Here is a 230,686-nt window from a genome sequence, read left to right as displayed (position 1 = left end):
ATTGTGTTATTGCTAAATCAGGAGCAGAAAGCCATAAAAAGGTTGCACAAGTCATCAAACCAGCTCCCCCTAAAAGCATAAGTGAAGCAAGACGATGAAACTTTGCTCGCCAAGCAACTAAAAGCGCACATAATCCGCCAACCAGCCAAAGAGCGAGAAAAGGAATATCAAGTGGAAAAAGCGGTAATGTCCCCACTGGAATGAAACCATCGCACCAAAGTAAAAGACCAACAAAAGCAAAACAGACCCAAAAAATCCAATGCAATTGGATCTGCAAACGGCGTGTTGACAAAGCAGATTCCACCGCACGGGCCCATTTCCAAGAAATAATTACGAGAATGCGTTCAAAAATACGCGGTCCTTTTAAGTGACGGAAAAAAGGAGCCCCATCATCACAGGATAAAAAATAACGATGCCCGACAGCATAGAGCAATCCGCCCCCTAATAATGCAACAAAACTCATCACTAATGGAGTGTTAAACCCATGCCAAACAGCCAAACTATAAGGAATTGTCATTGTTCCTAAAACAGACACGACCGCATTATCTAAAATAGGTCCTATTGTTAAATTAGGAAAAATACCAACCGCTAAACAAATAAACACCAAAAGCTCCATTGGTAAACGCATGAAATGCGGTGGTTCATGGGGAGTCTTGGGTAAATTGTCAGGCTTTTGTCCTAAAAAAACGCCATGAATAAAGCGTATAGAATAGGTCACACTAAACAGACTAGCTAGCGTTGCCACATAAGGCGCAATCCAATCGAGCCATGATTCCATATGCGTTTCAACAGCTTCAGCAAAAAACATCTCTTTCGATAAAAAACCATTCAACAAAGGAACCCCAGCCATCGCTGCACTCGCAACTAAAGCAAGAGTTGCTGTGATAGGCATAGAACGATAAAGCCCTGACAGTTTACGCATATCACGTGTTCCCGTCTCGTGATCAATAATGCCAGCAGCCATAAATAAAGAAGCTTTAAAAGTAGCATGATTAGCCATATGAAAGATTGCCGCAACACATGCAAGTGAACTACCAAGACTTAAAAGTGTTGTAATTAATCCAAGATGACTAATAGTCGAATACGCAAGCAGTCCTTTCAAGTCTTGCTGAAACATGGAAAAATAAGCACCTAGAAGAAGAGTTGAGAGTCCTGAAAAGCCAACCAGCCAAAACCAAGATTCTGTTCCAGAGAGCACAGGCCATAAACGAACAAGCAAAAACAATCCCGCTTTTACCATTGTTGCCGAATGCAAATAAGCCGATACAGGGGTTGGAGCAGCCATCGCGTTGGGTAGCCAAAAATGAAAGGGAAATTGCGCGCTTTTTGTCAACCCTCCCAATAAAATGCAAATAAGGATAGGACTATAAAGAGAACTTGACCGGATCATATCTCCAGACTGCAGAACCTTATCCAAATCAAAACTGCCAACAGTATACCCAATCAATAAAACTCCAATAAAAAGGGCAAAGCCGCCAAAACCTGTGATCGTTAGAGCCATACGCGCACCCTCACGCGCACTTGCATTATGGTACCAATAGCCGATTAGCAAAAAAGAAAAAATACTGGTGAGTTCCCAGAAAACAACCAAAAAGACGAGATTACCTGATAAAACTATTCCTATCATTGATCCCATAAAGGCCAAAAAAAAGGAAAAAAAACGCGGTACAGAATCCGCTGGATCTATGTAATAACGTGAATAAATGACAACAAGCAGCCCAATCCCTGTAATAAGCAAGCAAAAAAGCCACGACAAACCATCTATGCGGAGAATCAAATCGCTTCCCCATTCTGGAAGCCAAGAAATATCTAAACGCACTATGTGGTTTCCGCGAACTTCCGGATAAAGCATTATTGTAAAAATAAGACAGAAAAGTGCGACAACCCCAGCAAACCACGCTTCATTATTTTTTGCTGTCGAACGAAAAAAGCCAATGACAGCACTTCCACCAAAGGGAAGCAAAACAAGCAATACCAACATTGCTTCCCGTGTTGTCATTCTTTAAACTCCATTTTGCCTTAATATTTTGTCATCGACAAAATAAAAACTTATATTCTCACCCCCCATTCCACACTTAATGATAATAAGATTTAATAAAACTTAAAAGCATTTAAAATTTTTAAAAAAACAATGCTGGCATGAAAATACTGCGCACAACAAAAGTCTTCTCTTTATTGTAAGAACAATAACGCCCACGACAAGAAGCAATTAAAATTTTATTTAATTTCTATCCTTTAAAAAAGCGTGATAAACACTGCCTACGCCCCCCATGAAAAGGCTGAAAACTATTATCATTTTTATTATAAGAGCGATAACGCGCACGGCAAGATTCAATATGTTGTTTAAGCATCCATGGCTCTTTTTTTTCTAATTTTTCCGAAGAAGACGTTAAAAACACTTTTTTAGCATCTGGTACAACTTTTAATGATGCGCCTTTTGTGCTTAAGTGCGGCGATGTAACAAATGCCACTTCAGGATACCACCAATTATCACTGTATTTACGATAACCACGCCGATAATGACGATAACCTTTGAAACCATTAAGTTCTCTACGCCCCGTAAAAATCAGAGGCACCGAACTATCTAGGACAGAAGTCTGAGTAACCAGTTTGGCTTTAGCGTCACTTCTATTTTGCCCCCAATTAACAAGAGTGGTTGTTATAATGAAAAAACTACTAGCAAATACAAAAGCTAAAGCATAATATAATTTTTTTTTCATACTCATAACAAAAAACTCAACATAATAAACAACAGTAATTACAGAAAGCCTTTCTCTTGCTAGACAGAAACAGATTCTTTTCTTAAGATTCTTTTTTCTTGAGACATTCTGTTACTCTTTGTACTAAACGTTGATCTTGGCAATAAGATCCTTCAAAAAAGAATGAATAAATGATGATAAAAACCCCCTACTATCTTATAGACAAATCGAAACTCATCAAAAACATGCAAACAATTTCTCGTTTACGGGAAATGTCCGGAGCTAAAATTTTACTTGCTTTAAAATGTTTTGCCACATGGAGTGTTTTTGATTTAATGTCTGAGTTCATGGATGGAACCACATCATCATCCCTTTATGAACTACGTTTAGGAAGAGAAAAATTTGGCAAAGAAACCCATGCTTATTCAGTGGCTTGGGCAGATGATGAAATTGATGAAGCCTGTGGTTATGCAGATAAAATCATCTTTAATTCCATCCAACAGCTTCAACGCTTTTCTGATGCAACAAAAACCATTCAAAGAGGTTTAAGGTTAAATCCAGGAATCAGCACATCAAATTTTGATCTTGCCAACCCCTCTCGCCCTTTTAGCCGCTTAGGAGAAACAAACCAAAGCGCTATCAAAGAAGTTCTGCCTCTTATCAACGGATTGATGATCCATAACAATTGTGAAAATGCTGACTTTAATCTTTTTAACCAAATGCTTGGATATATGGAAGAAAAATTTGCAGAACTTTTTTCTGCTGTTGACTGGATAAGCCTTGGCGGCGGAATCCATTTTACGGCTGAAAATTATCCTCTAGAAGCTTTCGCAAAACGCTTAAAACAATTTTCTAAAACTCATGGTGTTACTCTTTTTCTAGAACCAGGAGAAGCTGCTATTACCAAAAGCACCACATTAGAAGTCAGTGTTCTTGACACATTGTATAATGAAAAGAATCTAGCCATCGTTGATAGCTCAATTGAAGCACATATGCTTGATCTTCTCATTTATCGTGAAAATGCCAAATTAGAACCTAATCTAGGACCACACGAAATTATGATTTGTGGAAAATCTTGTCTTGCCGGCGATATTTTTGGAACATTTCAATTTCAAAAACCTCTTAAAATAGGCGATAGGCTGTCTTTTCAGGATGCAGCAGGTTATACAATGGTCAAGAAAAACTGGTTTAATGGCGTTACAATGCCTGCTATTGTTCTCAAAGAGTGCGATGATACATTAACACTTCAACGCCAATTCAGCTATAACGACTATCAGGAAAGCCTTTCATAAAGATAAACCATAAAAAACGTCATACAACAGTATTAAAAAGGGAGATGAACCTACAATGAAAAAAAATGTTCTCATTATTGGTGCTGGAGGTGTTGCACAAGTTGTTGCACACAAATGTGCTCAAAACAACGATATTCTTGGTGAAATTCATATTGCTTCACGAACACTCAAAAAATGTGAAGCCATCATTGCTTCTATTAAAGAAAAAAACACAATGAAAGAGCAAGGTGTTCTCAAAAGCCATTCGCTCAATGCCATGAATGTAGAAGAAACTATAAAGCTCATCCAAAAGACCAAATGTGAAATTGTCATTAATGTTGGTTCTGCTTTTCTTAATATGTCTGTTCTTTCAGCTTGTATTGAAACCAAATGCGCTTATATCGATACAGCGATTCATGAAGACCCATTGAAAATTTGTGAAACACCTCCTTGGTATGGCAATTATGAATGGCCTCGGCGTCCAGAATGTGAAAAAGCTGGTATAACCGCTATTTTAGGAGCAGGTTTTGACCCAGGTGTAGTAAATGCTTATGCAGCATTAGCGCGCGATGATTATTTTGATAAAATCACAGATATTGATATTATTGATATTAATGCTGGAAATCATGGACGTTGGTTTGCTACAAATTTTGATCCAGAAATTAACTTCCGTGAATTTACAGGACAAGTATGGTCATGGCAAAATAAAAAATGGACTTCCAATAAAATGTTTGAAGTCAGCCATGAATGGGATCTTCCCGTTGTGGGAAAACAAAAAGCCTATATGACAGGACATGATGAAATTCATTCACTTTCCAAAAATCTTGATGTAGAGAATGTCCGTTTCTGGATGGGATTTGGTGATCGTTATATCACTGTTTTTACGGTTCTGAAAAATCTTGGTCTCTTATCTGAACAGCCCATTAGGACAGCAGAAGGACAAGAAGTCGTGCCCTTGAAAGTCGTAAAGGCCGTCTTACCCGACCCTTCCTCTCTTGCCCCAGACTACACAGGAAAAACCTGTATTGGAGATCTTATTAAAGGCGAAAAAGATGGAAACCCGAGAGAAATTTTTATCTATAATATAGCCGATCACAAACAAGCTTTTCATGAAACTGGGGCACAAGGCATTTCCTATACGGCTGGCGTACCAGCAGCCGCAACAGCTCTTCTTATTGCCACAGGTGAATGGGATGTTAAAACTATGGTCAATGTGGAAGAATTACCACCCCACCCTTTCCTTAAATATCTTGATCATATGGGGCTTCCCACTTTTATAAGAGAACAACAAGAGGATAAAAAATTACAATTTTAATACCTATAGAAAGCATATGCTTGATTTTTTAAGTTATCACAAAACTGCCCAATGAAAACAAACTTAATATTCTCGTGTAATTATGGTTTTCAAAAAAATTTTAGCTATTCGTTATATTTTGGCAACATTGCGATTTCTTAACAACCCTAAAGAAGAGACATAGCATCTTTTTAAGACATAGCGATCAATGATCAAGAAAAACAGAGAAGAAAAAACTAATTTAATCACACTGTATAACTTGTCATTATCATCAAAAGATAGTGTCATAAACAAAAGATATAAAAATACCGCTCTTTTAAAGAAGAGCGGTATTTTGTAGAATATTTAATCCCTCCCCTCTTCATCTTAAATGACAAAGATCCTTAACCCACACCAATCATTAAACAATTCAATTTCTTTGGGTGAATTCCTCTTGGCTTCTCTCTTCATATGATTCACCATCATATACAACATGTTGATTTATAACGCTGAATACTGTAAAATTCTCTTAATCACAAACTCTCAAATAATAAAGAGTTTTAGCAATATTGAGAACTGAAAAAGTGTATTATAATACCAGCGTGTACTTTTACTAAACATAAAGATTATAGTGCACAATAGGTCTTATAACAGTTTGAATGAATTTCATATATTTCAAGAGGAACTTTACAGCTATACCATTCATGAACACCATCGCGAAGTAGATTTAAGCATTTTGAGAGATGTTTTCTTAACACAAAGCACGCAGATAGGTTCAGAATCTTATCTTAAATATTTTATAACAGTATAAAAACTACCCCATATATAAAACTTTACATAGACTAAACACCACCGCTCTAAACGATATTGCACAACAGAATAATCAATCAAAAATGCACAACAGATATCTAAAACAGTAATTATCGAAAAGCATACAACAAATGGGACATTTCAATACAATTGGTTATATTCTTTTTTTAAGTTTTAAAATGTTGTTGCATGCTTCACAAATATTTTCTGCCCTCCGTACCTTTTAAAATTTACTTTTTAAAAGCTTTTTAAATATGAAGTGGTTTAGCAAATGTTGCCAAAGCTGCCTCACGCACGGCTTCTGATAAGGTAGGATGTGCATGGCAACAACGTCCCAGATCTTCTGATGAACCACCAAATTCCATTAAAACTGCAATTTCATGGATCATTTCACCAGCACCAAATCCAAGAATATGCCCCCCTAATACCCGATCTGTTTTTTTATCAGAAAGGATTTTAACGAACCCATCACTCTTTTGCATTGCACGTGCACGACCATTGGCCATAAAAGGAAATTTGCCAACATTATATTCAATACCAGCAGTTTTTAGCTCTTCTTCTGTCCTTCCTACACTCGCAATTTCCGGCTGTGTATAAACAACACTAGGAATAACATCAAAATTAACATGCCCTTTTTGACCTGCCAAAATTTCTGCCACAGCAACGCCTTCTTCCTCTGCTTTATGTGCTAGCATTGGCCCTTTTACAACATCACCAATCGCATAAATTCCTGGAACATTCGTCTGCCAATGAGCATCAATTGAAATAAATCCGCGTTCATCTAACTGAACACCAACCTCTTGTAAGCCAAGCCCCTCTGTATAAGGAGAACGTCCAGTAGCAATAAGCACAACATCAGCCTCTAAAGTTTCAGATTCACCACCTTTGACAGATTCAAAGCTCACCTGAGCAGTTGAGCCAGATTGTGTAACAGCTGTTACCTTTGCACCAGTTTTATATTCAATCCCCTGTTTTTCCATTAATTTCTGAAATTGCCGTGAAACTTCACCATCCATTGAGCCCAAAACTTTATTAAGATACTCAATAATGGTCACCTTAGCACCTAAACGGCTCCAAACTGATCCAAGTTCTGAACCAATGACACCAGCACCTACTACAATCATATGCGTTGGTACTTTTTCAAGTGAAAGAGCTCCCGTAGAAGAAACAATAGTCTTTTCATCAATTTCAACATTCACTCCTGGAATGCCTGAACTCTCTGAACCGGTAGCAATAATAATATTTTTTGTCTCAATTGTTTGTTTATTACCATCTCTGGCAACAACTTCTACATGACCCGCACTCAAAATTTTGGCTGTCCCCAAAAAAGTATCAACTTTATTTTTTTTCATCAAAAAAGAAACACCACTCGTATTGGCTGTCACCACAGCTTTCTTATGAACCATCATTTGTTCAAGATTAAGCTTAGATTTACCAATAGAAATACCAAGCGTTTCAAAACCATGCTGGGTTTCAGAAAACACTTCTGAAGCATGCAACAACGCTTTAGAAGGAATACAACCAACGTTGAGACATGTTCCTCCTAATGTTGTACGCTTTTCAATAATTGCTACTTTAAGTCCCAGCTGCGCCGCTTTTATTGCTGCTACATAACCACCTGGACCCGCTCCGATCACAGCCACATCATAAGACATCCGTTTCTCCTTTCATCCTGAAAACTGTATTTTACAAATCAAGAACAAGGCGTTCCGGATCTTCTAAGCTTTCCTTAACACGCACAAGGAAAGTCACAGCTTCTTGCCCATCCACAATACGGTGATCATAAGAAAGCGCTAAATACATCATGGGGCGGATCACAACTTGACCCTCAACAACCATTGCTCGCTCTTTAATCGCATGCATTCCCAAAATACCAGATTGTGGTGCATTCAAAATCGGTGTTGACATCAACGATCCATACACACCACCATTGGTAATGGTAAAAGTTCCGCCCTGCATATCAGAAACGGCTAATTTTCCATCACGCGCAAGACGCCCCAAACGACCAATCTCTTTTTCAATCTCTGCCAATGACATTTGATCTGCATCTCGCACCACTGGAACAACAAGCCCTTTATCCGTTCCAACAGCAATTCCAACATTGACATAGTTTTTGTAAACAATATCTGTCCCATCAATCTCTGCATTAACAGCAGGAAGTTCTTTTAATGCATGACAAACAGCCTTGGTAAAAAAACCCATAAAACCAAGTTTAACACCATGTTTCTTTTCAAAAATATCCTTATAACGCTTGCGCAAATCCATCACCGCTGACATATCAACCTCATTAAATGTGGTTAACATTGCTGCTACATTTTGTGCATCTTTAAGACGGCGAGCAATTGTTTGACGCAATTTCGTCATACGAACCCGCTCTTCACGTGTTTCTTGGACAGGAGTTGCCGAAGAACTCGTCGCAGAAGAAGAGGGTGTAGGAGCATTTGTACTTTGTTTTAATCCACCAAGAACATCTTCTTTAAGAATTTGTCCACGTTTTCCAGAACCTGAAATATCGCTTTTTGCAACATTATTTTCAGCCATCAATTTTGCTGCTGAAGGAGAAGGAGGCATTGCACTGCTCAAAGCAGGCTTCTCCGATTCAGATGAAGCCGCTGGAACAAGTGTAGCAGAAGGTGAAAGTGATTGGGAGATACCAGCTTCTCCAGCTTTCACCACTCCTAAAAGAGCATTTACTTCAACCGTATCGCCTTCTTTTGCAATGATTTCAGATAATTTCCCAGCAACAGGAGAAGGAACTTCAACGGTTACCTTATCAGTTTCTAATTCAACCAAAGGCTCATCCATAGCGACAGCTTCGCCAAGTTTTTTAAACCATTTGCCAACCGTTGCTTCGGTAACCGATTCGCCCAAAGTAGGAACACGAATTTCAGTAGTCATAATATTTTTCCATACATCAGAGTAGTAATAAATTAAGAACCTAACGCGTCTTTAAGAAACGCAGCCAGTTGTTCAAGGTGTTTCACCATTAACCCAGAGGCCGGTGACGCACTCGCAGGACGTCCTGCATAACGAGCACGTGAATATTGCGCATTAATATGCGTCAAAACCCATTCCAAATAAGGCTCAATAAATGACCAAGCCCCCATGTTTTTTGGTTCCTCTTGGCACCAAAAAACTTCCGCCTGCAAAAAGCGCGATAATACATTCACCAAAACTTTTGCAGGAAAAGGATAAAGCTGTTCAACACGAAGGAGGTAAACATCATCAATACCCCTTTTTTCACGTTCTTCATAAAGGTCGTAATAAACCTTACCAGTACAAAGAACGACACGGCGAATCTTATTATCTTTTTGCAACTTAATGACAGAATCTTTGAGACATTCTGCATCATCAAGCAACACACGACAGAAACTTGTTTCTGGCCCCATTTCATTTAGAAAAGAAACAGCTCGCTTATGACGTAAAAGTGATTTCGGTGTCATCAAAATCAATGGCTTCCGGAAATCACGCTTAATTTGTCGACGCAAAATATGAAAATAATTTGCAGGGGTTGTACAATTAGCAACCTGCATATTATCTTCCGCACAAAGTTGAAGAAACCGTTCTAAACGTGCAGAAGAATGCTCCGGCCCTTGCCCTTCAAAACCATGAGGCAATAAACACACAAGACCAGACATACGAAGCCACTTACGCTCTGCGGATGAAATAAATTGATCAAAAATGACCTGTGCACCATTAGAAAAATCACCAAATTGTGCTTCCCAAAGTGTTAATCCTCGTGGTTCAGCAAGAGAATATCCATATTCAAAACCAAGAACAGCTTCTTCAGAAAGCATAGAATTAACAACGTCATAAAGCGCTTGCCCCTTTTGTAAATGGTTCAAAGGAATATAACGCGCCTCATTTTCTTGGTCATAAAGAACTGAATGACGTTGTGAAAAAGTTCCCCGTTCAACATCTTCACCGGAAAGACGAACCGGTGCTCCTTCCAAACAAAGTGAACCAAAAGCTAAAGCTTCAGCAGTTGCCCAGTCAACACCCTCACCGGTTTCAAAAATTTTAGCACGATTATTTAAAAAACGTTGAATGGTTTTGTGAACGTGAAAATCTGCCGGAATTTCAACAATTTTCTGACCAATTTCCTTTAAAGTTTTTAATTCAACACCAGTTGTTCTAGAATGCTGCTCATCAGAACTACTAAAAGCTTTGAGTCCCGTCCAGCTTCCATCAAGCCAATCAGCCTTATTAGGTTTATAAGAAGCACTTGCTTCAAGTTCACCTTCAAGCTTATCGCGCCATAATTTTTTTTGTTGCTCAATCTCTTCTGAAGTAACCATTCCTTCTGCTACCAATTGGTCACTATAAAGTTGAAGTGTTGTTTTATGATTACGTATTGCTTTATACATAAGCGGCTGCGTAAAGGAAGGTTCATCACCTTCATTATGCCCATAACGGCGATAACAAAACATATCAATAACCACTGGTTTATGGAAAATTTGGCGAAACTCTGTTGCTATTTTGGCAACAAAAATAACTGCCTCAGGATCATCACCATTCACATGAAAAATTGGTGCGTCAATCATTTTTGCGACATCTGATGGATAAGGCGAAGAACGTGAAAAACGTGGAGATGTTGTAAAACCAATCTGGTTATTGATAATAACATGAAGTGAGCCTGCAACACGATAACCTTTAAGACCTGAAAGACCAAAAGTTTCTTGGATAACGCCTTGTCCTGCAAAAGCAGCATCACCATGAATAAGCAATGGCATCACTTTTGAACGCTCACTTAATGGGAGTAAATCAGTATGCGCAGGTCCCATAAGTTGATCTTGTTTAGCACGTGCTTTTCCCATAACAACCGGATCAACAATCTCAAGATGAGATGGATTGGCCAACAGCGATAAATGAACTTTTTTACCATCAAAGTCCAGATCAGCGGTAGTTCCCAAATGATATTTGACATCACCGGATCCCTCCACATCATCAGGCTTGTAAGATCCCCCTTTGAATTCATGAAAAATAGCCCTATGCGGTTTGGCAAGAACTTGTGAAAGAACATTTAAACGACCACGATGGGCCATCCCTAAAATAACTTCCCTAACCCCCAAAGCACTACCACATTTGATAATCTGTTCAAGAGCGGGAATCAGCGCCTCACCACCATCGAGTCCAAAACGCTTTGTACCTTTATATTTAGTGTCTAAAAACTGTTCGAATCCCTCTGCCTGAATAAGCTTATTCAGAATAGCTTTCTTGTCTTGTTGTGTGAAAGAATTTTTTTTATCTCGCCCTTCAATGCGTTCTTGAAGCCATACTTTCTGAACCGGATCAGAAACATGCATATATTCCACACCGATTGTTGAACAATAGGTACGATTGAGAATCTCAAGCATTTGGGGAATAGTTGCATATTCCAACCCTAAAACATTATCAATAAAAATGGGACGCTCGTAATCAGCTGGAGTAAAACCATAAGCTTCTGGAGAAAGTTCCTTATAATCTTCTTGTTTTTCGGCTAATTGAAGAGGGTCAAGTTGCGCATGAAGATGTCCCCGTTCTCGAAACGCACGGATCATCATAATTGCATGAACGGAATCACGTGTTGCACGAATAATATCTTGTTCACTGGAAGTTTTTCCCTTTTGTGCAGCACCTGTTATTGCTTTTTCCTTTAATTTATTGCCAAAATATTTTTCAAGAGAAGACCAATCACCATCAAGAGCAGAAATCAATTCACCCTCTGCTTTTAATGGCCAATGATCACGCTGCCATGTTGCTCCTTCAGCATTTTTAAGAACATCTTCTTTATTATCATGAAGTCCTTCAAAAAAAGCACGCCACTGTGAATCAACACTGGTAGGATCTTTTTCATATTGAGCATAAAGTTGATCTATATAATCCGCATTCCCACCATAAAGAAATGATGTCTGTGCAAAAAGGCTATTTATTTCGTCCTGCCTTGCCATATACTTCTCCGGAACATTTATTCCGTCTCCTTATATCTCTTTTTGACCTTTAAATGCTTACAAACAAGCAGTGATTCGAACATTCAAAAAAGTTTTACCTTTTTATACTCAAGCTTTTTCACCTGAATCTAAGAACCTTTTCTTATTCAGGTGAAACTTTCTTTTAGCCTTTCAAAACTGACATCAAAGTCTTACCTATCTGTGATGGCGAAGAAGACACACAAATCCCTGCTGATTCCATTGCCGCAATTTTATCTTCTGCTCCACCTTTACCACCAGAAATAACAGCACCAGCATGTCCCATTGTACGTCCTGGAGGAGCCGTACGGCCAGCAATAAAGCCAACAACTGGCTTTTTACGACCTTTTCTTGCTTCATCTTGCAAAAACTGTGCTGCTTCTTCTTCAGCAGAACCACCAATCTCACCAATCATAACAATAGACTGAGTTTCATCATCCGCTAAAAACATTTCCAACACATCAATAAATTCAGTACCCTTAACAGGATCACCACCAATCCCTATAGCAGTTGTTTGTCCGAGACCTTCCTGACTCGTCTGAAAAACGGCTTCATAAGTTAAAGTTCCCGACCTCGAGACAACCCCAACAGAACCTTTTCTAAAAATAGAACCAGGCATAATACCAATTTTACATTCATTTGGTGTAAGAATACCGGGACAATTAGGACCAATAAGACGAGACTTTGAGTTTTCTAATCGCGCCTTCACTTTAACCATATCCATAACGGGAATACCTTCCGTAATACAGATAATTAAACGAATTTCAGCTTCTATAGCCTCTATAATAGCTGCCGCAGCCCCTGCAGGAGGAACATAAATAACGGAAGCATCCGCGCCTGTTTTTTCTTTTGCTTCTGCAACATTAGCAAAGATAGGAAGAGTTTCGCCTTTTGAACCTTCCCATGTTTCTCCACCCTTTTTAGGATTAACGCCACCAACCATTTGCGTACCATGATAAGCAAGTGCCTGTTCTGTATGAAATGTTCCTGTTTTTCCTGTAAGCCCTTGAACTAGAACTTTTGTCTCTTTATTCACAAGAATTGACATAGCTTAAGCTCCCTTCACGGCTGCAACAATTTTTTGGGCAGCATCATCTAAATCATCAGCAGGAATAACATTCAAACCACTCTCATTGATAATTGCTTTACCTTGCTCAACATTAGTACCTTCAAGACGAACAACCAAGGGAACCTTTAAACCAACCTCACGAACAGCAGCAACCACACCTTCAGCAATGACATCACAACGCATAATACCACCAAAAATGTTAACTAAAATGCCCTTAACATTTGGATCGGCCGTAATAATTTTAAAAGCAGCTGTCACCTTTTCTTTTGATGCTCCACCACCAACATCCAAAAAATTCGCTGGCTCTGCTCCATAAAGCTTAATGATATCCATTGTCGCCATAGCAAGCCCAGCACCATTAACCATGCAACCAATCGTACCCTCAAGAGCAACATAAGCAAGATCATGCTTTGATGCTTCTATTTCCTTTGGATCTTCTTCTGAAAGATCGCGCAATTCTAAAATATCTGGATGACGAAACAGAGCATTATTATCAAAAGAAACTTTCGCATCAAGAACACGCAAGTGACCATCTTTCATCACAATAAGCGGATTGATTTCTAAAAGGCTCATATCTTTTTCACAAAATGCCTTATAGAGAATCGAAAAAAGCTTTTCACCATCTTCTCGCGCACTACTTTGTAGTTTCAACGCATCACAAAGTCTTGCACAATCAGCTGAAGTAACACCCTCTACAGCATCAATGGGAAGCGTGAATATTTTTTCTGGTGTCTCTTCAGCAACCGTTTCAATATCCATTCCACCTTCTGTTGAAACAACAAAAGCAATTCGACCAACGCTACGATCAACCAAAAGTGAAAGATAAAGCTCCCGTTCAATATCGGCACCATCTTCAATATAAAGGCGGTTGACCTGCTTACCCTCTGGACCAGTTTGTTTGGTTACCAAAGTTTTTCCAAACATTTCTTGAACATTTGCAACAACTTCTTCAACAGATTGTGCAAGCCGAACACCACCCTTTGCATCAGGACCAAGTTCTTTAAACTTACCCTTACCACGACCACCAGCGTGTATCTGACTTTTAACCACATAGAGAGGTCCAGGCAATTTTTCCGCCCATTTTTCAGCTTGCTCTACAGAATAAACAGCGACACCATTTGCAATTGGTGCTCCATATTCATGAAGCAGACGTTTGGCCTGATACTCATGGATATTCATGCATTTGTCCTTTTCTTTTATGGATCTTATTAATCCTAAAGTTTTAACATTCTAAATACTTATTTTAATGAATTAAATCTTGTTCAATTTACTTGAGACTAGGTACAAGAGCAATACAAGCTTCACAAAGCTTTTTAACCGCATTTACTGAATGATCAAAAGCACCTCTTTCTTCTTTGTCAAGATCAATTTCAATGACTCGTTCAACACCACCTGCACCAAGTACAACAGGTACCCCAACATAGGTATCATTAACCCCATATTCTCCTGAAAGATAAGCTGCAACAGGCACAACACGCTTAGTATCCTTTAGATAGGCCTCAGCCATAGAAACAGCAGAAGCTGCTGGTGCATAATAAGCAGAACCTGTTTTTAATAAACCAACAATCTCTGCACCGCCATCACGGGTACGCTGGATAATTTGATCAATTCTTTCCTGTGTTGTCCAGCCCATCTTTATAAGATCAGGCAAAGAAATACCACCAACTGTTGAATAACGCACGAGAGGAACCATTGTATCACCGTGCCCCCCTAAAACAAACGCTGTCACATCTCTAATAGAGACCTTAAATTCCTCAGATAAAAAATGACGAAAACGCGCTGAATCAAGAACACCAGCCATACCAACTACTTTATGTGTAGGGAGACCTGAAAATTTCTGCAATGCCCACACCATCGCATCAAGGGGATTGGTAATACAAATAACAAACGCTGAAGAAGCGTATTTTTTAATTCCAGCTCCAACTTGTTCCATAACCTTTAAATTAATGCCCAAAAGTTCATCACGGCTCATACCAGGTTTTCGCGCAACACCTGCTGTTACAATAACAACATCAGCATCTTCAATTGCTTCATAAGCATTAGCACCTTTTAGACTGATATCAAAACCATCAACGGGAGAAGATTCGGCGATATCTAGAGCCTTACCTTGTGGCACACCTTCTGTAATATCAAATAAGACCACATCAGCAAGCTCTTTAAGCCCAATAATATGTGCTAAAGTACCACCAATCATACCTGAACCAATGAGAGCTATTTTTTTCCGTGCCATTTTATTTTTTCCTAACTTTTAGATCATTCAGCGCACACCCAATCAACGTCCGTATACTGAATATTTTTGACTTCAACCATATTCAAACAATATCATAAAAAGGAGTAAAGAAATGAAATTTACAAATTTATCTCCTTACAGAAACAACAACCCTCCGCTGAAACAACTATTAGAAAATTATCACGATGTATCGATAAAGTGAATTTAAAAAAAATACAACAGAATTATTATATTTCTTTAATTTCAAAAAGTTATTGTTTTGACAGTTTACGTAAAGGTAAAAGTATAATCAATGCTTCTTCTTCAAAAGAAAATGTTCTTCCCAAAGTTTTAAATAATCGTAGCTTTGCATTTCGAAAAGACGTGATTGTGTTCTTTGAAATTCAAATGTTTCCGTAATCTGCGCATGCCCTTTATACAAATCCCCTATCCCTGCGGCTGCCGACATAAGCAACCGTATATGCCGCTCATAAAGAATATCAATAAGCAAAATAAACCGTTTTGTTTCATTGCGACATGTATCATCCATGACCGGTACATTATCAATAAAAATCGTATGATAATGCTCTCCTAATAACAAATATTCAGCTGCGGCCAAAGGCTTTGCACATAAATCCCCATAATCAAAACGAGCACATCCTGCACCAAAGCGCGGAATAGGAATAAAGCGCCCTTTTATAGAAAGCTCATCAGACATCTCCTTATGTCCTTGCAATACAAGTGCCCATGCTTGATCCATATATTTATTTGCTTGGACCCCCAACGGCGATACATACATCTGTTGTAGATTTGATTTTTCAAGGCGATAATCTGTTTTTGCATCAAGATTAACAACATGAACATATGCTTTCAAAACTTGAATAAAAGGCAAAAAGAGCTCACGATTCAAACCGTTACAATAAAGGTTATCCGGCGCCACATTTGAAGTCGCAATAAAGAAAATTCCTTTATCAAACAGAGCAGAAATAAGCCGCCCCAATACCATAGCATCAGCAATATCCGTTACACTAAACTCATCAAAACAAAGTACTTTTGCTTCTCGTGCAAGATCTTTAGCAACAGCTAAAATAGGATTATCTTGTTTAAATTTTGTACACCCAGATGCTTGACGATAAGAATTAATACGCTCATGCACATCAGCCATAAAATCATTAAAATGGGCACGCTTTTTATGACCTTTAGGCAAACAAGAAAAGAACAAATCCATCAGCATGGTTTTGCCCCGTCCTACTTCACCATAAATATACAGTCCCTGAAAAAAAACTGTTTCATCTCCTTGTTTTACAACGCAAGAAATATTTTGTTTTTTCCTTTTAAATATTCTGTTAAAGAAAGAACAAAATATCCAAGGCAAAGGATGAGAGATATTTTGTTCCGCAATTTTTTTTAATAAATGATCAAAATATTCTGTTATAGCTAATTGAGCGGGATCAAAACAAACCTCTCCTTTAGCGACAAGCTCCTTATAACGTGTTGAAACGAGAATCATCCAAAAAACCTTTTTCAAACCGATCTCAATGAAAAATACAAATACTTTTCAAGAATCTGTCCGTCTAGTTTAGTTTGTCATAAACGATCAAAAATGATTTAACGACTTAAAATAACGGGATGATCATCAAGTGTACGTCCCTCAAAACGATCAACATTTGAAGAATAAAGAACGAGGATAACACGTCCAGAGTTATTATAAAAATATAATCTTTTTCCTTTAACAGCCCACGATCTCACTTGGGAAGCAATTCCTGGACAGTGTAAAGGACCAGCACGGTACCCTTGTCCAAACTTTGTTTGTGGAGTTGCAATCCGGCAAACTTTTCCTCCCATAGAAAGATTCCATACCCCAGCAATACTTGCAGGAAATAAATCAGTGGCATTGCTTGGCAATTCGAGACTAGCCATTCGTCCATCGCTCTGAGAATCTCCTTTTTCATACATCGGAGCGTTTGCATCTTCAGATATAGACGAAGAAGTAGACGACAGATCAGACGCTTCTAATATTGTCATTTGTTGAGATGGATAAAAAACTTCTAATGCGTTACCATCGTCATTACCATCAAACCGTGTTGTTGAACACCCCCCTAAAAATATTACAGTTGATAGTGCAACGAAAAACGAAACTTTTGAAAACGCCATGTCTGTACTCTCTCCCACGACAATAAATAAGTTCACAAAAAAATTAAGCGAATATTTGTTATAGTTACAAAGATAAATTAACAAATTAAAAAAAACAGGTTAAAATCACTTATTTTAAAAGAAATAATTTATGTACCCAATTTTATATTTATTAAACACTAGAAATTTATAATATTTTCAGTCATATATCTTTTTATAAGTAATCATTAGAAATAGAGAAGTTTCATGAAAACGCCATTTAGCAAAATGGACGGTCTTGGAAATCAAATTATTGTTGTTGATATGCGTGAAAGCACATACGCTCTTACACCACAAGCAATCCTTGCTTTGTCAGCAGATCCTGAAATGCATTTTGATCAAATCATGGCTATCCACGCACCAACCCAAAAAAATGTCGACTTCCGCATAGAAATATGGAATGCCGACGGATCAATGGCTAAAGCTTGTGGCAATGGTACCCGCTGTGTCATCGCATGGCTTAAAGATCACAATTTTGGTGAAAAATTTCATTTAGAAACTCCCGCTGGAATTATTGAAGGAAAATACCAAACCGATAATCTCATTTCTGTTGATATGGGATGCCCAAATTTCAATGCAAAAGAGATGCCTGTTTCACGTGAAATAGTTGATACCAATCACGTAGAAATTATGGCTGGTCCCCTAAAAGATGCTTGTCTCATATCCATTGGCAATCTCCATGCTATCTTTTTTGTTGAAAATGATATTCAACATATTCCATTAGAAAAATATGGGCAAAAACTTGAACATGATCCCCTGTTTCCCGAACGATGCAATATTTCCATTGCTTGCATGACGTCAAAGAAAAGTCTAAATTTACGTACATGGGAGCGAGGGGCAGGATTAACACAAGCATGTGGGAGTGCTGCTTGTGCAAGTGCAGTGGCTGCTTATCGTCGTGGACTTACAGAGCGCCATGTTGATGTAAATTTACCAAAGGGAACACTTAATATTTTTTACCGAGAAGACGATCATATTATCATGACAGGACCAATTAAATATCACTTTAGTGGTTTTTTAAGCCCTTTAACAGGGTGCTACAAAAAGGATCACTCCTGATGGCAATAGAAATTGTAACTTTTGGTTGTCGACTTAATAGCTACGAATCGGAAATCATTCGCAAAGAAAGTACTTCTTCAGGGCTAGATCAGCTTAAAGATGGTGCTATTATCTTTAATACCTGTGCTGTCACTGCCGAAGCCGTACGACAAGCAAAACAAGCTATCCGCAAAGCAAGACGTGAAAATCCTCATGCGCGTATCATTGTAACAGGGTGTGCAGCCCAAACAGAAGCACAAAATTTTGCCTCAATGACAGAAGTAGATCTTGTTTTAGGAAACGAAGATAAACTTCACGCTCATTCTTATCGTCAACTTCCTGATTTTGGTATTAATCATTCTGAAAAGGTGCATATCAATGACATTATGGAAGTACAAAAAATTGCTCCACATATGGTCAGTGCAATGCAAGAGCGCACCCGCGCTTTTGTACAGGTACAAAACGGATGCGATCACCGCTGTACATTTTGCATTATTCCTTATGGACGAGGACCATCTCGTTCAGTTCCCATGGGTGCTGTCATAGAACAAATTAAAAAGCTGATAGGTGGGGGTATCCAAGAAGTGGTCCTTACAGGTGTTGACCTTACAAGTTATGGCCACGATCTTCCTGGAAAAGCTACTCTAGGAAAATTAACTTCAGCTATTTTGCATCATGTCCCTGATTTAGCCCGATTACGCCTCTCATCTATTGACTCTATTGAAGCAGACGAAGAACTCATAAATCTTTTAGCTTATGAAACAAGAATCATGCCCCATTTGCATTTATCTTTGCAAGCAGGTGATAATATGATTTTAAAACGGATGAAACGGCGTCATCTGCGCGAACATGCCATTCAATTTTGCCAAGAATTGCGTGCCAAACGTTCTACAATGGTTTATGGTGCCGACTTAATTGCTGGTTTTCCTACAGAAACAGAAGAGATGTTTCAAAATAGTCTTGCCTTAATCAAAGATTGTAATTTAACCCATCTCCATGTCTTCCCCTTTAGTCCAAGAGAAGGAACACCTGCCGCACGTATGCCACAAATCAACCGTAAAATAGTTAAGCTGCGTGCTGAAAAATTGCGTAAAGCAGGTTATATGGCTTACCAAAAGCATCTTGCTCATTTACAAAACAGTCTACAAACAATTCTCGTTGAAAAAGATGAAATCGGACGAACAGAAGATTATACTCTTGTACAAGTTAAAGGTGCAAAAGCAGGAACAATTGTTCAAGCCCTTATCGTTGATCATGATGGCGATAAATTGATTGCTGTCCCTCCAAAATTAAACGCTGCTTGAGCAGGAGAATTCTTATGACTAAATCTTTTATAAAAAAAATATTCTCTTTTAACAAATCTCAAGAGCAAGAAATTGAACAACAGATTTCTATTCCTGATAAAAGCGATATAATAGAAGAAAATAATGAAAAGACAAAAAATAATCAAATTTCTATAGACACAGAAAAAAAAGAACAAACAAAAAATCCAGAGTCAATACTTACAAAATATGATGAAAAATCTCCATTTCTAGAATCCCATTCTGATAAAATTCCCTTTTCTGGTAAAATTATTGTCACAGACAACATCCGTGAAAAAAAGAATGAAGAAATTTTATCTGAACCTTCTGTTGAACAAAAAAAGACAGCGTGGTTTGGGCGCCTTAAAAAAGGCCTATCCCTTTCTTCACAACGCCTAAGCGGATCAATTGGCGATCTCTTTGTTAAAAGAAAACTTGATGAAGATACATTGCAAGAGCTCGAAGATATTCTTATCCAAGCTGACATAGGTGTAGAGACGGCAACACGCATCACAAATATTTTAGCTTCCAGTCGTTACGAAAAAAACCTCTCTCCAGATGATATTCATACTATTGTAGCTGATGAAGTCAAAAAAGTTCTGGAACCTGTTGCAATACCATTAGAACTTGATCTCAGCCATAAACCTCATGTTATTTTGCTGGTAGGTGTAAATGGCACTGGAAAAACGACAACTATTGGAAAACTTTCAGCCAAATTAACAGAAGGGGGATTAAAAGTTATGCTGGCAGCTGGTGATACTTTCCGAGCCGCCGCTATTGAGCAACTACACATTTGGGGTGAACGTACCAATTCTCCTGTTATTTCGACAAAATTGGGTGCAGATGCCGCCAGCTTAGCATTTGATGCTTATGAAAAAGCAAAAAAAACAAACAGTGATGTATTAATTATTGATACAGCAGGGCGTTTACAAAATAAATCTGAATTAATGGATGAGTTGGCAAAAATTATTCGTGTTTTAAAAAAACACACCCCCCAAGCACCCCACACAATCCTTCAAACTCTTGATGCAACAACCGGACAAAATGCACTCAACCAAGTGGACATTTTCCGTGATATTGCTGGTGTTAATGGTTTAGTTATGACAAAGCTAGATGGGACTGCACGAGGAGGAATTCTTGTCGCTATCGCAGCAAAATATAAATTACCCGTTTATTTTATCGGTATAGGAGAAGATATTGAAGATCTTCAACCCTTTTCTGCTTCTGACTTTGCCGAAACTATTGCAGGAAAACACGCATGAAACAGCCTTTATCTAATCTTAATTTACACAATAATTCTGAAAAAAAGATGAATAATAATAATAATAATTCTCTCTCACCAACACTTAAGTTTTTTTTGGAAATGGGTCCATTGGTTGCCTTCTTTTTTGCCAATTATAAGGGAGAATGGCTGATAAAAAACATTGGATTTTTTCAAAATTTTAGTAAGCCTATTTTCCCTGCGACAGCTATTTTTATGGTGGCTATTATTATTTCCCTAAGCTTATCATGGATCCTTGCAAGACAAATTCCTATTATGCCTCTTATTTCAGGAATATTTGTTTTAGTTTTTGGCTTTCTAACTCTCTGGCTTCATAATGAAACTTTCATAAAAATGAAACCAACAATCATTAATAGCTTATTTGCTTTTATACTTTTTGGTGGGATGTTTTTTAAAAAACCACTTTTACGTTATGCTCTTGATTCTACCTTAAAACTTGATGATTTAGGTTGGCAAAAACTTACCTATCGTTGGGCGTTTTTTTTCATTTTTCTTGCCATTTTGAATGAAATAATTTGGCGTAATTTTAGCGATAATTTCTGGACAAGTTTCAAAGTATTTGGCGTCATGCCTATAACAGTCCTTTTCATGCTTACCCAAATGCCTATAATTATAAAACATTCAAAAGGACTTTTTACAGAAGAGGACAAATCTGATTCTTAAAAAAATCATCACTACCGATTATTTTATAGATTCATCGCCAAACACTGTTCACGAGAAAAAATATGTTGATTGAACAGTTTATTTGTCGAGAAGACAATTTCGGTGTACTCCTTCATGATGAAAAAAGTGGTATGACAGCTGCAATAGATGCTCCTGAAGGCAAAGCGATTCACAATGCCTTAAAGCGCCGCAATTGGACACTTAACACTATTTTTGTAACTCATCATCATCACGACCATGTAGAAGCCCTATCAGAATTAAAACAAGTTTACAACGCTACGGTTATCGGACCAGAAGCAGAAAAAGAAAAGATCAATCATCTTGATAAAACACTTCAACCTGATGAAAGTTTTTCTTTTGGCTCACACCTTCTTTTAGCTCTTTCAACACCTGGTCATACTCTAGGCGCATTATCTTACTATTTTCCTGAAAAGAATTTACTCTTTGCTGGAGATACACTTTTTTCATTGGGCTGTGGACGTCTTTTCGAAGGAACACCAACACAAATGCTGAATTCTTTAAAAAAACTTCGTAAACTTCCTGATGAAACACTTCTTTATTGTGGACATGAATATACAAAAAATAACGCTCTTTTCGCACTAACAATTGACCCACATAATAAAAAACTCCACCAAAGAATAGAGGAAGTTTTTTTGCTACGTGCAAAAAACGCTATGACTTTACCAGTAACCTTAGGGCAAGAAAAAGCCACCAACCCCTTTCTCCGCTGGGATGATAGTGTGTTGCGAAGAAACCTTGTAATGGAAGAAGAAACAGATGAAGAAGTCTTTGCTGAAATTCGAAGAAGAAAGGATAATTTTTAACTATGCGTAAGTTCGTATTACGTTTGTTCCTGCTTTTTCTTTTCGTGATACATATTCAACAAACAATGGCAGAGGAAAAGGAAACAGATAATTCTTCTCTTATATCATCTCTCATTGCAAATTATCCCTTAACGGAAGATTTTCTTTTAAAGCTGGAAAAAATTGAAATAGAATGTAAAAACTTACTTCCAGAAACAAAAAATAATCTTATAACTTATGATTCTAGTATCCAATCTAGTATTGAAAATTACACTACCTATATTTCTAGTAAACCAAAAATTGTAAATATTTTAAAAGAAAATAATATAACACCGAAAGAGTTTGCTTCAGGAACCTTAGCTCTTAAAGAAATATCAACGCTTCTCATATTTGTACCTGAAAAGGAATATTCTACTGAGAAAAATACTATATTTCTAAACAATCTTGAATTTGTTAAAAAACATTTTTTTAAAGCGACAATTCTTTTAGATAACTGTGAAAAACTCATTTTGAGCAACTAATCAGCTATGACACATTATAATTGGGTTTATTTCGATTATATTTAACAAATGTTTTTATAAAAATAAAGAATAACAGACGAAAAAATATTTATTGAAATTCAAAAAAGAAAGGATAATTTTTAGTCATGTTTAAACTTCTATTGTGCTTTTTCTTCATTTTTCCTTTTGCATCATACGCTCAAGAAAAAAAACAAGAAATAGATGATCTTTCTTTTATACCGACTTTCATTGCAAATTATCCCTTAACGGAAGATCTTCTTTTAAAGCTGGAAAAAATCAAAATAGAATGTAAAAATTTATCTTCAGAACCAGAACAAACAAATAAAAAAAGTGATTTCAATAATTATAATGATAATATTGAAAAATACGCTGCCTATATTTCTAATAATCCAAAACTTGTGAATATTTTAAAAGAAAATAATATAACACCGAAAGAGTTTGTTATTGCTCACCTAGCACTTCAAGCGACATTGTATGTACTTACTAATGAAGGAAATTCTACTTATGAAAAAAACTTTTTACCTCCAAGCAATATAGAATTTGCTAAAGAGCATATGTATAGAATAATAAAAATTTTAAAAGATAACTGTTAAAAAATTTTTAGAACAATTGATTAACTTTGTAAACGCCGACAAATTTCATCTAATTGTTCTAATGAAGAGTAATGTATTTTTAAATCTCCACCTTTTTTACCATGTCGAATAATAACTTTCATTCCTATCACATCTGCAAGTAATTTTTCTAAAGATTTTGTTTCAGCATCTTTCTCCAAATTGGTACGTTTTTTAGTTTTAGGATTAGCTTGCTCATATGCAAGTATTTCTGTTTGACGTACAGAAAGCCCTTCACTAATAATTTTCTCAGCCAAATTTTGTGGGTCATCAACGGTTATAAGACAACGTGCATGACCTGCAGAAAGTTGTCCATCAGTTAAGAATTGTTGTACTTTTTCTGGAAGTTTTAACAAACGAAGCGTATTTGCAACATGACTACGGCTCTTTCCTATAACTTGCGCTAAATCTACTTGCGTATAATCATGTTCATTTAGAAGCATCTCATATCCCTTTGCTTCTTCGATAGGATTAAGATCTGCACGTTGAACATTTTCAATAATTGCCAATTCCAAAGCCGTTTTATCGTCCACATCACGAATAATAACGGGTAATTGACTTAAATTTGCACGTTGTGCTGCACGCCAGCGCCGTTCACCCGCAATCAATTCAAACCGATGAGGATGATCTCTTAAAGGCCTCACAATAACTGGTTGAACCACACCGTGTTGACGAATTGATTGTGTCAAATTATCAAGCTCTGTTTCAGTAAAATGACGCCGAGGATTATGAGGATTACATGAAATAGATTCAATAGAAATAAATCGCTCAGAAATACTACCGGATTCATTTAATTTATCAAAGCTTGATGAACGTGCAATATTGTTGTTTAAATTGATATCTCCAATCAATGCCGCTAATCCACGTCCTAGTCTTTTTTTTGATAGATCATCGTTCATAATTTTGCTCTTTGAATTTTCTTACAAAATTTTTTACATTTTTAAGCAGCAGCACGTGCTTGTTTTTCACGTTGAATCATTTCTGATGCTAGACGCAAATAAGCTTGGCTTCCAGCACATTTAAGATCATAAAGCAATACAGGTTTGCCAAAAGAAGGCGCTTCTGATACTCTTACATTTCGTGGAATAACAGTACGATAAACTTTATCTCCCATAAAAGAACGTACATCTTCAACAACTTGATTTGAAAGGTTATTACGTCCATCATACATTGTTAAAACAATACCTTGGATTTCTAAAGATGGATTAAGTACGGATCGCACTTGTTTTACTGTTTCAAGTAATTGACTTAAACCTTCAAGTGCTAAAAACTCACACTGCATAGGCACTAAAACAGAATCCGCAGCCCCCATAGCATTAAGTGTTAAAAGATTAAGGGAGGGAGGACAATCAATTAAAATATAATTGAATTTTTCTTCCATTTCCGGATCATCATAGAGAGCTTTACGTAAGCGTTGTATGCGATCTTTTGATGAAGAAATTTCCATTTCCACACCTAAGAGATCAAGTGTAGAGGGAACTATATAAAGATTGGGTACGGCTGTTTTTAAAGCCGCCTGTGTAATTGAAACGCCCGAAACCAAAACATCATAAGAAGATAAAGGACGACTATTACGATCAATCCCTAAACCTGTACTAGCATTACCTTGTGGATCAACATCCATAATAAGGACATTTTCACCAATAGCCGCTAAAGCTGTAGCAAGATTAATTGCTGTGGTTGTTTTTCCGACTCCACCCTTTTGGTTTGCAATAGCGATAATTCGTGTTTCGCTCATTTTGCTCTACCCTCTATATGATCGAATATGAGAAATTTCCAAAATAACAGAATTTTCATCAACTTTACTTTTATGTTTTAACAGATCAAAGTGCCAATTGGCAGAGGCATTTTTTATTTCTGTAGTGTAATCCCGACCTTTTTGCAAAAGAGCTATTGTTTTTTCTGTTAATAAAGGAAAAATGAGTTGTAAAAGAGTATCAAGCGGCGCTAATCCCCGTGCCGTTATAATATCAGATATGGGAATTTTTTGATATATATCTTCAATTCTAGCGTGATAAACCGTTGCTGGAAGATTAAGTTGAGCAATAACTGTTCGTAAAAAAGCAACTTTTTTCCCATTACTTTCAACAAGATTAATATGTGCTGTTTTTTTTTCTTTCAAAAAGATAGCAATCACAATTGCAGGAAAACCTCCTCCTGATCCTAAATCACACCAATGTAAAGAATGAGCATACAAAGGAAAAATTTGTGCTGAATCTAGAATATGTCGTGTCCATAGATCTGGTATAGTTGTAGCAGATATCAAATTAATATGTGTATTCCACTGAAGTATTAAAGACTCAAACTGAATTAAATTTTCCATCGTTTCACGTGAAACAGAAGGAACAATATTTAATAATTGTTGATATTTTTTTTCTGTAGAAAAATTCATTAAGCTGTTTTAGCCTTTTCACGTCGTTGACGTTGAATATGTGTAATAATAAGCGATAACGCGGCGGGTGTCATGCCATCAATTTTTTGTGCATCAGCAATTGAACGCGGCGACACTTCTTGAATTTTTGATTTAATTTCATTTGAAAGACCTGAAATTGCCTGAACATCAAGAGAAGAAGGAATTTCTAAACGCTCATCTCTCTGAAGAGAGGCAATATCTTGTGCTTGTTTATCTAAATAAACCGCATATTGTGCTTCAATTTCTAAAGATTCTGCTGTTTTAGAATCAATTGTTTGTAATTGTGGCCAAAAATTTGAAAGACGCTCTAAGGTCATATGAGGATAAGCAAGAAAATCATAAGCCGAACGCCGAATTCCATCATGATTAACATGTAATCCATGAGCAGAAGCTTCATTGGGTGTTAAAAAAAGATTTTGACATATTGATCGTGCTTGATCAAGCCGTTGTTGTTTTTTCTGATAACATTCCCAACGTATTTTACTCACAATACCCCATTTTTGTGCCAAAGGTGTTAAACGCGTATCAGCATTATCAGATCGTAAAGATAAACGAAATTCAGCACGTGATGTAAACATCCTATAAGGTTCACAAACACCACGTGAAACTAAATCATCAATCATAACACCAATATAAGCAGTAGAACGACTTATAAGTATTTCATCTAATTTACCTACTTTACGTGCAGCATTTAATCCAGCTAAAAGTCCTTGTGCTGCTGCTTCCTCATATCCTGTTGTACCATTAATTTGGCCTGCTAAGAACAAACCCGGTAAAGAACGTAATTCTAAGTTTCTCGTTAATTGTTGTGGATTAACAAAATCATATTCAATAGCATAACCAGGTTGCAAAACTATAGCATTTTCCAATCCTTCAATGGTTTTCAATAGAGAAATTTGTACATCTTCAGGAAGAGAAGTAGAAAGACCATTTGGATAAACAGTATCATCATTTAATCCTTCTGGTTCCAGAAAGATCTGATGTCCATCACGTTCTCCAAATTTCACAATTTTATCTTCAACAGAAGGACAATAACGTGGTCCTAACCCTTCAATATTTCCAGAATATAAAGCAGAGCGATAAATATTCTCGCGAATAATTTGATGTGTTTTCTCATTTGTACGTGTTATTGCACATTCAATTTGTGGTTGTTCAATTTTCTCTGTTAAAAGAGAAAAGGGTATGGGATTTTCATCTGCTTGTTGTTTTTGGAGAGTTTCCCAAGCAATTGTTTTTTTACTCAAACGAGCAGGGGTTCCTGTTTTTAATCGTCCAAGTTTTATATGATATTTTTTCAAATGTTCAGCAAGTTTTACACTTGACTGATCTCCCATACGACCAGCAGCCCATATTTTATTACCAATATGAATAAAGCCATTTAAAAATGTACCTGTTGTTAAAACAACAGCACCAGAAAAAATTGTTCCTTGTTTTTTTAAAATAACACCTGATACACAATTATCTTTAACAACCAGATCAATAACTTCATCCTCAATAAGAGTAAGATTTTCTTGTTCTTTTAATAATTTTTGAATTGCTTTTTTATAAAGTTGTCTATCTGCCTGTGTCCGTGGTCCTCTTACTGCCGGTCCTTTACGTCTATTAAGTAGTCTAAACTGAATTCCAGCAGCATCTGCTGCTCTTCCCATAAGACCATCTAACGCATCTATTTCACGAACTAGATGCCCTTTTCCAAGTCCACCAATAGCAGGATTACACGACATTGTTCCCATTGCTGATATTTTATGTGTAACAAGCACTGTTTTGGCTCCTAAACGTGCTGAAGCTGAAGACGCTTCACAGCCAGCATGACCACCACCAACAATAACAACATCATATGATTGCATTCAATTCATTCCGTAGAAAATATTATAAGGTTTCACGTGAAACAGGATATAAATTACATAATCTTTATAATCTGTCTATGAAATAATCAATGTTTCACGTGAATCATTATTTACCAACACAAAATTCTGAAAAAATAATATCAAGCAAATCTTCAACATCAATATCTCCTGTAATTTTCCCAAGAAAATCACTTGCACAACGGAGATGTTCTGCACGTAAACTGAGATCAAGAGAATGATAATTAAGAGAAAATTCAATCTCTTTAACAGCCTGCTTTAATAATTGAAGTTGCCTTTTACGTGCTGGAACAATATTTCCAATTTCAGAAGCACGATAATGACAAAATGATTCAAGTTCTTTTATAAAATAATCAAAATTTAAACCAGTTAATGCGGAAAATTGTATAGACCAACGCTGATCATTTTTTTCATAAAGATCAAGCTTATTGCCAACACACCATATTTCAGCCGATGTTTCTGGTAAATCAACTTGCTTAGGATTTCCTATATCATAAACCAAAATAACCAAATCAGCTTCCATAACATGCTGTTTAGCAACTTCTATTCCCATCTGTTCTATTTTATTTTCTGTTTTTCTAAAACCAGCAGTATCGGTTAAAAAAATAGGTAAACCACCAAGAATAATTCTCATTTCTAAAGCATCACGGGTTGTTCCTGCTTCTTCCGTTACAATAGCAACAGATCTTCCTGAAAGACGATTCATAATGCTTGATTTTCCAGAATTTGGAGCACCAGCAATAACAATTTTTAATCCATCACGTAAAATACTCGCACGTTCTCCTTCAGTAATATATTCCCGAATAGAAGTACAAAGATCCTCAACATCTTTCCAAACTTTATCAGATATTGCGTTGGGAATATCTGCTTCATCAACAAAATCAAGTTCTGCCTCAATAAAAGCACGCGCCTTCATAAGCTTATGACGCCAATCACGATAAAGCGTCGTTAAATGTCCACTTGTACCCATAACAGCTAAACGCCGTTGGCTTTCCGTTTCTGCTTCTATTAAATCAGCAAGACCTTCTGCTTGAACAAGATCTAATTTTCCTTCCATAAAAGCACGACGTGAAAATTCACCTGCCTCTGCAATACGGCATCCAGAAAATGTCGACAATTCATCGAGAAAACGATTAACGACTGCTTTTCCTCCATGTAAATGGAATTCTGCACAATCTTCCCCCGTAAAACTATGAGGAGCAGGAAAAAAAACAGTTAAACCAGAATCTAAAAAACTACCATCACGAGCAGTAAGATTTCCATAATACATAAAACGTGCTTTAGGTAAACGACCACAAAGCGTTTTAACTATATCCACAACATGAGGACCAGAAAGCCGAATGACTGCAACCCCTGAAGGTAACAATCCACTCGAAACAGCAAAGATTGTATCCACAGGTTTTATCCTAATAAAAACTTTAATGACTCTACGTATTCATTGAATCAAAAAATTCACTATTATTTTTTGTTTGCTTTAATTTATCAATCAAAAATTCAATTGCATCTGTTACATTCATAGATGCTAAAATACGACGAAGAACAAAAATTTTGTGTAAATCTTGTCGTTCTACCAGAAGTTCTTCTTTACGCGTTCCTGACTTTAAAATATCCATGGCAGGGAAAATACGTTTATCAGCAACTTTTCGATCAAGAACAATTTCCGAATTACCTGTTCCTTTAAATTCTTCAAAAATAACCTCATCCATACGACTTCCTGTATCAATCAAAGCCGTTGCAATAATGGTTAAAGATCCGCCTTCTTCAATATTACGTGCTGCACCAAAAAAACGTTTTGGACGCTGGAGGGCATTTGCATCCACACCACCTGTTAAAACTTTACCCGAAGAAGGAACAACTGTATTATATGCACGCCCAAGACGTGTAATAGAATCGAGAAGAATAACAACATCACGCCCATATTCAACGAGACGTTTGGCTTTTTCAATAACCATTTCTGCCACTTGTACGTGACGTATTGCTGGTTCATCAAAAGTAGAAGAAACCACTTCTCCTTTTACTGAACGCTGCATATCAGTAACTTCTTCTGGTCGTTCATCTATTAAAAGAACAATGAGATAGCATTCAGGATGATTAGTGGTAATAGAATGAGCAATATTTTGAAGTAAAACTGTTTTTCCCGTTCGAGGAGGAGCTACAATTAACCCTCTTTGTCCTTTTCCCAATGGAGATATCAAATCAATCACGCGTGATGACATATCTTTCTCTGTAGGATCTTGTATTTCCATTTGGAAACGTTCATTTGAATAAAGAGGAGTAAGATTATCAAAGTGGATTTTATAACGAATCTTTTCAGGTTTTTCGAAATTAATTGTATTAATTTTAAGGAGAGCAAAATAACGTTCTCCCTCTTTTGGACTGCGTATGGGTCCTTCAATTGTATCGCCTGTTTTTAAAGAAAACGACTGTATTTGTGCAGGTGAAAGATAAATATCATCAGGACCAGGAAGATAATTAGCATCAGCAGATCTCAAAAATCCAAATCCGTCTTGTAAAACTTCAACAACACCTTCTCCTATAATTTCAACGTCTTGTAGAGCAAGTTTTTTCAAGATAGCAAACATTAATTCTTGTTTGCGCATAAGGGAGGCATTTTCAACTTCTAATGTTTCAGCAAAAGAAACAAGCTCAACGGGATTTTTGCTTTTAAGTTCTTGTAGTTTCATTTTTTGCATGAAATATGCTCTTTGTAATTAAGGAGAAGATTTTCTAAATAATTTATGGAAATTTATGAGTGAAATATTATTAAGAAAAAATATCCTACACTCAATTTTTTTAATCTGCAAGTACCATTTATATGAAATTTGTTCCTGTAATATTAAGTAATTATATGAAAAACTTGAAAAAATAAAATCCAAATAGTATTTAATTATTTTAATAACAAAAATGTGATTTAGAATTATAGCATTAATGAAATGCTATTCAAAAGTATTTTTTACAGAAATTTATATTAATAAATTTATATTAAAGAAAAGATTATTCTTATTTATAACTGTGTTTAGTGTGGATTATTATTTATCCTCAATTTTATCCACAAAAGGAACTGAAAAAAGAATAAAAATATCACTATCTTAAAGATATTATCCCCTCTTTTTTTATAAGAGGGATTAAATTATCACAAGCATTTAATTTGTGCATAAAAAAGGAGAATTTTTCATAAATTTTAGTTTTATAAAAAACGGTGAGGATATATACACATGTCTTAACAAGGAGTTAAAATTTTTGTGACAAAAGAAAAAAAATTCTTTCATTTACACATGCTTTCTGATGCAACAGGAGAAACATTAATTTCTGTTGGAAGAGCTGTAGCATCGCAATATGCAATGATTCAGGCAACAGAGCATATCTATCCTATGATTCGTAATAGAATACAGTTACAGAAAGCTCTTAATGAAATACAACAAGAGCCAGGTATTGTTCTTTACACAATGATTGATGAAGAATTTAAACTTCTCCTTCAAAAAAGGTGTAAAAAAATGAAAGTTCCCTGTATTGATATATTGCATCCTGTTTTAAATGCTTTTCAGTCTTACCTTGGAATGCCAACACATTTACGTGCGAGCGCACAACATGATCTTAATGCAGATTATTTTCGCCGTATTGAGGCACTGGATTTTACAATAGAGCATGACGATGGACAGTCTTCCAGTAGCTTATCCGAAGCAGATGTGATCCTTGTGGGAATTTCAAGAACCTCTAAAACGCCAACAAGTATCTATTTAGCAAATCGCGGAATAAAAACGGCTAATATTCCTCTTATTCCTAATATTGATTTGCCAGAATCCCTTTTAGAGGCAAAAAATTCTTTAATTATTGGTTTAATTGCTTCAGCTGAAAGAATCTCACATATCCGCCAAAATCGAGATTTGGGAGAAAGTTTTGCTCTTGATAATTATACAAATCGTATCAACATAGCTGAAGAATTAATCTATGCAAAACGCATTTGCGAACGTTTTGGTTGGCCTATTATTGATGTCACAAGACGTTCTATTGAAGAAACTGCTGCTGCAATATTTGAACTGTTATCACGATTTCGTGAAGGAAATGAGAGAAAATTCTCATGAACGCAGATACTTTAATATTAGCATCTCTTAGTTTTTACCGTGCAAAATTATTAAAAAAAGCAGGCTTAAATTTTTCCATTGAAGGAGCTTCTTTTGATGAAAGAGAAGTAGAAAAAAAAGCAAAAGAAAAAAAACCTAAAGAACTCAGCTGTTTTCTTGCGAGTGCAAAAGCAAAAAATGTTTCAGATCGTTTTCCTGATGCTTTCGTTATTGGTTGTGATCAAGTTCTTGATTTGGAAGGTCAAGTTTTTCACAAAGCAAAAAATATTAAAGAAGCACATCAACGTTTATGTGAGTTATCAGGAAAAGCCCATTCTCTTCATAGTGCAGTAGCTTTATTTAAAAATGGTCAAAAAATTTGGGTTGAAGCTTTTAGTGCACATATGTCCGTCCGTTTACTCTCATCAGAATTTATTGAACGTTATTTAGCACGCGTAGGAAAAGATGTTTTAAACAGCGTGGGAGTATATCAAATTGAAGGAGAAGGAATTCATCTCTTTGAAAAAATTGAAGGAGATTTTTTTACCATTGTTGGTTTACCTTTGCTGCCTCTACTCATAAAACTGCGCCACTTAGGAATTATTGATGGTTGACTTAACAATAAAAAAAACAAATTATCCGCGTGCTTTTGTTGCTGGTTCTCCAATTCATCATTCAAAATCGCCAAAAATTCACAATTTTTGGCTTAAACAATATGGTTTACAAGGAGAATATATTGCACAAGAAGTAACATCTGAAGAATTCAGTCATTTTATTGCGTCTTTACAAAAAATAGGCTTTTGTGGAGGAAATGTTACTTTGCCTTATAAACAGGAAGCTTTTCGTTTAGCAGATTATAAAGATGAGAGAGCAACAATGATTGGTGCTGTTAATACACTTTGGTATGAAGGAGATAAGCTTTGTGCCACGAATAGTGATGCCTATGGTTTTAGCGCTAATCTTGATGATTTTGCATCTGATTGGGGAGGGGAAACAGCTCTTGTTTTTGGAGCAGGTGGTGCCGCACGCGCTATCATATATGCCTTAAAAAAACGCGGATTTGAACAGATTTATTTAATTAACCGTACAAAACAACGTGCTGATAATTTAGCTCAGCATTTTGGAAAAATCATTAAAGTTTACGATTGGCATAAAATCCATGAAATACTTCATCAAGTTGATTTGATTGTTAATACAACATCTATTGGTATAAAAATTCCAGAAGAAAAAAGTGATTCTTTTTTTTGTGATTTTCATAAAGCAAAAAAAACGGCGTTAGTAACAGATATTATTTATACACCATTGATAACTCCTTTTTTACAACAGGCAAAGGCTTGTGATCTCAAGACGGTTGATGGGCTTGGGATGCTTCTACATCAGGCTGTTATAGGGTTTGAACAGTGGTTTGGAATAAGACCACAGGTGACAAAAGCGTTACGGACAGCCATTTTAGATGATATGAGTGAAAAAAGAGAATGAAGATCGTAGGATTAACGGGATCAATTGCTATGGGAAAATCAACAGTTGCTGATTTTTTCAAGCAAGCGGGTATTTCTGTTTTTAGTGCTGATGAAGCAGTAAAACAGCTTTATAAAAGTGAGCCAGCTTTGTCATTCATAGAGCGTATTTTTCCTGGTGTTGTTGAAAACGGTGAAGTTAATCGTTTGAAACTTTCTGAAATTTTGATTGATGATAAAGAGAAATTAGAAAAATTAGAAAAAATAATTCATCCTTTGGTACAAGAAAAAGAAGGGAAATTTATTGATATAGCGCGTGAACAAGGGAAAAAATTAGTTATTCTTGATATTCCACTTTTGTTTGAAAAAAATGGTGAAAGTCGTGTGGATAGCGTTATTGTTGTTTCTGCTCCACCAGAAATACAAAAAGAACGTGTCATGATTCGCCAAGGTATGAATGAGAAAAAATTTGCCTTTATCAATGCTCAACAAATGCCAGATGAAAAAAAACGAGAACGTGCTGATTTTATTATTGATACAGGGAAAGATTTAGAAAATACCCGTCAACAGGTTTTTGATGTGATAAAAAAATTGCTAAAGAATTAAAATCATGCGTGAAATTATTTTTGATACAGAAACAACAGGTTTAGATAAAGAGAAAGATCGCATAATCGAAATTGGTTGTGTAGAAATGGTTGATCGTTATCTCACAGGACGCCAATTTCATGTTTATTTAAACCCTGAAGGCGTTATTATTCCTGATGAAGTTGTAGCAATTCACGGATTAACCAATGAACGCTTGAAAAACGAGAAAAGTTTTAGTGATATTGTTGATGAATTTTTGGAATTTATCAAAGACGCGACAATGATTGCGCATAATGCGAGTTTTGATATTGGTTTTATTAATGCAGAATTAAAACGCGTCAACAAACCGCTTATCAGTGTTGATAATATTCTTGATACATTGGCTATGGCGCGGCGTAAATTTCCTATGGGTCCTAATTCTCTTGATATTTTATGCAAACGTTTTGGAATTGATAACAGCCATCGTGTTCTTCATGGTGCTTTGCTTGATGCAGAGATTCTAGCTGATGTTTATATTGAGCTCATCGGTGGAAAACAAGGTGTATTGGGTTTTGATAACAGAAGGGGTATTGATGAACATATCCAGAACGATAAAGATACATCTTATGCCGTTAAAATTCGCCCACAGGCTTTACCTTCAAGATTGAGTACGCAAGAAAAAAAGTTACACGCTGATTTTATCTACAAAATGGGTGAAAAAGCTCTGTGGAAAAACTTCAAAATTCATGAATAACATCATCTTTTATCTAAAAGAGTCACGATTGAAATTAAAGGATATCGAGGTCAAAAAAAACGGTCGTTGTGGGGAGGGGAACACCACAACGACCCTGTCGCTACATCGTACCTCAGCTATCATAGGAGGAGCAAAATGAAAGCTATTAATCCTGTAACAGCAAAGAAAAGCTCTAGGTACTTAATATAAAGTGCAACGACTTCACGTCTTATGAAGAGAAAAAATGGCTTTTTAGAGGCAAAGTGAAAAAATATATAAGGGTAATTTGTTTTTTTAGCTGAAATGGAGAAAAAATTGTTATGAAAGCAACAGATCATCTTTTTTTGGTTGACGGATCAGGCTATATTTTTCGTGCTTATTATGCTTTGCCGCCTTTAAAACGTAAAAAGGATGGACTTCCTGTAGGAGCAGTAGCTGGTTTTTGCAATATGTTATGGAAATTACTTTGTGATGCTCGTAATACAGCTACAGGTGTCGTTCCAACACATTTTGCTGTTATTTTTGATTATTCATCTGATACTTTTCGGAAACAAATTTATCCTGAATATAAAGCGAATCGCGTTGAACCTCCTGAAGATCTAATTCCTCAATTTGCGCTAATACGCCAAGCAACGAAGGCTTTTAATTTGCCTTGTATTGAAAAGGAAGGCTTTGAAGCGGATGATTTAATTGCTACCTATGCAAAGTTGGCAACAAAGGTTGGGGCAAAAACAACCATTATTTCTTCTGATAAGGATCTTATGCAACTCGTAAATACGCATGTATCTTTGTATGATGGAATGAAAGATAAGCATATAGGTATCTCAGAAGTTATAGAAAAATGGGGTGTTGTGCCTGAAAAAATGATTGATTTACAAGCATTAATTGGAGATTCAACGGATAATGTACCGGGTATTCCAGGCATTGGTCCAAAAACTGCAGCTCAGTTGTTAAATGAATTTGGTTCTCTTGATCTTTTATTGCAAAACGTAACAGAAATTAAACAAACAAAACGACGTGAAAACATTCAAGCTTATAGAGAACAAGTTAAAATATCTCGTGAACTTGTCAGGCTTAAAACAGATGTTCCTATAGATAATGATTTAGATGATTTTATTTTGGAGCCACAAGATGGTCCACGTTTAATTGCTTTTTTGAAAGCGATGGAGTTTTCAACATTAACGCGTCGCGTGGTAGAGGCAACGACATGCGATGCAGCTGTTATTGACGCACTTGATATAGATGTTGAATGGGAAAAACTAAGCCCCAGGAATGATTCTTATATCAAGAATACTGAGCGCGCATCTCTTCATAATTTTTCTGAAAATTCTCCACAAGTTTTTGCACAAAAACGTAAAGATCAAGCGCTGACTCAAAAAATTACAAGAGATGCTTATACAACAATTCTTGATGAGGAAATTTTAAAAGACTGGTTATCACAAGCACAAGAGCAGGGTTTTTTCGCTTTTGATACTAAAACAACATCTCTTGATCCGATGCAAGCAAAGCTTGTTGGTTTTTCACTCGCATTACAGCCGGAAAAAGCAGCTTATATACCTCTTGAACATTTTGATGAAGGAGAAGAGGATCTTTTGAGGGGCGGGCGCATTGTCTCACAGATTGAGGACCAAAAAGCTTTAGCACTTTTAAAACCGATATTAGAAGATTCAGCGGTGTTAAAAATTGGTCATAATATAAAATATGATTGGTTGGTGATGAAGCAATACGACATTATGATAAGCTCTTTTGACGACATCATGCTTTTATCATATGCTTTTGATGCTGGAATGTTAACCCATAATATGGATGATTTGTCTGAACGTTGGCTTGAGCATAAACCAATTGTCTATAAAGATTTAACGCATAACGGGAAAAAAATTACTTCTTTTGCACAAGTAGATTTAAAACAAGCAACCCTTTATGCGGCGGAAGATGCTGATATAAAGCTACGTCTTTGGCAAGTATTGAAACCGCAACTTGTTGCTCGTGGAATGACAAAAATTTATGAGCGTCTTGATCGGCCTCTTGTAGAAGTTCTTGCAAGAATGGAAGAACGGGGGATTCTTATTGATAGGCAGATTTTATTGCGTCTTTCAGGAGAGTTAGCACAAGCTGCTTTGATTCTAGAAGAGGAAATTTACAAACAAGCTGATGAAAAGTTTAATCTTGCTTCGCCAAAGCAATTAGGGGATATCCTTTTTGGCAAAATGGGATTGCCTGGAGGCGCTAAAACTAAGGGTGGACAATGGTCAACTTCTGCACGGACCTTAGAAGAGTTGGCTGCTGAAGGTCATATTTTACCGCGTAAAATTATTGAGTGGCGTCAACTTTCAAAGCTAAAATCTACCTATACAGATGCCTTGCCTTCTTATATTTTTTCAAAAACAGGGCGAGTTCATACAAATTATTCTTTGGCAATAACATCAACAGGTCGGTTATCATCATCAGAGCCAAATTTGCAAAATATTCCAGTGCGAACTGCTGAAGGACGTAAAATTCGAACAGCTTTTATTGCTCCCAAAGGACATGTGTTACTTTCTGCTGATTATAGTCAGATTGAGTTGCGTATTCTTGCACATATTGCGGATATAAAAGCATTAAAAGAAGCTTTTGCTAAAGGGCATGATATTCACGCTATAACGGCATCACAAATGTTTGGTGTTGCGATAGAAGGAATGCATTCAGATATACGACGGCGTGCAAAAGCGATTAATTTTGGTATTATTTATGGTATTTCAGCTTTTGGACTAGCCAATCAATTGGGAATTTCACGCCAAGAAGCGGGTCGTTATATTCAACTGTATTTTGAAAGATTTCCAGGAATTAAAGATTATATGGAGAAGACCAAAATCTTTGCACGTGAAAATGGTTATGTAGAAACAATTTTTGGACGTCGTATCCATTATCCAGAGATAAAAGCAAAGAATGTAAAAATTCGTTCTCTTAATGAGCGGGCAGCTATCAATGCTCCAATTCAAGGTTCTGCAGCAGATATTATTCGCCGCGCTATGATACATATGGGAGATGCTTTAAAAGAAGAAAAACTATCAGCAAAAATGTTGCTGCAAGTTCATGATGAACTGATTTTTGAAGTACCAGAAGAAGAAAGTAAAAAAACTATGACTGTTGTTAAAAATGTTATGGAAAATGCTACAATACCGGTTCTATCTTTATCTGTACCGCTTGAAGTAAAAGTTATGACGGCTCAAAATTGGGATGAGGCACATTAATTTTTTTATTTATTTTTAAGAATATTGATTGCGTTGGAAAGATTAAGATAGGCTTTGATAGGCAAATGATCTGAAGCAATGCGTGCAAGTGGTGAATAATGATTTTCAATACTTGTTACCAATTGGTGGGGAAAAGAAAAAACTCTATCAAGGGCTAACAAAGGAAAACGAGAGGGAAAGCTTGGTACAACTTCAAAAGTGCTATCAAAATAGGGAGAAAAATGATTTAAAGATGAGCCTTTTCCCATTCGCCATTCATTGAAATCTCCAATGAGGAGTGTAGGCATAAGGGAGCGTTTTTGGAAAATTTCAAGGAGCATTTTTGTTTGTTGTTTACGAGAGTAACGTAATAAGCCAAAATGAGCCGCAATAATACGAATAGGGCCTGCTGCCATTTCCAACTCTACAATTACAGCCCCACGTGGTTCAATACTAGGAAGAGTGACTTGTAAAGTATCACGTACATATCCCTTTCGCAAAAAAAGAGCATTCCCATGCCAACCATGGCCATGAGGTGACATAGTATTAAGAGGTACAGGAATCAAACCGGTTTCAGCTTTTAATAGCTGAAGATTAATCAAACCGATGCGTTCCCCAAAACGTTTATCTGCTTCTTGAAGAGCAAGGATGTCAACTTGTAATTCAGTAATAACACGGACAATTCTTGTAGGATTAAAAACTTTATCAACACCTACACATTTATGCACATTATAGGAAGCAACGGTCAGATCATAATTACTATTTTGATTGACGATGTTTGATTGATGATGAGAGCGGCTGTGAGTTGTATTTAAAAGGGAGCTATGGAGTTTTTGTTGGATAAAACCGGTAAACCAAGGGAATTTTTGCTTATAAGGGATTTTTGTCATTTTGCGAAAAGAATAGTTTCTAAGAAGCAGAGGGTAAAGATTTACACTAAAAACAAAAGAACCTTGTTTCTAAAAGAAACAAGGTTCTTTAATTAAGTAATGATTTTTGCAATCAATCACGGTTTGAGCCAAGAAACTGTAGCAAGAAGACAAACATATTGATGAAATCAAGATAAAGATTCAGCGCGCCCATAATAACTTTACGTCCTCTGGTATCGCTTTCATCTCCTTCATAATACATCAACTTAATGCTCTGGGTATCGTAGGCTGTTAAACCAGCAAAGATAAAAACACCAATCACAGAGATAGCAAACTGCAAAGCGCTTGATCCAAGAAAAATGTTCACAATCATGGAAAGCAACAAGCCGATCAATCCAATGAATAAGAATGAACCGATTGCTGTGAGATCACGCTTTGTTGTGTATCCATAAAGTGAAAGAGCTCCAAAAGTTGCGGCGGAAATGACAAAAGTTTGCACAACACTTTCTGTCGTATAGCGCAAAACGATTGAAGACAGTGAAAGACCAACCAGAGCAGCATAACCAAAAAAGAGACTACGAGCAGCATTTGTGCTCAATGTATTAATTTTAAAACTGAGAAATAAGACTGCTATGAGTGGTGCAAACATAACAATATAAGAGAATGGCGATGTATAAAATGTTACTCCAAATGGTGTTAGATAAACACTGCTATTGATTTGAGCTGCTGCTTGGCTCATATCTGTTGTCGTTGCTAATGATACAATTGCATAAGCGGCAGCAGCTGTAATAAGCAAACCAATGGCCATTGCATTGTAGACACCCAACATATAGTCGCGTAATCCCTGATCAATTGATGCATCGGCATGAGAAGCAGGTGCCGAACGTAAATCTTTAAAATTAGCCATAATATAAAATCCTTTAGCATATGTTCTGTCAGGTATAGGGCTTTAAAGGTGTCTCTGTCATTACACAGATAAGCTTGGTATAAGCCTTAATTAGGCAAATACAAAAACCCTTAAGAATCACTGACAGAATTCCAGCATATATGCTCTTATTATGGAGATTTATTTAAAAATTACAAGAGATTTATATGAAGAAGGAACCTTACAAATTGGTAAGGAAATAGTTCATTTTAATAAAAAATATTTCCATTTTTTGCCATATTTTTGCAAGATAAAAAGACTACACTTAAAAACTTTTCTATTGTTCACAGAAACTATGTAATACAATCCCTTATAAAATATTCACTATTTTTGCGTTTATGAGAAGAGCGGCAAGTATCATCACACTATTTTCAACCTCCAATATTGCATCTGTTTTGCACGGTTATAAGAGCTATTGAATTGGATTTTTATATAAATATTGATGTATAATGATAAATTGTCTTTTTGAATGCTAAATGATACTCCGAATATCGCAAGATTCTCTGGTTGAAAATCTGTTCATATTAAATAAATCAAGATTATTGATTTGCTTGTGTCTTACAAGAGACATGGTTTTAATGGATTCAACATGAACAGATTCCAAATAAAAGAGATTTAGGATAGTAAGGGCTTTTATTCAATATGAAAAACGGTAATTTATATTTATAATCAATATGTTGTTTTAACAAGACACCATTGAAAATAGTTGAAAAAATGTTTTTTATTAAACAATATATAAAATAAAAAAGGAGAGTTTTTAAACGAAGCACTTAAGAAAGGCTCTGTAAAAGCGATATCTGTAAAAACTAAAAAACATACGAAAAGCAATTGTTCTAATCAAATAAACAGAACTTCAAATGCTGTGAAATGTCTCCTCAAAAATTGTGATGTAGGACACATGGATAAAAAATATTGATTCTATTTGGGTTCATTTCTTTTGCACTAACTAAGTGTAGAAATGTAAAGTTGGAAAGAAAGTAAGATCTTATAGTCCCATGAAGAGAAACACGTGAAATGACGAGCAACAAGAATTGATTAAGAGAAATCAATGTGTAATCAGACTTGTGATGGTCAATAATCTCTGTTTTCTAAGGCACTGAACATATCAATGAGAAGATGCACTATTGGAATGACGCCTTGCTTTCATCCAAGTACGCAATTCTTCAATAAGGATGGCAATAACACCGAGAGTGATAAAACTATCTGCAAGGTTGAAAATAGCAAAATAAAAAATATCATCAATATGAAAAAGTATATAATCAGTGACATGATGAAAGCGAATACGATCAATGAGATTGCCGATGGCTCCCCCAATAATAAGAATAAGACCAAAGCGCATTAAAGACTTATTATATTCAGTATTTTTCCATAACCATAGAAGAAAGATAATCACAATGATCGTGATGGCGATGATTCCCCACTGAGAAAAGGAAGAAAAAAACGAAAATGCAATGCCAGAATTGCGCACATGATAAAGGGAAAGAAAAGGAATAAGCGAAATTTCTGTTCCTAAAGGCATATTGTGCATAACCCAGTATTTGACAGCTTGATCAAGTACTACTGTAAAAGCCAAGCCCAAGAGAAGAAAAGGGAGTGATTTACGAATCATGTTTTTCCTCACATGGTTCCAGTATTAAATAGGGGCGACGGATTTCATAAAGCATAACAGCTGTTGCTACAGCTAGATTAAGCGAGTCTGCTCGTCCGCTTTGTGGAATACGCGTAAGTTTATCACACCGATTCGTAAGAAGATCTGATAATCCCTGTTTTTCATTTCCCATTAAAAGGATAATAGGGCCATTTTTGAAGTCAAGTGTGCGATAATCCAGAGAACCTTTGAGGTGTGTTCCAACAATCATACCTTTAAAGTGAGAAGACCAGTTTAAAAAGCCGTTTTCATCAAAACGATAAAGTGGTACAGAGAAAATAGATCCCATGGTTGCACGGACTGTTTCAGGCGAGAAAGGGTCTGTTGTCTCGCCAATTAAAATAACACCTTTAGCACCTACAGCATCAGCTGTTCGAATAATGGTACCAAGGTTTCCAGGATCACGTACACGATCAAGCGCGATGTAAACATCTTTAATCTGCCCTTTTATCATTTCAAAAGAGTGCCATTTTTGCTTGAAAATACCAATAACTGTTTGTGGATTATCGCGTCGGGTAAGTGATTCCATAACCTTTTGTGAGGCTTTAATAACAAAACCACCGTTGGCTACAGCACGTGCAGCAGTATTTTCGATAGTAGCATTACCGATTTCACTTTTAGAAAAAATAAGCGTCTGTATTGTCCAGCCAAGATTGAGAGCATCAATGACCAATTTCAATCCTTCTGCCATGAAAAGACCTTCTCTATTACGGTTTTTCTTTTGGCTAAGTGCTTTAAGATTTTTTATGATGGGGTTGCTAAGAGAGGTAACTTCTTTCACTCTACCAGTTTTGGGTCTACACATATTCAAGCAATCCAACGGCTAAAAAGAGAAGTAGAAAGAGCACGTCCTGCAACTTCTTCACGCAAAATGAGTTCTCCTGATTCGACCGTACCACCAAGATTTACAAATGCATCACGCATTAAAGCATGAAGTGCAAAGAAGGAAGCACGAATAGAATAAGCTGTAAGGACAACAGAGAGCGGTTTATCAGAGAGAAGTTTACGACAATTTGTGATCATAGCGGGTAAATGATCAAACAGTTGCCAAATTTCACCATGGGGTCCACGCCCATAGGCAGGGGGATCAAGAAGAATCATATCATAGCTTTTCTTACGACGCAGTTCACGCTCGACAAATTTCATAGCATCATCGCAAATCCAGCGAATAGAATGATCTGGTAATCCTGCTCTTTCTTGATTAGCTTTTGCCCACGCAATGGCTTTTTTAGAAGCATCAACATGGGTAACATTCGCACCCGCTCGTGTTCCAATCAAAGAGGCAATACCTGTATAGCCAAAAAGATTCAACAATTTTATAGGGCGTTCGGCTTTAACAATTTGTTCTTCCATAGAGCGCCAATGGGCATCTTGTTCAGGAAAAACCCCCACATGACGAAAGGAAGTAAAACGGCCTAGAAAAGACAATCCATTCCAAGCAAGAGCCCATGTTTCATCAAGTGGCTTTTTAGGAAAATGCCAACGCCCAACCCCTTCTTCATCAAGGTTTCCTGTGAAAATAGCATCAACATCAGCCCATTGTTTTTGTGGTAAAGCGGGTTTCCATAGTGCTTGACCTTCTGGTCGAATAATGCGGTAAGCTCCATAACGTTCTAATTTTTGTCCATGACCAGAATCAATGAGAGCATAGTTTTCGCTTATACCCGTTTCTAAAATAAGGGGCAGCTTTTCCTGCGGATATCTATTGAATTGAAAGCATTGTGCGGGCATGTTTTGTATCACGGTATATGAGGTATAAAAATATATTATAAAGCTCTTAAATGTTTCGTAAAAGTGCAAAAAAGCTAAAGTCAATTAAAACATGTATAAAAAAAGAAAAAGAGCACTTTTAACTCTGTACTGAATATAAAATACAGAGAGAAAAGATTTCATTTAAATACCATTACACCAGATTTGTGATAGATGTTTTCAATTTTTCAATCTCGGCTTTACTTTTTTTGAGAGCTTTTTTGTATTTGTGATAGGAAAACCAACTGATCAGATTTCCTAATAAAATACCAAAAACAAAGAAAATAAAGAGCCATATAAAGAGGGGAGCATGATAAGTAAAACTTTCAGGATTTGCTCGAAAAGGATCAAGGGTTAACGGAACCATTTGACGATTAGCCACGATAAAAACAATCAAAACCGCTGCGAGAATCACACCGATACTTGTTAGAAGAATACGTTTAATTATCATAAGTTTCTCACTGATTAAGACGGTCGCGTAAATCCTTGCCAGTTTTAAAAAAAGGAATCCACTTTTCTTCAACAGAAACGGCTTCACCTGTTCGTGGATTACGTCCATTACGGGCTGAACGGCTTTTTACAGAAAAAGCTCCAAATCCACGAAGTTCAACGCGATTGCCATTTGCAAGTGCTGTTGCAATTTCCTCAAAAATAGCGTTTACAATATTCTCCACATCCCGTTGAAAAAGATGCGGGTTATGACGAGCGATAATTTGCACAAGCTCTGATTTTACCACAATAGCCTCACTTTCACACAAAAAAATTTTGTAATTGTGCACTCCATGCATATTACAATATATAAACGGATAAAAGCAAAATAAAATCAAGAAAAAACAAATTGCAAGAAACAAAATTTGAAAATACCTTCTATAAAGGGTATACAGATTAAAAATGCGGAGGATTTAAGAGATCAGGAGAGTATGTCCGTACACAATCATTATAAAGCCTTTTCAACGCGATCATCTTTTGGAGATGTTTTAAAAAAAGCATCCCATCATTCGCGTCGCATTAGCATATTAAAATTTTTTTTACCTCTCTTAGCGTTGATTTCAGCGCTGGTTTTTTGCTGGTTTACGTTTTTCTTGGTTCCCGTTACTTCTGATTCTATGCCTTTGAATAATAGAGAAAGTGGCGTGATGAATTTGACGATGCTCAATCCAAAATTAGAAGGGTATACGCGTGCTCATGAACCTTATTGGCTTAAAGCAGAAAAGGCATTTCAAGACCATACACACGCTGGAATGATTGGGTTGCAAAACATTACAGCTAGAGCATTTATGGGCCAACAAAGACAGGTTTTTCTTTCAGCACAAGGGGGGGTTTACGATAACATTAATGGTTTTTTACAGTTGGATAAGCCATTCACGATTACGACGAATGATGGGATGATGGTACAATTTATGTCAGCTAGTATTAACTTATCCGAGGGACAGTTAAAAACAGATCAACGTGTTAATATTCAGCAAGCCGGTTTGAATCTTGCCGCAAACGCCTTACAAATTCGAGAAAAAGGAAAAAACATATATTTTCATGGTGGTGTGCATTTAGTGCTTCAAAAGCAATAACGCAATATCAATACAAATCTTTAAAGGATATTTATAAAGAGAAGTATGTGTATATACAAACAGAAGAATTGAAATAATGAAATCGTACAAAAGATGGATAGGTATGATATTGGCTTTTAGCATGGGAATGTTAGGAGAAGGAGCAGTTTTAGGATATGCTGAAGTGGCTCATTTTGGAATAAGTCTATCAAGCGACAAAGAACCAGTAGAACTTCATGCAGATTCTTTGGAAATACGTGATAAAGAAGGGATAGCGCTTTTTAAGGGTGATGTTTCAGTGGTGCAAGGTGAACGTCTTTTAAGAACGGCAGAATTAGTTGTTTACTACGATAAAGCATATAAAGAAATTGATAAAAACAAGGAAGATACAAAGGCATCATCTGTTTCTTTATTTGGTTCGTCGAGTATACAAAAAATGGAAGCTTTAGGAAAAGTTTATATAAAAATTGCTACGCAAGTTGCTACGGGTGATAAAGGCGTTTTTGATGGAAAGTCAAAAATGATGAGTTTGACAGGGAATCATGTTGTGTTAACTGATGGTGACAATGTGGCAACGGGGTGCAAACTAACGGCAAATATGGAAAGCGGAAAGGCTTTTTTAGAAGGTTGTGAGACGCCTAAGAAAAAAGGTCGTGTTTCTATTATTTTAAAACAAAATCAAAAGAATGGCCATTAAGATTTCATGTTTGGAATCAAAAGAAAAAAACAGACCGATAGGTATAATCTTGAAAGTGAAGCTTCAAAAAATCCCTTAAAAGGGACCTTGATTGCCAGTAATTTGATTAAAGTTTATCGAGGAAGACGAACTGTTAATGGTGTTTCTTTTGGTATTCGTACGGGAGAAGCCGTTGGCATTTTAGGGCCCAATGGGGCAGGTAAAACAACTTGTTTTTATATGGTGACAGGGCTTATAAAATCTGATGGAGGATCCATTAAAATTGATGGATTTGATATTACGCATCTTCCGATGTATCGACGTGCGCGTTTAGGTATTGGATATCTTCCACAGGAAGCGTCTATTTTTCGTGGTCTTTCAGTAGAAAATAACATTAAAGCTGTTTTAGAGGTCGTTGAAAAAGATCGCCTTAAACAACGTGAAGAGTTAGATAGCCTTTTACATGAATTTAAAATTGATCATTTACGTAAAATGTCTGCACTTTCGTTATCTGGAGGTGAACGTCGGCGACTTGAAATTGCGCGCGCTTTAGCTTCTCGTCCCCATTTTATGTTACTTGATGAACCATTTGCAGGAATTGATCCTATCGCTATTTTCGATATTCAACAACTTATTCGTCATTTAACGAGGCGTGGCATTGGTGTTTTAATAACGGATCATAATGTGCGTGAGACATTAGGGCTTGTCGATCGCGCTTATATTATTCATACAGGACGGGTGTTAGTTCACGGTTGTCCTAACGATATTATCAACAACGTTGATGTACGCAGAATTTATTTGGGAAATCAGTTTTCTCTTTGATTTTACAGCTTTCACGAGTTTCCGTTTAAGTTTAACCAAACATTATTACTGAAAATCTCCTTATTTATGCCAAAACTTCTTTTATGACTATAACCTTAATGTTGTTATTGAGTGGTGAAAAAGGCTTCATCATTAGAGGTTAGTTTGTTGTTTTATAAGTTTAGCTTACTCATAATTGTATTATAAAAAAGATATCACTAGATTAACGTGATAATGAGTGATAAACGAAGCGCTCAATAAATGCGTGTGTTATTGAAAGGTAAGAGATATTTATCATATTTTTCTCTGTCGAATCAAATAATATATCGATGATGCTGTTTTAGGTATTTTGATGGGAGCACCGGTTTATATATTGCGGTTATTCAATAGGAGTTGTCGTATTTTATTGGTTTATATGGCCTATTTGAAAATAGGAGCTTGGCTACAGATATCAGGCTAAATCTATAAATCTTTTAAAATAATCATTAAATTTCTAAAAATCTTTATATTCTTGTTATAAGTCGATGTTCAAGCTATACAGTAATTTTCAAAGTAAAGGTCCATTTTGCTCAGTATGCTTTTCATCTTAATTTAAGGGCTCATTTTTAAAGAAAGAAAAACTCTGATGGCGGATTATACATCAACTCTTATGACAAGTTTAATAAATTTATGAATAATGGCCTTTTCTAGAGTCGTAAGGAAATTAACTTTATGAACAACTTCATTTGTTTGGTTTCTCATGCCGTTAATGATGATCTGAATACTATTTATTATTGTTTTAGAAGTGATATGAGATGTATTGAGCCATCACCCATTATAAATTGAAAAGTAAAAACACATGCGATGTTGCGAAAAGTGAAAGAACATTAAGTATCTATAGCGTTTATAGGTTTATTGATGAGCATTTTAGCGTGTAAGAGGAAAATTAAAGTATGAATTTGAGTGAGTTAATAGCACCGGAAGCGATCATTCCGGCTCTTAATGCTAATTCGAAAAAACAGGTTCTGCAAATTTTAGCCGAAAAAGCTTCCAAGCTAACAGGTCTTAGTGAGCATGTGATTTTTGATGTTGTTTTACAACGCGAGAAGCTTGGTTCAACGGGTTTGGGTGGAGGTATTGCGATTCCTCATGGAAAATTACCTGATATTAATCGGATCATTGGTATATTTGCACGTCTTGAAAGTCCTGTTGATTTTGAAGCTCTTGACGACGAACCTATAGATCTCGTTTTTCTCCTTTTAGCACCTGAAAATGCTGGTGCAGATCACTTAAAAGCTTTATCACAGATCGCACGTGTTTTGCGTCACACTGATGTTGTACAAAAGTTGCGCAGTACGCATAATGCCAATGCGCTTTATGCTTTATTGATTCAGACTTCAGAATCAAATGCAGCTTAAAAGTTATTATGAGCGTATAAATTGCGAAGTATGCACTACAGAGCGTAGGAAATAATATAATTTGCATCTTAAGACTAATAACAAAAGGTTATGTCATGAGATTTAAGAAAATCACTTCTAAGTGAACCTTCTTTTTAAAGAGCAAGCAACAAAAACGAAGGGCTTGTCCTTTCTTGTTCTCGTATATTAAAGCATCTAATTATTATGTTCGTGGATTCTTTTATCCTGTTATACTGTAAAAACACTATCATTTGAGATATGGTGAGATAAATTCTGTAAGTCTTCTTAATATATTAAGTGCTTTTAGAGTACGTGGTAAATATTTTTAAGCAGGACTTGTCTGTAGAGACTTTAGTTAAGTGAATCACATGAGTGGGAAGAAAAGATGAGACCGCTCGACAAGAATCCAAACTTTTTCAGTCCAGATTGGATTAAGAATCTTCGTCCTTTGAAAGCGGGAAGAAATAAACAGAAAAGTTTATTTGTGCATTGAATTTTTTTGTAAGTTGAGTTTGAGTGTTTAGGGATAATATTTTAATGCTCAAGAAAAAATAAGAGATATATTGTATCTTCAGTATAGCAAGATATTGATTTTAAATATAATTCACTATTTCGCATGTTGGATGAGAGATCCGAATATTGTAAAATTCTCTCATTCCAAACTTGTTTATGTTGAATCAATCAAAACCATTTCCTTGCACGTTGTAAACGGAATTAGCGTGTGGATAAAAACTGTACAAGAAAGGGGTAAAAATGCTTCCTATGAATCGTCTCAAGTATCGAGAATTGTAGCAAAACATTGGGAGCTGGAAAATAGTGTTATGGTGCCAGCTTTCTTCTTCACAAGTGGAGAGATCAACTATTTTATAGATATGATTTAGATGTCTGCTGTTGTATAGAGCTCATGCTAAAGAACAATTTTGTACGGTAAGAATGAAAATTATACCTTTAGGTTGGGTGAAAGAGTTTTTATGCATAGGAAGATTTATTTAAGTGTCTTTAATTGATTAAAATATTGTTTAAAAAACGGTAATGTTAGAACTGCTATAGAAAAAAGTTTTATATTTCTTTTTATAAATTACTTAGAAATAAGATAAGGAGACTTTCCCAAAGAATTCTTAAGAAGTTTTTTATAACAGAAAGAAAAATATCGTCTAATACATTAAAATAATACGATTAAGCTATTATAAGCTACTAAAATCATTTTAGAAATTAATAATTGGAGATGAAATATATAGGGAAATAAGATCAAAAGAAACAAAGTTGTATGTGATTATTGAGATAGAATCTAAATTCTTTATGTTTTATTATTAATATCTTGATAATATTTTATTATTTTTACAAGGTATTTTGAAGATTGAGAAAAAGTGTTATCGGGACGATATTGAATACGAAATATGAATGCACTATAATGAGTAAAAGATGGAGTATTTTGCGAACATAAATGTATTGAATGCATAAAGTCGAGAAGTGATATTCGTAAGGCGATTAAGCTTTTTTGCGGGGAGTCCGGGGTGTATTTTCAAAATTTTGCATCAGATTGCTTGTGATATAAAGAGTATGGTTTATTTCTTAACAGAGTGATGGTATATTTTCATCTCGTTTTGAAGTTTTATAGCTTAAAGAAATCATTTTTTATACAAAAACGAAATAAGTAGCGTAAAATGAAGATATTATTTTTTAATGTGGTTATTGAATAAGAAGTTTATGTTTTGGTAATGATTAAAAGGTCACAATGAAACGTAGAAATCTATTTTGATTAGTATGAAAATATTTCGCTTATTGAAGGAATTAGGACAATAACACATGAATATCGAGGAGTTTTTGTTGAATTTTTCTAATGAAGAAAATCTTGTTAGAGACTAAAGAAGTGAGCTAAATGAAGATGTTTGAAAAGACTGTTATTGCTGCATCTGTAATGGTTCTTGTTACAGCGGGAGTGGCATATGCACAAACGCCAAGCCGTTTAAATCAATTTGAAGCGTGGGGAGCCTATTCTTATAAATCGCCCAAAAATACGATTTGCTATGTGTTATCGGTACCTTTGAAGGCTCTTCCAACGACAGTTAATCATGGTGATAACTTTTTCTTGGTTACCAAGCGTTCTCATTCACCTATTTCGTTTGAACCGCAGTTTATGGCTGGTTATACCCTTCAAGAAGGGTCGAGAGTGACAGTGACCATTGGAGGTAAGGACTTTGATTTTTTCACGAAAGATTCCTCAGCTTGGCTGGCGTCATCAGAGCTAGAAAAGCAGCTTGTTTCTGCTATGCGTGCTGGAAGCAATATGACAGTGCAAGCGATATCAAAACGAGGAACGCATACCACTTATACTTATTCCTTAAAAGGGGTCACTGCTGCATTAAACGCAGCTCAAAAGTGCCATTAAGGTTTCGATAACTCTAAAATAGTGATGTAAATTGGAAAGCAATGGCCATTTCCTATGACCTTAGACCAGTTGGTTCATGTTTTGCACGAAAAACAGATAATGTGGTCGTGAAGGAGAGTTCTAAGCTCTCTTTAATTGGTTTGTCGCAAGATGAAATGATGCAAGCTTTAAAGACAGTTAGTGTACCAGAGCATCAAACGCGTATGCGTGTGCGTCAGCTTTGGCATTGGCTTTATGTGCGTGGTGTTTCAAATTTTGATGATATGCTGAATATTTCTAAAGCAATGCAAGAAACACTTAAGTGTCATTTCTCCATTGCGCGCCCAGAAATTGTTGGAGAACAAATATCAAAAGATGGTACGCGTAAATGGCTCTTACGTTTTCCTGCACGTGGAGCTGGAAGGCCTGTTGAAATTGAAACGGTTTATATCCCTGAAGAAGGACGTGGTACTTTATGTCTTTCATCGCAAGTAGGGTGTACTTTAACCTGCTCTTTTTGCCATACGGGAACGCAGATGCTTGTTCGTAATCTGACCGCAGAAGAAATTTTGGCACAATTATTGGTTGCACGTGATTGTTTGGGTGATTTTCCTGATAAGAATACCCCTGATGGAGCAATTGTTCCCATTGAAGGACGAAAAATTACCAATATTGTTATGATGGGAATGGGAGAACCTCTTTATAATTTTGAAGCTGTTAAAAAAGCTTTATTGATTGCCTCTGATGGCGATGGACTTTCTTTATCAAAACGTCGAATTACGCTTTCAACTAGTGGGGTTGTTCCTGGAATTATCCGAACTGGAGAAGAAATTGGTGTTATGTTAGCAATTTCACTCCACGCAGTACATGATACACTAAGGGATATGCTTGTTCCCATTAATAAAAAATATCCGCTTGCTTTACTAATGGAGGCTTGCCGTAATTATCCTGGTCTTTCCAATGCAAAACGAATCACATTTGAATATGTTATGCTGAAAGATATCAATGATAGTTTAGATGATGCTAAGCAATTGATTCAGTTATTGAAAGGGATTCCTGCTAAGATTAATTTAATCCCTTTTAATCCGTGGCCAGGGAGTAATTATCAGTGCTCTGATTGGGAGCAAATCGAGCGTTTTGCTGATGTCGTTAATCAAGCGGGCTATGCTTCTCCTATTCGGATACCGCGTGGACGCGATATTTTAGCTGCATGTGGACAGCTTAAATCGGCTTCAGAGCGCTTACGTAAATCTGAACGTTTACGACTTGAAAATGCTATTGGTCATTAGTTAACGTAATTTTCAGCTATATCGAGGCCTATGCTTTTTTGTTTGTAATTTAATATCCAAACCTCATGCGATGGCATATGTGAGACAGATACTAAGATGGATAAGTGCTAGACGAACAGTTTCAGCGTTTATATGCTAAATGGGGTAAGATATTGTCTATAGTCTCGTTTGTATAATCTCTGAAATTAAGAAGGAAGCCTAATTTAGAGGGAATATGAGGTCTTAAGGATTATAACTAATTTCTACCTTATTATCATACTCTTTAATTCGGTTTTATGTCTTTTAAAAGCATCTACGGTAATATATTTTAAAAAGTGGAGATTGTGCAGTGCCTCATGTTTTTGTTTATTATTTTCTTAAATAAGATCACGCATCACAAGCAAAACAGAGGATCTAAAATATAAATACCATTGAGTTATCCATTGATATGTTTTTTAAGTATCTCTTAGTGCACTCTTCATATAACGATAATGCTTGTGAGGAGTATAACAAAAAGCTTCTGTGAAATGTATTGTACTCCTACACCTTTATGTTTAATAAAGGTGTAAATTGGTACCACCATTCTATTTTTTAGCTCCCAATGTTGTAACAGCTTTTAGCACTTGAGATGGTTCATAAGAGGTGTTTTTATTCTTTTCTTAGATAGTTTTTATCCATACGAAAACTCCAGCTTCTCTTGTGATGTACAAAGGAAAGGTATTGTTTTATTCAAAATAAACAGGTTTGAAATGAAAAAATCTTATAATATTTGTTTTTTTATTTAAATTAAAAGCGATACATTACACTTATAAATCAATGTTTTGTAACCACAAGGAGATGGAGGGCAAAGCTGGTAAAAGTACCAGCAATAAGCCAGTCGAGAAAGCGAATATAAAGAGGGTTCTTTTTGAGAGTTTTGGTAAGTTTATGCGCTGTAAAAACGATTGCAATTGTAATGGGGAAAGAAATAGGAATATAAGAGAGTCCTAAAAAGAGTAATTTTTGTGTTGCCATAGGATCATTCGCATTGATAAATTGTGGTAAGAATGTCGCGTTAAAGAGTATAACTTTAGGATTGAGAAGATTAATTCCAATACCAGCAAGATAGTTACGTTTAGCGCTTTGAGATTTAGAAGATGTCTGTTCAAAGGAAAAATTGGGGTTTCTCCGTAACGCTTGAAAGGAAAACCATAAAAGATAAAAGGCGCCAACAATTTTCAGAAGAACAAAAGTATGTGGTGCAGCAAAAATAAGCGCTGATAAGCCAAGTGCTACAGCCGTAACCTGAATGGCAAACCCTGTTGCACTACCCAAGGCGCACATAATTCCAGCTTTTTTGCTTTGTGTAATGGTTCGTCCTACAGAAAGCATCATATCTGGTCCTGGAATAAGTGCTAAAATCAACGATGCTAAAGCAAATTGTACAACAATAGACCACTCCGGTAGAAATGACACGTAAATCTCCTTTTGTTTTTAAGCAGTGTTCACTATTTATACTTTGAGGCACCTTTATTTACGCTTTTTGCGTCTTTTTAATGTTGCTTAAAAAGAATTTATTTTTATATTTCTTGCATCGTTTTGATTTTTGGGTAGAAATAAAAAAGTAGCTCATATAGAACGTTAAAATGAAAAAGTGGCAAAATATTAGAAAAGTTGTTTTGGCTTATTCAGGTGGATTGGATACGTCAATTATTCTTAAATGGTTGCAAAGTGCGCTAGGTGTTGAAGTTGTAACTTTTACAGCAGATTTGGGGCAGGGGGAAGAGCTAGAACTTGCTCGTCGTAAAGCTGAAATGCTAGGTGTTAAAGAGATCTACATTGAAGATTTGCGCGAAGAATTTGTGCGTGATTTTGTGTTTCCGATGTTTCGAGCCAATACCGTTTATGAGGGGACTTATCTTTTAGGAACATCAATTGCACGTCCACTTATTTCAAAACGCCTTATTGAAATTGCTGAGGAAACAGGGGCAGATGCCATTGCTCATGGAGCAACAGGAAAAGGCAATGATCAGGTACGCTTTGAGCTTTCCGCTTATGCGCTTAATCCTGATATAAAGATTATTGCTCCATGGCGTGATTGGGATTTTAAGAGTCGGACAGATCTCTTTGAATTTGCTCGTATTCATCAAATTCCTGTAGAAAAGGATAAGCAAGGTGAAGCGCCTTTTTCAGTGGATGCAAATTTATTGCATTCTTCATCAGAAGGAAAGATTTTAGAAGATCCAGCACTTCCTGCTCCTGAATATGTCCATATGCGTACTCTTTCGCCGGAAGATGCTCCAGATCAAGCAACCAGAATTACTCTTGGCTTTAAAAAAGGCGATGCTGTTTCAATCAATGGAAAAAATTTATCTCCTGCAACTTTACTTGCAGAATTAAATCGTTACGGGTGCGATAATGGTATTGGTCGGTTAGATTTGGTAGAAAATCGCTTTGTGGGTATGAAATCGCGGGGTATTTATGAAACACCAGGTGGAACCATTCTTTTGACGGCTCACAGAGCTATAGAATCTTTAACGTTAGATCGTGGCGCAGCTCATTTAAAAGATGAGTTGATGCCACGTTATGCAGAACTCATTTATTATGGATTTTGGTTTTCGCCGGAACGTAAGATGTTGCAGGCAGCTATTGATTTATCTCAAGAACATGTTGAAGGTGAAGTCACGTTAAAGCTTTATAAGGGGAATGTAATTATTGAAGGGCGCCAAAGTAAGAAATCACTTTATTCCAGTGAGTTAGTAACTTTCGAGGATGATCAAGGTGTTTATGATCAAAGAGATGCAACTGGTTTTATTAAATTAAATGCTCTACGTTTGCGTACATTAGCAATGCATCATCAAGGTGATAAAGAAAAGAAATAGAAAGTTACGGTGACAAGTGTAAAGTAGGTGCAGTGCTTTTGTATGAAATGCCTAGTTTAAGCATTTTTTCTGTTGGTTTTTACCGTTCTTTCGTTCAATACTAGAAGCTTATCTTTTGCGCTAATAAATATAATAAGCAAAACCCATGATAATAATAGCAATGAAGGCTTCGATAATCAAAACAAGTCAATTTTGCTTTATAATATTGAATGTTTTTGATTTTTATCAGAACAGAATATGTTTATAACGAGGGCGGTTTTTGTATTGTGGCTTAGAGTATAAAGAAATTTTCATCTTTTTGCTTGCTATTATTGACGAATAAATTCAAGAACCATACACCCTATTTTGAAAGAGTGTAATTTTTAGGATAAATAATAATGATGCGTGATCAGTGTGATACCCTCAACCTTACGCCTGAATTAAAAGATGCAGCTTCTCAATCGAGAACTTGGCCATTTGAAGAAGCACGTAAGATTATCAAACGGTATGAAAAAACGGGTTATCCAGACAGTCTGATATTTGAAACAGGTTATGGCCCTTCTGGTTTACCGCATATTGGAACTTTTGGGGAAGTTGCACGTACAACCATGGTGCGTCATGCATTTCATATTCTCACGGAGAATAAAGTAAAAACAAAATTACTTTGTTTTTCTGATGATATGGATGGTTTGCGCAAGGTTCCTGAGAATGTGCCTGATCGCGAGAGGATGGAACATTATCTTGGTCAACCGTTGAGCCGTGTACCCGACCCTTTTGGAGATGATTATCCTTCTTTTGGAGCGGCAAATAATGCGCGGTTACGGGCTTTCCTTGATCGTTTTGGTTTTGATTATGAATTTGCAAGTGCTACGGATTATTACAATTCCGGTCGTTTTGATGAAACACTTTTAAAAATCCTTGCTTGTTATGACAAGGTTATGGCAATTATTTTACCAACATTAGGTGAAGAACGGCAAGCGACCTATTCACTCTTTCTACCGATTTCTCCCTTTTCTGGAAAAGTATTACAGGTACCGATGATTGCGCGTAATGTTGAAAAAGGGACTGTCACTTATATTGAACCTGAAACAGGAGAAACCATAGAAACAGAGGTTACTGGGGGCAAAGTTAAGTGTCAGTGGAAGGTAGATTGGGCAATGCGTTGGACAGCACTTAGCATTGATTATGAAATGGCCGGAAAAGACCTTATCGATTCCACAAATCTTTCTTCTAAAATTTGTAAAGTATTAGGTGGAAAGCCCCCAGAAGGATTCAACTATGAGCTCTTTTTAGATGAGAAAGGGCAGAAAATTTCCAAATCCAAGGGAAATGGCTTAACCATTGATGAATGGCTTACTTATGCCCCAACAGAGAGTTTAGGGCTTTATATGTTTTCAAAACCTAAAACAGCAAAAAGGCTTTATTTTGATGTTATTCCTAAAGCTGTGGATGAATATTATGCTCATCTTTCTGCTTATGGTCGTCAAAGTTGGCAAGAACGGCTTAGTAATCCTGTATGGCATATTCATAATGGTTGTCCACCGCAGGTTGATTTGCCTGTATCCTTTGCGATGCTTTTAAATTTGGTAAGTGCTTCAAATGCGGAGAATGCAGAAGTTCTTTGGGGTTTTATTTCTCGTTACGCTAGAGGAGCAAATGCACAAACTTATCCAGAACTGGATCAATTGGTGAAGTTTGCCATTAAATATTTTGATGTTTTTGTTAAACCAAACAAGAAATTTCGTATACCAGATGATAGCGAACGAGCAACATTAGCACAAATTGATGAAAAATTAGCTCATTTACCTGAAACTGTTGATGGCAACATATTACAAAATATGCTTCTTGATGTTGCACGGTTAACGGAACGCTATCAAGATCATAGCAAAAAAAGCCCTGAAGGTGGGCCTGGTGTTTCCAATGTTTTTTTTCAAATGTTGTATGAAGTTCTTCTTGGACAAGAGCGAGGTCCACGATGGGGATCATTTATAGCGCTTTATGGGATTAATGAAATGCGTGCACTGATTGCTGAAACACTTGCACGACCTATGGAGGAATAATGGAACGAAGAGTGCAGGAAGTAAAGCGACGCCGTACATTTGCAATTATTGCTCACCCAGATGCGGGGAAAACAACATTAACAGAAAAGCTTTTATTGTTTGGTGGTGCTATTCAACTTGCAGGAGAAGTAAAAGCCAAAAAAGATCGTATTCAAACCCGTTCTGATTGGATGAATATTGAGCGTGATCGTGGTATTTCCGTTGTGACTTCGGTGATGACGTTTGAATATGAAAATCATATTTTTAATCTCCTAGATACCCCAGGCCATGAAGATTTTGCAGACGATACTTATCGCACGCTTACAGCTGTTGATAGTGCTATCATGGTATTGGATGGGGCCCGCGGGATTGAGCCTAGAACACTAAAACTGTTTGAAGTATGTCGGATGCGGGATATTCCTATTGTTACTTTTATCAATAAAATGGATCGTGAGGCACGTGATCCTATAGAGCTTTTAGATGAAATTGAAGAAAAGCTTGCTCTTGATACCGCCCCTATAACATGGCCCATTGGGACAGGTAAAGATTTTGTTGGTACCTATGACCTTCATCATAATCGGTTTCGTCAAAAAGATGATGAGATAACACAGCAAATAGTTTCAAATCCCAGAGAGATTGTCCATTTACTCCCTGAATATCAACGTTCAACTTTTATTGAAGGGGTAGAACTTGCTCAAAGTGTTTGCAAGAATTTTGATCTGCAAGCTTTCCGTGAAGGTCATATGACACCGGTTTATTTTGGTTCAGCTTTGCGAAATTTTGGTGTTCGTGATTTGATCAATGCGCTTATTGATTTTGGTCAAAGTCCTCGTGATCAAAGTGCAGATCAGCGCAATGTCATAGCAACTGAACCTAAAATGACGGGATTTGTTTTTAAAATTCAAGCGAATATGGATCCTAATCATCGTGATCGTATTGCATTTTTTCGGGTATGTTCGGGAACACTTGAACGTGGTATGAAAACAAAGTTGGTTCGAACAGGAAAACCGATGACACTTTCGGCTCCACAATTTTTCTTTGCGCGTTCGCGCCAAATTGCTGATCAAGCCTATGCTGGTGATATCGTAGGGATCCCTAATCATGGAACATTGCGTATCGGCGATACTTTGACTGAAGGAGAAGATATCCTCTTTAAGGGAATACCAAATTTTGCACCAGAGATTTTGCGTCGTGTTTGTTTGGGCGATCCAATGAAAGCAAAAAAGCTCAAAGAAGCTTTGCAACAAATGGCTGAAGAAGGGGTTGTACAATTGTTTATTCCTGATGATGGGTCGCCTTCTCTCATTGGTGTTATTGGTGCTTTGCAAATTGATGTCTTAAAAGAACGATTAAAAATAGAATATTCTTTGCCAGTGAATTTTGAGTCTGCGCGCTTTAATTTATGCCGTTGGATTTCAGCGCAGAGCAAAGATGAGTTGCAAAAGTTTCTTAGCAATCACCGCTCTGCTATTGCGTATGATTTAGAAGGTGATCCAGTTTTTTTAGCGGAGAACCATTTTTCATTAAATTATGAAGCAGAAAGAGCTCCTAAGATAAAATTTTCTACTTTTAAAGATTATCAAGTAAGCTTTTAATGTAAAGAAGAATTTTTTATGTAACAATTTGGTTGATAATGATTTTTCATATTGAGTTGGGGATCTGAATATTGTTATTTTTTCTGAAAACAAAAGGAGTATGTAAAGAACACTTTCAGATTGCACTGTATAAAGAATACGGTAAATTTATTTTAATATTCAATAAGTTATAATATATTTGTAATTGTAACGTCTTTTAAAATTTTGATATATTTTTTCACAATAGCTTAAGACAAGCTCATATATTTAAGTATTTTGAATGTCAGTTAAAAATCTCCTGTATAAATAGAGCTTTTCAGTTTTTTCTTGTATGAAAATTGTATACAGTCAAAATAAAGCAAATAATCAATAAGATGAAATTTGTTATTCCCAATATGAGATCATATGACTTATAAACCACGTGTCTTTTCTATATCTTCTGGAACGGATTTTTTGCCTCACTTTGTTGATGCACTGCTCTCTGGTACCCTTATTGATAATTTTGCTCCCAATGGAGATATTCAAACTGCTCTTGCTGATAGCCTTATTTATGTTCCGACACGTCGTGCTGCGCGCGCTTTGCGTTTAGCTTTTGTTGAAAGAAGTAATACACAATCAACCTTTTTGCCAACTATTCGTGCTCTAGGAGATGTCGATGAAGACAGTTTCCTTTTTGTTGAAAATCATACCAGCACTCTGAATCCACCCATTGGAAAAAGTGAACGCTTACTGCTTTTAGCGCGCCTTATTCGTCCATGGCGTGAAAATTTACCTGCGCATCTGCGTGCCATGTTTGGTACAGAAGATGTGCTTATTCCGGCTCATAGTGCTGATGCAATTTGGTTTGCTCAGGATTTAGCGCATTTGATGGATGAAATTGAAACAGAAGGAGCAGATTGGTCGAAACTTAAAGATATTGCACCTGATATGGTCGCTGAATGGTGGCAAATAACGCTTGACTTTCTGACTATTGTTACGCAAAATTGGCCCAAAATCTTGAAAGAAAGACAACGAAGCAATCCCGTTGAATGGCGTAATCAAGCACTCACAATGCATGCAGAGGCTTTACGACGTATGCTGCCTGATAAACCGATCATTGCAGCTGGTGTGTCGGGTTCTATGCCCGCAGTTTCTCATCTTTTAAAGGTTATAGCTTCTCTGCCCAAAGGGGCTGTTGTTCTTCCTGGTCTTGATCTCCATATGGATGAAGAACAATGGAATGCATTAAGCACAAGCAATAAAGAAAAAACAGCTTGCGATTTTTTTGATCCAGCAGAAAATGTTTTTAGCCATCCTCAATATCATTTAAAAAAACTTCTTTCTCTCATGGAGTGTCAACGTCATCATGTTTGCGAAATTGGCCAACAAAGTAGCACAAAGAAAAGACGAATGGCTCTTTTATCAGAGGCACTTCGACCAGCTTCTACGACAGATAAATGGATACAAATTGTCCGTAACGATTATGAGGCTCTTTGTGCAGACTGGTCATTTATTGAAGCTATCAATGAACGTGAAGAAGCTCTCGCTATTGCTGTTGCTTTACGCAAAGCTATTGAAAAACCCCAAAAAACCGCAGCTCTTATTACAAATGACCGTAATTTAGCACGCCGTGTTGCCGTGGAATTACAACGATTTGGAATTGAAGCAAATGATTCAGGGGGAATACCACTTGCCCAAACATTGCCTGTAACTCTCTTACGACTTATCTTAGAAAATGTATTGCAACCTGATGATCCCATTGCTTTTCTTTCTCTTCTTAAACATCCCCTTACAACACTCCAACAAAATCGTCATCGTTTACGGGAAATGGCAGAAAATTTTGAACTTTTTGTTCTTCGAGGGAATACAGGGCGCATCAATCTTTGCGAGTGTGATCAATTTCTTGAAAAATGGATTGAAACATACTTTCATAATAGTTCTGAAATCAACGCTCTTGATCAGCAGAAATGTGAAGAAGCACGTTTCCTTTGTCATCTTTTGAGGACAGCTGTTGAACCTTTAACATCTCTTATGAAACAAGAGAAAGAATGCACCATCAACGAAGCTGCGATAGCAACTGTTGAAGTTTTTGAAAATTTTGGTCGCAATGAGGATAATTCTCTTGCACATCTTTATCAACACGAAGCAGGACAAGCCCTATCAAAGTTTTTACGTGAATTGGTCAGTGATCAATCAGGATTAACATTTCATCTTTGTGAATGGCCTGCTATGTTTTCTGCTATAATAGCAACTCGTTCCGTTGCACCTTCGCCTGGAGGACATCCACGTGTATTCATCTGGGGTACTTTGGAATCGCGTTTGCAAACGGTTGATACAGTGGTCATCGGCGGTCTTAATGAAGGGTCATGGCCGATATCAACCCGAAATGATGCTTTTTTATCGCGACCGATGAAAATGATGTTAACTCTGGAACCACCAGAGCAGCGTATTGGTCTTTCTGCGCATGATTTTCAATGGGCAATGGGAATGGATAAAGTGGTGATGAGTCGCGCATTGCGCGTTAATCATACGCCTTCCATTCCATCACGCTGGCTACAACGCATGGAAACAGTTGTAGGAAAACAGGTTTGGGAACAAATCCGTGAACGAGGTGAAATACTACGCCATTGGGCAAAGATGCTTGATCATACAAACATAACTTCTGAGGTGGAACGTCCTTGCCCTTCTCCACCTCTTGATATACGCCCGCGCCATTTTTCAGTCACTGAAATAGAAACATTGCGATATGATCCCTATGCTATTTATGCCAAAAAAATCTTAAGGCTCAAACCACTTAAAGAACTTATTCATGATCCTAGCGCTTCAGAACGTGGAACACTTTATCACGCTATTCTGGCGGCTTTTTGTACACAAATGAAAAATCCAAATGATGCAAATGCACTCAATGTACTGCTTTCTATTGGACGTAAAGAATTTGATAAATTCAACTTTCCACCGGATATTGAAGTAATTTGGTGGAATAGTTTTGAAAATTTTGCTCCACGCTTTATTCAATGGGAACAAAGTTTAGGGCTGCGAGAGCGATATTCGGAAGTTGTATCACAAAAAATTTCTATAGGAACAACAGGGGTAACTCTTTCAGGACGTGCTGATCGTCTTGATGTTTTGCCAGATAAAACGGTTGAAATTCTAGATTTCAAAACCGGAACGCCTCCTTTATCAAAACAAGTTCGTGAATTATTATTTCCGCAATTGGCTTTAGAAACAGCTTTACTCATACAAGGGGGCTTCCCAGATTTTCAAGATTTTACACCTTCAAATTTATTTTACATTCCCCTTAACAAAAAAGGTGAAATTAAATCCCAATCAATTCTTTTAAAGAAAAAAGACGGAAAAACTTATCTAAGTGCTGTTGATCTTGCTGAAAATGCATGGGAAAATCTTATCGCACTCATAATTTATTATCAAAATCCACAACAAGGCTATCTCTCACATGCTGTCCCCATGTCAAAACGATATGAAGGTGACTACGACCATTTGGCTCGGTTGTGGGAATGGTCAAGTGGTTTTCATAAAGAAGAGTAATCATGACGTTTTTTTCTATTCCTGAAGCCGCTCTTGATGCACAAGCAACAGCAACACATCCCCAAAAAAACGTGTGGGTTTCTGCAAATGCTGGATCTGGAAAAACCCACGTTTTAAGTGAACGTGTTATCCGTTTGCTTTTAAACGGTACGCCTCCAGCACGTATTTTATGCCTTACTTATACAAGAGCTGCTGCTGCTGTTATGCAATCACGAATTTTTCGCACGCTTTCCAGTTGGAATGAGCTCGATGATGCACAGCTGCAAGAAACCTTAACACGGTTTGAAAAAAAAACTGTTAATGCGCAAAAACTAACTTATGCACGGCAACTCTTTGCGCGTGCCCTCGAAACGCCTGGTGGCTTAAAAATCCAAACGATTCATGCTTTTTGTGAATCTCTCTTGCATCAATTTATGTTAGAAGCCAATATTGCAGGGCATTTTGAACTTCCCGATGATATCAGTCGAAAAAAATTACGACAAGAATCTCGTCGTCAACTTTTAGCTCGTCGTGATGTACAACCTGCTTTGCAACAGTTACTTCAAGTTATTAGCGAACATACTTTTAACCAATTGCTCTATGAGGCAGTTGAAAAGCAACATAAATTGTCTGATTTTTTATCTTCTCTTTTATCTGAAAATGGAGAAGAAAAATTGCGCGCGCTTTTTAACTTAGCGCCCAATGAAACAAATCAATATCTTCTGGAACAAATTAAACAAACAGCGCGCCTTCCTCTTTATGCTCTTAAGCATTGTGAAACCAATGGTAATCAAAGCTTTAAGGATATGGTGGCAAAACTTTCCCAATTAGAAAAGGTGCATGATGAGATAAATATTCTCAATCTTATTTCTGATGTTTATTTTACAACAAAAGGTGAGCCGCGTAATTTTTCACATTTATCTCATAAAAAATCAGACGAAATTTGGCCTTTTATTCAACAAATGCTTGAAGACAAACAAAACAAGCTTTCTGTTCTTTTAGAAAAATATCAATGCGCAAAGGTTGCCACCCTCAATATGGCTGCTTTTCAGCTCTGTGCTATTTATCTCAAAATTTATAAGAATTTAAAAAAGTCCAATGGCTTCTTAGACTTTGATGACCTTATTGAGCGTACGCTTCATTTGTTACAGCGCAAGGGTGCAAGCCAATGGGTGCACTATAAACTTGATCAGGGACTTGATCATATTCTACTTGATGAAGCACAAGACACCAACCCTGAGCAATGGCAAATTATTCAACTGTTGGCACAGGAATTTTTTTCAGGGTATAGCCAACGAACAAACATACGGACTCTTTTTGCTGTTGGAGATGAAAAGCAATCTATTTATTCTTTTCAAGGCGCTGCTCCAGAAAATTTTGCTGCAAATGGACGAATTATTCAAAAAAAAGTGCAACAAACAAATCAACAATTTGAAAAAATACAACTGCATTATTCTTTTCGCTCTACAGCAGATGTTCTTAAAAGTGTTGATCTTGTTTTTGAAACACCAGAAAACTATAAAGGGCTTTCGGCAGAAAATACAAAAACGGTGCATGAAGCTATCCGTATTCACAGTCCCGGTGAAGTTGTTATATGGGATGCCATTTCCAAAGAAACGAGTGACTTTCCTCAAGATTGGCATACAACTGTTAATCATTTAGATACACCTGAAGTTCGTTTAGCAGAAAAAATTGCTGAAACGATTGCCGACTGGTTACAAAAAGGCGAAATGCTTCCAGCAAAAGGACGCTTAATACGGGCAAGTGATATTATGATCTTGGTCCGTAAACGTGATCAATTTGTCTCAGCTCTTTCCCGTGCTCTTAAACACCGTAATATTCCCGTAGCAGGGGCTGATCGTTTACAGCTTACCAAACATATTAGTATCCGTGATTTAATGGCGCTTGCGCGTTTTGTTTTGCAGCCACAAGATGATCTTTCTCTTGCTTGTGTTTTAAAAAGCCCACTTTTTGCTCTTAGTGAAGAGGAACTCTATCAGCTTGCCGCACACCGCACCGGCTCTCTTTGGCAAAGTCTGTGCGCGCATATATCATCGCAGGTATCTTTTAAAGATGCTTTTGAAAAGCTAAACCATTATCGCGCTTTAGTGGATAAAATACCAGTTTTTGAATTCTATAGCTATATTCTGAACAATGATAAGGGACGACAAAAAATTCTGTCTCGTTTAGGATCTGAAGCAAATGATGTGCTCGATGCTTTTATGGATTATACGCTCACTATTCAAAAAACAGGATTACCAGGATTACAAGCTTTTTTAGAAACATTAAGTGCAAGCGAACCAGAAATTAAACGTGAATTTGAACAAAGTAATGAAGAAATTCGTATCATGACTGTTCATGCTGCAAAAGGATTAGAGGCTGCTGTTGTGTTTTTAGTCGATCCTGGTAGTGCGATTTGGCATCCTCAGCATGCGCCTCACTTGCTTAAAGTTCCTTTAAACAATGCACAATGGAACGGAAAACAAGCCTTTATTTGGCATCCCAATGAAAAGTTTGATACAAAACTCTCTAAACAAGCAATTTCATATTTAAAAGAGCGTGCAGAAGAAGAATATAGGCGTCTTCTTTATGTAGGAATGACACGCGCTGAAGATCGCTTGTTTATTTGTGGGTATAAAGGTCCGAAAACGCCATCTCATACATGGTTACAACTCGTAAAAAAAGCCCTCGAACCGCATGCCCTTGCTATAAAAGATTCTTCGGAAGATATTGCAGCTTGGCGTTATTGCATTACACCTGCTTCTTCTGCTTCTATAAACTCAAAAGTTCCTTCCGCTGAATGCCAAACCTTACCACCTTTGCCTGCTTTTTTCTCTCATAAAGTACCAGCAGAACCAGTGTTACCAAAACCGTTAAAACCGTCAGTGGCGAGCCTTTCCATTGAAGCTGATACAGAGCTGTCCTCAAGTCCAAAACAGCTTACCACTTCACCTGTTTTAGGAGCCATGAACACAAACAGAGCTTTTTCCATTGAATATGGTAATCTCGTTCACCGATTGTTACAATATTTGCCCGATTGTCCCCCACAAAAACGTCGAGATTATGCTCGAAACTATCTCAATATCAAAGCCTTTCATTGGCATGAGAGCCAAAGAGAAGATGCTCTTTGCCATATTTGGAAAATATTAGATCATGTTTATCTCAAACCCCTTTTCTCTGAGCATTCACGTGCTGAGGTCTCCTTAATGGGTATTGTGAAAATTCGTGGAAAAGAACAAGCAATCTCTGGTCAAATTGACCGTCTCTACATCACGCAAAACAGCGTTATCTTTGCAGATTTTAAAACAGGAACCCCGCCAGAAAATGAAGCTGCTATTGCTTCCCATCATTGGTTGCAAATGGCTCTTTATCGAAAATTATTGCAAGCTATTCATCCCGATAAAGATATCCAGGCTCTGCTTATCTACAGTAAAGAAGCCAAAATTTTTAAACTTCCTCCAGAAAAACTTGAGGCATTTCTTAGTGAAGTTGCCTTATAAGTTAGTCTTTTCCTTGCAAAGCATTTTTACACTTTATTTACTTTCATAAAATCGCTCAAACAAACACAACGCGCAATCCCTGGTGTAAAAAAGTCCTTTAATAATTTATCTTTGCAATAACTTGATATGAATTGTTATTATACCAATCTATAAAAAGTGAATATAAAGGATAAATAAATGACGTGTATAAAAGTTGATAAGGACAATTTCGAAAGTGAAGTTCTAACCTCTTCCACCCCTGTTGTGGTTGATTTTTGGGCAGAATGGTGTGGCCCTTGCAAAGTGATTGCTCCAATTTTGGATGAAATTTCAATAGAAATGCAAAATCAAGTTAAAATTGCTAAGGTAAATATTGATGAAAATCCGGAACTGGCTACCCAATACGGAGTACGTTCTATCCCTACATTATTAATGTTTAAAAATGGAAATATTTCATCGAATATGGTTGGCGCTACCTCTAAAGGACGTCTTTCTGAATGGATAAAAGATGGGCTTAGTTAATTCCACATATAATCACTATAAAGGAGAGAAATTTTGTCTCTCCTTTTGACTTTTTTAAAATATTCTTTTTTGCATTATATTATAATGAAAAGACAATAAAAATCAAAATTTTAAATGAATTTAAGAATTCATGCTTTTATGCATGTTTCAATTGACTATTTTTATAAAAAATTGCTTTGTATGAAGAATATAGGCAATTCTTTCCTTATAGGCGCGTTAAAAATATTAGGTGAATGATAATTTCATAAAGGTATTTCTTCTTAGATAAGACTATTGAGATAGATAGTGTTTTCAACACATAAAAGGAGATTTTAAGCAAAAACTTTGCAAATTACTTTTCTGAAGCTCACAATTTTTAAGCAGAAAGAAACAAGCAATTCACTACAGGTTATATAATGCTCTTCTAAAGGGTTACCACTTCAATTTAAAATTCTCTTATACTATTCTCTAGAATCAAAATTGTAGGTATCAGATTCTCTAAAATAAATTGATGAATTCCTATAAATTAACGGCTGTCCTTTGCAATTTATGTCATTGTTATATGAAAGAGTCAGCATTTCGTTTCATCTTCCATGGTTGGTACCTCCATGAAGCCTTCTTTATGTTGTCCATCATCTCAGATTTCATAGGTAGTATTGAGGTATTATCAAATTAAAAAATGATGATGTTCATGTTTTTTTAAAATGTACGAATTGCGAAAGACTGTTGCAAACATTCAATGGAATGTTGCGCTGATCTAACTGTTACATGACGCCCATGTTCTTTATAGTGTAAGGTGAGTGCAAAAGTGGCAAGTTCTAAAAGAGCTGTATTTCTTTCTGGCCATTCAACAAGTAAAATATTTTTCTCACGAGCTTCATGAAGCCCTAATTCATCAATTTCTTCTGCCATAGAAAGGCGATAAAGATCAGCATGAATAATTTCAAACTTTGGAAGTTGATAGCTTTGCACAAGAGTAAAAGTAGGGCTTGGAACATCCATAGTGTTATCGTTCGCAAGTGTTTGAATGATTGTACGTGCAATGGTTGACTTTCCAGTTCCAAGATCTCCTTGCAGGGTTACAAGATCTCCTGGCTTTAAAGAAAGAGCTAAATTTTGTGCAAAAAGCTTTGTTGCCTCTTCATTTTCAAGAAAAAAACTAAAATTCATTAAAAGTTCCATGAAATGGATGAAAAATTTTTGTTATCATAAAGGTCAAAATTAAAAAATCGTATCTCCTTTGGAGAGTGGGAAAAAACATTTAACTGTTGTTCCTTTTCCAAAACCGGTAAGAATTTCAACATGTCCACCGTGTAGTTCAACGAAACTTTTTACAAGGGAAAGGCCAAGACCCGCTCCCGCACGCCCACCATGGTGTGAATGGGAAGAAAAACGTTTAAAAATACGATCAAGGACGTCTTCTGGGATGTCAGAGCCCTGATTGTGAACGCTAAAGACAATGTTATCATCTTGTTCATCGACGCAAAATTCAATAGTACTCGCCTCCGTTGCAAAATTAATAGCATTACTCAGTACATTCACAAAAATTTGATGCAAGCGCTTTTCATCAGCAGAAATAGAATTTAAGGAAGGAGAAATTTGTTGTAAAAGCGTAATATGCCGTCCATTAAGGCGATCTTCTACACGTGCTACTGCTTGTATCATAGCATCGGCAATGTTAACCGATTTTATGTCCAACTCCATAATGCCTGCATCAAGGGTAGCAAGATCAAGAATATCGTTAACAATATTTAAAAGAGTTCCTGATTCTGAATGAATGTGTTCAAGATATTCTTGTTGACGTTCATTGATAGAGCCGAAAATTTGATCACGTAAAATATCGGAAAATCCAATAATATTTGTGAGAGGTGTGCGCAATTCATAAGAAACATGTTGGACAAATTCATTACGCAAACGATCAGCACTTTCTAATGCTTCATTTTTTTCTTGAAGAGCACGCGCAACATGGACAGTGTCCGTAACATTCACAAAAGTAAGCATCGTTTGTCCATTAGGAAGAGGGACCAGAGTATAGTCAATAATCATATCATTTTTAAGATCTATACGACCTGAAAATGTTTCACGTTTTTCAGCAAAACCGGTAATGAACTTGGTAAATTGATCCCATTCTTGCCCCAAGGTTAAGGCTGAACAATGGCTTTGTAACTGTGTAATATGGGTTCCTTCTACCAGTAAATTATAAGGAAGAGACCACAATTTCGACAAGGCAGGATTCGATAAACGAAGGCGTCCATCAGTACCAAAAACAACCACGCCTTCGGAAAGTTTATCAAGTGTTTCACCTTGTATTTTAATAAGTGTATTATAACGGCGTTCAAGATCAATTTTTTCTGTAAGGTTTTCGTAAAGCCAAGTGACACCTCCTTGTGGATGAGGGTTCGAGACAACACGCACCGTACGTCCATCTGGAAGATTCCAAATTTGTTGATTCGATTCTGTTTGCCAATAGGCTTTTAAAAGTTCTTCTTTCCATGCGCGCCAATCAGGGTGTTCAGCAATGAGCCCCTTTTCACGTAAACGTTCAAGAAACAATGTATGGCTTGGTTCACTTTCTAAAAAAGAACTCTCCAACGGCCATAAAATTTTAAAAGCATGATTACAGAATTTTAATTTTTGGTTTGTATCAAAAATGGCTACAGCTGTTGAAATTTGGTCAAGTGTTTCACAATGGCTTTGAAGAACATATCTTAATTCATGAGCAAGATTTTCATATGCGCTGTCATCACGTGCAAAAGCTGCCATCCCTTCAGCTGTTGTAATACGTGTGAGATGAAAACGATGCCGTTCTCCACCAATAACCGTGTGAACATGTTCTTGAAAAATTGTTTCTGTTTCATCTGTTTTGCATTGTGTATTTTCATTGAAAAGATCCCCCACGTCATCACTGTCTTCACGAAAGTCTGTTATTTCTCTAAAGGCGCGATTGATAAAACAAACTTTTCCTTCACAATCTTTTATCCATACGGGCTCTTGAATAAGATCAAGAAGATTACGCTGCATTCTCAGTTCAGTAAGAAGACGGGCGATATCTTTCTGTAAACGAGCATTTTCACTCTGTTGTTTTGAGATATCTTGAAAACGAGCAATAGCGACTGTTCCTGCGATGACTCCTGTAACTTGTAGCAGTACATTGTTTGTGGTGGTGATAGAAAGATCAAAAGGGTGACATTTACAACGTAGTTGAGTCAATGTATAATCAAGTTCTCGCAGAGAATTTTCTTCAACCCAGAGCTCAAAACGCTGAAAATCTTTCTGATCAATTCCTATTTTTTGCAATGCAGAAAGGGCACCAACGACACGGGGTAAGGTTGTTGGATTCTCCCAAATAAGGAGGAATTGCTCGGTTTCTTCTAGAAGCCATTCATAATATTTAAGTTTTTCAGAAAAATTTGCCTGAATTATCTTCAAAGTCTTCTGTGCAGTTTTTTTTGCACGCATGATAACAGCTAGGCACGTGAGAAGTAAGGCACAAGAAATTCCTCCACACAGCGCTAAAAGCAGCCATGGACCATTCGGCAAAGTGAAGAAAAATGGTAAATAACCTTCCAATGACTGAGCAACAGCGCATGTTGGAGAAAAAAAGAAAAAAAGGCAAAATATATACGTATATATTCGGATCATTTTTTGAGCTTTTTCTTTGGGGTTATAGTCACCAAAGCTGCGCACGATATCTTTCCCTTTTTTAACCCAAGGAAACGTATTAGTAACGGTAATGGTTTGGTTTATAAGGTCCTTGTGGTGAGACTCCAATATAAGCGGCTTGTTCTTCTGATAAAACACTTAATTTTATTCCTAACCGATCAAGATGTAGACGTGCTACCTTTTCATCAAGATGTTTAGGCAAAACAGTGACTTCATTTGTATAGTGTTCTGCACGGGTAAAAAGTTCAATTTGCGCTAAAACTTGATTAGTAAACGAGGCTGACATGACAAAAGAAGGATGCCCAGTCGCATTCCCGAGGTTTAACAAACGTCCTTCAGAGAGCAAAATGATGCGTTTTCCATCGGGAAAGGTGATCATATCAACTTGTGGTTTAATATTTGTCCATGGCAAATTTCTAAGGGCAGCGACTTGGATTTCGTTATCAAAATGACCAATATTTCCAAGAATACACATATCCTTTACTTGTCGCATATGATCTAAACGAACAACATCTTTATTGCCTGTTGTCGTGATGATAATATCAGCACTGGAAGCAGCATCATCCAAATTAACAACTTCATAGCCATCCATAGCGGCTTGAAGAGCGCAGATAGGATCAATTTCTGTTACTTTAACACGAGCCCCAGCACCAGAAAGAGATGCTGCTGAACCTTTTCCTACATCACCATAACCACAGACAATGGCAGTTTTACCAGCGATCATCACATCTGTTCCACGTCGAATACCATCGACCAATGATTCTTTACATCCATATTTATTATCAAACTTTGATTTAGTGACGCTATCATTAACATTAATAGCAGGAAAATGTAGAAGTCCTTCTTTTTGTAACTGATAAAGACGGTTTACACCTGTTGTGGTTTCTTCGCTTACACCTTTAATTGCTGCGCGCTGTCGTGTAAAAAAACCTGGCGTTGCATCCATACGCTTTTGTATTTGTTTGAAAAAAATTTCTTCTTCTTCTGTTTTGGGATGCGATAAAATATCTTTATTTTGTTCTGCACGACTTCCCATTAAAATATAGTTTGTGGCGTCAGCTCCATCATCTAAAATAAGATTGGAAGGATTACCATCTGGCCATTGGAAGATTGCATCTATATAAGTCCAATATTCTTCCAATGTTTCACCCTTAACGGCAAATACAGGAATGCCAGTTGCGGCGATAGCTGCTGCTGCATGGTCTTGCGTAGAAAAAATATTGCTAGAGCTCCACCGTATATCGGCGCCAATCGCTTTTAATGTTTCAATTAAAACAGCTGTTTGAATTGTCATGTGCAATGAGCCAGAAATACGCGCTCCGCGCAAAGGTTGACTGGAAGAAAACTCCTTACGACAAGCCATCAAACCAGGCATTTCTGTTTCAGCAATATCAAGTTCTTTACGACCATAAGCGGCAAGTGCAATATCTTTGACAACAAAATCTTGAGCTGCCATTCTTCATTCCTTTAAAATAAGTTTTTCCAAGACGGTAGGAGAAATTAAAAAAAAATGCAAGACAAGAAGAGGACTTCTTTATGTGAAAAAGCTCTTTTAAAATCTCCATAAATTTGTGCAACAAATATGCATTTATGGATCTGAGTAGTGATGTTACTGACAGAATAGGAGATCTTCATGATAAGTCTTATTATATAAACAAAATTCTATCCTTTTCACGTAACTTTAAAGCTTTTAAAAGTCTCCAGAGGGAATACCTTTTAAATAATAAAAATGGTGCATTGCTTTACAGTTTTTATATCGATTTTTATGGGATAATATCGAAAGTAGTATACTCGTATTCTACTCACTTATGCGGTTGTTGAAAAAGGAAGAATTACTATAATCTCATGACTAAGCTTTTTAGCAAAATAATATAAATGCAAAGCCATAGATTATCATGTTTATGGATAGGCAGTTCAGAATCGGTTCTTTAGGATTCCAATGTTGCACCTGCTCTTGGATAAAGACAGTTTATAAGAAGTACTTTTCTCCTGTTTTCAACGATTTTTATCAAAAGACTATAGATATACGATTAAACATTTTTTGTGATACTGAATAGAGTATTTAAAATGTAAAAACATCACTCTATTGAATACTCTGATTTTAAAACCGCTAACGACGCGCTATGAATTATAAATCAAATAATTAACTTAGTTTTGGAAGAATTTATTCTAGACGAGTAGGTTTTGGGAAAATTGACCATGTGGACGAAATCGCCAGAGATAACTTGGCAAGAATGCTGCCATTGCTCTGGGGGTAATACCTACACCTTCTAAAGTATATCCATTCTCTATAGCTTCTTTAGAAACAATGTTATCCATTTGCAAAAAACGTATCTGATTGACTGTTACGAGTGTTGGTACAAAAGGCAATTTACCGATAGTTCCCAAAATTCCTCCAATCAATAGACCAGCAGAAAGAGGCATGGATAGGATTGTTTTTTTACGGTGAATAATTTTGAGTATATTTTCAAGAGTATTTTGAAAGGTGATAATCTGGGGACCACCAAGATCATAATTTTTTCCCCAAGCAACCTGTCCATCTAAAGCGCGCGCGATAAACTCAGCAACGTCACCAACATACACGGGTTGCAATTTGCTTTGCCCACCCCCAAAAAGAGGCATAATTGGTAAAAAACGTGACAAATCTGCTAAGGTGTTAAAAAAACAATCCTCTGGTCCAAAGATAACGGATGGACGGATAATAATTGCTTGAGGATGCTTGTTATGAACGATTTGTTCACCCATAAACTTAACACGTGCATAAAGACATGAAGCATTCTCGTTAGCCACAAGTGCTGACATATAGATGAGTGGAATAGCAGCTTGTGCTGTTAATTCAGCAACATTGTAAGCACCATCAATTTGTGTGTTTTTAAAATTCGATTGATTTGCTTGTTTTAAGCTACCAGGTAAAAACACTGCCGCATCAGCTCCAAGCAACGCGCGTGCAACAGAGGCACGATGCTTGATATCCGTTTTAAGCATTTGGGTTTGTCCTACTTCTCCTATTTGGAGCATGTAATAAGCTTTTTGTGGATAACGAACAGCGATACGAACGCGATATCCCCGCTTAGTCAAAGTTTCAACGACATGTCGTCCTACAAAACCAGATCCGCCAAAAACAGTAATAAGTTTAGGATGTTGATAAAGTGCACAATCAAGTTGCATGATTAAAAAGTCTATCTTTCAAAGCTTTAAAATAATCAATTTCTAGCATGGAGGTGTTTTATTGTCACGTAAAATATCTCCCGCAAGATAAAGGGAACCACTAATAAGGACAATTGCCTCTTTATATTCGGCTCTAATCTTATGCAAAGCATCTTGTAGATGTGCTTGTGGAGTAGCAAAGATTCCTGCTTTTTGCGCTGATTCAGCTAATTTTATTGGAGAGATACTGGCATTATTGTTAATTAGCGGTATCGTATATATTTTATCGACAAGGTTCGCTAAGGAACGAAAATAACCGACAGCATCTTTGGTATTGAGCATGCCAGCAATCATAATAATAGGACGATCTGTTTTTTTTCTCCATTGTGTAAGTTCTGCTGCAATAACTTTTCCAGCAGCAGGATTGTGACCACCGTCTAACCATAAATCAATATTAGGAGACAGTTGATCAACCAAATGTCCTTGGATAAGATGTTGCATCCGTGCGGGCCAATAGATATTTTTCAAAGCATCATTTATGGCTTGTTCTGAAAGTTGAAAGCCCGCTTGATAGACTGCTTCAAGAGATGCGCCAGCATTGGCAATTTGGTGGCCTCCAATAAGGTTAGGAAGGGGAAGATCCATGAGACCTTGATTGTTTTGAAAAACCATACGTCCATGTTCTTTATAACTTTGATAATCTTGATCAAATAGAGAATAAGGTGCTTTATTTTTATCGGCAAGGGGTATTAAAGTAGCAAGAGTTTCTTCATAATTTTGCTTCCCGATGACTACTGGAACGTTTGGTTTGATAATTCCCCCCTTTTGAAAAGCGATTTGAGCAATTGTGTTTCCAAGAAAGTTCTCATGATCATAATCGATGGGCATAATAAGCGATACAGCTGGTTTGTTAATGACATTGGTAGCATCAAAACGTCCTCCCAATCCAACTTCTAAAATGACAACATCAGCTGGATGTATACTAAACAGCATAAAGGCAGCGGCTGTAAAAATTTCAAAAATAGTAATCGGCTCTTGACGATTTACTTTTATAATTTCACGGATTGTCTCAGCCAATTGGTTTTCTGTAACAAGTTGACCACCTCCTTTTTGACCTATCCGGCAGCGTTCATTCCAGTTGACGAGATGAGGTGAGCTATAGACATGAACGCAGTATCCTGCACTTTCTAAAAGAGCACGGCAAATTGCTGAGGCAGATCCTTTGCCATTTGTTCCAGCGATGTGAATAATAGGGGCAAGTTTTAAATGTGGATTACCAAGACGCTCTAAAAGGTGAATAATACGCTCTAAAGAAAGATCAAATTTTTTCGGATAATTTTTTAGTAAATCATCTACCACCTTTTGTATTTGGCTTTGTTGCATAAATTTAAGCTGCTTTTGTTGTAGAAAGCGATGTTTGAGAGTCTGTAGGAGATGGATCGGAAGGGTTAAAAACAGCAGGGCGTTTCATCATCAAACGTAAAAGACGCGCAATCGTTGTTTTCATTTCTAAACGTGATACAACCATATCAATCATACCATGTTCGAGCAGATATTCACTACTTTGAAAACCTTCTGGTAGGGTTTCGCGTATAGTTTGTTGAATCACGCGTGGACCAGCAAAACCAATCATAGCGCCAGGTTCGGCAATGTGAATATCACCAAGCATGGCGTAAGAAGCAGTAACACCACCGGTGGTTGGATTAGTCAGCACAACAATATAGGGAAGTTTTGCTTCTTTCAACATTTCAATCGCTACAGTTGTACGAGGCATTTGCATCAACGAGAGCGTTCCTTCTTGCATGCGTGCGCCACCAGAAGCAGAAAAAAGAACCAGCGGACGCCTTTCGGCAATGGCAGTATCAAAAGCTTTGATAATAGCTTCTCCTGAAGCCATACCGAGTGATCCACCCATAAAGGCGAAATCTTGAACGGTTGCAATGATTGGTAAGCCTTCAATCGTACCACGTGCACTTAAAATATTATCATCAACACCAAGTTTAGAACGATAATCTTTTAACCGGTCAATATAGCGTTTTTCGTCACGAAATTTTAAAGGATCTGTTACAACTTTTGGATTTTCAAGAGCTGTATAAACGCCATCATCAAAGAAATGCATGAGACGATTTTTAGCGCTGATACGCATATGATGGCCAGAATTGGGAGCTACAAATTGATTAGCTTCCAGATCTTTATGGAAGATCATTTCACCATTGGTAGGATCTTTAATCCATAGATTTTCTGGAATTTCACGGCGCCCCAATATAGAGTTAATTTTAGGACGAACATAATTTGTAATCCAGTTCATCTTTATAACCTTCCTTTAAATATTACACATCTTTCGCATGATTTGAAAGAATATGAACCTAAGCAGTCACATTTGCTTTACCGATGGAACAAAGGAGTCTATTTAATACTTTTATCAGTGTACGTATAGCTTGTTTTTTAACTTTTTAATTTTCCAATATCATAACAATCATATCTATGAAGAGTATTCCCTATAACAAATTTCTCATAAGTTTAAGAACTTACATGTTTTTATTTTTTTACTTTGGTATTAAAATTCACTCCTTGCGATGGTTAACAAATCCCTTATTTTTTAATAAAAATGAATATCCAATTAATCACTCGTATCAACGGTTCTGAAGAAAAGAAACCTTATAATATAAGCCGTTAATAAGGCTAAAATAATCCATTTAAAATACTGTATAAGACGACATCATATTAGCGAAACGCTAACATCAGAGCAAGATTTTTTTCAAAAGGTTTTTTAAAGCGCGTGCTTTTCACAATTAAAATAGAATACGCTCAAAATACCATTATATTACTCATTTACGTGTTTATTTTACACAGATATCTTTCAATAATTTCCAAAACTCTCTTATGAAGAGTATACACTCTCCATGAATGGTATAAAAGACATTATGCTATCCGTTTTTACTGAAATAGAAAGTACAAAGCGGCACCATCATATTCTTTTTCAGTTTTCAATACGACGATAATGTTTGCATTAAGAGGATTCATACAAAGATATTTCACGCCTTTTTGAAAGTACTTTTATCCGCACACCACCTCCGTTTATAACATATTAACAAACGATTTCAATTGACCCAATATGAATAGGATTAAAATGAGAAACCCTCATAATATTTAGGTTTTTCACTTATGTTGTGAAACGATAAGTTATCATTATAAATCAATATATTGCTTTAATAAAAGATAAAGCATAAAATTTTATATTATGCTTTCTTTGGCTGGCAAGTTTTATTAACCTTAAAGTCAAGGAACACTATTTTTGTGTAATGCGTGCCATGGTCTTTTGGGAAAGCATTTTGTGTAAATATGTCATAAAGGCAGCTGCAAAAAGCGGTGTTGCTAAATTAAGAATTGGAATCGAAACAAAAAGCGCTATCAATAATCCTGCGCCAAAAACCGTTGTGTAATGAGTATGTAAAAAAGCACGGGCATCTTGTTCTGTTCGAAAACGGTAAGCCGCAAACAAGAAATATTCATGACCGAGCAAATAACCATTAATAAGATAAAAAGCAATTAAATTAATACCTGGTATGAAGAATAAAATAAAAGCAATTCCATTACCAAGAAGGCTTAAAATAACAAATTTAAAAGAAATGATAAGAGAACGCTGAAACGGCAAAGCTTGTCCAATAGGCTCGTTTGGGTACTCCTCTTTTTCAATGATTTCAGCAGCAGAGTCAATGAAAAAACCACCAATCATAGCTGAGATCGGTGCAATAAAAAAAGCCAACAAAAGAGCCAAACCAAGATTAAAAATGATAAGCATGCTAAAACCAATCCATCCCGCCCAACTAGGGAGTCCAGGAAGAATTTGAGCAATCCAGGGCCAAAAGTAAGACACAAAAAGTTGGTGCACACATAACCATAAAATGGTGAGAATGAAAAAAGTAACCCCCAATGCTTTCAGTATCATAATACGATATTGCGAGGTCAGAAGACGTTGTAAAGCACGATAAGCAGCAGTAAAAATCATAGATTAACAAACTAAGGAAAGAAGCAAAAAAAACAAGAAATATATTTAAAGTATGTACAGTGTAATTTTTTCTTTCTTTGAATTACAAGATTTTTTTTCAAGAACATTATAAAAAACAGTTAAGGTTTCTTTGTTAAAAATAAAGTTTGAATAAATATAAATTTTGATTTTTAAAAACAAAGAAGAATTTAAAAAGTAGCTGTTGTAGAAGAAATTTTTAGTATTTTTATACATAGTGTAGATTATTGCGTTTATATGATATATTTAAAAAATTAAGGAATAAGAACTATTTTGGAGAAAAGTTGTTTACTTCTATTTATTCAGTAGAGTTATCTAACTTCGTTTATCTAAGTGTTTAATTGTTTTGCACAATTCCTAAAATTCTGTACTTTTCTACTATTTGGCGGCATGCTTTTGTCTCTCGCTTTCAAAAAATGAGTTCAATGGAATAGGGGTAACGTAGTAGCTCCGTAGATATTCTAATTTTGGGCAACAGAATGATTAATATGATAGAAGTGGAAAAAATAAGCTTAGGCGATTGACCGTCCGATCCCATAGAAGAGCAGTTTTTTGAGAAGAAGCAAAGAAAGGGAGAAACCACGGATGCTTAAAAATGATGAGATTTTGAATTTTAAAAGCTATAAGTGCAATGAGGTAAGAATTCATTGAAACACTTTTCATACAAGTGGTGCACTGTATCAAATAATTTTTAGATAATAACACCACTAATTTATTGAAGAGAATTGATCATTTTCAACTTGAATAAGAATCCAAAATATAGAAATATTCTTTAATTTCAAAGACTCTATTCAACATCAAAAAATTATTTACGTACACATTATAGGCGAGACCAATGTATGGATACAAAGCTTTCAATAAAGGAATAAAAATGCTTCTCATGAAACATCACAATGTGAGGATATCATGGATAAAATTCTAGTTTTTGTGGTCTTGGTATTCTGGAGAGAGGACACACACATTTAATTTTAAAGACCGATCACTGAGAAAAATAATAAAGGCTTCAGTTTCATAAACTTATAGACAGTGGTGCAGTGAATTTTGTCTACACTCTTTATAAGCGTCAGTGTGAGATATGCTTCAAATTGCATTGAGATATTATAATATCATTGATTTATACATTATTTTTCATAGCGAATAAGAGCTCAAAATAAAGTTTTCATATTTTCTCATTAGCTGCTCTCATCATGAAACAATCAAAATCATTTATTTGCATATCATAAATATGACCGATATGTGGATAAAAACATTGAAGAAAGAAAATGCTTTTTATAAATTTTATCCATTACAAGAGCTTTGTCAAAATTGATGGTAGCCAAAGTGAATGATAGCTTGTTTTTTTTATAAGCTGGCGAGACAGTGGTGCAATAGATCCTACTTTTATGAAGGCTAGGGTGAGATAGGATTTTTTAAAAAAACATTTCCCAACGCTCATCACACCCATTTCGCAACAGCGTTTGTGAATGGTATATGGGTAAAGCTCTCGTGAATAATATAAAACTTATAGGGCATCACTAACTTTACGCTTAATAAAAAGAGCACGCTGGCACCATCATCCTCAGTGTTTGTCCGAGAAAAGCCCTTGGTTCTTGAGACGGTCCATTATAAGCGCTTTTAGTTCTTTCTGAAACGTTTTGTATTCATACAGTTATCCTTGTTTACAACGTGCAAGAAAATGATTTTTATTGATTCAACATGAGAGAGATTGGGAATGAGAGAATCTTATGATATTTGGGATTCTAATTTAATATGAACAATGCGATATTATCATTATAAACCAGAAATATTATATACTAATTGAGATGGATAGACACCTATTGTCAGTTCTATTTTATAAGGTGTTTTAATATCAACGCGTTTGAAGAGTTCTTATTTGCAAAGGGGTATATTTTCCTCATGAGGAGTAGGTATTTTGGGGGCAAAAAATGATACAATCACGTTTGCTAATTTTTGCGCTACGTGTTGTTTACTCATATGGGGCCATTGTTCAACTTTTTTTCTACTTACGAGATAAACTTGATTTGTATCAGCGCCCATGACACTTGTACCATCTAGTTGAAGAGAAATATCATTAGCAAGAATGAAATCAGCTCCTTTTTCAACACATTTTTTTTGTGCATTGGCAATGATATCACATGTTTCAGCAGCAAAACCAATGACCAATGAGGGGCGGTTTGGAGCGTGTCCAATCGTTGCTAAAATGTCAGGATTTTCAACCATATGAAGGGATGGTGGTATTTTATGAGCATTCTTTTTAATTTTGTGTAAAGACTGCGTTTGACTGCGCCAGTCACAAACAGCGGCAACAAAGATAGCACCATCAGCAGGCAATGCGGTTTGAACGGCTTGTAACATCTGTTGTGCTGTTTCAACATGAATGGTTTTTACTTCTTGTGGGTCTGCGAGATTAACAGGTCCACAAATAAGTGTTACTTTTGCACCCAAATGTGCAAGAGCGGTTGCGATGGCATGACCTTGTTTACCTGAAGACCGATTAGCAATATAACGCACTGGATCAATTGGTTCATGAGTAGGGCCAGAGGTAACGATGAAATGGCGGTCAGAGAGAGGTTTTTCATGCACATTCAAAAGATTCTCTATGGTAGCGACAATAGTTAAAGGTTCGCTCATGCGTCCATATCCCATCTCGTCACGTTCAGCCATATTTCCGATTTCTGGTCCGATGATATGAACGCCATCTGCGCGCAATTGTGCAACATTGCGAATAGTGGCTGGATGCGTCCACATGGACGGATTCATAGCGGGTGCAATCAAGAGTGGACAGCGTGCCGCTAAAAGAATGCAATTAGCCAGATCATCTCCTATGCCATTGGCTATTTTTGCAATACGGTTGGCTGTAGCAGGAGCTAAAATAATCAGGTCAGCATCACGTGCTAATCGGATATGTCCGATATCGTGTTCTTCTTCGTGTGAAAATAAATCAGTATATACAGTACCACCGCTTAAAGCTTCAGCGACTAAAGGCGTAATAAATTTTTGCGCTGCTTTTGTCATCACAACTTTTAAATGTGCTCCACGTTCTTGTAAACGGCGAATCAAATCAAGTGCTTTATAGGATGCAATACTTCCACCAATAATAAGAAGGAGAGATTTTGATTTCAATGATTGCATTTCAACAGCGCTAGCATGAAGGGGTTGTGTGGTGAGAAGAGAGGGATTGCTTAAAAGGCGCCGGACTTCTTCTTCCATAGAAATACCATTTTGCGCGGCGCGTATGCGCAAAGCTTCTTTGGTTTCAGGAGACAGGTTACGAATGGTAATACTGGCCATAAAATACCTCTAAGAAATAAAATGATTGCAATGATTTCATTGTTGATATTTTTAGCATATTAAGGAGATTAGAAAAGATGAAAAAAGTAAAAAGTAAGACAAGCGCAACAAAGTGCAATGATGAAAAGACTATAACGACCATAACGGTTTCTGTGACTTTGTTCTACAGCAAGTTGTTTGAGGGTAGCAGGAGAAAGATTAAAACCTGTTTTTCTCATTTGATTGAAATCTTCTTCTATTCGTTGGAAATTTTGAACCAATTGTGGTGTTTTGCGTGCCAGCGAAAGGAGAGCTTGTGCTCCTTCACTAAAGTCTTTTGCAACGCCTACGGGTCCTAAATTTTTACTAATCCATTCTTTGACAACGGGTTCAGAAGCTTTCCACATATTAAAAGTGGGGTCTAATGTGCGGGCAACGCCTTCCACGACAACCATCGTTTTTTGCAACAATAAAAGTTCAGGTCGCGTTTGCATGTCAAATAATTCAGTGACTTCAAACAATAAAGTGAGCAATTTAGCCATGGAAATGCTTTGTGCTGATTGTCCGTGAATTGGTTCGCCAATAGCGCGGTTGGCTTGCGCAAAGCTTTCAATATTATGGTGTGAAGGAACATAACCTGCTTCAAAATGGGCGCGTGCAACTCGATGGTAATCGCGGGTAATAAAGCCATAAAGGATTTCAGCAAGGAAATGCTTTTCTTTTTTGCCAAGCCTTCCTGTAATGCCTAGATCAACAGCAACAATACATCCTTTTTCATCTACAAATAAATTACCAGGATGCATATCGGCGTGAAAAAAACCATCACGCAGTGTATGACGAAGAAAAGATTGAATAAGCGTAATAGCAAGCGCCTTCAAATCAAATCCTGCTTCTTTGAGTTTGGAAGTTTCGGATATTCTTATACCATCAATCCATTCCATTGTAAGAACATTACGTCCTGTCCGTTCCCAGTCAATACGTGGAACCCGAAAGCCTGTATCATGTTGAATATTTTCAGCCATTTCAGATATAGCTGCTGCTTCTAGGCGTAAATCCATTTCAAGCCGTGTTGTTTGTGCTAAAGTATCCACCACACAAACAGGACGAAGCCTTCGAGAGGCAGGGATATAGCGCTCTTGCAAATGAGCAATGAGATAGAATCCTCTAAGATCTTTAGAAAAACGTGCTCTGATATTGGGACGAATAACTTTTACAGCACATTTTTTCTTATGGCCAGTTTCATCACTGTATTCAGCTGGATGAACTTGAGCAATAGAAGCGGCGGCAATGGGGGGATAAAAATTTACGAATAAATCATCAATAGAGCGACCAAGAGAACTTTCAATTTGAGCAATAGCGGCGGTGCAAGAAAATGTTTGGACGCGATCTTGTAGTTGTGACAAATCTTCCGCAATATCACGGCCGACAATATCAGGCCTTGTTGCAAGAAATTGACCAAGTTTTATGTAAGAGGGTCCAAGCTTATTAATGGCATATGAAATATTTTCAGATCGCTGTTTTTTTTTCGTTTTGCGTCGTGCTAATGCACTCGCTATACGATGACATAGCGCTGGAAATCCTTGAAGATCATCATGAGGAAGAGCACTTAAAACACCTTCACGTGTTAAAACCCATCCTGCACGCATCAATTGAAAGTAAGGGGAAATTTGCACCATTTTTAAATTTTCCAACCTGAATGCAGCGCTGCAATCGCACCGGTGAGATTGCGGTACGATACCCGCGAAAACCCCGCATGCTTGATCATATGGGAAAAATCATCTTGCTTAGGAAATTTGCGGATAGATTCAACCAAATAACGATAAGCATCGCCATCATTTGCGATAAATTGACCCAGCTTAGGGATAGCATGGAAAGACCAAAGATCATAAATTTTATCGAGCCAAGGCATCTCGACATTTGAAAATTCTAAACATAAGAAACGTCCACCGGGCTTTAAAACACGAAAAGCTTCTCTAAGAGCTTGATCAATATGAGGAACATTGCGAATTCCAAAAGCAATCGTGTAAGCGTCAAAGCTTCGATCTTCAAAAGGTAGATTTTCTGCATTGGCTTCAACAAAATCAATCAGAGGGGCAAGACCATTTTTTTGTGCGCGTTTTTTGCCAACGCTGAGCATTGAGCCATTAATATCAAGCACCGTAGCATGGGCTTTTTGGCGTGAAGCATTAAGAATACGAAAAGCAATATCACCTGTACCGCCAGCGACATCAAGAACTTTCCAATGAGAAAGTGCTGGTGGGGAAAGCCAAGCAATCATGGAATTTTTCCACACACGGTGTAGCCCTAAGGATAAGATATCATTCATCTTGTCATAATTTTCAGCAACAGAATGAAACACACCATCCACCATGAATTGTTTTTGTGTTTCATCTACTCTTGTAAAACCAAAAGAGTGCTCCATGCCACCCTTGGTTCCTACACGTTCTGTTTCAATTGCCATGTATATGATCTTCCTTATTTTTCTTTTATCGTAAATGAAATAGAGAGGGAATGTTCAACTACGAAAAAACAACGTATAAAACTACGACGTTTACACAGCCAAAAACAGAAGAGTACCTTTAGATATCAAGATTGGCAACGCTTAAGGCATTGTCTTGAATAAAAATACGTCTAGGTTCAACTTCATCACCCATGAGACGAGAAAAGAGTGAATCTGCATCGGTTGCATCATTAATTTTTACTTGTAAAAGAGAACGTGCATTGGGATCAAGCGTTGTTTCCCAAAGTTGTTCAGCATTCATTTCCCCAAGACCTTTATAACGTTGAAGAGTAACACCTTTTTTACCGTTTGTAAAAATGCTCTCTAAAAGGCTCATAGGACCAAAAATACGCTCTGTTTTATCTTTGCGACGTAAAAGAACAGGAGGATGATATATGTCGATAAAATTTTGGGAAATGCGATCAATTTGGCGTGCGTCAGTTGAATTTATAAGTCCCACATCAAGCGTAACAACATCTTTAACACCACGCAAAATACGCTCAAAACATAAACTTCCATCTGCTGTATATTGTCCACTCCAACCTTGTTCCATATCATCAGCAATCAGATTAAGGCGGTGTGCTGTAGTATCTGCTATTTTTTGCGCTTTTTCTTGTGTTGCAAAGACTTCAAGATTAAAAGCGCCAGCAATTGCTGCTTGTTCAACAATATTACGGTCATAACGGGTATGAAGACCATTTAAAAGTTGACGTAATATACGAGCATCTTTAGCGAGTTGATACAAATCAGCCCCTGCACGAACTTCTCCCGTTGAAAGCTCAAGCGTTGTTTCTTCTAATCCAGTATCGATCAAGAATTCTTCAAACGCTGCTTCATTTTTAATATATTGGGAAGATTTTCCACGCGACACTTTATAAAGAGGAGGCTGAGCAATATAAAGATGTCCACGTTCAATCAACTCGGGCATTTGTCTAAAAAAGAAAGTGAGCAGCAGAGTACGAATATGGGCTCCATCAACGTCCGCATCTGTCATGATAATAATCTTATGATAACGTAATTTATCCGGTGAAAATTCATCTTTACCGATAGACGTTCCAAGAGCTGTAATAAGTGTTCCAATCATATCAGATGAGAGCATGCGGTCGAAACGTGCTCGTTCAACATTGAGGATTTTTCCACGAAGGGGTAAAATTGCTTGATTTTGACGTGAGCGCCCACTTTTTGCTGAACCGCCAGCCGAATCCCCCTCGACAATAAAGATTTCTGATTTTGCGGGATCTCGTTCTTGGCAATCGGCAAGCTTTCCTGGTAGAGAAGTGATATCAAGCGCCCCTTTTCGTCTTGTGAGTTCACGTGCTTTGCGTGCTGCTTCACGTGCTGTTGCAGCTTCTACCACTTTACTAATGAGAAGTTTTGCTTCATGAGGATGTTCTTCCAGCCATATTGAAAGACCTTCATTGACCAAACTTTCAACAATAGGGCGCACTTCAGAAGAGACTAACTTATCCTTTGTTTGTGAAGAAAATTTTGGATCAGGAACTTTGACAGAAAGAATAGCTGTTAATCCTTCACGGCAGTCATCACCGGTTAAGTTCACTTTTTCTTTTTTAGCAATACCTGAAGATTCAGCATAGCCATTAATTTGGCGTGTAAGGGCACTTCTAAAACCTATCAAATGCGTTCCACCGTCACGCTGAGGGATATTATTGGTAAAACACAAGACCTTCTCATGATAGGAATCATTCCACCACAGGGCAACATCAACGCTCATACCATCCTTTTCACTTGCAATATAAATAGGAGTATCAAGCAGAGCTTTTTTTGATTGGTCAATATATTTCACAAACTCTATTAATCCACCTTCATAATGCAATTCAACGGATTTAATATCAGCATGACGCTCGTCAACAAGAAGAATATAAACCCCAGAATTTAGAAAGGCTAATTCCCGTAAGCGGCGCTCCAAAATTTCAAAATCAAACTCAACCATAGTAAAGGTTTCAGAGCTTGGTAAAAATCTAATTTCTGTTCCACTTTCTTGATCGCAATCGCCAACAACTTTTAATGGAGCATCAGCTACCCCATGGGTAAATGATATTTCATGAATTTTACCATTGCGTTTGATTTGCAATTTAAGCCAAACGGATAATGCATTCACAACAGAGACGCCAACACCGTGTAATCCGCCTGAAACTTTATAAGAATTTTGATCAAACTTTCCGCCGGCATGAAGCTGTGTCATAATAACTTCAGCTGCAGAAATACCTTCTGTTGGATGGATATCTGTCGGAATTCCACGTCCATTATCACGAACAGAACAAGAACCATCAGCATGGAGTGTGACGTTTACAAGAGTTGCATGACCGGCTAAAGCTTCATCGATAGCATTGTCTACAACTTCATAGACCATATGATGTAACCCCGATCCATCATCAGTATCACCGATATACATACCAGGACGTTTGCGTACAGCATCAAGACCTTTGAGAACTTTGATAGAAGCGGCATCATAGTTATTGCTTTGTGCTGGTGAGGTTATTTCATCACTCATAAGTTAGTCCATTCCTGTGTTCAATTTACAATATTTTATCCGCTTTTTTTAAAGCTCAATGTTCTGATCAGTTATTTATGGAATAACCACATTAAATATTTACCGTATATCAGATCTAGATTCAATATCTGTCGATATATAATGGAGAGAATGATAAAATGATAGTGTACTGTTATGCTGTAAAACACTAGGGCGGTGATATAAGGCGAATAAACACTTATGACTTATACAAAAAGCTGTTTCATAAACGATGCTATTTACTTTGTTTATTTTTGCATATACGTTCTGTTTCAGAATTAGTTATGCATTTTGTGTTACACTAATAAAGGTCTCACTTGTTTTATCCATAAATCAATTTTTCAATCCTAATTCTACCATATATTTAAAACAAAAGTTGCGAGCTCTCTAAGCAGTTCAAACTTTTGTATGTTAGATTGAGGCGAAAATATTATGTATATTGGTTTGTGTCATCTTTAAAATGTGAAAAAAGCTTCATTTGAGGAAAATATAAATGCGTAAATGTAAAAACATGTTTCCACGATCATCTTTATATTCAACTTTACAATTTAAAAAACGTCTTACGGTGATGTTTTTGAATAATGAGGGTAATGACGCATTATCTTACGCTTTTGTTTCTTGTATTCTGGTGAGGTTGCATCGCTCATTCAAAACAAAACGCCATTGTACTGTTTATTCACGCGCTTTTTTAAGGAGCATCTCTCAATGTTCCCAAACTCATTTTACAACGATATTTGAATAGTATAACGCAAAATACCCTGTGAATACTACAAGATTTATGTCCCCCATCTTTCCCATCGTGACAATAAAGTGCAAATCAGAATCATCATTTTATTTTTCAGCTCTTAAATGTTGGTGCAACCTTAATGTTGAGAAAACCCTCGGCATTTGAGGGGTGTTTTTACTCTTTTCTTCAATAGTATCTATATACTTCCCAGGTTGTGATACGCAAGGAAATGGTCTTAATATTTTAAGGTACGCGGGATATTTTGATAAAATAAAGTGTACCACTAAAGTATATACAGCTTATTTCTTATATTAAAAAATTAAATCGCTTTTCTCTAAAATTACTTTTTATATATTCATTTTGGAAAATTAACATCAGAAATCTAAGCATTTTCAATGGTTTCAAAAATAGCAAGAATTTTATTTATTAAACGCCAGATATTTTGGTGAAGTGCGTTAGATAATAGTTAAGAAGTGTTGCATCTTAGTTTTGAAAAATGGGGGAGAGATTTTGAAAATAAAAAAATCTATATATGTGAAACATCTTCAATTGCGTTTACAGTACTTTTTATTCAATAATCCATACAATATTTTTATTCGTATTTTATTTGTAGCAGGGGGGGTTCTATTTTCCTCTTACGCAGAAGCTGAAAGGCTGCCTTCTTTTTTTGATTCGCATGAACATTTGGTACAACCTGATACAACGGATATCTTTCGTTTGCGTTTTGTAACAAGTTTTGATTTTCCTCCTTTTAATTTTATTGATCAATCGGGGTATCTTGCAGGTTATAATATCGATTTATTGCGCGCTATTTGCTCAAAATTAAAATTAGAGAAGCTTTGTGAAATAGAAGTGATTCCTTGGAAAGAGCTTGTAGAACATGTTAAAAATGGTGGTGCAGAAGTCATTATTGCGGGTTTAAAAGAAACAAGTAAAACCCAGCAAGATCTTGTTTTTACAAAGTCATATTTGCGCTTTCCAGCGCGATTTGTTGCTTCTCGACGTTTAAATCTCGATGAGCCAATAAGTGATCAATTGATACATTTAACCAGTGGTGTTTTGTCTAAAAGTGTTCACGAAAAACTCTTTCAACATTATTTTCCTAAAGCCAAATGGCAAGGGTTTAAAAAGAGAGAAGAGCTCTATAAAGCATTACAAGAGCGTAAAATTGACCTTATTTTTGATGATGGATTTGCTTTATCATTATGGTTCAAAAAACAAAAATCTGTTGATTGCTGCCATTTTGTTGGGGGGGCATATATGGCGCCACAGTTATTGGGGCAAGGAATGCAGCTTGCTGTTGCAAAAAAGAATGAAAAATTGGTTGATATACTCAATTATGCGCTGAAATCTCTAGAAGAGGATGGTAAACTTACAGAACTTTATTTGCGTTATTTTCCAATAAGTTTTTATTGATGAGTAGTTTTTTAATTAAGGGCTGTTAATCTTTCTGCGCCTAGTCGATAGGAAATAGCTTCTGCGAGATGATAGCGTGAAAGAGTATCTGATCCGTCAAGATCAGCAATTGTGCGTGCAACTTTGAGAATGCGATGATAAGCGCGTGCAGAGAGGTGCATTTTTTCACTCACATCTCGTAAGAGTATGGTCGCACTTTTATCAGGAATGGCAATCTGTTCTATAATTTTGGCAGGGCAATCGCCATTGGTACGAATATGATCAAACCCCATTGTTGAAAAACGTTTAGCTTGAATGGTACGGCACCGTGCGACGCGTTTGGCAACGTCACAGCTTTTTTCTGATTGTTCTGGTTGCATAAGGTCCATAGCCGTCAAAGCAGGGACATCAATCCGTAAATCAATTCGGTCAAGCAGAGGACCAGAAATACGGGACTGATAATCGATTTGACAGCGTATCCCTTTAGGGCAAACATGGTCTTTTTCGCCTGCCATACCACAACGGCAAGGATTCATTGCGGCAATAAGTTGGAAGCGAGCAGGATAGCTAATATGGTGATTAGCGCGGGCGATAACTGACACCCCACTTTCTAAAGGTTGACGAAGAGAATCAAGAACCTGTGGAGAAAATTCAGGCAATTCATCAAGGAATAACACACCATTATGAGCAAGGGAGACCTCTCCTGGTCGTCCTTTAAGCCCTCCACCAATCATTGCGGCCATGGAAGCAGAATGATGTGGGGAACGAAAGGGGCAATGAAGTGAAATGGTATTATGAACCGTTTCTCCTGTAATAGAAGCAATCAGAGAGACATCTAAAAGCTCACGGCTATCAAGAGGTGGCAAAATGGAAGGTAAGCGTTGCGCTAGCATAGATTTTCCAGCACCAGGGGGACCTACAAACAAAAGGTTATGGCGTCCAGCAGCACAAACTTCTAAGGCACGTTTGGCTGTTTTTTGTCCTTTGATTTCGCAAAGATCTGGAAGTCCAGTTTCGATAGTATATTGGCGCGGTTGTGGACGTTTTTGAATTTGGGTTCCTTTGAAATGGTTGACTATAGTGAGCAGAGTTTCTGGGGCAAGAATATTTATTTCTGCATTTGCCCATGCTGCTTCAGGTCCACATTGGAAGGGACAAATCAGTCCTTTATCGAGTGATAAAGCTGTCATGGCAGCTGGTAAAACACCATTAACAGCGGTAAGTGAACCATCCAGTGATAATTCTCCTAAAATGATATAGTCTTGAGCTACTTCGGGAGGGAGGATTCCCATAGCAAGCATTAAGCCTACAGCGATTGGCAAATCATAATGCGATCCCTCTTTAGGCAAATCAGCTGGTGCAAGATTAATCGTAATTCGTTTAGTAGGCATAGAAAGTCCACAAGCGTGGAGGGCTGCTTGTACACGTTCACGGCTTTCTGCAACTGCCTTATCAGCTAATCCAACAATAGCCATTCCTATTTTACCAGACGAAATCATAACCTGTACATCGACAGGGACTGCTTCTAGACCGCGAAAAGCAACAGTTGTAATACGTGCGATCATTTATTTATTTTCCCCCTTTAGACTTGGTAGAGACAATCATATCTATTTATAAAAATCAAGAAGCATCTCTATAGCTTTTTTTATAGAGAGAACTATATACGTAGGCAGTTTTTTAGCATTCCCATGGAAAGTCATTTGTACAAATTTAACCATGATGATATGGGACGCAATAAAACATTTATAATAAGCTAAATAAATATGTTAAGAAAAAAAGAATGAGGCTGTTCGTGTTATACAACAGTGCAGAATTTTATGAAAATATAAGGGGAGGATGACGTTATGTATCGCAGAGTGTTATTTGATGTGATAAAACGTGTAAAATGTGCAAAGTAATTATATTTACCTTTCTTATTTTTATATTATTTAAAGCGTAGTAGATGCAAAGTGTATTATAAGGTATCTGATTTTATGGTATACCAGACAAGAATTTTATTAAAATCAGGGACTGTGCGCTGTGTATTTATAGGCTTGTGTTTTGCTTTTTCTTTTCCACAGCCACTTGCTGCATTTGATTTTTTCGGCATCCCTCTTTTTGGTCAAAAGAAAACAAATTCTTCTTCACATTATGCCAAAAGTACAGAGAAATTTTATAAAGTTGATGTTGTTGCACCGCCAGGTGCACCATTAGAAGGTATAGAAATAGTTAAATCTGTTTCTTCTCTTGTTGCTGATAAAGAGAAAGCATCCGCCAGTTCTTCTGGTTTGCTCGCCAAGGCGCGTTCAGATTATCGAGCAATTCTTTCTGCTCTTTATGCTGATGGACACTATGGTGGTGTTATTAGTATTAAAATTAATGGCTTAGAAGTCGCTGATTTAAGTCCGGTAACTCAACTTCCAGCACGGTCCAATATTGTTATTACAATTAATGCTGGTCCACAATATGTTTTTAGTATTGCAAATATTGATAAAGTAGCTCCGTTTGAAAAACGTAAAGCGCATAAAATGCCCACAATTGAAGAATTGGGCTATAAAGTTGGGGCTATTGCTAAATCTGAAACCATTTTGAAAACAGAAAAATGGGCGATAGAAGGATGGCGGCAACAAGGTTATGCTAAAGCTAAAATTATGAAGAGTGAGGTCGTGGCTGACCATGCTGCGTTGCGTGTTGAAGGACGGATTGTTGTTGCTCCTGGACAAAAGGCTTATTATGGTCCTTTAAGTGTGCGTAATATAAGTAAGAAACCACGTGTAGATTCAGCTTATATCGCGTGGATGACCGGATTGAAACCAGGGCAGATATACGATTCTGATGCGTTAGCTAAGGCAAATGAACGTCTTGCGCGCCTTGGTGCTTTTCGTGCTATCAATATACGTGAGGCTGATACTATTAATCTAGATGGTAGTTTACCGCTTGCACTTGTTGTACAAGAACGTAAACCACGTCGTTTTGGTGTAGGCGGTAGCTATTCAACTTTAGACGGTGCTGGTTTTGAGACTTATTGGATGCATAACAATCTTTTTGGTCATGCAGAGACTCTTAAAATTGAAACAAAAATAAGTGGTGTTGGTAGCAATAAAAAGCAATCATATAATTTTAAAAATTTTGATTATCTTTTTGGTGGCACATTTGTAAAGCCCGGTGTACTCACGCCAGATACAGATTTCAGGTCAGAATTAAAAATACAACAAGATGTTTTAGAAAATTATACGACAAAAGCCATCAAAGGAAAATTAGGTATTACGCATATTTTTAATGGTAATCTATCGGGACAGGCTGCTGTAGAAGTTTCAAATGGTTATTCACGTGATATCTATTTTGGGAGCCGTAATTTTACAACAATCGGTTTCCCTAGCGGTTTGATTTACGATAGTCGTAATAATAAGTTTAATGCAACAAAAGGTTTATATGGTGAAGTTTTTATTGAGCCTTTTTATGAGATGCGTTTTAGCAACTTTGTTGCAAAAGTAACAGCAGAAGGTCGTTCTTATTGGGCGTTGGATGAAGGGGATCGTTTTGTTGTTGCTGCGCGGGCAAAGCTTGGTACAATTCTTGGGAATGATACAGCACAAGTACCCGCAAATACGCTTTTTTTTGCTGGTGGTGGGGGCTCTGTTCGTGGTTATGCTTACCGTAATATTGGTATCAAAACAGAAAATGATGGGGTTGTTGGTGGACGGGCGCTTATTGAGGGGTCAGCAGAATTGCGTGTTTCTTTAAATGATAAAATAGGGTTTGTCAGTTTTCTTGATGGAGGTTTAGTAGGGGAAAAGGCGAATTTTGATTTTTCTCAAAAAATTAAATGGGGAGCCGGTATAGGAGGTCGTTATATGACGGGTCTTGGTCCTTTACGCGTTGATTTAGCCTTTCCTTTAAAGAGAGAGAAGGGTGACCCTCGCATTGGTTTTTATGTGGGTATAGGGCAAGCATTTTAATGAAAAAAGGTGTACGTTTATCAGCTTTCTTCTTTGTATTTTTGTTTTTTTGGGTGGGTGGTTTTGTTTTTGCGCAAAGAGGAGACATTCTTCCCTCTAGCGAAATAAAAACAGATGATCGCTCATGGTTTGTTTCTTTAATTGAACGAAAGCTTTCAGCGCCTAATCGTCAAGTTCGTTTACACAATATGCAAGGGACACTGTCTTCTCAAACATCTATTGATACTATTACTGTCAGTGATAAAAAAGGGGTTTGGCTTAAAATTACCAATGCTAAAATGGATTGGAATCGTCTAGCGTTGCTGAGAGGGCGGATGGATATTAACCAGCTTTCGGCAGAACAGGTTACATTTTTACGCAAACCGCAAGGCAATTCTTCTTTTGTTTCTTCCCTTGAGACGGGTAAGTTCTCTTTACCAAAATTGCCGCTTGCTCTTTCTATCAATACGCTTACAGCTCAACATGTGACATTTGAACAGAATCTTTTTGGTTTTTCTGCTGATATGTCCTTAAAAGGCAATTTCACCTTGGCTGGTGGTAATTTTGATGTCGATATAGCGGCGCATCGTTTAGATGCACCGGGTTCTTTTTCTGTTCTCACCAAGATATCTGATAGTAATCGTACAGCTCAAATTGATATTTCTGCTAACGAACCACAAAATGGTATTTTGGCGAATATTTTTAACATTGAACAACGTCCAGCATTAAGTCTCGTCGTGAAAGGTGATGGTACTTTTGATGATTTGGTTATCAAACTTTCTTTAGAGTCCGATCATCATTCTATTTTAGATGGTAATGTTATTCTTGCAAGTGTTCCAGAAGGACAGAGTTTTTCTACGAAATTAGAGGGAACACTGAGCCCTTTAATACCTGTTCAATATCGTAGTCTCTTCGAATCTGATATAACATTAAAAGCAAAGGCAAGAAGAACAAAAGAAGGTGTGACACACCTTGATCAGATGGTTATTCAGAACAAAGCAATGAATGTTATAGCCAATGCTGAAATAACCGCCGATGGATTTTTGCGACGGCTTTTTGTTGATGGCAAAGTGGCTCTTGATAACGAAAAGGAGTCTGTTCATTTACCTATATCAGAAGTGCCAAAACCTGCGAATACTCTTGCTTTGAACATTGACTATGGTCGCGAAGGTCAACAATCTTGGAATGGGCGGTTGGTTGTAAATCATTTAAGCAATAAAAATATTTATATTCGCGATGCAATTTTTGATATGGGAGGAGTAAGCGAAAATCTTGATAATGCAGCTTCTCGTCATGTTGGTGTTCAGGTTAAAGGGACGCTTCAAGGGGTTAAAAAGATTAAGGGAGCATTAGTAGAAAATTTAAGCCAAGCGGTTCATGTGCATTTAGATACGGATATTGTTTCGAACAAACCAATTTTGATTCATGATCTGAGTGTTACGGCTCAGGGTTTTTCTTCTTGGTTAAAAGGGACAATGGAGAATTTTGTTTTTAAAGGCGATCTCGGTTTAAAAGCTCAAACATTAACTCCTTTGGAAGTGTTCAGTAAACAATCACTTTCTGGTAGTGCAGATATTAAAGCCAAAGGAACGATCAGTTTATTGAGTGGCATTTTTGATCTCCAATTATCAGGAATGGCTGACGATATGAAAATAGGCATGCAGTCTTTTGATCGTTTATTCAAAGGAAATACTACTCTTTCAGGTGGCGCTGCTCGAAATAGAATGGGCTTCACTTTACGTCATTTTAATTTGAAAAATCAATATACAAATATAGAGGCTAATGGTTATTTTTCAGATGAAAGCGCTAAAATGGATCTATCTGCTCAAATATCTGATTTGTCCAAATTAGACTCAAGGATAAGCGGTGCACTTACAATTCAAAGTACGGCGAGAGGGCGCAATAGCCATATAAAACTAAATACACGTGCCCATATTTCTGAAGCATTAATTGTAGGGAAGAAACTTCAAAACACAACATTTAACATAGATGCATTTGTAGATAATACAGCACCAGTTACTTCTTTAACAGGGGTGGTAAAGGGTGAAGGAATTTTTGCTAAGAAACCTTTGCATTTATCGGCCTCTTTTGAAGATTCTCATAAAATTCGAAAACTTGAAAATATCGATATTAGAGGGGGAAGTGCAAAAATAACGGGTGATCTTTCTCAACAACTTGGCGGTTTTTTGAAAGGAGCGCTGCATATTGATGCCGATGATATTTCCGTACTTTCAGCGTTATTTTTGCAGGATGGTAGTGGAAAAGTAAAAGGAGATTTTATTTTTGATGAACAAAATGGCAGACAAAAAACCAATGTGAAGGCGCATGTTAACCATTTGAATTTTTCCAAGAATAAAATAAAAAAATTGGCAATAGATGCTGACATATTCGACCCTTTTGGCATGACTCAGTTTGAAGGAGTTATCAATGCAGAACATATTCAAACACCTTTGGTAATGGTCAATCGTTTAAATGCTCACGCCGATAGGAATAATGGACAAACGGTTTTTACTGTCCAAGCGATGTTGCATGATACTCTCAATGCAAGGCTTTCTGGTCGTTTAATGGTTGAGGAACTTCCTGAAAGTATAAAACGAGAAGTGCAAATTGAAGCTGTGGACTTAAAACAACACACTTTTCATGCAACATTGCCGAAGCCATCTATAATTTCTTTTGATAAAGATGGAATGACAATCAATGAATTAGGAATTGCAATAAATGGGGGCAACATCATCTTAGCAGGAAATATTCAAGATACCCTGAATTTACAACTTACAATGAATGCCCTTCCTGCTACTTTAGTCAATTTGTGGAAATCCGATCTTGGAGCAGCAGGGAGTGTAACAGGGCAGGTTATGATTCGTGGTCATTTAAAAAAACCTGATATAACTTACGATATAAAAGGTGAGGGACTGACAACCGTTGCTTTTCAAGATAAAAAAATTATGCCTTTTTCTTTTTCTGCTACGGGAAACACTGTAGATCAAAATCTTACTTTGAATGCAAATTTCAAAGGAGAAGGAGTACAAGCACAAGCTCAGGGGCGTGTATCTCTAGAGAAAAATGCGCTTGATCTTCATATTAATTTGCAAAATTTATCTGCACGTTTGGCGAATGGTTTTATTGCAGGACAAGCGCTTGATGGGACAGTAATAGGTAAAGTTGATATTGATGGAACAATGAAGGATCCATCTGCTCATTTTGAGCTTTCTAGTCAAAATTTAACCGCTATGACGCATAAAGGACCGATGTCAATCAATATAAATGCTCGTGGTTCTTATAAAAAATCGACATTTCATATTGAAAATATGATAGCTACTGGAGATAAAGGATTAGATCTTTCCATCCATGGGCCTTTATCTCTTAATGGTTCAGAGGCAAAATTAAACGTTAAAGGGATAATGCCTCTTGATTTTGTTAATCTCTTATTAGCTAAGCGTGGTGCACATATAACGGGTACAGCAAGAATTGATACAGCTCTTAATGGGTCATTATCAAAGCCACAATTGATAGGAAATATTTCTATAGGCGACGGTAGCTTTTTTGATTCACAAACAAATGTAGGATTGAATAATATAACGATTGAAGGCAAATTGAAAGGTGATCATATCCTTATAGAAAAAGCTTCAGCTTCTTCGTTTGAGGGGGGAGGAATTTCTGCTTCAGGTCGTATCTCTAATGGTCTAGAGACAGATTTGATATTTCATCTTGATAATGCCAATTATAATGATGGTTCTATGATTCTGGCAACATTATCAGGTGAGATGACAATGACAGGTCATTTTTTAAATAGTCTTGTTCTTGGTGGTGATATCATCGTTGAAAAAGCTGAAGTTTTTGTTCCTGATCATTTTAAAAGTGCCAAGTTTCTTGATGTTAGAAATAAGAATTTAACTAAATCGATTCAAACAACACTTGAACGTGCTGATGTTAAGAACACGAACAAAAGCAAAAGCCGTATAGTTACACAAGAATCTTCATCTGTCGTGCTATCAAATATGCGTATTACAGCACGCAATCAATTTTTTGTACGCGGAAAAGGCTTAGATGCTGAACTGGGAGGACGCATTAATCTAGCAGGTCCATTGAATGATGTGCATCCAGTTGGTGAATTTAGAATGATTCGTGGACGTTTTGATATCCTGTCGCAACGTCTTAATTTTGATCAAGGACAAGCGAGTTTTAGTGGTAATCTTAATCCTACGGTTTATTTTGTAACCAACAATAACAGTGGTGATATTCGCGTCACTGTAACTGTAAGTGGGACGGTTGATAATCTTGATATTAATTTTTCATCACAACCAAATTTGCCTCAGGATGAGATTTTGGCGCGTTTGATTTTTAATCGCTCTCTTAATGAATTATCACCATTTCAGATTGCTCAACTTGCAGCAGCAGCGGCTGATCTTGCAGGTAGTTCTAATACATCTTTGTTGAATACTTTACGAACTAAAATTGGACTTGATGATCTTGATGTTATCGTTAATGAGAAGGGGAATACAGGCTTACGTATTGGACGCTACATACACAATAATATTTATTTGGGCTTTGAAGCAGGGTCTGATGGAACGACGAAAGGGACAATTAATTTAGATATTTCGCGTCATCTCAAAGCTAAAGGTGCCATAGGAAATGAACAAAATTCTAGTATAGGTCTCTTTTATGAAAGAGATTATTAAAGATTGAATTTAAAAAAACAATTTCTTCGTTTTTTGTCTCTCATTTCTAAATCTGAGGAAGAAGAGATAGACTAGAAATCCTATAAAAGAAGAAGCTTTTTGTTGAGGCGTGAAGAGATATATCTGAAATATTCGATTTTTTGTTTATGCTATTCTCTAAAGGGAAAAAATCTTCACGAAAGATAGTATGTTATTTTGCTGCTATATATTTATTTTAGAGAAATACCTTACCTTGTTTTCAAGCCCATATCGTGCTGTTGCCTAAAGAATGGAGTGTGTGCAATATATTGATTTATAAAGATAATTTATTGTTATTCAACTTGAATTAGAACTTTGAATATTATATGATTCTCTCATTACTAATCTCTTTCGTATTGAATCAATCAAAACCATTCGGCTTGCATGCTACAAGCGGAGAATTCTGTGTGGATAAAACTATTAAGAAATGACTAAAAATGCCTCTTATGAATCATCTCGAGAACTAAGAGCTGTCGCAACATTAGGGACTGGCAGAATAGTGTGAATGGTGCCGGCTTGTTACTCCATAAGCGTAAAGATAGGGCAGCTTAATGGATTTATCATTATACAATTCACGGACGTTATCGCGAAATGGGCTTGGGGAAGACTTTGAGAGAGGTTTCTTTAAAACAAGCACGTGAATTTGCAACACAATGGCATTCTGTTTTTATGTGAAGGACATGATTCCATTAAAGAACGTGATAAACAAAAGCGTTAAGCGGAGAATTCATAAGACATCGATTTTATTGTCAAACGCATTTAAAGCAATATTTTTTAATAATAAAAATTACCTATTATTTTAGATTTTTGTTTATTGTGTCTTGAATGAGATCACTTTTCTTATAACGAATAGCTCCGCGAACAGAATACTCCAAAATATAACATTATTGTATTGCAAGTTTATGTACTTGTTTTAAAGCAACATTTCTCAGTGTGCGCTTGAGTCTATTTCATAAGATTGCTTGTGAAATGGTATAAAGTACCTCTTATGAATGGTATAAAATCCACACTACCGTTATTAATAAAGGTATAAGTATTTACTAAAGCTATAAGCCGGCATTATCATTCTATTTTTCAGCTTCTCATGTTGCTGACAATCTTTTCACTTGAAAGTGTAGAGGTATTTTTATTGCTTATCTTAAGAGTTTTTATGCATATACCAATATCTCTTATGACGTACAACAAGCGCTTTTGATTGATTCATCATAAATATAAAGAAAATTTGCAATAAGCAAATTACATCTTATCTTTTGTTTAAGATGTAAAATAACAAATTATGATTATAAATCAAAGTATTAAAATGTATATTAAAAGATATTTTTGTAAAAATATTTATCAGAGTTATATGTCGTATTTTTCTATTTTAGCGGTTAAAAGAAAGAGGAATGTCATTTTGCTTTTCATCTGTTTTTTTGCATATTGAAATTATAGCCTTATATAAGCACTAACGTTGTGCATTTATAAACTCTTCAAGCAGTTAAAGTATTGGAGGAATATCATTTTAGTTTCTAAATGTAGAAAAAACAGCAAAGCTTGCTTTAAAGCAAGCTACAACAGTAAAAAAGTTTTATAATAAAACCTCTCTTATTTTTTCAATGTTTTTCTTTTAAACGGAGTGTATCTATAATTTGCAACACAATTTATAATTGTTAGCTTATTCTGTTGTACCATAAAAGACCGACATTTGAGGTGTGGTGATATAAGGTATGTAAGCCTTTTTGACACAGTATTCTGAAAGCACGTGGTGAATATTTAGGGTAAGCCTTGTATAAGTGAATCACATAAGTTGTTATCAAGTGGAATGAGCTCAATAAAAATCTAGAGTGTTTACAGATCAGATTGGGTAGAGTCTTTGTCCTTTAAAAGTTGTGTGGAGAAAAAAATTATCAGTGCAGGGATAAACACGGATAAAGGTTGTATTGATCCAGATTCATTATCATCCGCGATAATTTTTTCAAACCTTGATGCTCTCTCTTTCAGGATTCACAACACTTATGAATGTTTCAACACTTATTTGAGGAAGGGAAGGGGTTTTTGAAATTTCATGGTTAAAGTCAATTGCATTCAACAAAATAGCGAGTAAAGTTTTCATTTAAATCCAAGAAGTTTATTTTCAATAAACCATAAATTCTTCGCAAACTTTGATTAAAGTAATGCTTTTTCTTGGTAACAAGTCTTTTTTATAAATGGAGCATTACCTTCTATCCATTTTTTATTTCAAATTTTATTTAAGGATCTAGAAATTAGGAGGTATGTTTTTTGAACTGGATATTATGAAGTTTTTTATAAAACCCATGTTCTTTTGCTAGCAATTCTTTTTGAGTACCTTGTTCAATTAGTTGTCCATTTTGTATGACCACAATTTTATGAGCACGAGCAATCGTTGAAAGGCGATGAGCAATAATGATCGTTGTGCGTCCTTTAGTAAGGTGATGAATAGCTTCATTAATTTGTGCTTCGGTGTGTGAATCGAGCGCACTCGTTGCTTCATCAAGAATCAGAATTTCACTATCGTGAATCATTGCTCTAGCGATAGCGAGTCGTTGTTTTTGCCCCCCTGAAAGATTACAGCCATTATCACCTATCTGTGTATCATAACCATTTGACAAACTCATAATAAAGTCATGAGCATTTGCTGCTTTTGCTGCTTCGATAATTTCGTCATCACTAGCTCCTTCTTTTCCAAGTCCGATATTATATTTAACAGTTCCTTGAAAGAGAAAAGTATCCTGTCCTACATAGGCCATCAGGTTTCTCAGAGAGCGAAATGTTGTGTAGCGAATGTCTTGATCATTAATCAATATGCGTCCTTTTGTGGGGTCATAGAGGCGCATAATAAGGTTGATAAGGGTTGATTTTCCCGAACCGGATGGTCCCACCAATGCTGTCATTTTTCCGGCTTCTATTTCTAGGTTGATGTCTTTCAATATCATTTTGTTATTAGTGTATGCAAAAGAAACATGTTCGAAACGAATAGTTCCTTGCGTTTTATTCAGATCTTTAGCTTCTTTATGTTCTACAACTGTAAGGGGACAATCGAGTATTTCAAACATCGTACGGATATTGACCAAGCCAGATTCAATTTTAACACGTACATTTGCTAGTCTTTTTGCGGGTTCATAAGCTAAAAGTAAAGCAACAATAAAGGACATAAATTCACCTTGAACACCTGCGCGTTGGGTTGCAAGATAACCGGAAAAACAAATAATACCTGCAATGGCAACACCCGTGAGTGTTTCCATAATTGGATTGGTAATAGCTTCGAGTGTTGCAATACTGTTTGTTTGTTTTTCAACATCACAAATGGCTTTGTCCATCCGTTTTTTCATGACTTCTTCTAGTGAAAAGGCCTTGATGATTCGAATACCAACAGCCGTTTCCTGTACGATTTTGATAATTTCACCAAGTGAAAGGAGCTCTTTTTCCATCAAGCTGCGAACGCGTTTTAAAGCCATTCGAACGCCTAAAAAAGCTAGTGGTCCTACGATTAAAGTAATGGAGATTAACACAAAGTTTTGAATGAACATGACAAGCAACAGACCACTAACGGAAAGCAAATCACGTACAAAAGTTGTGATAATAGTATCAATTATATTACGTACGGCTGTCGCATTATGAGTTACACGAACAAGAAGATCAGATGAAGTGTTATTATGATAAAAAGAGACTCCTTGTTCCATAAGTCGTGCAAAAATTTTACGCTGTTGTTCAGCAATGATACTATTGCCTGCTTTGTTTAGAAAGTAAGTTTGGAAAAAAGTTGCAACTCCTTTGAGAATAAAGATAAAAGCAATGAAGCTAGAAATCAAAACAATCATAGGAAAATTTTGTGCATCAATAATCTGATTAACAACATCCCGCATAATCCATGCACTGGTTGCTGTGGTACAAGAAATGATGATCATTGAGAAGATAGCCGCACTATACCAACGCATATGTTTACGAAAATTTTCTCGCAAAAGGCGGATAATAAGATGTTTGTCAAAAGAGGAAATTTGTTTTTTAGCCATGAAGAGCTTCTATATTCTCTCATTATTTTATGCAAGATTGAAACACTCTTAATTAAGAAGCCCCTTAATCTTTTTTACAAAAATAGCTTTTTCTTTCAAGGTTCATCACATCAATTTCACGATGGTGAGAGTGAAGAATGTAGTGCAAAGTTTCTGTGAAAGGTATAACGAAAATTCGTTGTTCATCATTATTTTTAGTTTTCAATAAAAGGTACCGGCAAGTTTCACTATTGTATTTACCAATTTCCATATTGTGATAGTCTTTGGCACTTGAAATAGTTCACAAAAAACATTTCTGCTTTTTTGATAATTTTTATGTATCATCTCCATTTGTGATGTGTAAGCAAACAATTTTGCCGCATTGCATGATACAGAGAGCTTGAAATAAGAAGACCTTACGATGTTTGAGTTTTCTCATTTAATATGCAAAATAATGAATTCTTCTTATAAATCGATCAAGCATTATTAAACTCTTAAAAGGATTTATACACATTTATAAAACCTTAAAAGCACCACAAAAACTCTATGTGGTGCTTCTAAATAATACTATACACATCATTTTGATGAATTGCATGCGAATATTATTCCAATGCAAAACTATTTAGGTGCTATCACCATCATCATTTGCCGGCCTTCAAGCTTTGGCTCCAATTCGATTTTGGCAATTTCACTTGTATCTTCTTTCACACGCTGAAGAAGCTTTAATCCAAGATCTTGGTGAGCCATCTCACGACCACGAAAACGCAAAGTAATCTTTACTTTATCACCATGATCAATAAAGCGATGAACAGCCTTGAGTTTGACTCCATAATCATGGACATCAACATTTGGGCGCATCTTAATCTCTTTGATTTCGATGACTTTTTGCTTCTTACGTGTTTCAGCAGCTTTTTTTTGGGTTTGATATTTTAATTTTCCCAAATCGATGATTTTACATACAGGTGGCTCCGCATTTGGTACAATTTCAACCAAATCAAGTCCCGCATCTGCAGCCATAGCAAGAGCTTCTTGTATCGAAACAACTCCCTGATGTTGTCCCTCATCATTGATAAGCTGAACATGAGGTACCCGAATATCCTGATTTGAACGTGGTCCGTCTTTTTGGGTAGGTGTCATTTTAAACGGTTTACGAATGGTTTATGCTCCTTAAATTTTGATTCAACTACAGTTAATTTAATATACAATTATGTACCTAAAAACAACTATAATTCGTGTTATTTTCATTATTTGATTTATTACTTTTTGGGATGATTTAGATTATAAAAGTTTTTCTCTTAATTTAAAGAAATTATTTTATGGAGGATAAAGAATCATGGATCAAAATATTCCTTGTCAGTTTTTTTCATTTGAGAACACCGCACTTGCAGTACGCTATCGCAAGGGGCGCCAATCTCCAGGTTTGGTTTGGCTTCCTGGCTATCAATCCGATATGTTAGGAAGTAAGGCAACGTTAGTTGATCAGTTTGCTCAGAAGAATGATTTGTCTTGTTTACGTTTTGATTATTCTGGACATGGAGAATCTGAAGGTGATTTTTTTCAAGGAACAATTTCGCGTTGGGTTAAGGAAAGTTTAGCGACTTTTGAAACCTATTGTGAGGGTCCACAAATTTTGATTGGTTCCTCTATGGGTGGGTGGATTGCGCTAAGGCTTGCTATGATGCTAGCACAGAAAAATAAGAAGCTTGCTGGCATGGTATTGATTGCTCCAGCACCTGATTTTACACAAACATTGGTGGAACCAAAATTAGGCCCAGAAGAATGGAAGATTTTGGAGGAGAAAGGCTATATAGAACGACCTGCAGTTGATGATACAGAGCCAATGCCCTTTACAAAAACATTGATTGAAGATGGGCGCGAAAATTGTGTTATGAAAGGATGCATTGATGTTGGGTGTCCAGTCCATATTCTACAAGGGATGGAAGATGAAGATATTCCCTATCAGCATACATTGACTTTACTTGATCATTTACCTCTCCATGATGTAACATTGACACTTGTTCGTGATGCAGATCATCGCTTTTCTCGTCCACAAGATTTAGATTGCCTTGAAACAGTATTGAGATCTTTTATTAATCAGATTAATGGAAAGTAAGGGGTACATTTATTGATGAAGATAAAAATATATGAGCATTTCTAAACAGCATTTTATTTTTTCTGAGCGCTCTGTACCTGTACGGGTGCGGGAAAATAAGTATGCGCGCCGTCTTACCTTACGTATTGATGCCAGAAGTCAGGAGATTTGTATAACAACACCACCAGCAATAAATCTCTATGCGGTTGAAAATTTTATTGAAAAGCATCGATCTTGGATTGAGGCACGTCTTGCTCATGTACAAATCTCTCATAAAAATGCTTATCTCAAAGAGGGGGCGACAATTCCCTTATTGGGTGTTTCTCATACCATAAAACATAGAGAGGGACGTGGAGTAACAGAAATCATTACAGCAGATGCGGAGCAAGGGCCTGAAATTATTGTTTATGGTCAATTAGAATATCTTCCAAGACGCATTGCTGACGTTTTAAAAAAACAAGCGGCGCTTATTATAACGCCTTTGGTGGCACATTATGCTCATCAGGTAGAGCGTAAAGTCAAATCCATTTGTTATAAAGATACGAGAAGTCGTTGGGGCTCTTGTTCAATAGATAAGCGTCTTTCTTTTTCTTGGCGCCTTATTATGGCGCCAAAAGAAGTTGTGGAATATGTTGTTGCCCATGAAGTTGCTCATCTTGTTGAAATGAATCATGGGCCAAGATTTTGGGCTCTTTGTGAAGAGCTATGTCCTGATAGTAAAACATATCGTGCTTGGTTGAAAGAAAATGCTCCTAGACTGCATGCAATTAATTTTGATTCATATAATTTAGAGGCGTAAAAAACTTTCAAATGAAGGCAATATTTAACGGAACTTTTTGTTGAGTGTTTTGTTGTGTGTGTGCTTGCTCATGTATAATGAGGAAGCCATTGAAGCTCTCAGCACGATTGTTCTCCCCTGCTTGGTTTGCTGAGTGTCTTCAATGTTTTTACTTTATCTTTTTTGTAATTCAGCGTAATAACCCTAAGTTCCGATGACTTATAAAAAATGGGAAGGTTTTTTATGTCTGTTCTTACAGATCCACTTCAGCTATTACAGGCACTTATTCGTTGTCCTTCTGTTACACCTCATGAAGCAGGGGCGTTATCAACTTTGGAACAATTTTTGAAAAAAATGGGATTTCATGTCGAGCGCCCTATTTTTACGGATAAAAATACAGACAATGTTGAAAATCTTTATGCAAAAATGGGAAGTGAAGGACCCCATCTTATGTTTGCGGGTCATACGGATGTCGTACCGCCAGGTGCATTGGAAGATTGGACTTATCCACCTTTTGAAGCTGTCATAGATCAAGGAAAATTATATGGGCGGGGTGCTGTTGATATGAAGGGTGGAATCGCTTGTTTTATTGCGGCTCTAGCGCGAGTTTTTGAGAAACGACCCATTAAAGGAAGGGTAAGCCTTTTAATTACTGGTGATGAAGAGGGGCCTGCTGTTAATGGTACGGTAAAACTTCTCAAATGGGCAGAAAAAAAAGGTGAAAAATGGACTGCGGCTCTTGTGGGGGAACCAACAAGCGTAAAGACTGTTGGTGATATTATCAAAATTGGTCGCCGCGGATCGATTTCTGGTATTATTACCGTGAAGGGTTGCCAAGGTCATGTTGCTTTTCCAGAGCGGGCTGCTAATCCCTTGCCTTTGGCAAGTAAGCTTATTCAAGCATTGACACAAACTGCTTTAGATAAAGGGACAGAGAATTTTCAACCTAGTAATCTAGAGCTAACAAGCATCGATACCGGTAATTTAACAGTCAATATTATCCCAGCGCAGACAACAGTTCGTTTTAATATACGCTACAATGATCTTTGGACAAAAGAAACACTGGTGGAGGAAATTGAAAAGCGTCTTGCTTTGGTGCAATCAAAAAACAATGGTAACCAATATCCCTCTTATCAGCTTGAATGGATTCCAAGTTTAGGGGATGTTTTTTTAACCAAAAATGATAAACTTATTCAAACTTTATCCAATGCTATTAAAAGTGTAACAGGGAATATACCAGAATGTTCCACTTCAGGTGGTAGTTCGGATGCGCGATTTATTAAGGATTATTGCCCAGTGGTTGAATTCGGCTTACCAGGGCAAACGATGCATATGGTAGATGAGTGTGTGTCCCTTGATGCAGTGGAAACGCTTACTACTATTTATGAGCGTTTTATTATTGATTTTTTTTCATAAAGAAAAGATTGCTGGTTCAAAAATACTTTTATCTTGTTGTGCCATAAGATATTACCATTTAAGGTATGGTGATACGAGTTCCGTAAAACTTAATATATTAAGTGGTTTTAGAGTAAGTGATGAATATTCTTAAGTTGGGATTCTTGTCTGTAGAATCTTTAGTTAATTGAATTACATAATTGGAAAGCCAAAAGAGGACTGCTTGAAGAAGCAGAACTATTTAGACCATATTAGATTGAAAATATTCGTTCTTTAAGGTGTAGAAAGGCAGTGCAATCATATATGGAAAACAATGAATATTATATCATCATTGTGTAGTGACAGGTTGAAGCCATGAAGACACACAAAAACATGTTGCTATTGTAAAAAGTTTGTACAACATAAATGCGCTCATTCACAGCTCATGTTTTAATATGGTTTCTGAGCTCTCACAAAAGGTACCTCTTATTTCAATTAGACTCTCTTAGAATAAAGACTATAGGAAAAGCGCTTTAAGTTTATTTTATTTCATATATTTTGCTCTGCTTTTTTTGTCCCCAAGAACTTCCGTTGCAATATCATTACGAGATAGAAGGTGAGCTTATTTAATCAGCTTTAATATTGGTTATGATAAAGGTACACAGAAATTCTTTTGTAGCATCACGTTGACTTCTTTAGCCAAGGATTGTCCTAGTATTATTCTCAATTTTTTAATAAAATAACCTTAAAGGACGCGTATAGATACTCATAAGCATGTACGCATACAAGTGAAATTATATGGGATTAATGTCATTTCGCTCGCTAACAAAGCAATCTCGATTCATATTTGGTATATTTGCCATTTGAGTGCATTATTTGTGTAATAAAGCTCATGATGTTGCTGTTATCTATAAATCAACACCAATCATACAGCCGCGTATCTCAAATAAATATTGGTTCAGTATTTTTTGCGACAACAGCTTTTATATGCCAGAATAGGATAAAAGTATTGTGTATATCTATTTTTTATAATCTCTGAAACAGACATACAACCACAACCTGATTGAGGGAAAATATAAAAGGTATAAAGGTGAAAATCAGCGTGCTTTTTTACTCTCCTTTTTTATTCGGCTTTACGGTTTTCAAAAGTAACTAGAGTAATATCTTTTTAAATAATCAGAGACTGATGCATGGCTTCATGCTTATTTCTCTGGTTCTTTAAATGGTGCCACGATTTCATAAAGAACAATACATTATCGTATTATGCATTCACATACTTGTTTTAAAGAAATTTTCTCAATGTTTATCACATTTATGCCACTACGGTGCTTATGAATAGTGTAGTATAAAATTTTCCGTGAAGCGTATAAAGTCTACAGTGCCTCCTCATCTTTATGTTTATGAAAAATAAAGTTAGAGCACCATACATTTTCTAGCTCAAAATATTGCAATAGCTTTTAGCATTTAAGAGTGTTCATCAGAGGCCTTTTTACTCCTTTTTATAGTTTTTATCCACATGCTTCTCCCTTTTTAAGGTGTAAGCAAATGGCGGTAACTAGCTTGCTATAAATAGTTTTGAAATGAGAGGATCTCACGATATTCTAATCTCACCTTTGCTGTGAAAAATGATAATTATGATTAAAATAAGTATGTTGTTATAAAAACTTTAGTTTGCGAGTTGGCTGATGATGTGATCAAGAACAATACGTCCTTTGGTTGTTGCTTTTAAGCGTTGGTTATCCACCATTTCTATCAATTCTTGGTGTTGTAAATCGATCAGTTTTTCCATTGGAATGCGTTTAGGGCTTAAGGTTTCATAGCGTATAAGTTCTAAGCCTTCGCAAAGGCGTAATCCCATAAGGAGCATTTCATTTGCCTGTTGTTCAGTGGTTAAATGTTCCGTTTCAATACAGCCATGTCCTGTTGTTTCTACCAAATTAAGCCACTGTTCGGGATGCTTTTCATTTATTGTGACATAACGTTCGCGGTTTTCAAGGTGTGATGACAATGTTTTTGAACAGAAAGAGGAATGATTCGGTGTGTGCTCAATGAAACGTCCATGTGCTCCTGGACCAAAGCCTGCATATTGGTGATAACGCCAATAAAGAAGATTGTGTGCTGATTCGGCACCGGGCATTGCATGGTTTGAGATTTCATAGGCAGGAAGTCCATTTAGTGCCGTTATTTCTTGAGTAAGATGATACAGATCTGCTGCTAGCTCTGATGGGGGAAGGATAAGTCTTCCTGCATCATGAAGCCGTTTAAAGGCAGTTCCTTCTTCGATTGTCAATTGATAAAGAGAAAGATGGTCCGCTGCTAAATCAATTGCTTGTACAAGTTCAGATTTCCATTGTTCAAGGGTTTGTTCGGGACGCGCATAAATGAGATCAAAGGATAAATGTGGAAAAATTTTCCGTGCTAAAGTAATGGCGCAAAGAGCTTGTTCCACATTATGGAGTCGGCCAAGTTTGCGCAATGCTTTATCATTGAGCGCTTGTATTCCTAGAGATAAGCGATTAACACCTGCCGCACGGTATCCACGAAAGCGCTCTGCTTCCACACTGGATGGATTGGCTTCTAATGTAATTTCAACTTTATCATCGACTACCCATTTTTTTGCAAGTGCTTGCAATAGGGCATCGACAGTCTGTGGCTCCATAAGAGAAGGGGTTCCTCCACCAATAAAAATACTTGTAATATGGCGTGGGCCTATTTTGTGGTATTGCGTTTCTATTTCGCGCTTAAAGGCGGTGACAAAACGTGGTTGATCAACACCATGGATGCGAACATGCGAATTAAAGTCACAATAAGGACATTTAGCTGCACAAAAAGGCCAATGAATGTAAATGCCGAAAGGTTCATTCATGAGAATGCTAAAAGGTTTTCTGCCAAAAGTTTGAAAGCACGTGCGCGATGCGAAAGAGGGGGAAGATCATTACGTTTCCAGTTGTGTTTTTGCTCTGTTGACATTTCTCCAAAGGTATTTTCATATCCATCGGGTAAAAAAATAGGATCAAAACCAAAGCCTTTGTCTCCCCGTGGAGGCCAAATGAACGTTCCTTCAACGCATCCGCGGAAATAATCTGCATGAGCATCAGGCCATGCAATGCAAATGATGGATATAAAACGGCATTTCCGTTGACTTTTTTCTCGTGCTCCGACTTTTTGGAGTTCATTTTCTATTTTTTTCATAGCTTTTGGAAAATTACGTGTACCATCGGCTTGAATTGCCCAATCAGCGGTATAAACGCCTGGCGCGCCCTCCAATGCATCTACCTCTAAGCCTGAATCATCAGAGAGTGCAGGAAGTCCTGTTTTTTTTGCTGCTGAAAAAGCTTTAATATAAGCATTTTCTTCAAATGTTTTTCCCGTTTCTTTTGGTTCTGGCAAGCCCAGTTCTTTTGCCGATTGTATTATTAAACCGAAAGGCGTAATTAAAGTAGTGATTTCATGCAATTTTCCGGTGTTATGTGTAGCAATGACAAGTTTTTTATCTGCTATGCTTCTCATATAGATTTCTCCAAAAATGAAAGGGGAATTATTTTTGTGCTAAAAACCGGTTTAAATGCTCATACACACACATTTTACATGATATGATCATTTTACACGTTTAATGATATTTTATTCCAATAAAATTTTTTATCTTGTATGAAAATAACCTTGCAAAGATATGAAAGACATGTCTTTATTTATGATAGCATTTTTATGGTAAATTTCCAATTTCCTGCTTGCTCTAAAAGGTGAAATTTTCTATTTACAGCGGTTTTTAATCAATCTAAATGTCTCTTGACAAGTCCCTACAGCAGACTACTTTACAGATCAACTCTTATCTTAAATACTTCTCACACACTCTAACAAAAAATATTTCCTGCGTAATTTATCAAGCATCACTCTGAAAGGTAGCATTTTACAGCTTAATAGGATAATATATTTTTATACTACTTTAGACTATTTGACCAAACCTTGGCAAAACTTATATAAGAGATGAGGATTTTAAAAGTAGTGAAACAATTGTGATGAAGCACAAAACTATTGATAATGAACTAAAATATCTTGATGAACGTTCGCGTGATATTTTTCGCCATATTGTTGAAGCTTATCTTAATGATGGTGAACCTGTAGGATCACGTAATCTTTCGCGCCTTTTACAACAGACATTATCGCCTGCGACGATTCGCAATGTGATGAGTGATCTTGAACATCTCGGTTTGATTTATGCACCACATGTTTCTGCGGGTCGAATGCCAACACAATCAGGTTTACGCTTTTTTGTTGATGCATTTATGGAAGCGGGTGATTTGCCAAATGAAGAGCGAGAAAATATTGAAATGCAAGTCAAAGAGGCTGGTCATGCACAATCGGTTGAACATTTTCTTGTTCAAGCAAGCCGAGTTCTTTCAGATCTTTCACGTGGGGCAGGGCTTGTTTTAGCAACAAAACAAGAAGGAACATTGAAACATATTGAATTTGTGCGCCTTGATAGGGAGCACGCTCTTGCCGTTTTGGTGACTCAACAAGGTGAAGTTGAAAATCGTATTGTTCATTTACCAGAAGGGGTTACTCATGCACAATTGACGGAAGCAACGAATTTTCTCAATGCCCATATCCAAGGGCGTACATTGAGTGAAGCTAAAGGGGAAATTGCCCGCTTATGCGCAGAAACACGGGCAGCACTTGATAATTTATCGCATCATCTTGTTGAAACGGGATTAGCTCTTTGGGGAGGAGAAGGTGCTGATCATAAAATACACCTCATTGTTCGCGGGCGTAGCAATTTACTTGAAGATGTGAAAGCAGAAGAAGATTTAGAACGATTACGCCATTTGTTTGATGATCTTGAAACGCGTGAGAGTATGGCACAGCTTCTCGATTTAACGGATGAAGGTTCTGGGGTTAGAATTTTTATTGGTTCAGAAAATAAGTTATTTTCACTTTCTGGTTCTTCTTTAGTTGTAGCACCTTATCGTGATTCACAACAAAGAGTCATTGGTGCTTTAGGTGTTATTGGTCCTACACGGCTTAATTATGCAAGGATCGTGCCCATGGTTGATTATACAGCTCAACTTGTGTCACAGTTATTGCGTTAAAACGATGCAAGTAAGTATTTGTACTATAAAAGCTTATTGTATTATATACATCGATACCCCTTGATTTTTGTCTGTAGAATTTCGATATCGAGAATAACGAATCTTATGAAGGAATAAAATTTTTATGTCTGATGAAAAAAACAAATTTACTGACGCTTCATTTGAAAATTGTGATTTAAAAAATCCAGCTGATCGTAATACACTTAAACAGGCAGCCGATGAATTTTTAAAAACACATAAAACAGAGGAACACGAAGTCGTTGAAACAGAAAGCAATGAGATTAGTGATCTTTTAGCGTCTTTGCAGGATGAAAATAAAGAATTGAAAGATCAACTTTTACGTCTTGTTGCAGATATGGAAAATCTTCGACGCCGTACTATGCGAGATGTGGCGGATGCAAAGGCTTATTCCATTGCTAATTTTGCACGGGATATGTTATCGGTTTCTGACAATCTCAATCGTGCTTTGGAAGCTATTCCAGAAGGTGCACGGGAGAGTGATGCTGGTTTGAAATCATTGGCAGAAGGCGTTGAAATGACTGAACGTGCCATGATGGCAGCATTAGAACGTCATGGGGTGCAAAAAATTCATCCAGAGGGGCAAAAATTTGATCCTCACTTTCATCAAGCAATGTTTGAAATTCCCAATGCTGATGTTCCAGATAATACTGTTCAACAAGTGGTTCAGGCAGGTTATATTATCGGGGAAAGGGTGCTGCGTCCAGCTATAGTGGGTGTAGCTAAAGGAGGAGCAAAAGGAGCTTCTGTTGAAGATGATTCGGCTTAAAACACATCAATAATAAATCTCTAACATAAAATGCAGTATTCCCTGCAATCACACATATATGAAGTCTTTTCTTAAAGGGTTTTTAAAGGGTGTTATAAACACCCTTTTATCTTTGAAGCGCCCAACTTCCTTTTACAATATAGGGAGCCTTATTTAAGGGAGAGGCCGATAACAATAAAACAAAATGATCAACCTCAAAAGGAGGAACAAAAAAATCATCTTGAAAAGATAGATAAGAAGAAAGATCTTTAAGATTAATATCAAATATTCGTGCAAGAGTGATATGCGGAATAAATAGTCTTTTATCAGTCTTTAACTCTAATTTATTCCGGATATATTGCGTCTTTTCATGTAAAAGAGTAAGCTTTTCACAAGGTTCAATGCGAACCACAAGAGAATGAGGAGCATTTTCTGAACCAAAAACTTCAAAACCTTTTATCTGTAGCGTAAAAGAAGGAAGTTCTATAGTGTTAAAGGTATGCATAATTTCATCTGCTAAGGAGCTTTCAACTTCGCCAAAAAAAGATAAGGTGACATGAAAATTTTGCGGGTTGATCCATTGCGCTTTTGGTAAGCCATTTTGCAATGATACGAGGGCTTTTGTTGTTTGTTGAGGAATCTGAAGAGCACTAAATAGACGACCCATGATATTATCTCCTTATAATGAAAGATGCTATCCCAAGCGCAATATAGATAATAAGGGCGGGGTACGTACCACAGAAAACAAGGCAATAGTATAGAAAAAGAATGTCTAAAAAATGCTTACTATAATTATGGTCGTACAAAGCTTATTCGTTTTAAGAAAATGGCTATGATATTGATAAGAATTGCGTTTTCAGGATCTGTATCACAATGATGTGCAATGGAAGATTACTTGTGTATTATAAAGGCTACAAAGTTAGCAGAAAATAAGAAAAGTTGATAGATTTTTGATGTGCGAAATTATTTTGACATTTATCTTTAGCCTAAAATAAAGCATACTTTAATACAAGGTGAAGAGTTCTCTTTTCTGTAAAAATTTAATTATATGATTAAGTCGGGGAATAGCCATAATACGCAAAACTATTCAAATTGGTCAAATAATGTTAGGAAAGGAAGAAAAAAATCGAGCATAACAAAATTACTATAAGCTTTTACATTTATGATAATTATGCCAATCTATAATGGATATGAATATTGGTATAAAGCGGGAAGAGAAATTAAAATTCAAAATAATGATGGAAAGTTCCTATTTTCTAAGAATTATCATCTTTGTTTATGATGAAAAAGCACTAGTTTTCCTCTCCAAAGTTGTTATTGATGAGCTTTTCAAGAGCATTAAGAGCATCTGTTGCTTCTGGTCCTGAAACACGAATGGTGAGGTTGCAACCGGATGAAGCCGCTAGCATCATAAGTCCCATAATTGATGATCCGCCAACAATTTTCCCGTCCTTTTCAACTTCAACAGTAACATTAAAATTGTCAACAGTTTGTACAAATTTTGCAGAAGCACGTGCATGCAATCCACGTTTATTACAGATATTGAAATGACGACTTATACATGGGAGGGTATCTTTGGAAAACATTGGTATTTTATTATCCGCTATAAAATCATACTTGGTACATTAATATATTTACGCCCTGCTTCTTGTGCTATTCTTAACGCGTCTGATAATGAAATATCAGGACATTTGCGAATAGAAATCAGTTTAATAAGCATGGGCAAATTAACACCCGCAATCATTTCAACGCGTCCTTTTTCAATAGCAGGAATAGCTATATTTGATGGTGTTCCACCGAACACATCTGTTAATATGATGACGCCATGATCCGTATTTGTATCGGTTACTGCGGCTATAATATCACCTCGGCGCTGATCTATATCGTCATCGGGATAAACGCATATTGTTGCGAACTTTTCTTGTACTCCAACAACATGTTCCACGGCATGTAAAAATTCGACAGCCAGCTCACCGTGCGTTACAAGCACGAGTCCAATCATTTACGCAAACTCCTGTTAACTAATAAGACCCAACCATAGTTGGTGGGAAAGACATTGTACAAGGCTTTATCTTGCTGCCAAGAAAAATTTGCAAAAAAAAGGCAAAAATTGTGATTTTTTTATCTTTAGAAAAAATTAGACAGATTTTAGCCATATTTTTCTAAACAAAAATGCTTCAATAGCTTGACAAATGGCTGTACAATCGGCTTCACGAAGAGAGGGAAGTTTTAAAAGAGGAATGTGCAAATTTTCAAATTGAAAAGTTTTATCTGTGGAAAAACGTTCATATTCCGGACCGAGAAAAATAATGCAATCGATAGTTGTGTGCTTTTTAAATTCTATCATATAAAGACCAACGCCACGAATCTCGATGCCGCCCTCTAAATTATCAGGAGTGTATCCGTGAAGCTTTCCATTTTCCGCACGCAACATTGTATAATCATCACTGATAAGCTTCGCTTCACGTTTTGACCACTCAGCGCGGTCAAGCAAAGAAAGGGTGATGGTTGATTTTCCTGATCCCGATGGACCTATAATTAACAGCCCCTTGCCGCCCAGTTGAAGGCAATTTGCGTGGAGTATTTCACATTTTGTTTTCATGTCTTTTACTTTGGATAAAAGATTTATTTAGCAAGCGGAAGTATAATAGTAAAACGTGCACCAGTTTTACACTTCCCAAGTGTAGGATCAATAATATTTTCGGCTGTAATTGTCCCATTATGAGCTTCGATGATTTGCCGACTAATAGAAAGGCCAAGTCCAGAGTTTTGTCCAAAAGCATCTTCATTTGGTCGATCTGTGTAAAAACGTTCAAAAATGCGTTCAATATTTTCTGAACGAATACCTGGGCCATTATCTTCAATGGTTAAAATAAGGGTTGAAGCATGACTTTTCATAGTAATGCAAATTTTGCCACGATTCCGAGGAATAAAAGAACGCGCATTTTCAAGAAGATTTGAAATCACTTGCCCTAAACGGAGTTCGTGTCCCAATACAAGATAGGCTTTTCCATGAGGACGTGGGACAATATTAAGGCTTATATCAATGGTTTGCGTATTACGATACACTTCCTGAACAGCATGAACAAGACTTTCCAAAAGCGGTGTCATATCAACAATCTCTGCGGTTTCTCGTGCAAGCTCTGCATCGAGTCGCGATGCATCAGAAATATCTGTAATCAACCGATCAAGGCGGCGCACATCATGTTGAATAATTTCCAGCAATTTCTCTTGTGCTTCTTCATTTTTAGCCAGAGGGAGCGTTTCAACAGCACTGCGTAGAGAGGTGAGAGGATTTTTTAATTCGTGGCTTACATCAGCAGCAAAGCGTTCAATGGCTTCAATACGCATATAAAGGGCATTAGTCATATCACGAATAGAAGTTGAAAGGTGACCAATTTCATCTTCACGCATTGAAAAATCAGGAATTTCTACACGCTGATTATTGCCATTACGCACTCGATTAGCCGAGGCAGATAATTTACTTAATGGATGGGCAATCGTATGGGCCAAAAAGAGAGAAAGAACCAAAAGTACGCTACCTACAACGGCAAAAACTTTAAAGATAACCAGTCTTTCGCCTTTTACAATGTTATCAATATCGGAACCAGTGGTTGAAAGAAGAAGAGCTCCAACCACTGCGCGATAGCGTTGAACAGGAACGGCAACAGAAACAATTAATTGCCCTTGTCTGTTGCGTCTTTTAGCCGTAGCAAGAGATCCGTTTAATGCGCGGTACACTTCTGGATAAGCAATACCACTGGTTTTTGTTTGTTCTCTGTCAAGAGCAATACCTTTGCCATAAAATGCGCTTGAATACCATGAAGTAAGGCGATCCCACATGTTTTGTTCTGTTTTAAGTGGGGGTAAATCATAACTAAAAACTTCTCCACTAGAATAAAGAACGCGCGAATCAAGAAGGAGAGTAGCATCACGATCATAGATACGTGCTCTTGTCGTTTTAGGTGTAATAAGACGCCGTAAAAGAGGGGCAACTTGCTCAGGGTTAATAGGAAAATCCCAAGAATCGGTTGATTGAGGAGCGGGTGTAACGCTTTCACCAGTCTGTAACTCTAAGAGTTTTTGAGGGTCAATGAGGATAGAATTTGTATCTACTGTTGCAGAAGCAGCAATAGCCCCAGCAATAATTTTTCCTTGGGTACATAAACTTTTGATTTTTGCTTCAATTAAACCATCGCGAAATTGGTTAAGGTATAAAATGCCTGTAACTAAAACAGCAAGAGCAGCAATGTTTAATATAACAATGCGACGTGTGAGGCTGGAAAAAAGCAATTGTCTAAAGAGACGTTGTGTTCGAAGATGCAAACGAGCGAACATAAGAAATGGCGTCGAGGATGTACCATTAACGGTTGTTTTTTGTAAAGTTTCCAGTTGAAAATTGTCTGTCATCGATTTGATTGCCATTCAAATTTTTGCGACAAAGTAGTTTTATACCTCGTGGAAACGATAACCTACACCATAAAGTGTTTCAATCATTGCAAAATCATCATCCACTTGTTTAAACTTTTTACGCAGACGTTTAATGTGACTATCAATGGTGCGATCATCTACGTAGACTTGATCACTATAAGCAGCATCCATTAAAGCATCACGACTTTTTACAACTCCTGGTCTTTGTGCTAAGGTTTGCAGAATCAAAAATTCCGTAACGGTTAAAATAACAGGTTTATCTTTCCATGTACAGGTGTGGCGTTCTTGATCCATCACAAGATCTCCGCGTTTGAGAGAAGAGGTGGAAGAAGTTCCTGTAGAAAGCGGTTGGTTACGTGCATTAGAACGGCGTAAAATAGCTTTCACGCGTTCAATAAGAAGACGTTGGGAGAAAGGTTTAGTAATAAAATCATCAGCTCCCATTTTGAGACCAAATAATTCATCAATTTCATCATCTTTAGAGGTAAGAAAAATAACTGGAAGATCAGATTTTTGACGCAAACGACGCAAAAGTTCCATCCCATCCATTCGGGGCATTTTAATATCAAAAATAGCTAAGTGTGGAGGGTGAAGTGTGAGACCCTTGAGTGCAGATGCTCCATCTGTATAGCTTTCAACCCGATATCCTTCTGTCTCAAGCGCAAAAGATAAAGATGTCAAAATATTGCGATCATCATCAACAAGTACAATCGTTTGCGTGATTGTTGGTGTATCTTTCATGGTTTCTTAGACCTTTCTATTGCTGTGGTAGCAAATTACCCACACTTATTTATATGGGAGTTCATATTTTTTTTGCAAAACAAATATGATACAAATTGTAGCAAAGTAAAAAAACTTTTGTCATTACTGTAAAATCTTGTTTTGCTTTCATAATTTATAATGTTTCTACGTCTATTAAGATCCCTTCATTTGAGAGAAAATTTTCATAAAGGCTTTTTTTATCAAGGTTTATTACAAAGTTTATTATTGTATTTGTCTCATAATTGAACAGATGTAGTTTTGATTGTTGAAGTTTAGAAAATCTGCCTATGTGTTTTAAGAGCAAAGAAAAGAATGTGGCAATATATGCACAAAAATTTGTTTCTGCTACACGAAAGGAGGTCGTAATGGGATTTTTTAATTTTATTAAAACTGTAGGGGAAAAATTAGGTATTGGGGACCATGAACCAAAAGAAAAGGATTTTAAGAGAGCATTTGATCATTTTCAACTCGGTACAGAAAAAGTCAATATTCAAGTTGAAGACGGTAAAGCTATTTTAAGCGGTGAAGTTCCAGATAGGGAAACACTTGAAAAAGCACTGCTGGTTGTTGGCAATTCACAAGGTATCTCGTCTGTAGATGTTGATCAATTAAAGGTTATAGATACAACGCCTAGAAAAACTTCTCGCTTTTATGAGGTCAAATCTGGTGATAATCTTTGGAAAATTGCTGAAGAGGTTTATGGAAAAGGGCAAGGTAATAAAAACACATTTATTTTTGAAGCCAATAAGCCAATGCTAAAATCTCCCTATAAAATTTATCCTGGACAAGTTTTACGTATTCCTGAAATTGACCATAGTTAATTCATCAAAGGGGATAATTTTTTACTGATGGCATTAAACAAAAAATAAAGAAGCGTAAAAAATCTCACGCTTCTTCATTTTATAAAGTGTGTATTTATAATAAAAGGAGCTTAGTGAACAGGAGAGGATTTAGAAGGTGATGGTACTTTCATAGCGTTTACAGAGAAATCAACATCAATGGTTCCTGCTTTCTCAAATGTTAATTTTGCGCTAATTTTATCACCTAACTTAAATGGTTGTGAAAGCCCCATGAACATAATATGATCACCGCCAGGCTTAAGCGTGATTTCGCCATTTCCCGGAATTTCAATGCCATTGTGCAATTTTTCCATTTTCATAATATCATTAACGACAGCCATAGAGTGTATCTCTGTTGTTTTTACTCCGTTTGTGGAAATAGAAACTAAACGGTCTGGGGTATTACTATGATTAATAATGTAGAGATAACCGCTACCAACTCTTATACCTCTAAGTGTTTCGCGTGTCCAAGGATTGAGAATTTCTATGTCGCCAAGTTTATATTGCTGAGCACCTGCTGGCAGGGTTATACCAGCAAAGAGAAGAGCACACACGATATTTATGATAACCTTTTTGTATGGATATTGTGTATGTATTATATTCTTAAAGATGAGATTTGTTATTTTCTTAATAATAGATGTCATCATTGATTTACCCTCCTTCATAAGATTCACACTTTGAATATTTTTTATTTTAGCAGAGCTTTTATTTAAAATAAAAGAAAGAAATGCTAAAATGAAATTGATTTGAATATAAAAATCATAGAATTCTTGAAATTTAAAAGAAGACAGTAAGATTTACAATGACAACACACCTCTTAACGCTTCCGTGTTCATCTCATAAATAGTATTTGCAAATGGTATAAAATCTATGATTCACTACTATTTTACTTAATGAAGATATAATACAGAACAATCATCAACCACTTTACCAATTTTTAATATTATGACAGCTCTTGGCATTTTTAAGCGTTTATACAGAGGTATTTTTATATATTTTCAAAGTTCAAAATTATACAGTTAAGAAAAAACGCTTTAGGTGAATTTAAAGCACAGATTTCAAATAGCCGCAAACAATGAGACCGTTAGAAGGAGAATTTTTGAAAGGAGATCGATAGATAATACCTTTACTGATATGAGCATTAGATATGATGACTATTTTAGTCCAAGGAAGATTTATAATATTTGTGATATAAATTATTCGCCTTTTAAAAAGCTTTTACGTGAGTATGATTTTATCAATGATGAGAAGATCAAGAGCGAGAGTGCAATCATTCTTTTATTTTTTAATTTTTATAGAAAGATATATTTTTTGAGAATTGCAAGAAAAATATATTATGCTCTCAAGTCTCTCATAAATATGGTATTTATGGGTCATTAGAGTGCCTATTTTAAAATAAATTTTTTATTTTGGAGATGTTTCTCTCATTATTCTCTTGTAGCAATAAAAGCCTGTTCTTATATACGAGGCAGCAAGGCTTGTTGCGACTTGCAGTTTATTATTATTTATGTTGCTTGAAGCAATATACGGGCTTTAGGTGTTATGAGGAGCTATCTTAAAAAGATGCTTTATGAAGGTTGAGGTAGCTTGCTGAATGGAGATTATAATATGGCAAAAGTAATTGGTATTGATTTGGGGACAACGAACTCTTGTGTGGCTGTTATGGATGGCAAAAACGCAAAAGTTATTGAAAACTCAGAAGGAGCGCGAACAACACCTTCCGTTGTTGCCTTTACTGATGGGGGGGAGCGGCTTGTTGGGCAACCTGCTAAACGGCAGGCGGTGACAAATCCTGAAGGGACAGTTTTTGCAGTTAAACGTTTGATAGGGCGCCGTTTTGATGACCCTATGGTTGAAAAAGATAAAGCGCTTGTTCCTTATAAAATTGTTAAAGGTGACAATGGTGATGCATGGGTTGAAGAGGCGGGAAAGAAATATTCTCCGTCACAAATTTCAGCTATGATTTTGCAAAAGATGAAGGAAACAGCAGAATCTTATCTTGGTGAAAAAGTTGAACAAGCCGTTATTACGGTTCCTGCTTATTTTAATGATGCGCAACGTCAAGCCACGAAAGACGCAGGTAAAATTGCTGGACTTGAAGTTTTACGGATTATTAATGAGCCAACTGCTGCTGCTTTAGCTTATGGTTTGGACAAAAAGGACGGAAAAACAATTGCTGTTTACGACCTTGGTGGTGGTACATTTGATATTTCAGTCCTTGAAATTGGAGATGGGGTTTTTGAGGTTAAGTCAACCAATGGAGATACGTTTTTAGGGGGTGAAGACTTTGACATGCGCTTGGTTGGTTATTTTGCCGATGAATTCAAAAAAGAGCAAGGAATTGATCTGAAGAATGATAAACTCGCTTTACAGCGCTTAAAAGAAGCGGCAGAAAAAGCAAAAATTGAGCTTTCTTCGTCACAGCAAACAGAAATCAATTTACCATTTATCACGGCAGATCAATCAGGTCCCAAGCACTTAACAATGAAATTGACTCGGGCAAAATTTGAATCTCTCGTTGACGATTTAGTGCAGCGTACCATTGAACCTTGTAAAGCTGCGTTGAAAGATGCTGGATTAAAGGCCGGTGAGATTGACGAAGTTGTTTTAGTGGGTGGAATGACACGTATGCCCAAGATTCAGCAAGTTGTGCAGAGCTTCTTTGGTAAGGATCCACACAAAGGCGTTAACCCTGATGAAGTGGTCGCAATGGGTGCTGCCATCCAAGGAGGTGTATTGCAAGGCGATGTCAAAGATGTGTTGTTGCTAGATGTAACACCTTTATCTTTGGGTATTGAAACCTTGGGTGGGGTTTTCACACGCCTTATTGAGCGCAATACCACTATCCCGACGAAAAAATCGCAAGTTTTTTCGACAGCTGATGATAACCAGAGTGCTGTAACGATTCGTGTTTTCCAAGGTGAACGGGAAATGGCAAGTGATAATAAGTTATTGGCTCAATTTGATCTTGTTGGTATTCCTCCAGCACCACGTGGTATACCTCAAATTGAAGTTACTTTTGATATCGATGCGAATGGTATTGTTAATGTTTCGGCCAAAGATAAGGGAACAGGTAAAGAGCATCAAATTCGTATTCAGGCATCAGGTGGTTTAAGTGATGCTGATATTGAAAAAATGGTAAAGGATGCAGAAGAGCACGCGGCTGAGGATAAAAAACGCCGTGAAGGTGTTGAAGCTAGAAATCAAGCGGAGGCTCTTATTCATTCAACTGAAAAGTCGCTCAATGAATATGGCGATAAAGTATCAGCTGAAGAAAAGGGACAGATTGAAACAGCAATATCTGATTTGAAATCTGCGCTTGAAGGCAGTGATACGGAAGAAGTAACAACAAAGATGCAAAAATTAGCAGAAGTCAGTATGAAACTTGGACAGGCTATGTACGAAGCCTCACAAGCAGCGAGCGCTGACACTGAAACAGAGGCAAAGAATGATGATGTTGTTGATGCTGATTTTGAAGAAGTTAATGATAAGAAGAAATAGTGTCAGCATATGTGTTGATTAATTGATAAACCCGGCCTTTGAAATATAAGGCTGGGCTTTATTATTTGAGATAAGTTGCAACTTTGTTGCTAAAAATATAAATTAAAAGCAATATTATCCATAAAGATGGATGACAGAAAAATTATCAGGAATACATGATGAAGGTTGACTATTATGAAATTCTTGGCGTGACTCGCGAATGTGATGATAAAAAGTTGAAATCTGCTTTTCGTAAGTTGGCAATGCAATATCATCCTGATCGCAACGCGGGGGATAAAGAGGCAGAGCGAAAATTCAAAGAAATTGGCGAAGCCTATGAAGTTCTTAAAGATCCCCAGAAGCGTGCTGCTTATGATCGATTTGGCCATGCGGCCTTTGAAAATAGCGGTGGTCAAGGGGGAGCAAATCCCTTTGGTGGTTTTGCTGCTGGTGGTGGATTTGCGGATATTTTCGAAGACTTTTTTGGTGAGATTATGGGAGGTACACACCGTAAGCGTGGTGATAGTCGCGAACGTGGCGCAGATTTGAGTTATAATATGGAAGTGACTTTAGAAGAGGCATTTTCAGGAAAAACTGCAGAAATTAATATTCCCAGTTCCGTTACGTGTGATGTTTGTGAAGGATCAGGAGCGAGAAAAGGCTCTAAGCCGCAAGTTTGTGGAACATGTCATGGATCTGGTCGTGTGCGTGCTGCACAGGGTTTCTTTTCTATTGAGCGGACATGTCCTACATGTCATGGACGTGGTGAAACTATTACGGATCCATGCCCCAAATGTCAGGGGACACGGCGTATAGAGAAAAAACGTTCATTAAGCGTAAATGTTCCAGCTGGTATTGAAGATGGAACGCGTATTCGCCTTTCTGGTGAGGGTGATGCTGGTATTCGTGGTGGGCCCAATGGTGATCTTTATATTTTCCTTTCCATTAAACCGCATGAGTTTTTTCAGCGAGAAGGAGCAGATCTTCACTGTCGCGTTCCTATTTCAATGGTAACAGCTGCTTTAGGAGGAGAGTTTGAAGTTTCCGACCTTGATGGTGTTAAAGCACGCGTTAAGATTCCAGAAGGGACACAAAATGGACGTCAATTCCGCCTTAGAGGCAAAGGTATGCCTATGTTGCGCCGTCAGCAAGCAAGGGGTGATCTTTACATCCATATCACGATTGAGACACCGCAGAAATTAACGCAAGAACAACGTGAATTGTTGCAAAAATTTGAGAAACTCTCAAATCATGAAAATTCACCGCAATCACATGGTTTTTTTTCACGTATGAAAGAATTTTTTGAAAATATTTCTGGTTAAAATATGTGAATGTTCTCAGAATAATTAGAGAGAACTGTGGGAAAGTTATTTTCATTAAGCTTTCTATTGTCTCATTATCTTTGAAAAGCATTTTTTCTTGAAAAGAAAAGAGAGAGATAGCTAATTTAGGATAAACTCCTGCTGCTGATAGTTTTTATATTTCATGAATTTTATGGATAAGTCTTATTTTTGAGTGTCTATAACATTTTAAAAAGGGCTTATCCATATAAGAACGCAATTGAGTGATTGATAATAAATATTGCCAGTGTCATGATAACTGCCTTTATGCATTCAGTATTTTTTGTGTTTATTTTTTCACTCAAAATTTCTTTTTAAAGGCTCTATAATAAAACTATAAAATAGGTAGCGGCTTGCCAAGAAACGCTAAATAAACTGTTAGGCAATCCATCTTTTTCAAATAAAGTATCAACTTCTTATAACCGATTTTATTTTTGGCATTTTTCATAGTTTTAATCACTGCTTCCTTTAAAATAAGGGTTATTTTATTCGGAATAGCTTTTACATGCCTCATCTTAGCTTTTAGCAGTAATCATGTCTTTTTAGATGCGGATTTAGTTTTGTATTTCTGATGTCATAAATAGTTCTTCCAGATAATAAAAAACGCTATAATCAAGTTTATTTTGTTCCAAAGAAATTGTGGAATGAGATAATGTGTGTTGAATGCTAAAGAAGACATAACAAAACAAGTTTTGAGGTATTCGATGTATCTCTCTTGTGGGGAAACAGATTCGATGGAATTCACTTAATTGAATTTATTGGCATAATAAAAAGTTGGTGGGAAGATAGAGGAAGTTACCTTTAAAAAGAAAAAATAAATACAATAAAAAATAGCACAATATGCTTAGAAAACAGCACGATATATTGTTGAAATTGATTAGTGATATGGAAAGGGAAATTTACGAAATGAATCTTTTTTCATAAAATAACATAATTAAAAGAATTAAAAATTCTAAAAAACATTGAATAATTCAAGCATGTATCGCTATGCAGAAAGAAAAACTTAATGACAGATCATGAAAAATGAGAAGTTTTATAAAACCTTACGAAGAGAGTAATCTAAACAATTAAATGCTTTTACGAAGATGCTTCTGAAGAGCTACTCGCAATAAAATCAAAATATATGATAATTTTGCAAAGCCTTTTTTCAATTTTACGATATAAAAAGATAAATTATTATTATAAATCAATTTATTATAATTCTCCATGAGGAGCGTTCAGTTGACATTTCCTCATGTTTAATGATTGAGAAAAAGTCAAATTTTTAAAACCAAAGTTATAGTTTATTGAGATAAGCTATAAAGCGGTTGAGTGATTTCTTATCTTGGGAATATGTTAATTTTATTATGATAAGAAACTTTATTTTTATCTTACAAAATCAATGGTTGTATATATTCCTATTCATTGTTAAGTATCCATAGGGATAAACTAATGAGTTGAATGTACGGCTTAGCTTCAAAATTTTGCTTTTCAATTTTATATATAAGATCATAAAATAATGACATTTTTTTACGTCTATTTTGTTTAATTTTTCGCTGTCAATTTTTAAAGGAAGTATTTTGTATTTCATTTCGTTATTCCTTTTTCGTAATTTAGAGGAAAATTGACGATTTTCAGGGGAGGGGGTGGATAGAGTAAAGTTTGGTTTTATTGTTTTCACTTTTCCTAAATTTCATTAAGAGATGGTAAAAAGTGATGAGGAGGCTCTATTGATGGATGATGCTAAAAACGGTGATGTAGATGTTTTGGAAAAACAAGCAGCATTTTTATCGTCTGCTTTACCTTATATGCAAAAATATGAAAATGAAACGGTCGTGGTAAAATATGGCGGCCATGCTATGGGTGATCCTGATTTGGGGCGAGCATTTGCGCGTGATATTGCTCTATTAAAGCAATCGGGAATTAATCCTGTTGTTGTTCATGGTGGTGGGCCTCAAATTGCTGAAATTTTAATGAAAATGGGGATTGAATCGCGATTTGAAAACGGACTACGGGTAACCGATGAGCGGATCGTTGAAGTGGTTGAAATGGTTTTAGCGGGTTCCATAAATAAAGAAATTGTTGCTCTCATCAATGCTGAGGGTGAATGGGCAATAGGATTATGCGGCAAGGATGGCAATATGGTTTTTGCCGAAAAGGCTTATAAAACTGTCATTGATCCTGATTCGCATATTGAACGTGTTTTAGATTTGGGGTTTGTTGGTGAGCCTGTTGAAGTTGATCGCACATTGCTAGATCTTTTAGCATCTTCTGAAATGATACCAGTTCTTGCTCCTGTAGCTCCAGGACGCGATGGTAAAACTTATAATATCAATGCTGATATTTTTGCTGGAGCTATTGCTGGTGCATTAGAGGCTAAACGCCTTTTATTTCTCACTGATGTTCCTGGTGTTTTGGATAAACAGGGTAAACTTTTAAAAGAATTGACAGTTTCTGAAGCTGAAAGATTTATTAAAAATGGGACAATTTCAGGAGGTATGATTCCAAAAGTAGAGACTTGTATAAAAGCCCTTCAAAATGGTGTGGAAGGTGTTGTCATTTTAAATGGTAAAACTCCTCATTCTGTTTTACTAGAGCTGTTTACCGAACAGGGAGTTGGAACGCTTATTGTTTCATAAATTGTGGGGAAAATTGGAAGAGAAAGTTTTTCATGGTGAATCTAAAACAGTTTAAATATCCTTTATTAAGTAAGCCAGAATTGGCAATATTTACTGCGACAATATTGTGGGGCATTACATTTTTAGTCATTCACATTGCGGTACGCTATAGTGGTCCTCTGTTTTTTGTTGGATTTCGTTTTATTGTTGCATCTCTTATATGTGGGGTAATTTTTTGGCGCTCTATAAAAGGTATAACCGTTTATGAAGTTTTCGCTGGGATGGCGATAGGTTTAGCCATGTTTTTTGGTTATGCTTTTCAAGCAGCTGGACTTCAAACAATTATTAGTAGTCAGTCAGCTTTTATCACAGCGCTTTATGTACCGATGGTTCCAATCTTGCAATGGATTGTTTTTAAAAAACCTCCCCGTTTAGCTTGTTGGATTGGTATTATTTTCGCTTTTATTGGGCTTGTATTGATTTCAGGACAAAAGCCGGGAAATTTTGATTTTTCAAAAGGCGAAATTTTAACTTTGTTAGGCGCTTTAGCGATTGCTGGAGAAGTCATACTCATCGGAATTTTTGCGAACAAGGTTGATAGTCGGCGTGTAACCATTATTCAGTTATTTTTTAGTGGTTTTTTTTCATTTGCTTGTATGCCTTTGATGGGTGAAAGCATTCCTGAATTTTCGTGGGTGTGGTTTAATATTGGTATAGGATTGGCATTAATGAGTGCCATCATTCAATTAGCTATGAATTGGGCACAAAAGTCTATTTCCCCTACGCGTGCGACACTCATTTACGCAGGTGAACCGGTATGGGCTGGTATTGTTGGGCGTTTGGCTGGAGAACATTTATCTCCCTTAGCTTTATTGGGCGGTTTGCTTATTCTGATTGGGATCATTGTGGCTGAATTACAACCTTCACAATGGCGTAAAAAAAATAAAGCAATTAAAAAAATTGATTAGCTATACATTTTTTTATTATGATTTTATTGCATGAGATTTTTTCTTGTAGAGTTTTCATTTTTAAGGCTTTTTTAATATTAAGATGATTAAGAAGTTCTATAAGTTATTCCAGCTTTTGCATGCCAAATTGGAGAAATAGTATGCTTCTATCTGTTTGCCTAACTTCTGAAACGGGCAGACAACCTTTATTGAGCCAAAGCATGAGGTGATATAAAGGTAAAAATTAACGCCTATCTTTAAATTCGGCTTTACAACTTTCAAAAACATCTACGGTAATGTTTTTGAATAATGAAAACTATGCACTGTCGCACGTTATTTCTTTTGTCCTTTAATAGAGTTACGCTTCTCACGCAAAATAGAACGTCCAAAGTACCCCATAACGTTGTGCATTAAATCGTTTTTTTTAAAAGATAATTTTCTCAATATACATCATATTCATTGACGGTCCACATGAAGTATAGAAAAACCACAGAGCATCATTATAAATCAATGCGTTATCCAATGAATCGAAGAGGATTGGTGTGTTTTATCTTTAATAGAGGAAGGAAGGAGTTATATAAAAAGTATACAAAAGCATCACTCAATAGAGCATATTTCTAAAGTTTTAAAAATTGAGAAGAAACTCCCTCGATATTCATGTTATCTTATATAAGATTGCTAAAAAAGAAGATTATTGCATACAAATAAAAAAGCATTTCTTGCGAATTTATTGCAAGCCTAAATGATATACACGCCCATCATATAAATATGATAATACATTGATTTATAATTATAATATATCATTATTCACATTGAGTTAAAACCCTGAATATTGTAAAACTTTCTCACTTCAAATCATTTTCATGTTAAATCAATCCAAATCACTTGCTTACACATCACAAGTGGGTGGGGGGCATGTGGGTAAAGACTGTACAAGAAAGGCATATCTCTTATAAACTTTTTCAAGTGTAAAGGATCGTCGTAATATTGGAGGTTGGCAAAGTGTGTGATGGTGCCAGCTTACTACAGCATATGAGTTATCAAATAAGATGTGAAAGGATCATTTTAGCACCCTTGGATTTAATTTAGCAAACAAAAGCCTCATTTTTTAGGCTATAAAAAGTTGTGTTTTGAGAAGCTTTTTAGGTTTATATTCTTTTGATAGAAGCCGGAGCATAATTGGTCTTTGCGTTTTGTATTATTCTTTGCTAAATCGCCTTATATGACAATAGATCGTAATTATATTCGTAATTTTTCCATCGTGGCGCATATTGATCACGGCAAATCCACTTTAGCTGATCGTTTGATTCAAATAACAGGTGGGCTTGATACACGTGAGATGAAAGAACAAGTACTCGATTCCATGGATATTGAGCGTGAACGTGGAATTACTATTAAAGCACAGACGGTACGTTTACACTATAAAGCAAAGAATGGTGAAACCTATATTTTAAATCTTATGGATACACCTGGTCATGTGGATTTTGCTTATGAGGTTTCGCGTTCATTGGCAGCTTGTGAAGGTTCTCTGTTGGTGGTGGATGCAAGCCAAGGCGTAGAGGCGCAGACGTTAGCAAATGTTTATCAAGCCATTGATAATTCCCATGAGTTGGTTGTTGTTCTCAATAAAGTTGATCTTCCAGCAGCAGAACCTGAGCGTGTTAAAGAACAAATTGAAGATGTGATAGGCATTGATACATCTCAAGCAGTAGAAATATCAGCAAAAACAGGTTTGGGTGTTCCTGATGTTCTGGAGGCAATTGTTGCACAATTACCACCTCCACATACAGGCGATGTTGCAAATCCCTTGAAAGCAATGTTGGTTGATAGCTGGTATGACGCATATCTTGGTGTCATTGTTTTGGTACGGGTGATAGATGGTATTTTAAAAAAAGGCCAAACCATTCGTATGATGGGTACAGGAGCAAAATATCCAGTTGAGCGCGTTGGGGTTTTTACACCTAAAATGGTACAGGTTGATGAATTAGGACCAGGCGAGATTGGTTTTATCACTGCTTCTATCAAAGAGGTAGCAGATACACGGGTTGGGGATACGATTACTGAAGAGCGTCGTCCTTGTGAAAATGCTTTGCCTGGTTTTAAGCCGGCGCAACCTGTTGTCTTTTGTGGACTTTTTCCAATTGATGCTGCCGATTTTGATGATTTGCGTGCAGCCATGGGCAAATTACGCTTAAATGATGCGAGTTTTTCTTTTGAAATGGAAACGTCTGCGGCTTTGGGGTTTGGTTTTCGCTGTGGTTTTTTGGGACTTCTGCATCTTGAAATTATTCAAGAGCGATTAGAGCGTGAGTTTAATTTGGATTTAATTGCGACAGCACCTTCAGTTGTTTATCGCATGAATATGAATGATGGTTCTGTTAAAGAGTTGCACAATCCAGCGGATATGCCTGATGTGGTTAAAATTTCTTCCATAGAAGAACCATGGATTCGAGCGACAATCATGACTCCTGATAATTATCTTGGGTCAATTTTAGAGCTATGCCAAGAGCGGCGTGGGGTACAGGTTGGTTTGTCCTATGTTGGAACCCGTGCTATGGTAACGTATGATTTACCACTGAATGAAGTTGTTTTTGATTTTTATGATCGGCTAAAATCGATTTCAAAGGGTTATGCTTCTTTTGATTATCAAATGACAGATTATGCAGAAGGTGATTTAGTTAAAATGTCTATTTTGGTGAATGGAGAGCCTATTGATGCATTATCGATGCTTGTTCACCGCATGATTGCAGAAAAGCGCGGGCGTTCAATGTGTGAAAAACTGAAAGATCTTATTCCTCAGCATATGTTTCAGATTCCAGTTCAAGCGGCTATTGGTGGTAAAGTTATAGCGCGCGAAACGATTCGTGCTTTGCGTAAAGATGTAACAGCGAAATGTTACGGGGGTGATGTTACGCGTAAGCGCAAACTTTTGGAAAAGCAAAAAGAAGGCAAAAAGCGGATGCGCCAATTTGGAAAAGTAGAAATTCCACAATCGGCATTTATTCAAGCGCTCAAAATGAACAAATAATGAAAAAAGGGGTATTTTCTCTCATTGATTGCGCTTTTGCTTTTGTCGATTGGTTCAGGTGTTTAAAGGATACTTTAAATAGAATTGCGCCGTGCTTCATGTTTTTGTGTATTGCGTAATGGTGTCACTTTCTTACGTAAAACAGAATGCTTTAAACAAAATACATTTATGTTGCATATTGGCGTGCTCGTTTTCGTAAATCATCACTCAATACATCAAACTCCATTTCACAACGGGGGCTATGAAAAATATAACGTAAAATACACTGTGAATGATATAAAATCCATTTTGGCATTACCGCTTTTACGCGTCAGAAAGGTGCAAAGCGCACCCATCATACTCTTTTTCAGCTCAAAATATTATGACAGTCCTTATCATTTGAGAGAATTCATTAAAAGTATTTCACTCTTTTCTTAAAGTGTTTCTTACCCACACACCAACTGCGTTTGTAACGTGTAAGGAAATGATAGTGATTGATTCACTATGAAAGGATTTGAAATGAGAGAATCCTTGTATTCGAGGTTATTATTCAAGTTAAAAAACGATGAAATATTATTATGCATTAATCTTGTGTCTAAGAACGTAAAAGATCATTAATGGATGTTTTTTCTCGTGTTTTTTGATCAACGCGTTTTACAATAACAGCACAATAAAGGCTAGGTCCTGCTTCACCATTTGGTAAAGGTTTTCCAGGGAGAGAACCTGGTACAACCACTGAATAGGCTGGTACTTCACCAATAAAAATTTCACCTGTTGTACGATCAATAATCTTTGTTGATTTTCCAATAAAGACTCCCATTCCCAAAACAGCACCTTCACGGATAATACAGCCTTCAACAATTTCAGAGCGAGCACCGATAAAGCAATGATCTTCAATGATTGTTGGATTTGCTTGCAGTGGTTCTAAAACACCTCCAATACCAACACCGCCAGAAAGATGGACATGTTTACCAATTTGTGCACAAGAACCAACGGTGGTCCATGTATCAACCATTGTGCCCTCATCGATAAAAGCACCAAGATTGACAAAGGATGGCATCAATATAACATTGGGTGCAATGTAAGCAGAATGACGTACAATGGCTCCAGGAACGGAACGGAAATCAGCACTTTTAAAATCTGCCTCTTGCCAACCAGAGAATTTTGAAGGAACTTTATCCCACCAATGTGTCCCATTGATTCCACCAGTAATAATTTGCATAGGATTAAGCCGAAAAGAGAGCAAAACCGCTTTTTTCAACCATTGATGAACATGCCATTGTCCATTTTTTTGTCGTTCTGCAACACGGATTTCACCTTTATCAAGAAGGTTCAATGCATGTTCAACACTCTCACGTATTTCGCCTTTTGTGGTAGTATCGATGGAATCACGATCGTCAAAAGCTCGTTCGATAATAATTTCAAGTTGTGTGATATGGGTCATGACGAGAGTTCCGTTAAACAAGTTGAAAGCTTCAAGATTTATTCTCTATGAACTACGCGAAGAAATGTGTTCAGTCAATAAAACGATGAGGAAGTAGGACAGGTGCATGAAAAAAGGCTGTAAAGAAAAAAGAAAAAGGGAGCAAGAAAACTGGACACCACTTCTCCATACGAAGGATGCTCTACAACAGATCCATAAAGTCTCTAATTCAGCACAAGTGCGTTCGTCTACTTATCGTTTAGCCTATATCGATCAAGATTTTATGATGCGTCCAGAGCTGCGCTCACAACGTATTAGTCTTGAATTTTTAAAGCCGGAAATAACCCTTAAAGAATATGATATTCAATCAACAGTTGTTTTGTTTGGTGGTGCGCGTATTCCTGAACCTGGGCAAGCAGCGTGGGTTGCAAAGAATGAAATACAAAAGAAAAATTTGCATGCTATGTCACATTATTACGATGAAGCAAGAGAGTTTGCACGTTTGTGCTCACTTTATTCTGCTACGACACAATATCGTGAATTTGTGGTTGTTACGGGGGGAGGACCAGGAATCATGGAGGCGGGAAATCGTGGTGCTTGTGATGTTGGTGCTCCAACGATTGGCTTGAATATTATTTTACCACATGAGCAAGAGCCTAATTCGTATGTGTCGCCGCATTTATGTTTCAATTTTCATTATTTGGGGATGCGCAAAATGCATTTTTTAGTACGAGCGAAAGCCCTAGCCATTTTCCCTGGAGGATTTGGGACTCTGGATGAACTGTTTGAGACATTAACTTTAGTACAGACGGGGCGTATGAAACAGGTACCAATTTTATTGTTTGGCAAAGAATTTTGGAGCAATACTGTCAATTTTGAGTATCTGTCTGCACAAGGTACAATTTCTCCTACTGATATTAATTTTGTAAAATTTGTTAATACAGCAGCAGAAGCTTTTGAAGAAATTCGTTCTTTTTATAAACTGCTTTAACGACTTTTGAGATGTTCATTCTTGAAGGATCATTAATACTCTACTTTGGTTAAATAAAGTCCTGAGGGGGGGGCAACAACACCACAACGTTTACGATCTTTAGCATGAAGAGCTGCTTCGAGATCTTGAGCTGTCCAACGTCCAATACCTACTTCCATGAGGCTTCCTGCGAATGAACGGATTTGATGATGAAGAAAAGAACGAGCTTGTGCATAAAGGAAAATTTCTTCACCTTCTCTTTGAATATCGAGGCGTTCAAGGGTGCGAATAGGGCTTTTGGCTTGGCAGTGTGCTGAACGGAAAGTTGTAAAATCATGTTGTCCTACAAGCTTTTGCGCTGCTTCATGCATGGCGTCAGCATTAAGAGGCTTTGGCAACCACCACACGCGTTTGGCATTTAAGGCTGGTGGAGAGCGACGATTAAGTATTTTAAAAAGATAATGGCGTTTTATAGCGGAAAATCGTGCATCAAAGTCATCAGGGACATTTTCTACGTTTAGGATTGAAATTGCTTCTCCCTGTTTTCGTAAAAGAGTATTGAGCGCATCACGTACAGTATGGGGATGCCAGTTTTTTTCAAAATCAACATGCGCAACTTGTCCCGTAGCATGTACTCCTGCATCCGTTCGTCCTGCTGTTGTTATGGTCAATTGTTGTCCACTGAAGCAAAAAATCGCTTGTTCAAGAGCTCCTTGTATAGTGTGAAGTTTTGCTTGACGCTGCCAACCAGCATAATTTGAACCATCATATTCAAGAGTGAGTTTAAAACGTGGCATCTTAAAAAACAGCAGAAATATGAGCACCTCGCAAAAATGTTGCGCACTCAAGAATTTTACCGCCAGATCTTTGGAGAGAGGTTATTTCTATCCGTCCTTGCCCACAATGGATAATCAAAGAATCTGGTTCTATCCGTCCAATTTCAAGAGAAGGACCTGTTGTTAAGCGACTATCAAGAATTTTTACACGTTCTTCTCGTCCACCGATATTCATGTTGCACCAGCAACTAGGAGAGGGAGAGAGCGCGCGAATATGCCTATGAATAAACTCTGCAGGTTTTGTCCAATCAATGCGGGTCTCTTCTTTTCTAATTTTGGCCGCATAGGTGATGCCTTCTTCTGATTGTGGGGTCAGTTTAAGTTGTCCTTTTTCAAGAGTTGATAAAGTCTCTACCATAAGTTCTGCGCCAATATGTGAAAGTCTGTTTGAAAGCTCCGCAGTGGTGGTGTTATCAGTAATGGGGATGGAGCGAGAAAGAGCGATAGGCCCCGTATCAAGTCCTTCATCCATTTTCATGATCATGATACCTGTTTCTTTATCACCAGCCATAATTGCTCGTTGAATAGGCGCAGCACCACGCCAACGTGGTAAGAGTGAAGCGTGGGCATTAAAACAACCAAAACGTGGCGTTTCGAGAATAGCTTTGGGTAAAAGGAGTCCATAAGCCACCACAATAGCAGCATCAACAGAAAGTGCTGCAAATTGCTCCTGTTGTTCGATTGTTTTGAGTGTTTGAGGCGTGAAGACAGAAATGGATTTTTCTTGCGCTGCAATTTGAACAGGTGAAGGGATTAATTTAAGCCCTCGACGTCCTGCTGGGCGAGGGGGTTGACTATAAACAGCAACAACATCATGACCTGCATCCAGTAAAGCATGTAAAATAGGAACAGAAAAATCTGGTGTTCCCATAAAACTTAATCGTAAAGCCATTACAAAACTGCTTCCTGCATGTTTTTTTCTTTTGCGCGTTTTTTTAATTTTCGTATCACCATATCGCGTTTGATCTTTGAAATGTAATCAATAAAAAGGCGCCCATCTAAATGATCAATTTCATGCTGCAAGCAAGTTGCTAAGAGATCGTCTGCTTCAATTTCTGTTTGTTTTCCTTCACGGTTCTGATAGCGAACACGAAGGCGTTTAGGACGTTCAACCTCTGCAAAATAATCAGGAATAGAAAGACAACCTTCTTTGTAAATATTACGCTCATCTGAAAGCCATAAAATTTCAGGGTTGATAATAACAAGTGGTTTTTTCTGCTCATCTTCAGAATTTCCAGAGACATCTATAACCAATATACGTAGCGGTATACCAATTTGAATAGCAGCAAGACCAACGCCTTTAGCATTATACATGGTTTCCAACATGTCATCCGCAAGTTTTTGGAGAGCTGAATCGACCTGCTCAACAGGTTTGGACACTTCCCGTAAAATCGGATCAGGTAAAGTAACTAAAGATCTCATTGGCATAAGTAGAGATTAATCAATGGTTTGTTATTGGTCAATATTGAATAACGGATTCTTGCGTTTTTTTACAATAAGAGCGTTATATTACAATTTATGTTTGATTCGTTTTTTTCCATACTTGCTGGTGATTTTTTTTCTAAACTAATGCTTTTGCTTTTATTTATACTTGTCTGTTTGACATTTTTTATGTTGATACATTCTCATCGAAAAAAAGCATTTTTGGAAAATGAAATTGCTGAACGCGCACGTGAGGCACAAATGCAGATGGCTACTTTGCTGAAAACACAAGCTGAAATGCAAGGGCGAATGCAAACGATGGCGGAAATTTTTGGTCAACGGCAGGCTGAATTGAATAAATCACTCAGTGAGCAACTCAATGGGATGACAACAAGCTTAGGCCAAACACTTCAGGTACAGACCAAATCCACTTATGAAAATTTGAATCGTTTGCAAGAGCGTTTAGCAGTGATTGATGCAGCACAAAATAATATTCAATCGCTTACGGGACAAGTTGTTCAGTTGCAGTCCATTTTAAGCAATAAGCAGACGCGTGGTACTTTCGGTCAAGGGCGGATGGAAGCAATTATTGCCGATGCCTTACCAACAAACGCTTATGCTTTTCAGGCTGTTCTTTCCAATGGAAAGCGCCCAGATTGTCTCATTCATATGCCCAATAAAGCTCCTTCTCTTGTTGTTGATGCTAAATTTCCTCTGGAGGCTTGGAATGCTATGCGTAAGGCAGAATCAGCGCAAGAGCGTCAAGAGGCAGAACGCCAATTTCGTACCGATATGGAAGTTCATATCCGTGATATTGCACAAAAATATTTGATTCCTGGAGAAACCCATGACACTGCTTTCCTTTTTGTGCCATCTGAATCGATTTTCGCAACAATTTATGAGGACTTTGAGGCATTGGTACAAAAATCCAATAGAGCCCATGTGATTATTGTTTCACCATCTTTGTTGATGCTCTCTGTCCAAGTGGTACAAACCATTATGAAAGATGCGCGGATGCGTGAACAAGCGCATTTAATTCAATCAGAAGTAGCAAAATTGATGGAAGATTTTGGACGAATGGATACGCGTGTTCGCGCACTACAGAAGCACTTTCATAAAGCAGGTGAAGATATAGAGGGAATTTTGATATCATCCTCCAAAATCATGAAACGGGCAAATCGCATTGAAACTGTCGAATTAAAAGAAAATTACTCTGAACCAACAAAAATGACAACATTGGCTCAGTCGAGAACATTGCGTTTTGCTGATGAGGAATAAAGCAAAGCAAGCTTCTTAAATATTACAAGTTAGATCATGTTCTTTATTGATTGGTAATCATTTTTTAGTATCTCTATCTTGTTTTATTTCTTAAACGAGAGGAATAGGAATATGCGACACCTTTTGTTTTTAGGGGCACTGGTGTTTTTGCTAGAGGGATGTGCAACAACCACTCCCATCCACACAAATAATGCTTGTGCTATTTTAGCACAAAAAAATGGTTTTTTTGACAATTGGGGTAAGGTGTCTCAAAGAGCGGAAATGCGCTATGGAATTCCTATGCCTATTATTCTTGCAACCATTAAGATGGAATCGAGCTTTCGTCACAATGCACGTCCTCCACGCAAAAAACTACTTGGTTTTATACCATGGAAGCGTCGGTCGACAGCTTATGGTTATGCTCAAGCGCTTGATAGTACATGGGCAATGTATCTTCGCTCTACAGGAAAGTCTTTTGCATGGCGTACGAATTTCGCAGATGCTGCTGATTTTGTTGCTTGGTATCATCGCCAAAGTGTTCAACGCAATGGGGTGAGGTTTGATGATGCATATAGCCTTTATTTAAATTATCATATGGGGCATGGTGCTTATGCACGTAGTGGTGGGCATGTCAGTGCTGCGCTTTCACAGACAGCACAGCGCATGGCAAGGATATCGAGGCTCTATGAACAGCAATTAAAAAGATGTGGATGGCATTAGGGAAGATTAGGGATTTGAAAATCTCAATCATTGATAGGATAAAATTATTCGAAAGCAAAACTCCGCATGATATGATAAAATAGTGTCGTTTTTCCGATCGTTCAATGAAATAAATTGTTATTTTTTAGAATAAACTCAAGCAACAGAAAGTTTTTGCAATACACAATATATTTGAAGATACTCTCGACATTTTTACCTCCTTTGTTAAAAGAATTTATAATAGAAACTATCTTCTATTTAGCGCTGGCATTTCGCATTGGGCTAAGTGCCAGAGATTATTGAAGAAAAATTTTAAAATATAATATCATTTTTTATTTTCATTATGCGTATTACTGGCTGATTATTATATGAATATTTTCTTTGTTAAGCGTATAAAATAGCAATTAAAACAAAAGCAGTTCGGGCCTCATAAAAAGGGTAAAATATTCAATATAAAAAAACGAGAAATGCATTAAACGAAAAAACGTTATTTTTTATAAAGAGGGCGCTACAGTCTTCAAAAGAACTAGGTGTATTTAGTATTGTATGAAATAAAACATACTTGTCTATTCAGTCCATCTTAATTGAAAGAAGTTATCTTATTGTATTGTAAAAACACTCCCGTTTATAGGATGATAAAGTATATGCAACTTTACACACAATGAATACTCAGGGTAGGGAGTATTCAGAGAAAGATTTGTAGCGTCTATGAAGTAACAAGTCAGTCTCCAATGTTGTGATAGCTTTTGCATTTGAGAATATTTATGAGAAGCGTTTTTATTCTTTTTCTTAAATGGTTTAAGCATATTGATTTATAAAGATAATATATCGTTATTCATATTAAAGTAAGAATCTCGAATGGCGTAGGGTTTTATCGTTTCAGATCTCTTGAGGTTGAATCAATAAAACCATTGGCTTGCACATAACAAGCACAATGGGTATGTGGATAAAAACTGTGAAAGAAAAGACTAAAAATGTTTTTTTATGAACATACATTCTCAAATGTAAGAATTATCCGTAACATTGGGAATTAGCACATATAATGATGGCACCACTTTGCTCTTACTCCTCGACCTTGTTTATGACGTGCAAGGAAAAAAATTAATTGATTCAATATATTATTTAAGTGTTAATATACCTTAGTATTGAGCAGGTATACGCTACTCAAGGTGGATAATTTTTAATTGGCAGAACATCTGATCAGGCTAAAAATACTCGAAAAAAGTTCTGATTCGCAATAATTAAGAAGTATATTTTAATATTTTATTCTCTACTCTTTGTTTAAGTACTTCATATTTTTTAAAAAGATACCGGTAACCAACATATTATGATATTTGTGGAAATATTGTGGTAAAGGAAATTCAAATTTTGTCCTTTAAGACAAGGCGCAGGTTAAACAGCTCATTTTCTATTTCTGTGCAAAGCATAAAAAAATTATCTACTTTCACGGTTGCGACAGTAAATTTTATAATCCAACAAATGATTAAAAATGTATTATAATATCATTAAGATGCAAGGAACAGGCGCTATTGGAATGATAATTAAATAGCACATAAACCTTTTAAATTGATGCACACATCTTTTATTATAATTGATTCCCTTGATAGAACAGTTGGTCCTTTTGGTGGAGCTAAGCGGGATCGAACCGCTGACCTCTTGCATGCCATGCAAGCGCTCTCCCAGCTGAGCTATAGCCCCTATAAAAACAAATTGTCCCAAAAAGACAGTATACAATTCCAGCTTTTCTAGAACGATCAAAATTGAAGATCAAGAAGAATTTACATTCAATAAAAAAGATGTCCTCTTTTACTTCTTTTAAGCATCGTCATCATTAGAAACACCGCCTCCGAGAATATCAGTAACGTCATCATCTTCATCGTCACCATCATGAGACAAAAATGTATCATCATCATCACCAAGATCTACATCACTATCTTCTAAATCAGGAAGATCGTCATCTTTAGAATCCACATCATCATCTTCAAGAAGCATAAAAGCAGATTTTTCAAGTGCTGTATCAAGCTCTTCAGTATCAACTTCTTCCTCATTATTTGCTTCAGCTGCTGCAACTTCAAAGTAAGAACGCGGATAAGAAATTCCTGTATAGGGCGACACAATAGGATCGCGATTTAGATCGTAAAATTTTTTTCCTGTTTCTGGATCAACACGTTTAGTTCCAAGTTCTTGTTTTGCCATAAACCGTGCCTCTTTGATTAACTATTATTCCATTAAAAGATAAATTTTATGGTGCTTAATCGAAAAATAATACCTTTGTCAAAGATAAATACACTGTTCCACAGTGATTTTTTCATGACGTCTTTTAAAGCATGTGCTAAAGGATGCACAATTTGATAAAAGTTAGATAGAATTAAATAGAATTTCCATGCAAAAAGCAATCCCTATAACCACCTATAAATCGAGTAGTCTCTCTGGAAAAATTCAAATACCAGGAGATAAATCAATCTCTCATCGCTCTCTTATATTGGGAGGATTAGCAAGTGGTGAGACATATATTCATGGATTACTTGAAAGCGCTGATGTACTCAATACAGCTGCTGCTATGCAAGCTATGGGTGCCTGTATTATTAAAAAAGAAGACTTCTGGATCATACGAGGGACAGGGAATGGTTGCCTTTTAGCTGCACAAAAACCTTTAGATTTTGGAAACGCTGGAACAGGTGCTCGTTTGGTTATGGGAATGGTTGGTCCGTATCATATGAAAACAACCTTTATTGGTGATGCTTCGCTCTCTAAACGTCCAATGGGACGTATCCTTGATCCACTGCGTCTTATGGGGGTTGAAATTGAGGCAACGCGCGACGATCACCTTCCTTTAACGCTTTATGGTCCGAAAATGGCTAATCCGATTCGTTACCGTGTTCCAATAGCTTCCTCCCAAATTAAATCAGCAATCCTGCTTGCTGGACTCAATACCGCCGGCACTACAACTGTTATTGAACCAGTTCTGACACGAGATCATACGGAAAAAATGTTAAAAGCATTCGGTGCGCAACTTGAAATAGAAAAAGATAACGAAGGTGTGCGTTTGATTCATCTTAATGGTCAACCCCATCTTACTGGACAAACGATTCATATTCCGGGTGATCCTTCTTCTGCTTCTTTTCCAATTATCGCAGCCCTTCTTGTAGAAGACTCTGATATCACCATTGAAAATGTTTTGATAAATAACTCTCGAATAGGACTTATCGAAACATTGTGGGAAATGGGTGCTCAAATTGAATTTTTGAACCGACGTCAAACAGGTGGAGAGGATGTTGCTGATCTACGGATAAAATCATCGGTCCTTAGAGGCGTTACGGTGCCCAAAGAACGTGCTCCATCGATGATAGATGAATATCCTGCTTTGGCAGTAGCAGCAGCCTTTGCAGAAGGCAAAACAGTTATGCTAGGAATTGAAGAATTGCGTGTAAAAGAATCAGATCGATTGTCTGCTGTTGCTCAAGGATTAAAAATTAATTGCGTAGACTGTGAAGAAGGTCAAGATTTTCTTGTTGTTTATGGAAAAGGTTCTGCCAAAGGTTTGGGGGGTGGGTATGTTGCAACACATCTTGATCATCGAATTGCTATGTGTTTTCTCATTTTTGGGCTTGTGTCAGAAAAACCTGTTACCATTGATGATAAACGAATGATCGCTACGAGCTTTCCAGAGTTTATTCCTTTTATAAAAAAACTTGGGGGGAAAATCGCTTGAAGCCTTTTGTTATTGCCATTGATGGACCTGCAGCCTCAGGCAAAGGAACCTTAGCACGCAAAATTGCTGCACATTATCGCCTTCGTCATCTCGATACTGGTCTTACTTATCGTAGTGTTGCTCATACGCTTTTACAACAAAATTTAGCTCTTAATGATGAAAAAAATGCTATTATTTATGCTAAAGAACTTGATTTTAATACCTTAAATCCTTCTCTTCTTTCTTCTCATGAACTTGGTGAAGCGGCTTCAAAAATAGCAATTAACCCTGCTGTACGCAAAATTCTTGTCGAAAAACAACGCAACTTTGCTAAAGTTTTGCCCGGCTGTGTGCTTGATGGGCGTGATATCGGAACGATTGTTTGTCCTGATGCCGATATCAAGTTTTATATTCTAGCCAATGTTCAAACACGCGCCAAACGCCGCTACCAAGAGATTTTAAAAAAAGGTGTTCAAGCAAATTATCATGAAATCCTAGCTCAACTTGAACAGCGCGACAGTCGCGATATAACGCGCAAACAAAGTCCACTAAAACCAGCAAAAAACGCCCACTTGCTTGATACGTCAGAATTGAGTATAGAAGCAACATTTGAAGTTGCATGCAGTTTTATTGATCCAATCATAAAAATGCATATAATTGGATAAATTCGTTAAGGTAACTTCCAGCCTAGCGCTAACTTTTTTCCTTTATTCAAGGAAAACGGCTAGGGAGTTACTTATGTTAACACTAACCTAGCGCTCATACCTTATAATACAAGGTATATATTAGGAGTTCTTATGTCACAATACAATCCCACAACAGCGGATTTTGAAGCCCTTTTAACAGAATCTTTTCAAACTAATGATCTTAATGAAGGATCTGTTGTTAAAGGTCGTGTTATTGCAATCGAAAAAGACATGGCCATTATTGATGCTGGTCTTAAAGTCGAAGGACGTATTCCTCTCAAAGAATTTGGAGCTAAAGCAAAAGATGGTTCTTTGCAAGTTGGCGATGAAGTTGAGGTTTACATTGAACGCATTGAAAATGCGATGGGTGAAGCTGTTTTATCGCGTGAAAAAGCACGGCGCGAAGAAAGTTGGGTCCGTTTGGAGGAAAAATTCAATGCTGGTGCACGCGTTGATGGAGTGATCTTTAGCCAAGTAAAAGGTGGTTTTACAGTCGATCTTGATGGTGCCGTTGCTTTCTTGCCTCGCAGCCAAGTTGATATTCGTCCCATTCGTGATGTTTCACCCCTCATGCATAATTCACAGTCCTTTGAAATTTTGAAGATGGATCGTCGTCGTGGCAATATTGTGGTCTCACGCCGCACTGTTTTAGAAGAAAGTCGCGCTGAGCAACGTTCAGAAATCGTACAAAATCTTGAAGAAAACCAAATCGTTGAAGGTGTGGTGAAAAATATTACAGATTATGGTGCCTTTGTTGATCTTGGTGGGATTGATGGTCTCTTGCACGTTACAGATATGGCATGGCGGCGTGTTAATCACCCATCTGAAGTGCTCACAATTGGCCAAACGATTAAAGTTCAGATTATTCGCATTAATCAAGATACGCACCGTATTTCTCTTGGAATGAAACAGCTTGAAAGTGATCCTTGGGAAAGCATCAGTGTCCGGTATCCGATTGGTAAAAAAATTACGGGTGCTGTTACCAACATTACTGATTACGGTGGTTTTGTTGAAATTGAACCAGGAATTGAAGGGCTGATCCATGTTTCTGAAATGAGCTGGACAAAGAAAAATGTTCATCCTGGAAAAATTCTGTCTACATCACAAGAAGTAGAAGTGGTTGTTCTTGAGATTGATCCTTCTAAACGGCGTATTTCTCTTGGCTTAAAGCAAACATTTGAAAATCCATGGGAAGCTTTTGCCAATAAATTTCCTGTCAATTCGCAAATTGAAGGAGAGGTCAAAAATAAAACAGAATTTGGTCTGTTTATTGGGCTTGAAGGCGATGTTGACGGTATGGTTCATTTGTCTGATCTTGATTGGAACCGTCCTGGTGAACAAGTTATTGATACTTATAATAAAGGCGATATCGTTAAGGCTGTGGTCCTTGATGTTGACATTGAAAAAGAGCGCATTTCTCTTGGAATTAAGCAGCTTTCCAGCGATAAAGTTGGAGAAGCAGCTGCTTCTGGCGAATTGCGAAAAGGTGCAGTTGTAACATGCGAAGTGATTGCTGTTAACGACAATGATATTGGTGTGAAATTGATTGACCACAACCTTGAGACAACCATTCGGCGTGCTGATCTTGCGCGTGATCGTGATGAGCAACGTCCTGAGCGTTTCGCAATTGGGCAAAAGGTTGATGCTCGCATCACAGCATTTGATAAAAAAATACGTAAAATTTCAGTATCGATTAAAGCTTTAGAAATTGCAGAAGAAAAAGAAGCTGTTGCACAATATGGTTCTACAGATTCAGGTGCTTCTCTTGGTGATATTTTGGGTGCAGCTTTGAAAAAACAAGAACAAGATTAATCATCGATCATTAAAGTTGGTTTTATTATTAAGGTCACTCATTAGGAGTGACCTTTTTATTTTCTAAAAAAATTGTCTGCTTATTTTTAAATTATTGAAACAAAAATTATAAATGCTTGCAAATAAAAACAAAAAGTTTGTTTTTTGTCTAACAACGGTTCACTATTCAGATAAAATGCTTAAAATTTAAATAAAAAACGATGTAATTGAATAACAATGGGACACTATGACGTGCATAATACCTTTCATAAAGTGCTTTTTTTCTCAAAAAGAGAAAAAAGATCATTTTATTAATACGGATTTTCCTCTTCGTGCAATTTATAAGGTACAGGAAGATCTTTATAACTTAGGGCATGATATAGCTTCTGGTAAAGAAATTTTACTCCCTGAATATGAAGGAGTAGGAGATTTTCGCAAGAGATTGAATGAAAATGCTAAACTTATTCTTCATGCCTTTCATACCAGTGATTTTGCTGCTCGAAATGATGAAACCATCGCACCATCTGCTCAATGGCTCATTGATAATCATTACACCATTGATAAAACCATACAAAAGCTACGTCGTAATCTACCCAAGTCCTTCATAAAGCAACTTCCTCTTTCTACACACAAAGCCGGAATACCACGAATTTTTGCTTTAACTTGGCTTTATATTGCGCATACCGATAGCAGCTTTTCACAAGAAACACTCACTGCTATGACCAACGGATTTCAAGAAGTTTGTGCGCTCACAATTGGTGAATTGTGGGCTCTTCCTTCAGTTATGCAAATGCTGCTCATTGAAAATGTCCGTCGTCTTTCAGTACGTATCGAAAAAGCGCGACATATGCGCCATCTTGCTAGTCAAGTGGCAGATAAAATTTCTCTTGTAAAAAATAAAACAAATCTACACTCTCTTTTTACGCAGTATAAATCATTTATTGTTGATCCAACTTTTTCAGCACATTTATTCTATCGCCTGCGCAGTGCATCTGTCGATTCAACCGTAGCATTAACTTGGCTTGAAAAGCAATTGAAAAGCCAAGGCAGTAGCTTAGAGATTGCAACAGCCGATGAACATACCCGACAAGCAGCAGATGGTGTGACCATGGGTAATATTATCCGTGCTCTTAAAGCTATAGATGATGTTGATTGGACAGCATGGTTTGAAACAGTGAGTTGTGTCGATTCTATTTTGCGTAAAAATAGTGATTTTTCTGAAATTGATGTTCACTCACGCAATATTTATCGACAAGTCATTGAAAAAGTTTCTCGCTTTTCGCCTCTTAGTGAACTGGAAGTTGCACATAAAGTTGTAGAAATGGCAAATTCCACTTCTAAAGATATGCCTCATCATTCTTGTGTGGGGTGGTACCTTGTTGATGATGGTTGTGGTATATTTGAAAAGGCTTGTGGATATATTCCGCCCTTTCTCATAAAATGGACACGCGCTTCCTGTTGCTCAAAATTGAGAGTCATCGCCATTCCTGTCTCTTTTCTGACGCTTGCTCTTTTGCTTGTAATTTACGCCCTTTTACAGCTATCTGGCATGACACAATGGATGTCTTTTTGCTTTACTGTATTGGCGCTTTTTCCTGCTATCGATGCTGCTTTTGCTTTATTTAATACTGTTGTTTCGTGGTTTGTCCCATCAAGACAACTCATTGGTTATGAATATAAAGAAGGTATTCCAAAACATGCACGGACAATGGTTGTTGTACCTACTTTGATGACATCACGCGATGATATTGATGAACAAGTGCGCAATCTTGAAGTGCACTATCTTTCCAATCCTAAAGGTGCCATTCATTTTGCACTCATTACAGATTGGGTGGATGCTCCATTGAGAGAAACGCAAGATGATCTTGATTTATTGCACTATGCGCAAAAGAATATTGATAAACTCAATAATCGTTATCATCGTGATGAACTTCCGCTTTTTTTCCTTTTACATCGCCGACGCCTTTATAATACAAGCGAAAAATGTTGGATGGGATGGGAACGAAAGCGAGGAAAACTTCATGAACTTAATCGACTCTTAAGAGGCGATAAAAATACAAGCTTTTATCCTCCCAATCCACGTCTTCCTATGGATTGCCGTTTTGTTATGACGCTGGATTGTGATACACGTCTTACTCCAGAGAGCGTCGCGAAACTTGTTGGAAAGCTTAACCATCCACTCAATCATCCCGTTTTTGATCTACAAAGTGGAAAGGTTGTAAAGGGCTATAGCATTTTACAACCACGCATTATTCCTTCTCTTACAACAGGAAAAAAAACATCAATTCTCCAACGGGTTTTTTCTATAAACCGTGGCATTGATCCTTATGTTTTTGCTGTTTCTGATACTTATCAAGATCTTTTAGGAGAAGGCACCTTTATCGGTAAAGGTCTTTATAATATTGATGCATTTGAACAAGCGCTTGATGGCAAAATTAAAGAAAATACTACTCTTAGTCATGATCTCTTAGAAGGAGGTTATGCTCGTACTGCTCTGGTAAGTAGCATAGAAATCATTGAAGACTATCCAACCGCTTACAATATTGATGTTATGCGTTATCATCGTTGGGTCCGCGGTGATTGGCAGCTTTTGCCTTATCTTTTTTCCCACCGTCAAATAAGTTCCGTGACGCGTTGGAAAATGCAGGATAATTTACGTCGTTCTCTCACTCCACTTATGTGGTTAATCGCAGCATTTGCAGGATGGGCTTTTTTGTCTTTAAAGAGTGCAATCGTCTGGCAGCTATTCTTGTTGTTTAGCTCCTTCATTTCACCCATTCTATGTGTATTAAAAACGCTTGTCTCATCCAATATAGATCATTCTTTGCGTGGACATTTTCAATTAATTTGGAACAAAATTGCTCTTACAAGCGCTGATATATTTCTTAAAACGACGTTTCTTGCTCATTCGGCGTATTTTATGACCGATGCGATTATTCGTACACTCTATCGTATGACGATTTCAAAACAGCATCTTCTTGAATGGAAAACTTCTGCCGCAACAAAATCAATGCCCAATAGTTTGCGTGTCTATGTTTTTACAATGGCACCAGCATCGCTTATTGGTATTCTTACTATAGCACTCCCTCTTTTTTCTGATAGTTTTGCAAGCTTGGTTGCTTTGCCTTTTGGGATAGCATGGTTTTTTTCACCCTTTATTGCTTGGATTGTGAGTCAACCTTCAACCTTTCAAGATAGCCTTGATCTTTCTTCAAAAGATGAAAAAAAACTTCGCTCTATTGCACGGCGGACATGGCTTTATTATACAACCTTTGTCAATGCACAAAACAACCATCTGCCTCCCGATAATTTTCAAGAAGATCCTGAACCTCTTGTTGCTCAACGTACATCGCCTACGAATATTGGCGTTTATCTCCTTTCTATTATTGCAGCACGTGATTTTGGCTGGATTGGTTTTGAAGAGACCATCACCCGTATTGAATGTACATTACGCTCTCTTACAAAAATGGAAAAGTTTCGTGGTCATCTCTATAATTGGTATGAAACGGAGACACTCAGGCCTCTTTTGCCTACTTATGTATCAACCGTTGATTCAGGAAATCTTGCCGGTCATTTGGTAACACTCTCTTCTGCTTTAAGTGAATGGGCTGAAAAACCGCCTCTTTTTTTCCAAAGTGATCGAGAAGGCTTATCGGATGTTCTTGCTATTCTTGAAGAAACTGTCAGAGAAGTTCCAGATCATCAACCCAGTTTACGCTCTTTACGCCAAAAAATCGAAGAAAACATCACTCGTTTTCATGACTCTGTCTTCACTTTTTTAGAACAAGAAAATACGGTCCCTTCTCACATCATAGATCTTTCACTTGCAGCCCACGATATTGTGCACTTAGTCGGTGAACTTGACCACAAAATTCAAACGATAGAATCTGCTCGTGCGTTTTCTTGGGCTAAATGCCTTATCGACACCTGTAACGCTCATCATCATGATGCGACTGCTCATTGTGATACTGAAAAATTACGTAAAAACCTAAACAGGCTGGCTATAATAGCACGGCAAATAGCCTTTGATATGAAATTTGACTTTTTAGAACAGCCTAAACGGCATCTCTTATCCATTGGATATCGTGTTCAAGAAAACAAACTCGATGAAAATTGTTATGACCTACTTGCTTCAGAAGCACGTCTTGCAAGCTTTTTTGCCATCGCAAAAGGAGATATAAAACTTAAACATTGGTTTCGTCTTGGTCGACTTCTCGTACCCATAGGTGGGAAAGGTGCACTCCTATCATGGTCTGGATCAATGTTCGAATATCTTATGCCATCTCTCGTAATGCATGAACCTTTAGGGTCTCTCTTAGATCAAACAAATCGATTGATTATTCGTTGTCAAATACAATATGCCCATAAACGGGAATTGCCATGGGGTATTTCAGAAGCCGCATTTAATGCTCGCGATCATTTAATGAATTACCAATACGCTCATTTTGGTGTTCCAAACCTCGGACTCCAACGTGGTCTTTCACGCAATGCTGTCATTGCTCCCTATGCCAGCCTTCTAGCGGCACAATATGCTCCTGCTTGCGCTGTCGCTAATTTAAAACGACTCCGTGATCTTGGAGCTTTAGGAACATATGGTTATTATGACTCTGTTGATTTTACTCCAACACGCGTGAAAACAGGGGAAAAATACGCCATTGTACGCAATTATTATGCGCACCATCATGGTATGTCTATTCTTGCTCTTAACAATGTTATTTTTCAAGGGCGAATGCGTGATCGTTTTCACCGTGATCCCGTTATTGAAGCAACACAATTGCTCTTACAGGAAAGAGCGCCTCATCTCATTCCTATTATTCATACCAAAGCTGTTAATCGTATGCGCAATAAGTCTCAAGCATTTGACGCAGCCCCTTTGCGCATTATTACAAACCCGTTACTCAAACCACGAGCAACTTTACTTTTGTCTAATGGCTTTTATTCTACCATGTTAACAGCGAATGGTTCTGGTTACAGCCGTTGGCACGATTATGCGATTACGCGCTTTATTCCTGATGCAACAGAAGATCAACAAGGTACTTTATTCTTCTTACGTGATACGCATAGTGGACGGTGGTGGTCTGTTACTGGTGAGCCAACACGTGTTATTGAAGAAGAAGCTGTCAGCATTTTTACAGATGAAAAGGCTGAATATACAAAAATGGTTGATGGTATTAAATCAACACTTGAATGTCTTATTACATCTGAAGGATGTGGCGAAGGGAGACGTATTCAATTGATGAATACGACAAATAAAGACCGTCTCATTGAAGTGACTTCTTATGGTGAATTAGCGCTTGCAACGATGGATACAGACCAAGTTCATCCTGTTTTTTCCCGTATGTTTATAGAGACAGAAATTACTGAAGAAGGTAAAACAATTTTTGCCAAAAGGCGCAAACGCTCGCCTAGTGATCCTGAAATCTATGTTGCCCATTTTGTTTCTAGTACAACAGATATTCTCCAAGAGACAGAAGCTGAAACAGATCGCTCTCTGTTTATTGGTCGGGGGCGATCCATTCATCGGCCCACTGCATTTGACCAAAATGCTCGTTTCAGTAATAGTCAAGGTTGTGTTCTTGACCCTGTTATGTCATTGCGATGCCGTATAAAAATTTCAGCCCATGAAAAAGCAGAACTTATTTTTTGGACTTTTGCTGCTCATACAAAAGAAGCGCTAAATAATCATATTAAACATTATCGACAACCTGATATGTTTCAAAAAGAACTTTCAATGGCATGGACGCGCTCACAAGTCGCACTGTATCAGAGCGGAACCCAGCTTAAAGAAGCTATTATCTATCAAAAATATGCAACACCGCTTATTTATCCAGAAAGAACGTGGCGTCTTCCTTCTGAAATATTAGCAAAAACGATAGGAAAACAGTCTAATCTTTGGCCTATGTCTATCTCAGGAGACAATCCACTCTGTCTTCTTAGATTAAATAACGAGGGAAATATAACTGTACTGCGCGAGCTCCTTAAAGCACATGAATATTGGCGTATGCGCGGACTCATTGTTGATTTGGTCATTCTTAATGAACAAACATTTTCCTACATACAAAATACACAACGCGCTCTTGAGTGGGTCTGTGAATCTTATTATCACCACACGCAAAAAGCAGATGAACGCCAACATATTTTCATGCTTCGACGCGATCAAATGAGTGAAAATAGTTTTAAAACGCTTCTTGCATCAGCGCGTATCGTTCTTGATGCCCAAAATGGCTCTTTATCTGAACAACTTAAACGACTTGATGAGAATGATTTTAATCTCACAGTTCGTAAAAATTATCAAGAATCTTATGATCAATTAAACTTGCCAAGATATAACGAAGGACAGCAATTTACAACACAAACTGAACAAAATCTTTTTTCTTCCATTGGTCTTATTAGCCAACAAAAACCATCCTCTTTTCTCCCAAATGGAGAAGATCTAAGATATTGGAATGGTTACGGTGGTTTTAATCAGCACAATCATTATGTAATACGTCTTCATGGACGTACCACTACACCGCATCCGTGGATTAATGTCATTGCTAATCACAGATTTGGTTTTCATGTCTCTGCTGAAGGTGCAATTTTTACTTGGGCTAACAATAGCCGCGATTATCAACTAACTCCTTGGGCGAATGATCCAACGTCTAACCGACCAGGAGAAGCTCTTTATCTGGTTGATCGCCAGTCTTTAAAACGTTTCTCACCCGTTTCTACTGTTGAATGTGACGAAAATATTGTCTATGAGGCTTGTCATGGGTTTGGATTCTCAACTTTTAAATCAACACATTCAGAAATCGCATTAGAACTGACTCATACACTTGATCCCGAAAAACCTATTCGCTTTTCACGTCTTATCCTTACGAATGAAGGGAAAAAACCACGCAGTTTACGCCTTTATAATTATGTTGAATGGGTTTTGGGAAATGTCCGTACAAAATATGCCCCCTTTATTGTTTCCTCTTATGAGGACAGATGGGGTGCACATTTTATTCAAAATCCCTATCACATCGAGAAATCTCAACAAGTTACATTTTTATCAGCATCCGAAATGCCAACCAGCACTACGACCAATCGCGCTGAATTTATTGGTGCAACGGGAACCGTAACACGTCCAAATGCGATCCGTAAAGCCGGTGCTCTTTCGAATACCATTGAAGCAGGATGTGATCCTTGTTCAGCATTCGCTTATGATATTGATCTTCAACCAGGGCAAACAAAAGAAATCATATTCTATCTTGGTAGTGCTGAAAATAGGCAAGAAGCTGAAAAATTACTCAATCAAGTACGTGCAAGTGATTTTGAAATTCAGCTCACAAAACAAAAACAGCAATGGAGTGATTTTGTTTCTCCTTTCCAAGTCAAAACACCTGATGCTTCTTTTAATCTTATGGTCAACCATTGGCTTCCTTATCAAATCTACGCATGCCGCATCATGGCACGCGCAGGCTTTTACCAAGCGAGTGGTGCATTTGGTTTTCGTGACCAGTTACAAGATAGCTTGTCTTTGTTATTGCTGGAACCACAATTAGCACGTGAACAATTGTTAAATGCAGCAGCGCACCAATTTCTTGAAGGTGATGTGCAACATTGGTGGTTGCCTGACACAAATGCTGGTGTTCGTACATACATTTCTGATGATATCGTTTGGTTTGCATATGCAACAGCTCTTTATGTCACTACCACTGGTGATGACGCTTTTCTTGATACGCTCATTCCTTTTATTGAAGGTGATGTTCTCAAAAGTGGGCAACAGGATGCTTATTTTCAACCCACCCAATCCTCAAAGGTTGCAACAGTTTATGAACATTGTGCTTTAGCTTTAGACCTTGCCATTAAACGCTGCGGACCACATGGTCTTCCTCTTATTTTAGGTGGGGATTGGAATGATGGTATGAATTTGGTTGGTGTGGAAGGAAAAGGCGAAAGCATTTGGTTAGGATGGTTTCTTGGGTACACATTACAAGCATTTATCTCTTTAGCCAAAAAACGTGGTGATAATAGCCATATGCAAATATGGAGTACGTACCTTGAACATTTAACAAAATCCCTAGAGAAAAACGGTTGGGATGGTGCTTGGTATCGACGTGGTTATTTTGATGATGGAACACCTCTTGGCTCTAAAATCAATGATGAATGTCAAATTGATACCATTGCTCAATCTTGGGCTGTCATTTCTCAAATGGCATCGCCTGAACGTCAAAAACAAGCGATGAAATCAATGTTGGAACAGCTTTATGATAAAAAAGGCGGACTCATTCGCCTTTTTTGGCCGCCTTTTGATAAAAGTACGCTCAAGCCTGGTTATATAAAAGGTTATCCTCCAGGAATTCGAGAAAATGGTGGTCAATACACGCATGGTGCCATTTGGAGTATTTTTGCGTTGGCTGAAATGGAACAAAACGATAAAGCTTATGCTTTATTTTCTATGATAAACCCAATTACCCATGGACAAGATCCTGAAATTTATCGTGTTGAACCTTATGTGATGGCCGCAGATATTTATGCTGTTGAACCACGATGTGGTCAAGGCGGTTGGACTTGGTATACAGGTTCAGCCGGTTGGTTTTATCGCGCCGCAACACAAGCTATTCTTGGAATACAGCGTCAGGGAGACTTATTGTTTTTGCAGCCACATTTACCCTCTATTTGGCCAAAATATGAAGCAACAATGAAGTTTTATGATGCCGTTTATCGCATTAAAGTAAAATGGGGACCTAAAAATATGCTCTATGTTAATAGCAAAGAATATACCGAAGTTCATACAGGGATAAAATTACAAAAAACAGGTCAGCATGAAGTTATGCGTATTGTCAAATCTTAAAGATGAATGATGAAAAAAGAGAATAGGCTTTTTATTCTTGCCCAAAACTGTAGAGTTGTTATATTGCACCGTCTATATTAGCCGTGTTGGTGCATAATATTTTAGATTTTATGAAGATGAAAGAAAAAGGTTATGAATCATCCGGATATTGCTAGACGTGTTTACAATCACACTTGGAAGCTTGATCCCATTATTCGGTCACTTCTTGATACGGATTTTTATAAGCTTCTTATGGTGCAGATGATTTGGGGGTTATACCCTAATGTTAATGTTACTTTTTCCCTCATAAATCGCTCTAAAACAATACGTCTTGCCAATGATATTGATGAGAGTGAATTACGTGCTCAACTTGATCATGCTCTTAGTTTGCGCTTTACAAAAAAAGAAATGATTTGGCTTGCTGGTAATACATTTTATGGACGCAAACAAATTTTTGAACCGGATTTTCTTCAGTGGCTTGAGAATTTTCAACTCCCAGAATATGAACTCACCCGCAAAGATGGCCAATATATCCTTCATTTTCATGGACCCTGGGCCCATAGTTCCATGTGGGAAATTCCTGCCCTTGCTATTATTAGTGAATTACGTTCACGTGCTGCTCTCAAAAAACTAGATCGTTTTGCTCTTGATGTACTTTATGCGCGTGCTAAAGCAAAAATGTGGAGTAAAGTTGAACGTCTCAAAAAATTGCCTGATATTAAAATATCTGACTTTGGGACAAGGCGCCGCCATTCTTTTTTATGGCAGCGCTGGTGTGTGGAAGCATTAAAAGAAGGCATTGGTCATTCTTTTACTGGAACTTCTAATGTTCTTCTTGCCATGGATACGGATTTAGAAGCTCTTGGAACCAATGCACACGAATTGCCTATGGTTATTGCGGCTCTCAGCAACAACGATGATGAATTACGCAGAGCTCCGTATCAAGTCTTGCAAGATTGGAATCGTTATTATGGTGGAAATCTTCTCATTGTTTTACCTGATACCTTTGGTACAGAAGAATTTTTACGCAATGCACCAGATTGGGTCGCTGATTGGACGGGTTTCAGACCCGATAGTGCGCCCCCTATTGAAGGTGGCGAACGTATTATTCAATGGTGGAAAGAAAAAGGAAAAGATCCACGCAAAAAACTTTTAATTTTTTCTGATGCTCTTGATGTCAATACAATTGAAAAAACCTATCATCATTTCCATGGTAGAGTGCGCATGAGTTTTGGATGGGGCACGGATCTTACCAATGACTTTACAGGCTGTGCACCTCAGGAAATCAAAACTCTTGATGCTCTTTCCCTTGTTTGTAAGGTGACCTATGCCAATGGTCGACCAGCCGTAAAACTTTCAGATAATCCTGAAAAAACGATTGGTGATTCAAAAGAAGTACAACGTTATCTCAATTTTTTTGGTAATAAAAAGCGAATTGCTAGACCTATAAAGACATAGTTTCCGGTTCTTTAAAACAAGTATATTGACTCATCATATTGTTTATAAGATTGATTTCTGTTCTACCCTAAGGATGAGGATTCTTAACCTTTGCTGGTCTGTAAACAGTTCGGCTGTTTTTGAGCAGATTCTACTTGGCCTACCACGCATACGCTTCACTTACATAAGGCGCGATAGATAAGACTTAAAAGTATTTACGACGCATTAAAAAAACACTTAACGTGCCAAGGAAGTTTAGCCAAGGAGATTTTCTCATTTTAACCCTGTTAAATCAAGCACACTCATCTCCTTGCATGTATGAAGGTTTTCAAGTTCTAAGGGTTATTGTTGTAGTTTGACAGTAGGTTTTATACTAAGTAGGAAGAGGTTTGATTAAGTAGGAATACGTGGTAATTTGTTGTTTTTATGTACAATTTTGACCATTAAATGCGCGTTTTATCAAAATAGATTTTGACACCTAAAATTGCAAAAATTACCGAAAATCAGAAAAAAGTGCGTTTCCATAAGTAAAAATGAGAAAAGGCTTTCAAAACCCTTTGAGAACATCTTTAAACTCTTTGAAAAAAATAAATTGGTACAAAATTTAGTGTCAAAATATACAAAACCAGATGACAAGCTATAATTGTAGCATTAGGAATTACTAAGGCAACATTGGAGGATGACAAATAGCATGGTGACTATCGGTGTGTATTTTGCAAGGCAAGGATGATGGTACTCAAATAGATTTTATACATGTTACAGGAGATTTTACTTTATCCATGTATAGTCTGCTATTATGAAATGAGTAAAGCGTTGAGAAATGTTTCATTAAAAATAAATGTGTAAATAACATGATTTGGGAGACCTTTTGTTTTACGTGAGGGGCATGACTTCATTAAAAAACAAAGAATGCAATAATATTTTTATTTCGAATAAGCTTTATACAAAGACAGAGAAATTATTTATTCGCATATTATAATAAGAATGCGTGTATATATAAAACCATTTGAAAAACTCTGTTGTTTCTTATGAATTATTCTTAAGTTAATAACAGATGTAACATTAAAGATTGATATAATAGATCGGCTTCTTAACTGTATAAGTATAAAAATGATGGTGTTTAGTAAGCTTTGTATTATATCCTCATTAAGAAATATGAAAAAAAACGAAATGTCTTTTAGAAAGAAATGACTATCATATCAATGACTTTTTAATGATGTATATGTAGAGATTCATACAAACATGCTTTACAAAAATAAAGACTCTCTTCCATGAATGTGATTTATCATTGTTTACCAAGTGAGAACATTTTGAGTGTTCATAAACAATTGTCTTTGTTCATAAAAATTATTTCACAAACATATTATTAATTAATTGCGTTCAAAAAGCTTGCTATTTCATATGCATTTTGGAAATGGAGAGCTTATATTAAAAACTTAAAAGTTCTCATAGTTTTTACAAATAAGTCGAAGCTAAAAAGAGTATCCCATAAAGCCTTTTTTATCATTAGGAAGATGGACGTGTTACAATATAAATGGCAATCAGCAATAATATAACCGCAACAAGTAAAGAAATCCACAAAGGAGGGTGTAGCATTACAAAAAAGGATAAAAATCCTCCTGTCATACTCATCATTGCAAAAACTTTAACAAATGGAGAGATTGCTTTTTTTTCTTCCCATCGCTTAATAGGGGGACCAAAAATACGATGATTATTCAACCATTGATGAAAACGTGGAGAAGAACGCGTAAAACACCATGAGGCAACCAATAAAAAAGGCACAGTTGGCATAATAGGTAATACGACACCGATAATACCTAATATAACCATCGCCCACCCTGCTATATAATAGCAGATACGTAAAGGGTGCAATATCTTCAAATCTTTTTTCATTTTCTCGTACTATTTTCTTCTACGCAAAACCCTATACAAAAACATTGTATCTGTTTTTTTCTGTTTACATGTCTGAGTGCACAATTCTACCCCTTCATGCGTAAGTGTCTTTGCTGTTATAAGTTTCTTGAAAATACCGAATAGCTTACACAATATTATAATCATTTTAAATGATTTCAAGAAAAGAGGAGAGATTTTAGAAAAACAAAAAAATAAAAAGGCTGCAGAAGAAATCAATGCAGCCTCTTAATTAAGAATGCAGTCTTGGGGGGAGAAAATTTACTGCATTCACCTGCTAGATATTAGGAGGAAAAATAACCTAGCAACCCGAACTCTAATTAAAATAAAAATGAGAAACAATATATAAAAATGCATGGCTGATATGCATGAATTTTAACACTTTCAAGTCTCCTGAACTGTGTTTCGACGAAAGAAAATCATCATGAAAATAGCCATAAAAATCAACGTCAAGATCAACACAATTGTGGAAGCAGAATCAGAGCCGATAAATAAGCTGAGATAAATCCCTAAAAAACCAGAAAAAGCTGCAACAAGTATCGCGATCATTAACATAAAAGAAAACCGCTTTGTGACAAGATAGGCAATTGCTCCTGGTGCTATCAGTAAAGAAATAACGAGTACGATACCTACAGCTTTCAAAGCTGCAACAATTGTAAGAGAAATCATCGTTAGCAGGGTATAGTGGAGTAGAGATATTGGTAACCCCATTGCACGTCCTTGAACTGTGTCAAAAATATACAGCATAAAGTCGCGCCATTTTGCTGCTAAAATAAAAGTGACAACAGCGGAAATGATTGCCGTCTGCGTTATATCAAGCCAGTTAACACCCAAGAGATTACCAAATAGAATATGATTCAAATCTAAGCTACTATAAATAGACGTGGCTAAAACAAGCCCCAAACCAAACATTGAAGAAAAGACCACACCCATCACCGTGTCCTGTTTGATACGGCTATTGCTCCCTAAAAAACCCGTTAATAGTGCACACACCATTCCTGCAACAAAAGCACCGCAAGTAATCAAAGTCATTGTAATATTCTCTGGACGCATATGCTGAAACCAAGCAAATGGCAAAGAAGTTAAAAATGCGATTACCCATGGTGTTGTCATATAACCAACAACAACACCTGGAAAAACTGCATGAGAAATGGCATCGCCTAACAGCGCCCATCCTTTCAAAATAAGAAAACAGGAAAGCATCGCCATGGGAATAGAAAGAATCATGACAATAAGCATACCCTTAAGCATAAAAGAAAACTGAAACGGAAGCAGTAATTGATCAATCATGATAATATTACACCCTTTTTTGCCGCATGTATGCGTAAGCGCGCAGCAATAAACCCATGTTTAGGAGCAAAAATAAAAGCCAAAAAAAATAAAGATGCTTGAAAAAGCACTACAACCCCCCCCGTTTGTGCATTCAAAAAATAACTCACATAAACACCCAAGACACTTGTGAAGGTTCCAATTACAACTGCAATAACCAAGATGTTCACGAAACGATCACTTAAAAGATAGGCCGTTGCCCCAGGTGTCACAACAAGACAAATGACTAAGAATGCTCCAACGGTTTGCATTGCAGCAACAGTACAAGCGGCAAGCAATGTGAAAAAGAGAATCTTTAAAAATTTTACGTTTAATCCAATGGCATGCGCATGCGTTTCATCAAATAATGACACAAGAAGATCTTTCCATTTCAAAAGCAATATAAGCAACGAAACAAAGCCGATAAAAGCCAATTGTAGAATATCTGTTGAACTCACTGCTAAAATATTTCCCAAAACAATCGTATCAATATTAACAGCCATTGGTTTTAATGATTTGAGAAACAACCCAAAGGCAAAAAAGGAAGAAAAAATGAGCCCAATAATGGTATCTTCTTTAAGCTTTGTCCGGTGGTTAAAAAAGAGCATTGCTGCTGCTGCAAGACCACCAGAAAAAAAAGCGCCGAGTGAAAAAGGTAACCCTAAAAGGTAAGCTCCTGCTACACCAGGAACAATCGAATGGGAAAGTGCATCACCAATCAATGACCAACCTTTTAACATCAAAAAAGCTGAAAGAAAGGCACAAACACACCCAACTAACCCAGAAACCCAAATTGCATTCACCATATATTGATAGCTCAGTGGCTCAAGCAACCAAGAAATCATGCAACGTGCTCCACTCTTTCAATATCTTCACAAACTGTAGACTGTTTTCTTCCCATGAAAACATCATTTTTTTTTGTGGTTTGAAGATCAAAAATATGGTGGTGCAAAGACCCTCCAAAAGTTTTCTCCAGATTTTCCTTTGTAAAGATTTTTTCTGTTAACCCAGAAGCTAAAACAGTACCTTTTATTAAAACTGTATGATCACAAAATTCGCGAACAGAACCCAAATTGTGAGTTGAAACCAAGATCACTGCTCCTTCTTTACGGAGATCTTGTAACAAAGCAATGATTTTATCTTCTGTTGTAACGTCAACCCCTGTAAACGGCTCATCTAATAAAATAGCTTTTGCTTTCTGTGCAAGAGCGCGCGCTAGGAAAACACGCTTTTTCTGTCCACCAGAAAGTTCTCCAATTTGGCGCTTGGCAAAAGCCAACATATCAACGCGTTCTAAGGCAATACGAACGGCTTCATAATCTTGTGTACGGGCATAGCGAAAGAAATTCATATGACCGTACCGCCCCATCAATACAACATCTTCAACCAAGACAGGAAAATTCCAATCAACATCTTCACTTTGAGGAACATAAGCAATAAGATTTTTTTTCAAAGCTATATCAACGGGCAAATCAAACATACGAATTTTTCCCTTTGAGGGGCGTACAAACCCCATAATCGCTTTAAATAACGTTGACTTACCGGATCCATTAACACCAACCAATGCCGTAATAGAACCCTTTGGACTTTCAAAGTTCACTTCGCGTAAAGCTGTATGTCCATTACGATATGTTACCGTTACTCCTTGGGCAAAAATTCCACATTCCGTCATTGGTTTTTTACTCCCTCTACTAAAGCATTGCTAATACGTCCACTCGTGACACGTAATAAATCAATATAAGTGGGTACCTCACCATTTTTCTCACTTAAAGAATCAACATAAAGAACACCACCGTATTTAGCCCCTGTTTCTCTGGCAACCTGCTTAGCAGGCGCAGGGGAAATAGTGCTTTCAGAAAAAACTGCATGAATATTGTATTTGCGAACCATATCGATAACATGCTTGACCTGCTGTGGTGTTCCTTGTTGGTCAGCATTGATGGGCCATAAATAAAGTTCTTTTAGATCAAAATCACGCGCCAAATAGCTAAAAGCCCCCTCACTGGTCACAAGCCAACGTTTATCTTGCGGTACAGCTTCTAATTCAGCCCTAATTGGATCAATCGTTGCACGAATTTTCTGTTTATAAATTTCAGCATTCTGTTTATAAATTTCAGCATGTTCAGGATCATATTTTACAAAAGCATCGCGAATATTATCAACGTAAATCAAAGCAGAGGTCGGTGACATCCACGCATGAGGATTGGGTTTACCGCTAAAGGGGCCCTCACCAATTTTAATGGGTATAATACCTTTTGAAACAACAACACTTGGAACATCCTTGATATTTTGAAAAAACCTTTCAAACCAAAGCTCTAACTCTAAACCATTCCACAATACAAGGTTAGCTCCCTGAGCACGCATAAGATCGCGTGGGGTGGGTTGGTATTCATGAATTTCCGCACCTGGTTTTGTAATGGATTCAACATCAGCGGCATCACCTGCTACATTGCGTGCCATATCAGCAATGATAGTGAATGTCGTAACAGCTTTAAATTTACCAGCACACAAAGCAAAATTGGGTGTAAAAAAAATAACACTTCCAAAAACTATGGTGAAAAACGTTCTTACGTTCATTGATTCTCTCTTTCCTTTATATGCCTTCTTTTTATTGCAAATAATTTGCATTATCATTTAGCAATAGCAGTTATCTTTTACATTTGCAATGAAGGATTAAGAGAAAAAATAACTTTTCACGATGTTTAAAAACAGTTTTTTCATATTGAAAAAATTGATGATTTAAGCAGCTTGTTTTGGTAAGGAGGTTCCCTTTCAAGAAGTTCTATAGCTCTTGAATGCCAAACAAAAAGAGAGCACTCAAAAATGCTCCCACTTCATGTAAAATATCTCATAAAAAATGAGAATACTCAATAGCGTAAATATGCCCCTGTCATTTTGGTAACATTATCCACGATCTTTGAGGCAAGCTTTTCTAAATCTTCATCTGTTAGAGTCCGTTCTATGGGCTGAATAGTTACTTCAATTGCAACAGATTTTTTATCTTCACCAAAGCTTAAATCTTCAAAAATATCAAAAACCTGCACTGAATGAATAAGTTTTTTATCGGCTCCACTTGCCGCCTGAATAATAAGAGAAGAGGCAACAGTTTTATCCGCTATAAAGGCAAAATCACGCCGCACCATTTGAAAAGGTGAGAGTTTCAAAGGAGGGCGGCTTTTGGTCGTTTTTTTCTTTGATTCTGGAATTCGGTCTAGAAAAATTTCAAAGCCGCATAAAGGTCCACTGACATCTAACTTTTCTAATGTAGCAGGATGAAAAACACCAAAAAAACCAAGAATAATCTTTGATCCAAGTTTTATGACACCTGAACGACCAGGGTGATACCAATCAGGTGCTCCAACTTCAATCTGCACTTTCCCAACATCCATATCGCATGCTTCTAAAATAGCTAAAGCATCTGCTTTGGCATCAAAAACATCAACGACGGTTGCATTTCCATTCCAAAAACGCCCAGTCCCTTTAAATTGCTCTGTTCCGCGACGAATTCCACTAACAACACGGTGTTGTTTATCAGGGGTGTCGCCCTCATAAATACTTGAAACTTCAAACAAAGCAAGATCGGAAAAACCACGATCAGCATTTCTTTGTGCCGCTATAATCAAACCAGGTAAAAGGGAAGGACGCATCATTGACATATCAGCAGCAATAGGATTAACTAATTTAAGCTCTTTTTGACCTCCCCCAAAAGCAAGAGCTTGATTTTCAGAAATAAAAGACCATGTCACCGCTTCTTTCATACCACGTTGCACTAGAGCCAAACGTGTAGCACGTGAACGAATTTGTGCGCATGTTAAAATTTGATCTTTTCCTTCTGCAAAGTTTTCCAAAGGAATAGGTTTAATTTTATCTAACCCATAAATTCTCATAACCTCTTCCACCAAATCGGCTTTACCCATAATATCAGGGCGCCATGATGGTACTTTTACCGTAATAACATCTCCTTTTCCTTCAACAAAAAATCCAAGTTTTGTTAAAATAGAGATGACTTTTTCAGGTTCTATTTCCAAATTTGTTAAACGTTTAATTTCAGAAAAAGGAAAAGCGATCTGTTTGATTTCTTGTTGCTGATAGCCAACGATCCTCTTTTTAGATACTTCACCACTACAAAGACGTAAGACCAATTCTGTTGCAATCTCAAGTCCTGTGTCTATAAAAGCCGGATCAACACCTCGTTCAAATCGATAACGTGCATCACTGATAAGACCTAATGCTCTTCCTGTTTGTGCAATGCTTCCCGCATCCCAAAGCGCCGATTCAATAATAACGCGATGTGTTGTTTCATCACAACTCGTTCTTTCTCCGCCCATGATACCGGCAATCGAAACAACCCCCTCGTCATCTGCAATGACACAATTCTTAGCGCCCAGATGATAGATTTTCCCGTTCAGTGCTTGAAGCTGTTCTCCCTCACGCGCACAACGTACACACAAATTACCTTTAATTTTATCTGCATCAAAAACATGGAGCGGACGACCAAGGTCAAAACTGATGTAATTGGTCATATCAACAAGCGTATTAATCGGTCTCAGACCAATTGCATTCAAACGCTGTTGCATCCACTGTGGTGATTCGCCATTTTGAACATTGCGTACTTCACGCCAAGCGAAACCTAAACATAATGATGAATCTTGCGAAAAATCTAATGAAACATCGAGAGGTGTTTCAAAAGAAGGCTCAAATTTTGACAAAGATAATTCTTTTAATTTTCCCATTCCAGCGGCAGCAAGATCACGGGCAATACCGCGAACACCTGTGCAATCGGAACGATTGGGGGTCAAACCAATATCAATGATCGGATCATCTAAACCAGCATAAGCTGCAAATGAATCTCCAATAGGTGCATCTTCTGGAAGTTCAATAATCCCATCATGCTCATTTGATAATTCAAGCTCCGCTTGTGAACACATCATCCCAAAACTTTCAACACCGCGTATTTTTCCTACAGATAATGTTACATCAAGTCCTGGAATATAAGTGCCTGGTAGTGCCAGAACACCAACAAGACCTGCTCGTGCATTTGGTGCTCCACAGACAACTTGAACAGGTGTGGAAGTCCCTGTATCGACTGATAAAATTTGAAGTTTATCTGCATCAGGATGTTTTATTGCTGTTAAAACTTTTGCAATCACAAAACCTTTTAAAGAAGACCGATCATCAACGTGATCAACCTCAAGACCGATAGCGGTTAATTTTTCACAAATTTCATTCAAAGATGCATTTGTTTCTAAGTGATCTTTTAACCACGACAATGTAAACTTCATTTTAAAACCTCACATGAAAGCGATGACTAAGATCACACATTTTTATTAGGAAAAAAAGCAGGCATATCAAAGCAACGAAAGCCATAATGGTCTAACCAACGCAGATCAGCATCAAAAAAAGCCCGCAAATCAGGCATACCGTATTTCAACATGGCAATACGATCAATGCCCATTCCCCATGCAAAGCCTTGATATTCATCGGGATCTAAACCAACATTTTTTAATACCTGGGGATGCACCATTCCGCATCCTAAAATTTCCAACCAATCCTGTCCTTCTCCGAACTTTACTTCTGAACCAGAACGATCACATTGAATATCTACCTCCATAGATGGTTCGGTAAAAGGAAAAAAAGAGGGACGAAAACGCATTTTTACAGAGGGAACTTCAAAAAATGCTTTACAAAAAGTTTCATGCAGCCACATCATATGTGCAATGGTGGAAGTTTTATCAATGACAAGACCTTCTACCTGATGGAACATGGGTGAATGTGTTGCATCCGAATCCATGCGGTAAGTTTTTCCAGGAATAATGATTCGTATCGGTGCTTTTTGTTTTTCTAGTGTGCGAATTTGTACGGGTGATGTATGGGTTCGCAATAATTTTCGTTCTCCCATTTTATCAACATCAAAAAAGAAGGTATCATGCATTTCACGCGCTGGATGCCCTTCAGGAAAATTCAATGCTGTAAAATTATAATAATCTGTTTCAATATCAGGTCCCTCTGCAAGAGAAAAACCCAACTTCGTATAAATGGCAATAATTTCCTCAATCACTTGTGAAATAGGATGAATGCGTCCCCGTTCTATAGGTGAAGAGCGAACAGGCAAGGTAACATCAACTGTTTCACGAGAAAGACGGGCATCCATTGCCTGTCTTTTCAGAAGATCACGCTTTTGTGCCCATAATTCTAAAATGCGATTTTTTAATCCATTAAGAACTGGTCCAACTTTATGGCGCTCGCCAGTATCCATTTTTCCTAATTCTTTTAATTTTTCAGAGATACTACCTTTTTTACCCAATGCTGCAATACGCACTTCTTCAAGTGCTTGTTCATCACCTGCTGCCTCTAAGGCTAAACAAATTTCTTGTTCCAGACGCTCAATATCATTCATATTTTTGCCTATTTTTTAATAAAGAAAAACCCGCACTCGCAATAGCCAGCACGGGACCTCGAATAAATGAATGCTTTAAGAGAACACGACTGGCTTATTTGACAGCGCCTTCGAAAGCATTAGGTGTCGTATCTTTTAAATATTCTAAAGCTTTTTTTGCCGAAGCTACTAAAGCAGAAAATGCTTCTGCCTCATGGATTGCTATATCTGAAAGAATCTTACGATCAACCTCAATACCGGCTTTTGATAAGCCATCAATAAAACGTCCATAAGTTAAACCTTCTGCGCGAACAGCCGCATTAATTCTCTGAATCCACAAAGCACGGAAAGTGCGTTTCCTATTTTTGCGATCACGATAAGCGTATTGCTTTGAACGATCAACCGCTGCTTTAGCTGCACGAATGGTATTTTTACGACGACCGTAAAAACCTTCAGCCTGTTTAAGAACTTTTTTGTGCTTAGCGTGTGCTGTCACACCTCTTTTCACACGAGCCATATTATAATCTCCTCAAAATCAAAAGCGTAAGGTTTAAATACCATTCGGCAAATAATGCTGAATGACTTTTTTAGCATCTTGTTCACACAAAACCATTGTTCCACGTGCATCGCGAATAAATTTATTCGAACGCTTAATCATGCCGTGGCGCTTACCGGCAGCTGCTACTTTAATTTTGCCTGACGCAGTGATTTTAAACCGCTTTTTAGCGGATGATTTGGTCTTCATCTTGGGCATTTTGCTACTCCGTACATTAATTTATTCAATCAAACATTTTATTCACTCAAGCGGACCAACGCTTGAACAAGCATTTAAACAGCCACGGCATGCCCTGCCGGGCGGCTCTTAAAGACGTTTTCATAAGCTAGTATACACAAAATAGCAAGACCGTATTACAAAAAAATCGGCGCTCCATTGCCTTGAAGCTCAACCAAAGGTGCTGGAATTGCATTTGTTTTGATGGCTGCTTTACATAAATCGGCAATAATGCATTGCGTACATTGTGGTTTACGTGCTTGGCAAATATAGCGACCATGTAAAATCAGCCAATGATGCGCATGGCGAATATAATGAACCGGTATAATCTTTAATAATTTTTTCTCAACAATTTCTGGTGTTTTTCCAGGCGCCAAACCAAGACGATTGCTTAAGCGAAAAATATGTGTATCTACTGCCAATGTAGGCTGACCAAAAGCAACATTCAAGACCACATTAGCCGTTTTGCGCCCCACTCCAGGAAGGGCCATGAGTGCTTCACGCGTATCGGGTACTTGACCGCCATAATAATCAATTAAACAGTTGCAAAGCGCATAAACATTACGTGCTTTTGCACGCCAAAGGCCAATTGAACGGATATGATTTGCTATTTCTTCTTTCCCTAATGCAACCATTTTTTCCGGTTGATCAGCAAGGCAAAATAATTCTTTTGTCGCTTTATTAACGCTTACATCTGTCGCTTGAGCCGAAAGCACAACGGCAACTAAAAGTGTAAAAGTATTTATATAGTTAAGATCACTCTTAGGTGTTGGACGTTGCACAGAAAAACGGCGAAATATTTCCGCAATTTCATCTTTATTATACAATATACTAGATAAATTTCGCACCCTTGATAATTTTATGTTACTTTGAGGCATTGAACTCTCTTAAATCTTCTCTCTTGAAGTTATCATTCACGCTCGCCATATGAGAGGAGTGCAGCGAACACTTTTATAGAGTTTGGTCAAGTAAAGCCGTTTTAAAGAGGATACTCATGAATGACACATTTGACGCCTTTCTCCAATCCCTTTCTTTTAGGGTTTGAAACCGTAGAAAAAATATTGCAACGTATCGGTAAAGCTGATGAGGCTTACCCAGCCTATAACATTGAACGTTTGCATAAAAGTGATGATGCAAATCATATCCGGATAACTTTGGCTGTTGCTGGATTTAAGATTAACCATCTTAATATTTTACTCGATGATAATCAATTGGTTATTCATGGTAAACAAACAGACAATCAAAATCATCAATATTTATATCGCGGTATAGCTGCGCGACAATTCCAGCGAACCTTTGTTCTCGCGGAAGGGATGCATGTTACAAATGCAGAGTTGAAAAATGGTCTTTTATCAATTAATCTGTATCAACCAAAGTTAAAAAAAGAAATAAAACAGATTCCAATTAAAGTCAGTAGTGGTGAGTCATAAAAGTTAAGGCGTAAAGGAATAGTGAAATGGGAGAACATAAACAAAACTTGTCGTTTCAGAACACATCCTACTCTGATGCGGGACAGATTGCCTATTTAAAAAAAGTTTGTACAGATGATCTGGCTAAAAATTTTCCAGATCTTCCACCAATGACCCCAGGAATTACGATATGGGCTCTCTTTGGTGAAACAGGTTATCCTATCATTTTATCCGATGAGCGTTCTATCGCTCTTGCTGGAGCCAATGAGCATGAACTACAAATTGTAACTCTGCACTAGATTACCTTACGAGAAAACGCTGTACTCTTTGTAAATTCTATCTGTTTTTTCGTAAAGGTGTAATGTGAGTTATAATGAGATAAGTATTGGTTTATATTCATAATTAATTTTTTACAACTGGAATGAGAGTCCCGAATATCATAAGGTTCTCTCATTTTAGATCCTCTTGTATTAAAACAATTAAAGTCACTTGCTTGATGTCATAACCAGGGAGAGCCATGTGGATAAAAACACTTGAAGAAAGGAATAAAAATATCTCTTTTTAATTGTCTCAATTACCAAGGATGTTCACGATATGGGGATGAAAAAATGTATGATGGTGTCAGTTATCTTCTTCATAAGTGTGAAGATGTCCCTTATAGATTTATATTATTCACGGGGGCTGTTATACCATTCATAGGCGCTATCGTGAAATGGGCTCGAGTGCATTGAAAGATGTCTCTTTAAAATGAGTATAAAGGCGATACAAGTGTATTTTGTTTGGTGTGTTTTGTTCTTCCTGAGGGGAGTAGCTTTATTGAAAAGTGTAAAAACAAAAGCATAAGATAATGCGTCATCATTATTTAAAAGATATTTTTATGAATGCGTTTGAAAGGTGTAAAGCTGAATTATAAGGAGATGATAGATTTTTATCACGATTCCTTTATATTTTTTCCAATTTCAGAAATTACGCAAACAGATAGATGCAATATACTAACCAAATCTGGCATACAAAAATCTGGAACAGTTCGTGTCATACTGAAGCGTTTTGATATTTGTCTCAAACGTGGACTTGCACAGGGATTAGATGTTGATTAACAGGTAATAAAAAACAAAGCCTTTATGAAAAAGTTTATGCAGAGCTTTTAATTTTGTGCTTCAAATGCTGCAGTACAAGGTATTTTTCTCTTTTGAATATTAAAGCTCTTGTTTTTATAATGAAGTTACAGCACAACAAGCAAAATGGAATTATTTGAGGGGAAAAAAATAATGCCTTCTTACCGTTCAAGAATATCAACCCACGGGCGTAATATGGCAGGAGCCCGCGGACTTTGGCGTGCAACAGGGATGAAAGATACTGATTTTGGTAAACCCATTATTGCGATTGCGAATTCTTTTACACAATTTGTACCAGGGCATGTTCATTTAAAAGACCTTGGGCAATTAGTCGCACAACAGATAGCCGTTGCCGGTGGTGTTGCGAAAGAATTTAATACCATTGCTGTAGATGATGGAATTGCGATGGGGCACGATGGAATGCTTTATTCGTTGCCCTCACGTGAAATCATTGCTGATTCTGTAGAGTATATGGTTAATGCACATTGTGCAGATGCACTTGTCTGTATTTCTAATTGTGACAAAATTACGCCTGGTATGTTAATGGCTGCTTTACGGTTGAATATTCCGACAATCTTTGTTTCAGGCGGTCCTATGGAAGCAGGTAAGATTAAATGGAAGGATCAAGATCTAACGGTTGATTTGGTCGATGCCATGGTTGCAGCAGCTTCAGAACAGAATTCAGAAGAAGAAGTGGCTGAAATGGAGCGTGCTGCTTGTCCTACATGTGGTTCTTGTTCAGGAATGTTTACAGCCAACTCCATGAATTGCTTAACGGAAGCATTGGGGCTTTCGCTTCCCGGAAATGGATCAATGTTAGCAACACATGCAGATCGACGGATGCTTTTTGAAGAAGCTGGAAAACAGATTGTTGCATTGGTTAAACGTTATTATGAAAAAGATGATGAAACAGTCTTGCCGCGCTCTATTGCTTCACGCAAGGCTTTTGAAAATGCAATGACCGTTGATATTGCCATGGGGGGATCAACCAATACAGTACTGCATCTTTTAGCCGCGGCGCAAGAAGGTGAGGTGGATTTTACCATGACGGATATTGATCATCTTTCACGTCGTGTTCCTGTTTTATGTAAGGTTGCTCCTGCTGTTGCAAATGTACATATGGAAGATGTTCATCGCGCTGGTGGTATTATGGGGCTTTTAGGCGAACTGGATGCGGCGGGACTCATTGATACATCAACTTATACGGTTCACGCAAAAACAATGAAAGAAGCTCTTTACCGTTGGGATGTAAAGCAAACTAATGAGCCAACAGTTCATGCATTTTATCGTGCCGCTCCTGGTGGTATTCCAACACAGACAGCTTTTAGTCAATCTTGTCGCTATGAGAGCCTTGACCTTGATCGTGAAAAAGGTGTGATTCGCGATAGGGAACACGCATATTCACAAGATGGAGGATTGGCAGTTCTTTATGGAAATCTTGCAAAAGATGGCTGCATTGTAAAAACAGCAGGCGTTGATCAATCAATTTTAACTTTTAAAGGTCCGGCAAGAATTTTTGAAAGCCAAGATTCAGCTGTTTCAGCTATATTAACTGATAAGATTAAAACAGGTGAAATTGTTTTAATCCGTTATGAAGGTCCACGTGGTGGACCTGGAATGCAAGAAATGCTTTATCCAACAAGTTATCTCAAATCTAAAGGATTGGGCAAGGTTTGTGCACTTGTTACGGATGGACGTTTTTCAGGGGGAAGTTCAGGGCTCTCGATAGGACATATTTCACCAGAAGCTGCTGAAGGAGGAGAAATTGCGTTGGTGGAGGAGGGGGATATCATAGAAATTGATATTCCAAATCGTAGAATTCATATGTTGGTGGATAACGTTGAGATGAAGCAGCGCCGTTCTAAGATGGAAGCAAAAGGAAAAGGCGCTTGGCAACCGATTGAGAAGCGTCAGCGTAAAGTTTCAAAGGCTCTCAAAGCCTATGCAGCGATGACCACATCTGCTGCAAAGGGTGCAGTACGTAATATTTGATGAGTTGAATAGAGATAATGCTCTGATTTTTTGCATCTTTTGCACGATATTCTAAGCTAATTATTTTATGAGTTTATGAACTTATCAGAATATTTCGAGTCATGATCAGTATGATTAAAAAGCTATCAATACAACTAAAAGCTGCTGCGGATCGCTTATTTTAGCAGCTATGTAAGACAGATGCAGTATAATTACTTTTCATATCATATTCCAATCTTATATGAGATTATGATTTCTTATTACTCATAATTTATGAAAGATATTTATTGTACTGGTGGCATTATCTTGTTTTACCGTAAAAACACTGTCATTTAGAGCTGTGATATACGGCATCCTACTTAATATATTTAGTGTGTGGTGAATATTCTTAGACTTGTTTATCAAACTTTGAGTTTAAGTGAATTACATGACTAGGAAGTTAAGGTAAATCCCTTAGAATCTGGACTGTTTGCAGACTTGATTCGAATGAAAATCCTTATCTTTTGAGGTGCGGGAAGGAGTTCAAGGATGTTTATGAAAATAAAGTACTGCTGTGATATATCTGATTATATGTTTCATATGAAAACAGTAAAAGAGCTCTTTATAACTTAAAATGTGAAGCATAACTTAAAATGTGAAGAAAATGCGAGATCCATTATCCATGAATTTATTATGAAAAATGGGGAGGCATCCCAACACCGACAGCTTTAAATTAAAACTGTTGCTATGATAACAATAATATTGATTGTGAAAAAGCATAATTCATTAAATGTTGCGTATTTGCAAGGTGGAGGAGATTTCATGACAATCTTTACAAAAAACGACTATCTTGTAAAAATAGTCGATATTGACCAATTTTGTGTATACGGGCCAATATTGATCTAAGGAAATATGAAATATAATGCATAGGATTTTGCTTCTATAGGCAATTACACTTATCAAAATATATTATGTAGAAAAGCGATGGGAATACAGTAAATAACTGTTTGTGCTGTGGTACATCAAAAAGGGTTCTTTATCTCCTATTAAGAAGATTTTTTGATAAAAAATAACATTTGTTTTCTATAAAGGGTTACTCTTTTCAAGCTGTTTGAGGTGGTAAATTGCTTCTAAAGCTTGTTTAGGGGAGAGTTCATCGGGATGGATATTTTTTAAAGCTTCGTGAAGTACACAATGTTTGTTTTTTGCTTCACTGACGGGAGATGTTGCTTTAAGAGAAAAGAGTGGTAAATCATCAATGAGTTTATGTCCTTTTCCAGCCATTTCGCCTTGTTCTAATTGATGGAGTACATCTGTTGCTCGTGTAATAACGGTTGGGGGAAGTCCAGCAAGCTTTGCGACTTGTACACCATAGGAACGGTCAGCAGCTCCTGGTGTGACCTCATGAAGAAAAACTACATCACCATCCCAATTTTTGACTTTCATGGTTACATTATGCAGTCTGTCAAGTTTTTCGGTAAGTGCGGTCATTTCATGAAAATGGGTAGCGAGAATAGCACGACAATGGTTAACTTCATGGAGATATTCAACAGCAGCCCAAGCAATAGAAAGTCCATCAAAGGTTGAGGTTCCACGTCCTATTTCATCAAGAATAACAAGGGAATGATGGCTAGCATGATTGAGAATCGTTGCTGTTTCAACCATTTCCATCATAAAGGTTGAGCGCCCCCGTGCAAGATCATCGGAAGCTCCAACGCGACTAAATAGGCGATCAACGATACCAATATGTGCTGAAGTCGCTGGAACGAAGGACCCCATTTGCGCCATAATAGCAATGAGAGCATTTTGCCGCAAAAAAGTTGATTTTCCTCCCATATTAGGCCCTGTCAACAGCCAGATTGCTGCATATTGCTGATTTTCTTGCACAGAGAGATCACAATTATTGGCAATAAAAGGTTCTGCTGCTTGTTTGCGGAGTGCTTGCTCGACGACAGGATGGCGTCCTGCTGTAATATGAAAGGTAAGTGAAAGATCAATTTTAGGGCGGCAATATCCTTGTTCTTCAGCAAGATATGCTAAAGCGACAGAGACATCTAAAATAGCAAGTGCTTCAGAGGCTTTACGAATAAAATCAACTTGTTCGGTAATTTCCTGAACGAGAATATCAAAAATCTCTAGTTCAAGTGTCAATGCGTGATTGGCAGCGTGGGCAATACGGCTTTCAAGGTCAGCAAGCTCTGTTGTCGTAAAACGCATAGCGTTTGCCATTGTTTGCCGATGAATAAAACGTGCTTTAGCTTGTGGATTATTTGTAAGGGCAGATGCTTGTGTGCTGGTTACTTCAATGAAATAACCTAGAATATTATTATGCTTTATTTTAAGAGTCTTAATATCTGTTTCTTGGGCATATTGCGCTTGAAGTTCAGCAATGACACGGCGCGATTCATCACGTAAATCACGCATTTCATCGAGCTCTTTATGATAATTAGAACGAATAAAACCACCATCACGTTTAAGGAGTGGGAGATCATCAGCTAATGTTTGTTCTAAATGAAAGTACAACGCTGTGGGTAAGTTTGAGAACACCTGTTGTACATCACTTATTTCTTGAGGCAGAAGCTCATTATTAAGAAGTTGATGCAATTCACGAATGATTTCAAAGCCACGCTGGATTGTCGCCATATCACGGGGACCTCCTCGTCCAAGAGCCAAACGTGAAACGGCGCGGGGCATATCTGGTCCCCCCTTTAAAATAAGCTTTATCGCTTCTGCAAGAGAAGGATTACGTAGAAAAAAATCGATAGAATCCAAACGCGTATCAATAGCTGAAGGAGTTGTGAGGGGAGCAATAAGGCGGTCAATAAGAAGGCGTGATCCTCCTCCTGTTACAGTGCGATCAATAGCTTTTAATAAACTTCCATCCCGTTGACCTGATGTCGTTCGAATAAGTTCAAGGCTTAGTCTGGTTGCAGCATCAATAAAAAGAGTTGCACTTTCATTTTGGCGCTCAGGCTGCATGAGGGGAGGGCGATGCGTGATTTGTGTTTTTTCGATATAACGAATAGCAGCTACAATTGCAGAGAGTTCACAGCGTGAATAATCGGCAACGCCTTCAAGAGTTGAGAGTTTAAAATAATTGCAAATATCGCGTTCAGCGGTGAGTGCATCAAAGAGACAAGCAGGTTGAGGTGAAACGATACGATCAAGAACACTAAAAAGTGACTTGTGAGATTTATCATGAAAAAATGAATCAGAAACAATGATTTCTTGTGGATCCACACGCATAATATCTGCTAAAAGTTTTTCTTGGCGGCTCTCTGTTACACGAAATATGCCTGTTGAGATATCAATCCAAGAAAGAGCAAATTCCTCTCCATCGCTAGTTTTTATACAGGAAAGTGTCATCAAATAATTTGCGCGTGTTGGATCAAGGAGTTTTTCTTCTGTTATCGTTCCAGGGGTTACAAGGCGAACAACATCACGCCGAACAACAGATTTTGAGCCCCGTTTTTTTGCCTCAGCAGGATCTTCTGTTTGTTCACAAACAGCAACGCGATAACCACAAGAAATCAGTTTTTGCAAATAATCATCTGCCGCATGAACGGGAACACCACACATAGGAATATCTTGTCCTAAATGTTTTCCACGTGCTGTGAGTGTGATTCCTAAAGCCTGAGCAGCTTCAATCGCATCATTAAAAAATAATTCATAAAAATCCCCCATTCGGTAAAAGAGAAGGGAATCATGATGGACGGCTTTGATTTCTATGTACTGCTCCATCATAGGTGTAAGACGTTCTTGAGAGGAAGCAGATGGGGAGGCAGGCTGTGGAATTAAATTATTTTTATGATTGTTTTTTTTATCCATTTGTACGAGGCCTGTTTCCTTTAAGTGAAGTTTTTACTCTTTTTTGTTTACTTCAATATCTATTTATCTCTAAATTGCAACGCATCATCAGATTTGCTAAGGCAAGAATAGCGATTTCTAATATATGAATCAAATTTAATGACTATACGCATTATCAAGCAAAATTTACATTGTTTTTGGAGAAAATAAAGTGAGATGAAAAAGAGCGAGCAGGATCAGAAAATGTCTCAAACTGTTTACAGTGCGAGCGAAAGAGAAGCTCTAGATTTTCATAGTCGTGGTCGACCAGGAAAGCTTGAGATTATTGCAACAAAGTCTATGGCAACACAGCATGATTTAGCACTTGCTTATTCACCAGGTGTTGCAGTTCCAGTTAAGGCAATTGCTCAAAATCCAGCGCTAGCTTATGATTATACAGCAAAAGGTAATCTTGTTGCTGTTATTTCAAATGGAACCGCTATTTTAGGGTTAGGCAACTTAGGGGCACTTGCCTCTAAGCCGGTCATGGAAGGCAAAGCAGTGTTGTTTAAGCGTTTTGCGGATATTGATTCCATTGATTTAGAAATTGATATAAACGATACAGAAAATTTTATCAATTTGGTGCGCCATTTAGAACCTTCTTTTGGTGGAATTAATCTTGAAGACATTAAGGCGCCAGAGTGCTTTATGATTGAAAGCCGTCTACGCGAGGTGATGAATATACCTGTTTTTCACGATGATCAACACGGTACAGCGATTATTGTTGCTGCGGGTGTTCTCAATGCTTTGACTTTAACAGGGCGCGATATGCAAAATACGCGGTTAGTCTGTAATGGTGCTGGTTCTGCAGGGATTGCTTGTATTGAATTGATTAAAGCGATGGGCTTTCGTTCCGAAAATATCATATTATGTGACACAAAGGGTGTGGTCTATGAAGGCCGCAAAGAGGGAATGAATCAGTGGAAATCAGCGCATGCTATTCAAACAGATAAACGTACGCTTATGGAAGCAATGGAAGGTGCAGATATATTTTTTGGGGTTTCTGCTAAAGGTGCTCTTACTCCTGAAATGGTAAGATCCATGGCACCCCAGCCGATCATTTTTGCTATGGCTAATCCCGATCCAGAAATTACGCCGGAAGAGGTTATGAAAGTGCGTCATGATGCCATTGTCGCAACAGGACGTTCCGATTATCCAAATCAGATTAATAATGTTCTTTGTTTTCCTTATATATTTCGTGGTGCGCTTGATGTGCGTGCAAGAGTTATTAATGAAGACATGAAGATTGCTGCGGCAAAGGCTCTTGCTAATTTAGCGCATGAAGAAGTGCCTGACAGCGTTGCAGAAGCTTATCATGGAAAGCGATTAAAGTTTGGTCCTAACTATATCATCCCTGTTCCTTTTGATCCGCGTTTATTTACGGTTGTTTCAATAGCGGTAGCAAAAGCAGCAATGGAAAGCGGTGTTGCGCAAAAGAACATAGATGATTTAGAGGCCTATGAGCGCGATTTGAATGCGAGACGTGATCCTACTTCCTCGATGATGCGTGGGGTTTATAACCATGTTCGTCAAGCGCCAAAACAAATTGTCTTTGCAGAAGGTGAAGAAGAGCAAGTTATGCGGGCAGCCGTTTCCTATGTTCATCAAAAATTGGGACAAGCGATTTTGGTTGGTCGTGAAGAGCAAGTAAGAGAAGCGGCTGTTATCGCTGGAATTGATCTGGAGCGTGAAGGTATTTCTATTATGAATGCTAAGCTTTCTCGCCGTACAGATGCTTATGCGAATTATCTTTATAAAAAAATGCAGCGTCAAGGTTGGCTGTTGCGTGATTGTCATCGTCGTATCAATAATGATCGCAATTATTTTGCTGCGTGTATGGTGGCACTAGGAGATGCTGATGCAATGGTTACAGGGGTGACACGCAATTATGAAACAGCGTTGATCGATATACGTCGTGCAATTGATGAAAAACCAAAAGAACGATTGATTGGTATTTCAATGGCTATTTGCCGTGGACGAATTGTGTTTATTACGGATACAGCCGTTTATGAAAATCCTAATGCTGAAGAACTTGCAGATATAGCGGAACAAGCAGCTTCATTTGTGCGAGGATTTGGATATCAACCACGGGTAGCATTTTTAGCATTTTCTACATTTGGTTATATGAAAGGGAAGACGACGCAGCAAATTCAGGATGCGATTAATATTTTGCATGAACGCAAAGTTGATTTTGAGTTTGATGGAGAAATGAGTGCTGATGTGGCACTCAATTCCAAATTGATGCAGCAATATCCATTTATGGGATTAACGGAGCCTGCTAACATTTTGGTTATGCCTGGATATCACGCATCTTCCATTGCAAGCAAAATGTTACAAGAACTCGGTGAAGCAACCATCATTGGTCCTATTTTAATTGGATTGGAAAAATCTGTCCAAATTGTACCGTTTAGTGGAAGCGATACAGATGTTGTCAATATTGCAATGCTTGCGGCTTATCATGCCGCAAAAGTCGTCTAAAGGAAAAAAGCCCCTAATATACCAATAATATATCAAGGGGCTTTTTGATAGCAAAAAAATAAATTTTTAAGAGGGCTGTATTTGATTGTCTTTTTGTTCTTCAGAAAGACGCTTTTGGAAGAGTGCTGCAAAATCAATAGGATCAATCCACAAAGGTGGAAAACCACCACTTTGAGTAGCATCAGATATAATTTGGCGAGCAAATGGAAATAAAAGACGGGGACATTCAATAAAGACCAGTGGCATAACATGTTCTTGTGGAATGTTTTTAAGGTGGAAAACACCACCGTAAATAAGTTCTACATGAAACAAGGTTTCAGTTTCATCATTGGCTTTGACGGAGAGAGACAAAACGACATCGTAATTGTCATCACCAATTGGGTTAGCATTGACGTTAATATTGATATCAATTTGTGGTGATTTTTCACGTGCACGCAATGAACGAGGAGCACCAGGGTTTTCGAATGATAAATCTTTTAAATATTGAGTTAATACAGCAAAAACCGGCTCTCCACCACTGTTATTCATTTCACCTTCGGCCATACGACAAACCTCTCTCATTATAATATATATTTATTTTAGATCTAAAGACCAGATTGGTTATCACGCCTTGCAAAAGGTTGCAAGAAATGCACTCTTTATCTTGAATATTTTTTTAGTTTGTTACAGATTTTTTAGGCATTTCAATGGTTATCATCATTTTTGCGCCATGGAGATTCTGTCGTATCATGAATTGTGTAATCTTCTGCTTTAAGATCAATTATTTTTTCAGAGTTATTTTTTCTTCTAGTATTGGGATTCATTTTGTTTTTTAATGATGCAAAGAAATGCCAAGCAACAGAGCGAATTGGTTTAATAAGAAGTAATATTCCCAAGAGATCAGTGACAAAGCCGGGAAGAATAAGTAAAATTGCACTAAACATGATGAAAGCATCATTAATAATATTATTCTCTAATGTGCGTTCTTGGATAAGTTCATTTTGTATATTTTTTAAAAGGCTAATCCCTTGAATTCGCAATAAAACAACCCCAGCTATGGTTGTGAGAATAACCAAACTCAAGGTTGCCAAAATACCAATTTCTTGACCAACAAAGATAAAACCAGCAATCTCGATTAAAAGAATGCAAAGAAAGATAACAACAAAAAAACGAGGATTTATAGAATAAAGTTTTATCACATGAAAGTTTCCTTCTGGATGAGTAGGGGGAGAAATTCTTAAGAGAACTCCGTTTAAATACAAAATCTATAAAAATATTTGAACGATAAGATTCCTTATTTTACATATTTATTGATAAATGGTATTGACTGCAATGTTTATTAGAGACTTAAGCTTTGGAGATTGACAGCGCCTATGGAATTTGACGTTATACTTGTCATAGCTCTTGTTGTTATGGTTGTTATTTTTGTGCAACTCCGTAATGTATTAGGGAAACGAATTGGGTTTGAAAAGCCACCCTTTGATCCTTATTCACGACGTTCTAAAAAACAAGTTGAAGCAGAAACGGCTGATAATATTGTTTCGTTCCCTCATCAGAAAAATTCACAAAAAGACGACTTTAGTGAAATTGATAAAATTTCACCGGAGGGGAGTGTTTTGAATAAAAATTTGCGGGAATTGCATAGAATTGATCCTCATTTTTCTCCTCAACTTTTTATAAAAGGTGCACAAATTGCGTATGAAATGATTGTAATAGCTTTTGCCAAAGGTGATCGCAATCAACTTAAAAGCTTGCTTTGTCAGGATGTTTTTGAGAGCTTTTGTACGGCTATTGAGCAACGAGAAAAAAATAAAGAAAGAATAGAATTCACTTTTGTTGGAATTAATAAGATCGAATTTGTTGCGGCGGCAATACAAGAAAAAGATGAACTTTTAACGATACGTATTGTCAGTGAGATGATTTCTGTTACTTATAATGAACAGGGCGAGCGTATAGACGGTGATCCTGATGCTATTGTAGAAATCAGGGATATTTGGACTTTTGTTCGCAATAGTTTATCGTCAGATCCCAACTGGAAGCTTTTTGCTACAGAAAATGAAAATTAAAATACTTTTTGTTTTTCTTCCATAAGCATTCAATGATTTATGAGAAATTAAAATGTCCTCAAGTAAATGGAGACAAAAAATAGATTTATTGGCTCCACAAGATCGTTTTTTATGGGAGATGGTTTGTCGTACGATAACACCGCTTCACGGTAAGATGCTCTCTTCTGCTTCAGAAACTATTGCAAATATTAACGATAAAAAACAGCCTGTAACTCAAATCTCCTCATTGTCTCAGGAAAATCAACAATCCTCGACAATTATTAAAAGAGAAAAGAGGTCAGTTACACAAGCACAAAAGATTCATTTCTTTGATCATGTTGCATATCGTAAAATTTCCCAAGGTCGTTGTCCTCTTGAGGCGCGTCTTGATCTCCATGGTTATATGCAGGAAGAAGCTTATTTTTTATTAAAAAAATTTCTACAGTCCTCTCAGCAGAGAGGATTGCGTTATGTCCTTGTGATTACAGGAAAAGGACGATCCGTTGGGAGCGATGGAGCTTTGTATAGATTTGTTCCGTATTGGTTATCAACACCAGCTTTTCGATATTATGTCCACGCGTTTGAGCAAGCAGCGCGTCAGCATGGCGGAGAAGGTGCGCTTTATGTTTGGTTGCGCCGTTTTGTGTCGGGAGAAGGAAAGTGATGTTATTGTGGTCGCTCTAGATTTTATATTTATTTATACTTATAATTTATTGTTTTTGTATATTTCGTAAGAGCCTTGAATACAATATTCCCTTCTTTATAATTTTTTATAAAAAATTATAAAGATATTATTTTACATTCTACGTATTGCTTCACGCTTTTGTTTTTCGCATTCTTTAACGGGGCACATCCCTCACGCAAAACAGAATGACATTGAATTACATATATTCACAGGCTTGTTTTAAAGAAACATCTCTTAACGCTCCCAAGCCTATTTTGCGACGGCATTCGTGAAGAGTATAACGATAAATCCATGAAGCACCCCCTATCTTTATACTTAATAAAAGAGCAAGCTGGCATCATCATACACTTTGCCATCTCCCAATGTTGCAACAACCCTTTAAGTCCTTGGCACTTGAAAGCATTTATAAGAGGCATGCTTTTCTTTAAGTGTTTTTAACTCTCTACAGTTCTCATCTCGCTCGTGACGCCCAAACGAAAGATTTTGATTGATTCAATATAATAGGACTTAAAATGAGAGAGATATAGATGGATCTCATTCAGGTTGCAAAGCAATAAATTATTTTTATAAACCACAGCATTACTCTATTAAATACACGAAGAATAAAAACATGAGAAATTGAGAAACGATCTTATTCAAAAGATGTCGCTATGGATAGTGTTAAAAGCAGTACAACTAAATTAAAGAAAATTATGAAAATAAACAGTAATATAACTTTACAACACACAGCTGCGCAATAGCACCAAAAGATACAGTTTCGTTGAATAGTTTCATGAAGAAATTTTTTCATTCATTAAAAGCTCCATCAAATTTCTTTCTCATAATAATTCGATAATTAAAATTTAATAACGAAGCGCAGAAAGCGTAGAATATGAGATTCTACCGTGGGTATTATACTCTTATCCGACGTCTTTCAGATATTGGTTGAAATGCTAGCTTAGCATGAAAGGCACAATAGGGGCTATTTTCATCAGAATCTGCACCACAAAAATGAAAATCTGCTGATAATGGATCGCCAACCGGCCATCTACATGTATTTTCACTCAATTGTAGAAGATTAAGTTGACGTGATATAGGCACAACGACATTGGATTTTGTGGACATATCAACTTCTTTTACATCTTCCACTACAAATTCTGTCTTTAAAGCTGTTTCTTCAATACTTACAGATGATGTGTTTATTGGCGATACCGTGGATGTGTTACGACGCACACGTGGAGATGATGGACTGCTGCTTCCCACGGGAGTTTTTTGCGCACGCGTGCTTCCTTGTGCTGTCTTACCACGTCCTGGTAACTTTAATCGATGTACTTTGCCGATGACTGCATTTCTACTGACCCCACCTAATTGAGCAGCAATTTGACTTGCACTTAACCCTTCACTCCAAAGCTTTTTAAGAAGCTCAACGCGTTCACATGTCCAACCCATACCAGCACTCCATTCCGATTACGTCACTAAGATGCTCTCCCCCGTTGCATCTTCAAATGTTTAAATAATGTTTCATTACGCTGAATGAAAGAACTTTACACTCTACGTGAGCATAAAAAAATCATCCAACCTGTGGATTTACAAATCAAAACACATCATCTTGCTTATTATATTGTAAATTACAATATGCACTCACTCTATGACAAGAGTCTTTACCTCTTGAAGAGTTTATTTAGAATGTTTTCCCCAACTTGCAAATCAATCATAGGTTAAACTTTCACTTTTGTTTAAGGCTTTTTCCCAAAATGCTTATTTGTAGAACCCTCATTGACTTTTTTTCAATTGGTGTAATGATCTATTCTATAGGTGTAATCACTAATCGTAATGCAATGTTGAAAGCACCGTAACGAAATATACCATGCTGTTTTATTTGTAGTGTTGCTTTGTATATATACTGAAAAGACTAAAATATAAAGGGAATTATGATGGATGTCGTCTCTATACAACCACTTTATGAATGCTTCGCACGACGAAATTTGCATTTTGAACAAGGGCATGGTGTATGGCTTATTTCCGATAAAGGAGAACATTATCTTGATTTCACATCTGGTATTGCTGTTAACGCATTAGGGTATTCACATCCAAAATTAGTTGATACGCTCAAAATACAAGCTGAAAAACTTTGGCATGTTTCTAATATTTTTCAATCTCCTGAACAAGCATCTTTTGCCACGCGGCTTTGTACAAATAGTTTTGCGGATAAGGTTTTTTTCTGCAATTCAGGTACTGAAGCATTGGAGTGCGCATTCAAAACGGCACGCCATTATTACTATGCTGCTGGTCATTCAGAACGCATTGAAATAATTACTTTTAAAGGGGCATTTCATGGACGTACACTTGCTGCACTTGCTGCGACTGGGTATGAAAAATATCTTGAAGGCTTTGGACCTAAAGCTGGTGGATTTATTCAAGTACCTTTTTGTGATGAAGTCGCTTTGCGTAACGCTATTAATAAAAATACCGCCGCTATTCTTATTGAACCTATTCAAGGAGAAGGAGGAATACGAACGGTTCCTCATGAATATTTAAGATTTTTGCGCAAAATATGCGATGATAATGGTCTGTTATTGATTTTAGATGAAGTCCAAACGGGTATAGGACGAACAGGAAAGCTTTTTGCTTATGAATGGAGTGATATCACGCCTGATATTCTTACCCTCGCAAAAGGATTAGGAGGGGGATTTCCATTAGGTGCTTGCCTTGCAACGGATAAAGTTGCAAAAAGCATGACACTTGGGACACATGGCTCAACCTTTGGAGGAAATCTTCTTGGAATGGCTGTAGGAAATAGTGTTCTTGATGTTTTGTTAGAGCCAAGTTTTCTCAACCATGTTCAGCGTATGGGGGATAAACTAAAAAGTGGACTTTTGTACATTCTCAATATCTATCCTGATATTATCTGCGCAGTTCAGGGGATGGGGCTTATGTTGGGTATTCAGTGTATTGTACCTTCAAATCTTGTCGTTAATGCTTTGGAAAATGAATATCTCTTAAGCGTTGCAGCCAACAACAACGTTGTGCGCTTATTGCCTCCTCTTATCATTAGGGAAGAAGAAATAGATGAAAGTTTACATCGTATTGAAAAAGCAATAGCTTATCTTTCGCAAGTAAACAAAGAAAGACAAATATCACACACATGACAAATGCTCTTCGTCATTTCACGGACTTATCCATTTTAACGCCAGCAATAGCACGTGCACTGATCGATTATGCAAAGATCCTTAAAGCATCTTTTAAAGCAGGAAAAGATTCAAAACCTTTTATAGGTAAAACACTTGCGATGATTTTTGAAAAACCATCCACACGAACCCGTATTTCATTCGATATCAGTATGCGCCAGCTTGGCGGAGATACAATCATGCTCACAGGTTCAGAGATGCAACTTGGTCATAGTGAAACCATAGCTGATACGGCGCGCGTTTTATCCCGTTTTGTGGATATAGTGATATTACGAACAACGAAACACCAACGTATGCTCGAATTGGCACAATATGCACAAATTCCTGTCATTAATGCTCTTACAGATGATACACATCCTTGCCAAATTCTAGCAGATATCTTAACCTATGAGGAGCATCGGGGGCCTATTTCTGGTAAAATATTTGCGTGGATGGGGGATGGTAATAATGTGCTCCATTCCTTAATTGAAGCCGCAGCTCTTTTTGATTTTCATTTGCGTATTGCTACTCCAAAGGGCAGTGAACCACAGGAGAAATTTATACATTGGGCACGTGAACGAGGAGCGCATCTTACACTAACCCATGATCCCCAAAAAGCGGCTCAAGATGCTGATTGTATTATGACCGATACATGGGTCTCCATGGGACAAGAATTTCGTGCTCGCAGTCATTCTATTTTTCAGCCTTATCAAGTCAATGAATCTCTCATGAAATTAGCAAAATCTGATGCTCTTTTTATGCATTGTCTTCCTGCTCATCGTGGTGAAGAAGTGGTTGATTCTGTGATTGATGGACCGCACTCCGTTGTTTTCGATGAGGCTGAAAATCGTCTTCATGCTCAAAAAGCAATTCTTTCTTGGTGTTTACAAGATGCGTTTTTCTCTCCACAATAGCTCTTCCTACAATAAATTATATAAAAAAGGCAAAGCTATGAGTGAACAAGCTAAAGATGAAGCCTCTCTCAACAACAACTTCTTGCATGAAGATGATGGTGTTATTCCCTTTCAAGTTGAAGAACTTGATATCCGTGGACGTACCGTACAACTTGGGGAAACTTTAAATTCTATTCTCACAAGACATCAATACCCTGAACCGGTTTCTTATCTTCTAGCAGAAGCTTTACTTTTAACGGTTCTGCTTGGAACTTCTCTAAAACTTACGGGAAAATTTATTTTACAAACTCATTCCGATGGACCAGTTAATATGTTGGTGTGCGATTTTTTGCCTCCTTCCAGTTTACGTGGATACGCTTGTTTTGATAAAGAACAGCTTAAACAAGCCATAGACAATGGTCAAACCTCTTCAGAAACACTTTTAGGAAAAGGCACTTTAGCTTTCACAATTGATCAAGGTCCCCATATGCAACCCTATCAAGGGATAGTTGCATTAGATGGATCAAATTTACAAGAAGCTTCTCGTATTTATTTTGATCAATCAGAACAAATTCCTACCGATATCCGTCTGGCTGTTGCTATATTAATTAATCGTGACCAACAAGGAAAACAGCAGAAAAGCTGGCGAGCTGGAGGTATTTTGATCCAACTTTTACCCCAAGAATCGTCTCATCATAAAATAGATGCCCCTCATCAAAAGCGAGAAGAAACGAAAACTCATACCCAATTAGATAACCAATGGCAGGAAGCTAAAATACTCATGGCAACGATTGAAAGTTCAGAATTAACAGATCCCCAAGTCGGTAGTAAACAGCTCTTGTTCCGTCTTTTTCATGAACAAGGTATTAGAGTTTTTAACCCTTTTTCTCTTGTCGATCAATGTTCTTGTTCACACGAAAAAATTAAAGGAATCCTAGAAGGCTTTTCTATTGATGAACGCAATAAAATGGTTAAAAATAAATATATTTCAGTCACATGTGAATTTTGCTCAAAAACATATTGTTTTACACCGCAAGAATTTTTAGAAGAAAAAACATAATCAAAAATTTTTCATAAAAAATGATGATTGCAACAAAAGCCTATTTTATTTGCGTCATAAAAGTTTACGCATAATCTCATATGAACTTCTAGAATATTTCTTGTCTTAGAGTTTTTTTAATGTATACGAGTGATCGTTCTGTTGAGATCAGTAATTACGTCATAGAGTGCTTAAAAAAGAGTTCTCTGTAAAATATATTTTCTCCTCTCGAAAAAGCTTCTTTTGTACTTTTTACATCTCAAAAGTTTATTTCTTACAATGAATTCTTTTATAATGTTCATTGATAAATTGATTATGCACTCATAACTTATCTTCTTTGTTAAATGAGACTTTTTGATTGTAGTCATATTTTCTTACTCGAATTTATCTTATTAAGACTCAATAAAGCTTATTAGTTATAATCATAAGGGAAATTATCGAGAGAATAAGAATGTATAGATTCAATATAGACTTTATGGAGTCTATTACGAACAGATAAGTGTAATGGGAATAAATATAAAAATGACGCTGCAAAAGAGCAGATTTATTATTTTATAAAGATGAGAATAGTGGTGAAGTCCTCTCATAACAATGTGTATTTCAGATAAAAAAGCGGAGAAAAAATACTATATGATTTTGAAAACAATAGTTGGTTGCTGTCACTAAGCTAACGATGGTTCTATAGCAATATTGTTTTGTCCAAATAATCAAAAATAAAGCTCCCAAACAGATATTTAATCGCTAAAGAAAAATGAAAACTACTTAAAATTTTTGTCATATTTTGGAGGTTTGTTCTACAGATATTTCTTTACACATGTTTTTGAATCAACAATGATAATACTCTTGTCAAATCTTTCTAAGAAGAATAAGTGGCCGTATAAATAAAATAGCATACATAGCATGATAAAACGTTATGTTTTTACACACCTGCATTATTTTTCTTCTGTCATAATCGCTTGTTCAATTTTTGGTAGAATTTTTTTTTGATAAATTTGCCATGTTAAGGGACCAACATGTTTGGCAATAATGATGCTCTCTTTATTCAAGAGAAAGGTTTCTGGGGGGCCATATATTCCCCAATCAATGGCTGTATATCCTGAAATATCAAAGCCAATAAATTTAAAAGGATTACCAAAACTGTTTAAAAAGCGCAGGGCGTTTGTTTTATTATCTTTATAATTAATACCAATCAGATCAAAACGTTTATCTTGTGCAATTTGCATAAGAATAGGATGCTCTTCGCGACAGGGCAAACACCAAGAGCCCCAAAAAATGACCAATGTGACACGTCCTTTAAACTGTTTTGAATTGAGATAACTTTCTTTATCAAGAAGAGGAAGATGAATATTGGGAGCAGGTTTTTCAGCCAATGCGTTTGGGAGAAGAGAAGAATCTTGAAGGTGTTTTTTATCCATAAAGTTGAAAAAAAACATCATGAGAAGAAGAAAAAGCACAAATGGTCCCAAAAAAAAAGCAGAACAGGTAAAGATATATTTTTTTTAAGTTTTGGAGGGATGTTTTTCATTATACTTTATCTTTTTGTGACAGCTCTTTTTTGTTTAGATGTTGGAGAATTTTTTTTTGGTATAGGGCTTTGCAAAGAATATATCCAATAAGACATAAGAGGGATATTGCAGAAAGCACATAGCTTAAAACAACAATTTGCTCGTGTTTAAGGGTGCTCAGGAAAAAATCAATTTTCTGAGATAGATTTCCTAAAAGTCCGCCGTGGATGCCATTTAGGTCGAGCATGATGAAGCGTCCTGTTGTTGTACACGACGGGATTTTTTAATCTGAAGTATTCGGATATAATGACTATTGATTTCATTTCGCATAGCCATCAAATAAAGAGCAATAAACATAAAGATAAAACAAAAGAGCATTGTTATAAGGGGCCATAACATAGCATTGTCGATTGTTGATCCTCCAGCACGTAACAATGATGCTGGTTGATGCAATGTATTCCACCAATTAACGGAAAATTTAATAACAGGGATATTAACAAATCCAACAAGTGTAAGAATTGCAGTAGCGCGAGCGGCTTTTACTTGGTTGTCAAAAGCACGCCCAAGCAGGATAATGGAGAGATAGATAAAAAGCAGAATTAAAACTGATGTTAATCGTGCATCCCAAACCCACCATGTTCCCCATGTAGGTCGCCCCCAAAGCGCTCCTGTCATGAGAGCCAAGGCGGTAAAAATTGCCCCAATAGGCGCTCCACATTTAAGTGCTACATCAGCAAGATGATATTTCCAAATCAGATTTCCTAATGCCGCTGCACTCATCGTTACATAGCAGAATGTAGACAACCACGCAAAGGGTACATGAAGGTACATAATCTTAACAGTAATGCCTTGTTGATAGTCATCAGGGGAATGCATCACTAGAATAAGCCCTAAGATAAGGAAACACAATGTTATGCCGGCCAACCAAGGTAAGACGACACTGCTTATTTTCATGAAAAGGGTGAAACTTGCAGGGAGTAACCTGATTTTATATGTACGAGATAGTTTATTCATAAAATTCATAATAGGCAGAGTTTTGCTATGCGGCAATCATCTTTTATTATTCTGATAAAAGTTTAAGCGTTATCGCAGCAACAAAAGAGCTAAAGAGACTCAAAAGAAGTGAAAAAGCGCTGAGAAGAGCTAGAGAAGTGAGAAAAGAGGTATTTGGGTTTATTGGGGCTGTAGCAGCGGAAACACCAAAAATCATAATTGGAATGATCCACGGCAAGATAATGATAAAAATAAGCAAAGTACTGTGCAACAATGAGGTTGCGAGTGCAGCGCCTATAGCACCAATAAAAATAATAGCTGGTGTTCCGCATAAAAGGGTAAGTATTGTTGTAAAAGTTATTGTTATATCTAAATGGAGCATGAGGGCTAAAATAGGTGTGGCAAAAATAAGAGGAAGCATTGTTCCTACCCAATGGGCAAGACATTTTGTAAAGACAATTAGTGTAAAACTTTGTCTTTTTCCTGAAAGGATAAATTGGTCGAGATTACCATCATCACGATCGATTTGGAAAAGTTTGTTCAGATTGAGGAGTCCTGCAAGAAGGGCTCCAAACCACAATATACCTGGTCCTATTTGTGCAAGAATTTTGGGATCTGGTCCAATGGTAAAGGGGGTTATGACAACAACAGCGATAAAAAACAATAATCCTGTTAGTGAAGTGGCTTGTAGCGCTAATAATAGTTTAAGATCACGCCAGAACAGTGCTTTCATTTTATTCTCTCCTAGAGAGGTAAAAATTTTTCCAGAGCGATGTTATGGTTTTCTGGAATGCCTATGGAATTATGAGTTGCAGCGATAATCATACCACCTTGATTGAGATGACGTTGGAAAATACGGGCAAGGAGTTTTTGGGCATGGTTATCAAGCCCAGATATTGGTTCATCTAAAATCCAAAGAGGACGATAGGAGAGCAAAAGGCGAGCAATAGCTACGCGTCTTTGTTGTCCAGTTGATAGAGCGTTAAAGGGTAAATGTTCAAGGTTAGAAAGACCAATATCGGCAAGAGCTTCATGCGCAAAACGTAAATGTTGACCGTAAAAATCTGCCCAAAATTGCAAATTATCAATGACAGATAAGAGAGGTTTCATAGCATTTTGAGGACCAAGATAATGACAAGCAGTTGCAACAGGGTATATTTGATCATGGTCTTTAAGTATTATATGACCTTCAGCAGCTTCAAGAAGACCGACAATGATTCGGAGTAATGTAGACTTTCCGATACCATTAGGACCGGTGATTGTCATAAGTTGCTGTGAAAATAAACAAAAAGAAAGACCTTTAAACAGAATTTCCTCGTTTCTGTAAGCGGCTAAATCTTTGCCTGATAACACCATGTGATTGCCTATTTTGTTTTTATTTTCATATTCTTTATTGCATTATAGAATAAAAAACACATTTTTTATGCAATTGTACCTAGAATAGTTCTAGAAATAGTTCTATAAGGGATACCTTACATCAATATCTGGTGTAAAATGGTTTCTGGCGCTGATTTCCGCATTATGCCTAGAGGGTGGAGGGGAAATGGATGGCGGAGGTAATTGCGTCTGCGCTCAAGCTGCGACCTTGACTCGTAGTTTGTGTTGTTCATTCCTGGAAATTGGGTGGTTATAGTATGAGGGTGGACAGTCATGACTCAAATTGATAGCTTTAATTGTCGTAGAGTATTAAATGTTGATGGCAAAGAATATACTTATTATAGCTTGATTGAAGCGGAGAAGAACGGACTTGAAGGTGTTTCTCGTTTACCGTTTTCGATGAAAGTTATTCTCGAAAATTTATTGCGATTCGAAGATGGTCGCACAGTTAAAAAAGAGGATATCTTCAATGTTGCTAAGTGGTTAAACGACAAAGGGAGCGCTGGGGCAGAAATTGCTTACCGTCCTGCACGTGTTCTTATGCAGGATTTTACAGGTGTTCCAGCAGTTGTTGATCTTTCTGCAATGCGTGATGCTATGGTTAAACTTGGCGGTAACGCTGAAAAAATCAATCCTCTCATTCCCGTTGATCTCATCATTGATCACTCAGTTATTGTTGATGCTTTTGGCAATTCCATGGCTTTTAAGGAAAACGTTGAGCATGAATATGAACGCAATGGTGAACGCTATCGTTTCCTTAAATGGGGGCAACAAGCCTTTCAAAATTTTCGCGTTGTTCCTCCAGGAACAGGGATTTGTCATCAGGTTAACTTAGAATATTTAGCACAATGTGTATGGATGAAGAATGAAGAGGGCTGTGAGACGATTTATCCTGACACCTGTGTGGGAACTGATTCGCATACGACTATGGTAAATGGTTTAGGGGTTTTAGGTTGGGGTGTTGGTGGTATTGAAGCAGAAGCAGCAATGTTAGGCCAACCTGTTTCTATGTTGTTACCTGAAGTGATTGGTTTTCGTCTAACAGGTAAACTTAAGGAAGGTGTAACAGCCACTGATCTCGTATTAACGGTGACCCAAATGCTACGTCGGAAGGGTGTTGTGGGTAAATTTGTTGAGTTTTTTGGTCCTGGTTTGGAGCATATGACGCTTGCTGATCGGGCAACGATTGGAAATATGGCACCTGAATATGGAGCAACGTGTGGTTTTTTCCCAATTGATAAGGAGACAGTGCGTTATCTCAATATGACAGGGCGTGATGAAAGTCGGATTGCCTTAGTGGAGGCTTATACCAAAGCACAAGGGATGTGGCATGATGAAATGGTGGCTCATCCCATTTTTAGTGATACAATTGAATTAGATATAGGAACCGTTGTCCCTTCTATGGCTGGTCCTAAACGTCCTGAAGGACGTATTGCGTTGGAAAATGTTGGACAGGGTTTTGAGAAGGCATTGGTCGAAGACTATAAGAAGACTTCTGGACAAGATACGCGTTATCAGGTTGAGGGTGAAGAATATACGCTTGGTCACGGTGATGTGGTGATCGCTGCGATTACGTCGTGTACGAATACATCGAATCCAAGTGTTCTTATTGCAGCGGGTCTTTTGGCACGAAATGCTGTGGCAAAGGGTCTTAAGAGTAAACCATGGGTAAAAACTTCTTTTGCACCTGGTTCACAAGTCGTTGAAGCTTACCTTCAAAATTCGGGTCTGCAAAAAGATTTAGATGCATTAGGATTTAACTTAGTAGGATTTGGGTGCACAACATGTATTGGGAATTCTGGTCCTTTGCATCTAGCTATTTCCAAAACGATTAATGAGAATGGTATAATTGCATCTGCGGTTCTTTCAGGAAATCGTAATTTTGAAGGGCGTGTTTCCCCTGATGTGCAAGCGAATTATTTAGCTTCACCACCGTTAGTTGTTGCACATGCGCTCATCGGGACGGTGTGTAAAGATTTAACCAAGGAGCCTCTAGGTGAAGATTCAAATGGCCACCCCATTTATTTGAGAGATATTTGGCCAACTTCTCAAGAAATACAGGAGTTTATCGAAAAAAATGTTACGCGGAAGGTTTTTGCCGAAAAGTATGCAGATGTTTTTAAGGGAGATGAAAATTGGCAAAAAGTTCAGATTCCTACGGGTTCTACCTATTCTTGGGATGAGCAATCCACCTATGTACGCAATCCACCTTATTTCGATGATATGCAGAAAACACCTGATATCTTACCAGATATTAAAGATGCACGGATTTTAGGTTTATTTGGTGATAAAATCACGACGGATCATATTTCTCCTGCTGGTTCTATTAAAGCAGCTTCTCCTGCCGGAAAATATTTAATGGATCATGGTGTTAAAGTGGCTGATTTTAATCAGTATGGAACGCGTCGTGGGAATCATGAAGTTATGGTGCGTGGGACCTTTGCCAATATTCGCATTCGTAATTTCATGTTAGGGGAAAATGGTCGAGAAGGAGGTTATACGATTCATTATCCGTCAGCGGTAGAACAAACCATTTACGATGCAGCAATGGCGTATAAACAAGAAGGTATTCCACTCGTTGTTTTTGCAGGTATTGAATATGGTAATGGATCATCCCGCGATTGGGCTGCCAAGGGGACCAATCTTCTTGGTGTCAAAGCAGTGATTGTGCAGTCTTTTGAAAGGATTCATCGCTCTAATCTTGTTGGTATGGGCATTGTCCCTTTTGTCTTTGAAGAGGGACTAAGTTGGAAATCTTTAGGCTTAAAGGGAGATGAAAAGGTGACAATTGAAGGGATTCATAACTTGAAACCTCGTCAAAAGACTGTAGCGAAAATTACTTTTTCTGATGGTACGGTAAAAACCGTTCCATTATTATGCCGTGTTGATACTGAAGATGAGCTAGATTATTTGCATCATGGTGGAATTTTGCAATATGTCTTGCGTAAGTTAGCCGTTTAAATTCTTTTGTTTGTTAAGGAATATCTATTATTAAGCTATAAAGTTGCGGATCAAAGAGTTTGGCTTCGTTTTTTTATGGCTATCTTTGAAAATCTAATTGACGTTAGCTTTAGGATTGCGCTATAAACCACACAGTTATAGGCAGCTTTATAGTTTTGCTTGGGTTTGATTTATTTATATTGGTAGAGTTGTTATTGAGACTCATTTTACCAAGGTGTTGAAAGAGAGATTATATTTATGGCGAATACACCTTCTGCTCGAAAAGCGGTGCGCAAGGTTGTGGCGCGCACACAGGTTAATAAGGCCCGCCGTTCACGCGTTCGTACTTTTATACGTAAGTTTGATGATGCTTTAGCGGGTGGCGATAAGGCATCTGCAGAGATTGCATTTAAGAATTTTGAGCCTGAAATTATGCGTGCAGTTTCTAAAGGGGTTTTTCATAAAAATGCTGCTGCGAGGAAAGTATCGCGTTTAGCTAAACGTTTGAAGGCTCTCAGCGTTTAAGCTTTTCTCCTTTAATTGAGAACAAAGCCAGTATCCATGAGGATGCTGGCTTTTTGTTTATTATTTCAAAAAGTTTCTATTGAAAATAAGAATCGATAATGATTCTCCACTTGAAAAAGGAGAGAAAGTTTATAGGGGGAGGTATGGTTATCCACAAGCTTTGTGGATTTGTACAGAGTCTTTTTTGTCAAGCATTTTATTTTTTTTTTTAAATCTGAAGAGATTCTTTAATTATTGGTAAATTTAGAGAAAAAAAATGAATTGAATCAATATTTTTTTCAGTCCTCATTAATATAAGCATTTTTTTCGGGTTTTTTGATTTTATTTTGACCTCTTGCATTTTACCTCTGCTGTTTTGTATGGTTCTTATGAAGACTAAGAAGCATGAAGGGGTCACATCAGCGCATTATTCTGTATTTTGTTGAATACAAGATGTTTTGATTTAGGCTTTTCGAAACTTTTGTGTTGGAGAGGTTTTCTGACGGTTTTTTAGTTTTCTTAATGGATATGTTTACCATTTGAGAAGGGTGGGTCATATCATGAGTGCAAGTAAATCTTATTGGTCATCTTTGTTAGTGGGGTTGTGATGAGGCTATCCTAGGGGAGGGTGAGTAATCTTATTTGGGGTAGGGCGTTTTGCCTTCGCTAGATTTATTTTAGTTGTTTGGCAGGACAAAATTTTATTTTTATCAGGATGGAAGATGGTGGATAAATTGAACTCTAAAGCTAGTTCCTTTAAAAGGGTTTCGGTAAATATCCTGTCGGCAGAGAACATAATAAAGAATAGGATGACGGAAAGTGATGAGAACGTTTGTAGAAATGCTTCTATAGGGCATTCTATTGTTTCAGAGGAGGAAAGTGCGGCGGCTTTTATACGTGTTATGGCGCAATTAAAGGTGCAGGTTGGTGTTGAGGCTTATACCAGTTGGTTTGGACGTGTGAAGCTTGCTGAATATAGTCATACTCTTGTAAAGCTTTCTGTTCCTACTGCTTTTTTACGTTCATGGATTAATAATCACTATGGTTCTCTTCTGACTCATTTATGGAAACAGGAGAATTCAGCAATTCTTCGCGTTGAAGTTATTGTTCGTGGTATGGAACGCGTTTCAAGAGATGCCGTTTGTAAAAGAAGTGTTCCTCCTGTTGTTCTAGAGGAGCAGGCGACTTCATCTTTTGTTGAAAGTTGCGCAGAGCATTCAGTTAAGAATTCTCAAACGGGAGTTTTTGGATCTCCACTTGATTCTCGCTATACTTTTGAAAGTTTTGTTGAGGGTGCTTCTAATCGTGTTGCTTTAGCAGCAGCGCGTTCCATTGCAGAGGGGCATAAAAGTGCCTTACGTTTTAATCCTCTTTTTATTCACGCATCTGTTGGCTTAGGAAAAACACATTTGCTTCAAGCGATTGCTGCTTCTGCATTGAAGCGTTTAACGTCTGCGCGCGTTATTTATTTAACTGCTGAATATTTTATGTGGCGTTTTGCAACAGCTATTCGTGATAATGATGCTCTTTCTTTTAAAGAACAGCTTCGTGATATCGACCTTTTGATTATTGATGATATGCAGTTTTTGCAGGGTAAGTCGATACAACATGAGTTTTGCCATTTGCTTAATATGTTGCTTGATAGTGCAAAACAGGTTGTTGTCGCTGCAGATCGTCCACCAGCAGAATTAGAATCGCTTGATCTTCGCGTTCGCTCTCGTCTTCAGGGAGGGGTCGCTCTTGAAATTGAAGCACCAGATTATGAAATGCGTTTGCAAATGTTGCACCAGCGGTTGAAGGTGGCACAACAAGATGATGGCATGGTATCAATTTCTGATGATATCTTGGAATATATTGCGAAAACGGTTTTAGGGTCTGGGCGTGATATTGAAGGTGCGTTTAATCAGCTCTTGTTTCGTCAATCTTTTGAGTCTGATTTATCTTTAGAGCGGATTGATGAGTTATTAGGTCACTTGACACGTCCTGGTGAACCTAAGCGTATTCGGATTGAAGAAATTCAGCGTACGGTAGCACGCCATTATAATGTTTCTAAACAGGACTTGTTATCTAATCGTCGAACACGTACGGTTGTGAAGCCACGGCAAGTTGCAATGTATTTAGCAAAAATATTAACTCCTCGCTCATTGCCAGAAATTGGGCGCCGTTTTGGTGGGCGTGATCATACAACAGTTTTACATGCTGTGCGTAAAATTGAAGATTTGGTTTGTGGTGATCAGACCTTGGCTAAGGAACTTGAGTTGCTTAAGCGGTTGATTGGAGAACAGGCTGTATAGTGTTTATCGTTTCTTTCTTTGGAGAGGCTTTAAAGAATTTAATGAAAAGATTTATTTTTTCTTATGCAGGAGTGACTTGCCATTTTAAGAGAGGTTTAATAAACTCTAGCAGGCGATTCTCTAAAGGGATCTATTCTTTAATTCTAAGGAATTCTTATAGTTTTTAGTAAATCATACGGGGCTTTTATGCGTATTACAGTTGATCGCAGTCAATTTCTCAAGTCTCTTGGTCGGGTTCACCGTGTGGTAGAGCGCCGTAATACTGTTCCTATTTTATCGAATGTGTTGATTGATGCAGAAAATGGCCGTGTACAGTTAAAAGCAACAGACCTTGATTTAGAGGTTATGGAATCTTTTGCAGTTAATGTTAAACAAGCTGGAGCAACAACTGTTCCGGCACATTTGCTCTATGATATCATTCGAAAACTTTCTGATAGCAATGAAGTTGTATTATTCCTCGATGAGAATCAAGCAGGTACAATGTCCGTTGTTTCGGGTTGTGCACATTTTCAGCTTCAATGTCTTCCGAAGGCAGACTTTCCAGAGTCGCTTCCTGGGCAATTTGGTTATCGTTTTTCTCTATCGGCATCAGGCTTAAAACATTTACTTGATTGTACACAATTTGCTATTTCTACTGAAGAAACCCGTTATTATCTTAATGGTATTTATTTCCATATTATTAATGATGGTGTTTTGAAATTGCGTTTGGTTGCAACTGATGGTCATCGTTTGGCACAAGTTGAGATGGAAGCTCCTTCGGGAGTTGAGGGAATGCCTGGTGTTATTGTTCCCCGTAAAGCTGTAGGAGAATTGCAAAAACTTCTTTCAGAAGAAAATGATAGCGATGTATGTATAGAGCTTTCGGAGACAAAAATTCGTTTTTCTATAGGCTCTGTGATTTTTACATCAAAATTAATTGATGGAACATTTCCAGATTATCAACGTGTTATCCCTCTTGGAAATGATAAAGAATTAATTGTTAATAGGCAGGACTTTTCTTCTGCAGTTGATCGTGTTTCAACGATTTCAAGTGATCGGGGGCGAGCAGTTAAATTAACGATTGAGCATGGACAGTTAAGGCTTGTTGTTAATAGCCCAGATTCGGGCAGTGCAGAAGATCAATTATCAGTAACTTATGCATCTGAACCGCTTGAGATAGGATTTAATTCACGTTATCTTTTGGATATTGCTGGGCAGCTTTCAAGTGATGAGATGGTTTTTATGTTGGCTGAGGCTGGAGCACCAGCTCTGATTCGTGATAATGATGATGCGGATGTGCTCTATGTACTGATGCCTATTCGCGTTTAGGGGCAGTTGTTTTGCAATGCATGGCCAGTCATGTGCACAAAGTGGCAGTGAGGCAGCTGAAGCTTTTACGTTATCGCAATTATTCTTTTTTCAATATTCATTTTTCTGGTCAGCATGTGGTTTTTACTGGCCATAATGGTGCTGGTAAGACGAATCTTTTAGAGGCGTTATCTTTTCTTTCTCCTGGTCGTGGTTTGCGGCGTGCTGTTTATTCTGACGTTAGCTTTGTAGATGGTGGTGGTGGAGGATTTGTTGTATTTGCGCGTCTTGAATGCGCTCTTTATGGTGAAGTAAAGATTGGTACAGCTTTTGAGGTTAGCGATAACAGTCGAAAGGTCCATATTAATGGTGTGAATGAGTCGAGTGATTGCCTAACAGATTATTGTCATATTAGTGTCCTAACACCGTCTATGGATGGTCTTTTTACAGGTCCTTCACTTGAGCGCCGTAGTTTTTTGGACCGTATGGTTTTGGCGATTGATCCCTTGCATAGGCGCCGCATAGCCGATTATGATAGAGCTATGCGCGCACGTAATCGTTTGTTTTTAGATGGAAATGAAGATTGTGCTTGGTTTGATGCTTTAGAAAAGCAAATGGCAGAATTGGCGACAGCTATTTCTGCGGCGCGTGTTGATGTTATTCGTCTTTTAAATGACATGTTTACACAAATGCCCTCACATATACCTTTTCCACGAGCTTTTTTGCAAATTGATGGTTTTTTAGAAACAGCTCTTAGTGAAATATCAGCAACTGAAGTTGAAGAACAATTTTGTGATCGATTACGGCATAATCGCGCAATGGATCGTGCTGCTGGTCGGACGTTAGAAGGACCACATCGTGCAGATTTGCAGGTTTTTTATGCTGATAAAAATAGAGCAGCAACATCTTGTTCAACAGGTGAACAAAAAGCGCTGCTAACAGGTTTAGTTTTGTGTCATGCACGTCTAACAGGTATGATGTCGGAAAGATCTCCCATTCTTCTTCTTGATGAAATGGCTGCCCATCTTGATTCGCATCGACGTGCTGCTCTATTTGATATTCTTGATGATTTAGCTGTACAAACATTTATGACAGGAACAGATCGTCTTTTATTTGATGACTTAAAAGGACGCGCAGAATTCTTTGAGATTAAGGATGGAGCTTTATTGCCGTAAAAACATGCTAAATATTTTTTTAATAAGTGATAGGTCTGAAAGAAAAGGCTTGCTATGTCAGAGATAATAACGATTTTAAATGGTCCTAATTTAAATTTTCTAGGTCAACGTGAGCCAGAAATTTATGGAACTGAAACTCTAGAAGATATTGAAAAAAGATGCAGAGAATGGGCAAAAAAAAATGATATTATAATAAATTTTTATCAAAGTAATTATGAAGGGCAATTAGTGGCATGGATACAAGAAGCAATAGAGGCAAGTTCTGGATTGATCATTAACCCAGCGGCTTACAGTCATACATCTGTTGCACTTCTTGATGCCCTAAAAATGTTTTCAGGGCCGAAAGTAGAAGTTCATTTATCTCATATTTATCAGCGTGAAGCTTTTCGTCACCATTCTTATACATCTGCAGGTGTAGATGCTACCATAACTGGGTGTGGAGGTGTTGGATATCGGTTTGCACTTGAGTATATTGCAAAACAATTAAGCAAAACAATTAAATTGTGATAGGTAAAGAGTAAGCGTTTAATAAGAGTAATATAGGCATTTAATTCTCTTGATAATTATTTTCAAATCTGTACAATGTGAGGTATATATTTATGACAGTTTTTAGTGCGTATGACGGGGGTAAATAGAGATGAAAAGCTTTGTTAGACAATTAGAAATGCTTGTGATTTTAGGGGGAGCACTGCTTTTGTCTGGTTGTAAAATTGATGTTATGCAGCCATCAGGGTATGTTGCACGTCAACAGCTCATTTTGATCGTTGTTTGTGTGGTGGTGATGCTTTGTATTGTTATCCCAGTTATGGTGAGTGTGGTATTTTTAGCTATAAAATATCGTGCATCGAATATGAAAGCGGACTATTCTCCTGATTGGGCACATTCAAATAAAATTGAAGCATTGATGTGGGGTATTCCAGTTGTAATTGTAATGGTTTTAGGTTCATTAACAGCTTATTATACCTATAAGCTTGAACCTACAAATCCTCTTCCAGTGGAAGTTGTAGGTGAAGGAAAGCCATTACAGATTGATGCTGTTGCTCTTGATTGGAAATGGCTTTTTATTTATCCTGAATACGGTGTTGCATCGATTAATGAGATTTATGCGCCTGAAGGACGTCAAGTTTTATTGCAATTGACGTCAGAGAATTCTGTCAATGCTTTTTGGGTTCCCAAATTGGGTACAGTTCTTTACGCTATGCCGCAGATGAATGCTAAGTTGCATTTGGTCGCTGAAGAGCAAGGAGTATTCAAAGGAGCCTCAGCAAATTATAGTGGTGATGGTTTTTCGGGTATGCGGTTTAAGTGGCATTCTGTGTCTTTGCAGGATTTTGAGGATTGGATTGTAAAAGCTCGGGCTAATGGTCGAGTACTTGATCGTTCATCTTATCGTCAACTTTCTATTGCGCCTCGTATGGGTGATATTGCTGCGAAGGAAAAAGATGCTGAAGTTCGTTATTTTGCACCTGTTGAGAAGCGGCTTTACTATCGTGTTGTTAATCGATGTGTCGATGAAAAGACGGTATGTAATGAAGATTTAATGAAACGTGCTGCTGCTCAGACGCTATGGGGTGCACTATGTTCAGTATTTGATCCTGATGTTATTTAACAGAGTCAATAAAGTAAAGAGCCCTTTTAACAAAGGTTTCTTTAAAACTTGAATTTCATTTGAAATGGGTTGAGAAATGTTTGGAAGACTTACAGATCCTACGGCAGGTGCTTTTCATGCGCTTGCACATGAACCGATCGTTTTGTATACATGTATTGCGATTGTTTTGGTTGGTTTAATTGCTGTTATTGCTCTAACAGTACTTGGGTGGTGGGGGATTCTATGGCGAAATTGGATTACAACGGTTGACCATAAACGCATAGGTATTATGTACATCGTTCTTGGAATTATTATGCTTGTTCGCGGTTTTGCGGACGCACTTATGATGCGAACGCATCAAGCTTTAGCTCTTGGGAGTGAAACAGCAGGTTATTTGCCCCCTGAGCATTTTGATCAAATTTTTTCGGCACATGGTACGATCATGATTTTTTTCATGGCCACGCCTATTTTATTTGGTCTTTTTAATTATCTTATACCACTTCAAATTGGTGCGCGTGATGTTGCTTTTCCCTTTGCAAATAATCTAGGTTTTTGGATTACGGCTGCAGGGGCGATATTGATTAACATATCCCTAGGTGTTGGGAATTTTGGTCGTGGTGGTTGGTTGATGTATCCACCTTTTACAGAATTGCAAACGAGTCCAGATACAGGGGTAGATTATTATTTATGGTCACTTCAGCTTTCTGGTATTGCAACAACAATGGGATCAGTGAATTTTATTGCAACGATGATTAAAATGCGTGCTCCTGGAATGACAATGATGAGAATGCCTATTTTTTGTTGGAGTGCTTTTGTCAGCAATGTTCTTATTGTAGTTATTTATCCTGTTTTGGCTGTAGCATTTGCACTCTTGGCATGTGATCGTTATTTGAACATGAATTTCTTTACCAATGTTGGTGGCGGAAATCCGATGGTATGGATTAACTATGTTTGGGTTTTTGGTCATCCTGAGGTTTATGTTTTGGTTGTTCCTGCTTTTGGAATTGTTTCTGAAGTTGTATCAACTTTTTCTTCAAAACGCCTCTTTGGTTATACTTCAATGATATGGGCCATGTTGGTTATTTTGATTCTTTCGCTTCTTGTTTGGGGACATCATTTCTTCACAATGGGTGGGGGTGAAGCTGTAAATACCTTCTTTAGTATTGCTACGATGATTATTGCAGTTCCAACCGGTGTAAAAGTTTTTAATTGGCTGCTTACGATGTATAGAGGTCGGATTCGCTTTGAGCCTCCTATGCTTTGGTGCATGGGTATGATCTTTACATTTGTTGGTGGTGGATTAACAGGTGTTTTATTATCTATTGTTCCTGCTGATTGGCAGTTTCATAATTCGCTCTTTTTGATAGCACATTTCCATCATACAATTATTGGAGGTGTGGTTTTTGCGTACTTAGCGGGGATTGCATTTTGGTTTCCAAAAGTTTTTGGTTATAAACCAAATCGCATACTAGGTATTACATCTTTTTGGTGTTGGTTTATTGGTTTTTACCTTGCCTTTTTCCCCGTTTATGCGCTTGGTTTAATGGGGGCGACGCGTCGTCTTCAGCATTACATGGAACCTAGTTGGCAGCCGATGTTTATTATTGCTGCATTGGGTGCTTGTATTATCTTACTTGGTATCCTTTGTTTTGTGCTACAGGTTGTTTTGGCGATTTGGTACGGTATTAAGCATAAAGGGCACTTACCGGTAACATTAAATGATTCTTGGGGTGATGCACGTACACTTGAATGGTTTACCTCTTCACCACCTCCTTCCTATAATTTTGCCCTCCTTCCAAAGATACAGTCTGATGATGCTTATTGGAATATGAAGAAAAGTGGTTATCAACGGCCGACAAGTGGATTTACAAAAATTCATATGCCATCGAATACATCGGCTGGAATTATTGCTGGCTTCTTCTCATTAGTTGTTGGTTTTGCGCTTGTTTGGCATATTTGGTGGCTTGTTGCGGTTGGACTGGTTGGTTTTATCGCAACGCTTGTGTGTCATTCATTAACAGGTGATCATCATGGTTACTATATTCCAGCTGAAGAAGTGCAAAAAACTGAAGATGCCTTTACGGCTGTTCTTAAAGAACGAGGAGTAATAGTATGAGTGCTGTAACAATGAATAACGCGAGCACTATAGATGAACTTCACCACGATAGTAGCTCGGTAATGACGTTTGGTTTTTGGGTCTATATTCTTTCAGACTTAATCCTGTTTTCGACACTGTTTTCAAGTTTTGCTGTATTTTCTGCTTCTTATGGTGGTGGTAAAGCGGGCAGTGAGTTTATAGATTTAAAGTTTGTTTTGGTTGAGACTGCTTTCTTGTTGTTTTCATCCGTCACTTATGGCTTTGCAATGGTACAAGCACATAAAAATAACATCAGTGGTGTGCGTTTATGGATGGCTATTACCTTTGTATTGGGGTGTTGCTTCATTGGTATGGAACTTTACGAATTTCATGAACTTTTGAGTGAGGTTTTTTATTTCGATCCAAATGCTTATGCGGGTATTGATCCTGCAACAGGTTTACAGCTTTTTGGACGGGAAATTCTCTCTGCTTATTGGTCAGCATTTTTTGCTTTGGTTAGCACCCATGGACTTCACGTAAGTGTTGGCCTTCTTTGGATGGTTGTGATGTTTTTTCATCTTCGTCGTAATGGCTTGGATCAGAACAATAAGACACGTTTAGCATGCCTTTCCATTTTTTGGCATTTACTTGATATTGTATGGATTGGTGTTTTCACCATGGTTTATCTATTAGGAGCGTTGTGATGAGCGTGCAAAATGAAACACATGGTCCCAGTACTGGTTCCTATTTGGTTGGTTTTATTCTGGCTGTATTTTTCACTTTGGGTTCTTTTATTCCTGTGATGTATGGAATGATGGAAAGTTGGGCAGTTAGTACAAAGGTTGCGTATCTTATTGGGATGGCGATTATTCAGATTATAGTACAAATTGTTTTCTTTTTGCACTTGAATTCTGGTCCAGACGCCAAGTGGAATTTAAGCGCGTTGTGGTTTGCTGCTATTTGCGTTTTTGTTATTATTGGGGGAACTTGGTGGGCTATTTCTCATTTGAATTATAATATGATGGGTGGTTCAGGACGTGTTATTGAACCGGAAATATCAAGTAGAGATGATTCTTCAGTGTCTGAGCAGTTATCAACCAAAGATATATCCGTAAGAAAACAGCCAGAAAAGATACAGGGCTCAGAGGTTTCGATGGAGCAAGGTGCAAGTACGCAAACTCTTGTAGAACAGGCACCTAGTTCAGAAATGCCTATGGGGCAGGGTCTAGGTACGCAAACTCCTGTAGATCAAGCACCTGGTTCAGAAATGCCCATGGGGCAGGGTCTAGATACGCAAACTCCTGTAGATCAAGCACCTGGTTCAGAAATGCCCATGGGGCAGGGTCTAGGTACGCAAACTCCTGTAGATCAAGCACCTGGTTCAGAAATGCCCGTGGGGCAGGGTCTAAGTACGCAAACTCCTGTAGATCAAGCACCTGGTGCAGAAATGCCTATGGGGCAGGGTCTAAGTACGCAAACTCCTGTAGATCAAGCACCTGGTTCAGAAATGCCCATGGAGCAAGATCCAAATACGCAGTTTCCTGTGGAGTAGTTGTTAGAAATATCTATGGAGCTGATGCAGCATGTATCAGCTCATAGAAGAAATTCGTAGGATATAAAGAAGGAGATAAGTACAAGATATCAGTGGAATGAGTATTATTATTTTGAATATACTTTTAATTTAAAAGAGAAAGTCCGTGGGGTATTTAGTCAATCTTTAATTTTTAAGATAAATAGCTATTTGTAGAATATACAAAAAGTGATGTTTGTAAAATTTACTACAAAGAAAGAGAATGTGCGAAACAAGTTTTTATATTGTGTGGGATAAAAAGCTACGAAGAAGTAATATTTTTAGATTTAAAGAATTTATATTAAAGATAGCATTAAAATTATTTGTAATAATAATATGCAATTGAAATCAAAAATTTAGAGAATAATCAGAAAATTTAATGAAAACCGTTGCAATGACAGTTATAGGTGCTGGTTCTTTTGGTACTGCATTAGCGATAGCTCTTGCCCGTAATGGTCATAATGTTTTACTTTGGGGATATAGTCCTCAACATATCAAAGAATTACAGGAACAACGTTGTAATCAAGTATATTTACCCGATATTCGATTTCCTGACAATTTATTACTTGAAGCTTCGCTTGAAACTGCAATAACGGCAAGTCACAATATATTAATCGCTGTTCCAAGCCATGTATTTCATCAAGTTTTGTATAATATTCAGCCTTATTTAGATCAGCATTCACGCGTTATTTGGGCGACAAAAGGTTTAGAACATGGGACCGGACGTTTCTTACAAGAGGTTGCTCGTGAGATTTTAGGTGAAAAAATTCCTTTAGCTGTTTTTTCTGGACCAACTTTTGCTCAAGAACTAGCTATTGGTTGGCCTACTGCAATGACGATAGCAGCTTCTGATGTTGAGTTTGGTAAAGAATTGCAGCAACTTTTTCATTGTGACAAAAGTTTTAGAGTTTATAAAAGTTCAGATATGATTGGTGTTCAATTAGGGGGGGCAGTCAAAAATGTTATTGCTATTGGTGCAGGAATATCAGATGGCATAGGTTTTGGGGCAAATGCACGAATAGCTCTTATCACACGAGGACTAGCTGAAATCAGTCGTTTAGGGGGGGCTATGGGTGCTGAGCTTTCCACATTTATGGGAATGACAGGCTTAGGTGATCTGGTTTTGACATGTACTGATAATCAATCACGTAATCGTCGTTTTGGAATACTTCTTGGTAAAGGAATAGATATAAAAGAAGCGGAAAAACAAATTGGTCAGGTTGTGGAAGGATACTTAAATACCAAGGAAGTACATACGTTGGCGCAGCGTATTGGGGTAGAAATGCCCATTGTAGAACAAATTTATCAAATTCTCTATTGTGGTAAAAACATAACTGAAGCGGCAAACACATTATTAGGCCGCGCCCTCAAGGACGAAATACAATAATATCCTGTTTTTAAATAATTCAAATCATAAAAAATAGAAACATGCTATGATAGACATATAAAATAGATTGTATTGATGGTTGTATAAGGCAGTCATATTCCAGAAAATTATAGATTCATATCATTCGATTCTTTATGAAACATGGCTGAAATATAAAAGTTTTGGCTTTTGTCTAAGAGCTATCTCTTTGAAGATAAATTATCGTTTCCACTTACACATGTTTATGTAATGTAATGAACAAGATATTTTTATTGTCTCTTAAATTCATCTTACAATGATATTTGCAAACAGAATAATACAAGATTCATTAGGTAGAAGCATCTTATTTATGTAACGTATAAGCTAAGAATATCGGGGCAGGGATATTGCGAATCTCTGTTTTTGTAATTCTTTAAAACAAGAAGACAATCTAATTTGGGAAGAAGATGAAATTTTAAACCTGAAAATCGGTTCCCATTTCTACAATCATTTTTAAATTCAGTTTTACGCTATCTAAAGCAATATCTTTTAAATAATGGAGATTATCTCACACCTTTATTTTTCTCATTTTCTAATGAAAGCATTTCTCTGATGTGTCAGATAAAATAGAACGCCCAAAAAAACACGATTGCTGTTATATATTCACGTGCTTGTTTTAAAGAGACCTCTCTTAAAACTTCCAAGTCCACTTCGCGACGGTGACCGTGAATAGTGTAACCGATAAAGCCATTGTGCACATCCCCATTTTTACGTTTATGAAGGAGGAAGCCGAGCATCATTACACCCCCCAATGTTGAGACAGCTCTAGGCACTTTAAGCCTTTTATTTTCTCACATGTCAATTCTGTTTTTTATATGTAAGAAATGATTTTTGGAATTATAACTTTGAAAGTCTAAGATTGAAAAAAATGTTATTGTACTTGTTTGTGGCTGTCATTTAAACTGAAAGAATAATCTGATTATAAAGATAATAAATTGGTTTATATGAATAATTTATTTTTGTATTGAATTAATTAAAAATATGCGTTTACTTGTCACAAGTAGATTAATATGTGGATAAAAATTATTAAAGATACTTCTAATGAATCATCTCAAGTGTCAAGGGTTGTTTCAATATTAGAACATGGCAAGTAAAATGACGGTGTTGGTTTGTCATCTGTATAAACATTAAAATGGTGGTAAAAAAAGGATTTTATGTACTTCACAAGGATTTTTTATACGTTCTACAGGTACCATTGTGAAATGGAATGGCGTGCATTGAGAGATATCTTTAAAAAAAATGCATGAAAGAGCAACAGCTATAGTATTTTGGGGCGTTCTATTTTACCAGATACATTAGAGAAATGCTTTCATTAAAGAATAATAGTAAGATTAATGATTGATTTCTTTACGCCTTCATATTCATCCTAAATTAGATTGTATTTGCGTTTCAAGAATAAATCAAACGGTAGGAATATTTTTTTCAATTTGCTACACAAAAGCTGAAACTAAGGATTTTAATAATTCTCTAATCTCTTTTTCAAACTACGGTGGCATGAGGGCTGGGGATTGATTTATAAGCAACTGTAGCTTGCCAGCGGGTTTTGTATATTTTGCCACTAGGTTTTGTACCAATTTATTTTTTTTCAAAGAGTTTTTAAGGTGTTCTCAAAGGGTCTTCAAAGGCCTTTCAAAGATCATTTAAAGCCCCTTTTTCTTTTCTGCTCAAATCGCAATTTGAGATGATCAACTCCTTGAGTTGGAACGTATTATTTGAGAAGCAACATATATAAGATGTGTTCACCTCTTTTAGTCAAATTGACTGATGATTTTTCTGTATCCCAAACACATTATTCAAGTACATTATTAAAGGGAGAAGCATTTAAAGAATTCGGTCAAGTTGACCGAATTGTTCTTCAGTCTGCAATTATGCAATGTTATACTATTGCTCCTTTGAGGAATTAGGTAAACATTACCCTATTGCTGTACTCACACAATAGGATCAACTTGATCCTATTTCTCGTTTTAGCAATTGGTGCAACTTGCACCTATTCCTCTAAATGCCCTTCATCACCAATCAAAGGGACAAGTTGTCCCTTTGATTTTCTGTCACTCAGAGGTTTCCTTTTCTCCTGCCTCTTTTCCCTTGTTTGGTGTCTCAAAGGTGATTTCTGTTGTGTATCCGCTTTGTTTTTCATAGCGGTGGGTGACGGTAGCGGCTTTCCATGGCCCATTGATTTCGCCGCGAAACCCTTGCAATAAAAGAGGTTGATCCGCCATGATTTCAGGGCGTCCCTCAAGAGACAAAGAGCCACTGCCCACAGCACGACATAAGCGGTCCGATTCGGAAGCAGCAGCAGCTCGTGCTTCCTCCTCACAAGTGTAACAAGTCCGCAAACGCCGCACGGGACCGCTAAACCCTGTCTGATGCTTGACTTGGCATTGCTGCCCTTTTGAGCGATCAAAATAAGAAGCTTCAATAGTGCCGTATTGCGTGCGTGGCTCTAACGTGAATTCCCAGTTAGAACAGTCGTGCTTATGAAGTTCGAGTGCTGGTAAATTATCCCCGCTTAAAAATAAAAACTTATGGTCTTTGATTAAAAAACGCGCCTGCATGCGATCTGCAAGACGGGTTAAAAAATCAACAGCGGATTGGTCTGTGCGTATCACATAAGCTAAAGATGTTTTAGTGAACTGGGGGCTAACCTTGGCTTGATAGCCATGACGTTTGGCGAGTGTTTCGACAATCTCTCCAACAGTTTTGTGATCAAAATGCTCACTTGTCTGTTCTTTGAGTTCCTTGCGCATCGAGGCGCTTTTGCCACAAAGGCGCAAAATCTCTCCATCACTACCCCCTGAGCTTACAACCGATTCGACAACAAAACGCCCCATAAAGGCACTGATGCTGTTCTCATAACCAAAGATCACCTGTAGCGCACTGTTACTTGAGGGAACCTCTAAATCATTACCACTATCATCAAACTCTGCTTCAAATGTATCGGCTTCATTACCGGCATGATCCGTAATGGTTGCGGTTAAAAGACGCTGGTAAAAAACCTCATGAACAGGTTTGTCTTCCACCTTGACCACAATAAAGGGGTATGTGCGCATTAATCCCATAACCGCCTCACCATGCTGTTCTTTTCTTGGCTAACAAACTCAGGCAGAATGACCTTTAAGCCCCATGGCAACAGAGCACCATACCCTGCAATACCTGGATTGGCTTCCAGTGTGGCTTCTAAATAACCGTTTTTACCTCTTCTAAAATTGCATTTAAAGCGTCAAATAGAGGCTGAAAAAGAATACTTCAAAACTACATAAGATACAGCTTAATGCCTCTCTAAAATGAAAAATGAAAGTGGAAATCTTTTTACATTAAAAAATTTATATAAATTATTGATAAAAAATACTTTTTACTCAATTTTTAGAGATTTCCACTTATATATGGAAATCTTTTTTGCTTTTTTGGTCATTTTTGGCTGATTTTGATGTCAATTGAACTTTTAGATTGATTTTTTTCACCGGGTCTTCAAAGGCGGTTTTCTGGGATTTCACAGACTTTTCAAAATTTTTCACAGGGTTTTCAAAGACCTTTCAAAGCCCTCTCTCATTTTTACCATGAAAACGCACTTTTTTCTGATTTTCACTCTTTTTAGCTCTTTTTTACAATTTTAGGTGTCAAAATCTATTTTGACAAAACGCGCATTTAATGCTAAATTTTATACATAAAAACAACAAATTACCACGTATTCCTACTTAATCCCACCTTTTCCCACTTAGTATAAAACCTAGTGTCAAACTACAACAACGACAAAAGCGTATGCTTTAGTAAGGTAAATAACGTCATAAAATACAAAATTTATCAACCATGGATTGAAGAAATATTCCGGATTTTTATAAAATATTTTGCGAAACAGGGCATCGTACATCTTGGTTTTGTATTGACTTATTCTTACAAATATTCCTTACGCCATATTATTATAAGTCAATACACTATTATATAGCTGAGAAAGTAATCAATACCCGATTAAAGCACTATGCACATGATTGATTTTATTTTTTAGTGCAATGAAATAAAATTTATCCTTCTTGGGAATCGTCACTTTTTTTCAGTTCTTCAAGTATTGGCATAGACATGATGTTATATCCTGAATCAACATAATGAATTTCACCTGTAACACCTGATGATAAGTCAGAGAGTAGATAAAGAGCAGATTTTCCAATTTCATGAATATTTACGGTACGCCGTAATGGGGCATTACGCCGTTGATGTGAAAATATTGCACGTGCAGCTGCAATACCATTACCTGCTAAAGTTCTAACAGGACCAGCGGAAATCGCATTGACACGAATATTTTGAGGACCAAAGTCCGCAGCTAAATAACGTACCATAGCTTCTAAAGCTGCTTTAGCAACACCCATGATGTTATAATTAGGCACAACTTGCTGTGAAGCACCATAGGTAAGAGTTAAAAGTGTTCCTCCATTGGGCATAAGTTTACCGGCGCGCTGGGCAATTTCAGTAAAGGAATAAGCTGAAATAACCATCGTGCGTTGAAAGTTTTCACGTGTTGTAACATCAACGTAACGCCCTTTTAGCTGATTTTTATCTGAAAAACCAATAGCATGGACAATAAAATCAATGGTTTTCCATTCTTTTTCAAGTTGTTCAAAGACGTAATCAATATTTTCACTTTTTTCAACGTCACACTCTAGCACTAATTTGCAGCCAAGTTTATCTGCTAGGGGATGAACACGTTTTCCAAAAGCATTTCCTTGATAAGTCAACGCTAATTCAGCTCCTGCTTGTGCGAGCTGACAGGCAATGCCCCAAGCAATTGAATGGTCATTCGCAATTCCCATAATAAGGCCGCGTTTGCCCTCCATCAAACCTTTCATATTATTCTCCGTAAGACCGTGCTTTTTTCAATTACTAAGAGCTTTTGTTTATACATAACGTTGGAAAACAAGCGTTGCATTGGTACCGCCAAAGCCAAAAGTATTTGACAATACGGTATTCAGTTGTTGATGATCACGTCGTTCACGAACGATAGGCATATCAGCAAAAGCTGGATCAAGTTCTTCAATATGGGCACTTTCACAAATAAAATTATGATTCATCATTAACAATGTATAGATTGCTTCGTGAACACCTGCTGCTCCTAAGGAATGTCCTGTTAGAGATTTGGTAGCGGAAATGGGGGGGCATTGATCGCCTGTTCCAAAGACACGACGGATAGCTTCTATCTCAGGAGGATCACCAACAGGAGTTGCTGTTGCATGGGGATTGATATAATCAATTTTATTATTGACTGTTGCAAGGGCCATGCGCATGCATCGTTCTGCTCCCTCTCCTGATGGGGCAACCATATCATGTCCATCGGATGTCGCACCGTATCCAATGATTTCTCCGTAGATTTTTGCACCACGTGCTTTAGCAAGTTCTAAATCTTCAAGGACTAAAACACCAGCACCTCCAGCAATGACAAAACCATCACGATTAACATCATAAGCACGTGAAGCTTTGTGAGGGGTGTCATTATATCTGCTGGACATAGCGCCCATGGCATCGAATAAAACAGATAGTGTCCAATCCAAATCTTCGCAGCCACCGGCAAAGATGCGCTTCTGTTTACCATATTGAATCATTTCGTAAGCATTACCAATACAATGATTGGAGGTAGCACAAGCTGAAGAGATTGAATAATTGATCCCCTTTATTTTAAAGAAAGTTGCTAATGTTGCAGATGCTGTGGAACTCATCGCTTTAGGGACAACAAAAGGTCCAACACGTTTTGGACCTTTTTGGCGTGTAATGTCAGCAGCTTCTACGATTGAATGTGTTGAAGCACCTCCAGAACCCATAATAATACCCGTGTGTTCGTTCGATACTTCATGCGGTTCTAGACCCGCATCAGCAATTGCTTGATCCATGGCGATGTGATTCCATGCTGTTCCACGCCCATGAAAACGTAGAGCACGTCGATCTACGAGTTCTTCTATATTAATATCGGGCTTGCCATAAACTCTGCTACGAAAGCCTAATTCAGCATATTGAGGTGCGTAAGAAATTCCGGATTTTGCTTCACGTAAACTGGTTAAAACAGCTCCAGGGTTATTTCCAATTGCGGAGACAATTCCCATTCCGGTTACAACAACTCGACGCATTCATACCTCCTCGTTCCATACAGAATAGTGAAAAGTTCTTTCTGACGGAAATAACGTTCAATCTTCTTTGAATAAAGCAACGCGTAAATCGTTCGCCTTATAAATAGTCTCTCCATCTGCTTTTAGCCACCCATCAGCTATTCCTAAGACTAAATTTCCACGTCGAATACGCTTAAAATCTATTTCATATTCAAGAATTTTGGTTTGTGGAGTTACCATCCCTGATAACTTTACTTCACCTGTTGATATTGCTCTTCCTTTGCCTGGTTCGCCTAGCCAACCAAGAAAAAAACCTGTTAATTGCCACATACCATCCAGTCCGAGACATCCTGGCATGACGGGATCGCCTATAAAGTGACAATTAAAGAACCACATGTCTGGTGTAATGTCAAATTCGGCGCGAACCATTCCTTTATCGTATTTACCATCAGTTTCACTAATTTGAGTGATTCGATGAATCATTAACATTGGCGGTGCTGGCAATTGCGCATTACCTCTACCAAACATTTCGCCGCGAGCGCAGCTTAGAAGCTCTTCATAAGTGTAGCGAGACTTTTGTTCAGCCATTGTTACTCCATTTATTTGCATATATCTTTATTTCTGCGCTTTTCCCAACCTACTTTTAGAGCAAATTTTAAAGAGAGGGAAATGATTTTATATCATTTTTAATGACAAAAGCCTTTTTTTATGTATTCTACATAGGTAATTATTTAAAAATGGAATACAAGATTACACCATACTATTCCCATTTTTTTGTATTTTGATCTTATTTAGCAGGAATATATTTGGGTTTATAATATGTCAGTGAGTGCAGACAATTTAGATATGAATGAAGAGCAGCAGTTCACAAAAGAGTGTGGAAAAATTGTGCAATATTATTCCATTTCTATGTTAGAAAAACGTTTGCGTCAAAATGGTCTGCGTCCAACACGTCAGCGGTTGGAACTTGCACATATGATTTTTTCTCAAGGAAATCGTCATATTACTGCTGAAGAGCTCTATGAGGAAGCGGTGAGGGCAGGTGTACCTATATCTTTAGCAACGGTTTATAATACGCTTCATCAATTTACGGAAGCGGGATTATTACGGATTATTGCCGTAGAAGGCTCAAAAACTTGGTTTGATACCAATACCTCTGATCACTACCATTTTTATATAGAAGGCGAAAATCGTATTCTTGATATTCCTTATAATTTGGAAGAAGCTCCCATTATTAGAAATTTGCCTAAGCCACCAGAAGGTATGGAAATTTCACATGTTGATTTAATCGTGCGATTGAAACCAAAAAATCAATCTTGTGATAGGCAGTGAGGATATTCAATGAGGAATAAAAATTAAACTTGTTGAGTTTGAGTATTCACCAACCTTTTACTTTTTCATCAGGATAGATTCCCCATAACTGGGGTTGCTGAAGCCATCCCCGCGTATTATTAATGTTTAGTTCGCACCATTGTCCATCACATTGGCGGATGTTACCAATGACGTTAGGTTCTACTTCCGCCACAAGTTTTGCGTTGTCGGTGGGGTTTTTTCGTAGCATCAGCCTTTTTGTTTTATCTTTTTGCCATGGAATAGTTATAGCAGTTCGCTTTCCCGATAAAAGCGATTGATATACCCATCCCTCATCGCCTTCTGCATCACGAATTTTGCGCCATTGATCATATTCTTGAATGATTTCAATAGGTAAGCCCTTCTTTTTGTAGGTAAAAATGATAGAATAGTTGCTTCCTGGTCCGACGCGTACATTAACGCTGGTGGGTTTAATCGAAGCAAATCGCGGAAGTGGTAAACCACTGGGCCCTAAATTTTGATTAAATGTTTGTGCATGCAACAAATGAGGAGAACCCAATACAATGACTATTGCTATTAAGATACATGATATGAGTATTGAAACGCGAAACCAACGAGAATTTTGCACACCGAACTCCTTTATTTCGTCATATATTGGAAATTTAAAATCTGAAAGATAAGACTGGAAACTGATAAAAAGTATGACACATTGCTCGTTAAAGAGATCTAAACGATGAAAAAATTGCTACAAAAATATCAAAATAAGGAAAACAAAAGGTTTGTATTTCTTAGTGCTTATCTTGTTTATGAGGGGGTAGATATAAATAAACATGAGATTTTTATGTAGCTGTAGGCGTGATAAAATAGTAAAGTATACTGGAGCCTTAGCAGTTTTTGTACAGGAAATTAGGGCTAAAGTATTGCATCTCTTTTCTGAGTTTGTTTCTCAAAGTAAAAGTCCATGTATGCATATTATGAACAAAGAGCTGTTCAGTAAAGGGATTATTGTGTGGCTTGAAAAGAAGTTTTGAATGAACAAAATAATACGATAAATAAAACATTTAAGCGTAAAAATATGAGCAACATTTATAGAGTAGATTGATATATGAAGGGCTAATTTTAACAGGATACTTTTTCGTGATAATTCATTTATAAAATTTGCTACACTCTAATCTTATGCCATGATAATGCTTATCCGTATGGTAGATAAGCTGGTTTCATCGTTCTATTTACCAGCTTTCAATGTTATGCTATTCTTATTATTTATGGTATTCATAAGAAGCCTTTTTGTTTTTTCTTAAATAGCTTTTATTCTATTTGCGTACGAATCCCGCTTATGATGTACGAGAAAATAATCTTCATTGATTCAATATGAGAAAGTGTTGAGAAAATTTACGTTATTCAGAATTATTACTTAATATGAAAAACGATTACTTATAATAACAAATCTCCGCTTTAGAAACTTTAACTCGTTATTTAAATTTTAAAAACATTTCCATCAAAAATAGTAATAAAAGGCACATTCATCCATATTAAAACACAGTGTTTTCTCTGTTTATTGTCAATTTTCTTTTTCTCTAACTCAGTATAGAAGAAAGTTGAATGAAATAGAAAGGCTTATTCGATACACTGATGAGGGTAATTACATAAGTGATGAATAGAAGAAATTTATCAAGAAAAAAGAATCTATAGTGCAGTGGTTGAAATTCGTCATCCTTTAGAGAGACAGAATCAAGAGATATAAAAAGTTATGGAATTATATCGTTTCGTTACATAACTGAAGGGAAAGAGGATTATGAATTTGATATTATATTTTACACACAATCGCATATTGCGATAGTTATTTTTGTTTTGTAATCAGACCTAGGATGATCGAAAGATGTAGAATATTTAATGACAAAAAAGAAATTCATCATGAAACTGTACATAAGAAGCAGTGATGTAAGAGATATCCAGAAGGAAAAAATTATAGCGAAAAGTGATAATAAAACACCCCGCACTCAATTTACATAGGAAAAAGTCGCTTAAATACCTCAAGTGTAGTTTGTTATCTATTTTTTGAAATATAAGAGTGAAATAAAAACCACCTCTATGATAGAAATCTTATTATTTTCAAATAACTAACATATTAGATAACATTGTACACAAAAACCTACACACAAGCAATTTATTGCAATCAACTATGAAGATAAAATTTTCTAGTAGTTTACTATCTACTGCTTATGCAATTATATAATATTATAAAGTATATTACTTTACCGCAACAGTTCGTCCGTTACTAACAAAACCTTCTCTTTGTGCACGCTTACGAGCAAGCTTACGTGTACGACGAATAGCTTCAGCTTTTTCACGAGCACGCTTCTCAGATGGCTTCTCATAATAAGTACGCATTTTCATTTCACGGAAGATACCTTCACGCTGCATCTTTTTTTTCAACGCACGGAGCGCTTGGTCAACATTATTATCACGAACGAGTACTTGCACTATCTATCCTGCTTTTTTCAGTGTCATAAATGATAGGAAAAAACCTACGTCCTTTTAAAGGCATATCCAAAAGGACAAACGCTTATATCATATAAATAAGACATTTGTCTATATCGCTTTTTAAAATTCTATTTTTTTTATAATAAAACGCTTTTTATAATGAATGATAGAATTTACGGTTATAAATTTATGAAAGTCCTTGTATTTGATCATTTTCGTCAAGATGAATTTTTTCAGCCGTGGGATAATGGGGTAGTCCCGGCATGGTCATAACATCTCCACAAATGACAACAATAAAACCGGCTCCCGCACAGAGACGAACTTCTCGTATGGGAATTTCAAAATCAACAGGAGCGCCGTATTGCTTGGGATCAGAAGAAAAAGAATAAGGTGTTTTTGCCATACAAATAGGGTAGACGCCAAAACCTTCTTTTTCCCAAGTTTCAAGTTGTTTGAGAATAGGGGCTGGGATGATGGCGCCACGTCCACCGTATAGCTTTGTTATAATACAATTAATTTTTTGAACGAGTGGAATATCATCTTGATAGAGAACTTTAAAATCAGAATCGTGCTTTTCAATCAAGGTAACGAGTTCTTGTGCAAGTTCTATAGCGCCTTTTCCACCTTGTTCCCAATGCTTACAGATAATAGCTTTGTGTCCAGTTGTTGCAACTATTTTTTGTAATGTTTTTATTTCAGCATCGCTATCGCTGTCAAAATGATTGATAGCCACAACACAAGGAATACCGTAGTGCTTCATATTTTCTATGTGTCGTAAAAGATTGGCAGCTCCTTTTTCTAAAGCGGTAATATTTTCTTCTGTCAGGTTATTTTTATCCAGACCACCGTTCATTTTTAATGCACGAATAGTTGCGACGATCACTGTAGCATTTGGTACAATACCTGCTTGCCTACATTTGATATTGAAGAACTTTTCTGCTCCAAGATCTGCTCCAAACCCTGCTTCTGTGACAACATAATCAGCAAGTTTTAAAGCAGTTTTTGTTGCTATAACTGAGTTGCAACCATGAGCAATGTTGGCAAAAGGTCCTCCATGAACGAGAACAGGATTATTTTCAATTGTCTGTACGAGATTGGGTTGTATAGCATCTTTGAGAAGAACTGCCATTGCACCTTCCGCATTGAGATCAGCAACGGTGATGGGCGTTTTATCATAACGATAAGCAACAATAATTTTCTTGAGTCTTTGTGTAAGGTTTTCTAAATTTTCAGAGAGACAAAGAAGCGCCATAATTTCTGATGCAACAGTAATATCAAAACCTGTTTGGCGTGGAAAACCATTTGTTATGCCCCCCAATGAAATGACAATATCGCGCAATGCACGATCATTCATATCAAGAACGCGTTTCCAAACAATGCGACGTGGATCAATGTTTAGAGTGTTTCCCCAATAAAGATGATTATCTATCATTGCGGCAAGAAGATTATGAGCAGCTGTAATAGCATGAAAATCACCGGTAAAATGTAAATTAAGGTCATCCATTGGAATGACTTGCGCATAACCACCACCAGCAGCACCACCTTTTACACCAAAACAGGGACCTAAAGATGGTTCTCTCAAGGTAGCTATTGTTTTTTTACCAATAAGATTAAGAGCATCACTTAGTCCAACTGTTGTTGTTGTTTTGCCTTCTCCGGCAGGTGTGGGATTGATAGCTGTGAGAAGGATAAGTTTACCATCTGGATTTTTATTAAGCGATTTTATGTATTCAGAAGAAATTTTAGCTTTATCATGACCATAGGGAATGAGATTTTCATGTGAGATACCAATTTTTTGTGCAATTTCAATAATATGTTGCTTTTTAGCAGTGCGAGCAATTTCAATATCAGTTTTAGGCATGGAAAAATTCTTTAAACTTAGCTTTTATTAACGTTTGGGATCTGTACCCCATGGATTAATTAGAAAAATTCATAGAGAACAGAAAAATATTAAGATATCATAGAAATCGATGATATGCCATGCAAGAGATAATGCTAAAGAAGCACAAGAAGAGTTTTATTGTTTTTTAGGAAAAAGAATCTTTGGTTTGCAACAAATGCTGATGATATTAATGGATACCATAAGTGTTTCATAGTAGTACGTTTGAGAAGTAGTTTATTTATTCTTTCCAACAACACACTGAAAAAGTTTCACATGGTGGTAAACCGGAATTTATGGCGGCACATCTGAAGTCCCTCTTAAGATGGGACTGCTAGGAATAAAATATCCAGAAGCATCCAGTTATGGAATAATTAGAAATAAGCACGTAAAAAATTACCTAACTGAGTAGAGAGTATAATCCGGAAGAGACCAAAAACAAGCGCATAGATTGAAAAAAGAAAACAACAACACACGCTACTCATGCAATCGCTACGATTATAAGCTAATAAAAGCACCTTAGAGCTGAATTGAAGGACTCATAACATCTTATTTTAGCAAAATGGCTAAAGAAACGACTCACAACAAAATGAAATAACAAAATACAAAATAAAGAATTTAAAAAGTCTGACTTTATAAGAAGATATTGTTGATGATGGCGCACCCGAAGAGATTCGAACTCCTGACCCCCAGATTCGTAGTCTGGTGCTCTATCCAGCTGAGCTACGGGTGCATACATTTCAATTTTTTACATTGTCTAAGACAAAGGGTTCCTAATCGTTTCATTAAAGAAATGCAAGTGAAACTTGGATAGTAATAAAAAAAATTTCTCTTTTTTATGAGATATTTTAAAAAAAGATATAATATATTATGGCTTCAGTTGGTTTTGATATGAACATTTTTTTGTCATGACCATACAAAGCAATATGAACGATAGTTAACTTGACGTTTTAATCTATGAAAGATAGTCAAGCAGAGATGAGATGTGTTTTTTTGCGGTGGGGGTAAGATATATACACCCGCTGTTGGGTTTTTGTGTAAAACGCCGATATTACTGTTGAAAACTATTTCAGATGAAGATGGCACAGCAAGGGCGGATGTATGGCGTTATTAAAAAAGAGCTTTCCATTGGTGTTTTTAATCGTTGTTTTAACGGTTACCTATTGGGCTGGAAAAAAGAGTGCGGACCAACACATTTCTATGGTGGATAAAACAAGAGTATCGGATAAAGCTTCAAATGAAAAAATGGGAAGTCCACCGGTAAATGTTGTCGTTGATCTTGTAAAAGTTCAAGATCTTTATGAACAACTTAACGTTCTTGGGAGTGGAAAAGCTCTTGCAGAAGTCGAGCTTACCCCTTTATCCTCAGGTGTTATTGATAAGCTTTTTGTATCAGCGGGTACAAAAGTACAAGCCGATGATGTGATTGCAAAGCTTGATTCTAAAAAAGAAGAAATAGCGGCTGCAAAAGCAAAAGTGCAACGTGATAACAATGCGTTAACGCTTTCGCGCATTCTTAAATTACGCGCCAGCAATACAGCAACGGAAGTTCAAGAAATTATGGCACGCTTAGAGTTGGATAACGCAAATTTAGTTTTGCGTAATGCTGAATTAGATCTCGATCGGCGAACAATTCGAGCACCGATTCCTGGAGTTGTTGGTATTTTGCCCGTTGATGCGGGAAATAACGTGGCCCTTAATACTGTAATAGGCCGTATTGAGAATAGAGAACGTATTTTGGTCGATATATGGGCCCCTGAACGATATGTGTCGCGCATCAATGAAGGAGATGAGGTAACGGCAACGTTAATCGCGCAGCCAGATAGATCTTTTGTTGGTCATATTTATGCGATTGATAATATCGTTGATCCAGAAAGTCGCACACTTCATGTTCAGGTTGAAATCAATAATGAAAAAGATACGCTCATGTCTGGTATGTCCTTTTCTGTTTCCTTGCAGTTTCATGGTGGTTCTTTTCCTGTCGTTAATCCTCTTGCAGTTCAATGGAATAGTAAAGGATCATTCGTTTGGCGTGTGAGAGAAGGAAAAGTAGAGTCTATTCCCGTAACAATTATTCAGCATAAAGCGGATCAGGTTTTCGTGAAAGCTCCCCTAGAAAATGGTGATCAAGTTGTCATTCAAGGGGTGCAAATGCTTTATCCAGGAAGTAAAGTAACTATTGATGATCCAAAGTCTCTTCAACAGCAATTATCAGTAGGTTATGGAACGGATATACAATGAGCCAAGAATTGAGCACAAAACAGCCTACGTCAAAGGTGGAGCAAGGTGGTCTCATTACCTTATTTATTCGCAGACCGGTTTTTACTCTTGTTTTGAATGCTATGATCATCATTGCAGGATTTGCAGCATGGTTAAATGTTGATGTAAGAGAATTACCCGATGTTGATACTCCCGTAACAACGATTGTGACGATGTTTTCTGGTGCATCGGCGGAAACAATTGATCGTGAAGTTACAAAAATTATAGAAGATGCTGTTTCTCGTGTTTCAGGTGTTAAGGCGATTTCTTCAACGTCTTCTTTTGGACGCTCCCGTGTGAAGATTAACTTTAATGTCGGTGTTGATTTGAATGTTGCTGCATCTGATATTCGTGATGCTCTCTCTCGTGTTACCTATTCTTTACCGAAAGATGCGGATTTGCCTTTGATTATTAAAGCAGATTCGAATGCTGCTGCCATGATGTATTTGGTTGTAACGTCACCAACAATGAGTGTTGATGATTTAACCACGATTGTAAACGATCAGATTGTTGATGCTATTTCTGCTGTTGATGGTGTTGGTGATGTACAGGTCGATAGTGCTCGCACAAAGATTTTTCAGATTGATATAGATCAAGCAAAACTTGCAAGTTATGGATTAACTGTAGCAGATATTTCACGTGTTCTTGCTGATATGACAACAGATGTGCCAGTAGGGTCATTACGCAATTCTAAGCAAACTTTAGTTGTACGTGCTACTGCACGTTTAACAACACCAGAATCTTTTGAACAAGTTGTTTTAAAGCCTCATGTGCATCTTGGTGATGTTGCGCATGTTACTTTATCGCCGGATATAGAAACAGTTATTCTTCGTATCAATGGAAAGACAGGTATTGGATTAGGTATCGTGCGTAAAGCACAATCCAACACTCTTAATATTTCTGAAGGTGTGAGAGCCGTTGTTGATAATCTCAAAAGTATTGTTCCTTCTTCTGTAAATATAGACGTTATTAATGACGATGCAATTTTTATTAAAAGCGCTCTTCATGAGGTTGAAGTTGCTTTGGTCATTGCTATTTTGAGCGTTATCTTGGTCATTTTTCTTTTTCTCAGAGACATTCGTGTAACGCTGATACCTGCTTTATCTCTTCCTGTCGCTTTGATTGGTACCATTGCAGCTATTTATCTTGTAGGGTTTTCATTGAATATTCTCACATTTTTAGGACTTGTTTTAGCAACAGGGCTTGTTGTGGATGATGCCATTGTTGTTCTTGAGAATATTGTTCGGTGGCGCAACATGGGATTAGGTTCCAGAGCAGCAGCGGTGATAGGAACACGTGAAGTATTTTTTGCTGTTTTAGCAACAACATTGACATTAGTGGCTGTGTTTGTTCCTATTTCCTTTCTTCCTGGGCAAGTTGGAGGACTTTTTAGAGAATTCGGTTTTGTTTTGGCAATTTCTATTTTGCTTTCTTCAGTTGTTGCTTTAACGCTTTGTCCCATGTTGGCTTCACGTTTTCTCAAAGAACATATTGAGGAGAAAGAGGAAAAGTCCCATCATTATTTTACTTTTTTATATAAATTAGGTACTTTTTTTCATAAGGCATATACGTACAGTTTGCATAAGTGTTTAGAAAAACCTTGGGCTGTTGTTTTTGCTTCACTTATTTTTGGGGGGCTTTGTATTGGGGGCTATATGAAACTGCAACAGGAATTAACGCCAGCAGAAGATAGAGCTCTTATCTTTTTGGTTATTAATGGACCACAAGGTATTTCGACACAATATTTGAACGAGCAGGTAGAGCAAATTGAAGCAAGTCTACAGCCATTACGTGATGCAGGGGAGATTGCTAACAGTTACTCTATCGCGGGTATTGGAGGTTCACCCAATACTGCTTTTTTGATTTTATTGCTTTCATCTTGGAATAAACGTTTACGTAGTCAGCAAGAAATCGTGAAAGATGTTAATGCAAAGGTTAAACAGTTTCCCGCAGTTTTTGTGTTTGCTGCGCAGGGAAATTCTCTAGGTGTGAGTGGAACTGGGCAAGGGTTGCAATTTGCAATTCTTGGCAATGATTATGCAACATTACAACCCATTGCTGATAAGCTGGTTAGTGCTTTACAAGATGATCCGCGTTTTATTCGCCCACGCCTTACTGTTGATGCAACACAACCGCAATTTTTTATTGAAATCAATCGAAAAAAAGCCTCCGATTTAGGGATTGATATCACGAATTTGGGCGATACATTACAAGCAATGTTGGATGGTAAAAAGATTGGTTCCATTAACGTGGATGATCATTCTTACGATGTTAAATTGATATCGCGTACAAATTCTATGAAGAGTCCTAGCGATTTAGAAAATATTTTTTTAAAAACCAAAGACAATCGATATGTTCCTTTATCGGTTATTGCGCGTTTACATGAAAAAGCTATTACTCCCCAACTAAAACGGGAAAAACGCATGAGTGCTGTTATTTTAAGCGCAAATCTTGCTCCAGATATTGCTTTAGGGGAAGCCTACCAAACTGTACAGAAAATTGCTTCTCCTTTGTTATCGAAAGGAACCTACTTGGTTCCTTTAGGGGAAGCCGAAACGCTTAATGAAACATCTTCCAATTTTATGATTGTTTTTGGCATTGCCTTTTTGATTATTTTATTGATTTTGGCTGCTCAGTTTGAAAGCTTTATTTCAGGATTCATTATCATGGCCACTGTCCCATTAGGGATTGGTTGTGCTGTAATTGCTATGCTATTAAGTGGTGTAAGTCTTAATATTTACAGCCAAATTGGATTAATTTTGTTAATTGGTGTTATGGCAAAAAATGGTATTCTCATTGTTGAATTTGCAGATCAATTACGCGATCAGGGAAGAAGCGTGCGTGAAGCCGTAGAAGAAGCAGCAAACATTCGCCTTCGTCCAGTTTGTATGACAATGATTTGTGCCATTTTAGGAGGTATTCCTTTGGTTTTGGCCAAAGGTGCTGGCGCAGAAGCTCGTATAGCTTTAGGTTGGGTTATCGTTGGTGGCTTAGGTTTAGCAACTATTTTTACGCTTTATGTTACACCGGTTGTTTATCTTTTTTTAGGGCGTTTTATAAGACCAAAAGCAGAAGAAGATTTACGTTTAACAAAAGAACTCAATCAAGTTAAATGATGTATATGATAGAAAAGATTTGAAAGTTTATTCTTGTAAAAATATCATTTTCGGATCTTATCCTTTATATTTTGTATATTCCTTCATTTTTATGTGAGCAGTGAAAATAGCGACCAATAAAGGAGATGCTTTCTGCTTTGTTATTGTTTGGGCATAGATTTCATTATCAATAACCGTATAGGATAAGCTTATGGGAGATAGCTTTTCGATTCGAAATGAAATGGCTTTTAAAGCCACATTAAAAGCTTTAAGAAACCATGCCGCAAAGGATGGGGTCTATGATATTCGTCGGCATTTTGTAGAAGATGAACAGCGTTTTTCCCATTTTTCCCTCAGACTTGATGATCTTCTTTTCGATTTTTCAAAATGTGGTGTGACATTTAAAACATTGCAAATTCTAGATGATTTAGCGGTCGCAGCAGATGTGTTAGGCCGGCGTGATGCAATGTTTTCTGGTAAGGCGATTAATACAACTGAAAAACGCTCAGTTCTTCATATTGCATTACGTTTACCTGCTGATGAAATTTTCATGTTGGATGGTCATAATCTTATTCGCGATATTCAAGACGTCCTTGAAGATATGGAAAGATTTTCTGAAAAGGTGCGTGATGGAAGCTATAAGGGAAGCAGTGGCGAGAGAATAAGTGATATTGTCAATATTGGTATTGGTGGTTCTGATCTTGGTCCTGCAATGGTCACATATGCTTTAAAACCTTATCATGATGGTCCACAGTGTCATTTTGTTTCGAATGCTGACAGTGCCCATATTTCTGATACTCTCTCTATTTTGAATCCAGCAACAACGCTGTTTGTCATTGCTTCTAAAACTTTTACAACGGCTGAAACAATGGTCAATGCTCAAGTTGCACGTCAGTGGATTTGTTCACATTTAGGAGAAGAAGCCGTTTGTACGCATTTTGTTGCTGTTTCAAGTGCGCTTGATAAAGTGGCAGAATTTGGCATAGATTCCACAAGAGTTTTTAAATTTTGGAATTGGGTTGGAGGACGTTATTCAATTTGGTCAGCCATTGGACTTGTTGTTATGTTTGCAATAGGTGGTGGAAATTTTCGCCAATTTCTCAATGGTGCTTTGCAAATGGACCAACATTTTAAAACTATGCCTTTACATAAAAATATTCCTATTCGTTTTGCTCTTTTAGGATTCTGGCATCGTGTTATTTGTGGTTATTCATCACGTTCGATCATTCCTTATGCACAGCGTTTAATACATTTTCCAGCTTATTTACAACAGCTTGATATGGAATCAAATGGTAAGCAAGTCTCGCTGGATGGAAAACCATTAAGTTTTTCAAGTGGTCCAATTGTTTGGGGGGATTCAGGAACAAATAGTCAACATGCTTTTTTTCAGCTTCTGCATCAAGGAACAGATATTATTCCTGTAGAATTTATTTTATTTATAAAAGGGCATGAGAAAAAATTACATTCTATGTATGAGATGTTGCTAGCAAACGGTTTAGCACAATCAAAAGCCTTGATGAAGGGGCGTAGTATTGAAGATGCTCGGCATATCTTGATAAAAAATGGAGTTGATGAGGGTGAAGCAGACCATTTAGCACGTCATAGAAGTTTTAAAGGAAACCGTCCCAGCATTACGCTGGTTCAAGATTCATTAACACCTTTTGCACTCGGTCGTCTTATTGCGCTTTATGAACATCGCACTTTTGTTGAAGGGATTTTAATGAATATTAATTCATTTGATCAATGGGGTGTTGAACTTGGTAAAGAATTAGCAAACGAGTTATTACCAATTCTTCGTGGAGAAAGTAAAGCGGATAATCGTGATAGTTCAACATTAGGGTTGCTAGCACATATTCAAGCAAGACGTGCAAAATAAATATAATTTTACAGTAGTTTTTGTACTAACTAAGCAAAAGTAGAATGAGAGAGAAATATGAGATAATTCTTTAATTTTACTATACGTTCTCTTATTATCTGGATTAGATTTATGTAACAGAAAATCAAAAAAGTGCAAAAATTGTAAAAATGAGAATTTATTCGCAAAAACGATAAAGACCTTTGAGAGGTCTTTGAAAACCCTTTGAGAACACCTTAAAAACTCTTGAAAAAAAATAAATTGGTACAAAACCTAGTGGCAAAATATACAAAACCCGCTGGCAAGCTACAACAACAACTGGCAAGCTACAATATCGCTTTATAAACTGTGGCGGAGAGAGAGGGATTTGAACCCCCGATAGAGTTGCCCCTATGCCGCATTTCGAGTGCGGTGCTTTCAACCACTCAGCCATCTCTCCATAATAAAGTGAAACAAAAATCGGCACTATTTGAGTGTATAAGGGTAGATAACCTTCAATTGTTTTTGGTACAACCTTTTTTTCTTTTTTATGGGACTTTATTGACAGAGAATAGAAATTCCTTCATATATACAAAATATAAGCGTGGGGAAATCTGCGCATATTTGTGTTGAAGAAGGTTTTATCCTTCTTTGAGATCTATTACGACTGATAAAAAGCAGCCTATTTTCCCTTATTTCAAGGCAGAAATTAAATAAGAGCTGGAGTGAACGGAAGGATAAAAAATGTTCGCAGTCATTAAAACTGGTGGTAAGCAATACCGCATTGTTGCTAATCAAGTGGTAAAAGTTGAAAAAGTTAGTGGAAATGCGGGTGATGTAGTTGAATTCAATGACATATTAATGGTTGGGCAAGAAGGTAATGCGGTTATTGGTATCCCTGTCGTTGTTGATGCATTGGTGACAGCTGAGATTTTAGAACAGGCACGTGGACGCAAGGTTATCGCATTTAAGAAGCGCCGTCGTCAAAATTCTAAACGCACGCGTGGCCATCGTCAAGAATTTACGAGGCTTCGTGTTTTAGAAATTTTAATGGGTGGTTCAGAACCTAAAAAAGTTGCTGCGAAACCGATAAAAGAAGAAGAAACTAAAGAAACAAAAGCTGCTGTTTCTGTTGAGAAGACGGCTAAAAAAACGGTTGAAAAAAAGACTGCGCCGCAGAAGAAAGCGTCTGTAGCATCAAAGAGTAAGAAAGATTAAAGGAGAGCGTCTATGGCACATAAAAAAGCTGGTGGTTCCTCGCGTAATGGTCGTGATTCAGAATCGAAACGTCTAGGCGTTAAAAAATTTGGTGGTGAAACCGTTATTGCCGGAAATATTATTATTCGCCAGCGTGGTACACGTTGGCATCCTGGAAACAATGTCGGCATTGGAAAAGACCATACGCTTTTTGCATTATCAAATGGAAAGGTTTCTTTTCAACGCAAAGCGGGTAATCGTTCCTATGTTTCAGTCATTCCTATGGTGGAGGCAGCAGAGTAATCTGTAACACTTTCTAGCCATCAACGGGATTTCATTGAATTGTAGTTGTGGTTTTATAAGTATTCAAAGGGAAAGATGAATCTCATCTTTCCCTTTTTGCGTTGGTACTATAATAAATGTAGAAGATAAAAAGGTAGAATTGGGGAAATGGCTTTTCTCAATGAGGGAAAAAGTTTGTGCGCTGTTATGTTAGTATTTAAGTACTGAACATATTGATATTATGATAGAGTTTGTTGATAAGTTTCTGTATAATAATCAGTGAGGAGAGACTTTCTTTTTATGTATGAAGAAGCGTCGAGTAATTTTTTATAAGAGAAGCAGTTTGTTTTCAGAAAATTATGAGAAATTTAATGAGAGCATTATTGATGTAATCATTTTGATAAAGATGGATCTTTTTATCGGCATTGTGGTATTGATGAGTTGTCATACTGTTTTTAGGTGGTAGTGTGGATAGGTGGGGCTATTCATTTAAAAAGACATAGGGATAAAAAATCCATAAGAAGGTAGTCAAAACTACTTTGAAAGTGACGTGCATTAAGGAGTTTTCGGTAAATCGAGAGTGAAATTATATTTTTAAGGAGTACGGTGTTTAAAGATATAAAAATAACCAACGTGCAATCAGCGCCCTTCAAGAATATTTTTTCTGATTTCACTATTATTGTGTATTATTGAAAATAAACAAGCATAAGAGCTAGGGTTAAGGCAATAATTGCTTTTCATTTTTTACTTTATTTATCTTATTTGTAGAGTTTTTCTTGATTTTGGTAATTGATAATGGTGCTTGGGGGGATGTTCGTACTTTGCAAATGTGCGACAGAGGGTATTGTGTATTTGCGATATTGATTGAAGTAAAGGTGTAGTTTAAAATATATAAATATTATATATCGAGGGTTTGATATCATAAGATGGGCAGCACGGAATTTTAAAGATGATAAGTTGCATGGAGCAATTTGTAATATGTAATGAATTTATAAAGAGGGATAATAGGTTAAATAAACTTTGAGGAATCAATTAAAATATTAGCTGAAGTTACGGATGATTGGGAAGGATGCTTTCTTGTAGGGAGAATAATGAAAAGTTATGTTGGATAACTTAGGATCAACTTAGGATAATGAGAGCATTTTGAAAGCATAGTTTTTCAGGTGATTGGTGCTGTAAAAAACGGGGTTTTGTCTTTGTAAAGTAAAAGAGTAAGAGGCAGACTTGCTTATGATGGTTTTAAGCACTTAGGTGGATAATAATATCTAATTGTTTTATCGGTTATATTGAGGTATTTAAGCACCTCACTTAGCTATATTCTGTAAAATATAAAGAGAGCTGTGGTGGTATTTATAGCTTGTATTTTGGGAAATGCAGCTTTGAAAAGGAATGTATCAGAGATATTGGTGTTCAAATGTGAGGCAATTTGAATTCATGATTAGATATGAGAAAGCAGAAGCAATGAATGTAGATTTTACTGATGGTGAAATCTTGTCTATAAGATCTGTACAACTTGCAGCTGCTTTTGATCATAAAAATGATGCAATTTATGCTGCTGCTGAATTGCTTGTGCAGGTTGGTGCAGTTGATAAGTGTTATCTGGCAAGCATGCTTGCACGTGAAGAAACAACCAATACTTGGCTTGGAAATGGTATAGCCATTCCTCATGGTATGGCTGAAAATCGTGATTTAATTATCAAGGATGCTGTTGCTGTTATACAGGTGCCTGCTGGTGTTGAGTGGCAGGATGGCAAGAAAGCATATTTGGTTATTGCCATTGCAGCGTGTCCAGATCGCTATAGAGAAATTTGTAAAAAATTGACGTCTCTTTTATTTGATAAAAAACAGCTTGAAGTACTTGCAACAACTATGGACAAACAGCAAATTGTTACAACTTTGTTTGACCAAGAGATGAAGATAGAAAAAACTTTTATTGGTGACCTTTCGGTGTGTCAGGAATGGACTTTAGATTATCCAAGTGGTCTTCATGCACGACCAGCTTCTCTATGGGTTGATTTTGCGAAAAAGGCTCAAAACTCTATCAGAGTTCGCCATGGTCAATATACCGTTGAAATGAAAAATTTGGTTGGTTTATTGCAATTAGGAGCAAAAAATGGTGATGTTCTGATTTTTTCTACAGATGCTGCAGAAGGAGCACAACTTCTCAATGATGCCATTGCTATTGCAAAAAAAGTGAGTATTAGTGAAAAATGTCTGATGAGAGCAATGGAATCTCAAACAAAGGCTTTTCATGGTTGGTATCCACGCTCTATGCAAAAAGGCATTTCTGGTGTTGGAGCGAGTTCAGGATTAGCATTTGGTAAGATTTTTGTTTTAAGGCAAAATGATATTTCCATAATAGATCAGCCAATTGATTTTGCAGCTGGTGCAGCATGTCTTGAAAATGCTCTTACAAAAACAAAACATAAAATGGCATCTGTGATTTCTGATATTACAGTGCGTATGGGAGCAGATTCTGCTGCGATTTTTTCTGCGCAAATGGTTTTGCTTGAAGATGAAAATTTAATAGCTCAAGCTTGTCGTTTTATAGCGGAAGGTCATGGTGTCGCTTGGTCTTGGGATAGAGCGGTTCGTCAATTTTCAGATATGTTTTTTAAGGTAGATAATCCTTTGTTAGCAGCACGTGCTGTTAATTTAGTTGATGTTGGTCGACGTGTTTTAGGTGAAATCAATCCATCCTATAGATCGTTCTTTTTAAATGATATTCCACATGGTGTAATTCTGGTTACAAATGACCTTTCTCCTTCTGATGTAGCACAACTTGATTGTACAAGGGTAAAAGGATTAGCAACAGCATGGGGAGGTCCATTATCTCATACAGCTATTTTGGCGCGTACTCTTGGTATTCCAATGGTTGTTGCTGCAGGTGATGATATTTTAGTAATTCAGTCTGATATTCAGGCTATTATTGATGGCGATAACGGGTTTATTTACCTTGATCCTACGCTTGAAGACGTTGAAGATGCTCAAAGGCATATTGATACTGTTGCGCAAAAACGTGTCAGTGAAATAAATGCATGTAGATTACCAGCGCAAACGACAGATGGTCAAAGAATTCGTATCATGGCTAATGTCAACTACGCAAATCAGGTTCCTGTTGCGCTTGATTTAGGGGCTGAAGGTGTTGGACTCATGCGCACGGAATTTTTGTTTTTAGAGAATCCATATATTCCGGATGAAGAGCTACAATTTAATATATATCGGGCGATGATTACAGCTGTAGGAGATAAGCCATTAATTATTCGTGCACTTGATATTGGTGGAGATAAACAGGTTACGCATTTACATTTATCTAAAGAGGACAATCCTTTTTTAGGTGTTCGAGGAACGCGGCTTTTGTTACGTCGACGTGATCTTTTTGTGCCTCAATTACGTGCTTTATATCGAGCGGCAAAAGAGGGTGGAGATCTATGGATTGTGTTTCCGATGGTCATGTCTGTTTCAGAGATTGTCGCTATAAAAAAGATTGCAGAAGAAATCCGCAACGATATTAATGCACCAAAATTAAAACTTGGTATTATGATCGAAGTTCCAGCAGCGGCCATTATGGCAGATGTATTGAGCGCCCATGTTGATTTTTTTTCAATTGGAACCAATGACCTAACACAGTATACAATGGCTGTTGATCGGCAAAATCCGTACCTTGTATCTGAAGCTGATAGCCTTGATCCAGCAGTTTTGCGTATGATTTATCAGACTATTCAGGGAGCTGCACAACATAAGTGTTGGGTTAGTGTATGTGGTGGTATGGCTGGAGATCCTTTTGGTGCAATGATTTTGACTGGATTGGGAATTAATGAGCTTTCTATGATATCTTGCGATATTTCTCCAGTAAAGGCGTGTTTACAGACTCATAGTTTTGAAGATATGAAAATTTTAGCACAAAAAGCATTACAATGTGAAACTGCACGAGCTGTACGTGCTCTAAGCAAGGGTATAAGGTGATAAAGAACATTAAGGGGAAAGAACGAGCTCATTTTGCAGACTAATCAGATCTTTAGTGCTGTAAAACATTAATACAGTATATTAATTTATAATGGTAATTTATCGTTTTACATAATGAGAACCCTGAATATTGTAGGTTTTTTTCGTTTTAAAGTTCTCTATATTTAATTAATAAAAATTACTCTTTTATACATTACAAGGAGGAGTAATGTATGGATAAAAACACTCTAAGAAAGAATAAATTCCTTTTATGCATTCTCTCAAATAGCAATAGATATTTTAACATTAGGCGACAAATAGCTTGATAGTACTTGGCTTTTACTTTTTATTTAAGGAAAGATGATGCTATCCAATAGATTTTATACCATTCATAGATACCGTATGAGGTAGATGTGGCAAGCTTTAAGAGATGTTTTTTTACAAACGTGTGGATGAGAAAGAAAATAGTATTTTTAGAGTATTCTGTTTTGTGATGAGACCATATCACGCTTAAAGAATGCGATAATCAAAAGTATGAAGTAATACGTAATTTCTTTTAAATAATTGAGATTACTTTAGATATTTTGAAAACTGTAAAGCTGAATTTAAAAGTATATGGTAAAAATGAAAACAGGTTTGCATTTTTATTATTTTGTATTTGATCAAAATGAGACTATTTTTTCATTTCAGAAAATAAAATATATTCATACATATTAAATTAAAAATGCAAAGTTTTTTTCTGAATTTTATTTTCTTTAGTATCAACTAAATATAGAAGTGTGAAATTGAATAGAGGATTTAGAGTAGGGCTTATTATATAATCCTATGAAAGAGAAAACTGACACCATCACACTATTTTACAGCTCTCAATGTTGCAAAAATTCGTGCTATTTAAGAAAATGCATAAGAGCCACTTATCCTCTCTTAAAATGTTCTTCCCCCACATACCATCCCTTCCTATGACGTATAAGTAAGTGATTTTAATTATTTGGTTGTGTAAAACTATGGACTGTATGCCAATTTTAAGAGAAGTATTTTTTTTGTGAAGCAGAAAGTGCGTAAATGAGCATGAAAGTTTATAACTGGTGACAATCTTTTTATTCTCATTATTGTATTCTACAAACCTATCCACGAAAAAAGTTTTTTCTTAAAAAGAAGGGATGTGCTTGTTATTCAACAGATAAAAGCTCTTACTTTAATAAATGAATTTGTTTTTTGGGTTTTGAATGTATAGTTTAGACTTGCACGTTATTTCTTTCTGGGTATAGTGCAAACTTCTGGAGAGGTGGCCGAGTGGTTGAAGGCGCACGCCTGGAACGCGTGTATATGGGAAACCATATCGAGGGTTCGAATCCCTCTCTCTCCGCCATTAATTTAAAACGAACTTTCATATGCTTGATATGACATAGTTTAAAAAGCTCAGCATTTGCAGGATTTTTTATTGTTTGAAATTGACTAGTTCGCGCCGATCTATGCCTGTCATTATGTACACTTAGAAATTACTATTGAATTTTCATCAATTTTATAATTTCTAAGCTCCTCTTCTCTCGATCTTTAGATAACCTGATCTAGCATAAACGATCTCTTCAAATATCATTAAAGGATTTTTGCCATTATCACTAACTTCTGGTAGAGCTTTTAGAATTAATGGTGATCATAGTGCTATTTGCAATTTTGTTGATTAACGGGCTAAATGCGTTTTATCCACATCAGAGATAACGAATACCTCAGCTTTTTTCACGCAATGTGCTCATTTAAAATTAATGTCATGAATATTTGTACAAAATTTTTATCTATACGATAATCAAAAAAAGGCTGACGTAATATAATAATTGAACATCATTCATGCGGCACTTTCTTTTATCTCTAAGCTTTGTATGTAAATAGATAGTCCGTGCAAAATAAATAAAGGGGCGCAAAAGCCTATAAATACACACAGGACGTATAATATAGAAAATGAAAAAAATTTTCCTGCATATAAAAGCACAATAGAGAATAAAGCTGTTATAATGCGCACACTGGCATCGCCTGCCAAAATAACCTCGGCTAAATTTTCACTAGGTGTGATAGCTTGTCCAATTGTTATTCCCGATACCCTAAAATAAAATTGCCCAATACCTAATAAAAACCCCATGATATAAAGGGAATATTGAGTAAAATTTAAATATAAAACAAAAGAGATTGCGATCACGGCAAAAGCCGGTGCCCCCCATACAAAAAAACGAATTAAAGATGGAAATTTCCGTAAATAATAAGATGAGATAAGACCATTGATCACAAAACCCAGTGCTGACAAAGCAAAAATAGAATTTTGAATAGCTGTAAATTTTATGTTATCTGATGTTATAGAAGCAAGAGCAAGTGGCAATAAAACAATAGGCCCCGTATAGAGAGAATTATTCAAAATACGATTAATCGTTAAAAACCGCAACGCAGAAATCCGCCAAAGGCATCTAAAACCAACTCCATAAGCCTTTTGAGATGGCTTTTTTAATAGCTCTTTTACTCTGTTTAGGTGTTGTATAGACTTTATACGAAACCATAAGCTGGCATTCAAAAGATAGATAAATACAATAAAGGCTATGGCTATTTTGTGCCCCAAATGCGCAATTATAAAATATATAAGCAACGGGGATATAATAACAAAAAACTGACAGCAACTAGTATAAAATGCAAAAATTCCAGCTTTTTGTTTGGGAGCTGGAACCAGCAGATTCAAGGCACTATTGTTATTTGGATTATCAGCCCCCATCAAGAGAGAAAGTAAAAAAAATACAAATAAAATAAGTACCGGATTGTTCATAAATAATAAGAAAGACAATAAACAAGCGCAAATAATTTGACTATAAAACCCAATTATAAAGCCTTGATAGTGCGCCAACACATTTCCCAAACATAAACCAGCAATTCCAATTGCGATTAAATTAACGACATTTAAAGTAGCAGACGCTTTTCCCGTTGTATCTTGGAATTGTAACAAAGAAAGACCAATAGATAATATACCACTAGCACAAAAACTCGTCAAACAACCAACCACAATCATAAGAAAAACAGAATTACGCAATAGCCTCTTCCCTTTTAAACAGAGATTCAAGCCATTTTATGATTTTCTCCATTGTCGAATATGTTTCGGGACTAAATTCCAGTTTTTCGTAAAATTTTAGTCTAAATGCGTTATAGACACTTATTTTTCGCAAGTCATCTGTCAGCATGAATTCTATACTTGACAACGTTGTACCCATAGATTGAGACAAATAATAGGAAATTACTTTCCAATACATATAAGTACGCTCTCTTGCCAAATAATTTTCCAAGGCATATTTCAAATGACAACCACTTAAAATATATTTCGGACAATGGTGCAACGGATAATAATTATAAATAGCATCCGCTTCATGTGTGGGACAAGAAGAAATATTAATATTTTTATCATTTCACAATATTATAAAAACGCTCAGTGAGCAGATCTTCCAAATTTAGTCTAGTCACAACAAGATTGGTTGCTAATTTTTGAGAAATATGAGACCAAGCCAATCTTACTACTAAAGTTCCAATAACCTTTAAGTCAGATTCTGAATAAGCTTTTTTAAAATTCTCCACCCATATGTCTCTGTGACATATAATAACGGGCTCATCTCGTCTGAATGAACAAGATGTAATTCTAAACCAATATTATCACAAAGTTTTGAGCTCTTGAATTCTCCGTATCCTAATCTGGTATTCCTAAATCATCATAGGAACTAAGAATTTTTAAGTATTCCAACTTTTATTAAACTTTGTAACAATCTATTGGAATCTCCCCTTCACTGACTTCGACAATTATTTTCTCACCACTACAAGAACAAAAAATTATCTTTGAATTTGCTTACTTTTAGAAAGAAAAATGAGTAATACTTTTCCTTAACTAAAAGAAACACGCTCTATACCTTTTTCTTTATGATTATCAAAAAACTATCCCGTTACAATTAACCATCAATTATTAGAATAATATTCTGCGTTTAGCTTAATAAACTGTTATAATCAATGTTTTTCTCTGTTCTAAAAATCAGTGCTTTTCATTCTAGAGATACTCGTAATTGCTGTAAAATCTTTCCCAAAAAAGCCCCCTTAAACATTGCTATTAACACGATCTTCCTGAGAAGTTTTATACATACACACTACATTATACGGAATGCTATGTATTTTAAAACTTACTCAACTAACAAACATCTTTTAATGGACAAAATAAATCACGAAATTTGTGTGCTGTCATAATTCGAAAAACAATCATATATCTTCCTCCAATGATAGACGATGTCATTAGAAGAAAGCTTTAATGATATTGGTAGAATAAATTAACCAGAAAAAATTGCAGCGCTGATGGAATAAATTTTATTTTATACCTTGTAATTCTATCTAAATTTTAATCATTTTTGTTAAAGGTTCTTATGCAATTTTTTCTACATTCAGCATCATTTTTCCACTTGTTGGCAACAAAAGATTAATAGCTAAATTCACCTATGTCATCATAGTTCTTTTTTGGGTAAAATAGGACATCTTCAATTTCGATATATAAATATTTTAATTCTTTAATATATTCTCTTCACATGCTTTAGATTAACAACACAACAAAACTCAAAATAAAAATATTTATTTTACTTAAGTTATTGAATATTATTTAAAAAGTATGGAAATAAAGTGATGCAATATTTAAAAATTCAAATCCATCTACATTTTAGAGTCATCACGCATTGTAATAGCAGTTTTCATTAGGTATACTAAATATGCTTGATAACTTTTCTGCTTCATGCTTGTAGGGAGTTTCAGATAGAGATAATACCAGAATCCATTCGTGAATGCTCGACAATAAAGCTGTAAACAAAATTATTTCCTTTTTGTTTAATCCGTTAAGCTTGATCCATTTTTTTCCTAAAGAATAACGTTCTATTTTGTGCTGTAAAATGCCGTTTCTGAAAAGTTTCTACGTTGGTTTGGGTAGAGGACGTAAACTGCATAGCCTTATTTTCCGCAGAATCTATGGGCACATTATGGGAAGCAGGAGTAAAAGAATAAAATCCTGTATGAGAAAGAATCCATTAAAGAGCGTGCGGTTACCCATCTCTAATATCTCCAATAGTGAGATTTTCTGTAGCAATTGCATATATGCATCCTACATCTGCCCCAATTGATTTGTGCCTTGTATCGGCAGGTAGATGTATAATATCTCCTGGTGTACAGGTTATATGTTTTTCGCTATAGAAAAAATCTAGCTCTCCCTCTATAATTAAGAGAGTTTCATCGACCTGGTGAATATGCCAATCGTGTATTTTTTTTGGAAAATCTCTTTGTATCTCTATTGATCCTTGCTCTGGAAGCGTCATTTTGAATATATCACAGATATTTTTATTTAATTTAATTTTAGAAAACTTAATCATTATCGTGTTTCATTAGATGATATGAGCAAGGTAGGGATTCAATAGTGTTGTCTTGCAGAAAATATTGCGTCCATTCTCTATTTTGGGGTTCGCCATATTTTCCTAAAAAAGGAGATTTTGTGATAATATCAAAAGGTTCAAGCTTTTTTCCTACAACGAGAATGCATTTTGTTCTGTAGAGAGAAGATCAGAAAAAACACTTAAGCTGGAAAGTTAACATAAATATAGAACTTACTTAATTCTGTTTATATAAGACGGGGTATTGCAAACTATGAATATAGGTTCGCTATGAAAGCAGAACTCCCATAGACGATTGTACATATTTTTTGTGTATACTTAGGTCATTCTCGGTTGTCAAAATCTCGCAAATTTTTAAGCATAGATCAGAATTTTTCTCTATAAACTTCGATACTTTGTATGGGACCGGCTCCTCGAATGCAACAAAAGATGTGTTCTTTCCAAAACTTTTATAATTATCGCAATAAGTTATCAGATCTTCCATCATATTTTTTGAGGTTAGCTTGTTGTAAAACCCAAATCTAAGCATATTTTTTGAGTATCCATTTACACCGAATAGGCAGAAAAGTCCTAATTGTGTTATTCATGGTTGGATTGAATTCTTTAAAAATGATTTGCTTCCATTTTTAATATTTGTCTATATTTTCAATTGTTTGCGCTGCTGAATCCATGTTTTCCTCCCAATTGTTGTATTTTATAAGAAATTGCTACGAATGATCCTCTCCAAAGCTGATAATTCATCATCATTGTGTCCCCAAATTGCTATAATAGCTGGGCAGGTATTTAAATAGATGGTTAGGGGGAGGGGCTCGTTTTCTTTAAAAAAGAGCATAAAATGAACCACATTTTCCCAAGAATGAAGCTTTTGCCGCCATACGTTAACATCTTTTATAATATGACCGTCGATTTCGTTGATAAGGAAGATAATACGCCCTTTTTTCTTAAAGCGACTTGGTGTTTGCGAAAACATGCCTGCAATAAGGTTAACGGAGCTTTCAAGTAAATCATCTTCATAGCAATGTGCGAACAAGGTGGGTGCAATTCCTCCGTGGAGGCGGGCTCCTACTTCGATCATTACTGGACCGCGAGCTGTTTGCATGATTTCCATGTGCGCAGGTCCATATTCAATCCCCAGCGCGCGAATGCATTGTTTTGCATAAGAGATAAGAGAGGCATAAGAGGGATCTTGAGAATCAAGCACATCAAGCGTTTCATAAACAAAAGTACTTCCATTATGAATACCTTTTTTATATCGTGACAAACTACATATTTTTATAGCCTCTCCCTTTACAACGGCATCGACGATGTATTCCTCTCCCTCCAATCTTTCTTGGAGCAAATAGTCCTCGTTAGGTGCGCCAAAAATATTTTTTTTCTTCCAGTCGTTTTCAGAGGTCCACGTTAATACTTCCTCAAGATTAGAGAAAAACAAAACACCATCACTCCCTGCAGAATCATTTGGCTTTACCACATAGCCGCTGTGGCTTTCAAAACCATCGAGAGTACAATCGTTTTTTGTAAGAATCTTTGATCGGATGTAAGATAAACCATTTTCACAAAGGCGTTTTTGCATCGCTGCTTTTTTCCGTCGCCAATCGGTAGTCAAGGGGTTATTCCCAAGACAACCATAATAAGCCGCCAATTGCTCTGCACAATAGATACCTCTTTCGGCACCCGCTATTACAGCCTCTATCGTGCCGATAGGAAAGCGTTTCTTTATCTCATCTACATTATGAAGCTTCGCTTCTGCCATGCCCTCTCCCTGATAAGAAAGTATATAGTGTGAAAAAGGAGCTTGTTGAGAGACAACACCATAACAAGCATAGCCTAATTTTTGCAAAGCAGGGCCATAGAGGGCACCCGTGGAGAAAGGATCGACAATAAGAATAGGTTTTCTCATACTTTGTTCCGCTGCGATAAAAGGAAAAGAACATAAATAAAGATTATCAACCCTATAAGGGGGAGAAGATAAACAGCTGCTTGAGGACCCATAAGGGGAGAGCTCGTAAGAAGACCAAGGATAACATAACTGCCGATTGGGAGAGAGTATAAAGCATGCCGCTATAGCTTCCCACCAGCTCTGCTTGAGCCTCTGTTTTGGTCGCTTCAATCGTATGTTTGCGGGCATTAATTCGCATGGTATTCATTGAAAAGCCAATAAAAAAGCAAAAGACCACAGCCAAATAGGGCGATTGTGTGGTGCTAAAAATAAGATCAGCTACGCTCAACATAAGGGCTGGGAGAATAAATTCAAAACGAGGGATTTTGATAAAAGCAGCCAAAAAAGCGCTCACGCCCGCAACCGCACTGCAAAGCCCATAATATTCAGAGCCAAAATTTTTCACACTCTGAAAAAGAATAGTTGCCAGCGTATTATAAGCGCAAATATGAAAGCCAATAAGTCCTATGCAGACGCATAAAAGTTTAAGCTCACGGGAGAGCCCATCCACTTGCGGTGTAGGTGTGCTGGCTTCTTACCAGTTGCAAGTGCTGTGGTATCTGTAGCATTATATTCATCAGAAAAGATGATATATTCGGCTATAAGGCTTATAATGATGTCAAACACACAAAGTGTCACAATCAAACCATTATAACCGATTTCAGCTGCTGCCCCTCGAGGGCTGGTCGCTTCTAAGAGATAACCACTTAGTGCTGCTCCCAAAAAGGCGCCAATTTGCACCACTGTTTGCATAATGCGGGAAGCCTTTTGGGCGCTAATATAACCACTAAGTGCTAGTTTAGTATTATAAGTCTCGAGTGTGCTTAAGGTAATCAAAGAGAGATAGCCGATAGAGATAGAGACAGCGATAAAACCAAAGGGGAAATCAGCGTAATGGAAAAGTGCAATCAATAAAAGAAGGCTATAGATAATGATCCGCCTTTTGTATAAATCGACCAACCGCAGTGAGGCTTTAATGCACACAAGACCGCTTTTTTTTCAAAAGATAGGGCATAAGGGTGCCCAAAGCCATGGTTACGCCCAGGAAAACCGATGAGGATGTTATGCGATAAGCATTCCAAAAATTACTTAAGAATAGAACCATATCAGAAAGATACAGCAGGACAACAAGCCCATAAAACCGAAACATCAGTTTATCCGATATAATATCAAAAAACACAATAAAGTCAATAGTTTACTTGCAATTATTTTATATGAATTCACTCAAGAATCCATCTTTTTATGTATGATTCATTTGACCATTTTTTATATAAGATTGGCATCTATGAATAGACCATAAAAAGAAAATCATGATGTAAATATTATAACGCATGGTTGCATTCAAATGAAATGAAAAGCAGATATCATTCATAACAGTTTATAAATTTTATGATACGTTTTTATCACAGCACAAATCACATTGTTTAAAAATTTAGTCGTTTGGAATTATCGATAACATACGTTTAAAGATCCCATCTTGTTTTAAAGATTGGATTGTTAATCACATGATAAAAACATAAAATTACAGTTTTCAAAATTGAGAAGCGTAAAATCTAAAAATGCTATAGCAATATCTTATTACCTATAAGAGGGTAATCGTTTGAAACTGTTATAAGATAAATTGTACCAAAAGATACGCATTTATAGAAAATAGAGATCATATAATTTTTCCAAAAATTGGGAAAAACCTCTAAAATGGCATTAAAGAAATTAACTGTTTGAACCTGTCATAAGCTTATAGGTTTAATTTA

General features: G+C 37.0%; 162 protein-coding genes, 4 tRNA genes and 5 pseudogenes (1 of these 171 cut by a window edge). 79 read left to right on the top strand and 92 right to left on the bottom strand.

Annotation, left to right across the window (positions count from 1 at the left end):
- Positions 1-1,999, bottom strand: the 5' portion of a protein-coding gene (locus ACFINU_RS00855; protein ID WP_375617428.1) for a monovalent cation/H+ antiporter subunit A. The gene continues 923 nt to the left of window position 1, outside the view; 1,999 of the gene's 2,922 nt are visible here — the first part of the coding sequence; it begins with the start codon at positions 1,997-1,999; the stop codon falls past the left edge of the window.
- Positions 2,000-2,228: 229 nt separating this feature from the next.
- Positions 2,229-2,726 carry a BA14K family protein gene (locus tag ACFINU_RS00850; RefSeq protein ID WP_375617429.1) on the bottom strand — a complete coding sequence of 166 codons (498 nt, stop codon included), beginning with the start codon at positions 2,724-2,726 and terminating at the stop codon, positions 2,229-2,231.
- 167 nt (positions 2,727-2,893) lie between these two features.
- On the opposite strand from ACFINU_RS00850, the gene ACFINU_RS00845 reads away from it, so the two are divergent.
- Together ACFINU_RS00845 and ACFINU_RS00840 are read left to right on the top strand one after the other, a co-directional pair.
- Positions 2,894-3,991, top strand: a complete 1,098-nt coding sequence (locus tag ACFINU_RS00845; RefSeq protein WP_375617565.1) for a carboxynorspermidine decarboxylase — start codon at positions 2,894-2,896, stop codon at positions 3,989-3,991.
- A 55-nt stretch (positions 3,992-4,046) separates the two neighbouring features.
- Positions 4,047-5,285 carry a saccharopine dehydrogenase NADP-binding domain-containing protein gene (locus ACFINU_RS00840; RefSeq protein WP_375617430.1) on the top strand — a complete coding sequence of 413 codons (1,239 nt, stop codon included), beginning with the start codon at positions 4,047-4,049 and terminating at the stop codon, positions 5,283-5,285.
- Between the two features lie 1,016 nt (positions 5,286-6,301).
- On the opposite strand, the gene lpdA is transcribed toward ACFINU_RS00840, so the two are convergent.
- From lpdA to ACFINU_RS00800, 8 genes are all read right to left on the bottom strand, one after another.
- Positions 6,302-7,708, bottom strand: coding sequence for a dihydrolipoyl dehydrogenase (gene lpdA, locus ACFINU_RS00835; protein WP_375617431.1), 1,407 nt, complete (start codon positions 7,706-7,708; stop codon positions 6,302-6,304).
- A 31-nt stretch (positions 7,709-7,739) separates the two neighbouring features.
- Positions 7,740-8,951, bottom strand: a complete 1,212-nt coding sequence (gene odhB / locus ACFINU_RS00830; protein WP_375617432.1) for a 2-oxoglutarate dehydrogenase complex dihydrolipoyllysine-residue succinyltransferase — start codon at positions 8,949-8,951, stop codon at positions 7,740-7,742.
- 32 nt (positions 8,952-8,983) lie between these two features.
- Complete coding sequence (locus tag ACFINU_RS00825) at positions 8,984-11,983, bottom strand: 2-oxoglutarate dehydrogenase E1 component (protein WP_375617433.1); 3,000 nt, start codon at positions 11,981-11,983, stop codon at positions 8,984-8,986.
- 163 nt (positions 11,984-12,146) lie between these two features.
- Entirely contained in the window at positions 12,147-13,049 is a 903-nt protein-coding gene (gene sucD / locus ACFINU_RS00820; protein ID WP_375617434.1) for a succinate--CoA ligase subunit alpha, read from the bottom strand.
- A gap of 3 nt (positions 13,050-13,052) precedes the next feature.
- Positions 13,053-14,249 (bottom strand): ADP-forming succinate--CoA ligase subunit beta, encoded by a 1,197-nt coding sequence (sucC, locus tag ACFINU_RS00815; protein ID WP_375617435.1) that lies wholly within the window; start codon positions 14,247-14,249, stop codon positions 13,053-13,055.
- A gap of 88 nt (positions 14,250-14,337) precedes the next feature.
- Positions 14,338-15,300 carry a malate dehydrogenase gene (gene mdh, locus ACFINU_RS00810; RefSeq protein WP_375617436.1) on the bottom strand — a complete coding sequence of 321 codons (963 nt, stop codon included), beginning with the start codon at positions 15,298-15,300 and terminating at the stop codon, positions 14,338-14,340.
- A gap of 289 nt (positions 15,301-15,589) precedes the next feature.
- The gene (zapE, locus tag ACFINU_RS00805; protein ID WP_375617437.1) at positions 15,590-16,789 is read right to left on the bottom strand and encodes a cell division protein ZapE; all 1,200 of its coding nucleotides are present in this window, start codon (positions 16,787-16,789) and stop codon (positions 15,590-15,592) included.
- A 98-nt stretch (positions 16,790-16,887) separates the two neighbouring features.
- Entirely contained in the window at positions 16,888-17,433 is a 546-nt protein-coding gene (locus ACFINU_RS00800; RefSeq protein ID WP_375617438.1) for an AprI/Inh family metalloprotease inhibitor, read from the bottom strand.
- 225 nt (positions 17,434-17,658) lie between these two features.
- Here ACFINU_RS00800 and dapF point away from each other — a divergent pair, with 225 nt between their 5' ends.
- From dapF to ACFINU_RS00765, 7 genes are all read left to right on the top strand, one after another.
- Entirely contained in the window at positions 17,659-18,510 is an 852-nt protein-coding gene (gene dapF / locus ACFINU_RS00795) for a diaminopimelate epimerase (protein ID WP_375617439.1), read from the top strand.
- On the top strand, positions 18,510-19,793 hold the full coding sequence (gene mtaB, locus ACFINU_RS00790) for a tRNA (N(6)-L-threonylcarbamoyladenosine(37)-C(2))-methylthiotransferase MtaB (protein WP_375617440.1): 1,284 nt from the start codon (positions 18,510-18,512) through the stop codon (positions 19,791-19,793). The genes dapF and mtaB overlap by 1 nt, the downstream gene beginning before the upstream one ends.
- 14 nt (positions 19,794-19,807) lie before the next feature.
- Positions 19,808-21,052 (top strand): signal recognition particle-docking protein FtsY, encoded by a 1,245-nt coding sequence (ftsY, locus tag ACFINU_RS00785; RefSeq protein ID WP_375617441.1) that lies wholly within the window; start codon positions 19,808-19,810, stop codon positions 21,050-21,052.
- Positions 21,049-21,735: a septation protein A gene (locus ACFINU_RS00780; RefSeq protein WP_375617442.1), complete on the top strand. Its 687-nt coding sequence runs from the start codon at positions 21,049-21,051 to the stop codon at positions 21,733-21,735. Before ftsY ends, ACFINU_RS00780 begins: the two co-directional genes overlap by 4 nt.
- A 62-nt stretch (positions 21,736-21,797) precedes the next feature.
- Positions 21,798-22,559, top strand: coding sequence for a hydroxyacylglutathione hydrolase (gene gloB / locus ACFINU_RS00775; RefSeq protein WP_375633636.1), 762 nt, complete (start codon positions 21,798-21,800; stop codon positions 22,557-22,559).
- A gap of 65 nt (positions 22,560-22,624) precedes the next feature.
- Complete coding sequence (locus tag ACFINU_RS00770) at positions 22,625-23,059, top strand: hypothetical protein (protein ID WP_375667290.1); 435 nt, start codon at positions 22,625-22,627, stop codon at positions 23,057-23,059.
- Positions 23,060-23,184: 125 nt separating this feature from the next.
- On the top strand, positions 23,185-23,652 hold the full coding sequence (locus tag ACFINU_RS00765) for a hypothetical protein (RefSeq protein WP_375617445.1): 468 nt from the start codon (positions 23,185-23,187) through the stop codon (positions 23,650-23,652).
- A 20-nt stretch (positions 23,653-23,672) separates the two neighbouring features.
- On the opposite strand, the gene ACFINU_RS00760 is transcribed toward ACFINU_RS00765, so the two are convergent.
- The 6 genes from ACFINU_RS00760 to rho all read right to left on the bottom strand — a co-directional run bounded on the left by ACFINU_RS00760 (position 23,673) and on the right by rho (position 30,641).
- The gene (locus tag ACFINU_RS00760) at positions 23,673-24,569 is read right to left on the bottom strand and encodes a ParB/RepB/Spo0J family partition protein (protein WP_375617446.1); all 897 of its coding nucleotides are present in this window, start codon (positions 24,567-24,569) and stop codon (positions 23,673-23,675) included.
- A 41-nt stretch (positions 24,570-24,610) separates the two neighbouring features.
- On the bottom strand, positions 24,611-25,408 hold the full coding sequence (locus ACFINU_RS00755; RefSeq protein ID WP_375617447.1) for a ParA family protein: 798 nt from the start codon (positions 25,406-25,408) through the stop codon (positions 24,611-24,613).
- A 6-nt stretch (positions 25,409-25,414) separates the two neighbouring features.
- Positions 25,415-26,062, bottom strand: coding sequence for a 16S rRNA (guanine(527)-N(7))-methyltransferase RsmG (gene rsmG / locus ACFINU_RS00750; protein ID WP_375617448.1), 648 nt, complete (start codon positions 26,060-26,062; stop codon positions 25,415-25,417).
- Positions 26,062-27,930 carry a tRNA uridine-5-carboxymethylaminomethyl(34) synthesis enzyme MnmG gene (gene mnmG, locus ACFINU_RS00745; protein WP_375617449.1) on the bottom strand — a complete coding sequence of 623 codons (1,869 nt, stop codon included), beginning with the start codon at positions 27,928-27,930 and terminating at the stop codon, positions 26,062-26,064. The genes rsmG and mnmG overlap by 1 nt, the downstream gene beginning before the upstream one ends.
- Before the next feature lie 106 nt (positions 27,931-28,036).
- Positions 28,037-29,344, bottom strand: a complete 1,308-nt coding sequence (gene mnmE, locus ACFINU_RS00740; protein WP_375617450.1) for a tRNA uridine-5-carboxymethylaminomethyl(34) synthesis GTPase MnmE — start codon at positions 29,342-29,344, stop codon at positions 28,037-28,039.
- A 31-nt stretch (positions 29,345-29,375) separates the two neighbouring features.
- Complete coding sequence (gene rho, locus ACFINU_RS00735; RefSeq protein ID WP_015857121.1) at positions 29,376-30,641, bottom strand: transcription termination factor Rho; 1,266 nt, start codon at positions 30,639-30,641, stop codon at positions 29,376-29,378.
- Between the two features lie 549 nt (positions 30,642-31,190).
- Here rho and ACFINU_RS00730 point away from each other — a divergent pair.
- The 6 genes from ACFINU_RS00730 (at position 31,191) to polA (ending at position 37,993) form a co-directional block, all read left to right on the top strand.
- The gene (locus tag ACFINU_RS00730; RefSeq protein WP_375617451.1) at positions 31,191-32,030 is read left to right on the top strand and encodes a pyruvate, water dikinase regulatory protein; all 840 of its coding nucleotides are present in this window, start codon (positions 31,191-31,193) and stop codon (positions 32,028-32,030) included.
- A complete protein-coding gene (locus ACFINU_RS00725) occupies positions 32,027-32,623 on the top strand; it encodes a Maf family nucleotide pyrophosphatase (protein WP_375617452.1) in 597 nt (198 codons plus the stop codon). Before ACFINU_RS00730 ends, ACFINU_RS00725 begins: the two co-directional genes overlap by 4 nt.
- Positions 32,616-33,488 carry a shikimate dehydrogenase gene (locus ACFINU_RS00720; RefSeq protein WP_375617453.1) on the top strand — a complete coding sequence of 291 codons (873 nt, stop codon included), beginning with the start codon at positions 32,616-32,618 and terminating at the stop codon, positions 33,486-33,488. Before ACFINU_RS00725 ends, ACFINU_RS00720 begins: the two co-directional genes overlap by 8 nt.
- Positions 33,485-34,072: a dephospho-CoA kinase gene (gene coaE, locus ACFINU_RS00715; protein ID WP_375617454.1), complete on the top strand. Its 588-nt coding sequence runs from the start codon at positions 33,485-33,487 to the stop codon at positions 34,070-34,072. Before ACFINU_RS00720 ends, coaE begins: the two co-directional genes overlap by 4 nt.
- A 4-nt stretch (positions 34,073-34,076) precedes the next feature.
- Positions 34,077-34,784: a DNA polymerase III subunit epsilon gene (gene dnaQ / locus ACFINU_RS00710; RefSeq protein ID WP_375617455.1), complete on the top strand. Its 708-nt coding sequence runs from the start codon at positions 34,077-34,079 to the stop codon at positions 34,782-34,784.
- Between the two features lie 299 nt (positions 34,785-35,083).
- Entirely contained in the window at positions 35,084-37,993 is a 2,910-nt protein-coding gene (gene polA / locus ACFINU_RS00705; RefSeq protein WP_375617456.1) for a DNA polymerase I, read from the top strand.
- Positions 37,994-37,998: 5 nt separating this feature from the next.
- Here the strand turns inward: polA and ACFINU_RS00700 are convergent, their stop codons facing one another.
- From ACFINU_RS00700 to ihfB, 7 genes are all read right to left on the bottom strand, one after another.
- Positions 37,999-38,862 (bottom strand): endonuclease/exonuclease/phosphatase family protein, encoded by an 864-nt coding sequence (locus ACFINU_RS00700; RefSeq protein ID WP_375617457.1) that lies wholly within the window; start codon positions 38,860-38,862, stop codon positions 37,999-38,001.
- Positions 38,863-38,974: 112 nt separating this feature from the next.
- Complete coding sequence (locus ACFINU_RS00695; RefSeq protein WP_375611347.1) at positions 38,975-39,748, bottom strand: Bax inhibitor-1/YccA family protein; 774 nt, start codon at positions 39,746-39,748, stop codon at positions 38,975-38,977.
- Between the two features lie 1,123 nt (positions 39,749-40,871).
- On the bottom strand, positions 40,872-41,375 hold the full coding sequence (gene lspA / locus ACFINU_RS00690; protein ID WP_375617458.1) for a signal peptidase II: 504 nt from the start codon (positions 41,373-41,375) through the stop codon (positions 40,872-40,874).
- Entirely contained in the window at positions 41,365-42,219 is an 855-nt protein-coding gene (locus ACFINU_RS00685) for a TrmH family RNA methyltransferase (RefSeq protein WP_375617459.1), read from the bottom strand. Before ACFINU_RS00685 ends, lspA begins: the two co-directional genes overlap by 11 nt.
- Positions 42,220-42,221: 2 nt before the next feature.
- Positions 42,222-43,145 carry a class I SAM-dependent methyltransferase gene (locus ACFINU_RS00680; protein ID WP_375617460.1) on the bottom strand — a complete coding sequence of 308 codons (924 nt, stop codon included), beginning with the start codon at positions 43,143-43,145 and terminating at the stop codon, positions 42,222-42,224.
- A gap of 172 nt (positions 43,146-43,317) precedes the next feature.
- Positions 43,318-43,614 carry a lipopolysaccharide assembly protein LapA domain-containing protein gene (locus ACFINU_RS00675; RefSeq protein ID WP_375617461.1) on the bottom strand — a complete coding sequence of 99 codons (297 nt, stop codon included), beginning with the start codon at positions 43,612-43,614 and terminating at the stop codon, positions 43,318-43,320.
- Positions 43,615-43,621: 7 nt separating this feature from the next.
- Complete coding sequence (gene ihfB / locus ACFINU_RS00670) at positions 43,622-43,900, bottom strand: integration host factor subunit beta (protein ID WP_273790186.1); 279 nt, start codon at positions 43,898-43,900, stop codon at positions 43,622-43,624.
- 183 nt (positions 43,901-44,083) lie between these two features.
- Here ihfB and lptC point away from each other — a divergent pair, with 183 nt between their 5' ends.
- From lptC to rlmN, 6 genes are all read left to right on the top strand, one after another.
- Positions 44,084-44,728: an LPS export ABC transporter periplasmic protein LptC gene (gene lptC / locus ACFINU_RS00665; protein WP_375617462.1), complete on the top strand. Its 645-nt coding sequence runs from the start codon at positions 44,084-44,086 to the stop codon at positions 44,726-44,728.
- Between the two features lie 76 nt (positions 44,729-44,804).
- Positions 44,805-45,404, top strand: a complete 600-nt coding sequence (locus ACFINU_RS00660; protein ID WP_375617463.1) for an LptA/OstA family protein — start codon at positions 44,805-44,807, stop codon at positions 45,402-45,404.
- A 6-nt stretch (positions 45,405-45,410) separates the two neighbouring features.
- Positions 45,411-46,205, top strand: a complete 795-nt coding sequence (lptB, locus tag ACFINU_RS00655) for an LPS export ABC transporter ATP-binding protein (RefSeq protein WP_012754448.1) — start codon at positions 45,411-45,413, stop codon at positions 46,203-46,205.
- Positions 46,206-47,116: 911 nt separating this feature from the next.
- Positions 47,117-47,581 (top strand): PTS IIA-like nitrogen regulatory protein PtsN, encoded by a 465-nt coding sequence (gene ptsN, locus ACFINU_RS00650; RefSeq protein ID WP_375606109.1) that lies wholly within the window; start codon positions 47,117-47,119, stop codon positions 47,579-47,581.
- Between the two features lie 1,885 nt (positions 47,582-49,466).
- A complete protein-coding gene (locus ACFINU_RS00645; RefSeq protein ID WP_375611465.1) occupies positions 49,467-49,970 on the top strand; it encodes an invasion associated locus B family protein in 504 nt (167 codons plus the stop codon).
- 41 nt (positions 49,971-50,011) lie between these two features.
- Positions 50,012-51,238, top strand: coding sequence for a 23S rRNA (adenine(2503)-C(2))-methyltransferase RlmN (rlmN, locus tag ACFINU_RS00640; protein WP_375617464.1), 1,227 nt, complete (start codon positions 50,012-50,014; stop codon positions 51,236-51,238).
- 792 nt (positions 51,239-52,030) lie between these two features.
- Here the strand turns inward: rlmN and ACFINU_RS00635 are convergent.
- A complete protein-coding gene (locus ACFINU_RS00635; RefSeq protein WP_375617465.1) occupies positions 52,031-52,672 on the bottom strand; it encodes a LysE family translocator in 642 nt (213 codons plus the stop codon).
- Between the two features lie 170 nt (positions 52,673-52,842).
- Here ACFINU_RS00635 and ACFINU_RS00630 point away from each other — a divergent pair, with 170 nt between their 5' ends.
- The 6 genes from ACFINU_RS00630 to trxA all read left to right on the top strand — a co-directional run bounded on the left by ACFINU_RS00630 (position 52,843) and on the right by trxA (position 65,175).
- The gene (locus tag ACFINU_RS00630) at positions 52,843-54,078 is read left to right on the top strand and encodes an argininosuccinate synthase (protein ID WP_375617466.1); all 1,236 of its coding nucleotides are present in this window, start codon (positions 52,843-52,845) and stop codon (positions 54,076-54,078) included.
- A gap of 377 nt (positions 54,079-54,455) precedes the next feature.
- Positions 54,456-56,117 (top strand): lysine--tRNA ligase, encoded by a 1,662-nt coding sequence (locus ACFINU_RS00625; protein ID WP_375617467.1) that lies wholly within the window; start codon positions 54,456-54,458, stop codon positions 56,115-56,117.
- On the top strand, positions 56,117-57,691 hold the full coding sequence (locus ACFINU_RS00620; RefSeq protein ID WP_375617468.1) for a peptide chain release factor 3: 1,575 nt from the start codon (positions 56,117-56,119) through the stop codon (positions 57,689-57,691). The genes ACFINU_RS00625 and ACFINU_RS00620 overlap by 1 nt, the downstream gene beginning before the upstream one ends.
- Positions 57,692-58,075: 384 nt before the next feature.
- Entirely contained in the window at positions 58,076-61,195 is a 3,120-nt protein-coding gene (gene addB / locus ACFINU_RS00615; protein WP_375617469.1) for a double-strand break repair protein AddB, read from the top strand.
- A 2-nt stretch (positions 61,196-61,197) separates the two neighbouring features.
- Positions 61,198-64,674 (top strand): double-strand break repair helicase AddA, encoded by a 3,477-nt coding sequence (gene addA, locus ACFINU_RS00610; protein ID WP_375617470.1) that lies wholly within the window; start codon positions 61,198-61,200, stop codon positions 64,672-64,674.
- 177 nt (positions 64,675-64,851) lie between these two features.
- Complete coding sequence (gene trxA, locus ACFINU_RS00605) at positions 64,852-65,175, top strand: thioredoxin (protein WP_375611361.1); 324 nt, start codon at positions 64,852-64,854, stop codon at positions 65,173-65,175.
- Positions 65,176-65,853: 678 nt separating this feature from the next.
- Here trxA and tsaE read toward each other — a convergent pair.
- The 11 genes from tsaE to gyrB all read right to left on the bottom strand — a co-directional run bounded on the left by tsaE (position 65,854) and on the right by gyrB (position 84,273).
- On the bottom strand, positions 65,854-66,324 hold the full coding sequence (tsaE, locus tag ACFINU_RS00600; RefSeq protein WP_375617471.1) for a tRNA (adenosine(37)-N6)-threonylcarbamoyltransferase complex ATPase subunit type 1 TsaE: 471 nt from the start codon (positions 66,322-66,324) through the stop codon (positions 65,854-65,856).
- A gap of 51 nt (positions 66,325-66,375) precedes the next feature.
- A complete protein-coding gene (locus ACFINU_RS00595; RefSeq protein WP_375617472.1) occupies positions 66,376-68,841 on the bottom strand; it encodes an ATP-binding protein in 2,466 nt (821 codons plus the stop codon).
- Positions 68,842-68,875: 34 nt separating this feature from the next.
- Positions 68,876-70,273 (bottom strand): adenosylhomocysteinase, encoded by a 1,398-nt coding sequence (gene ahcY, locus ACFINU_RS00590; protein ID WP_375617473.1) that lies wholly within the window; start codon positions 70,271-70,273, stop codon positions 68,876-68,878.
- Positions 70,274-70,986: 713 nt separating this feature from the next.
- Entirely contained in the window at positions 70,987-71,985 is a 999-nt protein-coding gene (locus tag ACFINU_RS00585; RefSeq protein WP_375617474.1) for a complex I NDUFA9 subunit family protein, read from the bottom strand.
- Between the two features lie 42 nt (positions 71,986-72,027).
- Positions 72,028-73,347 carry a bifunctional folylpolyglutamate synthase/dihydrofolate synthase gene (locus ACFINU_RS00580; RefSeq protein WP_375617475.1) on the bottom strand — a complete coding sequence of 440 codons (1,320 nt, stop codon included), beginning with the start codon at positions 73,345-73,347 and terminating at the stop codon, positions 72,028-72,030.
- Positions 73,348-73,351: 4 nt separating this feature from the next.
- Positions 73,352-74,272, bottom strand: a complete 921-nt coding sequence (accD, locus tag ACFINU_RS00575) for an acetyl-CoA carboxylase, carboxyltransferase subunit beta (RefSeq protein WP_375617476.1) — start codon at positions 74,270-74,272, stop codon at positions 73,352-73,354.
- Between the two features lie 981 nt (positions 74,273-75,253).
- Complete coding sequence (locus tag ACFINU_RS00570; protein ID WP_375617477.1) at positions 75,254-75,973, bottom strand: sulfate transporter family protein; 720 nt, start codon at positions 75,971-75,973, stop codon at positions 75,254-75,256.
- Between the two features lie 1,887 nt (positions 75,974-77,860).
- Positions 77,861-79,282 (bottom strand): bifunctional phosphopantothenoylcysteine decarboxylase/phosphopantothenate--cysteine ligase CoaBC, encoded by a 1,422-nt coding sequence (gene coaBC / locus ACFINU_RS00565; RefSeq protein WP_375617478.1) that lies wholly within the window; start codon positions 79,280-79,282, stop codon positions 77,861-77,863.
- Between the two features lie 68 nt (positions 79,283-79,350).
- Positions 79,351-80,937 (bottom strand): 2-polyprenylphenol 6-hydroxylase, encoded by a 1,587-nt coding sequence (gene ubiB / locus ACFINU_RS00560; RefSeq protein WP_375608982.1) that lies wholly within the window; start codon positions 80,935-80,937, stop codon positions 79,351-79,353.
- A 2-nt stretch (positions 80,938-80,939) separates the two neighbouring features.
- Positions 80,940-81,722 (bottom strand): bifunctional demethylmenaquinone methyltransferase/2-methoxy-6-polyprenyl-1,4-benzoquinol methylase UbiE, encoded by a 783-nt coding sequence (ubiE, locus tag ACFINU_RS00555; protein ID WP_375617479.1) that lies wholly within the window; start codon positions 81,720-81,722, stop codon positions 80,940-80,942.
- 118 nt (positions 81,723-81,840) lie between these two features.
- Positions 81,841-84,273, bottom strand: a complete 2,433-nt coding sequence (gyrB, locus tag ACFINU_RS00550) for a DNA topoisomerase (ATP-hydrolyzing) subunit B (RefSeq protein WP_375617480.1) — start codon at positions 84,271-84,273, stop codon at positions 81,841-81,843.
- Between the two features lie 1,255 nt (positions 84,274-85,528).
- On the opposite strand from gyrB, the gene ACFINU_RS00545 reads away from it, so the two are divergent.
- Positions 85,529-86,434, top strand: a complete 906-nt coding sequence (locus ACFINU_RS00545) for a transporter substrate-binding domain-containing protein (RefSeq protein WP_375617481.1) — start codon at positions 85,529-85,531, stop codon at positions 86,432-86,434.
- 11 nt (positions 86,435-86,445) lie between these two features.
- Here ACFINU_RS00545 and ACFINU_RS00540 read toward each other — a convergent pair whose 3' ends face one another.
- Entirely contained in the window at positions 86,446-87,978 is a 1,533-nt protein-coding gene (locus ACFINU_RS00540) for a YifB family Mg chelatase-like AAA ATPase (protein WP_375617482.1), read from the bottom strand.
- Positions 87,979-88,386: 408 nt separating this feature from the next.
- On the opposite strand from ACFINU_RS00540, the gene ACFINU_RS00535 reads away from it, so the two are divergent.
- The 3 genes and pseudogenes from ACFINU_RS00535 to ACFINU_RS00525 all read left to right on the top strand — a co-directional run.
- Positions 88,387-90,351: an autotransporter assembly complex family protein gene (locus ACFINU_RS00535; protein WP_375667286.1), complete on the top strand. Its 1,965-nt coding sequence runs from the start codon at positions 88,387-88,389 to the stop codon at positions 90,349-90,351.
- Entirely contained in the window at positions 90,351-95,009 is a 4,659-nt protein-coding gene (locus ACFINU_RS00530) for a translocation/assembly module TamB domain-containing protein (RefSeq protein WP_375667284.1), read from the top strand. Before ACFINU_RS00535 ends, ACFINU_RS00530 begins: the two co-directional genes overlap by 1 nt.
- A 455-nt stretch (positions 95,010-95,464) precedes the next feature.
- Positions 95,465-95,742: pseudogene (locus ACFINU_RS00525) on the top strand (Arm DNA-binding domain-containing protein); the annotation flags it as partial.
- A 1,528-nt stretch (positions 95,743-97,270) separates the two neighbouring features.
- Here the strand turns inward: ACFINU_RS00525 and ACFINU_RS00520 are convergent.
- Together ACFINU_RS00520 and infC are read right to left on the bottom strand one after the other, a co-directional pair.
- On the bottom strand, positions 97,271-99,037 hold the full coding sequence (locus tag ACFINU_RS00520; protein ID WP_375617485.1) for an ABC transporter ATP-binding protein: 1,767 nt from the start codon (positions 99,035-99,037) through the stop codon (positions 97,271-97,273).
- 597 nt (positions 99,038-99,634) lie between these two features.
- Positions 99,635-100,153: a translation initiation factor IF-3 gene (infC, locus tag ACFINU_RS00515; protein ID WP_375617486.1), complete on the bottom strand. Its 519-nt coding sequence runs from the start codon at positions 100,151-100,153 to the stop codon at positions 99,635-99,637.
- Between the two features lie 196 nt (positions 100,154-100,349).
- On the opposite strand from infC, the gene ACFINU_RS00510 reads away from it, so the two are divergent.
- The 3 genes from ACFINU_RS00510 to dapE all read left to right on the top strand — a co-directional run bounded on the left by ACFINU_RS00510 (position 100,350) and on the right by dapE (position 103,302).
- Positions 100,350-101,129: an alpha/beta hydrolase gene (locus ACFINU_RS00510; RefSeq protein ID WP_375617487.1), complete on the top strand. Its 780-nt coding sequence runs from the start codon at positions 100,350-100,352 to the stop codon at positions 101,127-101,129.
- 31 nt (positions 101,130-101,160) lie between these two features.
- Positions 101,161-101,907, top strand: a complete 747-nt coding sequence (locus ACFINU_RS00505) for a M48 family metallopeptidase (RefSeq protein WP_375617488.1) — start codon at positions 101,161-101,163, stop codon at positions 101,905-101,907.
- A 222-nt stretch (positions 101,908-102,129) separates the two neighbouring features.
- Positions 102,130-103,302 carry a succinyl-diaminopimelate desuccinylase gene (gene dapE, locus ACFINU_RS00500; RefSeq protein ID WP_375617489.1) on the top strand — a complete coding sequence of 391 codons (1,173 nt, stop codon included), beginning with the start codon at positions 102,130-102,132 and terminating at the stop codon, positions 103,300-103,302.
- 1,624 nt (positions 103,303-104,926) lie between these two features.
- Here the strand turns inward: dapE and hemW are convergent.
- Positions 104,927-106,126: a radical SAM family heme chaperone HemW gene (gene hemW / locus ACFINU_RS00495; protein WP_375617490.1), complete on the bottom strand. Its 1,200-nt coding sequence runs from the start codon at positions 106,124-106,126 to the stop codon at positions 104,927-104,929.
- Positions 106,123-106,770: an RdgB/HAM1 family non-canonical purine NTP pyrophosphatase gene (rdgB, locus tag ACFINU_RS00490; protein WP_375617491.1), complete on the bottom strand. Its 648-nt coding sequence runs from the start codon at positions 106,768-106,770 to the stop codon at positions 106,123-106,125. Before rdgB ends, hemW begins: the two co-directional genes overlap by 4 nt.
- Positions 106,771-107,276: 506 nt before the next feature.
- Between rdgB and hrcA the strand changes: the two genes are divergently transcribed.
- Positions 107,277-108,347 carry a heat-inducible transcriptional repressor HrcA gene (gene hrcA / locus ACFINU_RS00485; protein WP_375617492.1) on the top strand — a complete coding sequence of 357 codons (1,071 nt, stop codon included), beginning with the start codon at positions 107,277-107,279 and terminating at the stop codon, positions 108,345-108,347.
- A 124-nt stretch (positions 108,348-108,471) separates the two neighbouring features.
- Positions 108,472-109,134 carry a nucleotide exchange factor GrpE gene (grpE, locus tag ACFINU_RS00480; RefSeq protein WP_375617493.1) on the top strand — a complete coding sequence of 221 codons (663 nt, stop codon included), beginning with the start codon at positions 108,472-108,474 and terminating at the stop codon, positions 109,132-109,134.
- A 106-nt stretch (positions 109,135-109,240) separates the two neighbouring features.
- Here the strand turns inward: grpE and thpR are convergent, their stop codons facing one another.
- From thpR to ACFINU_RS00450, 6 genes are all read right to left on the bottom strand, one after another.
- On the bottom strand, positions 109,241-109,780 hold the full coding sequence (gene thpR, locus ACFINU_RS00475; protein ID WP_375617494.1) for an RNA 2',3'-cyclic phosphodiesterase: 540 nt from the start codon (positions 109,778-109,780) through the stop codon (positions 109,241-109,243).
- Between the two features lie 625 nt (positions 109,781-110,405).
- On the bottom strand, positions 110,406-110,699 hold the full coding sequence (locus tag ACFINU_RS00470) for an HPr family phosphocarrier protein (protein ID WP_012754483.1): 294 nt from the start codon (positions 110,697-110,699) through the stop codon (positions 110,406-110,408).
- A 17-nt stretch (positions 110,700-110,716) separates the two neighbouring features.
- A complete protein-coding gene (locus tag ACFINU_RS00465; RefSeq protein ID WP_375617495.1) occupies positions 110,717-111,115 on the bottom strand; it encodes a PTS sugar transporter subunit IIA in 399 nt (132 codons plus the stop codon).
- 135 nt (positions 111,116-111,250) lie between these two features.
- The gene (locus ACFINU_RS00460; RefSeq protein ID WP_375617496.1) at positions 111,251-111,715 is read right to left on the bottom strand and encodes an HPr kinase/phosphatase C-terminal domain-containing protein; all 465 of its coding nucleotides are present in this window, start codon (positions 111,713-111,715) and stop codon (positions 111,251-111,253) included.
- A 23-nt stretch (positions 111,716-111,738) separates the two neighbouring features.
- Positions 111,739-113,523 (bottom strand): stimulus-sensing domain-containing protein, encoded by a 1,785-nt coding sequence (locus ACFINU_RS00455; RefSeq protein ID WP_375617497.1) that lies wholly within the window; start codon positions 113,521-113,523, stop codon positions 111,739-111,741.
- A gap of 39 nt (positions 113,524-113,562) precedes the next feature.
- Positions 113,563-114,285, bottom strand: coding sequence for a response regulator transcription factor (locus tag ACFINU_RS00450; protein WP_005774392.1), 723 nt, complete (start codon positions 114,283-114,285; stop codon positions 113,563-113,565).
- A gap of 386 nt (positions 114,286-114,671) precedes the next feature.
- Here ACFINU_RS00450 and lysM point away from each other — a divergent pair, with 386 nt between their 5' ends.
- The gene (gene lysM / locus ACFINU_RS00445) at positions 114,672-115,127 is read left to right on the top strand and encodes a peptidoglycan-binding protein LysM (protein ID WP_375617498.1); all 456 of its coding nucleotides are present in this window, start codon (positions 114,672-114,674) and stop codon (positions 115,125-115,127) included.
- Between the two features lie 110 nt (positions 115,128-115,237).
- On the opposite strand, the gene ACFINU_RS00440 is transcribed toward lysM, so the two are convergent.
- Entirely contained in the window at positions 115,238-115,792 is a 555-nt protein-coding gene (locus ACFINU_RS00440; RefSeq protein ID WP_375617499.1) for a copper chaperone PCu(A)C, read from the bottom strand.
- Positions 115,793-116,753: 961 nt separating this feature from the next.
- Between ACFINU_RS00440 and dnaK the strand changes: the two genes are divergently transcribed.
- The 5 genes from dnaK (at position 116,754) to lepA (ending at position 126,537) form a co-directional block, all read left to right on the top strand.
- Positions 116,754-118,646: a molecular chaperone DnaK gene (dnaK, locus tag ACFINU_RS00435; RefSeq protein WP_273790233.1), complete on the top strand. Its 1,893-nt coding sequence runs from the start codon at positions 116,754-116,756 to the stop codon at positions 118,644-118,646.
- Positions 118,647-118,804: 158 nt separating this feature from the next.
- Complete coding sequence (gene dnaJ / locus ACFINU_RS00430) at positions 118,805-119,947, top strand: molecular chaperone DnaJ (RefSeq protein ID WP_375611466.1); 1,143 nt, start codon at positions 118,805-118,807, stop codon at positions 119,945-119,947.
- A gap of 1,730 nt (positions 119,948-121,677) precedes the next feature.
- Positions 121,678-122,583 carry an acetylglutamate kinase gene (gene argB / locus ACFINU_RS00425; protein ID WP_375617500.1) on the top strand — a complete coding sequence of 302 codons (906 nt, stop codon included), beginning with the start codon at positions 121,678-121,680 and terminating at the stop codon, positions 122,581-122,583.
- A 32-nt stretch (positions 122,584-122,615) separates the two neighbouring features.
- Positions 122,616-123,530 carry a DMT family transporter gene (locus ACFINU_RS00420; protein ID WP_375617501.1) on the top strand — a complete coding sequence of 305 codons (915 nt, stop codon included), beginning with the start codon at positions 122,616-122,618 and terminating at the stop codon, positions 123,528-123,530.
- A 1,201-nt stretch (positions 123,531-124,731) separates the two neighbouring features.
- On the top strand, positions 124,732-126,537 hold the full coding sequence (gene lepA / locus ACFINU_RS00415) for a translation elongation factor 4 (RefSeq protein WP_375617566.1): 1,806 nt from the start codon (positions 124,732-124,734) through the stop codon (positions 126,535-126,537).
- A gap of 574 nt (positions 126,538-127,111) precedes the next feature.
- Here the strand turns inward: lepA and dapD are convergent.
- Positions 127,112-127,960 carry a 2,3,4,5-tetrahydropyridine-2,6-dicarboxylate N-succinyltransferase gene (gene dapD / locus ACFINU_RS00410; protein WP_375617503.1) on the bottom strand — a complete coding sequence of 283 codons (849 nt, stop codon included), beginning with the start codon at positions 127,958-127,960 and terminating at the stop codon, positions 127,112-127,114.
- A gap of 106 nt (positions 127,961-128,066) precedes the next feature.
- Here dapD and ACFINU_RS00405 point away from each other — a divergent pair, with 106 nt between their 5' ends.
- Positions 128,067-128,930, top strand: a complete 864-nt coding sequence (locus ACFINU_RS00405) for an LOG family protein (RefSeq protein ID WP_375617504.1) — start codon at positions 128,067-128,069, stop codon at positions 128,928-128,930.
- Positions 128,931-128,962: 32 nt separating this feature from the next.
- Here the strand turns inward: ACFINU_RS00405 and truA are convergent, their stop codons facing one another.
- The 3 genes from truA to def are packed head-to-tail and all read right to left on the bottom strand — an operon-like array spanning position 128,963 to position 131,173.
- Positions 128,963-129,706 (bottom strand): tRNA pseudouridine(38-40) synthase TruA, encoded by a 744-nt coding sequence (gene truA / locus ACFINU_RS00400; protein ID WP_375617505.1) that lies wholly within the window; start codon positions 129,704-129,706, stop codon positions 128,963-128,965.
- Between the two features lies 1 nt (position 129,707).
- Positions 129,708-130,637 (bottom strand): methionyl-tRNA formyltransferase, encoded by a 930-nt coding sequence (gene fmt, locus ACFINU_RS00395; RefSeq protein ID WP_375617506.1) that lies wholly within the window; start codon positions 130,635-130,637, stop codon positions 129,708-129,710.
- Complete coding sequence (gene def, locus ACFINU_RS00390) at positions 130,637-131,173, bottom strand: peptide deformylase (RefSeq protein ID WP_375617507.1); 537 nt, start codon at positions 131,171-131,173, stop codon at positions 130,637-130,639. Before def ends, fmt begins: the two co-directional genes overlap by 1 nt.
- 90 nt (positions 131,174-131,263) lie before the next feature.
- Between def and ACFINU_RS00385 the strand changes: the two genes are divergently transcribed.
- Positions 131,264-132,445: a DNA recombination protein RmuC gene (locus tag ACFINU_RS00385; RefSeq protein ID WP_375617508.1), complete on the top strand. Its 1,182-nt coding sequence runs from the start codon at positions 131,264-131,266 to the stop codon at positions 132,443-132,445.
- Between the two features lie 111 nt (positions 132,446-132,556).
- Positions 132,557-133,144, top strand: a complete 588-nt coding sequence (locus ACFINU_RS00380) for a hypothetical protein (RefSeq protein ID WP_375611399.1) — start codon at positions 132,557-132,559, stop codon at positions 133,142-133,144.
- A gap of 1,601 nt (positions 133,145-134,745) precedes the next feature.
- On the opposite strand, the gene ACFINU_RS00375 is transcribed toward ACFINU_RS00380, so the two are convergent.
- Together ACFINU_RS00375 and ACFINU_RS00370 are read right to left on the bottom strand one after the other, a co-directional pair.
- Positions 134,746-134,821: transfer RNA gene (locus ACFINU_RS00375), tRNA-Ala, on the bottom strand.
- Between the two features lie 117 nt (positions 134,822-134,938).
- Positions 134,939-135,319 carry a TIGR02300 family protein gene (locus ACFINU_RS00370; RefSeq protein WP_375611400.1) on the bottom strand — a complete coding sequence of 127 codons (381 nt, stop codon included), beginning with the start codon at positions 135,317-135,319 and terminating at the stop codon, positions 134,939-134,941.
- 187 nt (positions 135,320-135,506) lie between these two features.
- Between ACFINU_RS00370 and aroA the strand changes: the two genes are divergently transcribed.
- The 5 genes from aroA (at position 135,507) to pncB (ending at position 149,546) form a co-directional block, all read left to right on the top strand.
- Positions 135,507-136,835, top strand: a complete 1,329-nt coding sequence (aroA, locus tag ACFINU_RS00365; RefSeq protein ID WP_375617509.1) for a 3-phosphoshikimate 1-carboxyvinyltransferase — start codon at positions 135,507-135,509, stop codon at positions 136,833-136,835.
- Positions 136,832-137,479: a (d)CMP kinase gene (gene cmk / locus ACFINU_RS00360; RefSeq protein WP_375617510.1), complete on the top strand. Its 648-nt coding sequence runs from the start codon at positions 136,832-136,834 to the stop codon at positions 137,477-137,479. Before aroA ends, cmk begins: the two co-directional genes overlap by 4 nt.
- 132 nt (positions 137,480-137,611) lie before the next feature.
- Positions 137,612-139,312 (top strand): 30S ribosomal protein S1, encoded by a 1,701-nt coding sequence (gene rpsA, locus ACFINU_RS00355; RefSeq protein ID WP_375617511.1) that lies wholly within the window; start codon positions 137,612-137,614, stop codon positions 139,310-139,312.
- A 226-nt stretch (positions 139,313-139,538) separates the two neighbouring features.
- On the top strand, positions 139,539-148,109 hold the full coding sequence (locus tag ACFINU_RS00350; RefSeq protein ID WP_375617512.1) for a GH36-type glycosyl hydrolase domain-containing protein: 8,571 nt from the start codon (positions 139,539-139,541) through the stop codon (positions 148,107-148,109).
- Positions 148,110-148,241: 132 nt separating this feature from the next.
- Positions 148,242-149,546 carry a nicotinate phosphoribosyltransferase gene (gene pncB, locus ACFINU_RS00345; RefSeq protein WP_375617513.1) on the top strand — a complete coding sequence of 435 codons (1,305 nt, stop codon included), beginning with the start codon at positions 148,242-148,244 and terminating at the stop codon, positions 149,544-149,546.
- A gap of 1,485 nt (positions 149,547-151,031) precedes the next feature.
- On the opposite strand, the gene ACFINU_RS00340 is transcribed toward pncB, so the two are convergent.
- The 10 genes from ACFINU_RS00340 to nth form a co-directional block, all read right to left on the bottom strand.
- Complete coding sequence (locus ACFINU_RS00340) at positions 151,032-151,418, bottom strand: YbaN family protein (protein ID WP_375617514.1); 387 nt, start codon at positions 151,416-151,418, stop codon at positions 151,032-151,034.
- 402 nt (positions 151,419-151,820) lie between these two features.
- Positions 151,821-152,726 (bottom strand): metal ABC transporter permease, encoded by a 906-nt coding sequence (locus ACFINU_RS00335; RefSeq protein WP_273790250.1) that lies wholly within the window; start codon positions 152,724-152,726, stop codon positions 151,821-151,823.
- Entirely contained in the window at positions 152,723-153,589 is an 867-nt protein-coding gene (locus ACFINU_RS00330) for a metal ABC transporter permease (RefSeq protein ID WP_375617515.1), read from the bottom strand. Before ACFINU_RS00330 ends, ACFINU_RS00335 begins: the two co-directional genes overlap by 4 nt.
- The gene (locus ACFINU_RS00325; protein WP_375639514.1) at positions 153,586-154,416 is read right to left on the bottom strand and encodes a manganese/iron ABC transporter ATP-binding protein; all 831 of its coding nucleotides are present in this window, start codon (positions 154,414-154,416) and stop codon (positions 153,586-153,588) included. Before ACFINU_RS00325 ends, ACFINU_RS00330 begins: the two co-directional genes overlap by 4 nt.
- Positions 154,413-155,321 carry a metal ABC transporter substrate-binding protein gene (locus ACFINU_RS00320; protein ID WP_375617517.1) on the bottom strand — a complete coding sequence of 303 codons (909 nt, stop codon included), beginning with the start codon at positions 155,319-155,321 and terminating at the stop codon, positions 154,413-154,415. The genes ACFINU_RS00325 and ACFINU_RS00320 overlap by 4 nt, the downstream gene beginning before the upstream one ends.
- 290 nt (positions 155,322-155,611) lie before the next feature.
- Positions 155,612-158,026, bottom strand: a complete 2,415-nt coding sequence (gene pheT, locus ACFINU_RS00315) for a phenylalanine--tRNA ligase subunit beta (protein WP_375617518.1) — start codon at positions 158,024-158,026, stop codon at positions 155,612-155,614.
- 32 nt (positions 158,027-158,058) lie between these two features.
- Positions 158,059-159,141, bottom strand: coding sequence for a phenylalanine--tRNA ligase subunit alpha (gene pheS / locus ACFINU_RS00310; RefSeq protein WP_375617519.1), 1,083 nt, complete (start codon positions 159,139-159,141; stop codon positions 158,059-158,061).
- A 94-nt stretch (positions 159,142-159,235) separates the two neighbouring features.
- Positions 159,236-159,637 (bottom strand): 50S ribosomal protein L20, encoded by a 402-nt coding sequence (rplT, locus tag ACFINU_RS00305; protein ID WP_375617520.1) that lies wholly within the window; start codon positions 159,635-159,637, stop codon positions 159,236-159,238.
- A 33-nt stretch (positions 159,638-159,670) separates the two neighbouring features.
- Complete coding sequence (gene rpmI / locus ACFINU_RS00300; protein WP_183193590.1) at positions 159,671-159,874, bottom strand: 50S ribosomal protein L35; 204 nt, start codon at positions 159,872-159,874, stop codon at positions 159,671-159,673.
- Positions 159,875-160,029: 155 nt separating this feature from the next.
- Positions 160,030-160,770 (bottom strand): endonuclease III, encoded by a 741-nt coding sequence (gene nth / locus ACFINU_RS00295; protein WP_375617521.1) that lies wholly within the window; start codon positions 160,768-160,770, stop codon positions 160,030-160,032.
- Positions 160,771-160,890: 120 nt separating this feature from the next.
- Between nth and ACFINU_RS00290 the strand changes: the two genes are divergently transcribed.
- The 4 genes from ACFINU_RS00290 to ilvD all read left to right on the top strand — a co-directional run bounded on the left by ACFINU_RS00290 (position 160,891) and on the right by ilvD (position 164,408).
- Positions 160,891-161,322, top strand: coding sequence for an Hsp20 family protein (locus ACFINU_RS00290; protein WP_375617522.1), 432 nt, complete (start codon positions 160,891-160,893; stop codon positions 161,320-161,322).
- 26 nt (positions 161,323-161,348) lie between these two features.
- Positions 161,349-161,600: a DUF1150 domain-containing protein gene (locus tag ACFINU_RS00285; protein ID WP_012754519.1), complete on the top strand. Its 252-nt coding sequence runs from the start codon at positions 161,349-161,351 to the stop codon at positions 161,598-161,600.
- A 618-nt stretch (positions 161,601-162,218) separates the two neighbouring features.
- Positions 162,219-162,398 carry a hypothetical protein gene (locus tag ACFINU_RS00280; RefSeq protein ID WP_375617523.1) on the top strand — a complete coding sequence of 60 codons (180 nt, stop codon included), beginning with the start codon at positions 162,219-162,221 and terminating at the stop codon, positions 162,396-162,398.
- A gap of 171 nt (positions 162,399-162,569) precedes the next feature.
- Positions 162,570-164,408 carry a dihydroxy-acid dehydratase gene (gene ilvD / locus ACFINU_RS00275; RefSeq protein WP_375617524.1) on the top strand — a complete coding sequence of 613 codons (1,839 nt, stop codon included), beginning with the start codon at positions 162,570-162,572 and terminating at the stop codon, positions 164,406-164,408.
- A 1,041-nt stretch (positions 164,409-165,449) separates the two neighbouring features.
- On the opposite strand, the gene mutS is transcribed toward ilvD, so the two are convergent.
- The gene (gene mutS, locus ACFINU_RS00270; RefSeq protein ID WP_375617525.1) at positions 165,450-168,194 is read right to left on the bottom strand and encodes a DNA mismatch repair protein MutS; all 2,745 of its coding nucleotides are present in this window, start codon (positions 168,192-168,194) and stop codon (positions 165,450-165,452) included.
- Positions 168,195-168,389: 195 nt separating this feature from the next.
- Between mutS and ACFINU_RS00265 the strand changes: the two genes are divergently transcribed.
- On the top strand, positions 168,390-170,690 hold the full coding sequence (locus ACFINU_RS00265; RefSeq protein ID WP_375617526.1) for an NADP-dependent malic enzyme: 2,301 nt from the start codon (positions 168,390-168,392) through the stop codon (positions 170,688-170,690).
- 66 nt (positions 170,691-170,756) lie between these two features.
- Here the strand turns inward: ACFINU_RS00265 and secB are convergent, their stop codons facing one another.
- The gene (gene secB / locus ACFINU_RS00260) at positions 170,757-171,233 is read right to left on the bottom strand and encodes a protein-export chaperone SecB (RefSeq protein ID WP_375617527.1); all 477 of its coding nucleotides are present in this window, start codon (positions 171,231-171,233) and stop codon (positions 170,757-170,759) included.
- A 140-nt stretch (positions 171,234-171,373) separates the two neighbouring features.
- Positions 171,374-171,868, bottom strand: a complete 495-nt coding sequence (locus ACFINU_RS00255) for an FxsA family protein (RefSeq protein WP_375617528.1) — start codon at positions 171,866-171,868, stop codon at positions 171,374-171,376.
- 174 nt (positions 171,869-172,042) lie between these two features.
- On the opposite strand from ACFINU_RS00255, the gene ACFINU_RS00250 reads away from it, so the two are divergent.
- Together ACFINU_RS00250 and ACFINU_RS00245 are read left to right on the top strand one after the other, a co-directional pair.
- Complete coding sequence (locus tag ACFINU_RS00250; RefSeq protein ID WP_375617567.1) at positions 172,043-172,735, top strand: Tim44/TimA family putative adaptor protein; 693 nt, start codon at positions 172,043-172,045, stop codon at positions 172,733-172,735.
- Between the two features lie 52 nt (positions 172,736-172,787).
- Positions 172,788-173,378 (top strand): Smr/MutS family protein, encoded by a 591-nt coding sequence (locus ACFINU_RS00245; protein ID WP_375617529.1) that lies wholly within the window; start codon positions 172,788-172,790, stop codon positions 173,376-173,378.
- Positions 173,379-173,513: 135 nt separating this feature from the next.
- On the opposite strand, the pseudogene ACFINU_RS00240 reads toward ACFINU_RS00245, so the two are convergent.
- Positions 173,514-173,762, bottom strand: a pseudogene (locus tag ACFINU_RS00240) (Arm DNA-binding domain-containing protein); the annotation flags it as partial.
- Positions 173,763-174,290: 528 nt separating this feature from the next.
- Positions 174,291-174,827: a GcrA family cell cycle regulator gene (locus ACFINU_RS00235; RefSeq protein WP_375617530.1), complete on the bottom strand. Its 537-nt coding sequence runs from the start codon at positions 174,825-174,827 to the stop codon at positions 174,291-174,293.
- A gap of 485 nt (positions 174,828-175,312) precedes the next feature.
- Here ACFINU_RS00235 and ACFINU_RS00230 point away from each other — a divergent pair, with 485 nt between their 5' ends.
- From ACFINU_RS00230 to ACFINU_RS00220, 3 genes are read left to right on the top strand one after another with little or no spacing between them, the layout of a single operon-like run.
- Entirely contained in the window at positions 175,313-176,527 is a 1,215-nt protein-coding gene (locus ACFINU_RS00230; RefSeq protein WP_375617568.1) for an aspartate aminotransferase family protein, read from the top strand.
- Positions 176,524-177,459 (top strand): ornithine carbamoyltransferase, encoded by a 936-nt coding sequence (gene argF / locus ACFINU_RS00225; RefSeq protein ID WP_375617531.1) that lies wholly within the window; start codon positions 176,524-176,526, stop codon positions 177,457-177,459. The genes ACFINU_RS00230 and argF overlap by 4 nt, the downstream gene beginning before the upstream one ends.
- A gap of 37 nt (positions 177,460-177,496) precedes the next feature.
- Positions 177,497-178,498 carry an Hsp33 family molecular chaperone gene (locus ACFINU_RS00220; protein ID WP_375617532.1) on the top strand — a complete coding sequence of 334 codons (1,002 nt, stop codon included), beginning with the start codon at positions 177,497-177,499 and terminating at the stop codon, positions 178,496-178,498.
- A 911-nt stretch (positions 178,499-179,409) separates the two neighbouring features.
- Here the strand turns inward: ACFINU_RS00220 and ACFINU_RS00215 are convergent.
- The 5 genes and pseudogenes from ACFINU_RS00215 to ccmA all read right to left on the bottom strand — a co-directional run bounded on the left by ACFINU_RS00215 (position 179,410) and on the right by ccmA (position 182,331).
- Positions 179,410-180,002: pseudogene (locus tag ACFINU_RS00215) on the bottom strand (DsbE family thiol:disulfide interchange protein).
- Positions 179,977-180,229: pseudogene (locus ACFINU_RS00210) on the bottom strand (hypothetical protein). Before ACFINU_RS00210 ends, ACFINU_RS00215 begins: the two co-directional pseudogenes overlap by 26 nt.
- Positions 180,217-180,996 carry a heme ABC transporter permease gene (locus ACFINU_RS00205; RefSeq protein ID WP_375617533.1) on the bottom strand — a complete coding sequence of 260 codons (780 nt, stop codon included), beginning with the start codon at positions 180,994-180,996 and terminating at the stop codon, positions 180,217-180,219. Before ACFINU_RS00205 ends, ACFINU_RS00210 begins: the two are co-directional and overlap by 13 nt.
- A 46-nt stretch (positions 180,997-181,042) precedes the next feature.
- Complete coding sequence (gene ccmB, locus ACFINU_RS00200) at positions 181,043-181,708, bottom strand: heme exporter protein CcmB (protein WP_375617534.1); 666 nt, start codon at positions 181,706-181,708, stop codon at positions 181,043-181,045.
- A gap of 11 nt (positions 181,709-181,719) precedes the next feature.
- Positions 181,720-182,331, bottom strand: coding sequence for a heme ABC exporter ATP-binding protein CcmA (gene ccmA / locus ACFINU_RS00195; protein ID WP_375617535.1), 612 nt, complete (start codon positions 182,329-182,331; stop codon positions 181,720-181,722).
- 294 nt (positions 182,332-182,625) lie between these two features.
- Between ccmA and acnA the strand changes: the two genes are divergently transcribed.
- The 11 genes from acnA (at position 182,626) to gpsA (ending at position 197,174) form a co-directional block, all read left to right on the top strand.
- On the top strand, positions 182,626-185,313 hold the full coding sequence (gene acnA / locus ACFINU_RS00190; protein ID WP_375617536.1) for an aconitate hydratase AcnA: 2,688 nt from the start codon (positions 182,626-182,628) through the stop codon (positions 185,311-185,313).
- A gap of 237 nt (positions 185,314-185,550) precedes the next feature.
- Positions 185,551-185,817 carry a 30S ribosomal protein S20 gene (gene rpsT, locus ACFINU_RS00185; RefSeq protein ID WP_375617537.1) on the top strand — a complete coding sequence of 89 codons (267 nt, stop codon included), beginning with the start codon at positions 185,551-185,553 and terminating at the stop codon, positions 185,815-185,817.
- 701 nt (positions 185,818-186,518) lie between these two features.
- Positions 186,519-188,090 carry a chromosomal replication initiator protein DnaA gene (dnaA, locus tag ACFINU_RS00180; RefSeq protein ID WP_375617538.1) on the top strand — a complete coding sequence of 524 codons (1,572 nt, stop codon included), beginning with the start codon at positions 186,519-186,521 and terminating at the stop codon, positions 188,088-188,090.
- A 186-nt stretch (positions 188,091-188,276) separates the two neighbouring features.
- On the top strand, positions 188,277-189,398 hold the full coding sequence (gene dnaN, locus ACFINU_RS00175; RefSeq protein WP_375617539.1) for a DNA polymerase III subunit beta: 1,122 nt from the start codon (positions 188,277-188,279) through the stop codon (positions 189,396-189,398).
- A gap of 20 nt (positions 189,399-189,418) precedes the next feature.
- The gene (gene recF, locus ACFINU_RS00170) at positions 189,419-190,552 is read left to right on the top strand and encodes a DNA replication/repair protein RecF (RefSeq protein WP_375617540.1); all 1,134 of its coding nucleotides are present in this window, start codon (positions 189,419-189,421) and stop codon (positions 190,550-190,552) included.
- 54 nt (positions 190,553-190,606) lie between these two features.
- A complete protein-coding gene (gene aroQ, locus ACFINU_RS00165) occupies positions 190,607-191,059 on the top strand; it encodes a type II 3-dehydroquinate dehydratase (RefSeq protein ID WP_375617541.1) in 453 nt (150 codons plus the stop codon).
- 130 nt (positions 191,060-191,189) lie between these two features.
- Positions 191,190-192,161: a ubiquinol oxidase subunit II gene (gene cyoA / locus ACFINU_RS00160; RefSeq protein WP_375611432.1), complete on the top strand. Its 972-nt coding sequence runs from the start codon at positions 191,190-191,192 to the stop codon at positions 192,159-192,161.
- Between the two features lie 76 nt (positions 192,162-192,237).
- A complete protein-coding gene (gene cyoB, locus ACFINU_RS00155) occupies positions 192,238-194,256 on the top strand; it encodes a cytochrome o ubiquinol oxidase subunit I (RefSeq protein WP_375617542.1) in 2,019 nt (672 codons plus the stop codon).
- Positions 194,253-194,921: a cytochrome (ubi)quinol oxidase subunit III gene (locus tag ACFINU_RS00150; RefSeq protein ID WP_375667280.1), complete on the top strand. Its 669-nt coding sequence runs from the start codon at positions 194,253-194,255 to the stop codon at positions 194,919-194,921. The genes cyoB and ACFINU_RS00150 overlap by 4 nt, the downstream gene beginning before the upstream one ends.
- Complete coding sequence (cyoD, locus tag ACFINU_RS00145; RefSeq protein WP_375617544.1) at positions 194,921-195,769, top strand: cytochrome o ubiquinol oxidase subunit IV; 849 nt, start codon at positions 194,921-194,923, stop codon at positions 195,767-195,769. The genes ACFINU_RS00150 and cyoD overlap by 1 nt, the downstream gene beginning before the upstream one ends.
- Before the next feature lie 397 nt (positions 195,770-196,166).
- Positions 196,167-197,174, top strand: a complete 1,008-nt coding sequence (gene gpsA, locus ACFINU_RS00140; RefSeq protein ID WP_375617545.1) for an NAD(P)H-dependent glycerol-3-phosphate dehydrogenase — start codon at positions 196,167-196,169, stop codon at positions 197,172-197,174.
- Between the two features lie 575 nt (positions 197,175-197,749).
- Here the strand turns inward: gpsA and ACFINU_RS00135 are convergent.
- From ACFINU_RS00135 to fabA, 6 genes and pseudogenes are all read right to left on the bottom strand, one after another.
- Positions 197,750-197,965 carry a DUF4102 domain-containing protein gene (locus tag ACFINU_RS00135; protein ID WP_375617546.1) on the bottom strand — a complete coding sequence of 72 codons (216 nt, stop codon included), beginning with the start codon at positions 197,963-197,965 and terminating at the stop codon, positions 197,750-197,752.
- 1,275 nt (positions 197,966-199,240) lie between these two features.
- Positions 199,241-200,242, bottom strand: a complete 1,002-nt coding sequence (locus ACFINU_RS00130) for a phage late control D family protein (RefSeq protein WP_375617569.1) — start codon at positions 200,240-200,242, stop codon at positions 199,241-199,243.
- Positions 200,242-200,379: pseudogene (locus tag ACFINU_RS00125) on the bottom strand (tail protein X); the annotation flags it as partial. The pseudogene ACFINU_RS00125 and the gene ACFINU_RS00130, both read right to left, overlap by 1 nt.
- A gap of 832 nt (positions 200,380-201,211) precedes the next feature.
- Positions 201,212-202,030 (bottom strand): enoyl-ACP reductase FabI, encoded by an 819-nt coding sequence (fabI, locus tag ACFINU_RS00120; RefSeq protein WP_375606194.1) that lies wholly within the window; start codon positions 202,028-202,030, stop codon positions 201,212-201,214.
- Between the two features lie 48 nt (positions 202,031-202,078).
- On the bottom strand, positions 202,079-203,299 hold the full coding sequence (gene fabB, locus ACFINU_RS00115; RefSeq protein ID WP_375617547.1) for a beta-ketoacyl-ACP synthase I: 1,221 nt from the start codon (positions 203,297-203,299) through the stop codon (positions 202,079-202,081).
- A 57-nt stretch (positions 203,300-203,356) separates the two neighbouring features.
- Positions 203,357-203,866, bottom strand: coding sequence for a 3-hydroxyacyl-[acyl-carrier-protein] dehydratase FabA (gene fabA, locus ACFINU_RS00110; protein WP_273722474.1), 510 nt, complete (start codon positions 203,864-203,866; stop codon positions 203,357-203,359).
- Between the two features lie 231 nt (positions 203,867-204,097).
- Between fabA and irrA the strand changes: the two genes are divergently transcribed.
- On the top strand, positions 204,098-204,610 hold the full coding sequence (gene irrA / locus ACFINU_RS00105; RefSeq protein WP_375617548.1) for an iron response transcriptional regulator IrrA: 513 nt from the start codon (positions 204,098-204,100) through the stop codon (positions 204,608-204,610).
- Positions 204,611-204,656: 46 nt separating this feature from the next.
- On the opposite strand, the gene ACFINU_RS00100 is transcribed toward irrA, so the two are convergent.
- The 4 genes from ACFINU_RS00100 to ACFINU_RS00085 all read right to left on the bottom strand — a co-directional run bounded on the left by ACFINU_RS00100 (position 204,657) and on the right by ACFINU_RS00085 (position 209,685).
- Positions 204,657-205,217 (bottom strand): SH3 domain-containing protein, encoded by a 561-nt coding sequence (locus ACFINU_RS00100; protein ID WP_375617549.1) that lies wholly within the window; start codon positions 205,215-205,217, stop codon positions 204,657-204,659.
- Between the two features lie 1,622 nt (positions 205,218-206,839).
- Positions 206,840-207,073: a 30S ribosomal protein S21 gene (gene rpsU / locus ACFINU_RS00095; RefSeq protein WP_375617550.1), complete on the bottom strand. Its 234-nt coding sequence runs from the start codon at positions 207,071-207,073 to the stop codon at positions 206,840-206,842.
- A 187-nt stretch (positions 207,074-207,260) separates the two neighbouring features.
- Positions 207,261-208,934: a formate--tetrahydrofolate ligase gene (locus tag ACFINU_RS00090; protein ID WP_375617551.1), complete on the bottom strand. Its 1,674-nt coding sequence runs from the start codon at positions 208,932-208,934 to the stop codon at positions 207,261-207,263.
- A gap of 674 nt (positions 208,935-209,608) precedes the next feature.
- Positions 209,609-209,685, bottom strand: a tRNA-Arg gene (locus ACFINU_RS00085).
- A gap of 368 nt (positions 209,686-210,053) precedes the next feature.
- On the opposite strand from ACFINU_RS00085, the gene ACFINU_RS00080 reads away from it, so the two are divergent.
- The 3 genes from ACFINU_RS00080 to pgi all read left to right on the top strand — a co-directional run bounded on the left by ACFINU_RS00080 (position 210,054) and on the right by pgi (position 216,182).
- Positions 210,054-211,193, top strand: coding sequence for an efflux RND transporter periplasmic adaptor subunit (locus ACFINU_RS00080; RefSeq protein ID WP_375617552.1), 1,140 nt, complete (start codon positions 210,054-210,056; stop codon positions 211,191-211,193).
- Entirely contained in the window at positions 211,190-214,327 is a 3,138-nt protein-coding gene (locus ACFINU_RS00075) for an efflux RND transporter permease subunit (protein WP_375617553.1), read from the top strand. The genes ACFINU_RS00080 and ACFINU_RS00075 overlap by 4 nt, the downstream gene beginning before the upstream one ends.
- Positions 214,328-214,517: 190 nt before the next feature.
- Positions 214,518-216,182, top strand: coding sequence for a glucose-6-phosphate isomerase (pgi, locus tag ACFINU_RS00070; RefSeq protein WP_375667278.1), 1,665 nt, complete (start codon positions 214,518-214,520; stop codon positions 216,180-216,182).
- A gap of 328 nt (positions 216,183-216,510) precedes the next feature.
- On the opposite strand, the gene ACFINU_RS00065 is transcribed toward pgi, so the two are convergent.
- Positions 216,511-216,600 (bottom strand) — tRNA-Ser (locus ACFINU_RS00065).
- A gap of 284 nt (positions 216,601-216,884) precedes the next feature.
- On the opposite strand from ACFINU_RS00065, the gene rplU reads away from it, so the two are divergent.
- The 4 genes from rplU to ACFINU_RS00045 all read left to right on the top strand — a co-directional run bounded on the left by rplU (position 216,885) and on the right by ACFINU_RS00045 (position 222,933).
- Complete coding sequence (rplU, locus tag ACFINU_RS00060; RefSeq protein ID WP_375617555.1) at positions 216,885-217,358, top strand: 50S ribosomal protein L21; 474 nt, start codon at positions 216,885-216,887, stop codon at positions 217,356-217,358.
- Positions 217,359-217,370: 12 nt separating this feature from the next.
- Positions 217,371-217,640, top strand: coding sequence for a 50S ribosomal protein L27 (gene rpmA / locus ACFINU_RS00055; RefSeq protein ID WP_273723965.1), 270 nt, complete (start codon positions 217,371-217,373; stop codon positions 217,638-217,640).
- Positions 217,641-219,053: 1,413 nt separating this feature from the next.
- A complete protein-coding gene (gene ptsP / locus ACFINU_RS00050) occupies positions 219,054-221,585 on the top strand; it encodes a phosphoenolpyruvate--protein phosphotransferase (RefSeq protein ID WP_375617556.1) in 2,532 nt (843 codons plus the stop codon).
- 1,258 nt (positions 221,586-222,843) lie between these two features.
- Positions 222,844-222,933 (top strand) — tRNA-Ser (locus ACFINU_RS00045).
- A 474-nt stretch (positions 222,934-223,407) separates the two neighbouring features.
- Here ACFINU_RS00045 and ACFINU_RS00040 read toward each other — a convergent pair.
- The 8 genes from ACFINU_RS00040 to ACFINU_RS00005 form a co-directional block, all read right to left on the bottom strand.
- Positions 223,408-224,628 (bottom strand): MFS transporter, encoded by a 1,221-nt coding sequence (locus tag ACFINU_RS00040; protein ID WP_375617557.1) that lies wholly within the window; start codon positions 224,626-224,628, stop codon positions 223,408-223,410.
- Between the two features lie 2,026 nt (positions 224,629-226,654).
- The gene (locus tag ACFINU_RS00035; protein WP_375617558.1) at positions 226,655-226,978 is read right to left on the bottom strand and encodes a cupin domain-containing protein; all 324 of its coding nucleotides are present in this window, start codon (positions 226,976-226,978) and stop codon (positions 226,655-226,657) included.
- Complete coding sequence (locus tag ACFINU_RS00030; RefSeq protein ID WP_375639959.1) at positions 226,971-227,102, bottom strand: YqcI/YcgG family protein; 132 nt, start codon at positions 227,100-227,102, stop codon at positions 226,971-226,973. The genes ACFINU_RS00035 and ACFINU_RS00030 overlap by 8 nt, the downstream gene beginning before the upstream one ends.
- Before the next feature lie 107 nt (positions 227,103-227,209).
- Positions 227,210-227,299 carry a YqcI/YcgG family protein gene (locus ACFINU_RS00025; protein WP_375606207.1) on the bottom strand — a complete coding sequence of 30 codons (90 nt, stop codon included), beginning with the start codon at positions 227,297-227,299 and terminating at the stop codon, positions 227,210-227,212.
- Entirely contained in the window at positions 227,265-227,525 is a 261-nt protein-coding gene (locus ACFINU_RS00020; RefSeq protein WP_375617559.1) for a hypothetical protein, read from the bottom strand. The genes ACFINU_RS00025 and ACFINU_RS00020 overlap by 35 nt, the downstream gene beginning before the upstream one ends.
- Before the next feature lie 165 nt (positions 227,526-227,690).
- On the bottom strand, positions 227,691-228,896 hold the full coding sequence (locus tag ACFINU_RS00015) for an ATP-grasp domain-containing protein (protein ID WP_375617560.1): 1,206 nt from the start codon (positions 228,894-228,896) through the stop codon (positions 227,691-227,693).
- A gap of 52 nt (positions 228,897-228,948) precedes the next feature.
- Positions 228,949-229,341, bottom strand: a complete 393-nt coding sequence (locus ACFINU_RS00010) for a hypothetical protein (RefSeq protein WP_375617561.1) — start codon at positions 229,339-229,341, stop codon at positions 228,949-228,951.
- Positions 229,342-229,400: 59 nt separating this feature from the next.
- On the bottom strand, positions 229,401-229,919 hold the full coding sequence (locus ACFINU_RS00005; RefSeq protein WP_375667275.1) for a hypothetical protein: 519 nt from the start codon (positions 229,917-229,919) through the stop codon (positions 229,401-229,403).
- Positions 229,920-230,686 lie beyond the last annotated feature (767 nt).

This window comes from Bartonella sp. AC130YNZD, assembly GCF_042196865.1.
In the GTDB taxonomy this organism is placed as follows: Bacteria; Pseudomonadota; Alphaproteobacteria; order Rhizobiales; family Rhizobiaceae; genus Bartonella.
This window is presented reverse-complemented; position numbering and strand designations above follow the sequence as displayed.

Coding starts and splice junctions, on each gene's coding strand:
- ACFINU_RS00850 (WP_375617429.1), bottom strand. CDS start 2,726: ATGAGTATGAAAAAAAAATTATATTATGCTTTAGCTTTTGTATTTGCT.
- ACFINU_RS00845 (WP_375617565.1), top strand. CDS start 2,894: ATGATAAAAACCCCCTACTATCTTATAGACAAATCGAAACTCATCAAA.
- ACFINU_RS00840 (WP_375617430.1), top strand. CDS start 4,047: ATGAAAAAAAATGTTCTCATTATTGGTGCTGGAGGTGTTGCACAAGTT.
- lpdA (WP_375617431.1), bottom strand. CDS start 7,708: ATGTCTTATGATGTGGCTGTGATCGGAGCGGGTCCAGGTGGTTATGTA.
- odhB (WP_375617432.1), bottom strand. CDS start 8,951: ATGACTACTGAAATTCGTGTTCCTACTTTGGGCGAATCGGTTACCGAA.
- ACFINU_RS00825 (WP_375617433.1), bottom strand. CDS start 11,983: ATGGCAAGGCAGGACGAAATAAATAGCCTTTTTGCACAGACATCATTT.
- sucD (WP_375617434.1), bottom strand. CDS start 13,049: ATGTCAATTCTTGTGAATAAAGAGACAAAAGTTCTAGTTCAAGGGCTT.
- sucC (WP_375617435.1), bottom strand. CDS start 14,249: ATGAATATCCATGAGTATCAGGCCAAACGTCTGCTTCATGAATATGGA.
- mdh (WP_375617436.1), bottom strand. CDS start 15,300: ATGGCACGGAAAAAAATAGCTCTCATTGGTTCAGGTATGATTGGTGGT.
- zapE (WP_375617437.1), bottom strand. CDS start 16,789: ATGATTCTCGTTTCAACACGTTATAAGGAGCTTGTCGCTAAAGGAGAG.
- ACFINU_RS00800 (WP_375617438.1), bottom strand. CDS start 17,433: ATGGCGTTTTCAAAAGTTTCGTTTTTCGTTGCACTATCAACTGTAATA.
- dapF (WP_375617439.1), top strand. CDS start 17,659: ATGAAAACGCCATTTAGCAAAATGGACGGTCTTGGAAATCAAATTATT.
- mtaB (WP_375617440.1), top strand. CDS start 18,510: ATGGCAATAGAAATTGTAACTTTTGGTTGTCGACTTAATAGCTACGAA.
- ftsY (WP_375617441.1), top strand. CDS start 19,808: ATGACTAAATCTTTTATAAAAAAAATATTCTCTTTTAACAAATCTCAA.
- ACFINU_RS00780 (WP_375617442.1), top strand. CDS start 21,049: ATGAAACAGCCTTTATCTAATCTTAATTTACACAATAATTCTGAAAAA.
- gloB (WP_375633636.1), top strand. CDS start 21,798: ATGTTGATTGAACAGTTTATTTGTCGAGAAGACAATTTCGGTGTACTC.
- ACFINU_RS00770 (WP_375667290.1), top strand. CDS start 22,625: ATGGCAGAGGAAAAGGAAACAGATAATTCTTCTCTTATATCATCTCTC.
- ACFINU_RS00765 (WP_375617445.1), top strand. CDS start 23,185: ATGTTTAAACTTCTATTGTGCTTTTTCTTCATTTTTCCTTTTGCATCA.
- ACFINU_RS00760 (WP_375617446.1), bottom strand. CDS start 24,569: ATGAACGATGATCTATCAAAAAAAAGACTAGGACGTGGATTAGCGGCA.
- ACFINU_RS00755 (WP_375617447.1), bottom strand. CDS start 25,408: ATGAGCGAAACACGAATTATCGCTATTGCAAACCAAAAGGGTGGAGTC.
- rsmG (WP_375617448.1), bottom strand. CDS start 26,062: ATGAATTTTTCTACAGAAAAAAAATATCAACAATTATTAAATATTGTT.
- mnmG (WP_375617449.1), bottom strand. CDS start 27,930: ATGCAATCATATGATGTTGTTATTGTTGGTGGTGGTCATGCTGGCTGT.
- rho (WP_015857121.1), bottom strand. CDS start 30,641: ATGCAAAAAATGAAACTACAAGAACTTAAAAGCAAAAATCCCGTTGAG.
- ACFINU_RS00725 (WP_375617452.1), top strand. CDS start 32,027: ATGAACGCAGATACTTTAATATTAGCATCTCTTAGTTTTTACCGTGCA.
- ACFINU_RS00720 (WP_375617453.1), top strand. CDS start 32,616: ATGGTTGACTTAACAATAAAAAAAACAAATTATCCGCGTGCTTTTGTT.
- coaE (WP_375617454.1), top strand. CDS start 33,485: ATGAAGATCGTAGGATTAACGGGATCAATTGCTATGGGAAAATCAACA.
- dnaQ (WP_375617455.1), top strand. CDS start 34,077: ATGCGTGAAATTATTTTTGATACAGAAACAACAGGTTTAGATAAAGAG.
- polA (WP_375617456.1), top strand. CDS start 35,084: ATGAAAGCAACAGATCATCTTTTTTTGGTTGACGGATCAGGCTATATT.
- ACFINU_RS00700 (WP_375617457.1), bottom strand. CDS start 38,862: ATGACAAAAATCCCTTATAAGCAAAAATTCCCTTGGTTTACCGGTTTT.
- ACFINU_RS00695 (WP_375611347.1), bottom strand. CDS start 39,748: ATGGCTAATTTTAAAGATTTACGTTCGGCACCTGCTTCTCATGCCGAT.
- lspA (WP_375617458.1), bottom strand. CDS start 41,375: ATGATTCGTAAATCACTCCCTTTTCTTCTCTTGGGCTTGGCTTTTACA.
- ACFINU_RS00685 (WP_375617459.1), bottom strand. CDS start 42,219: ATGTGTAGACCCAAAACTGGTAGAGTGAAAGAAGTTACCTCTCTTAGC.
- ACFINU_RS00680 (WP_375617460.1), bottom strand. CDS start 43,145: ATGCCCGCACAATGCTTTCAATTCAATAGATATCCGCAGGAAAAGCTG.
- ACFINU_RS00675 (WP_375617461.1), bottom strand. CDS start 43,614: ATGATAATTAAACGTATTCTTCTAACAAGTATCGGTGTGATTCTCGCA.
- lptC (WP_375617462.1), top strand. CDS start 44,084: ATGTCCGTACACAATCATTATAAAGCCTTTTCAACGCGATCATCTTTT.
- ACFINU_RS00660 (WP_375617463.1), top strand. CDS start 44,805: ATGAAATCGTACAAAAGATGGATAGGTATGATATTGGCTTTTAGCATG.
- lptB (WP_012754448.1), top strand. CDS start 45,411: ATGTTTGGAATCAAAAGAAAAAAACAGACCGATAGGTATAATCTTGAA.
- ptsN (WP_375606109.1), top strand. CDS start 47,117: ATGAATTTGAGTGAGTTAATAGCACCGGAAGCGATCATTCCGGCTCTT.
- ACFINU_RS00645 (WP_375611465.1), top strand. CDS start 49,467: ATGTTTGAAAAGACTGTTATTGCTGCATCTGTAATGGTTCTTGTTACA.
- rlmN (WP_375617464.1), top strand. CDS start 50,012: ATGGCCATTTCCTATGACCTTAGACCAGTTGGTTCATGTTTTGCACGA.
- ACFINU_RS00630 (WP_375617466.1), top strand. CDS start 52,843: ATGAAAAAGTGGCAAAATATTAGAAAAGTTGTTTTGGCTTATTCAGGT.
- ACFINU_RS00625 (WP_375617467.1), top strand. CDS start 54,456: ATGATGCGTGATCAGTGTGATACCCTCAACCTTACGCCTGAATTAAAA.
- ACFINU_RS00620 (WP_375617468.1), top strand. CDS start 56,117: ATGGAACGAAGAGTGCAGGAAGTAAAGCGACGCCGTACATTTGCAATT.
- addB (WP_375617469.1), top strand. CDS start 58,076: ATGACTTATAAACCACGTGTCTTTTCTATATCTTCTGGAACGGATTTT.
- addA (WP_375617470.1), top strand. CDS start 61,198: ATGACGTTTTTTTCTATTCCTGAAGCCGCTCTTGATGCACAAGCAACA.
- trxA (WP_375611361.1), top strand. CDS start 64,852: ATGACGTGTATAAAAGTTGATAAGGACAATTTCGAAAGTGAAGTTCTA.
- tsaE (WP_375617471.1), bottom strand. CDS start 66,324: ATGAATTTTAGTTTTTTTCTTGAAAATGAAGAGGCAACAAAGCTTTTT.
- ahcY (WP_375617473.1), bottom strand. CDS start 70,273: ATGGCAGCTCAAGATTTTGTTGTCAAAGATATTGCACTTGCCGCTTAT.
- ACFINU_RS00585 (WP_375617474.1), bottom strand. CDS start 71,985: ATGCAACTTGATTGTGCACTTTATCAACATCCTAAACTTATTACTGTT.
- ACFINU_RS00580 (WP_375617475.1), bottom strand. CDS start 73,347: ATGCAACAAAGCCAAATACAAAAGGTGGTAGATGATTTACTAAAAAAT.
- accD (WP_375617476.1), bottom strand. CDS start 74,272: ATGAACTGGATTACAAATTATGTTCGTCCTAAAATTAACTCTATATTG.
- ACFINU_RS00570 (WP_375617477.1), bottom strand. CDS start 75,973: ATGATTTTTACTGCTGCTTATCGTGCTTTACAACGTCTTCTGACCTCG.
- coaBC (WP_375617478.1), bottom strand. CDS start 79,282: ATGGCCAGTATTACCATTCGTAACCTGTCTCCTGAAACCAAAGAAGCT.
- ubiB (WP_375608982.1), bottom strand. CDS start 80,937: ATGGTGCAAATTTCCCCTTACTTTCAATTGATGCGTGCAGGATGGGTT.
- ubiE (WP_375617479.1), bottom strand. CDS start 81,722: ATGGCAATTGAAACAGAACGTGTAGGAACCAAGGGTGGCATGGAGCAC.
- gyrB (WP_375617480.1), bottom strand. CDS start 84,273: ATGAGTGATGAAATAACCTCACCAGCACAAAGCAATAACTATGATGCC.
- ACFINU_RS00540 (WP_375617482.1), bottom strand. CDS start 87,978: ATGATCGCACGTATTACAACTGTTGCTTTTCGCGGTCTAGAAGCAGTC.
- ACFINU_RS00535 (WP_375667286.1), top strand. CDS start 88,387: ATGGTATACCAGACAAGAATTTTATTAAAATCAGGGACTGTGCGCTGT.
- ACFINU_RS00530 (WP_375667284.1), top strand. CDS start 90,351: ATGAAAAAAGGTGTACGTTTATCAGCTTTCTTCTTTGTATTTTTGTTT.
- ACFINU_RS00520 (WP_375617485.1), bottom strand. CDS start 99,037: ATGGCTAAAAAACAAATTTCCTCTTTTGACAAACATCTTATTATCCGC.
- infC (WP_375617486.1), bottom strand. CDS start 100,153: ATGACACCTACCCAAAAAGACGGACCACGTTCAAATCAGGATATTCGG.
- ACFINU_RS00510 (WP_375617487.1), top strand. CDS start 100,350: ATGGATCAAAATATTCCTTGTCAGTTTTTTTCATTTGAGAACACCGCA.
- ACFINU_RS00505 (WP_375617488.1), top strand. CDS start 101,161: ATGAGCATTTCTAAACAGCATTTTATTTTTTCTGAGCGCTCTGTACCT.
- dapE (WP_375617489.1), top strand. CDS start 102,130: ATGTCTGTTCTTACAGATCCACTTCAGCTATTACAGGCACTTATTCGT.
- hemW (WP_375617490.1), bottom strand. CDS start 106,126: ATGAATGAACCTTTCGGCATTTACATTCATTGGCCTTTTTGTGCAGCT.
- rdgB (WP_375617491.1), bottom strand. CDS start 106,770: ATGAGAAGCATAGCAGATAAAAAACTTGTCATTGCTACACATAACACC.
- hrcA (WP_375617492.1), top strand. CDS start 107,277: ATGAAGCACAAAACTATTGATAATGAACTAAAATATCTTGATGAACGT.
- grpE (WP_375617493.1), top strand. CDS start 108,472: ATGTCTGATGAAAAAAACAAATTTACTGACGCTTCATTTGAAAATTGT.
- thpR (WP_375617494.1), bottom strand. CDS start 109,780: ATGGGTCGTCTATTTAGTGCTCTTCAGATTCCTCAACAAACAACAAAA.
- ACFINU_RS00470 (WP_012754483.1), bottom strand. CDS start 110,699: ATGTTTTCCAAAGATACCCTCCCATGTATAAGTCGTCATTTCAATATC.
- ACFINU_RS00465 (WP_375617495.1), bottom strand. CDS start 111,115: ATGATTGGACTCGTGCTTGTAACGCACGGTGAGCTGGCTGTCGAATTT.
- ACFINU_RS00460 (WP_375617496.1), bottom strand. CDS start 111,715: ATGAAAACAAAATGTGAAATACTCCACGCAAATTGCCTTCAACTGGGC.
- ACFINU_RS00455 (WP_375617497.1), bottom strand. CDS start 113,523: ATGACAGACAATTTTCAACTGGAAACTTTACAAAAAACAACCGTTAAT.
- ACFINU_RS00450 (WP_005774392.1), bottom strand. CDS start 114,285: ATGAAAGATACACCAACAATCACGCAAACGATTGTACTTGTTGATGAT.
- lysM (WP_375617498.1), top strand. CDS start 114,672: ATGGGATTTTTTAATTTTATTAAAACTGTAGGGGAAAAATTAGGTATT.
- ACFINU_RS00440 (WP_375617499.1), bottom strand. CDS start 115,792: ATGATGACATCTATTATTAAGAAAATAACAAATCTCATCTTTAAGAAT.
- dnaK (WP_273790233.1), top strand. CDS start 116,754: ATGGCAAAAGTAATTGGTATTGATTTGGGGACAACGAACTCTTGTGTG.
- dnaJ (WP_375611466.1), top strand. CDS start 118,805: ATGAAGGTTGACTATTATGAAATTCTTGGCGTGACTCGCGAATGTGAT.
- argB (WP_375617500.1), top strand. CDS start 121,678: ATGGATGATGCTAAAAACGGTGATGTAGATGTTTTGGAAAAACAAGCA.
- ACFINU_RS00420 (WP_375617501.1), top strand. CDS start 122,616: ATGGTGAATCTAAAACAGTTTAAATATCCTTTATTAAGTAAGCCAGAA.
- lepA (WP_375617566.1), top strand. CDS start 124,732: ATGACAATAGATCGTAATTATATTCGTAATTTTTCCATCGTGGCGCAT.
- dapD (WP_375617503.1), bottom strand. CDS start 127,960: ATGACCCATATCACACAACTTGAAATTATTATCGAACGAGCTTTTGAC.
- ACFINU_RS00405 (WP_375617504.1), top strand. CDS start 128,067: ATGAAAAAAGGCTGTAAAGAAAAAAGAAAAAGGGAGCAAGAAAACTGG.
- truA (WP_375617505.1), bottom strand. CDS start 129,706: ATGCCACGTTTTAAACTCACTCTTGAATATGATGGTTCAAATTATGCT.
- fmt (WP_375617506.1), bottom strand. CDS start 130,637: ATGGCTTTACGATTAAGTTTTATGGGAACACCAGATTTTTCTGTTCCT.
- def (WP_375617507.1), bottom strand. CDS start 131,173: ATGCCAATGAGATCTTTAGTTACTTTACCTGATCCGATTTTACGGGAA.
- ACFINU_RS00385 (WP_375617508.1), top strand. CDS start 131,264: ATGTTTGATTCGTTTTTTTCCATACTTGCTGGTGATTTTTTTTCTAAA.
- ACFINU_RS00380 (WP_375611399.1), top strand. CDS start 132,557: ATGCGACACCTTTTGTTTTTAGGGGCACTGGTGTTTTTGCTAGAGGGA.
- ACFINU_RS00370 (WP_375611400.1), bottom strand. CDS start 135,319: ATGGCAAAACAAGAACTTGGAACTAAACGTGTTGATCCAGAAACAGGA.
- aroA (WP_375617509.1), top strand. CDS start 135,507: ATGCAAAAAGCAATCCCTATAACCACCTATAAATCGAGTAGTCTCTCT.
- rpsA (WP_375617511.1), top strand. CDS start 137,612: ATGTCACAATACAATCCCACAACAGCGGATTTTGAAGCCCTTTTAACA.
- ACFINU_RS00350 (WP_375617512.1), top strand. CDS start 139,539: ATGACGTGCATAATACCTTTCATAAAGTGCTTTTTTTCTCAAAAAGAG.
- pncB (WP_375617513.1), top strand. CDS start 148,242: ATGAATCATCCGGATATTGCTAGACGTGTTTACAATCACACTTGGAAG.
- ACFINU_RS00340 (WP_375617514.1), bottom strand. CDS start 151,418: ATGAAAAAAGATTTGAAGATATTGCACCCTTTACGTATCTGCTATTAT.
- ACFINU_RS00335 (WP_273790250.1), bottom strand. CDS start 152,726: ATGATTGATCAATTACTGCTTCCGTTTCAGTTTTCTTTTATGCTTAAG.
- ACFINU_RS00330 (WP_375617515.1), bottom strand. CDS start 153,589: ATGATTTCTTGGTTGCTTGAGCCACTGAGCTATCAATATATGGTGAAT.
- ACFINU_RS00325 (WP_375639514.1), bottom strand. CDS start 154,416: ATGACGGAATGTGGAATTTTTGCCCAAGGAGTAACGGTAACATATCGT.
- ACFINU_RS00320 (WP_375617517.1), bottom strand. CDS start 155,321: ATGAACGTAAGAACGTTTTTCACCATAGTTTTTGGAAGTGTTATTTTT.
- pheT (WP_375617518.1), bottom strand. CDS start 158,026: ATGAAGTTTACATTGTCGTGGTTAAAAGATCACTTAGAAACAAATGCA.
- pheS (WP_375617519.1), bottom strand. CDS start 159,141: ATGAATGATATTGAGCGTCTGGAACAAGAAATTTGTTTAGCCTTAGAG.
- rplT (WP_375617520.1), bottom strand. CDS start 159,637: ATGGCTCGTGTGAAAAGAGGTGTGACAGCACACGCTAAGCACAAAAAA.
- rpmI (WP_183193590.1), bottom strand. CDS start 159,874: ATGCCCAAGATGAAGACCAAATCATCCGCTAAAAAGCGGTTTAAAATC.
- nth (WP_375617521.1), bottom strand. CDS start 160,770: ATGCCTCAAAGTAACATAAAATTATCAAGGGTGCGAAATTTATCTAGT.
- ACFINU_RS00290 (WP_375617522.1), top strand. CDS start 160,891: ATGACACATTTGACGCCTTTCTCCAATCCCTTTCTTTTAGGGTTTGAA.
- ACFINU_RS00285 (WP_012754519.1), top strand. CDS start 161,349: ATGGGAGAACATAAACAAAACTTGTCGTTTCAGAACACATCCTACTCT.
- ACFINU_RS00280 (WP_375617523.1), top strand. CDS start 162,219: ATGATAGATTTTTATCACGATTCCTTTATATTTTTTCCAATTTCAGAA.
- ilvD (WP_375617524.1), top strand. CDS start 162,570: ATGCCTTCTTACCGTTCAAGAATATCAACCCACGGGCGTAATATGGCA.
- mutS (WP_375617525.1), bottom strand. CDS start 168,194: ATGGATAAAAAAAACAATCATAAAAATAATTTAATTCCACAGCCTGCC.
- ACFINU_RS00265 (WP_375617526.1), top strand. CDS start 168,390: ATGAAAAAGAGCGAGCAGGATCAGAAAATGTCTCAAACTGTTTACAGT.
- secB (WP_375617527.1), bottom strand. CDS start 171,233: ATGGCCGAAGGTGAAATGAATAACAGTGGTGGAGAGCCGGTTTTTGCT.
- ACFINU_RS00250 (WP_375617567.1), top strand. CDS start 172,043: ATGGAATTTGACGTTATACTTGTCATAGCTCTTGTTGTTATGGTTGTT.
- ACFINU_RS00245 (WP_375617529.1), top strand. CDS start 172,788: ATGTCCTCAAGTAAATGGAGACAAAAAATAGATTTATTGGCTCCACAA.
- ACFINU_RS00235 (WP_375617530.1), bottom strand. CDS start 174,827: ATGGGTTGGACATGTGAACGCGTTGAGCTTCTTAAAAAGCTTTGGAGT.
- ACFINU_RS00230 (WP_375617568.1), top strand. CDS start 175,313: ATGGATGTCGTCTCTATACAACCACTTTATGAATGCTTCGCACGACGA.
- argF (WP_375617531.1), top strand. CDS start 176,524: ATGACAAATGCTCTTCGTCATTTCACGGACTTATCCATTTTAACGCCA.
- ACFINU_RS00220 (WP_375617532.1), top strand. CDS start 177,497: ATGAGTGAACAAGCTAAAGATGAAGCCTCTCTCAACAACAACTTCTTG.
- ACFINU_RS00205 (WP_375617533.1), bottom strand. CDS start 180,996: ATGAATAAACTATCTCGTACATATAAAATCAGGTTACTCCCTGCAAGT.
- ccmB (WP_375617534.1), bottom strand. CDS start 181,708: ATGAAAGCACTGTTCTGGCGTGATCTTAAACTATTATTAGCGCTACAA.
- ccmA (WP_375617535.1), bottom strand. CDS start 182,331: ATGGTGTTATCAGGCAAAGATTTAGCCGCTTACAGAAACGAGGAAATT.
- acnA (WP_375617536.1), top strand. CDS start 182,626: ATGACTCAAATTGATAGCTTTAATTGTCGTAGAGTATTAAATGTTGAT.
- rpsT (WP_375617537.1), top strand. CDS start 185,551: ATGGCGAATACACCTTCTGCTCGAAAAGCGGTGCGCAAGGTTGTGGCG.
- dnaA (WP_375617538.1), top strand. CDS start 186,519: ATGGTGGATAAATTGAACTCTAAAGCTAGTTCCTTTAAAAGGGTTTCG.
- dnaN (WP_375617539.1), top strand. CDS start 188,277: ATGCGTATTACAGTTGATCGCAGTCAATTTCTCAAGTCTCTTGGTCGG.
- recF (WP_375617540.1), top strand. CDS start 189,419: ATGGCCAGTCATGTGCACAAAGTGGCAGTGAGGCAGCTGAAGCTTTTA.
- aroQ (WP_375617541.1), top strand. CDS start 190,607: ATGTCAGAGATAATAACGATTTTAAATGGTCCTAATTTAAATTTTCTA.
- cyoA (WP_375611432.1), top strand. CDS start 191,190: ATGAAAAGCTTTGTTAGACAATTAGAAATGCTTGTGATTTTAGGGGGA.
- cyoB (WP_375617542.1), top strand. CDS start 192,238: ATGTTTGGAAGACTTACAGATCCTACGGCAGGTGCTTTTCATGCGCTT.
- ACFINU_RS00150 (WP_375667280.1), top strand. CDS start 194,253: ATGAGTGCTGTAACAATGAATAACGCGAGCACTATAGATGAACTTCAC.
- cyoD (WP_375617544.1), top strand. CDS start 194,921: ATGAGCGTGCAAAATGAAACACATGGTCCCAGTACTGGTTCCTATTTG.
- gpsA (WP_375617545.1), top strand. CDS start 196,167: ATGAAAACCGTTGCAATGACAGTTATAGGTGCTGGTTCTTTTGGTACT.
- ACFINU_RS00130 (WP_375617569.1), bottom strand. CDS start 200,242: ATGCGCACATACCCCTTTATTGTGGTCAAGGTGGAAGACAAACCTGTT.
- fabI (WP_375606194.1), bottom strand. CDS start 202,030: ATGAAAGGTTTGATGGAGGGCAAACGCGGCCTTATTATGGGAATTGCG.
- fabB (WP_375617547.1), bottom strand. CDS start 203,299: ATGCGTCGAGTTGTTGTAACCGGAATGGGAATTGTCTCCGCAATTGGA.
- fabA (WP_273722474.1), bottom strand. CDS start 203,866: ATGGCTGAACAAAAGTCTCGCTACACTTATGAAGAGCTTCTAAGCTGC.
- irrA (WP_375617548.1), top strand. CDS start 204,098: ATGTCAGTGAGTGCAGACAATTTAGATATGAATGAAGAGCAGCAGTTC.
- ACFINU_RS00090 (WP_375617551.1), bottom strand. CDS start 208,934: ATGCCTAAAACTGATATTGAAATTGCTCGCACTGCTAAAAAGCAACAT.
- ACFINU_RS00080 (WP_375617552.1), top strand. CDS start 210,054: ATGGCGTTATTAAAAAAGAGCTTTCCATTGGTGTTTTTAATCGTTGTT.
- ACFINU_RS00075 (WP_375617553.1), top strand. CDS start 211,190: ATGAGCCAAGAATTGAGCACAAAACAGCCTACGTCAAAGGTGGAGCAA.
- pgi (WP_375667278.1), top strand. CDS start 214,518: ATGGGAGATAGCTTTTCGATTCGAAATGAAATGGCTTTTAAAGCCACA.
- rplU (WP_375617555.1), top strand. CDS start 216,885: ATGTTCGCAGTCATTAAAACTGGTGGTAAGCAATACCGCATTGTTGCT.
- rpmA (WP_273723965.1), top strand. CDS start 217,371: ATGGCACATAAAAAAGCTGGTGGTTCCTCGCGTAATGGTCGTGATTCA.
- ptsP (WP_375617556.1), top strand. CDS start 219,054: ATGATTAGATATGAGAAAGCAGAAGCAATGAATGTAGATTTTACTGAT.
- ACFINU_RS00035 (WP_375617558.1), bottom strand. CDS start 226,978: ATGATTAAGTTTTCTAAAATTAAATTAAATAAAAATATCTGTGATATA.
- ACFINU_RS00025 (WP_375606207.1), bottom strand. CDS start 227,299: ATGTACAATCGTCTATGGGAGTTCTGCTTTCATAGCGAACCTATATTC.
- ACFINU_RS00020 (WP_375617559.1), bottom strand. CDS start 227,525: ATGCTTAGATTTGGGTTTTACAACAAGCTAACCTCAAAAAATATGATG.
- ACFINU_RS00015 (WP_375617560.1), bottom strand. CDS start 228,896: ATGAGAAAACCTATTCTTATTGTCGATCCTTTCTCCACGGGTGCCCTC.